At 69.4% G+C, this 230,686-nt stretch carries 170 protein-coding genes and 14 pseudogenes (1 of these 184 only partly in view); 79 read left to right on the top strand and 105 right to left on the bottom strand.

Translation table 11 applies throughout. The annotated features are described in order from the left end of the window. The 6 genes from ACQPWU_RS29735 to gntD all read left to right on the top strand — a co-directional run. Positions 1-12,273 carry the 3' portion of a non-ribosomal peptide synthase/polyketide synthase gene (locus ACQPWU_RS29735; protein WP_433445029.1) on the top strand. The gene continues 6,708 nt to the left of window position 1, outside the view, so the window shows 12,273 of its 18,981 coding nt (coding positions 6,709-18,981); its start codon lies off the left edge, out of view; it ends in the stop codon at positions 12,271-12,273. Beyond that, positions 12,270-35,315, top strand: coding sequence for a non-ribosomal peptide synthase/polyketide synthase (locus ACQPWU_RS29730; protein ID WP_433445028.1), 23,046 nt, complete (start codon positions 12,270-12,272; stop codon positions 35,313-35,315). Before ACQPWU_RS29735 ends, ACQPWU_RS29730 begins: the two co-directional genes overlap by 4 nt. A gap of 16 nt (positions 35,316-35,331) precedes the next feature. Continuing rightward, the gene (locus ACQPWU_RS29725; protein ID WP_433445027.1) at positions 35,332-36,450 is read left to right on the top strand and encodes a cupin-like domain-containing protein; all 1,119 of its coding nucleotides are present in this window, start codon (positions 35,332-35,334) and stop codon (positions 36,448-36,450) included. After that, positions 36,447-37,502 carry a MupA/Atu3671 family FMN-dependent luciferase-like monooxygenase gene (locus tag ACQPWU_RS29720; RefSeq protein WP_433445025.1) on the top strand — a complete coding sequence of 352 codons (1,056 nt, stop codon included), beginning with the start codon at positions 36,447-36,449 and terminating at the stop codon, positions 37,500-37,502. Before ACQPWU_RS29725 ends, ACQPWU_RS29720 begins: the two co-directional genes overlap by 4 nt. Positions 37,503-37,543: 41 nt before the next feature. Continuing rightward, on the top strand, positions 37,544-65,632 hold the full coding sequence (locus ACQPWU_RS29715) for a non-ribosomal peptide synthase/polyketide synthase (RefSeq protein ID WP_433445024.1): 28,089 nt from the start codon (positions 37,544-37,546) through the stop codon (positions 65,630-65,632). Between the two features lie 344 nt (positions 65,633-65,976). Beyond that, positions 65,977-66,978 (top strand): guanitoxin biosynthesis L-enduracididine beta-hydroxylase GntD, encoded by a 1,002-nt coding sequence (gene gntD, locus ACQPWU_RS29710; protein ID WP_433445023.1) that lies wholly within the window; start codon positions 65,977-65,979, stop codon positions 66,976-66,978. A gap of 9 nt (positions 66,979-66,987) precedes the next feature. Here gntD and vioD read toward each other — a convergent pair whose 3' ends face one another. From vioD to ACQPWU_RS29690, 4 genes are all read right to left on the bottom strand, one after another. Further along, a complete protein-coding gene (gene vioD / locus ACQPWU_RS29705; RefSeq protein ID WP_360702903.1) occupies positions 66,988-68,106 on the bottom strand; it encodes a capreomycidine synthase in 1,119 nt (372 codons plus the stop codon). 94 nt (positions 68,107-68,200) lie between these two features. Beyond that, entirely contained in the window at positions 68,201-69,004 is an 804-nt protein-coding gene (locus ACQPWU_RS29700; RefSeq protein WP_433445022.1) for an alpha/beta fold hydrolase, read from the bottom strand. A 12-nt stretch (positions 69,005-69,016) separates the two neighbouring features. Next, on the bottom strand, positions 69,017-69,238 hold the full coding sequence (locus ACQPWU_RS29695; RefSeq protein WP_360702909.1) for an MbtH family protein: 222 nt from the start codon (positions 69,236-69,238) through the stop codon (positions 69,017-69,019). A gap of 46 nt (positions 69,239-69,284) precedes the next feature. Further along, a complete protein-coding gene (locus ACQPWU_RS29690; RefSeq protein WP_433445021.1) occupies positions 69,285-70,871 on the bottom strand; it encodes an MBL fold metallo-hydrolase in 1,587 nt (528 codons plus the stop codon). Positions 70,872-71,213: 342 nt separating this feature from the next. On the opposite strand from ACQPWU_RS29690, the gene ACQPWU_RS29685 reads away from it, so the two are divergent. The 6 genes and pseudogenes from ACQPWU_RS29685 to ACQPWU_RS29660 all read left to right on the top strand — a co-directional run bounded on the left by ACQPWU_RS29685 (position 71,214) and on the right by ACQPWU_RS29660 (position 76,561). Beyond that, positions 71,214-72,347, top strand: a complete 1,134-nt coding sequence (locus ACQPWU_RS29685) for a sensor histidine kinase (RefSeq protein WP_433445020.1) — start codon at positions 71,214-71,216, stop codon at positions 72,345-72,347. Next, positions 72,344-73,012 (top strand): response regulator, encoded by a 669-nt coding sequence (locus ACQPWU_RS29680; RefSeq protein ID WP_433445019.1) that lies wholly within the window; start codon positions 72,344-72,346, stop codon positions 73,010-73,012. The genes ACQPWU_RS29685 and ACQPWU_RS29680 overlap by 4 nt, the downstream gene beginning before the upstream one ends. A 115-nt stretch (positions 73,013-73,127) precedes the next feature. Continuing rightward, positions 73,128-74,054, top strand: a complete 927-nt coding sequence (locus ACQPWU_RS29675; RefSeq protein ID WP_433445017.1) for an ABC transporter ATP-binding protein — start codon at positions 73,128-73,130, stop codon at positions 74,052-74,054. Further along, positions 74,051-74,845 (top strand): ABC transporter permease subunit, encoded by a 795-nt coding sequence (locus tag ACQPWU_RS29670; RefSeq protein WP_433445016.1) that lies wholly within the window; start codon positions 74,051-74,053, stop codon positions 74,843-74,845. The genes ACQPWU_RS29675 and ACQPWU_RS29670 overlap by 4 nt, the downstream gene beginning before the upstream one ends. A gap of 533 nt (positions 74,846-75,378) precedes the next feature. Beyond that, positions 75,379-75,963: pseudogene (locus ACQPWU_RS29665) on the top strand (Tn3 family transposase); the annotation flags it as partial. Beyond that, positions 75,953-76,561 carry a Tn3 family transposase gene (locus ACQPWU_RS29660; protein ID WP_433445015.1) on the top strand — a complete coding sequence of 203 codons (609 nt, stop codon included), beginning with the start codon at positions 75,953-75,955 and terminating at the stop codon, positions 76,559-76,561. The pseudogene ACQPWU_RS29665 and the gene ACQPWU_RS29660, both read left to right, overlap by 11 nt. On the opposite strand, the gene ACQPWU_RS29655 is transcribed toward ACQPWU_RS29660, so the two are convergent. The 3 genes from ACQPWU_RS29655 to ACQPWU_RS29645 form a co-directional block, all read right to left on the bottom strand. Then, complete coding sequence (locus ACQPWU_RS29655) at positions 76,542-76,667, bottom strand: hypothetical protein (RefSeq protein ID WP_433445014.1); 126 nt, start codon at positions 76,665-76,667, stop codon at positions 76,542-76,544. The genes ACQPWU_RS29660 and ACQPWU_RS29655 overlap by 20 nt on opposite strands. Positions 76,668-76,829: 162 nt before the next feature. Further along, positions 76,830-77,723, bottom strand: a complete 894-nt coding sequence (locus tag ACQPWU_RS29650; protein WP_433445013.1) for an SDR family NAD(P)-dependent oxidoreductase — start codon at positions 77,721-77,723, stop codon at positions 76,830-76,832. Positions 77,724-77,820: 97 nt separating this feature from the next. Then, positions 77,821-78,651 carry an SDR family NAD(P)-dependent oxidoreductase gene (locus tag ACQPWU_RS29645; protein ID WP_433445012.1) on the bottom strand — a complete coding sequence of 277 codons (831 nt, stop codon included), beginning with the start codon at positions 78,649-78,651 and terminating at the stop codon, positions 77,821-77,823. A gap of 115 nt (positions 78,652-78,766) precedes the next feature. On the opposite strand from ACQPWU_RS29645, the gene ACQPWU_RS29640 reads away from it, so the two are divergent. Both ACQPWU_RS29640 and ACQPWU_RS29635 read left to right on the top strand, forming a co-directional pair. Then, the gene (locus ACQPWU_RS29640) at positions 78,767-79,363 is read left to right on the top strand and encodes a TetR/AcrR family transcriptional regulator (protein WP_433445011.1); all 597 of its coding nucleotides are present in this window, start codon (positions 78,767-78,769) and stop codon (positions 79,361-79,363) included. A gap of 291 nt (positions 79,364-79,654) precedes the next feature. Further along, positions 79,655-79,852: a hypothetical protein gene (locus tag ACQPWU_RS29635; protein WP_433445010.1), complete on the top strand. Its 198-nt coding sequence runs from the start codon at positions 79,655-79,657 to the stop codon at positions 79,850-79,852. Between the two features lie 68 nt (positions 79,853-79,920). Here ACQPWU_RS29635 and ACQPWU_RS29630 read toward each other — a convergent pair whose 3' ends face one another. Further along, a complete protein-coding gene (locus ACQPWU_RS29630) occupies positions 79,921-80,847 on the bottom strand; it encodes a recombinase family protein (protein ID WP_433445008.1) in 927 nt (308 codons plus the stop codon). Between the two features lie 39 nt (positions 80,848-80,886). Continuing rightward, a complete protein-coding gene (locus tag ACQPWU_RS29625) occupies positions 80,887-81,591 on the bottom strand; it encodes a DUF6193 family natural product biosynthesis protein (RefSeq protein ID WP_433445006.1) in 705 nt (234 codons plus the stop codon). A 338-nt stretch (positions 81,592-81,929) separates the two neighbouring features. Between ACQPWU_RS29625 and ACQPWU_RS29620 the strand changes: the two genes are divergently transcribed. Next, positions 81,930-83,579: a hypothetical protein gene (locus ACQPWU_RS29620; RefSeq protein WP_433445005.1), complete on the top strand. Its 1,650-nt coding sequence runs from the start codon at positions 81,930-81,932 to the stop codon at positions 83,577-83,579. Between the two features lie 54 nt (positions 83,580-83,633). Here the strand turns inward: ACQPWU_RS29620 and ACQPWU_RS29615 are convergent, their stop codons facing one another. Beyond that, positions 83,634-84,359 (bottom strand): Tn3 family transposase, encoded by a 726-nt coding sequence (locus ACQPWU_RS29615; protein WP_433445004.1) that lies wholly within the window; start codon positions 84,357-84,359, stop codon positions 83,634-83,636. Between the two features lie 147 nt (positions 84,360-84,506). Between ACQPWU_RS29615 and ACQPWU_RS29610 the strand changes: the two genes are divergently transcribed. Further along, entirely contained in the window at positions 84,507-85,061 is a 555-nt protein-coding gene (locus tag ACQPWU_RS29610; protein ID WP_433445003.1) for a DinB family protein, read from the top strand. Here ACQPWU_RS29610 and ACQPWU_RS29605 read toward each other — a convergent pair. From ACQPWU_RS29605 to ACQPWU_RS29580, 6 genes and pseudogenes are all read right to left on the bottom strand, one after another. After that, complete coding sequence (locus tag ACQPWU_RS29605; RefSeq protein WP_433445002.1) at positions 85,007-85,663, bottom strand: Tn3 family transposase; 657 nt, start codon at positions 85,661-85,663, stop codon at positions 85,007-85,009. The two genes, ACQPWU_RS29610 and ACQPWU_RS29605, sit on opposite strands and share 55 nt — an antisense overlap. Further along, positions 85,554-85,811 (bottom strand): annotated as a pseudogene (locus ACQPWU_RS29600) (Tn3 family transposase); the annotation flags it as partial. The pseudogene ACQPWU_RS29600 and the gene ACQPWU_RS29605, both read right to left, overlap by 110 nt. After that, on the bottom strand, positions 85,808-86,299 hold the full coding sequence (locus ACQPWU_RS29595) for a Tn3 family transposase (protein ID WP_433445001.1): 492 nt from the start codon (positions 86,297-86,299) through the stop codon (positions 85,808-85,810). The gene ACQPWU_RS29595 and the pseudogene ACQPWU_RS29600, both read right to left, overlap by 4 nt. Positions 86,300-86,420: 121 nt before the next feature. Further along, positions 86,421-87,053 (bottom strand): cysteine hydrolase family protein, encoded by a 633-nt coding sequence (locus ACQPWU_RS29590; RefSeq protein WP_433445000.1) that lies wholly within the window; start codon positions 87,051-87,053, stop codon positions 86,421-86,423. Positions 87,054-87,266: 213 nt separating this feature from the next. Next, positions 87,267-87,902, bottom strand: coding sequence for an MFS transporter (locus ACQPWU_RS29585; protein ID WP_433444998.1), 636 nt, complete (start codon positions 87,900-87,902; stop codon positions 87,267-87,269). Then, complete coding sequence (locus tag ACQPWU_RS29580) at positions 87,803-88,534, bottom strand: MFS transporter (RefSeq protein WP_433444996.1); 732 nt, start codon at positions 88,532-88,534, stop codon at positions 87,803-87,805. Before ACQPWU_RS29580 ends, ACQPWU_RS29585 begins: the two co-directional genes overlap by 100 nt. A 135-nt stretch (positions 88,535-88,669) precedes the next feature. Here ACQPWU_RS29580 and ACQPWU_RS29575 point away from each other — a divergent pair, with 135 nt between their 5' ends. Beyond that, positions 88,670-89,605, top strand: coding sequence for a LysR family transcriptional regulator (locus ACQPWU_RS29575; RefSeq protein ID WP_433444995.1), 936 nt, complete (start codon positions 88,670-88,672; stop codon positions 89,603-89,605). A gap of 58 nt (positions 89,606-89,663) precedes the next feature. On the opposite strand, the gene ACQPWU_RS29570 is transcribed toward ACQPWU_RS29575, so the two are convergent. The 9 genes and pseudogenes from ACQPWU_RS29570 to ACQPWU_RS29530 form a co-directional block, all read right to left on the bottom strand. Then, positions 89,664-90,080: a biotin carboxylase N-terminal domain-containing protein gene (locus ACQPWU_RS29570; RefSeq protein ID WP_433445317.1), complete on the bottom strand. Its 417-nt coding sequence runs from the start codon at positions 90,078-90,080 to the stop codon at positions 89,664-89,666. A 120-nt stretch (positions 90,081-90,200) separates the two neighbouring features. Next, the gene (locus tag ACQPWU_RS29565; protein ID WP_433444994.1) at positions 90,201-90,347 is read right to left on the bottom strand and encodes a hypothetical protein; all 147 of its coding nucleotides are present in this window, start codon (positions 90,345-90,347) and stop codon (positions 90,201-90,203) included. Between the two features lie 113 nt (positions 90,348-90,460). Beyond that, positions 90,461-91,315 (bottom strand): annotated as a pseudogene (locus tag ACQPWU_RS29560) (tyrosine-type recombinase/integrase); the annotation flags it as partial. A gap of 39 nt (positions 91,316-91,354) precedes the next feature. Continuing rightward, positions 91,355-91,936 carry a dihydrofolate reductase family protein gene (locus ACQPWU_RS29555; RefSeq protein ID WP_433444993.1) on the bottom strand — a complete coding sequence of 194 codons (582 nt, stop codon included), beginning with the start codon at positions 91,934-91,936 and terminating at the stop codon, positions 91,355-91,357. A gap of 66 nt (positions 91,937-92,002) precedes the next feature. Beyond that, entirely contained in the window at positions 92,003-92,431 is a 429-nt protein-coding gene (locus ACQPWU_RS29550; protein WP_433444992.1) for a helix-turn-helix domain-containing protein, read from the bottom strand. A gap of 191 nt (positions 92,432-92,622) precedes the next feature. Then, positions 92,623-92,958: a hypothetical protein gene (locus tag ACQPWU_RS29545; protein WP_433444991.1), complete on the bottom strand. Its 336-nt coding sequence runs from the start codon at positions 92,956-92,958 to the stop codon at positions 92,623-92,625. 884 nt (positions 92,959-93,842) lie between these two features. After that, positions 93,843-94,187, bottom strand: coding sequence for a hypothetical protein (locus ACQPWU_RS29540; RefSeq protein ID WP_433444990.1), 345 nt, complete (start codon positions 94,185-94,187; stop codon positions 93,843-93,845). Positions 94,188-94,275: 88 nt separating this feature from the next. Continuing rightward, a complete protein-coding gene (locus ACQPWU_RS29535; RefSeq protein WP_433444989.1) occupies positions 94,276-94,638 on the bottom strand; it encodes an AAA family ATPase in 363 nt (120 codons plus the stop codon). Positions 94,639-94,648: 10 nt separating this feature from the next. After that, positions 94,649-95,122, bottom strand: coding sequence for a MarR family winged helix-turn-helix transcriptional regulator (locus ACQPWU_RS29530; RefSeq protein ID WP_433444988.1), 474 nt, complete (start codon positions 95,120-95,122; stop codon positions 94,649-94,651). A gap of 89 nt (positions 95,123-95,211) precedes the next feature. Between ACQPWU_RS29530 and ACQPWU_RS29525 the strand changes: the two genes are divergently transcribed. From ACQPWU_RS29525 to ACQPWU_RS29510, 4 genes and pseudogenes are all read left to right on the top strand, one after another. After that, on the top strand, positions 95,212-96,126 hold the full coding sequence (locus ACQPWU_RS29525; RefSeq protein WP_433444987.1) for an NAD-dependent epimerase/dehydratase family protein: 915 nt from the start codon (positions 95,212-95,214) through the stop codon (positions 96,124-96,126). 342 nt (positions 96,127-96,468) lie between these two features. Next, positions 96,469-96,789, top strand: coding sequence for a DUF4158 domain-containing protein (locus tag ACQPWU_RS29520; protein WP_433444985.1), 321 nt, complete (start codon positions 96,469-96,471; stop codon positions 96,787-96,789). Between the two features lie 510 nt (positions 96,790-97,299). Beyond that, a pseudogene (locus ACQPWU_RS29515) lies at positions 97,300-97,680 on the top strand (IS5 family transposase); the annotation flags it as partial. 34 nt (positions 97,681-97,714) lie between these two features. Continuing rightward, positions 97,715-98,032, top strand: a complete 318-nt coding sequence (locus ACQPWU_RS29510) for a transposase (RefSeq protein ID WP_433444983.1) — start codon at positions 97,715-97,717, stop codon at positions 98,030-98,032. A gap of 293 nt (positions 98,033-98,325) precedes the next feature. Here ACQPWU_RS29510 and ACQPWU_RS29505 read toward each other — a convergent pair whose 3' ends face one another. Both ACQPWU_RS29505 and ACQPWU_RS29500 read right to left on the bottom strand, forming a co-directional pair. Next, entirely contained in the window at positions 98,326-98,637 is a 312-nt protein-coding gene (locus ACQPWU_RS29505) for a hypothetical protein (RefSeq protein ID WP_433444982.1), read from the bottom strand. Next, positions 98,634-99,542: a TIGR03620 family F420-dependent LLM class oxidoreductase gene (locus ACQPWU_RS29500; protein WP_433444981.1), complete on the bottom strand. Its 909-nt coding sequence runs from the start codon at positions 99,540-99,542 to the stop codon at positions 98,634-98,636. The genes ACQPWU_RS29505 and ACQPWU_RS29500 overlap by 4 nt, the downstream gene beginning before the upstream one ends. Before the next feature lie 109 nt (positions 99,543-99,651). On the opposite strand from ACQPWU_RS29500, the gene ACQPWU_RS29495 reads away from it, so the two are divergent. Together ACQPWU_RS29495 and ACQPWU_RS29490 are read left to right on the top strand one after the other, a co-directional pair. Next, a complete protein-coding gene (locus ACQPWU_RS29495) occupies positions 99,652-100,251 on the top strand; it encodes a TetR/AcrR family transcriptional regulator (protein WP_433444980.1) in 600 nt (199 codons plus the stop codon). Between the two features lie 276 nt (positions 100,252-100,527). Then, a complete protein-coding gene (locus ACQPWU_RS29490) occupies positions 100,528-100,782 on the top strand; it encodes a sigma factor (RefSeq protein WP_433444979.1) in 255 nt (84 codons plus the stop codon). 42 nt (positions 100,783-100,824) lie between these two features. On the opposite strand, the pseudogene ACQPWU_RS29485 reads toward ACQPWU_RS29490, so the two are convergent. The 12 genes and pseudogenes from ACQPWU_RS29485 to ACQPWU_RS29430 form a co-directional block, all read right to left on the bottom strand. Then, positions 100,825-100,908, bottom strand: a pseudogene (locus ACQPWU_RS29485) (hypothetical protein); the annotation flags it as partial. 149 nt (positions 100,909-101,057) lie between these two features. Beyond that, complete coding sequence (locus ACQPWU_RS29480) at positions 101,058-102,323, bottom strand: methylaspartate mutase (protein ID WP_433445316.1); 1,266 nt, start codon at positions 102,321-102,323, stop codon at positions 101,058-101,060. 2 nt (positions 102,324-102,325) lie between these two features. After that, complete coding sequence (locus ACQPWU_RS29475; protein ID WP_433444978.1) at positions 102,326-102,808, bottom strand: cobalamin B12-binding domain-containing protein; 483 nt, start codon at positions 102,806-102,808, stop codon at positions 102,326-102,328. 129 nt (positions 102,809-102,937) lie between these two features. Continuing rightward, a complete protein-coding gene (locus ACQPWU_RS29470) occupies positions 102,938-103,300 on the bottom strand; it encodes a hypothetical protein (RefSeq protein ID WP_433444977.1) in 363 nt (120 codons plus the stop codon). 60 nt (positions 103,301-103,360) lie between these two features. Then, complete coding sequence (locus ACQPWU_RS29465) at positions 103,361-104,296, bottom strand: hypothetical protein (RefSeq protein WP_433444976.1); 936 nt, start codon at positions 104,294-104,296, stop codon at positions 103,361-103,363. Between the two features lie 175 nt (positions 104,297-104,471). Next, positions 104,472-105,665, bottom strand: a complete 1,194-nt coding sequence (locus tag ACQPWU_RS29460; RefSeq protein ID WP_433444975.1) for an ATP-grasp domain-containing protein — start codon at positions 105,663-105,665, stop codon at positions 104,472-104,474. Then, entirely contained in the window at positions 105,662-106,945 is a 1,284-nt protein-coding gene (locus ACQPWU_RS29455; protein WP_433444974.1) for a condensation domain-containing protein, read from the bottom strand. The genes ACQPWU_RS29460 and ACQPWU_RS29455 overlap by 4 nt, the downstream gene beginning before the upstream one ends. Further along, a complete protein-coding gene (locus ACQPWU_RS29450) occupies positions 106,942-108,690 on the bottom strand; it encodes an AMP-binding protein (RefSeq protein WP_433444973.1) in 1,749 nt (582 codons plus the stop codon). The genes ACQPWU_RS29455 and ACQPWU_RS29450 overlap by 4 nt, the downstream gene beginning before the upstream one ends. Positions 108,691-108,692: 2 nt before the next feature. Beyond that, on the bottom strand, positions 108,693-109,514 hold the full coding sequence (locus ACQPWU_RS29445) for an ABC transporter permease (protein WP_433444972.1): 822 nt from the start codon (positions 109,512-109,514) through the stop codon (positions 108,693-108,695). Next, complete coding sequence (locus tag ACQPWU_RS29440) at positions 109,501-110,259, bottom strand: ABC transporter permease (protein WP_433444971.1); 759 nt, start codon at positions 110,257-110,259, stop codon at positions 109,501-109,503. Before ACQPWU_RS29440 ends, ACQPWU_RS29445 begins: the two co-directional genes overlap by 14 nt. Continuing rightward, positions 110,256-111,293, bottom strand: coding sequence for an ABC transporter ATP-binding protein (locus ACQPWU_RS29435; RefSeq protein ID WP_433444970.1), 1,038 nt, complete (start codon positions 111,291-111,293; stop codon positions 110,256-110,258). The genes ACQPWU_RS29440 and ACQPWU_RS29435 overlap by 4 nt, the downstream gene beginning before the upstream one ends. Continuing rightward, a complete protein-coding gene (locus ACQPWU_RS29430) occupies positions 111,290-112,399 on the bottom strand; it encodes a GNAT family N-acetyltransferase (RefSeq protein WP_433444969.1) in 1,110 nt (369 codons plus the stop codon). Before ACQPWU_RS29430 ends, ACQPWU_RS29435 begins: the two co-directional genes overlap by 4 nt. Before the next feature lie 702 nt (positions 112,400-113,101). On the opposite strand from ACQPWU_RS29430, the gene ACQPWU_RS29425 reads away from it, so the two are divergent. Further along, entirely contained in the window at positions 113,102-115,327 is a 2,226-nt protein-coding gene (locus tag ACQPWU_RS29425) for an L-tyrosine/L-tryptophan isonitrile synthase family protein (protein ID WP_433444968.1), read from the top strand. 43 nt (positions 115,328-115,370) lie between these two features. Here ACQPWU_RS29425 and ACQPWU_RS29420 read toward each other — a convergent pair whose 3' ends face one another. The 7 genes and pseudogenes from ACQPWU_RS29420 to ACQPWU_RS29390 form a co-directional block, all read right to left on the bottom strand. After that, positions 115,371-115,655, bottom strand: coding sequence for a hypothetical protein (locus ACQPWU_RS29420; protein ID WP_433444967.1), 285 nt, complete (start codon positions 115,653-115,655; stop codon positions 115,371-115,373). Positions 115,656-115,871: 216 nt separating this feature from the next. Then, a pseudogene (locus ACQPWU_RS29415) lies at positions 115,872-115,991 on the bottom strand (IS5/IS1182 family transposase); the annotation flags it as partial. Positions 115,992-116,013: 22 nt separating this feature from the next. Continuing rightward, positions 116,014-116,178 carry a hypothetical protein gene (locus ACQPWU_RS29410; RefSeq protein WP_433444966.1) on the bottom strand — a complete coding sequence of 55 codons (165 nt, stop codon included), beginning with the start codon at positions 116,176-116,178 and terminating at the stop codon, positions 116,014-116,016. Between the two features lie 9 nt (positions 116,179-116,187). After that, positions 116,188-117,045, bottom strand: coding sequence for a tyrosine-type recombinase/integrase (locus ACQPWU_RS29405; RefSeq protein ID WP_433444965.1), 858 nt, complete (start codon positions 117,043-117,045; stop codon positions 116,188-116,190). A 90-nt stretch (positions 117,046-117,135) separates the two neighbouring features. Continuing rightward, positions 117,136-117,444 carry a hypothetical protein gene (locus tag ACQPWU_RS29400; protein WP_433444964.1) on the bottom strand — a complete coding sequence of 103 codons (309 nt, stop codon included), beginning with the start codon at positions 117,442-117,444 and terminating at the stop codon, positions 117,136-117,138. After that, the gene (locus ACQPWU_RS29395; RefSeq protein ID WP_433444963.1) at positions 117,444-117,674 is read right to left on the bottom strand and encodes a hypothetical protein; all 231 of its coding nucleotides are present in this window, start codon (positions 117,672-117,674) and stop codon (positions 117,444-117,446) included. The genes ACQPWU_RS29400 and ACQPWU_RS29395 overlap by 1 nt, the downstream gene beginning before the upstream one ends. Before the next feature lie 660 nt (positions 117,675-118,334). Continuing rightward, complete coding sequence (locus tag ACQPWU_RS29390; RefSeq protein ID WP_433444962.1) at positions 118,335-118,853, bottom strand: GNAT family N-acetyltransferase; 519 nt, start codon at positions 118,851-118,853, stop codon at positions 118,335-118,337. Positions 118,854-119,226: 373 nt separating this feature from the next. Here ACQPWU_RS29390 and ACQPWU_RS29385 point away from each other — a divergent pair, with 373 nt between their 5' ends. Beyond that, positions 119,227-120,417, top strand: coding sequence for a hypothetical protein (locus ACQPWU_RS29385; protein WP_433444961.1), 1,191 nt, complete (start codon positions 119,227-119,229; stop codon positions 120,415-120,417). Positions 120,418-120,541: 124 nt separating this feature from the next. On the opposite strand, the gene ACQPWU_RS29380 is transcribed toward ACQPWU_RS29385, so the two are convergent. Further along, complete coding sequence (locus ACQPWU_RS29380; RefSeq protein WP_433444960.1) at positions 120,542-121,189, bottom strand: TetR/AcrR family transcriptional regulator; 648 nt, start codon at positions 121,187-121,189, stop codon at positions 120,542-120,544. Between the two features lie 103 nt (positions 121,190-121,292). Here ACQPWU_RS29380 and ACQPWU_RS29375 point away from each other — a divergent pair, with 103 nt between their 5' ends. Both ACQPWU_RS29375 and ACQPWU_RS29370 read left to right on the top strand, forming a co-directional pair. Beyond that, positions 121,293-122,030, top strand: coding sequence for an SDR family oxidoreductase (locus ACQPWU_RS29375; RefSeq protein WP_433444959.1), 738 nt, complete (start codon positions 121,293-121,295; stop codon positions 122,028-122,030). 214 nt (positions 122,031-122,244) lie between these two features. Beyond that, positions 122,245-122,598: a DoxX family protein gene (locus ACQPWU_RS29370; RefSeq protein ID WP_433444958.1), complete on the top strand. Its 354-nt coding sequence runs from the start codon at positions 122,245-122,247 to the stop codon at positions 122,596-122,598. Between the two features lie 122 nt (positions 122,599-122,720). On the opposite strand, the gene ACQPWU_RS29365 is transcribed toward ACQPWU_RS29370, so the two are convergent. Then, positions 122,721-123,446 carry a group II intron maturase-specific domain-containing protein gene (locus ACQPWU_RS29365; RefSeq protein WP_433444957.1) on the bottom strand — a complete coding sequence of 242 codons (726 nt, stop codon included), beginning with the start codon at positions 123,444-123,446 and terminating at the stop codon, positions 122,721-122,723. Between ACQPWU_RS29365 and ACQPWU_RS29360 the strand changes: the two genes are divergently transcribed. The 4 genes from ACQPWU_RS29360 to ACQPWU_RS29345 all read left to right on the top strand — a co-directional run bounded on the left by ACQPWU_RS29360 (position 123,430) and on the right by ACQPWU_RS29345 (position 125,604). Next, positions 123,430-123,582, top strand: coding sequence for a hypothetical protein (locus ACQPWU_RS29360; protein WP_433444956.1), 153 nt, complete (start codon positions 123,430-123,432; stop codon positions 123,580-123,582). The two genes, ACQPWU_RS29365 and ACQPWU_RS29360, sit on opposite strands and share 17 nt — an antisense overlap. Next, positions 123,569-124,069 (top strand): Tn3 family transposase, encoded by a 501-nt coding sequence (locus tag ACQPWU_RS29355; RefSeq protein WP_433445314.1) that lies wholly within the window; start codon positions 123,569-123,571, stop codon positions 124,067-124,069. The genes ACQPWU_RS29360 and ACQPWU_RS29355 overlap by 14 nt, the downstream gene beginning before the upstream one ends. Positions 124,070-124,388: 319 nt before the next feature. After that, positions 124,389-125,333 carry a phosphotransferase family protein gene (locus ACQPWU_RS29350; protein WP_433444955.1) on the top strand — a complete coding sequence of 315 codons (945 nt, stop codon included), beginning with the start codon at positions 124,389-124,391 and terminating at the stop codon, positions 125,331-125,333. Between the two features lie 49 nt (positions 125,334-125,382). After that, positions 125,383-125,604: a GNAT family N-acetyltransferase gene (locus ACQPWU_RS29345; RefSeq protein ID WP_433445313.1), complete on the top strand. Its 222-nt coding sequence runs from the start codon at positions 125,383-125,385 to the stop codon at positions 125,602-125,604. Between the two features lie 195 nt (positions 125,605-125,799). On the opposite strand, the gene ACQPWU_RS29340 is transcribed toward ACQPWU_RS29345, so the two are convergent. Next, positions 125,800-131,451, bottom strand: a complete 5,652-nt coding sequence (locus tag ACQPWU_RS29340) for a fibronectin type III domain-containing protein (RefSeq protein WP_433444954.1) — start codon at positions 131,449-131,451, stop codon at positions 125,800-125,802. 282 nt (positions 131,452-131,733) lie between these two features. On the opposite strand from ACQPWU_RS29340, the gene ACQPWU_RS29335 reads away from it, so the two are divergent. From ACQPWU_RS29335 to ACQPWU_RS29325, 3 genes are all read left to right on the top strand, one after another. Next, positions 131,734-134,652: a BTAD domain-containing putative transcriptional regulator gene (locus ACQPWU_RS29335; RefSeq protein ID WP_433444953.1), complete on the top strand. Its 2,919-nt coding sequence runs from the start codon at positions 131,734-131,736 to the stop codon at positions 134,650-134,652. Positions 134,653-135,244: 592 nt separating this feature from the next. Beyond that, positions 135,245-135,493: a hypothetical protein gene (locus ACQPWU_RS29330; protein ID WP_433444952.1), complete on the top strand. Its 249-nt coding sequence runs from the start codon at positions 135,245-135,247 to the stop codon at positions 135,491-135,493. Positions 135,494-135,735: 242 nt separating this feature from the next. Beyond that, positions 135,736-136,293 (top strand): GNAT family N-acetyltransferase, encoded by a 558-nt coding sequence (locus ACQPWU_RS29325; protein ID WP_433444951.1) that lies wholly within the window; start codon positions 135,736-135,738, stop codon positions 136,291-136,293. Between the two features lie 229 nt (positions 136,294-136,522). Here ACQPWU_RS29325 and ACQPWU_RS29320 read toward each other — a convergent pair whose 3' ends face one another. Continuing rightward, complete coding sequence (locus ACQPWU_RS29320) at positions 136,523-136,960, bottom strand: MerR family transcriptional regulator (protein ID WP_433444950.1); 438 nt, start codon at positions 136,958-136,960, stop codon at positions 136,523-136,525. 137 nt (positions 136,961-137,097) lie between these two features. On the opposite strand from ACQPWU_RS29320, the gene ACQPWU_RS29315 reads away from it, so the two are divergent. After that, the gene (locus ACQPWU_RS29315; protein ID WP_433444948.1) at positions 137,098-137,649 is read left to right on the top strand and encodes a class I SAM-dependent methyltransferase; all 552 of its coding nucleotides are present in this window, start codon (positions 137,098-137,100) and stop codon (positions 137,647-137,649) included. Positions 137,650-137,734: 85 nt separating this feature from the next. On the opposite strand, the gene ACQPWU_RS29310 is transcribed toward ACQPWU_RS29315, so the two are convergent. The 8 genes from ACQPWU_RS29310 to ACQPWU_RS29275 form a co-directional block, all read right to left on the bottom strand. After that, the gene (locus ACQPWU_RS29310) at positions 137,735-138,547 is read right to left on the bottom strand and encodes an LLM class flavin-dependent oxidoreductase (protein WP_433444946.1); all 813 of its coding nucleotides are present in this window, start codon (positions 138,545-138,547) and stop codon (positions 137,735-137,737) included. A gap of 305 nt (positions 138,548-138,852) precedes the next feature. Continuing rightward, positions 138,853-139,998, bottom strand: a complete 1,146-nt coding sequence (locus ACQPWU_RS29305) for an RNA polymerase sigma factor (RefSeq protein ID WP_433444945.1) — start codon at positions 139,996-139,998, stop codon at positions 138,853-138,855. Beyond that, on the bottom strand, positions 139,995-140,402 hold the full coding sequence (locus ACQPWU_RS29300) for a YciI family protein (RefSeq protein WP_433445312.1): 408 nt from the start codon (positions 140,400-140,402) through the stop codon (positions 139,995-139,997). The genes ACQPWU_RS29305 and ACQPWU_RS29300 overlap by 4 nt, the downstream gene beginning before the upstream one ends. A gap of 339 nt (positions 140,403-140,741) precedes the next feature. Then, positions 140,742-140,912 (bottom strand): hypothetical protein, encoded by a 171-nt coding sequence (locus ACQPWU_RS29295; RefSeq protein ID WP_433444944.1) that lies wholly within the window; start codon positions 140,910-140,912, stop codon positions 140,742-140,744. 13 nt (positions 140,913-140,925) lie between these two features. Then, a complete protein-coding gene (locus ACQPWU_RS29290) occupies positions 140,926-142,287 on the bottom strand; it encodes an FAD-binding oxidoreductase (protein ID WP_433444943.1) in 1,362 nt (453 codons plus the stop codon). Between the two features lie 58 nt (positions 142,288-142,345). Continuing rightward, positions 142,346-144,910 (bottom strand): NACHT domain-containing protein, encoded by a 2,565-nt coding sequence (locus ACQPWU_RS29285; RefSeq protein WP_433444942.1) that lies wholly within the window; start codon positions 144,908-144,910, stop codon positions 142,346-142,348. Beyond that, entirely contained in the window at positions 144,910-145,599 is a 690-nt protein-coding gene (locus tag ACQPWU_RS29280; RefSeq protein ID WP_433444941.1) for a hypothetical protein, read from the bottom strand. Before ACQPWU_RS29280 ends, ACQPWU_RS29285 begins: the two co-directional genes overlap by 1 nt. Then, positions 145,590-149,138, bottom strand: a complete 3,549-nt coding sequence (locus ACQPWU_RS29275; protein ID WP_433444940.1) for an NACHT and WD repeat domain-containing protein — start codon at positions 149,136-149,138, stop codon at positions 145,590-145,592. Before ACQPWU_RS29275 ends, ACQPWU_RS29280 begins: the two co-directional genes overlap by 10 nt. 177 nt (positions 149,139-149,315) lie before the next feature. Between ACQPWU_RS29275 and ACQPWU_RS29270 the strand changes: the two genes are divergently transcribed. Beyond that, positions 149,316-150,737: an NB-ARC domain-containing protein gene (locus tag ACQPWU_RS29270; RefSeq protein ID WP_433444939.1), complete on the top strand. Its 1,422-nt coding sequence runs from the start codon at positions 149,316-149,318 to the stop codon at positions 150,735-150,737. On the opposite strand, the pseudogene ACQPWU_RS29265 reads toward ACQPWU_RS29270, so the two are convergent. After that, a pseudogene (locus ACQPWU_RS29265) lies at positions 150,701-151,354 on the bottom strand (RHS repeat-associated core domain-containing protein); the annotation flags it as partial. The gene ACQPWU_RS29270 and the pseudogene ACQPWU_RS29265 overlap by 37 nt on opposite strands. A gap of 47 nt (positions 151,355-151,401) precedes the next feature. Between ACQPWU_RS29265 and ACQPWU_RS29260 the strand changes: the two are divergent. Both ACQPWU_RS29260 and ACQPWU_RS29255 read left to right on the top strand, forming a co-directional pair. Next, a complete protein-coding gene (locus ACQPWU_RS29260; RefSeq protein ID WP_433444937.1) occupies positions 151,402-151,554 on the top strand; it encodes a hypothetical protein in 153 nt (50 codons plus the stop codon). Positions 151,555-152,435: 881 nt separating this feature from the next. Then, on the top strand, positions 152,436-152,675 hold the full coding sequence (locus ACQPWU_RS29255; protein WP_433444936.1) for a hypothetical protein: 240 nt from the start codon (positions 152,436-152,438) through the stop codon (positions 152,673-152,675). Between the two features lie 226 nt (positions 152,676-152,901). Here the strand turns inward: ACQPWU_RS29255 and ACQPWU_RS29250 are convergent, their stop codons facing one another. Beyond that, positions 152,902-153,450: an RICIN domain-containing protein gene (locus tag ACQPWU_RS29250; protein WP_433444935.1), complete on the bottom strand. Its 549-nt coding sequence runs from the start codon at positions 153,448-153,450 to the stop codon at positions 152,902-152,904. A gap of 537 nt (positions 153,451-153,987) precedes the next feature. On the opposite strand from ACQPWU_RS29250, the gene ACQPWU_RS29245 reads away from it, so the two are divergent. Further along, positions 153,988-154,605: a hypothetical protein gene (locus ACQPWU_RS29245; RefSeq protein WP_433444934.1), complete on the top strand. Its 618-nt coding sequence runs from the start codon at positions 153,988-153,990 to the stop codon at positions 154,603-154,605. Between the two features lie 182 nt (positions 154,606-154,787). Here ACQPWU_RS29245 and ACQPWU_RS29240 read toward each other — a convergent pair whose 3' ends face one another. Beyond that, a complete protein-coding gene (locus ACQPWU_RS29240; protein ID WP_433444933.1) occupies positions 154,788-154,964 on the bottom strand; it encodes a hypothetical protein in 177 nt (58 codons plus the stop codon). Positions 154,965-155,183: 219 nt separating this feature from the next. Here ACQPWU_RS29240 and ACQPWU_RS29235 point away from each other — a divergent pair, with 219 nt between their 5' ends. After that, positions 155,184-155,969, top strand: a complete 786-nt coding sequence (locus ACQPWU_RS29235; protein WP_433444932.1) for a GntR family transcriptional regulator — start codon at positions 155,184-155,186, stop codon at positions 155,967-155,969. Between the two features lie 380 nt (positions 155,970-156,349). After that, positions 156,350-156,526, top strand: a complete 177-nt coding sequence (locus ACQPWU_RS29230; RefSeq protein WP_433444931.1) for a hypothetical protein — start codon at positions 156,350-156,352, stop codon at positions 156,524-156,526. A gap of 114 nt (positions 156,527-156,640) precedes the next feature. Here ACQPWU_RS29230 and ACQPWU_RS29225 read toward each other — a convergent pair whose 3' ends face one another. From ACQPWU_RS29225 to ACQPWU_RS29215, 3 genes are all read right to left on the bottom strand, one after another. Then, on the bottom strand, positions 156,641-156,799 hold the full coding sequence (locus tag ACQPWU_RS29225) for a hypothetical protein (protein ID WP_433444930.1): 159 nt from the start codon (positions 156,797-156,799) through the stop codon (positions 156,641-156,643). A 25-nt stretch (positions 156,800-156,824) separates the two neighbouring features. Continuing rightward, positions 156,825-157,619, bottom strand: coding sequence for an alpha/beta hydrolase (locus ACQPWU_RS29220; RefSeq protein WP_433444929.1), 795 nt, complete (start codon positions 157,617-157,619; stop codon positions 156,825-156,827). Positions 157,620-158,033: 414 nt separating this feature from the next. After that, positions 158,034-158,873, bottom strand: a complete 840-nt coding sequence (locus ACQPWU_RS29215) for a TIGR03620 family F420-dependent LLM class oxidoreductase (protein WP_433444928.1) — start codon at positions 158,871-158,873, stop codon at positions 158,034-158,036. A 96-nt stretch (positions 158,874-158,969) separates the two neighbouring features. Here ACQPWU_RS29215 and ACQPWU_RS29210 point away from each other — a divergent pair, with 96 nt between their 5' ends. After that, entirely contained in the window at positions 158,970-159,812 is an 843-nt protein-coding gene (locus ACQPWU_RS29210; protein WP_433444926.1) for a LysR family transcriptional regulator, read from the top strand. Between the two features lie 81 nt (positions 159,813-159,893). Here the strand turns inward: ACQPWU_RS29210 and ACQPWU_RS29205 are convergent, their stop codons facing one another. Next, on the bottom strand, positions 159,894-160,142 hold the full coding sequence (locus tag ACQPWU_RS29205) for a hypothetical protein (RefSeq protein ID WP_433444925.1): 249 nt from the start codon (positions 160,140-160,142) through the stop codon (positions 159,894-159,896). A 3-nt stretch (positions 160,143-160,145) separates the two neighbouring features. Between ACQPWU_RS29205 and ACQPWU_RS29200 the strand changes: the two genes are divergently transcribed. Further along, the gene (locus tag ACQPWU_RS29200; protein ID WP_433444924.1) at positions 160,146-160,442 is read left to right on the top strand and encodes a hypothetical protein; all 297 of its coding nucleotides are present in this window, start codon (positions 160,146-160,148) and stop codon (positions 160,440-160,442) included. 146 nt (positions 160,443-160,588) lie between these two features. On the opposite strand, the gene ACQPWU_RS29195 is transcribed toward ACQPWU_RS29200, so the two are convergent. From ACQPWU_RS29195 to ACQPWU_RS29170, 6 genes are all read right to left on the bottom strand, one after another. After that, positions 160,589-160,765, bottom strand: a complete 177-nt coding sequence (locus tag ACQPWU_RS29195) for a hypothetical protein (RefSeq protein WP_433444923.1) — start codon at positions 160,763-160,765, stop codon at positions 160,589-160,591. A 131-nt stretch (positions 160,766-160,896) separates the two neighbouring features. After that, positions 160,897-162,195, bottom strand: a complete 1,299-nt coding sequence (locus tag ACQPWU_RS29190) for a VC0807 family protein (RefSeq protein WP_433444922.1) — start codon at positions 162,193-162,195, stop codon at positions 160,897-160,899. A gap of 118 nt (positions 162,196-162,313) precedes the next feature. Next, a complete protein-coding gene (locus ACQPWU_RS29185) occupies positions 162,314-162,724 on the bottom strand; it encodes a hypothetical protein (RefSeq protein ID WP_433444921.1) in 411 nt (136 codons plus the stop codon). Between the two features lie 515 nt (positions 162,725-163,239). Continuing rightward, positions 163,240-164,757 carry an alpha/beta fold hydrolase gene (locus ACQPWU_RS29180; protein ID WP_433444920.1) on the bottom strand — a complete coding sequence of 506 codons (1,518 nt, stop codon included), beginning with the start codon at positions 164,755-164,757 and terminating at the stop codon, positions 163,240-163,242. A gap of 256 nt (positions 164,758-165,013) precedes the next feature. Further along, on the bottom strand, positions 165,014-165,469 hold the full coding sequence (locus ACQPWU_RS29175; protein ID WP_433444919.1) for a GNAT family acetyltransferase: 456 nt from the start codon (positions 165,467-165,469) through the stop codon (positions 165,014-165,016). Between the two features lie 363 nt (positions 165,470-165,832). Next, entirely contained in the window at positions 165,833-166,051 is a 219-nt protein-coding gene (locus ACQPWU_RS29170) for a hypothetical protein (RefSeq protein ID WP_433444918.1), read from the bottom strand. A 456-nt stretch (positions 166,052-166,507) separates the two neighbouring features. Here ACQPWU_RS29170 and ACQPWU_RS29165 point away from each other — a divergent pair, with 456 nt between their 5' ends. The 3 genes from ACQPWU_RS29165 (at position 166,508) to ACQPWU_RS29155 (ending at position 168,782) form a co-directional block, all read left to right on the top strand. Continuing rightward, on the top strand, positions 166,508-167,452 hold the full coding sequence (locus ACQPWU_RS29165) for a GlxA family transcriptional regulator (protein ID WP_433444917.1): 945 nt from the start codon (positions 166,508-166,510) through the stop codon (positions 167,450-167,452). A 278-nt stretch (positions 167,453-167,730) separates the two neighbouring features. Next, positions 167,731-168,375, top strand: coding sequence for a TetR/AcrR family transcriptional regulator (locus ACQPWU_RS29160; RefSeq protein WP_433444916.1), 645 nt, complete (start codon positions 167,731-167,733; stop codon positions 168,373-168,375). Beyond that, on the top strand, positions 168,372-168,782 hold the full coding sequence (locus ACQPWU_RS29155) for a hypothetical protein (protein ID WP_433444914.1): 411 nt from the start codon (positions 168,372-168,374) through the stop codon (positions 168,780-168,782). The genes ACQPWU_RS29160 and ACQPWU_RS29155 overlap by 4 nt, the downstream gene beginning before the upstream one ends. 265 nt (positions 168,783-169,047) lie before the next feature. On the opposite strand, the gene ACQPWU_RS29150 is transcribed toward ACQPWU_RS29155, so the two are convergent. After that, positions 169,048-169,698, bottom strand: coding sequence for a TetR/AcrR family transcriptional regulator (locus tag ACQPWU_RS29150; RefSeq protein WP_433444913.1), 651 nt, complete (start codon positions 169,696-169,698; stop codon positions 169,048-169,050). Positions 169,699-169,826: 128 nt separating this feature from the next. On the opposite strand from ACQPWU_RS29150, the gene ACQPWU_RS29145 reads away from it, so the two are divergent. Continuing rightward, positions 169,827-170,672 (top strand): ketopantoate reductase family protein, encoded by an 846-nt coding sequence (locus ACQPWU_RS29145; protein WP_433444912.1) that lies wholly within the window; start codon positions 169,827-169,829, stop codon positions 170,670-170,672. Positions 170,673-170,807: 135 nt separating this feature from the next. Here the strand turns inward: ACQPWU_RS29145 and ACQPWU_RS29140 are convergent, their stop codons facing one another. From ACQPWU_RS29140 to ACQPWU_RS29105, 8 genes are all read right to left on the bottom strand, one after another. Continuing rightward, a complete protein-coding gene (locus tag ACQPWU_RS29140) occupies positions 170,808-171,662 on the bottom strand; it encodes an SMP-30/gluconolactonase/LRE family protein (protein ID WP_433444911.1) in 855 nt (284 codons plus the stop codon). 101 nt (positions 171,663-171,763) lie between these two features. Continuing rightward, entirely contained in the window at positions 171,764-171,958 is a 195-nt protein-coding gene (locus ACQPWU_RS29135) for a substrate-binding domain-containing protein (protein WP_433445311.1), read from the bottom strand. Positions 171,959-171,986: 28 nt separating this feature from the next. Beyond that, positions 171,987-172,910: a zinc-binding dehydrogenase gene (locus ACQPWU_RS29130; protein ID WP_433444910.1), complete on the bottom strand. Its 924-nt coding sequence runs from the start codon at positions 172,908-172,910 to the stop codon at positions 171,987-171,989. 311 nt (positions 172,911-173,221) lie between these two features. Then, positions 173,222-173,989, bottom strand: coding sequence for a glucose 1-dehydrogenase (locus ACQPWU_RS29125; protein WP_433444909.1), 768 nt, complete (start codon positions 173,987-173,989; stop codon positions 173,222-173,224). Between the two features lie 141 nt (positions 173,990-174,130). After that, the gene (locus ACQPWU_RS29120; RefSeq protein WP_433444908.1) at positions 174,131-174,871 is read right to left on the bottom strand and encodes an SDR family oxidoreductase; all 741 of its coding nucleotides are present in this window, start codon (positions 174,869-174,871) and stop codon (positions 174,131-174,133) included. Further along, a complete protein-coding gene (locus ACQPWU_RS29115) occupies positions 174,858-175,220 on the bottom strand; it encodes a nuclear transport factor 2 family protein (RefSeq protein ID WP_433444907.1) in 363 nt (120 codons plus the stop codon). The genes ACQPWU_RS29120 and ACQPWU_RS29115 overlap by 14 nt, the downstream gene beginning before the upstream one ends. Further along, positions 175,192-176,400: an MFS transporter gene (locus ACQPWU_RS29110; RefSeq protein ID WP_433445310.1), complete on the bottom strand. Its 1,209-nt coding sequence runs from the start codon at positions 176,398-176,400 to the stop codon at positions 175,192-175,194. Before ACQPWU_RS29110 ends, ACQPWU_RS29115 begins: the two co-directional genes overlap by 29 nt. A gap of 1,258 nt (positions 176,401-177,658) precedes the next feature. Next, positions 177,659-178,135: a helix-turn-helix domain-containing protein gene (locus tag ACQPWU_RS29105; RefSeq protein ID WP_433444906.1), complete on the bottom strand. Its 477-nt coding sequence runs from the start codon at positions 178,133-178,135 to the stop codon at positions 177,659-177,661. A gap of 67 nt (positions 178,136-178,202) precedes the next feature. On the opposite strand from ACQPWU_RS29105, the gene ACQPWU_RS29100 reads away from it, so the two are divergent. From ACQPWU_RS29100 to ACQPWU_RS29090, 3 genes are all read left to right on the top strand, one after another. After that, positions 178,203-179,447: an MFS transporter gene (locus tag ACQPWU_RS29100; protein ID WP_433444904.1), complete on the top strand. Its 1,245-nt coding sequence runs from the start codon at positions 178,203-178,205 to the stop codon at positions 179,445-179,447. A 146-nt stretch (positions 179,448-179,593) separates the two neighbouring features. Beyond that, the gene (locus tag ACQPWU_RS29095) at positions 179,594-180,142 is read left to right on the top strand and encodes a hypothetical protein (protein ID WP_433444903.1); all 549 of its coding nucleotides are present in this window, start codon (positions 179,594-179,596) and stop codon (positions 180,140-180,142) included. Positions 180,143-180,289: 147 nt separating this feature from the next. Next, on the top strand, positions 180,290-180,592 hold the full coding sequence (locus ACQPWU_RS29090) for a zinc-binding dehydrogenase (protein WP_433444901.1): 303 nt from the start codon (positions 180,290-180,292) through the stop codon (positions 180,590-180,592). Positions 180,593-180,966: 374 nt separating this feature from the next. Here the strand turns inward: ACQPWU_RS29090 and ACQPWU_RS29085 are convergent, their stop codons facing one another. Next, positions 180,967-181,203, bottom strand: coding sequence for a LysR family transcriptional regulator (locus ACQPWU_RS29085; protein WP_433444900.1), 237 nt, complete (start codon positions 181,201-181,203; stop codon positions 180,967-180,969). Positions 181,204-181,242: 39 nt separating this feature from the next. Beyond that, the gene (locus ACQPWU_RS29080) at positions 181,243-181,416 is read right to left on the bottom strand and encodes a hypothetical protein (protein WP_433444899.1); all 174 of its coding nucleotides are present in this window, start codon (positions 181,414-181,416) and stop codon (positions 181,243-181,245) included. Positions 181,417-181,428: 12 nt separating this feature from the next. Here ACQPWU_RS29080 and ACQPWU_RS29075 point away from each other — a divergent pair, with 12 nt between their 5' ends. Then, complete coding sequence (locus ACQPWU_RS29075) at positions 181,429-182,037, top strand: aspartate/glutamate racemase family protein (protein ID WP_433444898.1); 609 nt, start codon at positions 181,429-181,431, stop codon at positions 182,035-182,037. A 145-nt stretch (positions 182,038-182,182) separates the two neighbouring features. Beyond that, complete coding sequence (locus ACQPWU_RS29070; RefSeq protein ID WP_433444897.1) at positions 182,183-182,548, top strand: hypothetical protein; 366 nt, start codon at positions 182,183-182,185, stop codon at positions 182,546-182,548. A gap of 895 nt (positions 182,549-183,443) precedes the next feature. Here the strand turns inward: ACQPWU_RS29070 and ACQPWU_RS29065 are convergent. Continuing rightward, positions 183,444-184,682, bottom strand: a complete 1,239-nt coding sequence (locus ACQPWU_RS29065) for an MFS transporter (RefSeq protein WP_433444896.1) — start codon at positions 184,680-184,682, stop codon at positions 183,444-183,446. 31 nt (positions 184,683-184,713) lie between these two features. Continuing rightward, positions 184,714-185,178, bottom strand: a complete 465-nt coding sequence (locus tag ACQPWU_RS29060) for a hypothetical protein (RefSeq protein ID WP_433444895.1) — start codon at positions 185,176-185,178, stop codon at positions 184,714-184,716. Between ACQPWU_RS29060 and ACQPWU_RS29055 the strand changes: the two are divergent. The 4 genes and pseudogenes from ACQPWU_RS29055 to ACQPWU_RS29040 all read left to right on the top strand — a co-directional run. Next, positions 185,172-185,240: pseudogene (locus ACQPWU_RS29055) on the top strand (putative quinol monooxygenase); the annotation flags it as partial. The gene ACQPWU_RS29060 and the pseudogene ACQPWU_RS29055 overlap by 7 nt on opposite strands. A 41-nt stretch (positions 185,241-185,281) precedes the next feature. Then, positions 185,282-185,497 (top strand): annotated as a pseudogene (locus ACQPWU_RS29050) (amine oxidase); the annotation flags it as partial. A 260-nt stretch (positions 185,498-185,757) separates the two neighbouring features. Then, positions 185,758-186,483, top strand: a complete 726-nt coding sequence (locus ACQPWU_RS29045; RefSeq protein WP_433444894.1) for a creatininase family protein — start codon at positions 185,758-185,760, stop codon at positions 186,481-186,483. Between the two features lie 183 nt (positions 186,484-186,666). Continuing rightward, positions 186,667-187,203, top strand: coding sequence for a GNAT family N-acetyltransferase (locus tag ACQPWU_RS29040; protein ID WP_433444893.1), 537 nt, complete (start codon positions 186,667-186,669; stop codon positions 187,201-187,203). On the opposite strand, the pseudogene ACQPWU_RS29035 reads toward ACQPWU_RS29040, so the two are convergent. The 4 genes and pseudogenes from ACQPWU_RS29035 to ACQPWU_RS29020 all read right to left on the bottom strand — a co-directional run. After that, positions 187,203-187,499: pseudogene (locus ACQPWU_RS29035) on the bottom strand (IS982 family transposase); the annotation flags it as partial. The gene ACQPWU_RS29040 and the pseudogene ACQPWU_RS29035 overlap by 1 nt on opposite strands. Position 187,500: 1 nt before the next feature. Further along, the gene (locus tag ACQPWU_RS29030; RefSeq protein WP_433444892.1) at positions 187,501-188,325 is read right to left on the bottom strand and encodes an aspartate/glutamate racemase family protein; all 825 of its coding nucleotides are present in this window, start codon (positions 188,323-188,325) and stop codon (positions 187,501-187,503) included. A 136-nt stretch (positions 188,326-188,461) separates the two neighbouring features. Then, positions 188,462-189,181 carry a hypothetical protein gene (locus tag ACQPWU_RS29025; protein ID WP_433444891.1) on the bottom strand — a complete coding sequence of 240 codons (720 nt, stop codon included), beginning with the start codon at positions 189,179-189,181 and terminating at the stop codon, positions 188,462-188,464. Then, on the bottom strand, positions 189,181-189,459 hold the full coding sequence (locus ACQPWU_RS29020; RefSeq protein WP_433444890.1) for a fumarylacetoacetate hydrolase family protein: 279 nt from the start codon (positions 189,457-189,459) through the stop codon (positions 189,181-189,183). The genes ACQPWU_RS29025 and ACQPWU_RS29020 overlap by 1 nt, the downstream gene beginning before the upstream one ends. A 201-nt stretch (positions 189,460-189,660) precedes the next feature. Here ACQPWU_RS29020 and ACQPWU_RS29015 point away from each other — a divergent pair, with 201 nt between their 5' ends. Next, positions 189,661-190,563 (top strand): LysR family transcriptional regulator, encoded by a 903-nt coding sequence (locus ACQPWU_RS29015; RefSeq protein ID WP_433444889.1) that lies wholly within the window; start codon positions 189,661-189,663, stop codon positions 190,561-190,563. A gap of 755 nt (positions 190,564-191,318) precedes the next feature. On the opposite strand, the gene ACQPWU_RS29010 is transcribed toward ACQPWU_RS29015, so the two are convergent. Continuing rightward, positions 191,319-193,709 carry a phosphoketolase family protein gene (locus ACQPWU_RS29010; protein ID WP_433445309.1) on the bottom strand — a complete coding sequence of 797 codons (2,391 nt, stop codon included), beginning with the start codon at positions 193,707-193,709 and terminating at the stop codon, positions 191,319-191,321. A 313-nt stretch (positions 193,710-194,022) separates the two neighbouring features. Further along, positions 194,023-194,184, bottom strand: coding sequence for an ATP-binding protein (locus ACQPWU_RS29005; RefSeq protein WP_433444888.1), 162 nt, complete (start codon positions 194,182-194,184; stop codon positions 194,023-194,025). A 159-nt stretch (positions 194,185-194,343) separates the two neighbouring features. Here ACQPWU_RS29005 and ACQPWU_RS29000 point away from each other — a divergent pair, with 159 nt between their 5' ends. Both ACQPWU_RS29000 and ACQPWU_RS28995 read left to right on the top strand, forming a co-directional pair. Next, positions 194,344-196,134 carry an AMP-dependent synthetase/ligase gene (locus tag ACQPWU_RS29000; protein WP_433444887.1) on the top strand — a complete coding sequence of 597 codons (1,791 nt, stop codon included), beginning with the start codon at positions 194,344-194,346 and terminating at the stop codon, positions 196,132-196,134. Between the two features lie 65 nt (positions 196,135-196,199). Next, a complete protein-coding gene (locus ACQPWU_RS28995; RefSeq protein ID WP_433444886.1) occupies positions 196,200-197,312 on the top strand; it encodes an acyltransferase family protein in 1,113 nt (370 codons plus the stop codon). Between the two features lie 179 nt (positions 197,313-197,491). Here ACQPWU_RS28995 and ACQPWU_RS28990 read toward each other — a convergent pair whose 3' ends face one another. Then, complete coding sequence (locus tag ACQPWU_RS28990; RefSeq protein WP_433444885.1) at positions 197,492-197,761, bottom strand: DUF6461 domain-containing protein; 270 nt, start codon at positions 197,759-197,761, stop codon at positions 197,492-197,494. Positions 197,762-197,991: 230 nt separating this feature from the next. Here ACQPWU_RS28990 and ACQPWU_RS28985 point away from each other — a divergent pair, with 230 nt between their 5' ends. Both ACQPWU_RS28985 and ACQPWU_RS28980 read left to right on the top strand, forming a co-directional pair. Then, a complete protein-coding gene (locus tag ACQPWU_RS28985; RefSeq protein ID WP_433444884.1) occupies positions 197,992-198,384 on the top strand; it encodes a YciI family protein in 393 nt (130 codons plus the stop codon). Positions 198,385-198,413: 29 nt separating this feature from the next. Continuing rightward, entirely contained in the window at positions 198,414-199,631 is a 1,218-nt protein-coding gene (locus ACQPWU_RS28980; RefSeq protein WP_433444883.1) for an RNA polymerase sigma factor, read from the top strand. 37 nt (positions 199,632-199,668) lie between these two features. On the opposite strand, the gene ACQPWU_RS28975 is transcribed toward ACQPWU_RS28980, so the two are convergent. Beyond that, a complete protein-coding gene (locus ACQPWU_RS28975) occupies positions 199,669-200,292 on the bottom strand; it encodes a hypothetical protein (RefSeq protein WP_433444882.1) in 624 nt (207 codons plus the stop codon). Positions 200,293-200,662: 370 nt separating this feature from the next. On the opposite strand from ACQPWU_RS28975, the gene ACQPWU_RS28970 reads away from it, so the two are divergent. Further along, positions 200,663-201,466: an aminoglycoside phosphotransferase family protein gene (locus tag ACQPWU_RS28970; RefSeq protein WP_433444881.1), complete on the top strand. Its 804-nt coding sequence runs from the start codon at positions 200,663-200,665 to the stop codon at positions 201,464-201,466. A 489-nt stretch (positions 201,467-201,955) separates the two neighbouring features. Here ACQPWU_RS28970 and ACQPWU_RS28965 read toward each other — a convergent pair whose 3' ends face one another. From ACQPWU_RS28965 to ACQPWU_RS28950, 4 genes are all read right to left on the bottom strand, one after another. After that, positions 201,956-203,194: an FAD-dependent oxidoreductase gene (locus ACQPWU_RS28965; RefSeq protein WP_433444880.1), complete on the bottom strand. Its 1,239-nt coding sequence runs from the start codon at positions 203,192-203,194 to the stop codon at positions 201,956-201,958. A 365-nt stretch (positions 203,195-203,559) separates the two neighbouring features. Continuing rightward, positions 203,560-203,703 carry a hypothetical protein gene (locus ACQPWU_RS28960; protein ID WP_433444879.1) on the bottom strand — a complete coding sequence of 48 codons (144 nt, stop codon included), beginning with the start codon at positions 203,701-203,703 and terminating at the stop codon, positions 203,560-203,562. An 85-nt stretch (positions 203,704-203,788) separates the two neighbouring features. Beyond that, the gene (locus ACQPWU_RS28955) at positions 203,789-203,926 is read right to left on the bottom strand and encodes a hypothetical protein (RefSeq protein ID WP_433444877.1); all 138 of its coding nucleotides are present in this window, start codon (positions 203,924-203,926) and stop codon (positions 203,789-203,791) included. A gap of 51 nt (positions 203,927-203,977) precedes the next feature. After that, entirely contained in the window at positions 203,978-204,277 is a 300-nt protein-coding gene (locus ACQPWU_RS28950) for a DUF4193 domain-containing protein (RefSeq protein ID WP_433445307.1), read from the bottom strand. 233 nt (positions 204,278-204,510) lie between these two features. Here ACQPWU_RS28950 and ACQPWU_RS28945 point away from each other — a divergent pair, with 233 nt between their 5' ends. Both ACQPWU_RS28945 and ACQPWU_RS28940 read left to right on the top strand, forming a co-directional pair. After that, a complete protein-coding gene (locus tag ACQPWU_RS28945; protein WP_433444876.1) occupies positions 204,511-204,732 on the top strand; it encodes a hypothetical protein in 222 nt (73 codons plus the stop codon). 380 nt (positions 204,733-205,112) lie between these two features. After that, the gene (locus tag ACQPWU_RS28940; RefSeq protein ID WP_433444874.1) at positions 205,113-205,523 is read left to right on the top strand and encodes a hypothetical protein; all 411 of its coding nucleotides are present in this window, start codon (positions 205,113-205,115) and stop codon (positions 205,521-205,523) included. A 132-nt stretch (positions 205,524-205,655) separates the two neighbouring features. Here the strand turns inward: ACQPWU_RS28940 and ACQPWU_RS28935 are convergent, their stop codons facing one another. Then, positions 205,656-206,795, bottom strand: coding sequence for a pentapeptide repeat-containing protein (locus tag ACQPWU_RS28935; RefSeq protein ID WP_433444873.1), 1,140 nt, complete (start codon positions 206,793-206,795; stop codon positions 205,656-205,658). Between the two features lie 613 nt (positions 206,796-207,408). Between ACQPWU_RS28935 and ACQPWU_RS28930 the strand changes: the two are divergent. Beyond that, positions 207,409-207,628, top strand: a pseudogene (locus tag ACQPWU_RS28930) (hypothetical protein); the annotation flags it as partial. A gap of 67 nt (positions 207,629-207,695) precedes the next feature. On the opposite strand, the gene ACQPWU_RS28925 reads toward ACQPWU_RS28930, so the two are convergent. Both ACQPWU_RS28925 and wrbA read right to left on the bottom strand, forming a co-directional pair. Continuing rightward, on the bottom strand, positions 207,696-209,123 hold the full coding sequence (locus ACQPWU_RS28925; protein WP_433444872.1) for an MFS transporter: 1,428 nt from the start codon (positions 209,121-209,123) through the stop codon (positions 207,696-207,698). 25 nt (positions 209,124-209,148) lie between these two features. Next, positions 209,149-209,832: an NAD(P)H:quinone oxidoreductase gene (gene wrbA / locus ACQPWU_RS28920; protein ID WP_433444871.1), complete on the bottom strand. Its 684-nt coding sequence runs from the start codon at positions 209,830-209,832 to the stop codon at positions 209,149-209,151. A gap of 77 nt (positions 209,833-209,909) precedes the next feature. Here wrbA and ACQPWU_RS28915 point away from each other — a divergent pair, with 77 nt between their 5' ends. After that, complete coding sequence (locus ACQPWU_RS28915; RefSeq protein WP_433444870.1) at positions 209,910-210,866, top strand: nitroreductase/quinone reductase family protein; 957 nt, start codon at positions 209,910-209,912, stop codon at positions 210,864-210,866. A gap of 49 nt (positions 210,867-210,915) precedes the next feature. Here the strand turns inward: ACQPWU_RS28915 and ACQPWU_RS28910 are convergent, their stop codons facing one another. The 3 genes from ACQPWU_RS28910 to ACQPWU_RS28900 all read right to left on the bottom strand — a co-directional run bounded on the left by ACQPWU_RS28910 (position 210,916) and on the right by ACQPWU_RS28900 (position 213,558). Next, positions 210,916-211,719 carry a TetR/AcrR family transcriptional regulator C-terminal domain-containing protein gene (locus ACQPWU_RS28910; protein ID WP_433444869.1) on the bottom strand — a complete coding sequence of 268 codons (804 nt, stop codon included), beginning with the start codon at positions 211,717-211,719 and terminating at the stop codon, positions 210,916-210,918. Positions 211,720-211,822: 103 nt separating this feature from the next. After that, entirely contained in the window at positions 211,823-212,908 is a 1,086-nt protein-coding gene (locus ACQPWU_RS28905; protein WP_433444868.1) for a HAMP domain-containing sensor histidine kinase, read from the bottom strand. Then, positions 212,905-213,558: a response regulator transcription factor gene (locus ACQPWU_RS28900; protein ID WP_433444866.1), complete on the bottom strand. Its 654-nt coding sequence runs from the start codon at positions 213,556-213,558 to the stop codon at positions 212,905-212,907. Before ACQPWU_RS28900 ends, ACQPWU_RS28905 begins: the two co-directional genes overlap by 4 nt. Positions 213,559-213,810: 252 nt before the next feature. Between ACQPWU_RS28900 and ACQPWU_RS28895 the strand changes: the two genes are divergently transcribed. The 3 genes from ACQPWU_RS28895 (at position 213,811) to ACQPWU_RS28885 (ending at position 217,764) form a co-directional block, all read left to right on the top strand. Further along, positions 213,811-215,001: a S41 family peptidase gene (locus tag ACQPWU_RS28895; RefSeq protein ID WP_433444865.1), complete on the top strand. Its 1,191-nt coding sequence runs from the start codon at positions 213,811-213,813 to the stop codon at positions 214,999-215,001. A 187-nt stretch (positions 215,002-215,188) separates the two neighbouring features. Further along, positions 215,189-215,935 carry an ABC transporter ATP-binding protein gene (locus ACQPWU_RS28890; RefSeq protein ID WP_433444863.1) on the top strand — a complete coding sequence of 249 codons (747 nt, stop codon included), beginning with the start codon at positions 215,189-215,191 and terminating at the stop codon, positions 215,933-215,935. Positions 215,936-215,940: 5 nt separating this feature from the next. After that, entirely contained in the window at positions 215,941-217,764 is a 1,824-nt protein-coding gene (locus tag ACQPWU_RS28885) for an FtsX-like permease family protein (protein WP_433444862.1), read from the top strand. Positions 217,765-217,802: 38 nt separating this feature from the next. Here the strand turns inward: ACQPWU_RS28885 and ACQPWU_RS28880 are convergent. Next, positions 217,803-218,054, bottom strand: a pseudogene (locus ACQPWU_RS28880) (Tn3 family transposase); the annotation flags it as partial. A gap of 10 nt (positions 218,055-218,064) precedes the next feature. On the opposite strand from ACQPWU_RS28880, the gene ACQPWU_RS28875 reads away from it, so the two are divergent. The 4 genes and pseudogenes from ACQPWU_RS28875 (at position 218,065) to ACQPWU_RS28860 (ending at position 221,438) form a co-directional block, all read left to right on the top strand. Further along, the gene (locus tag ACQPWU_RS28875; RefSeq protein ID WP_433444861.1) at positions 218,065-218,319 is read left to right on the top strand and encodes a hypothetical protein; all 255 of its coding nucleotides are present in this window, start codon (positions 218,065-218,067) and stop codon (positions 218,317-218,319) included. Positions 218,320-218,405: 86 nt separating this feature from the next. Then, a complete protein-coding gene (locus tag ACQPWU_RS28870; protein ID WP_433444860.1) occupies positions 218,406-219,509 on the top strand; it encodes an NAD(P)/FAD-dependent oxidoreductase in 1,104 nt (367 codons plus the stop codon). A gap of 1 nt (position 219,510) precedes the next feature. After that, positions 219,511-220,490, top strand: a pseudogene (locus ACQPWU_RS28865) (aldo/keto reductase). Positions 220,491-220,532: 42 nt separating this feature from the next. Next, positions 220,533-221,438, top strand: coding sequence for an LLM class flavin-dependent oxidoreductase (locus ACQPWU_RS28860; protein ID WP_433444859.1), 906 nt, complete (start codon positions 220,533-220,535; stop codon positions 221,436-221,438). A gap of 607 nt (positions 221,439-222,045) precedes the next feature. Here ACQPWU_RS28860 and ACQPWU_RS28855 read toward each other — a convergent pair. Continuing rightward, a complete protein-coding gene (locus ACQPWU_RS28855) occupies positions 222,046-222,615 on the bottom strand; it encodes a TetR/AcrR family transcriptional regulator (protein WP_433444858.1) in 570 nt (189 codons plus the stop codon). Between the two features lie 95 nt (positions 222,616-222,710). On the opposite strand from ACQPWU_RS28855, the gene ACQPWU_RS28850 reads away from it, so the two are divergent. From ACQPWU_RS28850 to ACQPWU_RS28835, 4 genes and pseudogenes are all read left to right on the top strand, one after another. Further along, positions 222,711-224,186, top strand: coding sequence for an MDR family MFS transporter (locus tag ACQPWU_RS28850; RefSeq protein ID WP_433444857.1), 1,476 nt, complete (start codon positions 222,711-222,713; stop codon positions 224,184-224,186). Between the two features lie 98 nt (positions 224,187-224,284). Continuing rightward, positions 224,285-225,137: pseudogene (locus ACQPWU_RS28845) on the top strand (IS5 family transposase). A 290-nt stretch (positions 225,138-225,427) separates the two neighbouring features. After that, positions 225,428-226,324, top strand: coding sequence for a transposase (locus tag ACQPWU_RS28840; protein WP_433429273.1), 897 nt, complete (start codon positions 225,428-225,430; stop codon positions 226,322-226,324). Positions 226,325-226,647: 323 nt separating this feature from the next. Beyond that, a complete protein-coding gene (locus ACQPWU_RS28835) occupies positions 226,648-227,667 on the top strand; it encodes a serine/threonine protein phosphatase (RefSeq protein ID WP_433444856.1) in 1,020 nt (339 codons plus the stop codon). A 508-nt stretch (positions 227,668-228,175) separates the two neighbouring features. Here ACQPWU_RS28835 and ACQPWU_RS28830 read toward each other — a convergent pair. Further along, a complete protein-coding gene (locus tag ACQPWU_RS28830) occupies positions 228,176-228,799 on the bottom strand; it encodes a TetR/AcrR family transcriptional regulator (RefSeq protein ID WP_433444855.1) in 624 nt (207 codons plus the stop codon). 115 nt (positions 228,800-228,914) lie between these two features. On the opposite strand from ACQPWU_RS28830, the gene ACQPWU_RS28825 reads away from it, so the two are divergent. Continuing rightward, the gene (locus ACQPWU_RS28825) at positions 228,915-229,475 is read left to right on the top strand and encodes an NADPH-dependent FMN reductase (protein WP_433444854.1); all 561 of its coding nucleotides are present in this window, start codon (positions 228,915-228,917) and stop codon (positions 229,473-229,475) included. 5 nt (positions 229,476-229,480) lie between these two features. Beyond that, positions 229,481-230,605, top strand: a complete 1,125-nt coding sequence (locus ACQPWU_RS28820; RefSeq protein ID WP_433444853.1) for a serine hydrolase domain-containing protein — start codon at positions 229,481-229,483, stop codon at positions 230,603-230,605. The last annotated feature ends 81 nt before the right edge of the window (positions 230,606-230,686 follow it).

Raw genomic sequence — 230,686 nt, 5'->3', positions numbered from 1 at the left:
GGACGGCTGATCCGGCTCGGCCCGGACGACCACCTGCTCAGCCTGAGCATGCATCATGTGGTGTCCGACGAGTGGTCGACGGTCGTCCTGCGCACGGAACTGGCGGCCCTCTACCAGGCGTTCTCGCGTGGGGAGCCGTCGCCGCTGAAGCCGTTGCCGGTGCAGTACGCCGACTTCGCGGTCTGGCAGCGTGAGTGGCTGCGGGGCGAGGTGCTGGAGGGGCAGCTCGGTTACTGGCGTGAGCGGCTGGACGGTGCTCCTCTGCTGGACTTGCCGACCGACCGGCCGCGCCCCGCCGTACGCACCTCGAGCGGTGCGAAGGTCGCGTTCACGGTGCCGGCGGATACGGTGGCCGGGCTGCGGAAGCTGACGCGGCAGAGCGGCGCGACGATGTTCATGACACTGCTGTCGGCCTTCACCGTGCTGCTCGGCAGGTATGCCGATCAGGACGACGTGGTGGTGGGCACGCCGATCGCCAACCGCAACCGGTCCGAGGTCGAGGATCTGGTCGGGTTCTTTGTCAACACGTTGGTGTTGCGTACCGACCTGTCCGGCGATCCGACGTTCGGCGAGTTGGTCGGTCGGGTGCGGGGTGCGGCGTTGGGTGCGTACGCCCACCAGGATGTGCCGTTCGAGCAGGTCGTCGACGCTCTCGCTCCCGAGCGCGACCGGTCCCGCCACCCGCTGTTCCAGGTCCTGTTCGAGTACGCGCAAGGAGCCGGGGGCGGCTGGGCGTCGGGGCTCGGCGACGGGTTCGACGTCTCGGGCGTACCGCTTCCGCAGCGGACCGCGCTCTACGACCTCACGCTCGTCCTGTCTGACAACGGCCAGGACGCCTGGCTGAGCGGGCAGGTCGAGTACAGCACCGACCTGTTCGACGAAACGACCGTGGAACGGCTGGTCGAGCACCTCACCATCCTGCTGGAGGCGGTCGCGGCCGACCCCGACCGGCGGCTGTCGGAGGTACGGCTCCTGCCGGAGGACGAGCGTCGGCAGGTGGTCGAGGGGTGGAACGACACCTTGGTGCCTGGTGGTGGGGCGTCGGGGGTGCATGAGCTGATCGCGGGACGGGTGGTGGCGGCTCCGCAGGCCGTGGCCGTGGTCTGTGGTGAGGAGTCGCTGACCTACGCCCAGCTTGAGGCGCGGGCCGGTCGGCTGGCCGGGCATCTGCGTGGGCTTGGGGTGGGTCCGGAGTCGGTGGTGGGGGTGTGCCTGCCGCGGGGGCTGGATCTGGTGGTGGCGGTGCTGGCGGTCTGGAAGGCGGGTGGGGCTTGTCTGCCTGTTGACCTGGATTATCCGGTGGAGCGGGTGGCGTTCATGCTGGCCGACAGCGGGGTGCGGGTTGTGGTGGCGGATGCGCCGGTGGCGGGTGATGTCCTGGTCGTGAGTCCGGACGTCCAGGCGGGGCCGGGATCGGTTTCGGAGGCGGTGTGCGATCCGGGGCAGTTGGCGTGTGTGATCTACACGTCGGGGTCGACGGGCAGGCCGAAGGGTGTGCTGGTGACGCATGGGTCGCTGGCCGGGACGTATGAGGCGTGGTCGCGGACGCATTTCTCGCAGCCGTTGCGGTGGTTGTCGGTGACCAGTGTGGGTTTCGACGTCTTCACCGGTGATCTGGTCCGGGCGTTGTGTTCCGGCGGCGCTCTGGTGTTGGGCGAGGTCGGGGTGCAAGCTTCTGCTTCGGAGTTGGCGGAGGTGATCGCTGGGTTCGGGGTGAATGCGCTGGAGTTGGCGCCGCGGTTTGTCGATGGCTTGGTGGATTATCTGGCCGGGTCGGGGCGGCGGCTGGAGTCTTTGCGGTTGGTGGTGGTGACCACCGATGTGTGGCGGACTTCTGCTGTGGTGCGGGCTCGCGAGGTGTTGGGTGCGCGGCTGCTGACCGCGTTCGGCATCACCGAGACCACGATCGACTCGACCTACAGCGAGTTGGCCGGGATCGAGGCGGGGGCGGATGGGCCTGCTCCGATCGGCGGCCCGTTGCCGAACACGCGGGTGTATGTGCTGGATCGGCATCTTCAGCCGGTCCCGGTCGGCGTTCCGGGGGAATTGTTCATCGCCGGTGTCGGCGTGGCTCGGGGATACGGCGGCCGCCCCGACCTCACGGCCGAGCGGTTCATCGCCGACCCGTTCGCCGCTGACGGCTCGCGCCTTTACCGGGCCGGTGACCGGGTGCGCTGGCTACCCGGCGGCGAGCTGGAGTTCCTGGGCCGCGCCGACCATCAAGTGAAGATCCGCGGTTACCGGATCGAGCCGGGCGAGGTCGAAGCCGCGCTGCTGGCGCACCCTGCGGTCAGCGCCGCCGTGGTGGTTGCTGATCCGCTGGAGCGGTTGGTCGCTTACGTGGTCGGAGAGCTGCCGCCGGTTGCGGAGTTGCGCGCGTTCCTGCGGGACAGCCTGCCCGAGTACATGGTGCCGTCGATATTCATGGAGTTGTCGGCTCTGCCGGTGACCCGGCACGGCAAGCTCGACCGCGCTGCCCTGCCTGCACCGGAAGCCCTCACCGGTGAGTTCGTCGCTCCCGGCACGCCGAGTGAAGAGGTCCTGGCTGGTATCTGGGCGCAGGTACTCGGGGCGGAACGGGTCGGAGTCACGGACAACTTCTTCGACCTGGGTGGGCACTCGCTGCTGGCGACCCAGGTGATCTCCCGGCTGCGGGCCGCTTTCGACGTCGACGTCCCGCTCGCGGCGATCTTCGACCACCCCACGGTGGGCGAGATGGCCGCCGTCGTCGATGTCTCCGCGCCGGGTGTGCCGGTCCCGCCGATCCTTCCAGTCTCCAGGGACACGCCGTTGCCGCTGTCGTTCGCCCAGCAGCGGTTGTGGTTCCTGGACCAGATGGAACCGGACTCATCGGAGTACAACGCACCCCTCGCTCTGCGGCTGAGCGGTCCCCTGAACGTGCCGGCGCTGAGGGCGGCGTTGGACGCGATAGTGGAGCGGCACGAGGTGCTGCGCACCCGCCTGGTGGCCGTGGACGGGGTGGCCCACCAGGTGATCGACCCGCCGTCCGGGTTCGGGCTGGAGGTCGTCGAGCTGGGCGCCGAGCAGGCCGAGGAACTGGTCGCCGCCGACGCGGTGACGCCGTTCGACCTGTCCACCGGACCCCTGCTGCGCGGCCGGTTGATCCGGCTCGCGCCAGAAGAACATCTGCTGAGCCTGTGCATGCACCACGTGGTTTCCGACGAGTGGTCGGCCGGGGTGCTCATCCGGGAGCTGACCGCCCTGTACGAGGCGTTCTCGCGGGGTGAGCCGTCGCCGTTGGCTCCGCTGCCGGTGCAGTACGCCGACTTCTCGGTCTGGCAGCGCGAGTGGCTCCAGGGCGAGGTGCTGGAGGAGCAGCTCGACTACTGGCGCGAGCAGCTGGCGGGGGCTCCGACGTTGGAGCTGCCCACCGACCGGCCCCGCCCCGCCGTACGCTCCTCGGACGGTGGAGTGGTGCGCTTCGACGTGCCCGAGCAGGTCGCCGCCGGGCTACAGCGGATCACCCGCGACAGCGGCTCGACCATGTTCATGACGTTGCTGGCTGCCTTCACCGTGCTCCTCGGCAAGTACGCCGACCAGGACGACATCGTGATCGGCACCCCCATCGCCAACCGCAACCGGGCCGAGACCGAAGACCTCATCGGCTACTTCGTCAACACCCTGGTCCTGCGCACCGACCTGTCCGGCGACCCCACGTTCACCGAGGTCCTGGGCCGCGTTCGCAGCGCGGCACTCGGCGCCTACGCCCACCAGGATGTGCCGTTCGAGCAACTCGTGGACACGCTCGCCCCAGAGCGTCACCGCTCCCGACACCCCCTCTTCCAGGTGATGTTCGGTGTCGACTGGGACACCGGAACGCCGCTGGAGCTGGGCGCGCTCTCGATCGAGCCTGCCTCCGTGAGCAGGGTGGTGGCTCAATTCGACCTCACTGTGACACTCGGCGGCAACGTCGACAGTCTGGCCGGGTCCATCGAGTACAGCACCGACCTGTTCGACCGCGCGACCGTGGAGCGCCTGGTGGACCGGCTGGTCGTGCTGCTGGGCGCGGTGGCGGCCGACCCGGCGCTCCCGCTCTCGGAGCTGCCGGTGATGGACGCCGCCGAACGCGACCGGACGCTCGCTGATTGGAACGCCACCGGGGCCCCCGTGCCGGCCGGCGGACTGCACGAGCTGATCGCCGGCCAGGACGACGACCTCGCCGTCGTCTTCGGCGACCAGTCCCTGACCTATGGCGAGCTGGCGGCCCGGTCGAACCGGTTGGCGCACTACCTGCGCGACTCGGGGGTGGGGGCGGAAACCGTGGTCGCCCTGTGCCTGCCGCGTGGCCTGGACATGGTCGTCGCGCTGCTCGCCGTGCTGAAGGCCGGCGGGGCATACCTGCCGCTGGATCCTGACTACCCCGCCGAGCGGCTCTCGTACATGCTGGCTGACAGCAGGGCGTCCGTCCTGCTGGGCACCGCCGACTCCCTCGACGTCCTCGCGGTACGGCGGGCCCGTGTGATGGTGCTGGACGACCCGCTGACGGTGCTGGGCATCGAGGCCGCCCCTTCGCACGCGCCCGCTGTCGCCGTCCAACCTGGTCAGCTCGCGTACGTGATCTACACCTCGGGCTCGACGGGCCGCCCCAAGGGTGTCCAGGTGACCCACGGCGGCGCGGTCAACCTCGTCGAAGGGCAGCGCCGGGTGCTGAGCACCACCGGGCGCGACGTGGTGCTGCAGTTCGCGCCCTTCAGCTTCGACGCCTCCGTCTCCGAGGTGTTCATGGCGCTGGCCGTCGGCGCGACCCTGGTCGTCGCGACCCCGGAGGCCCGGTCCGAACCGGCCGCGCTGGCGGCGCTCACCACCCAGGCCCGAGTCAGCGTGGCGACACTGCCACCGTCCCTGCTGGGCGTCCTCGAGCCCGGCGCGCTGTCCGCCGTGACCACCCTGCTCACAGCGGGGGAACGGCTGAGCTCGGAACTTGCCGGCGTGTGGGGGCGTGGGCGTCGGTTGTTCAACGCGTACGGGCCGACGGAGACGTCGGTGTGTGCGTCGATGGCGTTGTGTGATGTGGCCGATGCTGGGGCTCCGCCGATCGGTGGTCCGATCGCCAATGCGCGTGTGTATGTGCTGGATCGGCACCTTCGGCCGGTTCCGGTGGGGGTTCCTGGCGAGTTGTTCGTCGGTGGGAGCGGCCTGGCTCGTGGGTATGGCGGTCGGCCTGAGCTGACGGCCGAGCGTTTCCTGGCGGATCCGTTCGGTGGTGAGGGCTCGCGGCTGTACCGCACCGGCGACCGTGTGCGGTGGCGGCCGGACGGGCAACTGGAGTTCCTGGGTCGGGTTGACGAGCAGGTGAAGGTCCGGGGCCACCGGGTCGAACCCGGTGAGGTCGAAGCCGCGCTGGTAGCGCACCCCGAGATCGCGGCGGCGGCCGTCGTGGCCCACGAGGACGGCGGGGACCGGCGTTTGGTGGGTTACCTCGTCGCCGAGGACGTCGCGGACGGCATCCCCTCGGCCGGTGAGCTGCGCGCGTTCCTGCTCGCCGGACTGCCCGACTACCTGGTGCCCTCGGTCTTCGTCGAACTGGCCGCGCTGCCGGTGAGCCCGAGCGGGAAGATCGATCGGGCGGCGCTGCCCGCTCCCGACAGCAGCAGGCCGGACCTCGCGGCCGATTTCGTGGCCCCCCGGACCGCGACGGAGGAGGTCCTGGCCGGGATCTGGGCGCAGGTCCTCGGGCTGGAGCGGGTCGGGGTCGGCGACAGCTTCTTCGAGCTGGGGGGCCACTCGCTGCTGGCCACCCAGGCGGTGTCCCAGGTGCGGGCGGTGTTCGACGTCGAGGTGCCGCTGGGCGCCCTCTTCGCCCACCCGTCGGTCGCGGAGCTGGCCGAGCTGGTCGACAGCTCAGGCGGCCGTACGCGGGTCCCGCCGATCGTTCCGGTCGGCCGTGACCGGCTTCTGCCGCTGTCGTTCGCGCAGCAGCGCCTGTGGTTCCTCACTCAGATGGCCCCGGAGTCGACCGAGTACAACGTGCCGCTGGCTCTGCGGCTGACCGGCCCCCTCGACGAGGTGGCACTGGGTGCAGCGCTGGGCGCGATCGTGGACCGGCACGAGGTGCTGCGCACCCGCCTGGTCCCCACCGGCGGCGTGGCCTACCAGGTTGTCGACCCGCCGGGCGGGTTCGGGCTGGAGGTTGTGGACCTCAGTGGTGACCCGGAGGGGTTTTCGCGGGCTGAGGAGTTGGTGGCGGCTGATGCGGTGGCGCCGTTCGATCTGGCGGTGGGGCCGTTGTTCCGGGGGCGGTTGATCCGGCTCGGCCCGAATGATCATGTGTTGAGCCTTTGTCTGCATCATGTGGTGTCGGACGAGTGGTCCGCCGGGGTGTTGCGCCGAGAGCTGACAGCTTTGTACGGGGCGTTCTCGCGGGGCGAGGCGTCGCCGTTGGCTCCGCTGCCGGTGCAGTACGCGGATTTCGCGGTTTGGCAGCGTGAGTGGCTTCAGGGTGAGGTGCTGGAGGGGCAGCTCGGTTACTGGCGTGAGCGGTTGGAGGGCGCTCCGGTTCTGGAGCTCCCGACGGACCGGCCTCGCCCGGCCGTGCGGTCCTCCACGGGCGACTCCGTCTCGTTCAGGGTCCCCGCCGAGACGGTGGCCGGGCTTCGTGCCGCGACTTGGCAGAGCGGCGCGACGATGTTCATGACGTTGCTGTCGGCCTTCAGCGTGCTGTTGGGTAAGTACGCGGGTCAGGACGACGTGGTGGTGGGCACGCCGATCGCCAACCGCAACCGGGCCGAGATCGAGGACCTGATCGGCTACTTCGTCAACACCCTTGTCCTGCGCACCGATCTGTCCGGCGACCCCACCTTCACCGACCTGGTCGGCCGGGTGCGGAATGTGGCGTTGGGCGCCTACGCCCATCAGGATCTGCCGTTCGAGCAGCTCGTCGACGCGCTGACCTCCGGGCGGGACCGGTCGCGCACGCCGCTATTCCAGGTGCTGTTCAACTACGACCAGGAGGAGATGGCCGAGGAGGAGAGCCTCGGGCTGGACTCGGCCGCGGTCGAACTGCCGGGAGCTGTGGTCGCGAAGTTCGACCTCCGGTTGGTCCTCGGCCACGCCGGCGATGGGGACCTGGCTGGTGCCTTCGAGTTCAGTACGGAGTTGTTCGATCGTTCGACGGTGGAGCGGATGGTCGGGCATCTGACGGTGTTGCTGGAGGCTGTGGCGGCTGATCCTTCGGTTCGGTTGTCGCAGGTGTCGCTGCTGGGCTCGGTCGAGCGGGGTCGGTTGGCGGTGTGGAATGACACTGAGGTGCCGGTTCCGTCGGGTGGGGTGCATGAGTGGATCGCCGCTCAGTCCGGTGGGGTGGCGGTGGTGGCCTCCGATGGGGCGCTGACGTATGGCGAGTTGGGGGTGCGGGCGAATCGGTTGGCGCATCATCTGCGGTCGGTGGGGGTGGGTCCGGAGGTTGTGGTGGGGTTGTGCCTGCCACGCGGTCTGGACATGGTGGTGGCCTTGCTGGCGGTGTTGAAGGCCGGCGGCGCCTATCTGTCGCTGGACCCCGACTACCCGGCCGAGCGGCTGGCCTACATGTTGTCCGACAGCCGGGCCTCGGTGGTGGTCGGCGTCTCCGAGACGTTGGATGAGTTGCCGGTGGGGCGGGTGCGGCTGGTGGCGTTGGACGATCCGCTGACCGGGGTCGCGATGGAGGTTCTGCCGCAGTCGCCGCCGGATGTGGTGGTGCATCCGGGTCAGGTGGCGTATGTGATGTATACCTCCGGTTCGACCGGCCGGCCGAAGGGTGTGCAGGTCACTCATGGCGGTCTGGCCGCTTACGTGCATGGCGTGCGGGAACGGCTGGGGCTGCGTGGTGATGGGGCGCGGTATGCGCTGTTGCAGTCGCTGGTGACCGACTTCGGTAACACGATGGTGTTCGGCTGCCTGTCCTCGGGTGGGACGTTGTATGTCCCGGGCCCGGAGACGGTGCGTGAGCCCGCTGCGCTGCGCGCGTATCTGGCCGAGCACGCGATTGATTGGGTGAAGATCGTTCCGTCGCAGTTGGTGTCGCTGGCGGGTGAGGATGGCCTGGCTGGATTGGTGCCGGCCGAAGGGCTGGTGCTGGGCGGTGAGGCCTCGCCGGTGCAGTGGGCCCGCGAGGTGCTGGCCGCTGCCGGAGACCGCGCGGTGTTCAACCATTACGGGCCGACCGAGACCACCGTCGGGGTGGCCGCGACCCGGGTGGGGGCTGTGCAGGTGTCCGGGACGGGCAGCGTGCCCATCGGACATGCGCTGCCCAACAGCCGGCTGCATGTACTGGACCGCCATCTCCAGCCGGTCCCGGTCGGGGTGGCGGGCGAGTTGTTCATCGGCGGGGCGGGGCTGGCGCGGGGGTATGCGGGTCGCCCGGAGTTGACGGCTGAGCGGTTCGTGCCCGACCCGTTCACCACCGACGGCTCCCGCTTGTATCGGACGGGTGACCGGGTGCGCCGGTTGCCCGACGGTCAGATCGAGTTCCTGGGCCGAGTGGATCACCAGGTGAAGGTTCGCGGGTTCCGGGTCGAGCCGGGCGAAGTCGAGACCGCGCTGCGAGCTCACCCCGCGGTCGAGACCGCAGTGGTGATCGGCCGTGACCAGCGGCTCATCGCCTACCTGGTAGGCGAAGACCTCCCCACCGCCGGCGACCTGCGCGCTTTCCTCGGACGCAGCCTGCCCGACCACCTCATCCCCTCAGCGTTCGTGGAGTTGGCCGGCCTGCCGCTGACGTCCAACGGCAAGCTCGACCGGGCCGCCCTGCCCGACCCGGATACCGCCCGCCCTGAGCTTGGGGTGGTGTTTGTGGGGGCGCGGACGCCGGGTGAGGAGATCTTGGCCGGGGTGTGGGCCGAGGTGCTGGGCCTGGAGCAGGTCGGGATCGGGGACAACTTCTTTGAGTTGGGTGGGCATTCGCTGCTGGCCACCCAGGTGATTTCGCGGGTGCGGGCGGTGTTCGGGGTCGAGGTGCCGCTGGCCGCCCTGTTCGACCATCCGACGGTGGGTGAGTTGATCGACGTCATCGAGGCTCTGGCTCCCGACACCGCACCCCCCATCACGCCAACGAGTCGTGATCGCCTGTTGCCGTTGTCGTTCGCACAGCAGCGGCTGTGGTTCCTGGACCAGCTGGAGCCGGGCTCGGCCGAGTACAACGTGCCCATCGCGCTGCGGCTGGCCGGGCCCCTGGATGTGTCCGCGCTCCGTGCCGCACTCGACGCGATCATGGAACGGCACGAGGTGCTCCGCACCAAGCTGGTGACGGACGACAACGGTGTCGGCCATCAAGTGGTTGACCCAGCGTCCGATTTCGCGCTGGAGGTCGTCGACCTCACTGGTGAGCCCGACGGGTTCGCGCAGGCGAAGGAATTGGTGGCCGCCGACGCCGTGACGCCGTTCGACCTTGGAGCGGGGCCGTTGTTCCGGGGCCGGTTGATCCGGCTGGGCGCGGATGAGCATGTGCTGAGCCTGGTCATGCATCACGTGGTGTCGGACGAGTGGTCGGCCGGAGTGCTCCGCAGGGAGCTCACTCTCCTGTACGAGGCGTTCTCGCGCGGGGAGCCGTCGCCCTTGGCTCCGCTGCCGGTGCAGTACGCCGACTTCGCGGTCTGGCAGCGCGAGTGGCTCCAGGGTGAGGTTCTGGAGGGGCAACTCGGTTACTGGCGTGAGCGGTTGGAGGGTGCGCCGGTTCTGGAGCTGCCGACGGATCGGCCGCGTCCGGCTGTGCGGACCTCGGCGGGTGGCGTAGTGGACTTCGAGGTCCCCCGGGAGACGGTGGCCAGGCTGGAGGCGGTGACCCGGCAGTCTGGCGCGACGATGTTCATGACGCTGCTGTCGGCCTTCACCGTGCTGCTCAGCAAGTACGCCGGCCAGGACGACGTCGTGGTCGGCACCCCCATCGCCAACCGCAACCGGGCCGAGATCGAGGACCTGATCGGGTTCTTCGTCAACACGCTGGTGTTGCGCACCGACCTGTCCGGCGACCCCACCTTCACCGAGCTCATCGGCCGGGTGCGGCACGAGGCGCTGGGCGCCTACGCCCACCAGGACGTGCCGTTCGAGCAGGTCGTCGACGCACTCGCCCCCGAACGCGACCGCTCCCGCACCCCGCTGTTCCAGGTGCTATTCGACTACGGTCACCACGAGAGCGAGGACCGGCGGCTGCAGCTCGGTGACCTCGCACTTTCTGAGGTCGAGCTGTCTCGGGACACCACGCTGTTCGACCTCACCGTCGTCCTGGTCGAGAACAGCAGCGGCGGGCTGGCCGGGGCCATCGAGTACAGCGCCGAACTGTTCGACGAATCCAGCGTGACGCGCCTGGCCGGCCATCTGACCGGTGTGCTGAACGAGATGGGCGTCGACCCTGACCGGCGGCTGTCGGAGATTCCGCTCCTGTCCGAGGACGAGCGTCGGCAGGTGGTCGAGGGGTGGAATGCGACTGGCGCGCCGCTGTCTGGTGTTTTCGGGGTGCATGAGCTGATTGCGGAGCGGGTGGTGGCGGCTCCGGATGCGGTGGCTGTGATGTGTGGTGAGGAGTCGCTGACCTACGCCCAACTCGAGATGCGGGCGAATCGGCTCGCTCACCACCTGCGTGGGCTTGGGGTGGGGCCGGAGTCGGTGGTGGGGGTGTGCCTGCCGCGGGGGCTGGACTTCGTGGTGGCGGTGCTGGCGGTCTGGAAGGCCGGTGGGGCTTGTCTGCCTCTTGATCCGGATTATCCGGCGGAGCGGGTGGCGTTCATGCTGGCCGACAGCGGGGTGCGGGTTGTGGTGGCGGATGCGCCGGTGCCGGGGGATGTCCTGGTCGTGAGCCCGGAGGACATTCCGACGCGGCCGGAATGGCTGTCCGGTGGTGTGTGTGATGCGGGGCAGTTGGCGTGTGTGATCTACACGTCGGGGTCGACGGGCAGGCCGAAGGGTGTGCTGGTGACGCATGGGTCATTGGCCGGGACGTATGAGGCGTGGTCGCGGACGCATTTCTCGCAGCCGTTGCGGTGGTTGTCGGTGACCAGTGTGGGTTTCGACGTGTTCACCGGTGATCTGGTCCGGGCGTTGTGTTCCGGCGGCGCTCTGGTGTTGGGCGAGGTCGGGGTGCAGGCTTCTGCTTCGGAGTTGGCGGAGGTGATCGCTGGGTTCGGGGTGAACGCGCTGGAGTTGGCGCCGCGGTTTGTCGATGGCCTGGTGGATTATCTGGCCGGGTCGGGGCGGCGGCTGGAGTCCTTGCGGTTGGTGGTGGTGACCACCGATGTGTGGCGGACTTCTGCTGTGGTGCGGGCTCGCGAGGTGTTGGGTGCGCGGCTGCTGACCGCGTTCGGCATCACCGAGACCACGATCGACTCGACCTACAGCGAGCTGGCCGGGATCGAGCCGGGGGCGGACGGGCCCGCTCCGATCGGCCGCCCGTTGCCGAATACCCGGGTGTATGTGCTGGATCGGCATCTGCAGCCGGTCCCGGTCGGCGTTCCGGGCGAGTTGTTCATCGCCGGCGTCGGCGTGGCCCGAGGCTATGGCGGCCGCCCCGACCTCACGGCCGAGCGGTTCATCGCCGACCCGTTCGCCGCTGACGGCTCGCGCCTTTACCGGGCCGGTGACCGGGTGCGCTGGCTACCCGGCGGCGAGCTGGAGTTCCTGGGCCGCGCCGACCAGCAGGTGAAGATCCGCGGTTACCGGATCGAGCCGGGCGAGGTCGAAGCCGCGCTGCACGCGCTCCCCGCGGTCAGTGGCGCCGTGGTGATCGCCGACCCGCTGGAGCGACTTATCGCCTATCTCGTGCCGACCGATCAGGCCGAGGGGTTGCCCCCTGCAAGCGAATTGCGATCCGTGCTGCGCCGTACCTTGCCGGAGCATCTGGTCCCATCGATATTCGTGGAGCTTGCGGCCCTGCCGGTGACCCGGCACGGCAAGATCGACCGCACCGCCCTCCCCGCACCCGACGGTATACGGCCCGAGCTGGACGGGGACTTCGTCCCGCCCGGCACCCCGACCGAGGAGAGGGTCGCGGGGATCTGGGCACAGGTGCTCGGCCTGGAACGGGTCGGAGCCACGGACAACTTCTTCGACCTGGGCGGGCACTCCCTGCTGGCCACCCAGGTGATCTCCCGCCTGCGCTTGGCGTTCCAGCTCGGCCTGCCCTTGGCGGAGATCTTCGACCACCCCACGGTCAGCGGACTCAGCGACGTGATCGAGGCCCGCATCTGGGAGGAGATCGAGCAGATGTCGGAAGACGAGGTCCTGCACAGCCTGGAAACGCACTCCCGCCAAGCCGACTCGGACGAGAACGGGGTCTCCCAGTGACGATCTCCCCTGCTGATCTGCTCAGCGATCTGGAAAACCGGGGCGCGCGGATCTACCTCGCGGACGGTCGGCTCAAGGTGGTCGCGCCGAAGGACGCCCTCAGCGATGAGCTGCGCGAGGAACTGCGCCGCCATCGAGACGAGATCGTCCGGCTTCTCCAGGACCGGGAAGCCGCGTGGGCCGTGGACACAGTGGCGCCGACCATCGTCCCCAGCCCCCGCGACGGCATGATCCCGTTGTCATTCGCGCAGCAGCGGCTGTGGTTCCTCGACCAGCTCGAGCCGGGCTCGGCGGAGTACAACGTACCGGTCGGGCTGCGGCTGACGGGTGCGCTCGACGTCGAGGCGCTGAGTGCTGCCCTGGATGCGATCGTGGAGCGGCACGAGGTGCTGCGCACCCGTCTGGTCACCGACGCCGACGGGCTCGCGCACCAGGTGGTGGACCCGTCGACGGGGTTCGGGCTGGAGGTTGTGGACCTCAGTGGTGACCCGGAGGGGTTTGCGCGGGCTGAGGAGTTGGTGGCGGCTGATGCGGTGGCGCCGTTCGATCTGGCGGTGGGGCCGTTGTTCCGGGGGCGGTTGATCCGGCTCGGCCCGGATGATCATGTGTTGAGTCTTTGTCTGCATCATGTGGTGTCGGACGAGTGGTCGGCCGGCGTGCTGCGCCGAGAGCTGACCGCGCTTTATGAGGCCTTCCGGGCTGGGGAGCCGTTGCCGTTGGCTCCGTTGCCGGTGCAGTACGGCGATTTCGCGGTTTGGCAGCGTGAGTGGCTTCAGGGTGAGGTGCTGGAGGAGCAGCTCGGTTACTGGCGTGAGCGGTTGGAGGGCGCTCCGGTTCTGGAGCTCCCGACGGATCGGCCTCGTCCGGCCGTGCGGTCCTCGGCGGGCGCGAAGGTCGAGTTCGAGATCTCGGAGGAGATCGCCGCCGGGCTGCGCGTGGTGACTCGCCAGACCGGCGCGACCATGTTCATGACGTTGCTGTCGGCTTTCACCGTGCTGTTGGGTAAGTACGCGGGTCAGGACGACGTGGTGGTGGGCACTCCGATCGCCAACCGCAACCGGGCCGAGATCGAGGACCTGATCGGCTATTTCGTCAACACGTTGGTGTTGCGCACCGACCTCTCCGGTGACCTCACTTTCAGCGAGCTCGTCACTCGCGTGCGGCAGGAAGCACTTGCGGCGTACGCCCACCAGGACGTCCCGTTCGAGCAGCTCGTCGACGCGCTGACCTCCGGGCGGGACCGGTCGCGCACGCCGCTATTCCAGGCGTTGTTCAACTACGACCAGGACGCGATGGCCGACGACGGCGACGTCGACCTGGAGACGGAGGCGATCGGCCCTCCGGTCGCGGTGACGGCGAAGTTCGACCTGACGTTGTTCCTCATCGCGCGGGAACGCGGCTTCGGGGGCTCCATCGAGTTCAGTACGGAGTTGTTCGATCGTTCGACGGTGGAGCGGATGGTCGGGCATCTGACGGTGTTGCTGGAGACTGTGGCGGCTGATCCTTCGGTTCGGTTGTCGCAGGTGTCGCTGCTGGGCTCGGTCGAGTGGGATCGGTTGGCGGCGTGGAATGACACTGCGGTGCCGGTTCCGGTCGGTGGGGTGCATGAGTGGATCGCCGCTCAGTCCGGCGGGGTGGCGGTGGTGGCCTCCGATGGCGCGTTGACCTATCCGGAGTTGGAGGTGCGGGCGAATCGGCTGGCGCATCATCTGCGGTCGGTGGGAGTGGGTCCGGAAGTTGTGGTGGGGTTGTGCCTGCCACGCGGCCTGGACATGGTGGTGGCCCTGCTGGCCGTGTTGAAGGCCGGCGGCGCCTACCTGTCGCTGGACCCCGACTACCCGGCCGAGCGGCTGGCCTACATGCTGTCCGACAGCCGGGCCTCGGTGGTGATCGGCGTCTCCGAGACGCTGGATGAGCTGCCGGTCGGCCGGGTCCGGCTGGTGGCGTTGGACGATCCGCTGACCGGGGTCGCGATGGACCTTCTCCCGCAGTTGCCACCGGAGGTCATGGTGCATCCGGGTCAGGTGGCGTATGTGATGTACACCTCCGGTTCGACCGGCCGGCCGAAGGGTGTGCAGGTCACCCATGGCGGTCTGGCCGCCTACGTGCATGGCGTGCGGGAACGGCTGGGGCTGCGTGGTGATGGGGCGCGGTACGCGCTGTTGCAGTCGCTGGTGACCGACTTCGGTAACACGATGGTGTTCGGCTGCCTGTCCTCGGGTGGGACGTTGTATGTCCCGGGCCCGGAGACGGTGCGTGAGCCCGCTGCGCTGCGCGCGTATCTGGCCGAGCACGCGGTCGACTTTGTGAAGATTGTTCCGTCGCAGTTGGTGTCGCTGGCCGGTGAGGATGGCCTGGAGGGGTTGGTGCCGGCTGCGGGGCTGGTGCTGGGCGGTGAGGCCTCGCCGACCGGGTGGGCGCGTCAGGTGCTGGCCGCTGCCGGAGACCGTCCGGTGTTCAACCATTACGGGCCGACCGAGACCACCGTCGGGGTGGCCGCGACCCGGGTGGGGGCTGTGCAGGTGTCCGGGACGGGCAGCGTGCCCATCGGACATGCGCTGCCCAACAGCCGGCTGCATGTACTGGACCGCCATCTCCAGCCGGTCCCGGTCGGAGTGGCCGGTGAGCTGTTCATCGGCGGGGCGGGGCTTGCTCGAGGCTATGCGGGTCGCCCGGAGCTGACGGCCGAGCGGTTCGTGCCCGACCCGTTCACCACCGACGGCTCCCGCTTGTATCGGACGGGCGATCGGGTGCGCCGGTTGCCCGACGGTCAGATCGAGTTCCTGGGCCGAGTGGATCATCAGGTGAAGGTTCGCGGGTTCCGGGTCGAGCCAGGCGAAGTCGAGACCGCGCTGCGAGCTCACCCCGCGGTCGAGACCGCAGTGGTGATCGGCCGTGACCAGCGGCTCATCGCCTACCTGGTAGGCGAAGACCTCCCCACCGCCGGCGACCTACGCGCTTTCCTCGGACGCAGCCTGCCCGATCACCTCATCCCGTCGGCGTTTGTGGAGTTGGCCGGTCTGCCGTTGACGTCCAACGGCAAGTTGGATCGGGCTGCCCTGCCCGACCCGGATACCGCCCGCCCTGAGCTTGGGGTGGTGTTTGTGGGGGCGCGGACGCCGGGTGAGGAGATCTTGGCCGGGGTGTGGGCTGAGGTGCTGGGCCTGGAGCGGGTCGGGATCGGGGATAACTTCTTTGAGTTGGGTGGGCATTCGCTGCTGGCCACGCAGGTGATTTCGCGGGTGCGGGCGGTGTTCGGGGTGGAGGTGCCGCTGGCGGCCCTGTTCGACCATCCGACGGTGGGTGAGTTGATCGACGTCATCGAGGCTCTGGCTCCCGACACCGCACCCCCCATCACGCCAACGAGTCGTGATCGCCTGTTGCCGTTGTCGTTCGCACAGCAGCGGCTGTGGTTCCTGGACCAGCTGGAGCCGGGCTCGACCGAGTACAACGTGCCCATCGCGCTGCGGCTGGCGGGTGCGCTCGACGTCGAGGCGTTGAGTGCTGCGTTGGATGCGGTCGTGGAGCGGCACGAGGTGCTGCGCACCCGTTTCGCCGCCACTGATGGGATCGCTTACCAGGTCATCGACCCGCCCACCGGGCTCGGACTGGAGGTCGTGGACCTCACCGGTGAGCCCGACGGGTTCGCGCAGGCGAAGGAACTGGTGGCCGCCGACGCCGTGACGCCGTTCGACCTGTCCGCTGGGCCGCTGTTCAGAGGACGGCTGATCCGCCTCGGAGCCGACGATCACGTGCTCAGCCTGTGCCTGCACCACGCGGTGTCCGACGGCTGGTCGGCCGGGGTGCTCGGCCGGGAGCTGACCGCACTCTACGAGGCGTTCTCGCGCGGGGAGTCGTCGCCGCTGGCTCCGCTGCCGGTGCAGTACGCCGACTTCGCGGTCTGGCAGCGCGAGTGGCTGCAGGGAGAGGTGCTGGAGGGGCAGCTCGGCTACTGGCGTGAGCGGTTGGAGGGCGCGCCGGTTCTGGAGCTGCCGACGGATCGGCCGCGTCCGGCTGTGCGGACCTCGGCGGGTGGCGTAGTGGACTTCGAGGTCCCCCGGGAGACGGTGGCCAGGCTGGAGGCGGTGACCCGGCAGTCTGGCGCGACGATGTTCATGACGCTGCTGTCGGCCTTCACCGTGCTGCTCAGCAAGTACGCCGGCCAGGACGACGTCGTGGTCGGCACCCCCATCGCCAACCGCAACCGGGCCGAGATCGAGGACCTGATCGGGTTCTTCGTCAACACGCTGGTGTTGCGCACCGACCTGTCCGGCGACCCCACCTTCACCGAGCTCATCGGCCGGGTGCGGCACGAGGCGTTGGGCGCCTACGCCCACCAGGACGTGCCGTTCGAGCAGGTCGTCGACGCACTCGCGCCTGAGCGGGACCGGTCGCGCACCCCGCTGTTCCAGGTGTTCTTCCACTACGACCCGGGCAACGCCGAAGCCGGGACCCCGTCCGCGCTCGGCGAGGTGACGGCCGAGCCCGCCTCGGCCGGCCATGCTGTCGCGCAGTTCGACCTCGCCGTGACGCTCGCCGGGGAGTCGGACGCACTGAACGGCACCATCGAATACAGCACCGACCTGTTCGACCAGGCCACCGCACATGCCATGGCGAGGTCCCTGGTCGCGCTCCTCGACGTCGCCGCCACCGGCCCCGACCGGCGGCTGTCCGAACTGTCGCCGCTCGACGCCACCGACCGTACGCGCCTGCTGGAGGAGTGGAACGACACCGCTGTGCCGGAGCCGGCCGCCGCGACGCACGGCCTGATCGCGGCTCGGGCCGCCGAGCGGCCCGATGCTGTCGCGGTCATGTCGGGGGAGACCTCGCTGACCTACGGTGAGCTGGACGCGCGGGCCAACCGGCTCGCCCACCACCTGCGCGGCCTCGGCGTCGGCCCGGAGACCGTGGTCGGGGTCGGCCTGGACCGCGGCGTCGACCTGGTGTCGGCGTTGCTGGCCGTGTGGAAGGCCGGCGGCGCCTACCTGCCCCTCGACCCCGCCTACCCGGCCGAGCGCCTGGCGTACATGCTGGCCGACAGCGGGGCCGCCGTTCTGGTCACCAGCGAGGCCGCGGGAGTGGGCGCGCACTCCGGCGACGCGCGGGTGGTGGTGCTGGACGACGACGAGACCGTCGCCACGCTCCGCGCCCAGCCCGGCACCGCGCCCCGTGTGGCCACGCACGGCGGGCAACTCGCCTACATGATCTACACTTCCGGCTCCACCGGGCGGCCCAAGGGCGTGTCCGTGACCCACGCCGGCCTGGCCAACTTCCTGGCCACCATGGCGGAGCGCCCGGGACTGGGCCCCGACGACGTGCTGCTGGCGGTGACGACCCCAGGATTCGACATCTCCGGGCTGGAGCTGTTCCTGCCGCTGACCCGGGGAGCCCGGGTCGTGGTCGCCGCACAGGACACGACCAGGTCGCCGCGTGCGCTCGCCACCGAGATCGAGCGGTGCGGCGTAACCGTCATGCAGGCGACGCCCGCCACGTGGCAGATGCTCCTCGACGACGGCTGGGCCGGTTCGCCCCGCCTGCGGGTCTTGTGCGGGGGCGAGGCGTTGCCCGCTGCTCTCGCCGACCGGCTCCTGGCCCGCACGGCCGGCCTGTGGAACCTCTACGGGCCGACGGAGACGACGATCTGGTCCTCTGTCCAGGAGCTCGCCGAGGGGACGGCGGTGTCCATCGGCCGCCCGGTCGCCAACACCCGCATGTACGTCTTGGACCAGCACATGGCCCTCGCCCCGGCCGGTGTCCCCGGGGAGCTGTTCATCGGCGGCGCCGGCGTGGCCAGGGGCTATCACGACCGTCCCGGCCTGACGGCCGAGCGTTTCGTCGCCGACCCCTTCGGCCCGCCCGGCGCACGGCTCTACCGCACCGGCGACCGCGTCAGGTGGCGCGCCGACGGAGAACTGGAATACCTCGGCCGCCTCGACCACCAGGTCAAGATCCGTGGGTTCCGCATCGAGCCGGGCGAGGTCGAGGCGGCCCTGCGCGCCCACCCCGCGGTGTCGGCCGCCGTCGTGGTGGCCCGGCAGGACGACGGCGATCGCAGGCTGGTGGCCTACGTCGTGCCCGCCGACCTCGGCGCGGGGACGCCGCCCGCGGGGGAGCTGCGCGCGTTCTTACGCAGAACGCTGCCCGACCACCTGGTGCCCACGGTCTTCGCGGAGCTGGCGGCCATCCCGCTCATGCCGAACGGCAAGATCGACCGTGCGGCGCTGCCTGCGCCGGAGAGCGGACCGCACGGCGGGCCGGGCGAGTTCACCGCTCCTAGGACGGCCACGGAGGAGGTCTTGGCCGGAGTCTGGGCCCAGGTGCTCGGCCTCGACCGGATCGCGGCCGACGACAACTTCTTCGAGCTGGGCGGCCACTCGCTCGCCGCCATCCAGGTCATCTCCCGGCTCCGCGCCGCGTTCCACATCGAACTCGCACTCGCCGAGCTGTTCGATCACCCGACCGTGCGGGAGCTGGCGGGCGTCGTGGACGCGGCCGCCCACGGCGAGCTCGAGCCGATCGTGCCGGTCACCCGGCAGGGCTTGCTGCCCCTGTCGTTCGGTCAGCAGCGGCTCTGGTTCCTCGATCAGCTCGAGCCGGGCTCGTCGGAGTTCAACACGCCGCTCGCGCTGCGCCTTGCCGGGGCGCTCGATGTGGCGGCGCTGAGTGCCGCGCTGGATGCGATCGTCGAACGGCACGAGGTGCTGCGTACCCGCCTGGTGGCCGTGGACGGCGTTCCGCATCAGGTGATCGATCCACCGTCCGGGTTCGGGCTCGTCCTCACGGACCTGTCGAGGGAGACGGTGCCCGCCGCCCTGGCCGACCAGCTCGTGGCCGAGGACGCCGCCACGCCGTTCGACCTGGCGGCCGGGCCGCTGTTCAGGGGGCGGCTGATCCGCCTCGGTCCCGACGATCACGTGCTCAGCCTGTGCCTGCACCACGTGGTGTCCGACGGCTGGTCCGCGGGTGTGCTGCGCCAGGAACTGACGGCGCTGTACGACGCCTTCGCCGCCGGACGACCCTCGCCGCTGCCGCCCCTCGCGGTGCAGTACGCCGACTACGCGGTCTGGCAGCGCGAGCGGCTCACCGGGGACGTGCTGGACGCGCAGCTGGCGTACTGGCGTGCGCAGCTTGACGGGGCACCCGCCCTGGACCTGCCCACCGACCGGCCGCGCCCGCCGGTGCGCTCGGCGGCCGGCGCCACGGTCGATTTCGTCGTGTCCGAGGAGACGGTCGCCGGGCTGCGGGCGGTCACCCGCGACAGCGGCGCGACGATGTTCATGACGCTGCTGTCGGCCTTCACCGTGCTGTTGGGGAAGTACGCCCGGCAGGACGACATCGTGCTCGGCAGCCCCGTGGCGAACCGCAGCCACGCCGAGATCGAGAATCTGATCGGGTTCTTCGTCAACACCTTGGTCCTGCGTACCGACCTGTCCGGCGACCCCACATTCACCGAGCTGATCGGCCGGGTCCGCGACGTCGCCCTGGCCGCCTACGTCCACGCGGACGTGCCGTTCGAGCAGCTCGTCGACGCCCTCGCGCCCGAGCGCGACCGCAGCCGGACCCCGATCTTCCAGGTGATGTTCAGCTACGAGCAGGACGACGGCGAAGAGCTCGGCCTGCCCAGCCTCGACGCGGCCATGCTGCCCGCCGGCGAGCAGAGATCCCTGTACGACCTCCGGCTCGTGCTCATGGACATGGGCGGCGGCGTCGGCGGAGCGATCGAGTACAGCACTGACCTGTTCGACCGGTCCACCGTCGAGCGGATGGTCGGGCAGCTCACCGTCCTGCTGGAGGCCGTGGCCGCCGACCCCGGCCGCCACCTGTCCGAGCTGCCCGCCCTCGGCGCGGAGGAGCGCCGCCGGCTGGTCCGGGACTGGAACGACACGGCAACCCCGCTCACGGGCTCCGGCGGCGCGCACGCCCTGATCACGGCCAGGGCCGCGCTCACCCCGGAGGCGACGGCGGTGCGGGCCGGCGACCGGTCGCTGACCTACGCCGAGTTGGACGCGAGGGCCAACCGGCTGGCCCACTACCTGCGCGGCCTCGGTGTGCGGGCGGAGTCGGTGGTGGGCGTCTGCCTACCCCGTGGGCTCGACCTGGTGGTCGCGCTGCTCGGGGTGTGGAAGGCAGGCGGCGCGTACCTGCCGCTCGACTCCGAGCTGCCGCCCGCGCGGCTGGCCTACCTGGTCACCGACAGCGGCGCTTCCGTCGTCATCGGGCAGGGCGAGCCCGCCTGGGCCGGAGCCGTACCGGTCGTCGCGCTCGACGACCCGGTGACGGCGGCGGCGGTGGCGGCCGCGCCCGCCGGGGAACCGGACGGCGCCGCCGGGCCGGACCGGCTGGCCTACGTCATCTACACCTCCGGCTCCACCGGGCGGCCCAAGGGCGTGCTGGTCACCCACGGCGGACTGGTCAACTACCTGACCTGGGCCGCGCGGGCGTACGGGGCGCAACCGGGACCCGGCGCGCCCGTCCACTCGTCGCTCGGCTTCGACCTCACCGTGACCAGCCTGTTCGTCCCGCTGGTGGCCGGGGCGACGGTCGTCATGGTCGACGCCGGCTCGGCGGCCGGCGAACTGGCCGGGGCCCTGCGGGGGCAGCCGGAATTCGGCCTGGTCAAGCTGACGCCCGGACATCTGGCACTGCTCCAGGAGCTCCTCCCCGCAGAGGAGGCGGCGGGTGCGGCCCGGCGCCTGGTGGTCGGCGGGGAGGCCCTGCCGGGCGCGTCCGTCGCGGCCTGGCTGGAGCGCGCTCCGCAGGCCGTGGTCGTCAACGAGTACGGCCCGACCGAGACGGTGGTCGGGTGCTGCGTCTTCGAGGTCCGCGCCGGACAGGAGACACCGGCGTCCGTCCCCATCGGGCGGCCCATCGCCAACACCCGGGTGTTCGTCCTCGACCGCGACCTCGCGCCCACCCCGATCGGCGTGCCCGGCGAGCTGTATGTCGGCGGCGCCGGAGTGGCCCGAGGCTACGGCGGCCGCCCCGACCTCACGGCCGAACGCTTCGTGGCCGACCCGTTCAGCGACGACGGCTCCCGGCTCTACCGCACCGGCGACCTGGCCCGCTGGCGGCCTGATGGGCAGCTGGAGTACCTCGGCCGGGCCGACGACCAGGTCAAGGTGCGGGGCTTCCGCATCGAACCGGGAGAGGTGGAGGCCGCCCTGCTGTCCCACCCCGGCGTCGCGGCGGCTGTGGTGAGCGCCCGCGACGACGACGGGAACCGCCGCCTGGTGGCCCACCTGGTCCCGGCTGACGCCGCCGGCGGCCTCCCGTCCGCGAGCGAGCTGCGCTCGTTCCTGCTGGAGAGCCTGCCCGAGCACATGGTGCCGTCGGCGTTCGTGGAACTGGCCGCGCTGCCGCTGACACGCAACGGCAAGGTGGACCGCGCCACGCTCCCGGCACCCGAGGGGACCCGGCCCGGCCTCGCGGCGCGGTTCGTCGCCCCGCGCACCCCCACGGAGGAGCTGATCGCGGGAGTGTGGTCGAGGGTCCTGGGCGTGGACCGCGTCGGGGTCCTCGACGGGTTCTTCGAGCTGGGCGGGCACTCGCTGCTGGCCACCCAGGTCATCTCCAGGCTGCGTACTGTCCTCGACGTGGAGCTGCCGCTGGCCGCCCTGTTCGACCACCCGACGGTGGCCGGGCTCGCGACCGTGGCCGACGGCTCGGCCCGCGGCGCGGTCGCACCGCCGATTGTGCCGGTCCCCAGGGACGCGCCGTTGCCGCTGTCGTTCGCCCAGCAGCGGTTGTGGTTCCTGGACCAGATGGAGCCGGGCTCGTCGGAGTACAACGTGCCGATCGCTCTTCGGTTGAGCGGTCCCCTCGACGTGGCGGCGCTGGGCGCGGCGCTGGACGCGATCGTGGAGCGGCACGAGGTGCTGCGTACCAGGTTCGTCGCCGTCGACGGGGTGGCCCACCAGGTGATCGACCCGCCGTCCGGGTTCGGGCTGGAGGTCGTCGAGCTGGGCGCCGAGCAGGCGGAGGAACTGGTCGCCGCCGACGCGGCAGCGCCGTTCGACCTGTCCGCCGGGCCGTTGTTCCGAGGCCGGTTGATCCGGCTGGACGCGGACGATCACGTGCTGAGCCTGGTCATGCATCACGTGGTGTCGGACGAGTGGTCGGCCGGAGTGCTCCGCAGGGAGCTCACTCTCCTGTACGAGGCGTTCTCGCGCGGGGAGCCGTCGCCGCTGGCTCCGCTGCCGGTGCAGTACGCCGACTTCTCGGTCTGGCAGCGCGAGTGGCTCCAGGGAGAGGTGCTGGAGGGGCAGCTCGGCTACTGGCGCGAGCGGCTGGCCGGGGCCCCGACCCTGGAGCTGCCCACCGACAGGCCCCGCCCCGCCGTACGGTCTTCGGCGGGCGGCGTCGTCGACTTCGAGGTGCCTGACGACGTCACCGAGAACCTGCGAGTCCTGGCCCGCGCCGCCGGGGCAACGATGTCCATGACCCTGCTGGCCGCCTTCACCACGCTGCTCGGCGCCCACGCCGACCAGGACGACGTGGTCGTGGGCACCCCGATCGCCAACCGCAACCGGTCCGAGACCGAGGACCTGATCGGGTTCTTCGTCAACACGCTGGTGCTGCGTACCGACCTGTCGGGCGACCCCACGTTCGCCGAGGTGATCGGCAGGGTGCGTGGCAACGCGCTCGCCGCCTACGCCCATCAGGACGTGCCGTTCGAGCAGGTCGTCGACGCCCTCCAGCCGGTGCGCGACCGCTCCCGCCACCCCCTGTTCCAGGTGCTGTTCAACTACGACGCGGGCACCCCGGACGGCGGCGAGGAGCGCCCCGGGCTCGTCGCCGACGAGGTGGGCGGGCCGGCGTCGGTCGCCAAGTTCGACCTGACCCTGGACCTCGCAGAGAACGGTCACGACGGCCGTATGGGCGGATCCTTCGAGTACAGCACCGACCTGTTCGACGCCGCGACCGTCGAACGGCTCGCGGCGCGTCTGCTCGTGCTGCTGCGCGCGGTGGCGGCCGACCCGGAGCTCCGGCTCTCCGAGCTGCCGGTGATGGACGCCGCCGAACGCGACCGGACACTCGTCGAGTGGAACGACACCCGGGCCCCCGCGCCCTCGGTCGGTGGCGTCCACGAGCTGGTCGAAGCCCAGGTCGCCGCACGCCCGGACACGCCCGCGGTGCTGTTCGACGGGGCGTCGCTCACCTATCGGGAGCTCGACGCGCGGGCCAACCGGCTCGCCCACCACCTGGCCGGACGGGGCGTCGGCCCGGAGACCGTCGTCGGCCTGTGCCTGCCACGCGGCTTGGACATGGTGGTCGCCCTCCTCGCCGTGCTCAAGGCAGGCGGCGCGTACCTGCCGCTGGACCCGGAGTATCCCGCCGAACGGCTGGAGTTCATGCTCGCCGACAGCCACGCGCCCGTCCTCGTCGGCCACAGGGATACCGCGGGCGCTCTCGCCGGGGACGGCGAGGTCGTCTGGCTGGACGATCCGGCCACGGCGGCCGCTCTCGACGGCGCCCCCTCGCACGCGCCCGCTGTCGCCGTCCAACCTGGTCAGCTCGCGTACGTGATCTACACCTCGGGCTCGACGGGCCGTCCGAAGGGCGTCCAGGTCCCCCACGGTGGCGTGGTGAACCTCGTGGCCGCCCAGCGTCTCGCCTTCGGCGTCGAGCCGGGCGACGTCGTGCTGCAGTTCGCGCCCTTCAGCTTCGACGCCGCCGTCTGGGAGGTCTTCATGGCGCTCGCCGTGGGCGCCACCCTCGACCTGGCGACGACACGGGCCCGCTCGGAGCCTGCCGCGCTCGCGGCCCTCGCCGCCACCGACGGCGCAACGGTGGCCACGGTCCCGCCGTCGCTGCTCGGCCAGTTGGAGCCCGGCGCCCTGCCCGGCGTGACCACCCTGATCACGGCAGGCGAGCGGCTGAGCCCGGAACTTGCCGGCGTGTGGGTGCGTGGGCGTCGGTTGTTCAACGCGTACGGGCCGACGGAGACGTCGGTGTGTGCGTCGATGGCGTTGTGTGATGTGGCCGATGCCGGGGCTCCGCCGATCGGTGGTCCGATCGCCAACGCGCGTGTGTATGTGCTGGATCGGCACCTTCGGCCGGTCCCTGTCGGGGTTCCTGGCGAGTTGTTCGTCGGCGGGAACGGCCTGGCTCGTGGGTATGGCGGTCGGCCTGAGCTGACCGCCGAGCGTTTCCTGGCGGACCCGTTCGTTGGCGACGGTGCGCGCCTGTACCGCACCGGCGACCGCGTGCGGTGGCGGCCGGACGGGCAACTGGAGTTCCTGGGTCGGGTCGACGAGCAGGTGAAGGTCCGGGGCCACCGGGTCGAACCAGGTGAGGTCGAAGCCGCGCTGCGGGCCCACCCCCAGATCGCGGCCGCCGTCGTCGTCGGCGACGACCAACGACTGGCCGCCTACCTCGTCCCCGCAGACCACGGCGAGGGGATTCCCTCAGCCGGTGAGCTGCGAAGGTTCCTGCTCGCCGGCCTGCCCGACTACCTGGTGCCCTCGGTCTTCGTCGAACTGGCCGCGCTGCCGCTGAACCCGAGCGGCAAGGTCGACCGCGCCGCCCTGCCCGCTCCCGCCGGCGGCAGGGCCGGTTCCGGCGAGGCGTACGTCGCTCCCCGCACTCCCACGGAGGAGATGCTGGCCGGGATCTGGGAGCAGGTGCTCGGCCTGGACCGGGTCGGCGTGCTCGACGAGTTCTTCGAGCTGGGCGGCCACTCGCTGCTGGCCACCCAGGTGATGTCCCGGGTACGGGCCTCCTTCGAGACCGAACTGCCGCTGGCCGCACTGTTCGACCACCCCACGGTCGCCGGGCTCGCGGCGGCGGTCGACGGATCGGCCGGCCGCACGCGGGTCCCGCCGATCGTGCCGGTCGGCCGTGACCGGCTCCTGCCCTTGTCGTTCGCGCAGCAGCGGCTGTGGTTCCTCGCACAGCTCGAACCGGACTCCCTGGAGTACAACCTGCCGATCGCGCTGCGGCTGGCGGGCGCCCTCGACCTTTCCGCGCTGGGCGCGGCCCTGGACGCGATCGTGGAGCGGCATGAGGTGCTGCGCACCCGGCTCGTCACCGTGGACGGGGTGCCGCACCAGGTCGTCGGACCGGCTTCGGAGGTCAAGGTCGAGGTCGTCGACCTCAGCGGAGCCCCGGACGCGCTCGGCCGCGCCGAACAGCTGGCGGCCGCCGACGCGGCGGCGCCGTTCGACCTCGCCCAGGGCCCGCTGTTCCGGGGGCGGCTGATCCGCCTCGCGCCGGACGATCACGTGCTCAGCCTGGTCCTGCACCACGTCATCTGGGACGAGTGGTCGGCCGGCGTGCTGCGCCGCGAGCTGACCGCTCTGTATGAGGCGTTCTCGCGGGGTGAGCCGTCGCCGCTTCCGCCGCTGGCGGTGCAGTACGCCGACTTCGCGGTCTGGCAGCGTGAGTGGCTGCAGGGTGAGGTGCTGGAGGAGCAACTCGGCTACTGGCGTGAGCGGTTGGAGGGCGCTCCGGTTTTGGAGCTCCCGACGGACCGGCCTCGTCCGGCGGTGCGGACGTCGGCGGGTGGGGTGGTCGACTTCGAGGTTCCCGCGGAGACGCTGTCCGCCCTCAGGGGGGTGACGCAGCAGAGCGGCGCGACGATGTTCATGACGTTGCTGTCGGCTTTCACCGTGCTGTTGGGTAAGTACGCGGGTCAGGACGACGTGGTGGTGGGCACGCCGATCGCCAACCGCAATCGGGCCGAGGTGGAGGATCTGATCGGGTTCTTCGTGAACACGTTGGTGTTGCGGACCGATCTGTCCGGTGATCCGGCCTTCGCCGATCTGGTCGGCCGGGTGCGGAGCGAGGCGTTGGGCGCCTACGCGCACCAGGACGTGCCGTTCGAGCAGCTGGTTGAGGCCTTCGCAGCCGACCGTGATCGCGGCCGGCACCCCCTGTTCCAGGTGCTGTTCAACTACTACCCGGCCGAAGCCGACGAGGCCGGTAGCGGTGGCGTGGACCTGGACAGCTCGACGGTCGAGCTTCCCGTGGCGATCACGTCGAAGTTCGACCTGCGCCTGATCCTCATGGAGGAGGAGCAGGCGCTGAAGGGCGCCGTCGAGTTCAGTACGGAGTTGTTCGATCGTTCGACGGTGGAGCGGATGGTCGGGCATCTGACGGTGTTGCTGGAGACTGTGGCGGCTGATCCTTCGGTTCGGTTGTCGCAGGTGTCGCTGCTGGGCTCGGTCGAGTGGGATCGGTTGGCGGCGTGGAATGACACGGCGGTGCCGGTTCCGTCGGGTGGGGTGCATGAGTGGATCGCCGCTCAGTCCGGCGGGGTGGCGGTGGTGGCCTCCGATGGCGCGTTGACCTATCCGGAGTTGGAGGTGCGGGCGAATCGGTTGGCGCATCATCTGCGGTCGGTGGGGGTGGGTCCGGAGGTTGTGGTGGGGTTGTGCCTGCCACGCGGTCTGGACATGGTGGTGGCCTTGCTGGCGGTGTTGAAGGCCGGCGGCGCCTATCTGTCGCTGGACCCCGACTACCCGGCCGAGCGGCTGGCCTACATGTTGTCCGACAGCCGGGCCTCGGTGGTGATCGGCGTCTCTGAGACGTTGGATGAGCTGCCGGTGGGGCGGGTGCGGCTGGTGGCGTTGGACGATCCGCTGACCGGGGTCGCGATGGACCTTCTCCCGCAGTTGCCACCGGAGGTCATGGTGCATCCGGGTCAGGTGGCGTATGTGATGTACACCTCCGGTTCGACCGGCCGGCCGAAGGGTGTGCAGGTCACCCATGGCGGTCTGGCCGCCTACGTGCATGGCGTGCGGGAACGGCTGGGGCTGCGTGGTGATGGGGCGCGGTATGCGCTGTTGCAGTCGCTGGTGACCGACTTCGGTAACACGATGGTGTTCGGCTGCCTGTCCTCGGGTGGGACGTTGTATGTCCCGGGCCCGGAGACGGTGCGTGAGCCTGCTGCGCTGCGCGCGTATCTGGCCGAGCACGCGATTGATTGGGTGAAGATCGTCCCGTCGCAGTTGGTGTCGCTGGCGGGTGAGGATGGCCTGGACGGGTTGGTGCCCGCCGAAGGGCTGGTGCTGGGTGGTGAGGCCTCGCCGACCGGGTGGGCGCGTCAGGTGCGGGCCGCTGCCGGAGAGCGTCCGGTGTTCAACCATTACGGGCCGACCGAGACCACCGTCGGGGTGGCCGCGACCCGGGTGGGGGCTGTGCAGGTGTCCGGGACGGGCAGCGTGCCCATCGGACATGCGCTGCCCAACAGCCGGCTGCATGTACTGGACCGCCATCTCCAGCCGGTCCCGGTCGGGGTGGCGGGCGAGTTGTTCATCGGCGGGGCGGGGCTGGCGCGGGGGTATGCGGGTCGCCCGGAGCTGACGGCCGAGCGGTTCGTGCCCGACCCGTTCACCACCGACGGCTCCCGCTTGTATCGGACGGGTGATCGGGTGCGGCGGCGGCCGGACGGTCAGATCGAGTTCCTGGGCCGGGTGGATCATCAGGTGAAGGTTCGCGGGTTCCGGGTCGAGCCGGGCGAGGTCGAGACCGCGCTGCGAGCTCACCCCGCGGTCGAGACCGCAGTGGTGATCGGCCGTGACCAGCGGCTGATCGCCTACCTGGTGGGTGAGGATCTCCCCACCGCCGGCGACCTGCGCGCTTTCCTGGGGCGCAGCCTGCCCGACCACCTCATTCCGTCGGCGTTTGTGGAGTTGGCCGGTCTGCCGTTGACGTCCAACGGCAAGCTCGATCGTGCTGCCCTGCCCGACCCGGATACCGCCCGCCCTGAGCTTGGGGTGGTGTTTGTGGGGGCGCGGACGCCGGGTGAGGAGATCTTGGCCGGGGTGTGGGCCGAGGTGCTGGGCCTGGAGCGGGTCGGGATCGGGGATAACTTCTTTGAGTTGGGTGGGCATTCGCTGCTGGCCACCCAGGTGATCTCGCGGGTGCGGGCGGTGTTCGGGGTGGAGGTGCCGCTGGCCGCCCTGTTCGACCACCCGACCGTCGGAGACCTCATCGACGTCATCGAGGCTCTGGCTCCCGACACCGCACCCCCCATCACGCCAACGAGTCGTGATCGCCTGTTGCCGTTGTCGTTCGCCCAGCAGCGGCTGTGGTTCCTCGACCAGCTCGAGCCGGGCTCGGCCGAGTACAACGTGCCCATCGCGCTGCGGCTGGCGGGTGCGCTCGACGTCGAGGCGCTGAGTGCTGCGTTGGATGCGGTCGTGGAGCGGCACGAGGTGCTCCGCACCCGGTTCGCTACCACTGATGGAATCGCTTACCAGGTCATCGACCCGCCCACCGGATTTGGGCTGGAGGTCGTCGACCTCACGGACGATGCGGACCCGCTCGGCAGCGCGGAGCGGTTGGTGGCCGCCGAGGCCGTCATCCCGTTCGACCTTGCCACCGACAGGCTCATCCGTGGGAAGCTCATCAGATTGGCTTCGGACGACCATGTACTGAGCTTGGTCATGCACCACGTGGTCTCGGATGAGTGGTCGGCCGGGGTGCTCGGCCGGGAGCTGACCGCACTCTACGAGGCGTTCTCGCGAGGGAAGCCGTCGCCACTGCTTCCGCTGCCGGTGCAGTACGCCGACTTCGCGGTCTGGCAACGTGACTGGCTGCAGGGAGAGGTGCTGGAGGGCCAGCTCGGCTATTGGCGCGAGCGGCTGGCCGGTGCTTCCGCGCTGGATCTGCCCACCGACCGGCCTCGTCCGGCCGTACGGTCCTTGGCCGGCGACACGGTCCAGTTCGCGATCCCCTCGGAGACGATGTCCGCACTCAGGGCGGTGACCCAGCAGAGCGGCGCGACGATGTTCATGACGCTGCTGTCGGCCTTCACCGTGCTGCTCGGCAAGTACGCGGGCCAGGACGACGTGGTGGTGGGCACGCCGATCGCCAACCGCAACCGGGCCGAGATCGAGGACCTGATCGGGTTCTTCGTCAACACGCTGGTGTTGCGTACCGACCTGTCCGGCGACCCCACCTTCACCGAGCTCATCGGCCGGGTGCGGCACGAGGCGTTGGGCGCCTACGCCCACCAGGACGTGCCGTTCGAGCAGGTCGTCGACGCCCTCGCCCCCGAACGCGACCGCTCCCGCACCCCGCTGTTCCAGGTGCTGTTCAACTACGACTCCAACAATGCGGATAGCGGGCCGGAATCGGAGCTGAGCGCTACAGAGCTCAGTGTGCGCGCCACGGTCGCGAAGTTCGACCTCAACCTCGTCCTCGGAGACAAGGCCGGGACGCTCGAGTACAGCACCGCGCTGTTCGACCGGTCGACGGTGGAGCGCTTCGCGAGTCACTTGGTGCGGTTGCTGGGTGCGATCGCTGAGGATCCGGGGCGGCGGTTGTCGGAGATTTCGCTGCTGGGTGGGGAGGAGCGGTTTGGGGAGTGGAATGCCACCGGGGTGGGTGTGCCTGGTGTGGGTGGGGTGCATGAGTTGTTCGCTCGGTGGGTGGCGGAGGCTCCGGATGTGGTGGCGGTGGTGGCTGGTGGGGGGTCGCTGACTTACGCCGAGTTGGAGGTGCGGGCGAATCGGCTGGCTAATCATTTGCGTGTGTTGGGGGTGGGTTCGGAGTCGGTGGTGGGGGTGTGTCTGCCGCGGGGTCTGGACTTCTTGGTGGCGTTGCTGGGTGTGTGGAAGGCGGGCGGCGCGTACCTGCCTCTCGACCCCGGCTATCCGGTGGAGCGGCTGGACTGGTTGCTGGCTGATAGTGGCGCTTGTCTGGTGATCGGGCAGGGTGGTTTGTCGCTGGATGATCCGGCGGTGGTCCAGGCGTCGGGTGTGGCGCCGGTGGTGGAGACACATGCTGATCAGTTGGCGTATGTGATTTATACGTCGGGGTCGACGGGGTGGCCGAAGGGGGTGTTGTCGGCTCATGCAGGTTTGGTGAATCGGCTGGCGTGGATGCAGGACGCCTACCGGCTGGCCGTGGGTGAGCGGGTGTTGCATAAGACGGCGGCGACGTTTGATGTGTCGTTGTGGGAGTTGGTGTGGCCGCTGACCGTCGGGGCGACGGTGGTGGTGGCTGAGCCGGGCCGGTCGGGGGATGTCGGTTACCTGGCGGGGTTGTTGGCCCGGGAGCGGGTTGGTGTGGTGCATTTCGTGCCGTCGATGTTGCGGGAGTTTGTGCGGGAGTGTCCGGTGCTGCCGGATGTGCGGTTGGTGGTGTGTAGTGGGGAGGCGCTGGACGGCCGGGATGTGGCGCGGTTGCTTGCGGTGAACCCGGGCGTGGTGGTGGAGAACTTGTACGGGCCGACCGAGGCCTCGATCGACGTGTCGCGGTGGACGTGTGGGGGTGAGGAGCGGCCGCCGATCGGTGCGCCGATCGCGAACATGCGGCTGCATGTGCTGGATGGTCATCTGCGGCCGGTCCCGGTGGGGGTGGCGGGGGAGTTGTATCTGGCCGGGGTTGGTCTGGCGCGCGGCTATGGCGGCCGGCCGGAGTTGACGGCCGAGCGGTTCGTGGCTGATCCGTTCGCGGGGGATGGCTCGCGGTTGTATCGCACGGGGGATCGGGCTCGGTGGCGGGCTGATGGGGTGGTGGAGTATCTGGGCCGGATCGACCATCAGGTCAAGGTCCGCGGGTTCCGGATCGAGCCGGGAGAGATCGAAACCGCCCTGCTCACCCACCCGGCGATCGGCTCTGCTGTGGTGGTTGCTGATGATCGGCAGCGGCTGATCGGCTATCTCGTGGCGAGTGATGTCGCTGTCGGTGTGCCAACCCCCGGTGAGCTGCGCGCGTTCCTGGCTGTCACGTTGCCGGATTACATGATCCCCGCGCTGTTCGTGGAGTTGGCGTCGTTCCCGCTGAGTGTCAATGGCAAGTTGGATCGGGCCGCGCTGCCGGCCCCTGACGGCGCCGGGTTGTTGTCGGCGGGGCAGTCTTCCGGTTTCCGTTCGCCGGTGGAGGAGATGCTGGCCGGGGTCTGGGCGCAGGTGCTCGGGTTGGATCGGGTCGGTGTGGAGGATGATTTCTTCGAGTTGGGTGGGCATTCGCTGCTGGCGACGCAGGTGATGTCGCGGGTGCGGGCGGTGTTCGAGGTTGAGGTGCCGTTGGCGGCGTTGTTCGAGCATCGCACGGTGGCGGGGTTGGCTCGGGTGGTGGAGGGGTCGGCTCGGGGCAGGCTGGCCCCGCCGATCGTCGCGACGCGGCGCGAAGGGCCGCTGCCGCTGTCGTTCGCACAACAGCGACTGTGGTTCCTCACTCAGATGACCCCGGAGTCCACCGAGTACAACATCCCCCTCGCCCTGCGGATGGTCGGAGATCTAGACGCCTCGGCGCTGAGCGCGGCGCTCGATGCGATCGTGGAGCGGCACGAGGTGCTGCGTACCCGGCTGGTCGTAGACGAAAGAGGCGTGCCACACCAGGTCGTCGACCCACACATCCGCTTCGAGCTCGAGGTCTCCGACGTGGACGGGCTCTCCTGGGCGGAAGAGCAGATCGCCGCTGACGTGACGACACCGTTCGACCTGGAGACCGGGCCGCTCTTCCGAACCCGGCTGATCCGGCTCGCGCCCGACGATCATGTGTTCAGCCTGGTCATGCACCATGTGGTGTCGGATGAGTGGTCGGCTGGCGTGCTGCGCCGCGAGCTGACCCCCTTGTATGAGGCGTTCTCGCGGGGTGAGCCGTCGCCGCTTCCGCCGCTGGCGGTGCAGTACGCCGACTTCGCGGTCTGGCAGCGCGAGTGGCTTCAGGGCGAGGTGCTGGAGGAGCAGCTCGGTTACTGGCGTGAGCGGTTGGAGGGCGCTCCGGTTCTGGAGCTGCCGACGGACCGGCCCCGTCCGGCGGTGCGGTCCTCGGCGGGCGCGAAGGTCGAGTTCGAGATCTCGGAAGAGATCGCCGCCGGGCTGCGCGCGGTGACTCGCCAGACCGGCGCCACCATGTTCATGACGTTGCTGTCGGCTTTCACCGTGCTGTTGGGTAAGTACGCGGGTCAGGACGACGTGGTGGTGGGCACACCGATCGCCAACCGCAATCGGGCCGAGGTGGAGGATCTGATCGGGTTCTTCGTCAACACGTTGGTGTTGCGGACCGATCTGTCCGGTGATCCGGCCTTCGCCGATCTGGTCGGCCGGGTGCGGAGCGAGGCGTTGGGCGCCTACGCGCACCAGGACGTGCCGTTCGAGCAGCTGGTTGAAGCCTTTGCGACCGACCGTGATCGCGGCCGGCACCCCCTGTTCCAGGTGCTGTTCAACTACTACCCGGCCGAAGGCGACACCGACGAGGGCGCGGATCTGGACTCCTCGGCTGTGCGGCTGCCCAACACGGTGACCTCGAAGTTCGACTTCCGGCTCGTGCTCGCGGAGGCCGCCGGTGCGTTGTCCGGGGTGGTCGAGTTCAGTACGGAGTTGTTCGATCGTTCGACGGTGGAGCGGATGGTCGGGCATCTGACGGTGTTGCTGGAGGCTGTGGCGGCTGATCCTTCGGTTCGGTTGTCGCAGGTGTCGCTGCTGGGGTCGGTCGAGCGGGGTCGGTTGGCGGTGTGGAATGACACGGCGGTGCCGGTTCCGTCGGGTGGGGTGCATGAGTGGATCGCCGCGCACGCGGATGGGGTGGCGGTGGTGGCCTCCGATGGGGCGCTGACGTATGGCGAGTTGGGGGTGCGGGCGAATCGGTTGGCGCATCATCTGCGGTCGGTGGGGGTGGGTCCGGAGGTTGTGGTGGGGTTGTGCCTGCCACGCGGTCTGGACATGGTGGTGGCCTTGCTGGCGGTGTTGAAGGCCGGCGGCGCCTATCTGTCGCTGGACCCCGACTACCCGGCCGAGCGGCTGGCCTACATGTTGTCCGACAGCCGGGCCTCGGTGGTGATCGGCGTCTCTGAGACGTTGGATGAGCTGCCGGTGGGGCGGGTGCGGCTGGTGGCGTTGGACGATCCGCTGACCGGGGTCGCGATGGAGGTTCTGCCGCAGTCGCCGCCGGATGTGGTGGTGCATCCGGGTCAGGTGGCGTATGTGATGTATACCTCCGGCTCGACGGGCCGGCCGAAGGGTGTGCAGGTCACCCATGGCGGTCTGGCCGCTTACGTGCACGGCGTGCGGGAACGGCTGGGGCTGCGTGGTGATGGGGCGCGGTATGCGCTGTTGCAGTCGCTGGTGACCGACTTCGGTAACACGATGGTGTTCGGCTGCCTGTCCTCGGGTGGGACGTTGTATGTCCCCGGCCCGGAGACGGTGCGTGAGCCCGCTGCGCTGCGCGCGTATCTGGCCGAGCACGCGATTGATTGGGTGAAGATCGTCCCGTCGCAGTTGGTGTCGCTGGCGGGTGAGGATGGCCTGGACGGGTTGGTGCCCGCCGAAGGGCTGGTGCTGGGCGGTGAGGCCTCACCGGTGCAGTGGGCCCGCGAGGTGCTGGCCGCTGCCGGAGACCGTCCGGTGTTCAACCATTACGGGCCGACCGAGACCACCGTCGGGGTGGCCGCGACCCGGGTGGGGGCTGTGCAGGTGTCCGGGACGGGCAGCGTGCCCATCGGACATGCGCTGCCCAACAGCCGGCTGCATGTACTGGACCGCCATCTCCAGCCGGTCCCGGTCGGGGTGGCGGGCGAGTTGTTCATCGGCGGGGCGGGGCTGGCGCGGGGGTATGCGGGTCGCCCGGAGCTGACGGCCGAGCGGTTCGTGCCCGACCCGTTCACCACCGACGGCTCCCGCTTGTATCGGACGGGCGATCGGGTGCGCCGGTTGCCCGACGGGGAGATCGAGTTCCTGGGCCGGATGGATCATCAGGTGAAGGTTCGCGGGTTCCGGGTCGAGCCGGGCGAAGTCGAGACCGCGCTGCGGGCTCACCCCGCGGTGGAGACGGCGGTGGTGATCGGCCGTGACCAGCGGCTGATCGCCTACCTGGTGGGTGAGGATCTCCCGTCCGCCGGCGACCTGCGCGCTTTCCTGGGACGCAGCCTGCCCGACCACCTCATCCCGTCAGCGTTCGTGGAGGTGGCCGGTCTGCCGCTGACCTCCAACGGCAAGTTGGATCGGGCCGCCCTGCCCGACCCCGAAACCGCCCGCCCCGAGCTGGAGGTGGCCTTCACAGCCCCACGCACCCCCGTCGAACGGATCCTGGCCGAGGTGTGGGCCGAGGTGCTCGACCTGGAACAGGTCGGCATCGGCGACAACTTCTTCGAACTGGGCGGGCACTCGCTCCTGGTCGCCCAGGCCGTGACGCGCATCCGCACAGCCGGGTACGACGTCAGCGTCACCCAGTTCTTCGACCACCCCACCGTCGCCGGGCTGGCCCCGTTGGCCCGTCCCCGCGCGGACCTGGCCCGCCCGGCCGCGAGGTCGCTCGTCGAGATCCGGGGCGGGAGCGTCTTGCCCGCGGTGTTCTGCGTCCATTCCTCGCTGGGCGGGGTCACCGAGTTCAGCGAGCTCGCCGCCGCCCTCGGGCCGGGCGGGCAGTTCTACGGGCTCCAGTCCCGCGGCCTGGTGGACGACGAACGGCCGCTCGAAACCGTCGAGGAGATGGCCGCCGCCTATCTGCAGGAGGTCCAGGCAGCGCAGCCGAACGGCCCGTACCTGTTCGCCGCGTGGTCCATGGGCTGCTACGTCGCCTTGGAAATGGCCCGTCAGGCGTGCGCGGAGGGGCTGGAGGTGGGAGGCGTCCTCATGGTCGGGCCGCCGCACCACGAGCGCCGTAAGCGGCGCCGGCTCGTCGACCGGCGCGCCCGCCGGCTCCTCGACCAGCTTGACCACGCCATCCGCGCCGAGCCGGGCACGAGGATCGACCCGGCCGCGGAGGAGGAGCTGCTGGAGTACTGGGAGCCCGAGCCCGCCGACGTCGCCGCGCTGCGCGCCGGGGCCAAGCAGCAGCTGCGTACTGCCCGGGTGGCGTTGATCAACTACTTCGCCGGGCTCCACTACCGGGCAGGGCTGCCCGAAGCGCCGGACGAGCCCGGCGCCTACGACGGCCGGGTGGTCCTCTACCTGCCTGAGGACGACCCGGAGGCCGCCAACGAGGCGATGCTCGGTCAGTGGCGTGCCGCGCTCGGCCGCGAACCGGACGTGGTGCCCGTTCCGGGCCTGCACAAGACCGTGGTCAGGGGAGACGGCGCCCTGACAGTCGGTTCCCTTCTGAGCGCCGAGATCGCCCGCCACCACCGCGGAGCCGACGAGACCTGAGAGCAAGGGGTAACGCGTGACCGAATTACCGGCTTTCTCGTTCGCGGGACATGTCGACCGACGCCCCGCCGGCGAGCTCGGCAGCCTGGCAGCCGGCTCGCCGGCGCTGAAGGAACCCGTGGTCCTGACCGAGGGCCACCGGCTGATGGAGGAGGTGTGGCGCTGGACCCCGGAGTTCCTGCGGGAAACCGTGGGCGGGGAGCGGCTGCGCGCGACTCTGCCCGGCGACGACGGCAAGTTCCGGTACGAGCCGGGCCGCGCACTGGACTCCCAGCCGCTGTCGGTCGCCCGATTCTTCGACGACATGGCCGACCCGGGCGGCCCGCGCTGGTGCCTGCAGCAGGTGGCCGTCGAGAGTGAGCTGCCCGAGCTGGCCGCGCGCCTCGACTACCCGGCCGGCGTCCCCAGGGAGCTGATCAACGCGGTCAACCTGTGGCTCGCGGCCCCCGGCACCGTGACGCCGCTGCACTACGACGACACCCACAACCTGTTCGCCCAGGTGTCCGGGACCAAGACGTTCTACCTCTTCCCGCCGGAGAGCCTCGACGCGCTCTACCCGGGACCGCTCAACACCGGCGCCCAGCACCTCAGCATGGTCGATCTGTTCGACCCCGACCTCACCCGGCACCCGCTCGCCGCGCGGGTCAGCTACAGGAAGGCGACGGTGAACGCCGGGGAGGCCCTGCTGCTGCCCGCCTTCTGGTGGCACCAGGTCGCGTCGCAGGACGTGGCGATATCGGTCAACTTCTGGTGGAGGGCTCACGCGATGGACTGCTTATGCCCGGGCTTCATGCGGCAACTGCTGTCGACGGCCGTGCAGGAGGACCTCGCCGCCCTCACGCACACGTTCGAACTCGGCGACGCGGACGCGAAGAACCCCATGGCCGACGCCGCCGACCTGGCCCAGCTCCTCGCCGACATCGGAGAGTACCGCGCCGCCACGGCGCTGAGCCTGTCCGTTCTGCGCACCGCCGGGCGCGAGCCCAGGACCTCGCGCTCGGCCAGTGAGGTACTCACCGCCAGCGCCGACCTGGCCGCCGCCCTGGGGCGCGAGGGCCAACCACCGCCCGAGCCGGTCTGGCGGCTCATCGACGACGTCATGGCGATCACGAGTGCGAACGGGGAACGCGTATGAACACGCTCAAGGACCTTCCGGTGGCGGTGAGCCTGTCTTATTTCTCCGCCAGTGGCGGCGACGGCCCGACCGGCTCGCCGTACGACGTGCTCCTGGACAGCGCGCGGCTCGGCGACCAAGCGGGGTTGGAGGCCGTATGGCTGCCCGAGCGGCACTTCGCCGACTTCGGCTATCTGTACCCCAACCCGTCGGTGCCCGCGGCGGCGGTCGCGGCGGCGACCAGCCGGATCGGTATCCGGGCCGGCAGCGTCGTCATGCCGCTGCACCACCCGGCGAGGGTGGCCGAGGAGTGGGCGGTGGTCGACCAGATCTCCCGCGGCCGGGTCGGCGTCTCGTTCGCCTCCGGCTGGAACGGCAGCGACTTCGTGCTCTCCAGCGCCGACGTTTCCGAGCGCCGCCAGGTCATGCGGGACGGCATCGAGGCCGTCCGCGCCCTCTGGCGGGGCGAGACACGGACCTTCCACGATGCCTCCGACCGCCCGATCGAGCTCAGGACGTTCCCCAGGCCGGTCCAGCCCGAACTGCCGGCCTGGCTCACCGCAGGCGGCTCCGTCGGCACCTTCGAAGCCGCCGGATCGATGGGCCTCAACGTCCTCACCCACCTCGTCGGGCAGAGCCCGGAAGACCTTCGGGAGAACGTCGCGGCCTATCGTGAGGCCAGGGGGGCGCACGGCGATGACGGGCGCGGACACGTCACCCTGATGCTGCACACGCACCTCATCGACGGGTCCCGAGCCTCCGCCGAGCGCGCCCAGCACGAGCTGGCCCGCTACCTGACCAGCTCCATGAAGCTCGACGAGCGCAACGTTGCCGACGCGGAACGCGCAGCGGCCTTCAGGTCGCTCAACGACGCCGACCGCGCGGCGATTGCGGCGCTCGGGGCCTCACGCTTCCTCGAGTTCGGCCTCATCTGCACCGCCGACGAGGTGCGCGACCGGCTGACCGAGGTCAAGGCATGGGACGTCGACGAGGTGGCCTGCCTCATCGACTTCGGCTTCGAGTACGGGCCGATCATGAAAAGCCTCGAAGAGCTGCTCAGCGTCCTCTCCTGACTCCTCCCCACAGCCACCGCCACTGACCCCGGAGGTCACCTGTGCTCTCTGATTCGAAGCGGAAGCTCCTGGAGCTCCGGTTGCGGGGGGAGAACGCACCGGCACGCGAACCGATGCGGCGCCCTGACGGCCCGTTGCCGCTGTCGTTCGCGCAGCAGCGGCTGTGGTTCCTGGACCAGCTGGAGCCCGGCTCCGCCGAGTACAACGTGCCGGTCTCTCTGCGGCTGAGTGGCGCACTGGACGTGCCGGCGCTGGCGCAGGCGCTCGACACCGTGGTGGAACGGCACGAGGTGCTGCGCACGCGTCTCGTGCCGGACGAGGACGGCGTCGCCCACCAGGTGATCGACCCGCCCGGTGGGTTCGAACTGGCGGTCGTGGACCTGTCCGGCGGGCCCGACCCCGAGGGGAGGGCCGCCGAGCTCGTCGCCGAGGACACGGTGGCCCCGTTCGACCTGGCGGCCGGGCCGCTGTTCCGCGGCCGGCTGCTCCGGCTGGGCGCCGAGGACCACGTGCTGAGCCTGTGCATGCACCACGTCGTGTCCGATGAGTGGTCGGCCGGGGTGCTGCGCCGCGAGCTGTCGGTGCTGTACGCCGCGTTCTGCCGGGGAGGACGCTCGCCGCTGACCCCGCTCGCCGTGCAGTACGCCGACTTCGCCGCCTGGCAGCGCGACCGCCTCCGGGGCGAGGTGCTGGAAGGGCAGCTCGGCTACTGGAGGGAGCGGCTGGCCGGCGCCACGGCGCTGGAGCTGCCGACCGACCGCCCCCGCCCCCCGGTGCGCTCCTCGGCGGGCGCGACAGTGGACTTCACGGTGCCCATGCACGTCGCGGTCGGCGTGCGGGCTGTGGCCCGCGAGGCCGGCGCCACCATGTTCATGACGCTGCTGGCGGCGTTCGCCGTCGTGCTGCGCACGTACTCGGGCCAGGACGACATCGTGGTGGGCACCCCCGTGGGCAACCGCGACCGGCCTGAGACAGAGGACCTCATCGGGCTGTTCCTCAACACGGTCGTGCTCAGGACCGACCTGTCGGGCGACCCCGGCTTCGCCGAGCTGGCCGGCCGGGTGCGTCGCGTGGCGCTGGACGCCTACGCCAACCAGGACCTGCCGTTCGAGCAGCTCGTGGAAGCGCTCCAGCCGGAGCGCGACCGCTCGCGCACGCCGCTGTTCCAGGTGCGGTTCGACTACGCCCAGGGCGGCGGTGACGACGAGCTGGACCTGGACGGCCTGGCCATCACCGCTTTCGGCGTCGCGAAGGGCACCAGCCAGTTCGACCTCACCATGGTCCTCAGCGACGCCCCCGGTGGTCTGGACGGGACGATCGAGTTCAGCACCGAACTGTTCGACGCCGCGACGGTCCTGCGGATGGGCGGCCACTTGGCGGCGGTCCTGACGGCCGTGGCGGCCGAGCCGGGACTGCGGCTGTCGGAGCTGTCCGTGCTCGACGACGCCGAGCGCGGCCGGGTGCTGGAGGAGTGGAACGACACCGCCGTGCCGCAGCGGGCGGCATCAGGCGTGGACGAGCTGATCGCGGCCCGAGCGGCGGACCACCCGGACACGATCGCGGTCGTCTCGGGCGACGCCTCGCTCAGCTACGGCGAGCTGGACGCCCGCGCGAACCGGCTGGCCCACCACCTGCGCGGCCTGGGGGCGGGCCCGGAGAGCGTGGTGGCGCTGTGCGTGCCGCGCGACGTGAACATGCTGGTCGCGCTGCTGGCGGTGTGGAAGGCCGGTGCGGCCTATCTGCCGCTGGACCCGGACCATCCGGCCGAGCGGCTGTCGTACATGCTGGCCGACAGCGGGGCGACGCTTCTGCTGGGGCACCGGGAACTGGCGGGACATCTCGCAGGCGACGGCGCGGTGTGGCTCGACGACCCCGGCACCACGGCCGCCGTCGCCGCCGCGCCGGCCGTCCCCCCGTCGCCCTGTGCCGGCGGAGCCGACCGGCAGGCGTACGTCATCTACACCTCCGGGTCGACGGGCCGGCCCAAGGGGGTGGTCGTGTCGCACCGCAACCTGCTGAACTTCCTCGACTCCATGGGAGAGCAGCCAGGACTGGGCCCCGGCGACGTGCTGCTCGCCGTCACCACGCTCGGGTTCGACATCGCCGGGCTGGAGCTGTACCTCCCGCTGACGCGCGGCGCGCGTGTCGTGGTGGCCGACCGCACGGTCACCACAACGCCCGGGCTGCTGGCCGCCGAGATCGAACGGCATGGCGTGACCGTGATGCAGGCCACGCCCGCGACCTGGCGGATGCTCGTCGATGACGGCTGGCGGGGAGCCCCGGGGCTGCGCGCCTGGTGTGGCGGCGAGGCGCTCCCGCCCGCGCTCGCCGACGAGATCCGCGCCAGGACGGCGGGCCTCTGGAACCTGTACGGCCCGACCGAGACCACCATCTGGTCCTCCCTGCACGAAGTGCCGGAAGGGCAGGCGCCGATGCTCGGCCGCCCGATCGCCAACACCCGGATGTACGTGCTCGACCGCGACCTGCTGCCCGCCCCCGCCGGCGTGCCCGGCGAGCTGTTCATCGGCGGCGCCGGCCTGGCCCGAGGGTACGGAGGCCGGCCCGAGCTGACCGCCGAGCGCTTCATCGCGGACCCGTTCGCCGGCGACGGGTCGCGTTTGTACCGCACCGGCGACCGCGTCAGATGGCGGGCCGACGGCGAGCTGGAATTCCTCGGCCGGGCCGACCACCAGGTCAAGATCCGCGGGCACCGGATCGAGCCGGGCGAGATCGAAGCCGCCCTGGTGGCGCACCCGGCCGTCGCGGCCGCCACGGTGGTCACCCGTGACGACGACGGCGACACCCGGCTGGTCGCCTACCTCATCCCCGCCGACCCTGCCACTGGAGCCCCGTCGGCGGGCGAGTTGCGCGCTCTCCTGCGGACCACGCTGCCCGACTACATGGTCCCCTCGGCGTTCGCCGAGCTCAGTGCGTTCCCGCTCACGCCGAACGGCAAGCTCGACCGCGCCGCCCTGCCCGACCCGGGACACCCGGAGTCGGCCGCGGGCAGCGCAGCGCCCCGGACCCCGGCCGAAGAGGTCCTGGCAGGCATCTGGGCGCAGGTCCTCGACGTGGCCGAGGTCGGCGTCACCGACAACTTCTTCGACCTGGGCGGCCACTCCCTCACGGCCATCAAGGTCATCTCCAGGGTGCGGGCGGCCTTCCAGTCGGAGCTGCCGCTGGCCGAGCTGTTCGACCACCCCACCGTCCGCGAGCTGGCGGCGGTCCTGGACGCCACCGCGCAGGGCGGCCAGGCTCCGCCCGTCGTCCCCGTCCCACGCGACCGGCCGCTGCCGCTGTCGTTCGGCCAGCAGCGGTTGTGGTTCCTCGACCAGCTCGAGCCCGGGTCCGCCGAGTACAACATCCCGGTCGCGCTGCGCCTGACCGGCGAGCTCGACGTGAACGCGCTCCGCGCCGCGCTGGACGCCGTCGTCGAACGGCACGAGGTGCTGCGCACCCGCCTGGTCACCGTCGACGGCGTCGCCCGCCAGGTGATCGACCCGCCCACGGGCTCCGGCCTCCAGATCGTCGACCTCAGCGACGAGCCGGACCCGGCCGGCCGCGCCCAGGCGATCGTGGCGGCCGAGGCCGTCACGCCGTTCGACCTGACGGCCGGGCCGCTGCTGCGCGCCCGGCTGCTCAGGGTCGGTCCCGGCGAGCACGTGCTCAGCCTCGTCACCCACCACGTCGCCTCCGACGACTGGTCGGCCGACGTGCTGAACCGGGAGCTGGCGGTCCTCTACGCGGCCTTCAGCCGCGGCGAGCCGTCGCCGCTCGCCCCACTGGCCGTGCAGTACGCCGACTTCGCCGTCTGGCAGCGCGAGTGGCTCCAGGGCGATGTGCTGGACGGCCAGCTCGGCTACTGGAAGGAGCGGCTGGCCGGCGCACCGGTCCTGGACCTGCCGACCGACCGGCCGCGCCCCGCCGTGCGCTCCTCGGCAGGGGCGGTGCTGGACTTCGCGGTGTCGCCGCAGACCCTGGCCGGGTTGCGGGAGCTGAGCCTTGGTGCCGGGGCGACGCTGTTCATGACCCTGGTCGGCGGGCTCGCCGTGGTGCTGGGTCGCCACGCCGGTCAGGACGACGTGGTCGTCGGCACGCCTGTCGCCAACCGCAACCGGGCCGAGACCGAGGACCTGATCGGGTTCTTCGTCAACACCCTGGCCCTGCGCACCGACCTGTCCGGCGACCCGACGCTCGCCGAGGTGGTCGCCAGGGTCCGCTCCGAGGCGCTGGCCGCCTACGCACACCAGGATCTGCCGTTCGAGCAGCTCGTGGACGCCATCCAGCCCGAGCGCGACCGTTCCCGCCACCCGCTGTTCCAGGTGATGGTCACCCACGGGCAGGGCACGGTCGCCACGTTCGACTTCGCGGGGCTCACCTCCGAGGGGGTCGGCCTGCCGCCGACGATGGCCAAGTTCGACCTGACCATCGCCTTCAGCGAGAGCGGGCCCGACCTGCGCGGGGAGATCAGCTACAGCACCGAGCTGTTCGACCGGGGCACGGTCGAACGGCTGGCCGACCACCTCGTCGCCGTGCTCGACGCCGCGGCGGCTGATCCGCGTGCACGCCTGTCCGACGTACAGATCATCGGGCCCGATGAGCGCCACGCGGTCGTGACCGGCTGGAACGACACCGCGACACCGGCGGCCGACTTCGCCGCCGTCCACGAGCTGGTCGCGGCCCGTGCCGCCGCCCGCCCCGGCGACCCCGCGGTGACCTACCAAGGGACGACGCTGAGCTACGGCGAACTCGACGCGCGGGCCAACCGCCTCGCCCACCACCTCATCGGACAGGGCGTCGGCCCCGAGACGGTGGTGGGACTGCGCCTGGACCGCGGCCTGGACATGGTCGTGGCGGTCCTCGGCGTGCTCAAGGCCGGCGGGGCCTACCTGCCGATCGACCCCGGCTACCCCGCCGAGCGCATCGCTTACATGCTCGCCGACAGCGGGGCGCGGTTCGTCCTGAGCCACCGAGGTCTCACCGGCGCTCCGGCAGGGCCGGGGGAGACGCACCTGGACGACCCACGGACCGCCGCGCTCATCGACGCCGGCCCCGCCACCGCGCCCGACCGGCTGCGCCACCCCGACCAACTCGCGTACGTCATCTACACCTCGGGCTCCACCGGCCGCCCGAAGGGCGTGGCGGTCGGCCACCGCAGCCTGGCCAACCTGGTCAGGGCGCAGAGCGCCGACTATGAGCTCACCGAGCGCGACGTGGCGCTCCAGCTCACCTCGTTCAGCTTCGACGTCGCCGGCTGCGAGCTGTTCGCGGCCCTGTCCACGGGCGCCCGCGTCGTCGTCGCCGACGCCGAGGCCCGCGGGTCCGCGCGGGCTCTGGAGGACCTGGTACGGGCCGAGGGCGTCTCCGTGGCGCAGATGACCCCGACCACCGCCCGCCCTCTGGCCCTGGACACGCTCCCCGGACTGCGGCTGCTGGTGACCGGCGGCGAGGCATACCCCGCCGAGCTGGCCAGGTCCTGGTCCCGCGGTCGGCGGCTGGTCAACGCCTACGGGCCGACCGAGACGACCGTGTGCGCCACCGTCGGCGTGTGGGCGGACGGGCACGACGGGCCGCCGCCCATCGGCACCCCCATCGCCAACATGCGCGCGTACGTGCTGGACCGTCACCTCGGCCCCGCCCCGATCGGGGTGGCGGGCGAGCTGTTCATCGGCGGCGTCGGCGTGGCCCGCGGCTACGCGCACCGCCCGGAGCTGACCGCCGAGCGGTTCGTGCCCGACCCGTTCGCCGGAGACGGCTCGCGCCTCTACCGCACCGGCGACCGCGCCCGCTGGCGGGCCGACGGGCAACTGGAGTTCCTCGGCAGGGTCGACGACCAGGTCAAGGTCAGAGGGTTCCGCATCGAGCCGGGCGAGGTCGAGGCGGCGCTGGCCGCGCACCCCGGCGTGGCAGGCGCGGCCGTGACCGCCAGAGCCGACGGCGCCGGCCGGGTACGGCTCGTCGGCTATGTCGTGCCCGCCGACCCCACGGCGGGGATGCCGGCCGTGGGCGAGCTGCAGGCCTTTCTCCGCGGCACTCTGCCCAGCCATCTCGTGCCGTCACTCTTCGTCGAGCTGGCCGCGCTGCCGCTGAGCCCCAACGGCAAGGTCGACCGGGCCGCGCTGCCCGCCCCGGATGCCGCCCGTCCCGGCCCGGCCGGGACGTTCGTCGCGCCGCGCACCGCGACGGAGGGCGTCCTGGCCGAGGTCTGGGCCGAGGTGCTGGGGCTCGACCGGGTCGGCGTCGAGGACAACTTCTTCGAGCTGGGCGGCGACTCGATCATCAGCATCCAGGCCGTCGCGCGGGCCAGGACCCGAGGCGTGCACGTCACCCCGGCACAGCTCTTCGCACACCAGACCGTCGCGGCCCTGGCAGCCGTGGCGATCCGTGCTTCCTCCGTCGACGCCGAGCAGGGGACGGTGACGGGCGAGTTCCCGCTGACGCCGATCCAGCGCTGGTTCCTCCGGCGCGAGCTGCCCGAGGCCGGGCACTTCAACCAGTCGGTTCTGCTGGAGATCGGCGAGCGGCTGGACCCCGCCGCGCTGCGCCTGACCCTGGAGGCGCTGGCCGGCCACCACGACGCGCTGCGCGCCCGCTTCACCGGCATCGGCGACGAGTGGGCCTGCCATGGCGAGAGCGGCGGGCAGAGCTGGCCGCTGACCGTCGTCGACCTCGCCGCCCATGACGGCGCCGCTGAGGCCGAGGTCCTGGACGAGCAGGCCATGGCCGCCCAGACGGGCCTCGACCTCGGCCACGGGCCGCTCGCCCGCGCCGTGCTGTTCGAGCGAGGGGAGGCCGGGCAGCTCCTGCTGCTCGTGGCGCACCACCTGGTGGTCGACGGCGTGTCCTGGCGGATCCTGCTCGAGGACCTCGAGCTCGCCTACGGTCAGGCCGAACGCGGAGACCAGATCCGGCTCGCGCCTAAGACCACCTCGTTCGCCCGGTGGTCGCAACGCCTCCTGGACGTTGCCCGGTCGGAGGCGACGGCGGACGAGGCGCCGTACTGGCTGGACACGACCTCGGGCGCCACGCCGCTGCCGCGCGACCACGACGGACGTAACACCGCCGCCTCGGCCAGGACCGCGCGCGTCACCCTCGGCGCGGAGCCGACCGGGCGGCTGCTGCACGAGGTGCCCGCGGCCTACCGGACGCAGATCAACGACGTCCTCATGACCGCCCTGGGGCTCGTGCTCGCCGAGTGGAACCCGGGCGCGAGGACGCTCGTCGACCTGGAGGGCCACGGCCGCGAGGATCTCGGCCCCGACATCGACGTTTCCCGCACCGTCGGATGGTTCACCACGTTCTTCCCCGTCGCGCTGCCCCCAGACGGCGGCCCTGACCTCGGCCGCGCGCTGATGCGTACCAAGGAGCATCTGCGCGCGATCCCCCGCAGGGGCCTCGGCTACGGCCTGCTGCGCTACCTCGCGGGCGGGCAGGTGAGCGCGGCGCTGGAGGCCGCGCCCCAGGGGGAGCTGAGCTTCAACTACCTGGGCCGCTTCGACAACGTGGGTGAAGGCGAGGCCCGTCTGCGGCAGGCGGACGGTTCGCTCGGCGAGGAGCGCTCCCGCCTGGGCGAGCGCACCCACCTCGTCGAGGTGAACGGCGAAATCACCGGCGGCCGCCTGGAACTGGCCTGGACCTACTCCGACCAGGTGCACGACGAGGCCACCATCGTCCGGCTCGCGCGCCGCTACGTCGAAGTGCTCGGCGAGCTGATCGAGCACTGCCGCGCCGACGCAGCCGGAGGCGCCACGCCGTCGGACTTCCCGCTGGCCGCTCTCGACCAGGAGACGCTCGACCTCGTCCTGCGGGAGCGGCCCGCGCGCACCGTGGAGGACGTCTACCCGCTCACCCCGCTCCAGCAGGGCATGCTGTTCCACACCCTGCTGGAGCCCGGCTCGGGCGTGTACTGGGTGCAGAACGGGCTGCTGCTGGACGGCGAGCTCGACGAGGCCGCGTTCCTGAGGGCGTGGGAGCTGGTCCTGGCCCGGCACCCGGTGCTGCGCAGCGCCGTCGTATCCGAGGGCGTCCCGGTGCCGCTGGCGGTGGTCTCGCGCGCGGTCCCCGTACCCCTGGAACGGCGCGACTGGAGCGAGCTGGGCGAGGCCGCACAGGCCGAGGCCCTCGACGCGTTCATGGATGAGGACCGGGCGCGCGGCGCCGAGTTCGACCGGCCCAGCCTGATGCGCCTCACGCTGATCCGGCTGGGCGACCGCCGGCACCAGGTCGTGTGGAGCTACCACCACCTGCTGCTGGACGGCTGGAGCGTCCCCATCGTCCTGGGCGACCTCATCCACGCCTACCACGCCTACCGGGCGGGCGAGCAGCCCCGGCTCGCCGGCCCCCGGCCCTTCCGCGACCACCTCGCCTGGCTCGCAGGGCAGGATCTCGGCGCCGCCGAGGCATACTGGCGCGAACGCCTGCGCGGCGTCACCGAGCCCACGGACCTCGGCGTCACCCGCGACACCGGCAGGCGCGGGCACCGCACCCACCGCGCGAGAGTCAGCGAGGCGGCCACCGCCGCGCTCACCGAGCTCGGCCGACGCCACCACCTGACGCTCAACACGGTGGTCCAGGGCGCCTGGGCGCTGCTGCTGTCGGCCTACAGCGGTCAGGACGACGTCGTGTTCGGCGTGACCACCTCGGGCCGGGCCGACGACCTCGCCGGCGTGGAATCCATGGTCGGGCTGTTCATCAACACCACCCCCACCCGGGTGCGGGTGGAGGGGGGCCTGAGGCTGCTCGACTGGCTCCACCTGCTCCAGGAGGAGCAGGTGCGGGGCCGCGCCTTCGAGCACACCCCGCTGGTGCAGGTGCAGGCCTGGAGCGAGATCCCTCAGGGCAGGCCGCTGTTCGAGAACCTGCTGCTGTTCGAGAACTTCCCGCTCGGGCGGCTGGACGACGAGATGGCCGGGTCCGCCGCGAACGAGCTGCGCGTCGACGACAACGTCTCCAGGGAGCAGCCGAACTACCCCCTGACGATCACCGCGGGACCCGGCACCGAGCTGGCCATCGGACTGCACTACGACGGTGCCCTCTTCGACGACGACACGATCGGGCGGATCGCCGACCGGCTCGTGGCGATCCTGCAGGCCATGGCCGGCGACCCCGGCCGCCTGGTCGAAGACCTGCCCCTGCTGACCGGCGACGAGCTCCGCCTGGTCCTGGCCGAGGGGGAGGGCCCGTCCGTTCCGCTCCCCGGCGTCGGCGGCGTCCACGAGCTGGTGTCGGCCCGGGCGAAGGAACGCCCGGACGCCGTCGCGCTGGTGTTCGGCGAACAGACCCTGACCTACCGGGAGCTGGAGGACAGAGCCGACCGGCTCGCCCACCACCTGCGCGCCCAGGGCGTGCGGGCCGAGACGGTCGTGGCCCTCTGCCTGGAACGCGGGCTCGACATGGTCGTCACCATGCTGGCCGTCCTGAAGGCCGGTGGCGCCTACCTGCCGCTGGACCCGGACTATCCCGCGGAACGGCTGGCGTTCATGCTGGCCGACACCGGCGCGCCGGTCCTGGTCACCCACCGCGGGCAGGCTGGAACGCCGGCCGTCGATGGCGGCGCGCGCGTCGTCGACCTCGGCGACCCCGCGACCGCCGAGGCGCTCGCCGCCACCCCCGCCGGACCACCGGACGTCCACACCGACCCCGCCCAGCTCGCCTACGTCATCTACACCTCCGGCTCGACCGGCAGGCCCAAGGGCATCGGTGTGTGCCACCGCGACGTCGTCACGCTGGTGACCGCCGGCGACTACGTGGCACTCCAGCCCGACGACGTGGTGGCCCAGGCCTCGACGACGTCGTTCGACGCCGCGACGTTCGAGATCTGGGGAGCGCTGGCCAACGGCGGCACGCTGGCCGGCATCGACCGCGACGCCCTGCTGTCGCCGCATGCGCTCGGCGCCGAGCTCGAACGGCTCGGCGTCACCACCCTGTTCCTGACCACCGCCGTGTTCAACCGCCTGGCCGCCGATCACCCGTACGCCGCCCGCGGCCTGCGCCACCTGCTGTTCGGCGGCGAGGCCGTCGACCCGCTCAGCGTCCGCAGGATGCTCGCCCTCGGCCGCCCGGGCCGCTTGCTGCACGTGTACGGGCCGACGGAGACGACGACGTTCGCCACCTGGCACCTGGCCCGGCGCGCGGCGCGCGAGGCAGGCGGCACGGTGCCGATCGGACGGCCGCTGGCGAACATGCGGGCCCTCGTGCTCGACCGGTTCCTGCGCCCGGTGCCGATCGGGGTCGCGGGGGAGCTGTTCCTCGGCGGCGTCGGCGTGGCACGCGGCTACCTCAACCGGCCGGAGCTGACAGCCGAGCGGTTCGTGGCCGACCCTCTCGCCGGAGACGGCTCCCGGCTCTACCGTACGGGCGACCGGGTCCGCCGCCTCGCCGACGGCAGCATCGAGTTCCTCGGACGCGTCGACGAGCAGATCAAGATGCGCGGCTTCCGCATCGAGCCGGGCGAGATCGAAGCCGCGCTGCGCGCCCACCCGGAGGTCTCCACCGCGGTCGTCGTGGCCCGCGAGGACGACGGCGACCGGCGCCTGGTGGCGTACGTGGTGCCGGCGGACCTGGGCGTGGGCGTCCCGCCCGCCGGGGAGCTGCGGCAGTTCCTCGCCCGCAGTCTGCCCTCCTACTTCATCCCGGCCGCCTTCGTCGAGCTGGCCGGACTGCCGCTGAACGCCAACGGCAAGGTGGACCGGGCCGTGTTGCCGGCCCCCGACACCAGCAGGCCCGAGCTCCAGGAACGGTTCGTCGCGCCGGCCTCGGACACCGAGGAAGTGCTCGCGGCCATCTGGGCCGAGGTGCTCCGCCTGGACGGCGTCGGCGTCACCGACGACTTCTTCCAGCTCGGCGGGCACTCGCTGCTGGCCACCCAGGTGATCTCTCGGGTGCGCTCGACGTTCGGCGTGGAGCTGCCACTGTCGACGCTGTTCGACCACTCCACCGTGCGCGGGCTCGCCGCGGTCGTGGACGCGGCCGCCCCCGCCGAGCAGGCGCCGTCCATCGTGGCGGCCGGACGCCGCGACGGCCCGCTGCCGCTGTCCTTCGCGCAGCAGCGGCTCTGGTTCCTCGACCAGCTCGAGCCGGGCTCCCCGGAGTACAACGTGCCGATCGCGCTGCGGCTGACCGGCCCTCTCGACGTGCCGGCGCTGAGCGCGGCGCTGGACGCGATCGTGGAGCGGCACGAGGTGCTGCGTACCCGCCTGGTCGCCGTTGACGGCGTCGGCATGCAGATCGTGGACCCGCCGTCGGGCTTCGGGCTCGACGTGCTCGACCTCGGCGGGGAGTCCGACGCCGTGGCCCGCGCCGAGGCGCTCGTGGCGGCCGACGCCAGGGCGCCGTTCGACCTGGCCGCCGGACCGCTGTTCCGCGGCAGGCTGATCAGGATCGGGCCCGACGACCACCTGCTCGGCATGGTGACCCATCACGTGATCTCCGACGAGTGGTCCACCGGCGTTCTGCGCCGCGAGCTCACCGTCCTCTACGACGCCTTCCGTACCGGGCAGCCGTCGCCGCTGGCCCCGCTGACGGTGCAGTACGCCGACTTCGCCGTCTGGCAGCGTGAGTGGCTCCAGGGCGAGGTGCTGGAAGGACAGCTCGCGTACTGGCTCGACCGGTTGGGCGGGGCTCCGGCCCTGGAGCTGCCCACTGATCGGCCGCGCCCCGCCGTACGGACATCGGGCGGCGGGCTCGTCGAGTTCGAGCTGCCCGACGCCGTGACCGCCGGGATGCGGGCGCTCAGCCGCGAGGCCGGGGCCACCATGTTCATGACGCTGCTGGCCGCGTTCGGCGTCCTGCTGGGCCGGTATGCCGACCAGGACGACGTCGTGGTCGGCACCCCGATCGCCAACCGGACCAGGGCCGAGACCGAGGACCTCATCGGGTTCTTCGTCAACACGCTCGTGCTCCGCACCGACCTGTCCGGCGACCCCACGTTCGCCGAAGTCGTCACCAGGGTCCGCGACGGGGCCCTCGGCGCCTACGCCCACCAGGACGTGCCGTTCGAGCAGCTCGTCGACGTCCTCGCCCCTGAACGCGACCGCTCGCGGCACCCGGTGTTCCAGGTCATGTTCGGCGTGGACCGGGTCGACGAGACGCCGCTGACGCTGGGCGGGGTGGCCACCGAACCGGCGCCTGTCGGGTCGGCCGTCGCCAGGTTCGACCTGACGCTGTCGCTCGGCGACGGTCCCCAGGGCATCGGAGGCCACCTGGAGTACAGCACCGACCTGTTCGACCGGAGCACCGCGGAGCGGATGACCGGCCACCTGCTGGCCGTGCTCGAAGCGGTGGCCGCGCGGCCGGACCTGCGGCTGTCGGAGCTGCCGGTGATGAGCAGGACCGAGCACGAGCGCACGGTCGTCGCGTGGAACGACACCGCGGTGCCCGTCGCCTCCGTCGGCGGTGTGCACGAGCTGGTGGGCCGTCAGGCCGCCACGTCAGGCGAGGCCGTGGCCGTGGTCTTCGGCGACAGCTCGCTGACCTACGCCGAGCTGGAGCGCCGGGCCAACCGCCTGGCCCACCACCTGAGCGACCTCGGCGTGGGGCCGGAGGTCGTGGTCGGCCTGTGCCTGCCCCGTGGGCTCGACATGGTCGTCGCGATGCTGGCGGTGTGGAAGGCGGGCGGCGCCTACCTGCCCCTGGACCCCGATTACCCTGCCGACCGGCTCGGCTTCATGCTGGCCGACAGCCGCGCCTCCGTCCTGGTCTGCGACGCCGAGACCGCCGACCTGCTGCCCGTGGGGCGGGCCAGGCTCGTGGAGCTCGACGACCCGGTCACGGTGGCCGCCGTCGCCGCCGCAACAGGCGACCGGCCCCCGGCGCGCACCACGAACCCGGGCCAGCTCGCGTACGTCATCTACACCTCGGGATCGACCGGCCGGCCCAAGGGAGTGCTCGTCAGCCACGGCGGAGTGGTCAGCCTCGTCGCGGCCCAGCGTGAGCTGTTCGGCGTGGACGAGGGGGACGTCCTGCTCCAGTTCGCGCCGTTCAGCTTCGACGCCGCCGTGTGGGAGGCGGTCATGGCCCTCGGCCTGGGCGCCACTCTGGTCGTGGCGACGCCGCGGGCACGTACGGAGCCGGAGGCACTGGCGGCCCTCGTGAACGCGACCGGAGTGAACGTCGCCACCGTGCCGCCGTCCCTGCTGACCGCCCTGACACCCGCGGACCTGCACGGCGTGTCGACGCTGATCACGGCAGGGGAGCGGCTCAGCCCCGAACTCGCGCGGGCCTGGCTGCCCGGCCGGCGCCTGTTCAACGCCTACGGGCCGACCGAGACGACGGTCTGCGCCACGGCCGCGCTCGTCGCCCCCGAGGCGGACGCGGCCCCGCCGATCGGCGGGCCGATCCCCAACATGCGGGTGTACGTGCTGGACCGCGGGCTGAGGCCCGTGCCCGTGGGCGTGCCGGGCGAGCTGTACATCGCCGGCGCCGGGATCGCGCGCGGGTACGCGGGCCGTCCCGAGGCGACGGCCGAGCGGTTCCTGCCCGACCCGTTCGCCGCCGACGGTTCGCGCCTCTACCGCAGCGGTGACCGGGTCCGCCGGCGGGCGGACGGCGAGCTCGAGTTCCTGGGCCGGGTGGACGAGCAGATCAAGGTCCGCGGGTTCCGCATCGAGCCCGGCGAGGTGGAGGCGGCGCTGCGCGCCCACCCGGAGGTGGCCGCGGCCGCGGTGGTGGCCCGCGACGACGACGGGACCGGCTCCCGCCTCGTGGCCTACCTCGTCCCGGACGACCTGGCGGCCGGGATCCCCGATACCGGCGCGCTGCGGGCCTTCCTCCAGCAGAGCCTCCCGGCCCACCTGATCCCGGCCGTCTTCGTGGAGCTCAGCGCGCTGCCGCTGAGCCCGAGCGGCAAGACCGACAGGGCGGCGCTGCCCGTCCCCGAGGGAGCCAGGCCGGCCCTGACCGCAGGGTACGTGGCCCCGCGCACGCCGGCGGAGGAGCTCATCGCCGACGTGTGGGCCGAGATCCTCCGCCTGGAGCGCGTCGGCGCGACCGACAACTTCTTCGAGCTCGGCGGCGACTCGATCCTCAGCATCCAGGCGGTCGCCCGGGCACGCGCCCGCGGCCTGCACGTCACCCCTGCCCAGCTCTTCGAGCACCAGACCGTCGCCGGACTGGCCGCCGTGGCCGCGCGAGAGGCCGCGTTCGAGGCAGAGCAGGGCCCGGTGTCGGGTGAGGTGCCGCTCACGCCCATCCACCATTGGTTCTTCGGGCGTGGCCTGCCCGAGCCCGGCCACTTCAACCAGTCGGTCACCGTGGAGATCGCCGAGCACGTCGAGCCCGCCGTGCTGCGCCAGGCTCTGGTCGCCCTCGTCGCGCACCACGACGCCCTGCGGCTGCGCTTCACGTCCCACGAAGGCCGGATGAGCGCGCAATGCCTGGCCGCCGAGCCGGAGGAGGTCTTCTCCGTCGTCGACCTGTCCGGACTCGGGGAGGCCGAGGCACGCGACCGGGTGGCTGAGGCGGCCGAGGCCGCGCAGCGAGGCCTCGACCTCGCCGCCGGTCCCGTGGCGCGCTTCGTCCTGTTCGACTACGGCGAGCCGGGCCAGGTGCTCCTGCTGGTCGCCCACCACGCTGTCGTCGACGGCGTGTCCTGGCGCATCCTGCTGGAGGACCTGGCGCTGGCCTGCGCCCAGCTCGAGCGTGGCGCGCCCATCGCCCTGCCCGCCAAGACGACATCGTTCCAGCGCTGGGCCGAACGCCTGCGTGACCTGGCAGTCTCACCCGAGCTGGCGGGCGAGGCGGCCTACTGGCGGGCGGTCGGCGGGCAGGATGCCGACCTGCCCCTCGACCACCCGGGCGGCGGCAACGACGTCGCCTCCGCCCGCACGGTGGACGCGCGGCTGGACGAGGAGCAGACGGCGCGGCTGCTGCACCGCGTGCCCGCCGCTTACCGGACCCAGATCAACGACGTGCTGCTCACGGCGCTCGGCGTGGTCGTCGCCGAATGGACCGGTGGCGACCAGGTCCTGATCGACCTGGAGGGACACGGCCGCGAGGACGTGGGCACGGACGTCGACGTCTCCCGCACCGTCGGCTGGTTCACCTCCCTCTACCCGGTCCGCCTGTCCATGGCCGCCGGCCCCGGCGACCTGGGAAGCCTCCTCAAGAGCACCAAGGAACGGCTGCGCGAGATCCCCCGCCACGGCCTGGGCTACGGACTGCTGCGCCACCTGGCCGGGGGAGAGACGGGCGAGACCCTGGCGGCCACGCCGGGACCCCAGGTGGCGTTCAACTACCTCGGCCAGTTCGACCAGGCAGGCGGGGACGCCGAGCGGTTCCGGACGGCCGAAGGGACCCTCGGGCGCGAGCGCGCCGACACCGGTGAGCGCACCCACCTGATCGAGGTCAACGGCCTGGTCGTGAATGGCCGCCTCGAGCTGGGCTGGACCTACTCCGAGCGGTTGCACGACCGCGCGACGGTCGAGCGGCTGGCCGCGCGCTACGTCGAGGTGCTGGAAGAGCTCATCGACCACTGCTGCCGGCCCGGCACCGGCGGGTACACACCGTCGGACTTCCCGCTCGCAGGCCTCGACCAGAACACTCTCGACAGGATCCACGCCGAGGCCGGGCAGCCCATCGACGACCTCTACCCGCTGACCGCCACCCAGCAGGGCATGCTGTTCCACACTCTGCTGGAGCCGGGCTCCGGCGTGTACCTCGTGCAGAACGGCATACAGCTCGACGGCGAGCTCGACACCGGGGCGCTGATACGGGCCTGGGAACTGGCGCTCGCACGGCATCCTGTCCTGCGCGCCCAGGTGGTCTCCGAGGGCGTCCCGGTGCCGCTGCACCTGGTGCCCCACTCGGCAGCCCCCGCCGTGGACGTCCACGACTGGCGCCGGCGTGACCGGCAGGACCAGGAGCGGGCGCTGGAGGAGTTCCTGGCCGCCGACCGCGCCAGGGGACTGCCTCTGGACCGGCCCGGTGCCATGCGGGTCACCCTGATCCGCACCGCCGACACCCGCCACCAGATGGTGTGGAGCTACCACCACCTGCTGCTCGACGGGTGGAGCGCGCCCATCGTCCTCGGCGAGGTGCTCGACGCCTACCAGGCCTACCGGGCCGGGCGCGCGCCCGACCTGCCCGGCCACCGCCCCTACCGCGACTTCGTCGCCTGGCTCGCCGCCCGCGATCAGGGCGAGGCCGAGGACTTCTGGCGCGGCCACCTGCGCGGCTTCGCCGCGCCCACCCCGCTGGCCGTCGACGGCGACACCGGTGACCACGGCCACACGACCATCAGGGCCGAGCTCCCCCAGGAGACGACCGAGGCGCTCACCGACCTGGCCCGCCGCCACCACCTGACCCTCAGCACCGTGGTCCAGGGCGCCTGGGCCGTGCTGCTGTCGGCCTACAGCGGCGAGGACGACGTCATGTTCGGTGTGACCACCTCCGGCCGCACCGAAGAACTGCCCGGCGCGGAGTCGATGGTGGGGCTGTTCATCACCACCACACCGCTGCGCGCCCGGATCGACCAGGACGCAAAACTGCTGCCCTGGCTGGAGGAGCTCCAGGCCGAGCAGATCCAGGCCCGCCGGCACGAGCACACCCCGCTCGTCCGGATCCAGGCGTGCTCCGACGTGCCCGCGGGACAGCCGCTGTTCAACAGCCTGCTGCTCTTCGAGAACTACCCCTCGGGTGAGTTCGACGACCAGGTGGAGGCGGCCGGGGCCGACGGCCTGCTGATCTCCGACGGCGTCGCCGCCGAGCAGGTGAACTACCCTCTGACGATCATCGCCGCGCCCGGGCCGTCACTGGCGCTGGGCGTCGCCTACGACCGGGCGCACCTCACCCACGACAGCGCCGGACGTCTCCTCGCCCACCTGACCACGCTCCTCACCGCCGTCGCCGCCGACCCGGACCGGCGCGTCGCCGAGCTGCCGATCCTCGGCCCGGCCGAGCACGAACTGGTCCTCTCCGTCTTGAACGACACCGCCGCGCACACCACGACGGGCACGGCGCTCGACCTGATCGCCGAGCAGGTCGCACGGCGGCCCGGCGCCGTCGCGGTGGTCTCAGGCGACGAACGCCTGACCTATGCCGAACTGGACGCCCGGGCCGACCGGCTGGCCCACCACCTGCGTGGCCTCGGCGTGGGACCGGAGACGGTGGTGGGCCTGTGCCTGCCACGCGGCCTGGACCTCGTGGCGGCGCCGCTGGCGGTGTGGAAGGCGGGCGGCGCATACCTGCCCCTGGACCCCGGCTTCCCCGCCGAGCGGCTCGAGTACCTGCTTGCCGACGGCCGCGCGGTGGTCCTCGTGACCAGCACCGACGTGGCCCGCGGCCTCGCCCCCGGCGCTGCGCGGGTGGTCGATCTGGACGACCCCGCGACCGCGGCCGCGCTGCGCGCCGCGCCCACGGGCGCGCCCTCGGGGCAGACCGACCCCGGCCGGCTGGCGTACGTGCTGCACACCTCGGGTTCCACGGGCCTGCCCAAGGGCGTGCTGGTCTCGCACGCCAATCTGGCGAACTTCCTCGTCACCATGGGCGAGCGGCCCGGCCTGGAACCCGGTGACGCGCTGCTCGCGGTCACCACGCTCGGATTCGACATCGCCGGGCTGGAGCTGTTCCTGCCGCTGACCCGCGGCGCGCGTGTGGTGGTGGCGTCGGCCTACACCACGCGTTCGCCGGAGGCGCTGGCGGCCGAGATCGACAGGCACGGCGTGACGGCCATGCAGGCCACCCCGGCGACCTGGCAGATGCTCCGCGACGCCGGATGGGCCGGCTCGCCGCGACTGCGGGCCCTGTGCGGGGGAGAGGCGCTGCCCGCCTCCCTCGCCCGGTGGCTGTCGGACCGCACGGCGGGGCTGTGGAACCTGTACGGCCCCACCGAGACCACGATCTGGTCCACCCGGCACCAGGTGACGAATGGGGCCCTTCCGACGCTGGGCCGCCCGATCGCCAACACCGTGACCTACGTGTTGAACAAACACCTCGAGCCGGTGCCGGTGGGCGTGCCCGGCGAGCTGTTCATCGGCGGCGCCGGGGTGGCGCGCGGCTACGGCGGACGCCCCGACCTCACCGCCGAACGGTTCATCGCCGACCCGTTCGGCCGGAGCGGCACCAGGTTGTATCGCACCGGCGACCGGGTCAGATGGCGGGCCGACGGCGAACTGGAGTTCCTCGGCCGGGTCGACCAGCAGATCAAGGTCAGGGGATTCCGGATCGAACCAGGTGAGGTCGAGGCGGCACTGTGCGCGCACCCGGCCGTGGCCGCGGCCGTGGTGGTCGCCCGCGACGACGGAGCGGGCCGCCGCCTGGTCGGCTACCTGGTGCCGGCCGACGTCGCGGCGGGTCTGCCGGAGGCGGGCGAGCTGAGGTCGTTCCTGCGGAGGAGCCTGCCCGACTACATGGTCCCCGGCGCTTACGTGGAACTCACCGCGATCCCCTTGACGCCCAACGGCAAGTACGACCGGGCGGCACTCCCTGCCCCGCAGGCCGTGACCGGCGCGTTCGCCGCCCCCGCCTCCTTCACCGAGGAGAGGCTCGCCGCGATCTGGGCCGAGGTGCTGGGCGTGACCAGGGTCGGGACCGGCGACGGCTTCTTCGAACTGGGCGGCCACTCGCTGCTGGCCACCCGCGTGATCTCCCGGGTGCGGGCGGAACTCGGCGTCGAGGTGCCGCTGACGGCGCTGTTCGACCACCCGACCGTGGCCGGGCTGGCCGCGGTGGTCGACGTGGCCAAGGCGGCCTCCGCGCCGCCCATTGTCGCGGTGCCGCGCGGCCAGGCACTGCCGCTGTCCTTCGCGCAGCAGCGGTTGTGGTTCCTGGACCAGCTCGAACCCGGCGCGCTTGAGTACAACGTGCCGATCGCGCTGCGCATGAACGGACCGCTGGACGTGGCCGCGCTCGGCGCGGCGCTGGGGGCGATCGTGGAGCGGCACGAGGTGCTGCGCACCCGGCTGGTCGCGGTGGACGGTGTGCCGTATCAGGTCGTCGACCCGGCGGCGGGATTCGACCTGCCGATCATCGACCTGTCACACGAGCCGGACGCCCCGGCCCGCGCGCGGGAGCGGGTCGTCGCGGACGCGACGCTGCCGTTCGACCTGGAGGCCGGGCCGCTGCTCCGGGCCCGGCTGATCCGCCTCGGCGCTGAGGAGCACCTGCTCAGCCTGTGCACGCATCATGTCGCGTCGGACAAATGGTCGGTGGACGTGCTGCGCCGCGAGCTGACCGTTCTGTACGAGGCGTTCTCCCGGGGTGAGCCGTCGCCGCTGGCTCCGCTGCCGGTGCAGTACGCCGACTTCGCGCTCTGGCAGCGCGAATGGCTTCAGAGCGAGGTGCTGGAGGAACAGCTCGGTTACTGGCGCGAGCGACTCGAGGGCGCGCCCGCGCTGGAGCTGCCGACCGACCGGCCACGCCCGGCCGTCCGCACCTCGGCCGGCGGCCTGGTCGATTTCACGGTGCCCACAGCCACCGCCCAGGCGCTGCGCACGATCGGCAGGGACCTCGGCGCAACCATGTCCATGACCCTGCTGTCGGCCTTCACCGTGCTGCTCGGCAGGTACGCGGGGCAGGACGACGTCGTGGTCGGCACCCCGGTCGCCGGGCGCAACCGGGCCGAGGTCGAGGATCTGATCGGGTTCTTCGTCAACACGTTGGTGTTGCGTACCGATCTGTCCGGTGACCCGACTTTCGCCGAGGTCGTCGGACGGGTCCGGGGCGAGGCGCTGGGCGCGTACGCCCACCAGGACGTGCCGTTCGAGCAGCTCGTCGATGCGCTCGCCCCCGACCGGGACCGCAGCCGCACCCCGCTCTTCCAGGTGATGTTCGACTTCGGCCACTCCGGAGCCAGAGCGGGCGAAGCCGCGGCCGAGGAGGAGCTCCCGCACGACACCGCGCTGTTCGACCTCACGCTCGCGCTCGCCGAGACCGGCGACGGCGGGCTGGACGGAGCGTTCGAGTTCAGTACGGACCTCTTCGACCGGCCCACAGTGGAGCGCATGGCAGCCAACCTGGCGGCCCTGCTGGCGGAGCTCGCGGGCGATGCGGAGTTGCGCCTGTCGCAGGTGGCGGCCCTCCATGCGGACGAACACCGGATGGTCGTCCACGAGTGGAACGACACCGGGACCCCGGCCTCCGCCACTCCCGTGCACGAGTCCATCACGGCCCAGGCCGCCACGCGGCCGGACGCGATCGCGTTGGAGGCCGACGGCCGCACCCTCACGTACGCCGGGCTCGAGGCCCGCGCGAACCGGCTGGCCGCTCACCTGCGCGGCCTCGGCGTCGGGCCGGAGACGATCGTGGGCCTCTGCCTGGAGCGCGGCCTGGACCTGGTGGTGGCCGCGCTGGCCGTGTGGCAGGCGGGCGGCGCCTACCTCCCGCTCGACCCCGACCACCCGGTCGAACGGCTGGCATACATGTTCGCCGACAGCGGCGCCGGGCTGCTGGTGGCACACCGTGCGGCGGCCGGCCACCTGGCCGGTCAGCTCGCCGGTGGCGGAGCGACCACGGTGTGGCTGGACGACCCGGACACCGAGGCGGCCCTGGCCGCAGCCCCGCCGCAGGCGCTGGGCGGACCGGTCGCCGGCCACCTGGCATACGTGATCTACACCTCGGGCTCGACGGGGAGGCCGAAGGGCGTCATGGTCACCCACGACGGCCTGGCGAACGTGATGTCGGCCATGGCCACGCGGCCTGGCATCGACGCCGCCGACACCGTGCTGGCCGTCACCACGCTCGGCTTCGACATCGCCGGCCTGGAGCTGTTCCTGCCGCTGACCCTGGGCGCGCGGGTCGTGGTGGCCTCGCACGAGACGGCGAGGTCTCCTGAGGCGCTGGCGGACACGATCGGGCGGCACGGCGTGACCGTGATGCAGGCGACGCCCGCCACCTGGCAACTGCTGGTCGACGCGGCCTGGCCGGGATCGGCGCGACTGCGCGCCTGGTGCGGCGGCGAAGCCCTGCCCGCCGCCCTCGCCGAGAGCGTCGCCGCCCGCACAGCGGCCCTGTGGAACATGTACGGTCCGACGGAGACGACGATCTGGTCCTCCTGCCAGCAGGTCGTCCCGGGGCGGCCCGTGTCGCTCGGCCGGCCGATCGACAACACCACGATGTACGTGCTGGACCAGCATCTGCGCCCGGTTCCGGTCGGCGTTCCCGGCGAGCTGTTCATCGGCGGGGCCGGGGTCGCGCGCGGATACGCGGCCAGGCCCGAGCTGACCGCCGAGCGGTTCATCGCCGACCCGTTCGCCGCTGACGGCTCGCGCCTCTACCGGACCGGTGACCGGGTCCGCCGGCGGCCGGACGGCGAGCTGGAGTTCCTTGGCCGGGCTGACGACCAGGTGAAGGTCCGTGGGTTCAGGATCGAACCGGGCGAGGTCGAGGCGGCACTGCGCACGCATCCGGCCGTGGCCCGGACGGTCGTGATGGCCCGCGAGGGGCGGCTGGTGGCCTACCTCGTGCCCGCGGACGTGACCGCGGGAGGGCCGCCGGCGGCCGAGCTGCGCGCGTTCCTGCGGGAGAGCCTGCCCGAGTACATGGTGCCGTCGGCGTTCGTGGAGCTGACGACGCTACCGCTGACCCCGAACGGGAAGGTGGACCGCGCGGCGCTGCCCGCTCCCGACGGTGTCCGTCCGGAGCTTGGCACGGGGTTCGTCCCGCCGCGGACGGCCACCGAGGAGGTGCTGGCCGGGATCTGGGCGCAGGTGCTGGGCCTGGAGCGGGTGGGCATCGCAGACGGTTTCTTCGAACTGGGCGGGCACTCGCTGCTGGCGACCCAGGTGATCTCCCGGGTGCGTGCCGCGTTCGACGTCGAGGTGCCGCTGACGGCGCTCTTCGACCGCCCGACGGTGGCGGAGCTGGCCGCCGTCGTCGAGGTGGCGGCGCGGGGCGAGGTCCCGCCCCCGATCGTGGCGGTGTCTCGGGACGGGCTGGTGCCGTTGTCGTTCGCGCAGCAGCGGTTGTGGTTCCTGGACCAGCTCGAGCCGGGCTCGGCCGACTACAACGTGCCGATCGCGCTGCGCATGTCCGGACCGTTGGACGTGGCCGCGCTGCGCGCCGCGCTTGACGCGGTCGTGGAGCGGCACGAGGTGCTGCGCACCCGTCTGGTGGCCGTGGACGGCGTGGCCCACCAGGTCGTCGACCCACCGTCCGGATTCGGGCTGGAGGTCGTCGAGCTTGACGCCGAGCAGGCCGAGGCGTTGATGGCTGCCGACGCCGTTACGCCGTTCGACCTCGCCACCGGGCCGTTGCTGCGCGGCCGGCTGATCCGCCTCGGCCTGGACGAGCACGTGCTGAGCCTGACCGTGCACCACGTGGTGTCCGACGAGTGGTCGGCCAGGGTGCTCCGCCGTGACCTGATGACCTTGTACCAGGCGTTCGTGCGGGGTGAGGCGTCGCCGTTGAAGCCGTTGCCGGTGCAGTACGCCGACTTCGCGGTCTGGCAGCGTCAGTGGCTGCAGGGGGAGGTGCTGGAGGGGCAGCTCGGCTACTGGCGCGAGCGGTTGGAGGGCGCCCCGGTTCTGGAGCTGCCGACCGACCGCCCCCGGCCCGCCGTGCGGACCACGGCGGGCGCGGCGGTCGACTTCGAGCTGGCGGCCGGCACGACGGCCGCGCTGCGGGAGCTCAGCAGGCGGTCCGGCACGACGATGTTCATGACCCTCCTCGGCGCGCTGACCGTGCTGCTGGGCAGGTACGCGGACCAGGACGACGTGCTGGTCGGCACCCCGGTCGCAGGACGCAATCGGGCGGAGATCGAGGATCTAGTCGGGTTCTTCGTCAACACGTTGGTGTTGCGCACCGATCTGTCCGGCGATCCCACGTTCGCCGAGCTGGTCGGCCGGGTGCGGCAGGAGGCGCTGGGCGCGTACGCGCACCAGGACGTGCCGTTCGAGCAGCTCGTCGATGCGCTCGCCCCTGAGCGGGACCGTTCGCGCACCCCGCTGTTCCAGGTGCTGTTCGACTACGGTCAGAACGCCGGTGGCCTCGACGACGAGGGCGGCCTGGTCGTGTCCGGGCAGGGGGTCACGCGGGAGAACACCCTGTTCGACCTCAGCTTCGTACTGGTGGAGGACGGCGACGGGCTGGCGGGAGTGGTGGAGTACAGCACCGACCTGTTCGACCGCTCGACGGTCGAGCGCATGCTCGGCCACCTCACCATCCTGCTGGAGGCGGTCGCGACCGACGCGGACCGCCGTATCTCGGAACTGCCGTTGCTGGGGGCCGGGGAGCGTCGGCAGGTGGTCGAGGGGTGGAATGCGACTGACGCGGCGCTGTCTGGTGTTTTCGGGGTGCATGAGCTGATCGTGGAGCGGGTGGTGGCGGCTCCGCAGGCCGTGGCCGTGGTCGCTGGTGATGGGTCGCTGACCTACGCCGAACTGGAGATGCGGGCGAATCGGCTGGCTCACCACCTGCGTGGGCTTGGGGTGGGGCCGGAGTCGGTGGTGGGGGTGTGCCTGCCGCGGGGGCTGGACTTCGTGGTGGCTGTGCTGGCGGTCTGGAAGGCGGGTGGGGCTTGTCTGCCTGTTGACCTGGATTATCCGGCGGAGCGGGTGGCGTTCATGCTGGCCGACAGCGGGGTGCGGGTTGTGGTGGCGGATGTGCCGGTGCCGGGGGATGTCCTGGTCGTGAGTCCGGACGTCCAGGCGGGGCCGGGATCGGTTTCGGAGGCGGTGTGCGATCCGGGGCAGTTGGCGTGTGTGATCTACACGTCGGGGTCGACGGGCAGGCCGAAGGGTGTGCTGGTGACGCATGGGTCGCTGGCCGGGACGTATGAGGCGTGGTCGCGGACGCATTTCTCGCAGCCGTTGCGGTGGTTGTCGGTGACCAGTGTCGGTTTCGACGTCTTCACCGGTGATCTGGTCCGGGCGTTGTGTTCCGGCGGCGCTCTGGTGTTGGGCGAGGTCGGGGTGCAGGCTTCTGCTTCGGAGTTGGCGGAGGTGATCGCTGGGTTCGGGGTGAATGCGCTGGAGTTGGCGCCGCGGTTTGTCGATGGCCTGGTGGAGCATCTGGCCGGGTCGGGGCGGCGGCTGGAGTCGCTGGCGTTGGTGGTGGTGACCACCGATGTGTGGCGGACTTCTGCCGTGGTGCGGGCTCGCGAGGTGTTGGGCGCCCGGCTGCTGACCGCGTTCGGCATCACCGAGACCACGATCGACTCGACCTACAGCGAGCTGGCCGGGATCGAGCCGGGGGAGGACGGGCCCGCTCCGATCGGCCACCCGTTGCCGAATACCCGGGTGTATGTGCTGGATCGGCATCTTCAGCCGGTCCCGGTCGGGGTTCCTGGGGAGTTGTTCATCGCCGGCGTCGGCGTGACCCGAGGCTATGGGGGTCGTCCGGAGCTGACGGCGGAGCGGTTCGTGGCCGATCCGTTCTCCGCTGACGGAGACCGGTTGTATTGCAGCGGCGACCGGGTGCGCTGGCTACCGGACGGTGAGCTGGAGTTCCTGGGCCGCGCCGACCAGCAGGTGAAGATCCGCGGGTACCGGATCGAACCCGGCGAGGTCGAAGCCGCCCTGCTGGCGCACCCTGCGGTCAGCGCCGCCGTGGTGGTTGCTGATCCGCTGGAGCGGCTGGTCGCTTACGTGGTGGGAGAGCTGCCGCCGGTTGCGGAGTTGCGCGCGTTCCTGCGGGACAGCCTGCCCGAGTACATGGTGCCGTCGATATTCATGGAGCTGTCGGCTCTGCCGGTGACCCGGCACGGCAAGCTCGACCGCGCTGCCCTGCCTGCTCCGGAAGCCCCGATCGGCGAGTTCGTCCCGCCGCGTACGGCCACCGAGGAGGTGCTGGCGGGGATCTGGGCGCAGGTGCTCGGCCTGGAACGGGTGGGCGTCACCGATGGTTTCTTCGACCTGGGCGGGCACTCCCTGCTGGCCACCCAGGTGATCTCCCGGCTGCGGGCCGCCTTCACCGTGGAAGTGCCCCTGGCGGCGATCTTCGACCAGCCCACGGTGGCCGAACTGGCCGTCGTCCTGGACTCCATGGCGACCGGCCTCACCTCACCGCCGATTGTGCCAGTGCCCAGGGACGGGCTGGTGCCGTTGTCGTTCGCGCAGCAGCGGTTGTGGTTCCTGGACGAGCTGGAGCCGGGCTCGTCGGAGTACAACGTGCCGATCGCGTTGCGGTTGACCGGCCCTCTGGACGTGCCGGCGTTGAGCGCGGCGCTGGACGTGATCGTGGAGCGGCACGAGGTGCTGCGCACGAGGTTCGTCGCCGTCGATGGGGTGGCGCATCAGGTGATCGACCCGCCGTCCGGGTTCGGGCTGGAGGTCGTCGAGCTGGGCGCCGAGCAGGCGGAGGAACTGGTCGCCGCCGACGCGGTGACGCCGTTCGACCTGTCCACAGGCCCCCTGCTGCGCGGCCGGTTGATCCGGCTGGGCCCGGACGAGCACGTGCTGAGCCTTGTCATGCACCACGTCGTCGCAGACGACTGGTCGGTGGCGGTCCTGCGCAGGGACCTGACCGCCCTGTACGAGGCGTTCTCGCGGGGTGAGCCGTCGCCGTTGGCTCCGTTGCCGGTGCAGTACGCCGACTTCTCGGTCTGGCAGCGCGAGTGGCTCCAGGGCGAGGTGCTGGAGGGACAGCTCGACTACTGGCGGGACCAGCTGGCCGGGGCTCCGACGTTGGAGCTGCCCACCGACAGGCCCCGCCCCGCCGTACGCTCCTCGGCCGGCGCGAAGGTCGAATTCGACATCGCTCCACAGATCACGGCCGCCCTGCGAGCGGTGAGTCGTGAGGCCGGGGCCACGATGTTCATGACCCTGCTCTCCGCTGTCTCGGTGCTCCTCGGACGGTACGCCGACCAGGACGACATCGTGATCGGCACCCCCATCGCCAACCGCAACCGGGCCGAGACCGAGGACCTGATCGGGTTCTTCGTCAACACTCTGGTCCTGCGCACCGACCTGTCCGGCGACCCCACGTTCGCCGACGTGATCGGCAGGGTCCGCGGCAACGCGCTCGCCGCCTACGCCCACCAGGACGTGCCGTTCGAGCAGGTCGTCGACGCCCTCGCCCCCGAACGCGACCGCTCCCGCACCCCGCTCTTCCAGGTCTTGTTCGACTACGCTCTGGGCGGCGACGGCGGTGAGTCCAGGCTCGGAGCGGCCGAGGTGTCCGGGTGGGGTACGCCGCAGGAGACGGCGATCTTTGACCTCAGCATCGCGCTGGTGGAGGACGGCGACGGGCTGGCGGGGGTGGTGGAGTACAGCACGGAGCTGTTCGACCGCTCGACGATGGAGCGGATGCTCGGCCACCTGACGACACTGCTGGAGTCCGTGACCGCCGACGCTGAGCGCCCGGTCTCTGAGCTACCCCTCCTGAAGACTCTGGAACGACGGCAACTGCTCAGCGGCTGGAACGCGACCGAGGCGCCACTCCCCAGCCTTTCCGGCGTGCACGAACTGATCGCCGAGCGGACGGTCGAGGCTCCGCAGGCCGTCGCCGTGATCTGCGGTGAGGAGACGCTGACCTACGCCCAACTCGAGGTACGGGCCAACCGGTTGGCCCATTACCTGCGGGGTCTCGGGGTGGGGCCGGAGACGGTCGTCGGCCTGTGTCTGGAGCGTGGGCTGGACCTGGTGGTGGCGGTACTGGCGGTCTGGAAGGCCGGCGGCGCTCACCTGCTCCTGGACTCCGACTACCCGGCCGACAGGGTGGCGTACATGCTCGCCGACAGTCAGGTCCAGGTGGTCGTCGCGCATCGCCGGTCGGCCGAGCGCCTGGGCGAGGGCGCGCTGACGGCCGCGGACACCGTTGTGTGGCTGGACGACCGGCCCACGGTGGCTGCGGTGGCGGCCGAGTCCTGGGCGCCGGAATCGGGCAAGACGCACCCGGGACGCTTGGCCGGCGTGATCTACACCTCCGGTTCCACGGGCAGGCCGAAGGGTGTCCTGGTCACGCACGGGTCGCTTGCCGGAACGTACGCTGCATGGTCACAGGCTCACTTCCCGGCCGAGGCGAAATACCGGTGGCTGTCGCTGGCCAGCGTCAGCTTCGACGTGTTCACCGCCGACCTGGTCCGGGCCCTGTGCGGCGGCGGGGCATTGGTGATCGGTGAGGTGGGGCTGCAGCTCACCACTCCCGCCTGGGTGGCGGAGCTGGAACGGGCGAAGGTCAACGCGTTCGAGTGCGCGCCCCGGTTCGCCGACGAGCTGGTACGGCACCTTGAACGGGAGGGCCGGCGCCTGCCCGACCTCCGCTTGATGGTGGTGACGACGGATGTGTGGCGCACGTCTGCCGTTCTGCGGGCTCGTGAGGTGTTGGGTGCGCGGGTGCTGACCGCGTTCGGCATCACCGAGACCACGATCGACTCGACCTACAGCGAGCTGGCAGGGATCGAGCCGGGGGCGGATGGGCCCGCTCCGATCGGCCGCCCGTTGCCGAACACGCGGGTGTATGTGCTGGATCGGCATCTGCAGCCGGTCCCGGTGGGTGTACCTGGGGAGTTGTTCATCGCCGGCGTCGGCGTGACCCGAGGGTATGGCGGCCGCCCGGAGTTGACGGCCACGCGGTTCATCGCCGATCCGTTCTCCGGTGATGGGGGGCGTTTGTATCGCAGTGGCGACCGGGTGCGCTGGCTACCGGACGGTGAGCTGGAGTTCCTTGGCCGGGCCGACCAGCAGGTGAAGATCCGCGGTTACCGGATCGAACCCGGCGAGGTCGAAGCCGCCCTGCTGGCGCATCCGGCCATCACCGCGGCTGTCGTGGTCGCCGACCCGCTGGAGCGGCTGGTCGCTTACGTGGTCGGAGACCTGCCGCCGGTGGCGGAGCTGCGCGCATCCGTGCGAGACAGCCTGCCCGAGTACATGGTGCCGTCGATATTCATGGAGCTGTCGGCTCTGCCGGTGACCCGGCACGGCAAGCTCGACCGCGCCGCCCTCCCCGCACCCGACAACCTCCAGCCTGGGTCAGAGAGCGACTACGCACTGCCCCGCACCGCCACCGAAGAGGTGCTGGCCGGTATCTGGGCGCAGGTCCTCGGCCTGGAACGGGTCGGAGTCACGGACGACTTCTTCGACCTGGGCGGGCACTCCCTGCTGGCCACCCAGGTGATCTCCCGGCTACGGGCCGCCTTCACCGTGGAGGTGCCCCTCGCGGCGATCTTCGACCATCCGAACATCGCCGAACTGGCGGAGGTGATCGAGGAACTGTCACCGCAGGCACCGCTGAGTGACTACGAAGAGTTCGAATTCTAGGAATACGGGGACGGAAGAAAAGATGACGCAGAGCCGCCCGCCGAGGCGGGAACTCCAGCGCGGCAGATCGCCGTGCGATCGGGGCGCGGGCTGGTGGGCCTGACAAAAGTCTGAGCAGGTCGCGGGGAGCATAATTAAATCGTCGTGCGGCGATATCGCATTGCCTGTTCCGGGAAAGAGAAAAAAATTACATTCAACCCGACCGATAGGTTGTGAGAAGAAATACTGGCATAATATGGGGCAGGACAAAGGGGGATTTCGTGCCGGCGTCCGTGCCGACTTTATCCGTGCAATCGGTGATCCCCCGGTCGCCCGCGGCAATCGGACGAAGAAGGGCTTTCGGAATGGACAATCTGGAGCTCGACCAGGCGGAGCGGGGCGCGATTTCCCAGCTCCTGGACGAGTGCGAGGAAGAGTTCTACAAGCTCGACCAGGAAGCTGCTCTGCACCACGCGACTGTGTACGCCCACGAGTTGCCGAAGCGCCTGCGGCTCGCGCTGAACGCGTTCCGCCTTGAGCAGATGTCAGGCGTCCTCACGATCTCAGGACACCCGATCGACCATGATCGGTTGGGCCCGACGCCGGCGCACTGGCGCGACCGTCCCGAGCCCTCGCCCGCCCGCCGTGAGGAACTGCTGCTCCTGCTCTACGGCTCGCTGCTGGGCGACCCGTTCATCTGGGCGACGCAGCAGGACGGCCGGCTGGTCCACGACGTCATCCCGATCAAGGGACACGAGCATGAGCAGCTCGGCTCCAGCAGCGAGGCGTTGCTGACCTGGCACACCGAGGACGCCTTCCATCCGCTGCGCGGCGACTTCCTGCTGTTCTCCTGCCTGCGCAACCCCTACTCGGCCGCCACGACGGTCGGATACGTCGACGACCTCCGGTTGGCCGACGACGTCAGGGCCACGCTCATGGAGAACCGGTTCGTGATCAGCCCGGACGAGTCGCACCTGGCCCACAACAACTCCGCCGCCGACGAGGGCGTCTTCGCCGCCATCACCCAGATGAAGGACGCCCCCGAGCCGGTGGCCGTCCTGTTCGGAGACCCCGCCAAGCCCTACATCCGGGCCGACCCGTACTTCATGAGCGTGGCCGAGGGCGACGACGAGGCGAGGTCCGCTCTCGACCAGCTCGTCAAGGCCATGGACGATCTGATGTTCGACATGAAGCTGGAGAGCGGCGATTATTGCTTCCTTGACAACTACCGGGTCGTCCACGGGCGCAAGCCGTTCAACGCCCGCCACGACGGCACCGACCGATGGCTGAAGCGGATCAACGTCACCAGTGACCTGCGGAAGTCACGGGCGGCGCGAGCCTCCTCGGCCGCCCGATCGATCAGCTGATCTGGTTTCCTAGTGAGACCTCTCCGCTGTGAGCGCGGTGGCCAACCGGTCCAGGCCCTCGGCGAGCTGGCCGGCCTGGCCACCGAAGCCCAGCCTGATGTGCCGCGGCGCTCCGAAGCACGATCCGGGGATCACCAGGACGCCATGTTCGGTGAATAACCGCTGGCAGAAGGCGTCGACGTCGTCCACGCCTTCGAGCCGGGGGAAGGCCGCCACCCCGGCCTGGGGAAGGGGCAGCGAGACCAGCCTCTCGTTGGCCCGCGACCACTGCCTGAGGACCTCGCGGCTGTCCCGGGCCTGCCGGTGGCGCGGCCCGATGAACGCGTCCGCGTGCTGGAGCACCCGCAGCGCCACCAACTCGATCAACGGCGCCACGTGCAGTGTGGTGTAGTCGCGGATCCGTACGCAGTCCCACAGTACGTCCGGCGGGCCCAGGCACCAGCCGAACCGCAGGCCGGCCAGCCCGAAGACCTTGGAGAAGGTGCCGAAGCCGATGCCGCGCTCGTAGAGCGTGGAGACGTCGGGCAATGGCTCGCTGTCATAGGTCAGTTCCGCGAACGCCGCGTCCCACAGCAGGTAGGCGCCCACCTGCCGGGCCCGGTCGACCAGACGCAGCATGTCCTGCTCGGCGATCGTGACGCCGGTCGGGTTCTGCGGGAAGTTCACGATGACGGCGCGCGTGCGCTCGGTGATGAGTGCCAGCCCCTCCTCGATCACGGGCTGCCAGTCGCGGTCGGCGTCGAGCCACCAGGTCTTGACGTCGCAGCCCAGGCCGACGGCCAGCTCGATCAGCAGGTGGTAACCGGGCTGTACGACGAGCACCTCGTCGCCCGGCCGCAGCAGGGACATCAGCACCAGGGAGACGGCCTCGCCGGAACCGCTGGTGGTCATGACCTTGTCCGGGTCACCGCTGCCCCAGCGCTTGGCGATCTCGGCACGCACCGCCGGGGCGCCGAGCGAGTAGCCGTCGTCGAACACGAGCCTGTCCAGCTCGTCGTGGCTGAGGCCGGTGATCGACCGCACCTCGGCCATGGAGTACGGCTGCACGCCGCTGGAGCTGATGTCGATCTCGGCGTTGAAGTAGTTGTAGCGGAGCCAGTCTTCGAGCGGTGCGGAGCGTAGTCGCACGTGGGGCCACCTTCGGCTTGTCCGTCCGGGAATGTTGCGTGGATCTTTGCCGTAGCGAGGATCAGCCGGATGGATGCCCCGCAAGGCGACGGCACTAGTTCTTGGCGAGGAATTCGAGCATGGCGGTGTTGACCTCGGCCGGGCGCTCCAGATAGCCGTAGTGCCCGCACGACTCGATCTCGACGTAATCGCAGTCGGGAATGGCCTCGGCCACCTCGGCGCCCAGGTACGGCGGGGTGATGAGGTCGTCGGAGAAGGCGATCACCCGGCACGGCGCCGTGACGCCCCGCAGCGCCGCACGCCGGTCGGGCATCTCGTCCGCCCACTGCTGACCCGCCGACGTCTTCCTGTCGCGGGCGAACACCGTGAACGTCTCCAGCCACAGCGAGGCGGTCCGGTCGTCGTTCAGGCTCGCCGGTGACAACATTTGGAAGGCCGACAGCGCCGCGTCGAACTGCGGCGGCAACGTCACGCCGCTGTCGGCGAGGGCGCGGAACGCCTCGGAGTGCGCCTGGCGGGCCGCGTCGGTTCGCGACTTCGTCGCGATGAGCACGGCGCTGCGCACGAGATGGGGCCATTGGATGGCCAGCTCCTGGGCGATCATCGCGCCCAGGGACACGCCGACGATCCGGCATGGCGCCGCTGCCAGGGCCTCGATCAGGCCCTTGGTGTCGGCCACCATGTCGGCCAGGGAGTACCGGCCGGGCGGCACGTCCGACGGGGGGATGCCCCTGTTGTCGAACGTGACCGCCTGGTAACCGGCCTCCACCAGCGCCGGAGTCTGGTGCAGGGTCCACGCCCGGCCACTCGCGGACGATCCCATGATCAGCAGGACGCGTTCGCCGCGCCCCCACCGCTCATAGGCCAGGCGGATCCCATTGGTGAATACGTGGGGCATCGGGTCTGCGCGTCACTGGCCGTCGAGCGCGATACGGAGACTCTTCGGCCGCATGTCCGTCCAGTTCTCCTTTATGTACTCGTCGCATTCCGGCTTCGGGCCGATCATCCCTGTCTCCGTCCAGCCACCGGGGACCGCGAGATCCGCGGGCCAGATGGAGTACTGCTCCTCGTGGTTGATCAGCACCTTGAAACGGGCGTCGGGCGATTCGAAGTCCAGCGTGGTTGTCCGCATCGCGACCTCCTGAAGGGTGAGAAACAGCGGTGATGTTGCGGGGTTCCTACCAGCGCCATTCCTGCTGGCCGAGCAGGTGCTCGGACTTGACGCCGTTGTCGGCGCACCAGGACTGGAACTTCTCGACCTCCTTGAGCTGCACCGAGTCGTCGGTGTAGCTGGTGGCCATGACGTGACCGAGCCAGCTTTCCTCGCCCATCGCGTAGATGTAGGCCTCGGTGGCGCCCAACTCGGTGACGATGGCGCTGGCCTGCTCGGCGTTGGAGCCCGACAGCTTGCGCGAGTCGCTCATCTTCTTGGTGACCGGGCGGGTCAGCAGAGCCTGGTAGAGCCACGTGAGCGGCGCGCCGTCGCACTCCATGCCGAGGAAGGCCACGTCGACCGTGCCGAGGTGCCTGCGGATGTGGCGGTAGAGCAGCGGGTCGATCCCGGAGGAGTCGGCGCCGACGAAGATCGACCGGCCGGCCATCTCGACCCAGAACGTCGACTTGCTGCGGATGTCCAGGTCGGCGTGCTCGCCGAGGAACGGGGTCGCGACGACCTTCCCGCCGGGGAAGGCGACCTCGTCGAAGTCGTCCACCTCCGTGACGGGCAGCCCGAGGTGGGACAGATAGAGGGCGAGGTTGGGGTCGCACAGGTTGCCTCGCGAGGACCTCGGCACCACGACCTGGCCGACGCGGCCGCGCAGCTGCAGCAGAGTCTCCAGCACGATGTGGTCCTGGTGGCCATGGGTCACCAGGACCAGGTCGAGGTAGTCGGGCAGGTCGTCGTAGGTGTAGCGGCCACCGGCGGTGTTGTCCGCACTGATGAACGGGTCGGTGATGATCGCCGCTTCCGGCGTCTGCAGGACTAGGCAGGCGTGCCCGAAGTAGCGGATGCGTCCCCCGCCGTCGATGTGCCGGTCGCTGTTCAGCGACGGCTGTGTGGTGAGCAGGCCCTCCAGCTGCCTGGCGGCGGCGTCGTCCGGTAGTTCGAGCGCTTCGCGCAGCTCGCCGAGTGTGCTCGGCCGTACCCGGGCGCCGAACAGCGCCTCCAGGCCGGGGTGCCGGAAGGGGATGCGCAGGTCAAGGACGTCGGGCGATGACAGTCTCGGGGTGCTGAGGATGAACGGGCGCTCGTAGCCCGGTTCGATCGACAGCTGCACCGACTGGCGGTCTTCTGAGTAGATCGAGCTGGTGTAGACGACCGGCTCCATGAAGCGCAGCGTCGGCTGGTTGTTGGTGTCGTAGGCCAGCTCCACCAGGCCGCCCAGCTCGGGCGGCAGCTTCGGGTAGAGGGGCGTGAGGTCGAAGCCTGAGGCGCTCTGCCGGAGCATGTCCTCGGCCTCCATGATCGCTTCGGCGAAGCGGAGCATCTCGGCGCGGTCCCGCTTGATCGAGTCGAGCAGCGCCCGGACCTCGCCGGCCCGGTCCTCGCCGATGTTCACGAAGTATCCGCCGCGAAGAGCCGGATTCTGACTTGCCGCGATGTGAACGGGCGGCGACTGCAGATAGGACTCCAGCAGAGGAACTTGCAGAAACGTCAGATTCATGGCTGCCTGGACCGGTGCAACAGTTAGCACCCAGGCATAGAAACCATCGACGAGCGGCTCGATGATGGCATTTGGCCGGAGGAAGCGCGGTTCGTTGTCCATGTCTGCTCCCAGACTGTCAAATAAGGCCCTCGCAGGGTCTTGCATCGCACCAACCCGGAGATGACGCTACACGTTGAACGGGTTAATGCGCGCCCCCTCCGTATCTCTTTTTCGGGCCCTTCCGGTCAGGTGTAATATACGCCTGACCACAGATTTGTGAAAGGCATTACTAATCGCAGTTAGATGATCGCGGTGCGTCAAATAGCCCCGATCCTCCGCCGAAAGGCCCCGCGGAAAACGTGACTCTGGGTGACGTACGGCGTGGTGGGCATCGGAGACCGCCGGGCGGCGCGCGACCGCAGTCCATGATCGTGAAAGGCCGTGTTCAGTAGGGTCATGACCATGCGGAGAGAGCAGGCGCTGAGCACGCTCGCCCGGCCCGGGTTCCAGGACGCCCTGCTGGCGGCGCTCGCCCTGGTCGTCTCGCTGGGTTACCTCATCGTGACGGCCGCCGACGCCGGCCCGATAGCGGTCGGTCAGATGGTGGCGGCCGCCGCGATCGGAGCGCTCACGGGGCTGTCGCTGATCCTGCGGCGCGAGAGGCCGATCCTCGTGGTCGCCGTGGTCGTCGGCGCCGAGTTCGCGGCGGCCGTGATCTTCGGGGGCGACCCCAAGGGTCTCACCCTCTTCCCGGCCTGCGTGGCGTTCTACAGCGTCGGCAGATACCTGCCGGCGCGCTCCGGGTGGCCGGTGGGCGGGGTGGCCGCACTGGCCTACAGCTACGACGTGCCGCCCCAGATCACCGTGGTCTACGCGATCGTCCTGATCGCGATCGGGCAGAGCGTGCGGGCCCGGCAGGAGCTGAACCGGCGCAAGCACATCCAGACCGCCGCCGAGGCCGTCCACAGCGAGCGGCGCAGGATCGCCCGCGAACTGCACGACGTGGTGGCCCACCACATCAGCGTGATGAATCTCCTCATCGGCGCCGCCCGTACCACCCCCGACCTCGACGCCTCCCACGAGGCCCTGCGCAGGGCGGAGCAGGCCGGCCGCGACGCCATGACCGAGATGCGGGGCCTGCTGAACGTCCTGCGGGCCGACGACGCCGAGGACAAGAGCAGCGAGGACGGGGCGGTCGGCTCGCCCGACTCCCTCGACGCCCTGGTCGCCCGCGCCCGCGAGACCGGCCTGCCCGCCGAGCTCGTGATCGTGGGGGAGCGACGTCCCCTGCCGTCGGCCGTCGACCTGGCCGTCTACCGCGTGGTGCAGGAGTCGCTCACGAACGTCCGCAAGCACGGCCAGGGCGGCCGGGCGACCGTTCAGCTCGCCTACAGGTCCTCGGCACTCAGCGTGGAGATCATCGACGACGCGATGAGCGCACGCCGCCCTGCCACCGGAGGGTACGGGCTGGCAGGCATGGCCGAGCGCGTCGCCCTGTGCGGCGGTATGTTCGAGGCCGGACCCAGGCCGCAGGGTGGCTTCCGGGTGTTCGCCGACTTTCCGCTGCCCGCCGCATCTGGAGAAGAGACGTCGTGATCACCGTTCTGCTCGTCGACGACCACGTCGTGGTCCGGTACGGCCTGCGACTGATCCTCGAGGCGCATCCGGACATCACTGTCGTTGGCGAGGCCGGCGACGGGCGGGAGGCTGTCAGCCGGACCCGGGAGTTGGAGCCCGACGTGATCCTCATGGACATCCACATGCCGGAGCTCGACGGCATCGCGGCCATCGAGCAGATCACGAGAGCGGCCCCCGAGGCGCGGATCCTGGCGCTGAGCACCTTCGACCTCGACGAGTACGTCGTGGGAGCGCTGCGTGCCGGGGCCTCGGGCTTCCTGCCCAAGGACGTGTCGCCAGAGGAGATCGTCGAGGGGGTCCGCGTGGTACACCGCGGCGACTCCGCCGTCGCACCCCGCCTGCTCACGCGTCTGATCGGCACCTTCGTCCGCGCCGTCCCCCGGGAGGGCGCGGCGGCCTCCGCTGCCGAGCTGTCCGCGCGGGGCCTCAGCGAGCGTGAGCGCGAGGTGCTCACCCTGATCGCCAAGGGCCACTCCAACGCCGACATCGCTGAGGTGCTCGGCGTCGCCGTCTCCACCGTCAAGAACCACGTGACGAACCTGTTCGCCAAGATCGACGTTCACGACCGGGCGCAGGCGGTGATCGTCGCCTACGAGGCGGGCCTGATCACCCCCGGCGCCTGAATCCCGGGACCCGGGCCCGCTGGGCCCAGGGGCCCAGCCTGTAGGACCGGGAGCCCAGCGATCAAGCCTTCTTCAGAAGGAGGCGCGGCGCCTTACGGCCTGCGAGGCTGAGACCATGGCAACGATCGAGGTACATGACCTCACCAAGACCTACGGTGACACGACCGCGGTCAGTGGGTTGTCCTTCACCGTGCAGCCCGGCAGGGTCACCGGCTTCCTGGGCCCGAACGGGGCCGGCAAGTCCACGACGATGCGGATGATCCTCAACCTCGACCACCCGACGGGCGGTTCGATCAGGATCAACGGCAAGTCGTACACCGAACTGGCGGCCCCGCTGAGGGAGATCGGCGCGCTCCTCGACGCCAAGGCCTCCCACGGCGGCCGCACCGCCTACAACCACCTGCTCTGCCTGGCGCAGAGCAACGGCATCCCCGCCTCGCGGGTGAGTCAGGTCCTCGACCAGGTCGGGCTCGCGTCCGTCGCGGGCAGGCGCATCGGCGGTTTCTCCCTCGGCATGGGCCAGCGGCTCGGCATCGCCGCCGCCATGCTCGGCGACCCGCCGATCCTGATGTTCGACGAGCCGGTGAACGGGCTGGACCCCGAGGGGATCATGTGGATCCGGGGCTTCATGCGCGCGATGGCGGCAGAGGGCCGAACCGTGTTCGTCTCCAGCCACCTGATGAGCGAGATGGCACTGACCGCCGACCACCTCATCGTGATCGGCAAGGGCCGCCTCATCAAGGACGCCGACATGGCGGAGTTCGTCAGCGGCGGCGACGGCCACGTGCGGGTCAGGTCGCCGCAGCTGAGCGAGCTCGCCACTCTGCTCAGCCGGCACGGGGCGGCCGTGAAGCCGGTCGGCGACCACCTGGAGGTGCGCAAGATGCCTGCCGACGTGGTCGGCGACCTGGCCGCGGCCCGCGGAATCCCCCTTCACGAACTGTTCGCGCAGGAGACCTCGCTGGAGGCGGCTTACATGGCGATGACCAAGGACAGCGTCGAGTACCACCTCGGCGACTCTCTCGTCACGGAGCAGAGATGACCTCCCCCACCCAGGCCACCGCACGTGGCCGCTTCTCCCGGATATTGCTCTCGGAATGGACGAAGCTGCGCACCCTCCGCTCCACGATGTGGGCGCTCGTCGTCACGACCGTGCTGATGATCGGCGCGGGCGCCGCGATCTCTCTGGCCGCACTGGGCGCCGACGAGGATCCGGCGCATCCGTCGTTCAACGTCATCGAGCTGAGCTTCCAGGGCGGGGTGCTCGCCCAGCTGTCCCTGGCCACGCTCGGCGCCCTGGTGATGACCGGTGAATACCGCACCGGGATGATCCGCACCTCGCTCGCCGCGGTGCCCTGGCGGTCGCGGCTCCTGCTGGCCAAGGTCCTGGTGTTCGGCGGCGTCGCCTTCGTCGTCAGCATGGTCTCGTCGTTCGGCGCGTTCTTCGTGACCCAGGCGATCCTGTCGGCCCGCTTCGACGCGGCCACCCTCTCCGACCCGCACGCGCTCCGCACCGTCTTCGGGGCCGGGCTCTACCTTGTCGCCACCGGGCTGCTGGGGCTGGGCATCGGCACACTGATCCGGCACACCGCCGGCGCGATCGTTGCCACGGTGGCCGTCCTGTTCGTCCTGCCCCCGTTGGTCGGCATCCTCCCCAGCTCGTGGAGCAGGGCCGTGAGCACGTACTTCCCGCCCAACGCGGGCTCGCAGATCGCCGTGGTGGTGCCTGAGCCCGGCATGCTCTCGCCCTGGACGGGCTTCCTCGTCTACTGCCTCTGGATCGCCGCGGTCTTCCTGGCCGCCACCTATCTGCTACGCAGCCGCGATGCCTGACCCGCCGATGATCGGGGCCCGCCAACCTCCAACTCGAACGGGGCAAGGAAACCCGGCCCAGCCCAAGCGTTGTCGACACCCTCGCGCGTGCCCTGAAGCTGGACGATGACGAGCGCGGGCATCCGCGCGAGCCGCCCGCGCCGCCCCACTACGTGCCCCAACCTCCCGCCCACTGGCCCTTCAGCAGCAAGCGCTGAAAACAACGCTTAGCTGCGTCGGCGCTGGTAGAGACGTAGGTACTCGCGGATCTTGCGGCGCACGTGCGGCCGCTGGTCGCCGAGCGAGATGCCCAGCGTCGGGAACTGCTTGGCGATCTCCAGCGCGGTGAGAGGGCCCGGCGCTGTAGCTGTGTGACCAGGCGTTTGCGAGCGTGAAATCGAGATCCGGTCGGTGGTGCTCGAGCCCGCCGAGTACGCCGTGCTGAGTCCGGAACGCGAGGACTGCCTGCGGACGCAGATCGCGCGCCGATTAGGTTTCCGCGCCGCGCCCGTCTGTACATGTGAGATCGACTCACAGCAGGCTGGACGCAGGAGTGGTACGTGCGGGAGGAGACGTTGCGCGAGGCCAACACCTGCCTGGTCAACCACCACCACGCCCTGGAGCTGTCGAAGGTCTTCGGCGGCGGCACCATGTCGAGCTCGGACGGCCAGCGCTTCCCGGTGCGCGGCAAGAGCACCACCGCCCGGGACATGACCATACACGGCGGTCAGGTCCTGTCGTCCTACACGCACGTTTCCGACCAGCACTCCACCTTCGGCGCTAAAATCATCGTGTCGAACACCCGCGAGGCGCACTTCGTGCTGGACGACTTCCTGGTCAACGCCACCGATCTGCCCCTGTTCGAGCACGCGACCGATACCCACGGCGTCACGTTGATCAACTTTGCCCTGTTCGACCTGGTGGGCAAGCTGCTCTCCCCGCGCATCCGCGATCTGGGCAAGATCACACTGATCCGGGACGAGACGCCCACCGAGACGGTCAAGCGCTATCCGCACGCCGGGCCGCTGCTGAGCGCACGCTGGAACGAAGACCTCATCACCGAGTGCTGGCCGGACCTCCTGCGCATGGCCGGCTCGCTGAAGTACGGGCCAGGCGACCGCGTCGCTGGTGGTGGGTAAGTGGTCGGACGCCTCCCGGCAGAACACCCTGGCCGCGGGCTTGAAGGAGTGGGGCATGCTGCGCCGTACGCTGCACGCGGCGAAGTATCTGTCGGACCCGGCCTACCGCAGGAAGATCGCCCGTCAGCTGAACAAGGGGGAGAGCCTGCACGCCCTGCGCCGGGACCTGCACTACGCCCAGCAGGGCGCGGTCACCAGGCCGGCCCTGGCCGATCAGACGGACCAGGCGTGGTGTTTGACCGTTTTGACCAACGCTGTCATCACCTGGACGACGGAGTACTATTCGCTGGCCGTGCGGCAGTTGCGGGCGGCCGGCCGGGACGTTCCGGACGAGCTGCTGGCCCACATCTCCCCGGCGCACAGCGAGAACGTCAACTACTTCGGGGTCATCACTGTGGACGTGGAGGCGGAGTTGGCCAAGCTCGACACCAGCGGATGGCGGCCCGCTGCGGCCCGCGCAACTGCGCGAGCTGGGGCTGACGCGCTGACAGGCCCTGCGCCGCGCTCGGTAAGGAAGCGGCTCAGCAGCGGGTGGAGTAGGCCGGGTGGCCCGCGCACGGCGCGGGCCACCCCCGTGCTCACGGCCCGGTCTGGGTGAGCGCGACGATGAGTCGGAGGATGGTGTAGGTGGCCATCATGGTCTCGGCGTCGAACGCGGTGCGCCCGCTTCTGGTGACGCCGGGCACGAGGGCGGCTAGATCCACCGAGCGTGGCTGATGCAGGTCGACCTCGACATGGAGCGGGCTCGGAACCGGAGCAGAGTGGTTGCTGCGCGCTGCCGGGCCTGCAAGCCAGGCCCCACGATCTCCCCACGGCGAAAGGGAGTGGACGGGCCCAATGACAGTGGTGACCGTCAAGGGCTTTGATCAAGCTTGGGTGCTTGTGAGCGCGTCGGCGCTCAGTCGGACGCAGAGGTCCCATACAGCGTTCTGGTTGCGCCCGTCGAGAGCGCTGGCCGGCAACGGCTTGCGGCGGCACTTGTCGTCGAAGTAGGCGCCGGTGAGGCCCTCCACCTCCGGGCTCGCGGCCAGATAGATGCTGGAGCGAGCCGATCGGGTCAGATCCGACAGGAAGAGCGGAGCGACGACCTTCAAGACCAGGGGCGCGATCGGCCGGTAGAGCCTCGGGAAGGCGGTGATCGGGGTCGATTTGTTCATCGGCGTATAGCCGTGCCCGGGGTAGACCACATTGGCCGTCACCCCCGTGTCGCGCAGTTCCCGGGCGAGCCGGGCCGTCAGCGCCATCGTCATGGTCTTGGTGTGGTTGTAGTGGCTGAACGTCCACCCGATGAAGCGGCGCTCGCCCAGAAGGTTGTCGTGCTCGATGGAGCCGCCGGGAATGCCGCCCGTCAGGTTGACGACTCGTGCGTGGCCGGCGCGCTTCATCTGCGGCAAGAGCAGGTGAGTGAGGGTGAACGGCGTGAGAACGTGTGCGGCGAACATCTTCTCCACACCATCGGCGGTCAGCTCGCGGTGTGGCCGGTTCATGCCGACGTTGTTGACCAAGACGTCCAGCGCCTCGTAGCGCTCGGCGATCTGGGATCCGAGCTGGATCAGCCCCTGGAGGCTGGTGAGGTCGGCAGCGAAGGCGCTCACCCGATCGTGTCCCGCGCTGGTGCGGATGTCCTGTGCGGCTTGCTGCGCTTGGATCTGATCGATTCCTACCAGGATGACGGAGGCTCCCTGCTTGGCCAGGCCGCGAGCGGTCTCCATGCCGATCCCCCCGGTGCTGCCGGTGATCAGGGCGGTCTTGCTCGTCATGTCGCTCAAATACATCTGTACGTTCTCCAGGTGTGGTCGGGGGCGCTGTCGTCGGGGCAGTCAGCCAGCCCATCGAAGGCAAGCACGGGCGCCGCCGTCAGTGCGGGATCAGTTCTCGCGTCAGGTCGTGGAGGCGTAGCGCGTCATCCCTGTCGAATGCGCGGCCGTCCAGCGACAGTCGGCGCTTTTGCCAGTGGGCGGTGAAGGGCTGGGTCGGCGGGTCGTTCAGGAGCGCGGTCATGGGTGCTATCGCCTTCGGTACCGATGTGGCGAACAGGGTGAAGAACGCCTTGGTCGCGGCCCGTAGCGGTTGCGGCAGGCTCTCGGGCATGCCGGTGGAGACCACGCCGGGGTTGTAGCCGATGTAGGAGATGCCGCTGTCGGCATGCAGGGCGCCGAAGGCGACTCCGAGGAGATCGTTGGCCCGGAAGGACTGCAGGGTGGCTTTGGTTCCGCTGTAGGTGCGGGTCAGCTGCAGGTCGTCCCAGTGGATGCGGCCCAGCGGCACACCGGGCGTGCCCAGGTTCATGATGACCGGACGGCGGGCAGTCCGCAGCGCGCCGTGGAGGCCGTGGCTCAGCAGGAAACGGCTGAGGTAGGCGAGCGCGAAGCTGTGCTCGAAGCCTTCGCCGGTAGTCACGCGGGCGCCGAAGAGCCGGTATCGCTGGGCGCAGAGAATGAGTTTGTCGACGACCGGATGATCCTCGGTGAGGCGTTGGACGAGATCCTGGGTGGCGGTCACCGAGGTGAGATCGGAGCGCACGAAGCTGGCCCGCCCGGCCGGCAGGTTCTTGGCCTCGGCGAGCAAAGCCTGCCCCTTTCCGGCGGTGCTGCCGATGGCGATGACGTGCGCGCCTTGCTGGAGGTAGTGGAGGGCCAGCCCCTTGCCGAGCCCGTCGGTGCCTCCGGTGATGACGACGGTCTGCATTTTCACCTGCTCTCACCGCATACCCAACCTAAGTGGATATGTCGTATCCGCTTATGTCGGGCAGCCTAGCACGAAACGGATATGCTGTATCCGTTAGCCGGAGGAGTGGGATGCCATGAGTGAAGTGACACCGGTGCTGCGCCGCGACGCCGAGCACAACCGGCAGCGCACACTGGCGGCGGCACGGGAGGTGTTCGCCACGCGCGGGCTGCAAGCCACGCTCAACGACGTCGCCCACCACGCGGGACTCGGTGTCGGCACCGTCTATCGACGGTTTCCCAACAAGGAGGCCCTCGCTGAGGCCGTCTACGCCGGCAAGCTCGACGACATCCGCGCCACGGCACAGGCCGCGCTGGCAGGGCAGGACGCCTACGAATCCCTGAGGGCTTTCCTCGAACATGCTTTGGAACAAGCCGCGACCGACCGCGGGCTCCGCGAACTGATACGGCAGGGCGCGGGCGAGAGCAAGCAGATCGCGCGCACCCGGGAAGGCATAGTGGAGTCCTGCGGCCACCTCATCGCCCGCGCCCAGGAACAGGGCACGATCCGCGAGGACGTCACAGTGGACGACATCGCGCCCATCGTTGCGATGATCGACTCCGTGATGGATCTGCCGACCGCCAGCACCGTGCAACCGTGGCGGCGCTACCTCGCGCTCATCCTCGACGGCCTGCAGACCAGACCGGACCAGCGAGGCCGGCGCTCGTCATGAAGTTCGGCTCCGACGAGGTCGTGATGGCTCGCCCTCCTCGTTGACATCGTCCAGTCCGGCCGCATCCAGCACGCACTACAGGCTGATGGCGAGGTCCTTGCCTGCAGGAGTGGAGAATCCCATGCCGGTCACGGCAGCCGCCCGGCAGGCAATATGACACAGAACTTACATTATTTGTCACATGGGCTGCCATCGGGCCGTGTCCGCCCAGCTCGGCCTCCGCCGCCACGACGGCGACTCGGCTACATTATGTGTCACATCGTCGTCACATCGTCTGCCTGGGGGACGTCCGTGTCCGTCGTGTCCTTCCCCGGCCCGCCGACCCCGGCCGCCGGGCCTCCGCCCGCCTCGCCGCTGACGGCGCCGTTGACGACCGCGGTCGAGCGCTTCCTGGGGTCGGTGCAGGCGGCCAGCACCCGCACGGGCTACGCCGAGACCCTCGCCCGGCTGACGGGGCATGACGAGCATCCGAACGAAAAGTCCCGTTAGCGGAGCAGCGTTGAGCGGCTTGCCGTGACTTTCCGTTCAAATGCGTCTCGCCGGAGGGTTTTCGCAGGTCATGACCCATGCGTTTGGGCGGTCTGGACGGCTGTGACGCGGACGGCGTACACGCGGTGCGCCTTTCGCCCGGTCGGGCTGGCATCGACGAGGGCAGCGCTCTGCTCCAGCGCGGCGCGGTGGAGTGCGAGCGGGGCTGTGATGCGGACCGAGTAGCCGTGGCCGCGGCGGATGGTCTGCCCGGAGGCGAGGGCCTGGCGGACGGTTTCATCACCAGTGGTACGCAGGTGATCGGCGAGCAGTCCCGGCAGATCGAGGGTCGCGTCCGGGCCCAGCGCGGGCACGCGGTGCCGCTCGCCGGTGTCGGTCGGCGGCGCGTCAAGTTGGTCGGGCAGGTTGCGGGCACCGGCAGCGTCCAAGACACGGCGGATGGTCTTGGGGGCGACCTGGTGCCGTCGGGCCAGGGCCTTGACGGCGGCACCCTGGCGGTACTCCTCGACGATGGTGGCCGCCTTGTCCTGGTCGAGGGCGGCGGGGCGGCCGAGGGTCTTGCCGGCGGCCTTGGCGGCTGCGACACCCTCACGGGTGTTCTCGCTGATCATGTCGCGCTGGAATTCCAGCACTGCAGCCAGGACCGAGACCATCATCTTGGTGCCGGGGTCGTCGCTGGCCAGGTCGATCCCTGACAGAAGCCCGGTTTCGACCCGCAGGTGGAGGCCGCGGCGGATGAGCACGGGACGCAGGGCGAGGATGTCGGCGACGGAGCGGAACAGGCGGGCGGCGTCGGCGATGCGGATGGTGTCGCCGTCGGCGGCCTCGTGCAGGAGCCGGGTGAATCCCGCGCGGTCCAGGGAGAGCTGGCGGCTGGAGGTGGCGGGGTCCTCATAGGCGGGGGCGCCAGCGGCCAGGAGCGCGGCCAGGGCGTGCCGTTGGCGGGCGTCGGTCTGCTTGTCGGTGGAATGCCGAAGGTATATGCGGTTGGTCATGCCCGATCGTGTCCCTGCCCAGGTCGTCCGGTGTTGATCTCAGGAGTCCTGCGCAGGGACCTCAAAAGGCGTCTCAAGTAGGTCGGCGGGGATTCGGTCTACGGCGATGGCGATCGCTTCGGCAGGTGTGGTGACGTAGGTCAGGGCGGGGCCGTTCCACCACTCCCTGATGGTGTAGTCGCCGGTTCCCCGTGGTGAGTCGATCGAGACAAACGGCGGGGAGAACGGGTAGTCGGGTGTGCTCGAGAAGCTCAGTGCCCAGTGGCTGGTGAAGGGGTAGAGCCCGCGGAGCTTCGGTTCGGCGTGGGCGGACTCGATGAGCGCCTGGTACTGCGGCCAGTCGGCGTCGACGGCGTCCTTCAGTAGCCACTGCCACTCTGAGGCGATGACGCCGGCGGAGTTCTTGTCGGGTACCTCAAAACGTCCGGTCAGGAGGTCAAAGGAAGCGGTCTGCCCAATCTCGTCGAGGCCGGCTCCCTCGGCCCAGCCGCGGATCACTCGAGGAAGTTCACGAAGGTCCTTGGTGTCGCCGCAGATCATGAGTCTGTCGTTGGACGAACCCCAGATGCTCCAGCGCCGTTCGCGATGCCACGCTGTGACATAGGACGCATGGCGATGCGGGACGATGCTGGCGATCGTGGCATGACGCAGTGGATCGGACGGGGTGACGGCTAGAGGAAGCGACAGACCCTGGTCGGCGGCTGCGGCTTGGAGCGCTGCGGCGAGGCTGCCGTGAGCGGCCACGTCCGGGTAGAGGACGGCGGGGTCTGGTTCGCGGCTCATGATGTCCCGATCTTCTGCCCGTGCGGCGTGGCCGTGGCGGCCATTGTAGGGGGCGAAAAGGGGAGGCGGAAGTTGGGATCGGATCCGATTGGATCGGCGACTCGTTCCAGCAGGTCGGGCACTGCGTTCTGATTGGATCCGGCACAGGGGGCGGAGTCGGTCGATTCCGCCCCGCTCTCCCAGCGCCACTGGCCTCCAGAGGCATCCGGACCGTGAGTGTCAGTCCTGTGTGCAAGGCTATCCACGTCTTGGGCCGGGCGCCGTCTGCCGACCGGCAGCGCTTCGTTGGGAGTGGAGTCATGCTGTCGTGCGTGTTCGAGGACTCGTCGTTCGACGAGCGTGCGCTACCGGTGATTCTCGCCGTGCACAGTGGCACACCTTCCGAGGAGGAGCTGGAAGGTGCCGCGCTCATCGAGTACGATCCGGCGCCGGCGACGCTGGAGAGCACCGCGCGGTGGATGAGAATCCGGGATGAGCTTACTGCGGAGGGTTTCACCCCGACCGAGATCCTGCGGGTCTTCCTCCGAGCCGTCTCCCTCGCATACAACATGCAAGGGCCGACGATGGAGATGCTCGCCTGGATGTTCGCCGAGGTATCAGGCACCGAGGTCGCCCGCGAGGTCTGTGAGCACCTGATCGCCCTCGGCGAGGCTCCCGTTCCTCCGGGAGCTCAACGGTGGCATCTGGACCAGGCAGGTGCGATCGCGGCGGCCCGCTTGGCCTGCGGCGGTGATCTCGATCCGGGTTTCGACCGGCTGCTGGTGGAGGCGATCGTGCCGTTGCCGGTGGTCCGCGCGGCGCTCGCCGCGTTGCCGGTGGAGCGTCGCGAGGCGCTGGTGCTGTCGACGATGGACCGCATGAATATGGCCATCGACATGCTCGGCTGGCTGCTGGACACCCGGGACCTGGTGGACACACCGGCTGTCACCGCTGCGCGTAGGAGGTTGATCAACCAGGCCCCCGGAGGCGACGGGATGCAGGCGCTCATCGCGGAGGAGTCGCGCGGCACGCCGCGTCCGCTCCATCCGCGCCCGACCCCCGCCGCCCGAAAGGCGCTCCAATACCTGCGGGACAAGCGCGCGGAGGAACGCCGCGCGGCGGACCTGGGCCCCCTCGCCGAACGTGCGTGGGAGCGCGCCGTCTTCGTGGAGGCACCGGAACTGAGATCAATGGCGGCGTGGGAGGCGGCCGGCGAGCGGCGCCGGGAGCAGATCATCGACGCCGTCGTCACCGCCTTGGGGCCGGAGTTCTCCCTGATCGGACTGCGCTCGTTCGGCGGCTCGCCGATCGCGGTGCTGTCGCGCCAGGGCGTACGGTTCTGCCTCGTACCCGGCGGCGGCGTCGACGTCGGCCTCTCACCTGAGGAGGAGGCCGAGATCCGCCACGCCGCCGACCAGCGCGAGGAGTGGGAGGAGGACTACACGCTCCTCGACAAGCTGGACCTGATGAGGCCGCTGACACCTGTGGAGGTGGGCCCGATGGTCGTCGCGCAGGCGCCGAGCCCGCCGCTACCACCGCACGAGGTGTCCGACGAACTGGAGAGGTCACCGCTACGGCTCCCCTCCGAAGCCGAGTGGGAGTACCTCGCACGCGGCGGTCTCGTCCACTGCCTCACCTACCGCGGTCCCGGCGTCCCCGACAGCGACGAATGGTTCGAGGCTACCGAGGCACTCGGCGTCGATGGCGCGAACATGTTCGGACTGTACGGGTTCGGCTTCCAGGCCGAGCCCTGCACCGACGTGTTCCGTCCCAGCCATGACGGCCTCCCCACCGACGGGATTCCCCACCGCGGCGCAGGACCCCGCGTTGTCAAGGGCGGCGCCGCGTACTGCTACCCATGGCAGGGCTGTGGTGAATGGCACCTGCTGCTCTCTGCCATGCGAACCCCGCAGACGGCATTTGAGTACGCGCTCGCCCCCCGCTTCGTGATTGCGATCCGAACCGCCTGAACACCGCACAAGCGGATTTCGCTACGGGGCACCGCTCCCCGTACGACCACGGCTTTACAGAAGCTCCTCCTCCCAATCCGGCTCATCGGGATTGGGTAACTGCCTGACGCCAGCGGGACCGAGGTCGGGCTGGGCAAAGGAGTAGGTGCCGATCACATTGAGGTGCTGGCGGACGAAGGGCGATAGCCGCGCAACGTCTTCCTCAGCCAGCGGATAGGCCTCTGCCTTGAGCTGATCGAGAGCCCGGTCCATGTAGAAGGTGTTCCACAGCGTGACGCAGTTGAGCACCAGGCCGAGCGCGCCGAGCTGGTCTTCCATGCCCTTGTAGTAGCGCTGGTAGATCTCGCCCTTCCTGCTGTGGAAGATCTTCCCCGCCAGTGCGTGGCGGGATTCTTGCAGGTTGCGTACGCCCTTGATGTCGCGCCGGTAGGGCTCCTCGACGGCGTAGGTGAGGATATGGAGGGTCTTGAAGATCCGCCCGTAGTGGGCGATCGCCTCCCCGAGCGGGGTCGGGTTGCCGTCCCGCTGGATCATGCGCATCGCGTCGTAGGCGCGGATCTCATCGGTGGCCCCAGCACCAGGGCGTCCGGCAAGTCCAGAACTGTCCAGGCCCGCTTCGTTCGCAACAACCGCCTCGCTGGCGCCCTCCAGCGCCAGGTGTTCTGCGCGCTGCGAACTCACCCGGCGCCCGCCGCTACTACGACAGGCAACGCGCCCGCGACCTCGACTACAACCCCCGCCCTGCGCCAGCTCGGTAACCGCTTCGTCGGCATCATCCACGGATGTCTCAAGACCCGAACCCTCTACAACGAGGCGACGGCCTGGGCCCCACCACGCCCAGCTCCAACCTGCTTCCGGTTGACAACCAAACACGATGAGATGTCTGATCATCCGACCGACCAGAACCCACCGAACCCTGGAGCTGACATGGCTGACATGATCGTGCCCGACCCCGTCACCCGCGACATTCTCGCGATCTTCGAAAACGTGCGATTCCGGCTGTTCGAGCGCCTGGAGGACTTGACCGACGCCGAGTACCACTGGGAGCCGGTCAGCGACTGCATCAGCATCCGCCCCGGCGACGACGGCGTCTTCCGCGTCGCCACGCTGTTTCCGGAATCGAGTCCGGAGGAACCGGACCCCGTCACGACGATCGCCTGGCGCATCTGGCACATCGGCAACCTCTGCCTGCGCGGATATGTGATCCACTTCTTCGAGGACGTCCCCGAGCTCGGCGACCGCCACGAGTGGCCGGGCACCGCGAAAGAGGGAGTCCAGGCGCTCGCCGACGACTGGGAGCACTTCATCTCCCGTATCGCAGCCCTCGGCGACAAGCGCCTACTGGCGCCGATAGGCATGGGCCCCGGCGGTTGGGCCGACGAGACCTATCTGAAGCTCGCGCTGCACGCTCTGAAAGAGGTCACACATCACGGCGGCGAGATCGGCCTGCTGCGCGACCTGTACCTGCGCGAAGGCGTCTGATTTCGGCGGTCGGCAGCTATCTCCTTCCTCCCGGTCCACTCATCGGCCGCGTCTGGGTCACGCAGGGGCTTCATACCGCCGGGCAGATCGGGCAGCCGGAAGAAGTAGCGGCCCAGCATGTTGATGTGGTGCCGCACGAATGGCGAGAGACGGGCCACGTCCTCGTCACGGACGTCGAAGCCGTCCGCGCCCAGGTGGTTCACCGCGGCGTCCGTGTAGCGCGTCGCGAACAGCACGAGGGCGTTGAGGACCAGGCCGAGTGCGCCGATCTGGTCTTCCATGCCGTCCTGATAGCGCTGGTAGAGCTGACCGAAGCGGCCGTGGAAGATCTTCCGGGCGAGCGCGTGGCGGCCTTCCTGGAGGTTGGCCTGCACCTTGATCTGGCGTCGGGCTCGTCGGCCAGGCGCAGGATGTGCAGGGTCTTGGCGATCCGCCCGTAGTGCGCGATCCGTCGCCGAGCGGGGTGGGGCGCCGGTCGCGCGACAGCATCCGGATGACGTCGTACGCGCGCACGGCGCCGGTGTGGATGGAGCCGATGATCCGCAGGATGTCCTCCCACTGGCGCTCGATCCGGGCGAGGTCGATCCGGCCGCGGGCGGCATCCTGGAAGGCGCCGTAGTCGGCGCTGCGGTCGATGCGCCACATCTTCTGGTCCGGCAGGTCCGCGAGCTGCGGCGCGTACGCGAACCCCGCCAAGGTCAGCAGGCCGAACACGATGTCCGAGTACGACGCGGTGTCCGTAACGATCATCTCGGGGCGCTTGCCGCCGTCGCGGTCGAGAGGACGTCCAGCACGTACAAGGAGTCGCGCGGAGTGCCGGCCACCACCTTCCCGCCCAGCCCCGCCGCCATCATGTTCAACCAGGCGACACCGCCCCGGCGCCCGAAGTACTTCGGGTTCGGCCGCGCGTACACGCTCGGCACCGGCACGACGAACCGCATGCCATCCACGGAGGCGACCAGCCCGCCGCCCCACGCCTGCGCAAGCGGGACCGACGCCTGGTAGTCGATCAGCACCGCGTTCGCGGCCCGGTACGTCGCGAGCCGGAGCAGGGTCTGGTCGACGTGGGACAGGCGACCGTACTTCAGCGCGTCGGCGGAGCCTATGACCGGGGTTGATCCGACGTTGCACCCGTGTGCTACGAGCAGCGCGGCGATCGTCACGTGCAGGTCCTTCAGTCGGGCCTCCCCGCCGGTGACGGAGATGAACGCCTGGTCGGCGCCGGTCCACGAGAACACTTCCAGCAGCGCCTCAGCCTCCGGGGAGGATCGGAGAGGTAGTCACATATCGTCAGCGGCCAGAACCGAGGTCTGGCCGCTGACAGCGACCCCCCTGACGGTCGCTGATCATCATTGACGGTTATCCCCTGCCGGTCTTTGCCCGATCAGGATGACTCTCGTGCAGGAGCGACCGCAGTTCGGCGGTGTCGATGATGTGGGCCAGTCTCGGGAAAACGCTGGTCATCAGGGTCTGGTGGACTTGCGGGTCCGGGTCGGTGACGCCGTCGGAGAGGACGTAGAGCTGGTAGTCGCGGTCGGCGGCGTCAGCGACGGCGGACAGGACGACGCCGCTGGTGGTGATGCCGGCGATGACCAGGGTGGTGATTCCGCGATCTCGCAGTTGCCGGTCCAGGTCTGTCGTAGACAGCGCGCCGAAGCGGGTCTTGCGGACGGTGATGTCGCCGGGCTCCGGGGCAAGCTGATCGTGAAAGGCGCTGTCGGGCTCCTCGTGGTGCATGAGGTGCTGCCGGCCGAGGAAGGAGAAGGTCTTGTTCGCCGGCGGGATCGCCGCCCAGTCGGCCTCGGTGAATCCGACCCGCACGTAGGCGATGGCGGCACCGTGCGCTCGCATGTCGGCGATGGCACCGGCCACCCGTGACAGCAGCGCTTCCGGGTTGGCCAGGCCGGGGAGCGAGGCCAGGATTCCCTGCTGGTAATCCATGACGAGCAGTGCGGCCGTCCGGGGGTCCAGTGCCGGGGGCGTGACGGTCATTTTTCTCTCCTTGGGTGATGAGGGGGCGCCCTGACACGCGAGATCGCGCGCCAGGGCCGACTACACGTTGGGCACGTGAGCCACGATGTGCCACGCCGCGACCCCATCGGCCACGGCGCGAAGGCCGTCACGCTCATCTCCGAGCTGTAGGCGGAGGGGCGAACCGCGCCAAAGGGGCCGCGGCCCGATCGCGGTGACGGCTGTGGCGGCCCGTCAGGCGTGGTTCGGTGTCGGCTCCGTCTCTGCGAGGGGCGCCGCGGCGCGTCGGGGGAGCAGCAGCGGGGTCGCCAGCAGGAGCACGCCCGCCAAGCCAATGGCTGTGCGCGGGCCGAGCAGGCCGCCGAGCACGCCCCAGGCGGCCGTCAGGAGCGCGGTCGAGGCCTTGGTCGTCACCGTCCAGGCGGACAGCGTGCGGGCGACCCGGTCGGGCGCGGTGCGCTCGAGGCGGTAAGTGGCGCAGACGGGGTTGAAGACCCCGCAGCAGAAGATCAGCCCGAGCTCGACGCCCATCACCAGCAGCAGCCCGCCGGTCCCCGGCCCCAGGAAGACCAGCCCGACGGCCCAGATCGCGCGCAGCGTCCCGGCCACGACCAGGACCCGGTGCTGCCCGAACCAAGTGACGAGCGGCCGGGCCAGCCGCGAACCGAACAACCCGCCGATCGCGGGCGCGGCGAAGGCGAGGCCGTACTGCCAGGGTGCGAACCCGAGTTGGCTGAGCATCATGACGGCCAGCAGCGCGTCGGTGGCCATCACCAGGCCGTTGAACACGGCGGTGTTGAAGAACAGCGAACGCAGCGTCGCGTCGGCGAGGATGTACCGCCAACCGTCGAGCAGGTCCCCGGCCCGCATGCGCGCGGCCGGCAGGCCCGCATGCGCGCGGCCTGCCGGCGCTGGGGCCGCGGCTCCTGGCCGCCCGCCGCGCGCATGCCCAGGGCCGAGAGCAGGTAGCTGACCGCGTCGGCCACCACCGTCGCCACCGGACCGAGCATGCCGATCGCGGCACCGCCCAGCGGCGGTCCGATGACCGTGGTCGTCCAGGCCGTCGACTCGAAGCGGGCGTTGGCGACGAGCAGGTCCTCGGCCGGCAGCAACGTCTTCAGGTACGCGCCGGAGGCGGCGCGGAAGGTGATGTCGGCCGCCGCGACGACGACCGAGACCAGCAGGAGCTGAAGGAAGGACAGCACACCGAGCGCGAACGCGGTGGGGATCGTCAGCAGCGCCGCGAACCGCAGCAGGTCCATCGCGATCAGCACCGGCCGCTTGCGGCGGAACTCCACCCACGGACCCAGCGGCACCGCCACGGCCGCGCCCACCAAAGCCCCCACCGAGGACAACGCCGCGACCTGCGCCGGTCCGGCGTGCAACACCTGAATGGCGATCAGCGGGAACGCGCCGAAGGCGAGCCACGTACCGAGCGCGCTGGTCCCGTACGCTCCCCAGAGCCACCCGAACTGCCGCCCCAACCGGTGCCCGCTCCGCATGCCCGACACTCCTCGCCACTCGCTCGCACAACCAATTCGTGATCGCAAGCATCAAAGCGCGCGCCGTACCAAGGGATCAAACAACTGCATGGCCGTTAGCCACAACAAATGGTTGTACCCATAAAGTGTGTGCGCATGGACCTCGACACCGTCCGGACCTTCGTCGTCGCCGCCGACGCGGGGCAGTTTCAGGAGGCCGCCGCCGAGCTGGCGGTCACCCAGCAGGCTGTCTCCAAGCGCATCGCCGCGCTGGAGCGCAACCTCGGCGTGCGGCTGTTCACCCGCACGCCGCGCGGCGCCGAGCTCACCATTGATGGGCAGGCGTTCCTGCCCCACGCGCGTGAGCTGCTGCGCGTCGCCGAGCGTGCGGTCTCGTCCGTGCGCACCGGCCGCCGTCCGCTGCGCGTCGACATGATCGCCTCGCGCAGCGCGGCGTCGGGCCTGATGCGCGGATTCCACCGCGCGCACCCCGAGATCGAGCTCGACGTGGTGATGCTGTTCGACATCGAGACGGCCCTCGCCGCCATCCGGTCCGGTGCGATCGACGCGTCCTTCCGCGCCGTCGCCGTGCCCGGCCGGCCCCTTCCCGAGGACATCGAATCCGTACGGGTGCTCGACGAGCAGCTCCAACTCCTCACCGGTCCCGCCCACGCGCTGGCCGGCGCCCGGTCGGTGACCGTCGCTCAGCTCGCCGGGCACCGGATCTGGATGCCCGGCATCGTCCCCGGAACCGAGTGGGCCGCCTACTACGACGATCTCGTCGCCGAATTCGGCCTCACCATCGAGGCGACCGGCCCCAACTTCGGCTCCGACGCGCTCCTCGACACCATCGCCGACACCCCGGCCCTGGCCACCTTCATGGGCGAACAGACCCGCCTGGTCTGGCCCGCCGACCACGGCCTGCGCCGCATCCCGGTGACCGACCCGACGCCCGTCTACCCCCACTCGCTCCTGTGGCACCGCGACAACCCCCATCCGGCGCTGGCCACCCTCCGCGCCCACCTCGCCGCCACAGCGGCCGGCCACGACGCCGCCGGGACCTGGACGCCGGGCTGGGCAATCCCGCGCTGAACGCCGCCGCCTCGACGGAGCCGGACCGATGGACCGGGATTCAGGAAGTTAGGCGTAGTCATCGGCACACTCCGGCTCGCCGAACCTGGGCAACACGGGGTGGCGTACGAAACATGCGACGAGCCGCAAATCGTGTCTGAGCTGAGCTTTCGGAGGGGCAGACGTTATGGGCGCCATTTCGTACGCCGAGCTGTGGGCCGCGATCGCCAGAGCACTCGAATCGCCGAGCGCGGGCCAGACGAGGCCGCTTCGCGGGTGGATTTCTCCCGGCGGTCATCGTTCGATCAGAGGAGAGTACGGGCAGTCCCGCCTCACGCATGGCCGCGCGGGCGGCCTGCTTGCCGCCCATCAGTGTCAGATGCTCAGGTGCCGGACCGATGAAGACCAGGCCCGCGTCCCGCCACGCGCTGGCGAACTCGTCCTCCTCGGCCAGAAAACCGAAACCGGGATGTACGGCTTCGGCTCCGGTGCGCACCGGGCCCGCCAGCAGCACGGCCAAGGACCCGGCGACCGCCTACGCAGTGGAACTGGGGGTGTCGGTAAGACTCGTGCAGCCAGGTACACGCGATTGAGTTCGCCCAGGTCAGCGGTGGCCCTACTGATCGGTGGGGAGATGGCTGACGGCGTCTTCGAGGTCGGCGTGGGTAGGCAGGGTGTAGCGGCGGGTGGTGTCGAGGCGGGTGTGGCCGAGGAGTTCGGCGACGACGATGTCGACGCCCGCGCGCAGGAGGTTGGTCGCCAAGGTGTGCCGCAGGATATGGACGGAAGGGCGAGGGCGCCCGCGTCGTCGAGGATGTCGGCGTCGGTGGCGAGTTCGTCCATGAGCTGGTCGACCGCCCGGGCCGACAGACGCCCGCCGCGGCGATTGAGGAACAGCGCCGGGGCGTCGGCGCCGGGCCAGGAGGCGCGGTCGGTGCGCCACTCGGTGATGGAGGTCCGCGCGGTGCCGTCCAGGAGCGGGATCTCGCGGGACGTCTCGCCCTTGCCGGAGCGGACGATGACCTTGCCTTTGCGCGCCGAGAGCGGGACGTCGTCGTCGTCCAGAGCGACGAGCTCGGCGATCCGGACGCCGGAGCAGAACAGCAGCCGGCCGAAGGCGCGGTCGCTGGCGAGGGGCGGCGTTCGACGGCGCGCAGGTAGCGCTTCTGCTGGCGGGCGTCCAGGGCGCGGGGCGCGAGCATGGGGGCGTCGTCGCGGCGGACGACGGCGGGGCCGAGTCCGAGCTGGGTGAAGAAGTGGTCCAACGCGGTGAGGTGCGCGTTGACGGTATTCGACGCGCGGCGCAGCACGGTCTTCATGTGGGTCTTGTAGTCGCGGATGGCGAAGTCGCGGTTGTGCGCGTCGGCGAGCGGGTCGCCGTCGAGGCCGCTGGCCTCCAGTCAGGCGCTGAAGGTCCGGACCCGGGAGTCGTAGGCGCGGCGGGTGTCGCCGTCCAGCGGGGCCCGCTTCAGCGCTGCGGCGTAGGCGGCGTGGATCGTGGTGAACGCTTCTCTGATGGGAGGGCGGCGTCGGTGCGTTGATCGGGCCCAAAGTCCCGAGGCCACGCTCAGGCCAAGTCCGTTCGGGGGTCGGCCAAGATACGACCGAATCCGGCAACCAGTGATCTCGAGTTGAACTTGCCGCAGCTGAGGTGCTGGGGCGGATCGGCGTCGGCTGCCCGACCAGGGACAGCGATGCGCAAACGCAGCCGGAGGCCCGATCTTGTGTCACCGTTCGCAGCGGACTTCTTCGCGTACCCGCTCAGATCGGTCAACGGCGCACCCGATAGCGCAGGTGAAGCACCCGGTTGCCCTGAATCACCACGTCAGGATCCTCCAACAGGTGCTGCGCGTGGACCGACCCGAAGTAGCGCTTGCCGGACCCGAACACGACGGGTACGACGTCCATGCGCACCTCGTCGATCAGGCCCGCGGCAAGCACCTGGCCACCGACGTCGCCAGCGGCGACCTCGACCATGCGGTCACCCGCGAGCTCCTGCGCCTTGGCCACGGCTGCCTCGATGCCGTCGACGAAGTGAAACGGCGCCTCGGGGTCCCAGCCCTCGGGCTCCGGCCGGTGCGTCACGACGACCACGTGGTCGATCCCGCCCGGAGGCTTCCCGTCCCAGCCGTTTGTTATGTCGAAGACGTGGCGGCCGACGATTGTCGCCCCGATCTGGTCCCAGTACGGCCGGGTGTAGTCGTAGGACGTCTGCGACATCTTCAGCTCGCCGCTCTCGTCCAACGGGACGTCACCGCTGGACAACCAGTCGAACAGCGGTCCGGGCTGGTCATTCTCGTCCGCGACGAAGCCGTCCACCGACACCGAGCTGTACATGACCACCTTGCCCACGGGGCTCTCCTCTGCTTTGGGGTGCCCCCAAATTAGCGTGTCGTGAGCTGTCGCTCTTGTAAGAAATCAATCGGCCGGCAGCGGCCAGCCGTCCAGCGCGTGGCCGGGATGTTCGCGCAGGAACCGCCGCCGGACTTCGACGTACCGGGTCGGCGTGAGCCCGGTGAACGCCCGGAACTCGTGGCCGAAGTGGGCCTGGTCGAAGTAGCCTGCGCCACCGGCGAGGTCGCCCCAGTCGATCGGTCCGGCGGGGTTGATCGCGAACACGGTGGCGGTGAAGCGGTAGGTGCGGGCCAGCCGCTTGGGCGTGACGCCGATGAGCTCCTTGAACCGCTGTGCCAGATGAGTGCTGCTGACACCGGCTGCCACGCCCAGGTCGCCGATCGCCACCGCCCCGCTGGTCGCCGCGATGACGCTGCTCGTATGGCGGACCAGCCCCAGGCCGGCGGTCTCGCACAGCCGTCGCATCAGCCCCTCCTCGAGCAGCGTCAGCATCTCGTGCGGTCCGTCCGCCGTGGCCAGCCGGTCTCGCAGCTCAGCAATGGCGGGCCGGCCCCAAAGCTGCTCTGCGGGGTGCTGTGGACCTTGGGGGTATACATGACGGCGCGGGCGGCCAGGACCTCGTGGACGGGGGTGTCGTCCTGCTGGGAACCGGTGGCGCGGGTGCCGGCCAGGTGCGGGGCGAGCTAGTCCCAGCGGGTGTAGCTGCGGGCCGATTCCGTCTTGCCGACGCTCGGAGCACCGAAGCATAGGCCGATGTAGCGTTTGCGGCGGACGGCGTCGGCGAATTCCAGGAACCGCTTGTGTTCCTTGGTCGCCATGATCGGGGCGGGACCGGGCGGGAGGCCGTTTCCGCCTGCCGCGCCCGCGTTGTGCCCGTCGGGATCGGGCGCTGGGGCGCGATCGCTGGCGTAGGTCAACCCGCCGGCGGGTGCCCGGCTGGATGCTGATTCGGAAAGGCCGGCCGGGTCGGCCAGTTCTGGCTCGGCGGCGTGGTCGTCTGGCTCTGAAGGCTGCTCCACGCCTGGGTGTCTAGTCCAGTAGCGTTTGAGTCGCGGAACGTTACCGGGGGTAGAGGTGGTGCTGTCCTGGTCGGGGCCTTGGCTGGTCGCGGGCCTGAGTTTCGGACCGCTCGGTCGGCCTTCGGGGCCTGGTCGGTGGCGGTGCTTTCGTCGTGAGTCGTCCAGGTGCGGGGGCCGGAGGTCGGGTAGGCAGCGGGAAGAGGCTCGCTGTGCGCGGCCAGGAGCGCGTCGACGACGGCGGTGTGGGTGGTGAGCCTGCCGCGCAGTTGCTTGCGGCGGGCGTTACGGGCGGCGGTGATGTCCTTCAAGCTGACGGTCTCGCCGGACAGGTCGGGGCGGATCGCTCGGCACAGGAATTTCTCGCCGTCCAGGGTGTGCAGGTAGACGCGGATCTCGGTGATGTCGCGGGGATGGATGGGTTGTGTCGTATTGGATCGGGGGCCCCACGAGTGCGAGGTCGAGCACCTCTTGTCGCGGTCCAGCGCAGGGCTCAGTTGATACGTGATGTGGAATTCGACGTACCTGTCGGCGATCGTCGATCATCGACGGACCCAGGCCTGGAAATCCACCGACGGCATCGGCGTGACCGATGAGGGCGTGGCCCGCCTCTCGGCCACGCCCGCCTCAACTGCTTCGGCCGCAAAATGCCATCACGGCATCCGGACCCGGCCAGGGACTCCGGCCAGCGACCCTGACGATGAGGAGAACGGCTAACCGCCTGCGCCGCTGTCGGTGACCGAACAGCATCCGGTCGGCCTTGAGATGGGGTATGACGAGCATCCGAACGAAAAGTCCCGTTAGCAGGGCAGCGTTGAGCGGCTTGCCGTGACTTTCCGTTCAAATGCGTCTCGCCGAAAGGTTTTCGCAGGTCATGGCCCATGCAGTTAGGTGGCCTGAACGGCTGTGACACGGGCGGTGTACACGCGGTGCGCCTTGCGCTCGGTCGGGCCGGCATTCGCGTGGGCAGCGCTCTGCTCCAGCGCGGCGCGGTGGAGTGCGAGCGGGGCTGTGATGCGGACCGAGTAGCCGTGGCCGCGGCGGATGGCCTGCCCGGAGGCGAGGGCCTGACGGACGGTTTCATCACCAGTGGTACGCAGGTGATCGGCGAGCAGCCCCGGCAGATCGAGGGTCGCGTCCGGGCCCAGCGCGGGCACGCGGTGCCGCTCGCCGGTGTCGGTCGGCGGCGCGTCGAGTTGGTCGGGCAGGTTGCGGGCGCCGGCGGCGTCCAAAAGGACCGGTGAAGGTGCGCCGATCGTAGGGGGGCGGGGGCGCGGAGCGTGCCGAAGGTCGTGCTCATGCTGGTGAGCTCTTTGTCGATCAAGCGGGGAGTGGCGTTGACGGTCGGGGTGTAGAGCAGGGTGGTGCCAGTCGTGGCGGTCTTGGCCCTCTCCCGTCTCGAACCCGGGATTCACGCAGGAAAGGTTCCACGTCGTGCCAGTGGGCATAGCGGCGGGCCGATAGCGTCTTGCCCGCTCCTGGCGGTCCGTAGCACAGGCCGATGTAGCGGTCACGGCGGACGGCGTCGGCGAACTCGGTGAAGCGGCGGTGTTCCTTGGTGACGATGAAGTCGACCTCGTCGGTGGGGACGTCGGGGCCGGACAGTTGCGGGCTGGGCAGGGCCCTTTCGACCAATGCCGCCAGTTCCTGGAACTGCTCGGATTCGGTGTCGTCCCAGGCCATGGTCAGTCCTTTACGGGGCAGGGTCTGCCTCCTGGTGGAGTTGCTCGATCAGGCCGGCCAGTTCCCGGTCGCCGCTGATGTCGGCAAGAGTCTGTTCGAGGACGTTGAGACAGGTCGCGCGCGCCGCGGTGACGGCTTCGCGGCCGCGATCAGTTATCTGCGTGTAGACCCCGCGCCGGTCGGTCGGACAGTGGAAGCGTTCGGTCAGGCCCATCCGCTCGAGCCGGGCAACCAGGCGGCTGACCGAGCTCTGCTGGAGCGGGATCGCGTCGGCGAGGACTTGCTGGCGCAGGTGACCGCCATCGTCGGAGTAGGCCAGCGCCGCGAGGGCGGTGTACTCGGAGACGGACAGGCCGTGCTCGTTCTGCAGGGTGCGGTCCAGTGCCTCCTGGACGACGGCCTCCAGGCGTCTCAACGCCTGCCAGCGTCTTTCGAGGTTCGACGGCAGTTCGACGCGCGGGCCGCGTCTGCTGATCGGTGGCATTGTCCCTCCTCCCTAGAGGACCAGTTTGACAGGATTACATGTACCAACAATATATGTATAGGCAAACGTTGTACGTACATGGAGGGCTCATGCGTGTCTTCGTCACTGGCGCCACTGGATACATCGGCGGCTCCGTCGCCGACCGGATGCTCCGGGATGGCCACCAGGTCACCGGTCTGGTCCGCAGCCCCGACAAGGCGCGGATGCTTGAGCGCATAGGCGTGACCCCGGTCCTGGGTACCCTGGACGACCAGGTCCTTCTTGCCGAGCAGGCGCAGGCCGCAGACGCTGTTGTCAACGCCGCTGACAGCGACCACCGAGGTGCCGTGGAGGCACTGGTGGAGGCGCTCGCGGGCTCGGGCAAGCCGCTGCTGCACACCAGCGGGTCGAGCATCGTGGGCACCGATTCCCGTGGCGAGGCGTCCGGCGAGATCTTCGGGGAGGAGATTTTCGATGCGGAGTCGTCTTGGCGGCCGGCCGACGCCAAGGAAGCCCGGGTGGCGATCGACCGGTATGTTCTGGCCGCCTCCCGCCGTGGGGTCCGGTCAGTGGTTCTGTGCAACACGCTGATCTACGGCCACGGCCGCGGGCTGAGCTCCGACAGCGTGCAGATTCCCGCTCTGGTCCGGCAGGCTCACAAGAGCGGAACCGTCCGCAGAGTCGGGGCCGGACGCAACATCTGGTCGAACGTCCACGTTGATGACGTGGCCGACCTCTATCTGCTCGCGCTCGATGCAGCCCCCGCCGGGTCGTTCTACTTCGTAGAAAACGGTGAGGCGTCCTTCGCCGATATTACCGCCGCCATCGCCGAGGCGCTGGGCTTGGGATCCGCAGAGGCGTGGGACATCACCGCCGCGATCCAAGAGTGGGGCTACGAGGCCTCCATCTTCGCACTCGGCTCCAACAGCCGGGTCCGAGGCGAGCGCGCCCGCGCCCAACTCGGCTGGCGGCCTCGCCACACCTCCGTACTGGACTGGATCAAAAACGACCTGACCAAGGACTGAGATCAGTCGCCTGGCCGGGAGCGAGTGCAATCTCCAGCAGGTCTGCGCGTGCAGTCCGCCGTCGACCCCGATGATCGTTGGTTGTTTACGCCAGTTGATTTGCCCGCCGACCAGACCCCCCACTCGGGTCCGCGTCACCAGCCGCAAAGTAACGCTGTGTGACTATCACTGCGCGGTTTGACCATGGACTCCTTCGCGAGCCCGACCGCAAAGTGGCAAAGCGTTATGTCTCCGGCACGTTGCGTCGCTGTCATGGATTCGACATACCAGTTGGTAGCCGGGCGAGTACAGTCCATGTTTCTCCTGGCCTTCGTTGGATGTTCAGGAGAAGGGGTGCGGCACATGCGACGCGAGTGGGAGTTAGAGGACCTGATCGAGTGCTGGATGCTGGATGAGGAAGAGTTCGCGCTGCTGGCGAACAAATCCGGGGCGACGCGGCGCGGCTTCGTTATCTTGATGCTGAAGTTCTTCGAGCTGGAAGCCAGGTTCCCTCGCCGGGCGAACATCCCTCGGCCAGCGGTGGAGTTCATGGCAGGACAGGTCAAGGTGGACGCGGAGTTGTTCGCAACAGTCAGCTGGTCCGCTCTGAACGACAAACGATCTTGGGGTTGGCCTGCGCCGGGCGCGGCCATCCTCTTGCGCTTACGACCCGTTCTTGGTTGAGCACGCGCCTTGGCGACGCTCTCGGCCTGCTGGTGAATCGTTGCCACACTGGGGGCCGGGGCATGCGCAAGGCAAGCCCCTCGATGAACGCGACCGGGGAGCGAGGGGGCCAGATAATCTTCCCCACAATGCGTTCCTGCCCACAACCTCGTCGCGCGCACGCTGGTGGTGCCCCGGAACGACACTGCAGGGCGCAGGCCTTCGCGGGTCAGGGTCAGCAAGGAGCCCATGGGCTCCCGCATCGCTTCGCGGGCGCGATCAGACCAGTGGCCGCCCGGGACCTGCTGTTCTTGTCATATCCGGACAAAGCAGGCCGACCGGAGGCTGGCCTTCCCGTCCACGGCTTCGCCGGCAGTCCCGGGTTGGTGCGCAATAAGCGTCACGGGAAACCTAGGGGCGTTAGGCCGTGTTTCGAAAGATCACGTGTGTGAGGCGTGTCGGTGATCGTTGAACGAAGAGGTCTCCGGTAGTTGGTTCAACGACCAAGAAGAACGAAATACCGGAGACCTCGTGGCCAGCGTAGTGGTGACGAGGCGGCACGACCTCACTGACGCGCAGTGGGCGGCGCTGGAGCCGCATCTGCCTGCCGCATCGGGCAAGGGGCGTCCGCCGAAGTGGAGCAGGCGGCAGTTGATCGACGGGATCCGCTGGCGGATCCGGACCGGAGCGCCGTGGCGGGACGTGCCCGCCTGCTACGGCCACTGGTTCACCGTGTATGGCCTGTTCCGCCGCTGGCAGCGTGCGGGGATCTGGGCGCGGATCCTGGCCGCCTTGCAGGCGTGTGCGGACGCCGCCAGGAAGATCGATTGGACGGTGAGCGTGGACTCCACCATCACCCGGGCTCACCAGCACGCCGCCGGAGCACGCCGGGACGGCCACCTGCAAAAGGAACCACCCGGCGGGGTGCACAGCGAGCCGGCCGATCATGCGCTGGGGCGCTCGCGCGGCGGTGATGACCACCAAGACCCATCTGGCTTGCGAGCAGGGCCGCAAGCTGCTGGCTGCGGTGGTGACCGCCGGGCAGTGGGGCGACAGCCCGCAGTTCATCCCGGTGCTGGGCAAGATCCGGGTGGCCCGCATCGGCGGTGGCCGTCCCAGGACCCGCCCGGACCGGGTCCTGGCCGACAAGGCCTACACCAGCAAGGCCAACCGGACATATCTGCGCCGGCGTGGGATCAAGGCGTGCATTCCGAGCAAGGCCGACCAGGGGTCTTGGGACTATCCGGCCGGAATTGAACGATAGGCCTCCGTCGCAGGTCAGGGGGGTGTGGGCCGAGGTGTCGCGGACGGGTTGATCTCGGTTTGGGTGTACCGGCTGGTAGACGGTCATTGATCTCATACCGTCACGGTTTATGTCGTTTCAGTACTTGTCCGAGGAACAGCGGGCCCGCTACCGGCGGTTCTTGACTCAAGGCTGCGTAGTTAAGGATTTCGGACGCCTGGCAAGCGGTTCGTGAGCATGGCGAGGGCCGGGGAAATGACGGCGTCTTCGCGCTCGGCGACGCCGAGCAGGTCGTCGCCGCCGATCCGGGTGACTCACCGCTCGCCGACCTGCAGACCGTGGCGGGGCCGTTCGGCGAGGAACTCCCCGGCGGTGAACCCGTCGCGCGTGGGGTGATCGAACAGTGCGCGGTAGAAGGGCCGTGCCAGTGCGGCGGCGGTGACCTCCTCGAAGAAGAACCGGCCGCCGGGGGCGAGCACCCGGCGGCCCTCGGCCAGCGCGTCCCGCCAGCCGGGCCGGATCTTCCCGCCACCTCCGTAGCAGATTTTGCGGGCGAGCCGGTGCCGCGACTCCTGGATGGAAGCTGGCGGGTAGGTGCGGATCTGGTTGCGTACCGACGTGCTCACACCAATCCACGTGGCAATGCGGACGCAAGTTGTTCGAGTTGCTTGATGGCCGTGGGCAGGTCATCGGTGAGTGGATGGACGAGCACATGGTCGGCACCAGCGTCGAGCTGCGCTTGAACGCGCGCAGCGATGGCGTCCGGGGTGCCCCACGCGACCAGCGCGTCGATCAGCCGATCACTTCCCCCGTCGGCAATGTCCTCCTGGCTGTAGCCGAGACGTAGCCAGTTGCGGGTGTATGGCGAATCGGGGCTGATCTTGCCTCGGTACCGCCGGGCGATGGCACGGGCTTGCTCAGGGTTGGGTTCGATGACGAACGCCTGTTCGGGGATGAGCAACTTATCGGTTCCCAGGGCCTCACGGACAAGAGCAGTGTGTTCGACCGGAGCCGAAAACGAATGGACGCCGTCCGTGCGGTCGCGAGCCAGTTGAACCATTTTGGGCTGCAAGGCGGCCAACACCCGAACAAACGGCTCCGGCGGCGGGTTGCGCGTCTTCGCCTGATCCATCTCGTCGAGATAGTCCCGCATGATCTTGAGGGGATGGCTGTAGTCCAGCCCGTTGGCTTCGACCAGGAACCGTTGACTGACGCCAATTCCGAGGACGAACCGTCCGGGGTAGGCCTCGGCCAACGTCGCGGCACCGCCCTGCATCGTGGCGGGATGACGCGCCCAAATGTTGGCGATTCCGGTGCCGATCATCAATTGCCTGCTCGCGGCTAGTTGAATGCCTCCGTTGGCCAAGGCGTCCTTGCCGCCGATTCCTTCGGGTCCCCACAGTGAGCCGTACCCGAGTTGCTCAACGCGCCGCACGGTGTGGCGCCAGCTCTCGACCGGGGTGCCGTGCAAGTGGGGTCCGCCAAGCCACACTCCCACGCGTCCCAGCTTCGCCTTCACTTCTGTGATCACTGCCGAAACCTCCACGCACCTGACGGCTGCTATCCGGGGACTGTCTCCGGTAAGCGCGATGGTATCCGGAGACAGTCCCCGGTACGATCGTCTGACCGGAAGGGGATCGATGGGCGACACGAGGGCACCGCGTCATATGCGGGCAGACGCGCAACGCAATCGGGCACGGTTGCTCGCCGCGGCGAGCGCGGCGTTTGCTCGCGCGGGCGTGGAGACCTCGCTCGATGACATCGCCCGCGACGCCGACGTGGGGTCGGGCACGCTTTACCGCCACTTCTCCACCCGCGAGGCGCTGGTGGAGGCCGTCCTCGACGACCGTTACAAGGCCCTCGCCGCCGAGGCCGCCAAGCTACAGGCTGAGCACTCGCCACAGGAGGCGCTCATGGCCTGGTTGAAGCTCTTCGTCAACCACCTCATGACCTATCGAGGGCTGGCGGCAAGCGTCACCACCGCTCTCCACAACGAGACGTCGCCGTTGCACTCGGCCTGCCATGTCATGCGCGCCGCAGCATACGAACTCGTGGCGACGGCCCAGCGCAACGGCGCTGTCCGGGATGACATCGACGCCTCTACGATCCTGCACCTCGCCGCCAGTGTCGCTTGGGCTAGCGAGCAGGCGCCTGCCGACCGGGCCGGTGTCGAGCAAATGCTGGCGGTCTTCATGGACGGACTGCTTTGCAACAGCCGCGTTTCGCGGGCGGTTGATTGATCCCGGTGGATCAAGGCTGCGACCGGCCGCCAATGCCGCACTCGCTGAGGAGATCAAGCAGATCCACGCCGGGTTCGACGGCACCTACGGCAGCCCGCGCGTCACCGCCGAGCTGGACACACCCTTCGGGAGCGGAGGGCTCACACCGCCGCGCAGCTCCGCTCAATGAACCGCACGACTCGCTCACCGCGTCCCCGATAGCTGCCGACAGGGAGAGCGACGCCGCATGTCATCCAGGCGACCGGGCCCGCACGGCGACCTGGGAGGCTGGTGGGCGTGGCAGTTGATGCGGTTGAGGAGTTCGAGCGGCACCGCTCGAAGCTGTTCGGGTTGGCCCATCGGATGCTGGGTTCGGCTGAGGAGGCCGAGGACGTCGTCCAGGACGCCTTCCTGCGTTGGCACCAGGCGAGCATTGTCGAGTCGCCGTGGGCGTGGCTGGCCAAGGTCCCCACCAACCTGTGTGTGAACCAGTTGACGTCCGCGCGTGCGCGTCGGGAGAGTTATGTCGGTTCCTGGACGCCGTACCTGTAGCGACACCACCACCCGCCGCCCGTCGACCGGGACATCGGTGACCGTCCGGCTGGCGTAGCCGTGCACCCGAGCGGCCAGCTCCCCACACAGCGGACATGGAACCGGCTCGTCTCTCGTACGGGCCATGACCCGAATGAGGTCGTCCTCGTCCTCTACTCCCTCGATGAGCAGGGCAGACAGCCCGGCAAACACCACACCCGCAAGATCGTCGATCTTCAGCACGGCCCAGCCTCAGGTGAGCACTCAGCGCCACCACCGATTACGGGCCAGGGCCGTTAACCGGACACACCCCAGCTCGCGATCGGGACCTCGTCGTACCGGCGACGTATGAAGCCGAGCATGTCCTGCAATTCCGCGGCGCCGATCCGCCGTCCGTGGGCATGTGTCGACGTCACCGCCATCCGGCCGGCATAGGCCCACTTGAGAAGACCATCATGGGATATTTCCGTACGAGCGTGATTGGCATTGTCGGGATGGAGACAGAAAGGGATGTCGAGGATCCCTGACTTGAAGGCTCTCAAGATGGCCGATGGGACGGTGGGAGCTAGCCCCAGGACTGCTCCCAGCATCGCCTCAGCTTCGCTAAAAATCTCCTTCTCCAGCACCTCGGCAAGCCCGTTTTCCAGTGTTGGGTATGACCCCGGCGGCTGTTCGCCGGCAAGTTTGAGCGCGGCTATGTTGTCACTGACGAGAGGTATTCTGAAAGCTTCAGAAATAGTCTTCACAACGAGCCGATCGGCTCCTGCTTCGCGCGCCAGGTGGGCGCTGTCGAGAATCAGTCGACGAGCTCCCTCGGCGCTTTGCGGAAAAACGCCCATGTAGGTGTAGATCACGAAGTGGATATCCGTCTCGGGCAGGAATGCCGTCGTGAGTCGGCGAAGCGCGCGGATGGCCGCGATATCCTGCCAGGGATTGATCTGCTGTGCGTAGCTCAAAGAAAGGCTGCGGATTCCATAAGAGGTTGCGAACAGCCCTTCGAGAATGCTCAGAGCCACCAGCAGCGACGGTGGGCACAACTGGCCGAGCATGCAGCCGGCAAATGATTCGAGATGCACCTCCGCCGGCCACGAGGCGAGCAGTTCACTCGCTCGCGCCCATTCCGCGATCGCCGTGTTCAGCGGAGTCCGGCCATAAGGGAAGCAGTAGGAGATGGGGCCGCCCTCCGTCGCGTGGATGCCAGCCTCGAGCATCGACGCGAAGATGTCGACAGGCGTTGGGGAGCCATGCCGCAATTGCACGGGGAAATCCGGACGCAACGATGCCAGCAGGCCGGAGGTCCGGACAGGGCCATGTGCAAGAAGCGGATACCCGTTGAGCGACCAGCCGTTGCGCACCGCATCGTGCGCCGCCTCGTACTGCCTGTTCCGCGTATAGCTGTCGAGCGTGATCGTCCCGACCGTGTACGGCAGCGCCGCGACGGCCTGCAGCCCCGCCCGCATCTTGTCGACATCGGAAAAGCCCATACGCGGCTGCACGACGAGGTGACCGGACCCGCTGGCATCGCGAACCGCTCGCGAGAAGAGATTGCGGACGTCGGCCATGGTCACTCTCGCGTGGTGAGGGCGTGGTGGTGAGCGTTCTCGAAGCGGCGGAGGAACTCGTCTAACCGGTTGATGGAGTCCGGGGTGTCGAAAACCGCGTCGTAACCCAGACGCAGCAGCTCCTGTGTCTGGTCGGCGGGGAGAGGCCCGGCCACGCCCAACTTTCCGCCTACGACCACCTGGAGGCCGGCAAGTCCAGGGGCCCGGCGAATGGCGCGAATGTAGGAGGGTGCCTCTATGACACCGTGACCGTTGACGGTGCTTAGGACGAGCAAGCTCGCGTGCTCGGCCGAGCAGCTTTCGATGATCTCCTCCACAGGGGTGCAGGGTCCCAAGTTCGTCACCTGGTGACCGTGTTCCTCGAACAAGAGTTGGAGATACATCAAGTTCCAGGTGTGCGCGTCGGACGAAATCGTCGCAACGACGGTGCTCAGAGCGTGACTGACCACCGCGTCCGGCAGTGACCTCGCCGTTTCTGTTTCCACGTTTGTTACTCCTTCAAGACCACGGCGACACGGCACGCTCGAATCACCGCAGGGGAACGAATGGCCCCCCGTCGTCCGGGGTCCAGGCTCATAAGGCGATGGGCGCCCGGCGCGATGACGCAAGGTGCCTCAGAACACCGCGGAGTCCATCGTCGCGAACAGTTTCTCGGCCTGTTCGGGGAGCTGGGTCCCTTCGGGTAGGTCGCTCGCCGCCACGCAGTACGCGATGTCTCCCACGTATGGCTCGAAGGGGGTCGTGAGAATGACCCACTTCTGCTCCTCCTGGTCGTAGGCCAGGCCGGGGCCGGCGTCCCGCACTGTCGAAAGGGTCTCCGTGAACGAGGGTACCTTCCAGGTCGTCCTCTCCAGGATGATCCGATCGTGCTCGTATCGACTGCCAATGATCTTCTTGCCGATGATGTCGTATATATGTGTCGAGCCGCTGGTGCGTCCGTTGCACTCGGTGAAGAGGACTTGTCCTTCGGGAGTCACGATCGCGCCGGAGCTGAAATAGCCTCATGGTTGATGCCGTCCCCCCGCGGAAGGCATCGATCAAATGGCACACCAGGGATAGGAGGGGGAGGGGGTCGGCGGCCAGACGCATTCCTCAGTCGTGAATCCCCGTTTGAAGTAGAGACTCGGTGTCCCGGACCAGGACTTGGGCACGCCGAAGGCGACGAGGGCTGCTGTCTGTCGCACATCCTCTTCGTAGTACGACTTGCCCACCCAGGTTGCTCGCAAGTCAGGAACCCCCGGGTTTGGGCTCTCTGACGGGACGATCTTGTCGCAGCTGTTGATCGACCAGGACGTCGAGAACGGGCCCACGGAGAGGCCGATGGGGATAGATCCACAGGGATTGAATTCCAGAGTCGCCTTGGGATCCCAGTCATTCCACACGACTAGCGAGGTGCTGGAGAAGGGCTCCGCGGCCACGTAGCACTCGCTGACCTGATCGAAGGCGTGACCCGCCAGCGCATGGCATGACGCGTACATGCGGAAGGCGTAGTTCTTGTGAGTTGCCTGCGCGTAGTCCATCGTGGCCCACTGCCCGCAAGCTCTCATCCAGCCGATACGTTCCGTGTCCGTCCATTCGTAGCAACTGGGCTGTTGCCAGGCCACTTCCTGCTGGATCGTCGCGTCGCCGTCCGTGGGCGTTGCCGAAGCCGGCATTGTCTCGACCGTGGTCATGCTCGACGTCGTCGAACCATCGGATCGGGCCTCGCCCCCACTGGTGACGGGGCGAGCCCCCTTGGGCTGGATGACACATTCGCCGCCCTGCGCCTGAACCTCGTAGTTGCGGGCCTTGACGTCGAGGCCCCAATCCTTCTTGATGCCGTCCACAAAATCGCGGATGGCGGCGTCCTTGTCACCGATGTGGTCGCACGCGGACGGCGACGTGCGCGAGGCCGTCGCTGACCCGGCAGGCGCCAGCGCGGCGACCAGCGTGACTGCGGCGGCTAACGCCACGGTGGAGAGTAACTTTCCCATGGAAACCCCTTTCCAAGGTCTTCATGCTCTTCTCAGGTTCCTGTCTTCGGGTGAACGTGACCAGGACGCAAGGAGGGCATGTGCAGGACAAATGCGTCAGCGATGAGAGTCGGGATCGGAGCGAGACAGTGAGACCTTTCATCCATGGCGGCGGCGCCATCAGCGTGCTGACGGGTCAGGTCAGCTCAGGGGTGCCCATCAGCTTGCCGAGATCGCTGACCGCCGCCCGGAGTTGCCCGGTCAGCGACTCGCCGTCGTCCGCGGACCAGCCGATGGCGTATCCGGCCCTGGCCCAGTTCGCGGTCAGCGGCGGAATGCGGGACCCGGCCGGGACGAGCTGCCGTACGATCTTGACATCCGTCAGCCCGTCGAGCACCTCGACCGGGGCGACGTTCCGGCGGACGGTCCCGGAGGCCAGCAGAAACCGCACCTCCGCCCGCTGTGCGCGGGCTGGGCCGTCCGGCGCGAGCGGTTGGCCCAGCGCCAGGTGCGCCTGGTCGAGGTAGAGGTCGCGGCCGTGCACCACGGACACCAGTTCGGTGATGTAGTCGCCGCCCGGTCGTACTGTTGCCTCCAGCAGGACGGGGCGATCGCCGTCGAGCTTCGCCTCGACGTGCAAGATGGCCGACTCGACCCGCCAAGCGGCGATCAGGTCGCGGACGAGCGCGTTGACGGCGGTGTCAGGACGATCGGCACGGTCGGTGGTGTGGGCGAGCTCAAGGAAGCCGGTGGGGCCGCCGGTCTGCTTGCGGGTCACTGAGGAGAAGACCGTCTCGCCGTCCCGCACCACGGCCTCGACGCTCGCCTCCGCCCCGGGCAGATACTCCTCCACGATGCCGGTACGACTCGGCGAGATCGCTCGTACTTGCGGCCACCGGTCCAGGGCCTCCTCGACACCCTGGACGGCGAACACGGAGGCGCTCGCGGAGGCGTCCGCCGGCTTCAGCACCGCGGCCTGGACACCGGCGGCGAAGAACCGTACGAGATCGTCGGGGCCGGTGACCGCTGCGTGCCGGGGGCCGGTCAGGCCGTGTCTCTCCCCGGCCTCACGCTGGCGGATCTTGCTGCGGGCGATGCGCGCCGCGCCGACGCCGGGGCCCGGCAGTCCCAGCTCCCGCGCTACCGTCGCGGCAGTGACCAGCGATCCCTCGGCCAGCGCGATCACCCCGTCGTGGCCGGCCGCCATCCGGACGAGCGACTCCACGTCGGCCCGCTCGTCGCGCACCTCGACCGGATGGAAACGATCGACCGCGTGCTCGAAGCAGCCGGCGGTGACCCCGTCCGCGAGGGTGACCGACAGGCCGGCGCGCAGCCACGTGGAAAAGGCCCTCTCACGGCGCGGGTCCGCGCCGATGACGAACAATCTCACCGCTCTGCACTCCCAACCGCCCGGCCCGCGTCTTCGGCGAACCGGTCAAGGTTTGTGATGGTTCTCTCCCAGAGAGCGAGGACGTCTGCCTCGCTGTAGCGTTCTGGCTGGTACCGCAGAGCCACCCGTAGGCCGCCGTCGTCGTCCTCCGTCCAGTACGTCAAGAGCGCCCCGTCCGGCCGGCTGAGGTGGACCGGAAACTCCTCGATCTCGGTGTTGGCGAAGGGAACCAGTGGCACGGCCGCGCGCATTCCCAGCGACTGGGCGTTGAACGACAGGTACGGCAGCGACGTCGGGCGGCTGAACCGTTCCGGCACGCTGTCCGCGACGACCAGGGGCCAGGGAACGCGCGCCGAGTTCAGCGCCGCGACGAGCGCCTCGCGGAACGACCGCAAATGCTCGCCTGGATCGGCGCTCCGGCCCTGGTGGGGGATGGCGACGTGATCGGCGAGCCAGCCCACTGCCCCGTGCAGGTCAGGCCGTGGACGTCCGGTGACCATCATGAGTGTCGCGGTGGGGAAGTGTTCCGCCAGCTCGGCCGACGCCGCGTCCAGGGCGGCCAGGACGAGCTGGAGCCGGGTCAGCCGGTGTTGCCTCGCGGCCGGCAGCAGGCGCTCGTACCAATCCGCGTTGAGTTGCCGCGGGATCCGTGGGATCTCCGCCCGGCCGGTAGGCCCGTCCTGGGGGAGGATGACGTGCCGCGCGAGCTTCCGGCGCAGGTTGAGGCCGGCCGTGGACTCCAGGTAATTGTTCTGGCGTTCGAGCCAGCCGAGGTATGCGTTCGGCGCCGGGGGCAAGGTCTCGGTCGACGCGCCGATCTCCAGGTTGTAGAGGCGGTACAGGTCGGCCACGAGGATCCGTCGCGACCACTGGTCGGAAACCAGGTGGTCGATCACCAGCCCGAGCATCATCTCAGCGGCGTCCGGAAGCGGGATGACGATCAGCCGGGCCAGCGGACCCCGCTCCACGTCGAACGGCCGCTCGGCCTCCCGTGTCAGCGCCTGCTGGGCGTCGGCGGGGGACTGCAGCCGTATCAGGTCGACCGGGTCGGCCGGGTCCAGCCGCCACAGCGGCTTCCTTGGGTCGAAGGACGTGAGCAGGGTCGGGTGCCGTCGTTGCAACCGGATCCAGGCCCGGTTCAGCGCGGAGAGGTTCAGCTCACCGCGTACGCGCAACGCGGAGATCGTGTGCTGCGGCCGGTAGCGTCCGGCCTCGGCGTCCTCGACCAGCCGGAGCAGGCGGCTGCGCTGGGTCCACGATGGTGTGATCGGGCCGTTCATCCCAGGCTCCGGTCGGCGAGGTAGCGGGAGATCTCTTCGACGGTGGGATGGTCGAAGACCAGACCGTACGGGATCTCGGCTTCCAGCGCGTCCTCCAGTCGTGCGGCGATCTCCATCGCGGACATCGAATCGACGCCGAGCTCGAAGAGATCCGCGGTGAGCGGGACGGACTCGACACGCAGGACCCGCCGGCAGGTTTCGACGACCAGCGCGTTCCCCTCGCCTTCGGACCCGGTCGAAGCTTCGGATCCGGTCGCGGCTTCGGGGCAGGTCGCGGCTTCGACCGGTTTGGCGGAGGCCTGGTCGCGTAGGTCCGCACGGTCGATCTTGCCGCCCGGCAGCAGCGGCAGATCCGTACGCGTGACGAACTCCTGCGGGACCGCCGCGGCCGGCAGCTCCCGCAGGATCGCCTCCCGCAGCACACGAACCGGAGGGGGAGCCGGGTCTCCCACGAGATAGGCGACCAGCCGTACGTCCCCCGCATCGACGACGTCGATGACGGCGATCTCACGGACGCCGGCCACACCGCGCAGCACCCGTTCGACCTCCGGCAATCGCAGCCGGACCCCGCGCACCTTGACCTGCTGGTCCAGCCGGCCGAGCAGGTGCAGCAGTCCTCGCTCGTCCCATCGCCCCATGTCGCCGGTGCGGTAGACCTGCTCACCCGTGGGAGCCGTCTCGAACGTATTGTCCGTGCCGAGGTATCCCAGCGAGCGATACGGCGTCGTCAGCACCACCTCGCCGACATCAGCGGGCTGCCAGGACCCCGGGCGCAGCACGCTGACCGAGCACTCGGGCAACGGTCGGCCGACCGGCAACGGGCCCGCGCCCGGCTCGTCGGGAACCTCGAAATAGCACTGGGCCAGGGTGGTCTCGGTCGGCCCGTACAGGTTGACCACCCGGCAGCCGGGCGCCACCCGGCCGCGCCAGTCGTTCACCAGCTCCGCGTGCAGTGGCTCGCCGGCGAAGAAGGCGGCCCGCAGGCTCGGCACCGCGGTGTCCACGGCGGCGGTCGCCAGCCATCGCCTGACCAGCGACGGAACCGTGTGGACCAGCGTGATCCCGTACGCCCGCGCGAACGAGAAGACCCGCCTGGCGTCCCGCGACCGCGACCCCGGCAGGCACAGCGTGGCGCCGCTGATCAGCGGGGTGAAGACGTCGCGCAGCACCACTTCGAAGGACCAGTTCGACAGTTGCGCCACTCGGTCGCCGGGCCCGACCTCGAAGGTGTCCCGCTGCCAGCGGAGGAAATGGGCGAGCGAGTCGTGCGCGCCCAGCACGGCCTTCGGACGCCCGGTGCTGCCAGAGGTGAAGGAGACGTAGGCGGCCGAGCGGGCGTCGAGCCTGGCGGGCTCGGCCAACGGCTCCACCCGGTCCGGGACGGCCCTCGGCCGGGTCTGCCCGTGCTCGAAGATCTGCCGGTCGTCACCGTCGGCACGTACCAGAAAGCGTGCCACGTCGGTCATGGTGTCGCGGAGCTCCGGCAACAGCGTCGGATCGATCGGGAGGATCACGCAACCGGCGTAGAGCGTGCCCAGAAGGGCTGTCACCGACGCCGGTGTTCCGTCGTCCTCGACGGCCACCACGTCACCCGACGCGGCGCCCAGCTCGCGCAGCAGTCCGGCGAAGCCGCGTGCCTGCCCGAGGAGTTCCTCGTACGAGAGAGCGCCTGTCGGGCCGACGATGGCCACCGCGTCGGGATGCGCGGCTGCCGCCGTTTCGATCAATTGCGGGATAAATGTCATCGTCAAATCCGTCCGTCGGTGTCATGTGTACGGGCCCGCCGCGCCTGCAGCGTCAACACGGCCGTGGCCACTGCCAGCCAGCCCAGGCCGACGGCCGCCTCAGCGGCGGTGTGGCCCAGCCATGGTCCGCCCGAGAGCGCACCGCGTATGGCGAGCAGCCCGTTGGTCATCGGCAGTCCGTGTGCCAGTGCCTCCAGCGCGTCCGGCAGCCGTTCGAGCGGCGCGACCGCGCCGGTCAATGCCAGTAGCAGGTAGCTCACGAGGTTGGTGATGAACGAGTCGACGCGCTGTGTCATCGCGACCGCCGCGACGGCCATCCCGAGCGCGCTGGTGGACAGCGCCACCAGCAGCACCAGCCCGATGGCCGCCCAGATGTCCGCCATCAGCGCGGGGAGGTCGAAGAGCAGGCATGCCGCCGTCGCCGCCACCAGCCCGCCCAGCACTCCCTCCGCGGTGAAGACCCACCATCGGGTAGCCGCCACCACCGGCAGCGGGATCCACGCCAGCCGCGTTCGGTAAAGGGTGCCGAAGAGCCGATCTTCGACCAGGATGTCGGCGGCCTTGATCACCGTCGCGATGGTGACCACCTGCATGGCCCCGCCGACCAGTGCGAAGTCCCGCCCGGCCGGACCGGCCGCGATGAGGCCGAGGTACGCGACGAACAGCGTCTGCAGGATCGCCCGCGGCAGCGAGCTCGCCAGCACCACCCGCAGTGGGTAGACCGCCCGGTATTGGCGCCACGAAAGGATCGCGATCGTACGCAGTGCGGTGGCAGTATGCCGTGCGCTGGCAGTGCGCCGGGCGGTGGGATCAGACCAGCTCAAGGGTGCCCTCCGCGTGGATTCGCCGCAGCACGACCCGCAGGCTGACGACGGCGGCCACCGCGTAACAGGCGGAGGTCGCGGCCAGCAGCAGCCAGTCGCCAGGCTGCTGTCCCCGTCCTGCGGCGGCGTCGAGCAGCAGCTCACTCGCCCACCGCAGGCTGATCAGCGTGGAGAGCTGTTGTGCCCAGCCCGGTAGCAGGGCAGTCGGCACGAGCAGCCCGCCCAGGATGAACACGGGATAGATGAGCGTCTCGGCGATCCGCACCGCCGAGCGGGCCAGCAGAAACACCGAGCACAGCAACAGCCCGAGCGTGGTCGCGGACACCAGAGCGGCCAGCGCGGTGAGCGTGAAGACGACCGGTGCGGCGATGTGGACCGGATGCCCGGCCAGTGCCGCCACCACCCCGACGGTCAGCACCGTCAGGGCCGCCGACCGTAGCACCGCGCCGAGGCTCTTGCCGATCAGCACCACGACCAGCCCGGTCGGCCTGCTCACGATGCCCGGAAGGATGCCGCGCTGCCGCTCCTGTCGCAGTACCAGCCCGAATCTCCACACGGTCGCGCCCCACAGCCCGAGCAGTCCGCAGCCGATCGCAGTACGGGCGCCGGCCGCGGCCTGTCCGGCGGCCAGCAGGGTGACCGCCATGAACACCGCCGGCTGCACAACTCCGGCCATCACGCCGGCCAGCCGGGTCTCGCCCTTGAGCTGGACCCGGGCGCTGGCCAGCAGAGCACGCGCGATCATCGACCGCCGCCCTGGCCGAGGTCGCCGCCCGCGCTGAGCCCGGCGCCCCTGCTGAGGTCGGAGCCTTGGCTGAGGTCTCGGAACACTTGTTCCAGACCCACTGGCTCGACGCGGACGTCGGCGATCTCGCCGTGCGGCCACCGCCGGGCCAGTTCGGTGAGCGTCGCCGGCTCCCAGCGGGCCACCTCGTAGCGGGCCGTCCACCTGCCGACTCCGGCCGGTTGGGAGTCCACCAGCCGTACACCGGACTGTCCGGCGCCGTCGTCCCGCCACGTCGGTTCGTCCCCACGCACGATCATCGTCACCGCGGCGGCCGAACCCGCCTGGCGCAGAAGCTCCTTCAGCGGCAGGTCATGAGTGAGCCGACCGTCCTGAAGGATCGCCACCCGGTCCGCCAGATCCTCGATGTCGCGCAGGTAATGACTGGTCAGCAGGATGCACGGTCGATAGCCCGCGGCCCCGGCGGCCAGCTCGCCGATCACCCGGCGCAGCCGGTCCGCCTCTACGGGGTCGAGCCCGACGGTGGGTTCGTCCAGCATCAGCAGCTTCGGGGCGGCCATCAGCCCGATGGCCAGGTGCAGGCGTTGCTTCATGCCCCGCGAATACGTCTCCACCGGCCGGTCCGCCACCTTGTCCAGGGCGACCATGGCGATCGTCTCGGCGGCCCGCCGCTCCAGGCGCCGGTGGTCCAGGCCGGACAGGGTGCCGAAGAAACGGGCGTTGTCGCGGCCCGACAGCCGACCGTAGAGACCCTGCTCCCCGCCGAACACCACGGACAGCAGGCGCCGTACCTGCCGGGTCCGGGTGACCACGTCGGCCCCGCCCACCCGGACGCTGCCGGAGCTCGGCAACAGCAGGGTGCTGATCACCTTGATCAGGGTCGTCTTCCCCGCACCGTTGAGCCCCAGCAGGCCGACCACCTCGCCCGCCTCAGCCGTGAAGGAGACCTCACGCAGCGCCTCGACGGTCCCCGACCCGGTCTTGAAGGTGCGGCTGACCGCGTTCACCTCCAGCGCACTCATCGTGGGGTTCACCAGGGCACGTCCCAGTCCTCTGAAGGCAGCACCCGCTCGTCGTAACGCTCTGGCCACGCGCGCCGCCCGGCGGCGCAACGCTCCGCTGGGACGAGGGCCGATCCGTCACACGGCACCGCCACCGTCCACAGCGGGTGGAGTCGCGCGCCCCGCTCGGCCTTCACCTCCGCCGACTCGATGCCCAGATGCAGGTGGTGCAGTCCGGCCCGTTCCATGTACTGAACAGGCAGGTAGTAGGACAGGTTGAAGTATTCGTACGCGTTCAGCAGCCGGGCGTAGTCGAAGCCGATCATCCGGGCATAGAGCGTGTCGCCGAACCGGTACTGCAACCCGCCGGCCACCGGCTGCCCCTCCCGGCGCAGGGTGAACGCCACGCTCTCGTCATCGAGGAACTCGGCCTGCGGGGTCAGCACCCGCCGCATCGACTCCGGAGTGGTGCGGTGCCCGTACTTCTGTTGCAGGTTGGCGACCAGCGTGGCCAGCTCCGGCAAGCACTCGCTCAACGGCTGCTCCGCCAGTTCGTAGCCGGCCTGCTCGAAGCGACGCCGCTCCCGTATCGTGCTCTTGCGCCGCCGGCCGCCGAGGCCGGCCAGGTAGCCGTCCCACCCGTCGGCGGTCAGACACGCCTCGACTGTGTCGAACGCCACTGACCCGCCCTCGGCGTGGAGCCACCTCGTGACGCGGGTCGGCGCGAACATCCACACCAGGCCCCGGGCGTCCCGCTCAGCGGCCAGCCGGAGCCCGGCCTCCAGCAGCGCCCGCAGCGCCGACCGGCGCTCCCGCTCGTCGCCGGACAGCAGGATCCCGCTGTGGTGGCCGCGGCGGCCACCCGCCAGCAGCCAGCGGCCACCTCTCGTAAGGGCCTGACGGTGCCGTCTCGGTGCGTAGAAGCTGCTGCCCTCCACCCGGACGTCATAGACCGGCAGTGCGCCGACCAGGGCGCCGTCGTCGCGGGCGAGCACGTACCGAACGCTCACGTACGGATCGCCCTCCAGCGTCCGCAACCACCTGTACGACAGGTAGAAGTCGTCGCGGTCCACCAGCCGATCCCAGTCCGGCTGCCCGACCTCGTCCAGTCCCTCCATCACCGAGATGTCCAAGCCCACCAAGCCGCTCCAGGCCTCGTAATTCCGAGCGCATTCCGAGGAACAATCTTCATGAAGTCGAGTTTGGCCGCCCGGCTCTGCGCGGAACCAGGGCAGGGACCGGACATCTATCGGACATTTGCGTAGGCGCTTGCCTGCCCGTATGGATTCTCCGCCTCGACGTCTCATGTCCGGCGAATGACCGCCTGCTGCCCTGGCCCGGCGCCCGATGATTTGGAAACCTGGCTTTCCAGGAGCCCACGTGAGAGTGGGCATCTCGGGGACAACACAAATTTCGCGCGTCAACGCACGCGCGGAAAGTGAGGTGAAAAGAATGGGTAGCCTCGCCGCGCAAGTCGCCCATTTCGTGCGAGCTGTGCCACCGGAGTCATATTCGTCGGCGAATCGGCCGTATAGCGCATGAATAATGCCTCAGGACAGGAGAAGCCTACGTCCGGCACCCTGCTTTCCCAACTTATCGAGACCGACCCGATTCTGCGACTGCATTGCGCCGTGGAGCGTAACGGCGTGCCATATCCCGACCACCCGGTCCATGAGAAGGCCACCCGCGTCGTGGACGCGGACGGTGTCCAGGCGGGCGCCGACAGGTTGCTCACCTCGCTGGCCCGGGTGTTCAGGATCGGCCTCGACAGGTACGGAATCGGCATGGACAGGCCCCGCTTCGAAGTGGCGCCCGGAGGGCGGGCGACGGGCCGGATTGTGATGCCGGACGTGACCAGGGAAGGATTGGACGAGGCAGCGGCCCGGCGAGTCCTGGCGGAGTTGGCCGATACGGCCATGCTCTTGGGGCGGACCGCCGGCATGCCGGCACATGCCGTACAACGCGTCCTTGCGAGGGAGTTTCGCTTCCTGTCCCAAAGCGCCGCGTCGCTGCTCGACGCCTCAGGGGAGAGCCCGGTCCATACGGTGGACGGCCGTCAGCACACCGTGCTGATGGAGGTGCTGCGCCGGGTCGCCGAGCGTGCTCGCCTGCGGCGGGACGATCCCACGAGCAAACCGCCGGCCGTGATGCTCGACATCGACATGTGTGCGCTTGATCCCCGCGCCCGGGTCGTCCACGCCCTCAGAGCCGTAGGCGTCGATCCGGACGAGCTCGCGGCTCTGCCCTCGTATCATCGTCCGGCCTGGGATCTGTGGATTCAGGAGGCCGACGCGGAGGTCGACCACAAGGCCTTCTGCCGCGCCCTCTTCCGGCCGTGGGAAAACCTGCGCTGGGACACGCCGGTGCCGGGACTGGCCCGCTTCGTGTGGGACGTGTACGACGTCGGCGGCCGCGTGGTCTTCAACACGGGACGGCGTGAGCGGGTCCGCGAGCACACCGAGCACGCGCTGGCCTACGCGGGCATCACGGGGTCACGCATCGCCTTCCTGCCGGACGACCGCTCGCGGCCCGTTCACGAGTTGAAGGCCGAGAGTCTGCAGACCTTCGCCGACCTGGACATCGTCGCCGTATTCGACGACATCTGCGAGAACCGGCAGGCGATGGCCAAGAAACTCACGGACGCTCTCTTCGTCGCGGTGGCCCTGCCCGGCTACGTCCACGAGCGACCCTATGACGGCGCCGAGGTCGTCCAGTCCTTCGAGACCGTCCCACGCTGTGCCCGCACCGCGCGGGCCACGAGACTTCCGGCGCTGTCGCACGCGAACTCGCTCGCCGAACTGCCGCTGGCCGAGATGTCGGAAGGAGAACTCTCCTTGGAGCACGCCGTACGGCTCAGCGAGCGCGACTCCCTGGAAATGGTCGGCACGCTGCTCGAAGGCGCCGAACGCGCCGCGATCCATACGGCCGGGCGTGCCCCTCGGACAGAGGATCTCGCGGCCGATATTTATCACCTGCTCACCCGGCCGCAGTTCCGCAAAGGAGCACGGGCGACCTATCCCTTGGCCACGGCGAGGCGTGAGATCCGGCCCCATCTGGCCGACGGCGCCCCCATTCCCATCATCACCAGGGGATTCCCGCTCAAATTCCACTACAACCAGCTCAAGACGATGGGAAGCCTGCCCGACCTGTCAGAGCTCGCCGCCATGATCCGGCTCCGCGAACTGCAACGTACGGTGCAGCAGGTTTATCCGCCGGGACTGGCGATCACCGTGCTCGGCGACGGCAACCATTTCCGGCCGCACCCTCGAAGTCTGCTGCGCGCCTACCGGGAGAAACTGCTCTCCTATCACGCTCTCGTCGGCGGGACGGAGATTCTCACGATCGCGGATCTGAACGAGGTCGCCGAACAACGCATGGGACCCCTCGCCATGCGACAGCATGCCCTCCTCGTCCCGCGACGAGTGGCGGAAATCTGTGACGCCCTCGTCGGATTGGACATCGTCTCCACCCCCGTGCGCGCACTCGAGCAGGCCACACTCCGCACAGCCGGAGTGATCGGCGACAACCGCAGTGGTGGAACGGCGATGCCGAATTTCGAGAGCCTGTTCCGATCGCTGATGTACACGGTTTCCGCGACACAAGGCCACGACGCCGCTCTCGCCAGGCACATCTACGCCGATCTGTTCAACGTGACCGACCCGGCGCTTTCCGTGCCGATCGCCGCCGAACGTCGCGCGGTGCTGGTCAAGGCGTGGCATGACACCATCCAGTACATGGCGGTCCTGTGGGTCGATCGTGACCTGGGATTCGAGGCGGCGATGTTCTCCAACCAAATCCGGCTGACACCCAACCCGCGCAGCGGCTGTCTCGGCTTCACCTACCTTGGCGGGGCGTCTGTCCTCCCCTGGCATGGCATGGCGGCTCTGGACGCCTTAGGCCGTGTGTCGACCGATTTCGCGGTGTCCCTGCTCGATCAGGGCTTTGTTCCGGCGTACTCGCCCCTCCTAGGCCCGGCCCAGCCATGGATGATGGTCCCGGTCACCGCCACCGAAGGCGGCCGCCTCGACCAAGGCTTCCGCGCCGCAGTGCGGCTCAGACGCCGCTGAGCCCCACCCTTGACCGTGGAAGGCGGCTTTTGACCGTTCTCGTTCAGCGCGGCACGCGTTCGTACAGGGACAGCTGTCTGGTGCGGAACGACCAGTAGCCGATCCGCCGGAATCGTGGATCGTCGCGAATCCGCACGCCATTGCCGTAACTTGTCCTGCCCTCCACCACCCAGATGCGGGACAGCCGCCTGGCAGCCCGATGCAGTTGTTCGGGCGATAACTCGCCGAAGAACCCGGCGGCGTTCAGGCTCTGGGTGTCGAGCCGGGCGATGGAATCTGGGTAGGACAGCGTGGACATCCAGTTTCCGGCGGGGGGGGCGTGGTACACGGCGTCACCGGGCCGGGCGTTGTCCCTCGCAGTGCGTGGGCCAGGGCCCGGAGATTGTCCGATGGCAGCCGAGCCCATCTACACGGCAGAGAACATCCCGCAGGCCGACTCGGACGCGGCCTGCTGCTGGGCGGCAGGCGTGGTGCCCGCGCACCCGCGCCTGCACATCTCGTGCTCGCACCGGGGCGGCCTAGAGCCTGTACGAGGTTCGGATCTTCAGACCGGTCGGAGGCTTCGGATCCACAAGACGGCTCCGCGTAAGTGCAGGCCAGCCAGATAGCTGTCGGGCGTCTTATCGAACCGGAAGGCCAGCCCACGCCACTCCTTGATCCTCGAATGCGAGGATTCGCGCACCGCATCACCAGACCCGCACGAGCCGGAACTGCTCGACGTCCTCGGCGTGCTGCACCGAGTACCGGCAGCCACCGCACACCGTCCGAGCAGTCCACGTGCCCAGGTTGATCGCGCCGCAATGGTGCACCCAAGCCGACTTGTCCAACGCGCTCGACCTCGACCTGGGCACGCCGACCTCCTACTCCAGCACCGACGCCAGCTGCGACGTGTCCTTCTCCAGCCGATCCCGGCTATGCACGTAGATCTCCGTCGTCGAGACGTTCGCGTGCCCCAAGTCCAGCTGAATCTCCCGCATCGTAGCCCCGGCCTCCTCGGCCAGCGACGCATAGGTGTGCCGCAGCGCGTTCGGCGTCACCTTCGACTCGATGCCCGCCTGCACCACCTCGAACGCCTTCGACCGGTCCCACGGCCGGCCCGATGAAGTAGCGAACAGCGGGCCCCGCAGGTCCCGCAGCTCCACTCCCTCGAGGCGCGCCCGCTCCGACAGGTAGGCGTCCAGCGCGTGCGTCGTCTCCACCGGCAACCGCCGGATCAACGGCTTCTTGCCCTTCGCGGTGACGCTCAGCGTCCGATACCCGCGCGCGAACCCCAGGTCGTCGATCTGCGCGTCCACCGCCTCCGAGACGCGGACACCCACCTGCAGCAGCAGCCGGACCAGCGCCGCGGTGCGCAAACGCTCACGCCCGTGGTCGGCGTCGGCCGCCCGCAGCAACGCCCGAGCGTCCGCCTTGGTCAGGGCAATCGTCTCGGAGCGCTTGCGCGAGATCTTCGGCCGCTTCGTCTTCTTGAAGCGGTTCGCCTCGATCGCCTCGGCCTCGTGCAGGTAGTCGTACCACGACGAGACCGACGCCAGCACCTGAGCGACCGTCTTCGGCTTCGGCGGCCGCCGCGCCGTCTCGAGGAACCACCTCGTGAACACGTCGCCGTGCGGCTTACGCGCCTGGAGCGGTTCGAGCCCTGACTGCTCGCAGAAGTCGAACCACCGGTTGATGTTCCGCCGGTACGCCTCTTGGGTGTGTGGCGAGTCGTACGACATCAGCCACGCCTGCGTCGGGGTCTTTCACGATCGGGGGAAGGTCGGACGGGAACGCGAGGTCGCCGCGCGACGCCTTGACGAGCTCGGACGTCACCGGTATCTCACCGCCCACCGATAGTCGGTGATGTCGGTCAGCTCCCAGCGGCGGCCGCCCGGAGTCGTCACGGTGAACCGTCCCGGCCGGACGTCCGGCATGGTGCGCTCGCCGCCGAGGTCCCAGTGGACCGACAGGTCGAACGTCTCCTCGTCGGTGTCGTTCCTGGGCATCCCGTGGACCAGCATAGAGACGACCTGCTCGGGCGTCGCCTGGTCTAAGGGGATGCTCTTACCTTCGCTGCTCCCGCAGTCGGTGCAGCCGCAGCCGGCCGAGTCGATGGCCATGATGTGCGAGGAGTACATCAGGCGTCACCCGCCTGGTTGTCGGCGGCCGGGTGGAGCCAGTCGCCGTGAAGGTTGTCCCGTCTCGATTGATGTGAGGCGGCCGCGACGAACGGCACCGTGCGTCCAGGGCCGCGTACCTGGGCGGGAGGGCCTATGGTCACACGGCCGGACCGGCGTAGCGAGGCCACCATGAGCCAGGTGAGCGGTGCCCCGGGACGCATGCACGCAGAGGCACTCCCAGGGCTCATGCAACCACGCTAGTTGTAGGTGCTCGGCACGCATGGCAAGGACACGTCAGTCCCGGCCGTCATCCCAGCGATACGGTGGCAGATTCCACTGCAGCCGTGATGCCCAACCACTGCAATCACATGACGAAACCGCTGGTCGAGGCATCGTTGCTCATCCCGATTTCAATGGAATTGGTCACGTCTATTGCAGTGGCCAGCAGCTCAGGAGACGGGTAGAAGGTCCATCAGGCGACAGGTAAGGCCCCGCCCACGCCGCGCATGGCGAGATTCAGCCGGCCGACGCTTCGCCGCGGCGGTTAGGGGGTCAGCGTCACGGCCAGTTCAGGCAGACGCGAGATCGCAGACGCGAAGATCATGCAGGGCAGAAACAAGCACTGTGGGCTATTTTGTCCCGATCTGGGCGGTGCAATCATGTGACCAATGCGCTGAAACCCTATGACGAACGCCCAAGAAATTTAGGTGGCGGGTCCCACCGCCAACACCCCGCGGCCGGTTTCTGCCGTATACCGGCTGTCTCGGCTCAGTGGAAATGATGTCCCGACAACGCTCTGAGCTGGGAGGCATCAGTTCTCCTGATCCGCCATGGACCTGGCTGGCTCAGTGAAAGTGATGCGTTCAGGATGCGCAGCCGGGTCTGGCGAGGAGTTTCCGACGAGCTCCTCAAGAACTGCTGATCATCCGTGTTCGTAGCGGCTTAATCAGGAACCGGCATGGGTCGGCGACTTCGTGCCGGATGCCATGGTCGTCGATGTAGTGGTAGCGGTCGAGGTATAGACAGCCAGTTTCCTCGTAGCCGAGCCGGAGATAGAGCGCGGCCGCGCGGGGGTTGTGGTCATCCACGCCCAGGCCTATGTAGTGGTTGCCGCGTTGAGCGGCGATAGCCTCGGCGGCCTGGATGATGGTGGTGCCGATGCCTTGGGATTGTCGGTCGGGCGGCCAGACGGCCAGGCCGTTGAGTTCGGGGCAGTCGGGGTATCGTTCGTGCACTTCGGCAGCCGCGCATCCGCGCCACCGAATCTCCCCGTGTCCCACTGGGATGTCATCGATCCAGGCGGTCAGAAACGTGCTCAGTCCCTGTTGCTGGCGATGGAAGCGGACTTCGTGAACGCGGGTGCGGCCCGAGGGGATGTGGCGCTCCAGCAAGGAAAGGTCGTCCTCGTGGCACTCCCGGATGATCATCGTTCGAGTTCCTTCCCGAGGCGGTGCTGATCATGACTTGCCGTTGATCTGGCTTGCTCAATGACGGTGATGCGAAGCGCCCTCACCATGTCCCACGACAACCATGAAGCAGCGCTGATCATCACATGCCAGACAGCGGTCGCGCATCACTTTTACTGAGCCCGCATCAGATCCAGTGAGTCACGGCATCGGATTGGCTGAGCCGCGTCAGATCCACTGAGCCAGGCATGCAGCACCCGCCTATGGCGGTGTCCAACTCCATAACTTGCGGGAATGTTTCCTTCTCGCAAGTTATAGACAGAGCCTTACGGAGCAACAGATCCTTATTTTTTATTTGGATTTTCTAGAAAATCAAAAATGGTAGGCTGGCGTCGTGACTGCAGAGACCAGCGTGGTAACGCCTTGTAAGCACTGCGGAGCGCCGATCGAGCAGCGGCGGGGGAGAGGGCGGCCCAAGGCGTACTGTCCCGAAAAGGACTGTCAGGCGGCGGCCAAGCGGGAGCGGGAGTTGCGGCGGGCCACGCCGGGGCTGGAAGGAGCGCTGGCCAGGGCCGAGCAGCTGTACGACCGGATGGAGAGCGGGCTGGCCTCGGCCATCGAACCGCTGGCGCGGGCGCTGGCCGAGGAACTGAGCCCGGCGGGGGTCGAGGCGAAGCTGAGCGCGGTGCAGGCCGAGGCGCACACGCGGGTCGCGATTGCGCGCACCGAGCGAGAGCAGGCTTTCGAGCAGGTACGGCTGGCGCGCGAGGCCGCCGAGCACGCCCGCAGGCAGACGGCCGAGATGCGGACGCGGTTGGAAGAGGCGGAAGGCGAGCGGGAGACGGCGCTGGGGGATGCCGAGCGGGCGCGGGAGCAGGCACTGGCCGCGTTGCGGGAGGCGGCGAGCACCGAACGGCAGGCGTTGCAGACGGCCGAGGAGGCGCAGCGGCGCGCGGAGCTGGCCGAGCGGCGGGCCAAGGAGGCACTCCACCGGGTGGAGTTGACGGAGCAGGCCAGGGATCAGGCCGTTCAGGAGCTGGCCGAGCGGGTTGAGCTGGCCGAGCGGCGTACTGCCGAGGCACGGACTCAGGCCGTACAGGCTGAGGAGGACGCAGATCAGGCACGCGAGGAACGCGAGCGGGCCCGGGACGAGACGGCGGCGGCTGTTCGGACGCGCGAGCAGGCTGAGCGGGAGCTGGTCGGGGCGCAGGCCCGCGCCGAGGCGGCGGCGCAGGAACGAGATCGGGCCGTGGAACGGGCCGTCACGGCTGAGCGGGCAGCGGCCAAGGCAGAGCGGGACCGAGCGGTGGCGCTCAAGGACGCCGTGCAGGCCGCAGCCGAGGTGGAACGGCTGAAGGAGCAGGTGGCGGAGTCCTCGGCGGCGCTGTCCCGGGAGCGGAAGCTGGTCTCGCGGGAACGGTCGCGGGCTGACGCCGCGGTGAAGGAGCGCGATCGGTTGCTGGGGGAGTTGAGGCTGGAGCGGGTACGGCTCGAGGATCTGCGGGCGGAGCTGGAGGCGGTACGGGCGGAGGCGGCACAGTTGCGGGAGCGGGCGGTGGCTGCGGAACTCCGTTCCTCGTCCTAGCCCGGTTCTACGGCCCCAGACTCCTGTCTCTCTGACCCCAGCCGCCGGGTAGGCGCCGAAGGCGGCGTCCAAAGGCGCCGCCCACGCCCTCCGAGCGAGGTGGCAGGGACTCGATCTCCGCGGTTCACCCGGACGGTAGCGCCGCTTCGTGGTCCTTGATCGCTGCTGTTACCAGGGTACGTGCGGCCCAGATGATGGCTTCCTGTTCGGCCTGGGGGTCCAGGCCGCGGACGTCGCGCAGGGCGATCTGCGCCTCCCAGCCGACCACGACGGTTAGGGCCGAGATCAGGAGCTGGAACGACTCCTCGCTCAGGGTGGCGCGGAGCGGTTCGCAGGCCCGCTCCAGCCATTCCACCCGGCGGGGGCTGCGTCGCTGGGCGGTTGGCTCTCCACCGTCGCCGGCCGGCGGATCGACGGTCAGGCGGATCAGCCGTCGGCCCAGGGGAAGTGATTGCGGTGAGTACGCCAGCAGGGTCCTGACCAGGGCCTCCACCCGGCCCGCAGGGTCGTCGGCGAGCGCGGGGTCGGCCAGAGCCTCCTGGACCGGGGGGTCGTTGATCGCACCGGCGGTCGCGTCGACCAGCAGGTGATCAAGGGTCGGGAAATGCATGTAGATCGTGCGACGTGACACGTCGGCGGCGGCCGCGATCTCGTCGATGGACGGCGCCGTTCCGTTGGCGCTCAGCCGTACCGCCGCCTCGACGATCGCCTTGCGGGTACGGCGGCGCTGCGCTTCGCGTCCGCCGCGGCGGACTGGCTGGTCACTGCCCATCGTTTCCCCGTCCTTCCTCGGGTTGACAGCCTCTGGTGGCGTAAGTATATCTTCATGCCATCACTGCACAACAGTGCAATGACTGCACGGTTGGGAGGCCATTATGAACACGACGACCTCGGTGCTGATCACCGGAGGCAACAAGGGACTTGGTTTTGAGGCGGCCCGGCGGCTCGGGGAACAGGGCTGGACGATCTTTCTCGGCTCGCGTGATGAAGGTCGCGGACGGGCAGCGGCCGACAAGCTGACCGATGGTGGCGCGAACGTGGTCATGGTCCCGCTGGACGTGACCTCGGACGAGTCGGTGGCCGGCGCCGTACGGCTGGTCCGGGAGCACACCGACCGGCTGGATGTGTTGATCAACAACGCCGGCGCGCCAGGAAAGATCATTGCGCCTGCGGACGCGACGGCTGACGAAATTCATTCCGTCTACGACACCAACGTGTACGGACCGATCAGGGTCACGCACGCGTTCCTTCCCTTGCTGCAGGCGGCGGACCATCCGCGGGTGGTGATGGTGTCCAGCGGTGGCGGTTCCTTCGCGGTCGTGACCGATCCAGAGCAGCCCGTCTCGAAAATGCACGAGCTCGCCTACAGCTCGTCGAAAGCGGCGCTGAACATGATCACCGTCCGGTACGCCCAGGCGCTCCCGAACATCAAATTCAACGTCGCCACTCCCGGAGAAGTCGCCAACCGCAAGTTCGCCGCCACGGACATGAACCATCACACCGGCCAGCTGACGGTCACCGAGGGCACCGACTCGATCGTCAAACTCGCGATGATCGACGCCGACGGGCCGACCGGGACCTTCATCGATCGTCTCGGGCCCATTGGCTGGTGATTTGGCTCACACCTGTCACAACGCTCGATCGCCCGGTGTCTTGAGACCGGACCCCTGGAAATGAAGGGGACCTGATGAGCAAGATCTGGTTCGTCACCGGTTCGTCCCGCGGCCTGGGCCGCAGCTCCCATCGCCTGACATTTCCAGCAGCTGTTTCGTTGGACTAGTAATACCGGGTCGCAAGGCCCGAAGTAACGACCACCATGGAGGGCTCATGTTCGCCGCTTACGCGACGATCACCATCTTCGCCTCGCTGCTGTTCGGTAGCGCGGCAATCGTCTATCTGATCGGTCACGAATTCCCGAAGGCCCAACTGGACATGAAGCGCCTGCCGCGATCGTGGGGACCCGTCCTGGGCACGATGCTGGCGTTGGGCTCTTTGGGATTGCTGGGCGGATTCGCCATCCCAATGCTGGGGACTCTGGCTGCCTACAGCCTCGTGCTGTACTTCGCCGCCGCGCTCCTCGCGCACCTGCGAGTGGGGTCCCGGAAGCTTGGGAACTGGGCTTTCTTCTTCGCCACCGCGGTGGCTGCACTGGGCGCGAACCTGCTCTACTACTGGTGGTGATCCCTGGCGACAGGGAGCGAGAAGTCGCGACTGCCCAACCCTGTCGCTCGCCGGTAGCCCCGATGCATTGCTGCACCGGGGCCCCCTCAGAACCGTGCGTGCCACTCGTCGCGGCACACGGCTCAAGCAAGCCGCGAAGGGCGGTTCAGGTTGTGCTGTGCTGAGCTCCTGCGCTGGCGGGCAAGGTAGCCGCTATGGCAGGAGGCGTGAACAAGCCGGGTCTGGCCATCGCCGGTCAGACCTGGTCGTCCGTGGTGCGTCAGGTAGTCGGCTGCTATCGCGCGTCGGACGACGTTCAACCACCATCGCGCCCATTGTTCCGGCGATTCGGGTGGCTGGTCCGCCGTGAGCAGGTGGTCCCCGCAGAGCGAGCAGCGGCCGTCCTGCTTGGTGAGCAGGCGGAGGCTGTAGCGATCGAGCGGGGGCTTCACCCGCGCACGCCGTTTGGCCCAGTACTCGGCCAGGGCAGGGTCATCGGGGGATGCTCGGCCCAGGACGAGTGTGTGCCGGACGATGGAGGTCCAGGCGAACTTGGTGAGGTAGGCGCCGGTCTCCTGGTCGCCGAAAACCCACCAGTCGTTCCTGAACTTGTTGAACTTGCCGTAGTACCGGTCGACGATCCAGCGCCTCGGCTTGTTCGGATGGCCGTACTTGGCCCACTTGAAGGTGAGCCTCCATACGTAGTTGTCCAGGGCGGCGAACACCTTGGACGAGACCATGCTGCGGTAGTAGGCGGCCCAGCCCCGCGCGATGGGATCGAGCCGGGCTATGACCGCCTGCGCGTTTCGGCCGCGAGTCGCAGCTTCAGCCGCCTGACCGCCGAGGGGCTCGGTGACCGAGATCGCCAAGCGCTACCCGCACGCCGGGCCGCTGCTGGGCGCGCGCTGGAACGAGGACCTGGTGGCCGGCTGCTGGCCGGACTTGCTGCGGATGGCCGGGTCGCTGAAGTACGTGCCAGGCTACCGCCTCGCTGATCGTCGGTAAGTGTTCTGCCGCCTCCCGGCAGAACACCCTGGCCGCCGCGCTGAAGGAGTGGGGCCTGCTCAGAAGGACCGTCCACCTGGCCAAATACCTGTCGGACCCGGCCTTCAGGCGGAAGATCTCCCGTCAGCTGAACAAGGGGGAGAGCCTGCACGCGCTGCGCCGCGACCTGCACTACGCCCAGCAGGGCACGATCACCCGGCCGCATCTGGAACAGCAGACCGAGCAGGCGTGGTGCCTGACCCTGCTGACCAACGCGGTGGTCGCCTGGACCACCGAATATTATTCTAGAGCGGTGCTGGAGCTGCGCTCCCAGGGCCGGGACGTGCCGGACGAGATCCTGTCGCACATTTCGCCCGGCCACAGCGACAACATCAACTTCTTCGGCGTCATCAACGTGGATGTCGAGGCGGAGCTGGTCAAGCTCGACACCAGCGGCTGGCGGCCGCTGCGGCCCGCGCAACTGCGTGAGCTGGGACTGACGCCCTGACCGGCGCTTGTGCGCGTCAGGACGCTGCCGTAGGCGGTTGATCTTGGGGTGGTCTGCGCCGGGCGCGGGCCACCCCCGGTGTTTACGGGCCGTTCTGGGCCGAACGCCGCTTCCGCCCGAACGCACCGGGAAGCCCGAGGGGAAGAAATTCGCATGACACGCCGGGCCGAGACCTGTTTCATGATCTGATGTCTCGAAGCCCCCGCCGCCGCGAACACTCCCAGCCAGGGGCGCCAGCTTCACGGCCTGATACTGCCGAAGTTGCCACCAAGTGCCAAGTAGCTCTCTGTCTATGCGCTGAAATTTCGAGGTCGAGTCGATGAACCACGGCACCCATCCCGAAGAACTGCCGGCCGAGGTCCTGGACGACGTGGCCAGCGTGGTTGAGGCAGAGGTCACTCTTCTCAGTCGCCTACCCGGAGGCGTCAATGGGGGTGCCATGCGCGTCCAGTTGGCCGGAAGGGCAAATGCAGTGCTCAAAGCAGTGCCCCGGGCACACCCCAACCACCTGGATGAGACGTTGCGGGCCCAGAGAGTGGTCGAGCACATGCGTAGGCGCGGCTATCCCACCCCGGCCTGGCTCGGAGTGGGGGCCACAGCCACTCATGTATGGCATCTGATGGACTTCGTTGACGCGGCTCCCGCGCCAGAGCTGACCCCGTCCCTCGTTGAGCAGCTGATGGAGATCATCGAACTCCAGGCTGGCCAAGCCTCCGAGCCCTACGACCACTGGTCGTACGCCTGGCGGGTCGCCACCGGTCAGGATTCGGCTGTCGCCGGGCTGGATTTCAACGAGACGCCGGAGCAGTCGCGTCTCCGCCAGTCCGTGGCCAGGCTCTCGGGGTATTCCTCCGTGGTGTCGGCCTTGGTCGAACGCCTGCGGCTCGTGTGTGCCGACGTCCCACCACCACGAGAGGCACCTGACATGGTCCATGCCGATCTCTCAACCCCCAGCAACATCCTGGTCCGTGACGGAACGGTGGTGGCGGTCGTGGATATCGGGAACGCAGGCAGCGGCACGCGGGCGACTGATCTCACCGCCCTCGTGTGGTACACCTTCCAGGATCCGCTGCTGGACGGTGTCCGAAGGCGGCTGTGGACGAGAATCCTCGACCTGGTCGGCTGGGAGGCGGCGGCGGTGCTCGCAGCGGCACAGATCCTCCTCATGCTCGAGGTCCCCATCCGTCACGGGCGCCACGATGCCGTTCCAGGGGTGGTCACGCGCGGCCATCGCGCCCTCGAAGAGCTGAACGCGCTTCGCTGACCCTACGGAGGGCGTTCGCGGAAACTGGCCCTACCGTTCCGCCCTTCACATCCTGGTGCAAGCCCCGGACGGGACCATGACCGCGTCCGCGATCATCTGGCTCGACGAGCACAACCGGACCACCGAGTTCGGACCCGTCGGCACACACCACCGCTATCGGCGGCTCGGCCTGGGCCGTGCCCTCCCGCTGCAGAGCATGGACCGCGCCCGACAGGCCGGCGCCGCCCGCATGACCGTCACCTGCCTCCCGACCTCCCCACAGTCGTCATGACCCGACCACCGTGAACGAGCCGGACTCGGGTGTCGGCACTCGCCTACATCCGCTCGCTCAACGCCATCACCCCACCGGCCGCCGCCTTCGACGCCGCCTTCTCCTCCGAGAGCTGACCTCTCCCCCCAGCTCTTGCGAGGCCAGGGGCCGGGTGACGACCACGCCACCCGGCCCCTGGCTGCGCTCATCGAGTGGTCACGACGTCGTCGGATCGTGGACGACGGCTGGTGGGACGGCTCGGTCTCCGGTGGCGGGTGGGGGTGCGTGGACCTTGATCGGCTTTGGCGTGAGGGGCTCGGGTCTGGCCGGGGCGGCCGAGGTGGCGGACGCCGCCGTCTCGCCGATCTCGGCGCCCGTGCCCTGGGCGAAGAGGGCGGTGTCGCTCGCGAAATCCAGCCAGAGTCCCGGCACCGTCGTTTCGGTGGACGAGGTGCTGGTCTGGAAGTTCCGCTGCCAGAGCGCGTAGACCAGCACATCGGGCGTGTTGGGCAACAGGGGGTCGTGGTCGCCGATGGACACGTAGGCCGGCCAGGTGCTCGACGAGCCGCCCGCGATGTGGGTCGCGCCGTTGACGTACGTTCGAAGGCTCGTCACATTGTGGGCGCCGGGGTCACGGCCGTAGACGGTGTAGCGGTAGGCGAGCGCGTGGCCGTCCTTGCTCAGGAAGACCGGATCGCCGTATCCGTCGGTGCCGTTTTTCACGAGGCAGTTGGAGGTGGTGGGGGCGGCGCCGCCCAACGGCATGACCACGAGGCACGATCCGAGGTCGGGTGCCGGAGCGGGCGGAGTGTAGACGAGGGCGACCTTCTGCCCGTCCCCGGAGATGGTCGGCTCGGTCACGTCAGAGCCGGGGAAGATTTCCTTGGTGGTGCCGGCGGAGGCGTCGTAGAGCCAGCTGTGACTGTGCTTGTCGGCGCCGTACGTGGACCACACGACGCGGTTGCCGTCACCGGACAGCATTCCCCTGCCAGGGGGGAGGATCGGGCACTGCGGGTCACCGCTGCCCGTGCAGGTGGTCAGCTGCTGCGCGGCGGCGCCCTTGGCCTGACGGTAGAGGTTTCCGCCCTTCGTGTAAATGACCGCCTGCCCGTTGTCGCTGACGCCCCAGATGAGGCTGCCGTCCTCGGTCGCCCACGAGGCTCCCGCGGCGATGTCGCGGATGACGCCCCTTTGGACGCTCGGGGCGTTGTAGCTGAAGCCGGTGTAGGCGACCACGTTGCCGTCTCTGCTGATCAGCGGATCGGTGTACATCGTGTAGCTGGGCAGTCCGTCCGGCTCGATGGAGGCCACGACGAAGGGGTTCTGGCCGACGGTGGAGAGGTCCCTTCTGACGATGTAGGGGTACCTGCTGGCCGGGTGGTAATACGGGGAGTCGTGCGGCATGAGGTTGCTGCGTCCCTGGGTGATGAAGACGATGTACCGTCCGTCGCCGGAGATGGTGCCGCCGTTCATTCCGCCCGCCGAGCCGGTGGAGTCGGGCCTGCTCGGTTGTTCCATGCTGCTGGCCAGGTCGAGACCGCGGGGCGACGGCGGCCCGGGGAAGGTCACGTCCAGCGGGGTGAAGGTCTGCGGCTCGGAGGGCAGACCGACGCCGTTGCCGTTTCGGGCCAGCACCGTGACGATGTACGCCACCCCCGGGGTGAGCCCCTGGAGCAACTGGTGCGTGGCGTCCCCGGCGGCGTACGCCGTCGTGATCTCGCGCGTCCCGAACTCCTGCGCGGTGATTACATAGCCGCTGATCGGGCTCGCGCCGGCGTCGGTGGGAGGCTGCCAGCTCACCGCGACGCCGCCGACGGTGGGCACCGACCAGTCCTTCTCAATGGTGGGGGCCAGGGGCGCGCCGAAGCTGCCGCCCACCGTCATCCTCGCCTGGGCTTCCAGGTCGTCGTGCGTGCCTGACGCGGGCGTCGTGGCCCGGATGACGAACGTGCCCGGATGGTCGGACAGGAAGGTCCCGTCGCTGTCGATCGTGGCGGAGGTGTCGTCCTTGATCGACCACTGAACCGGCACGTCGTCGGGCAGGTGGGAGACGGTGTGATGGAACGTGTATGGCATCCGGACGGAGGTCGTCGCGGTCTGGGGGACGATCAGCAGTCCCGTGTACGGACCGCCGGCGGCGAGCGTGACGAAATAGTCCATCAGGTCGTCTTTGCGGAACGGCGAGAAGTCCTTCTCCAGGGCGACCAGGTCAAGCGCGACACCGACCTTCGCCCCCAGCCGCAGCTCCCACCAGGGGTCCTGAGTGGTGTCGGCCTTGAGCTGCAGGTACGGCGTGACCGTGGGCGCGGGGCCGACGATGTGGTCGATCAGGAACTGCAGGTCCAGTGGAGTGGAGACAGTGATGTTCGCGTCGCCGTAGGCCTGCACCGTCTTCTTGAACGCGCCTCCGTCGCCGGTGTTCACGCCGTCGCACGAGCTGCTCGACAGTGACACGTGGCACTTCACTCCGACCGTGCGCTCCCAGGTGGCGGCGTAGGTGACGCCTACGCTGCCGTCCGCCTCGAACTTGAGCTTGACGTTGGCCCGCACGCACATCACCGTGTACTGGGCCACGGCGAAGCAGGGGCCTTCCACGTAGCCCAGCTCCTTCGCCGGTGGTGAGACCTCGGCGGCGAAACCGATCTTGCCGCGGGCCTCGAAGGAGAAGTCTCCGGTGAGGCCGAAGTCGGCGTAGGGGTTGGATCCACTCAGCCTGGCGTGGAACTTGGCGTGCGGCGTCAACTGGCCCTGCGCCTCGATGGCGGCGCTCATCGGCAGCTTCCCGCCGGACTCGAACTTCTTGCTGACCTCCAGGATGAGGCTGCCGCGGCGCCAGCCCACGCTCGCCGGTGAGACCTCGCCGGCCGCGAGGGAGCGAACGGCCCTGCCGTTCACCGTGGGCGTGACGACGCGGACTCCGGGCGCGGTGGGCACGAAGGTCAGGTCGCCGTTGTCGAGCGGCACGTCCAGCCACATATCACCGGTGGCGTAGACATCGGCGAGCGCCGCCGGTGTGGTGGTGACGACAAACAGGCCGTTCTGCTTGGTGATCTGGGAGACCCGGCCCAGGAAGCCCTGAGGGAGCATTTGCGTCACCGGGCCGTAAAGGATCGTGCCGACGGCCAGTGCGGCAATCTCGGCGGGCGGCTGCTCGAAGACGAGCGTGCCGTCGGAGTGGACCGCACGCAGGGTGGCGAGGTCGGCGTTGGACAGCACGAGCGGCGCCTGCTTGACGGTCTTGGCAGGCAGCAGCGGGTCGGTCGGTTCGCTCAGCGGGCTCACCCCCGCCGCGTTGGCCGCGGTGACCGTGAGGGTGTAGGCGGTGGTGGTGGTCAGGCCGGTGACGGTCGCGCTGGTGGAGGTGCTGGTCACGGTCTTCCCGCCGGGGTTCGCGGTCACGGTGTAGCCGGTGATCGCACTGGTGCCCGGATCGATCGGAGGCTGCCAGGAGAGCGTGATCGAGCCGTTCTCGCTCGCGGCGGCGGCGATGTGGGTGGGCGCGCCCGGTGGCCTGGCGACCGCGGGGGTGACAGGATCGGCGGTGGCCGCCTCGCTGGTGCCCGCCGCGTTGGCCGCGACCACCGAGACGGTGTACGCGGTGCCGTTGGTCAGGCCGGTCACCCGGGTCACGGTCGTGCCCGCGGGGACGTTCACCGTGACGCTGCCCGGACTGACGGTCACCGTGTAGCCGGTGATGGGCGAGCCGCCGTCCAGGGGGGCCGCCCACTGTACGTCCAGAGCCTGGTCGGCGGAGAAGACCTGCAGGGCGACCGGCTTCAGCGGAGCGACCGCCGCGACGGGTACCACCGGGTCGGATGGCCAGGAGGGGTCGCCGGTGCCCGCGGCGTTCACCGCGGTCACGGTGAAGGTGTAGGCGGTGCCGTTGCTCAGTCCCCCGAGGACCGTGCTGGTCTGCCCGGCGGAGACGCGCAGGGTGGCGCCGCCGGGCGAGGCCGTGACGAAGTATTCGGTGAGGCCGGTGGCGCCCGTGTCCGGCGGGGTCCAGGTGACCTCGACGGCCGAGTCGCGCGATTGCACATCAGTGACGAACGGTTTGCCCGGCGGCGTGGCCGGGCCCGGCGTCACCGGATCGGAGGGAGCGGAGGCGGCCGAGGTGCCGACGGCGTTGGTCGCGGTCACGGTGAAGGTGTAGGCGGTGCCGTTGGTCAGGCCGGTCACGGTGGCGGTGGTCGCGCCGGTCGTGATCGCCTTCGCCCCGCCCGGGCTCGCCGTCACCGTGTACCCGGTGATGGGAGAGCCGCCGTCCGAGGGGGCGCGCCAGGTCACGACGGCCGAGCCGTCCCCCGGACTCGCCGTGACGCCAAGCGGGGGACCCGGCGGGGACACCGCGGGCCGCGGTGTGACGGGCGCCGAGGAGGCGGAGGCGGCCGAGGTGCCGACGGCGTTGGTCGCGGTCACGGTGAAGGTGTAGGCGGTGCCGTTGGTCAGGCCGGTCACGGTGGCGGTGGTCGCGCCGGTCGTGGTCGCCTTCGCCCCGCCCGGGCTCGCCGTCACCGTGTAACCCGTAATCGGGGCGCCGCCATCGGCGGGGGCGATCCAGGAGACGGTGGCGGAGGAGTCGCCCGCCGTCGCGGTCACCCCCGTGGGAGCCGATGGCACGACGGGCTTCTTGAAATACGCGAAGGTGTCCACCGCGAGGGTTACGGAGGCGGAGCCGGCGTTGCGGACGACGAACTTGCCGTCGGCGCCCAGCTTGACCGGGACCTGGTTGGACCACCAGTCGCCCGCCTGGTAGACGATCGAACCCCCGGACGGCGGACTCGCCTGATCGGAGGGGTAGACCCGCAGCGTGCTGGCGGCGGTTCCCTTGGCCGTCAGGTTGACGGCGACCGCGCTCACGCCAGTGGCCGGCACGCCGCCCGCTCCGAGCGGTGAGACGGTGTAGGTGCCGTTCGCGGCGACCGTGACGCTGTTGGTGATGCGCGCCGGCGTCACGGGCACCGCGGCGGACCCGCCCGTGGTGGCGGAGGGCGCGGCGAAATAGCCGGCGACGTCGGCGTAGACGGTCAGCGCGGCGGTGCCGTCGTTGTTGATGGCGATTTTCCCGTCGCTTCCGGGCGCCGCGATGACGAGGTTGGACATTTCACTGGACGGGCGGTAGTCGATGTCGGAACCGCTGGGGATCGACGTGCCCGACGGGTAGGCGATGACCTTGCTCGACGCTGTGCCCTTCACGATGAGGTGGAAGACCACGTACGCGACACCGGTGGCCGGGATCCCGCCGGTGCCGGTCATGGTGAAGGCAGACGTGCCGCCCGCGGCCACCGTCTGCTTGCTGACGACCCGGGCCGTGTCCAGGGGTACGTACGTCGCACCCGCCGTCGACCCGGCGGCGGAGGTGAAGTAACCGTGGATGTCGGCATAGACGACGGCGGCCGAACTACCGGTGTTCTGCACCTTGATCTGGCCGTCGCTCCCGACCTTGACGATCAGCAGGCCGTCGTCGTACACCCCGGAGCGATAACGGGTACCTGTCACAGCCGGGGCGGCCGTCAGATCCGACGGGTAGACGATCAGGCCTCCGGCGGCGCCGGCGCCCTTGGCCGCAATGTTGATCGCGACAGCCGAGACCCCGATGGCGGGAACGGTACCGACCCCCGTCACCTTGACCGTCATCGTGGCGCCGGCCGCGATCGAGACGTTGGAGAGCACGCTGACCCGTGCGCCGAAGTACTGGCCCGCGGCGGGGCTCAGCGCGGCCGCGGACTGGGACGCGACCTGGCCGGCGGGCGACCGGGGAGGCGGGGACGGCGCGGACTTCGCCGCGACGGCGGGCACCGGGAGCGTGACCAGCGCGCTCACCACGAGGGCGAGCGCCGCCAGGAACCTCAACCAGCGATTGATCATGGGGACTCCTCATCCGAGGGTCGCGGGGGTGACGACCGTCGTCAGGGCCGCGCATGCGGCGTTCGGCCCAGTGGGGACCGCCGGGCGGACGTCCCGGCGTCGTGCGATTCCCTTCCGGACAGGGGGCTCTGTTCCGGCGCGGGTGAGATTTACTACTTGATCATTTCCGGGTCAGGCTTATGATAGAAAATCGTTCTGACCGATCTATGACCGGAAAATTCCTGATTTAGGGACTCCGCACATTGGCATCCGGACAGGCGACGCCGGGGGACGGTGGGATGCATGGACGGCTACGGGGGCTCGGTCGCGACCACGTATTTCGGCGTCCTCGGACCGCTGCGCGTATGGGCCGGAGGCGGGGAGCACGCGATCTCCCGGCGGAACGTCGCGCGGCTGCTCGGCGCACTGCTGCTCACGCCCGGACGCCTGGTGAACAGAGACTTTCTGGTGGATCAGGTCTGGGGCCCGAGCGGCTGTGACCAGCGGACCCTGCACACCACGATCTTCAGGCTCCGTGGCTGGCTGGAGGAGCAGGCCGGTCTCGCCGGCGTCGTCACGCGTGTCGGACACGACTACCGGATCGACGTGCCGCCCGAACAGGTCGACGTCGGCAGGTTTCGCGACCTGGCCCGCCGGGCCCGGGACGAGCGGGATCCGGACGTACGTGTGGAGCTGCTGCGATCCGCGCTCGCGGTGTGGCGGGGGCCCGCGCTCGACGGGCTCTTGGAATCCGGGGCATCGGCCGTTGTCGGCGAGTTGGACAAGGCCCGTGCCGAGTGCGCGTGCCGGTTGGCGGAAGCGGCACTGGAGCGCGGCCGTCCAGATGCCGCGCTCGACCCTCTGGAGCGGCTGGCCGATGAGCTGCCGTTCGACGAGATCGTGAATGCTCACGTGATCACGCTGCTCGCGCGCTGCGGCCGCCGCGCCGAGGCGCGGCGGCGGTTCGCGACGCTGCGCCGCCGCCTGGCCGACGAACTCGGGGTGGATCCCTCTCCCTCACTCGTCGAGGCATACCTCGGACTGCTGGACGCTCCTGCGCCCACGACCGTCCGGAACGAGGCCCCACCCTGCCTGCTTCCACCCGACCTGCCGGACTTCACCGGGCGCGGGCGCGACCTCGCCCTCGTCGTCGGCGCATTGGCCGGCGAGACCGCGGGGTCCGCCGGCATGATCGCGATATCCGGGATGCCGGGTGTCGGCAAGACCGCGCTCGCCGTCCACGCCGCGCACCGTCTGACCGAGCGCTTCCCGGATGGGCAACTCTTCGCGGACCTGCACGCCCACGGGCCGCACCCCGCACACCCCGCGCAGGTTCTCGCCCGCTTCCTCCGCGTGCTGGGCGTCCATCCGACCGCCATACCCGAAGGCGTGGACGAGCGGACCGAGGTGTTCCGCACCCTGCTGTCGGAAAGGCGTGTCCTGGTGGTTCTGGACAACGCGGCCGCTCTGGACCAGATCCGCCCCCTGCTACCGGGCCAGGCCACCTCGGCGGTCATAGTGACCACCCGCGCACGTCTGGCCGAGCCGTACGGGATGCGGCATGTCGCCCTGGACGTCCTGGAGCGGTCCGAGGCCATCGAGTTGCTCGAGCGCATCATCGGGTGCGCCCGGGCCGGCGGCGAGCCCCGGGCCGTCGCCGGTCTGGCCGACCTGTGCGGGCGCCTGCCCCTCGCTCTGCGCATCGCCGGAGCGCGCATGGCGATGCGGCCTCACCAGCCGGTGGCCTCACTGGTCCGCCGCCTCGCCGACGCCGCGAACCCGCTCGACCAACTGGCCGTCGGAGCGCTGGACGTGCGTGCCGGCCTGGAACTCAGCTACGCCGGCCTGGCTCCCACGGAGCGGCGGCTGTTCCGACTGCTGGGACTGCTCGACATGAGTGACTTCGCCGGCTGGACGGTCGCAGCCCTGCTCGACGGATCGCCCGCCGAGACGGAGGAACTGGCCGAGTGCCTCGTGGATGCGCATCTGCTGACCGCAGTCCGGGTGGCGGATACCGGGGAAATCCGTTACCGCTTTCACGATCTCGTACGCGCCTTCGCGTCTGAATGCGCCTATAGGGACGAGCCTGAGACAGAGCGTCGCCAGGCCCTTCGCAGGGTCTTCGACCGGCTTAAGGACCTGATCGAACGCGTTCACGAATCGGCCTGGGGCAGCGACTTCGTGGTGGCGCGCGGGCACCGGCGCTCCCCTGCTGCCGACCCCGCTGCCGACGGCGGGTCCTCAGTCCCGCACCGTTGGTTCCACGCCGAAAGGGCGAACATCGTCACGGCCGTGCGCCAGGCCGCGAATCTCGGGATGCACCGAACGTGCTGGACGCTCGCGATCGGCGCCACCTTCCTTTACGAATCCCACCACGCGTACGACGAGTGGCGCCAGACTCACCAGGTGGCGCTGTCGGCTGCCGCCGCGAGTGGTGACGACCTCGGCGTAGCCGCGGTGAACGGCAGTCTCGCCCTGATGCACGCGGACATGCATCAGTGGGGACAGGCCGAGATGGCCCTGGAGGCCAGCGTGCCGCTGCTGGAGTCCCGGGACGAGGAGACGCTCGGCCGCCTTCTCGTCCTCGCCGGCTGGATCGACTACAAGCGCGGGCGGTTCCGTGAAGCGCTGTTCCACTACCAGCGGGCCATCGCGATTCTCCAGAGGTCGGGAAGCCGCGGCGCCCTCGCGATGGCCTTGCGGTGTGCTGCTCAGCTTCACCTCGATCTCGGCGAGCTCGACCTCGCCGAGCAGGCCGTGGAGCGGGCTCTCGCGCTCGGCGAGGCCGGCGGCCACTACTCACGGCTGAGAGCCCTGGCCATCTTCGGTGATCTTCGGGTGGCCGGCGACCGCTTGGCCGACGCGCAGTCGGTCTTCGGCGAGGTGCTCGACGCCGCTCACCAAACCGGCTCCCCCCGTCTCCAGGTCCACGCCCTGTATGGGCTCGGCATCGTCTGCTCGCGGAAAGGCGCGTACGACAACGCCGAGTCCTACCTGCGGGCGGCCCTGACCCAGGCGCGTCAGGACCTGCAGCAGGACTACCAGGTGCGTATCCTGCTGGCCCTGGCGGACAGCCGGCAGGGCCAGCGCCGTTACGACGATGCGGCCGACTGTCTCCACCGCGCCGTCGCCGTCAGCCGGTCAATGCGGGCACCCCACTGGGAGGCGCGGGTGATCCGGGCGCTGCGTGACCTTCGCGTCGGCTCCCGAGGCGGGCGATGACGACGCCGGAGGGAGAGTCTGACCTCGACGCAACCGCCCGGGACGTCCCTACCGCGGGACCCAGCGGATCAGTCGACAGGACGGCGGGGGTGGGAGCAGGGCGTTGACGCGGTCGGAGTCGGGCCAGACGTAGGGGAGGTCGTCGGAAAGACCGCGGAGCAGCGCCCCGAGCCCGCCGCGTCGTGCTTCACCCCCAGGCGCTCGCGCACGTAGTCGCGATACCGCGCAGCCGACCGCACCGCTTCCACCCCGACCGCCACACTGTCCGGCAGTCCCAGCGCGGTGCGTATGTGACCGGCCACCGCGTCGGGAACCTCGTCCAGGCCAGGGAAATAGCGCATCCGCTGAGCGCGCCTGCTCGGCGTGAGCCCCGGCACGCTCTACAACCACATTCCGGACCCGCGCGAGCTGCGAGCCAGCCGACCGGCGGCACTGGAAGGGGGCAGACCAAGTACGCCGGGAAGGGTTAATAGGGCTGGTCAGAGGCCGTGACTGTTGCTTACTCGGCATGGCCGTCGGGCGACCCCGGCGGAGGGGCGCGTGATCCAATGTCCGATAAGTCGCTGGATCTCCGGCATATGATCATGCGCCTATGAGCGACATCACCGAACCCGCGATCGCCCGGGTGGACGTCCGTATGCCCGGGGGGGTCATGGCCGAGGATCCGCTCGCGGTCCAGAGCCAGCCCAATATCCTGATCGGCATCGACGACGGGCGCGTGTCCTTGGACCCGGGAATTGGCCCTCCAGCTGGTCTTCGGAGAACATCCGGGTCGACATCGGCCACCCACCACACCGCCACCGGTCAGGACCGTACGAACCGTAGCGGAAGTGATCAATAGACGGAACAGGCCCGCATCAGTGCACATCAGGCAAATCCGTTGGAATTTCCCCAGGACTACAGCGAGGCCCACCAGTCCCAGTCCTCCACATGAGCGCCGTTCTGAACGCAGGCTGTGGCGTCTCTTCTCCGCGGTTGCCGGGTAAGATCCGGGAGTTTGAACGAGCCGTGGTTCCGGGACGGGAGTGCCGCGGCCCGCGAGTGTGGCGAGCGCATCCGCGAGACCGTCCGAGGGGGCATCACATGACGCAGCAGGGGACCATCGCGATAGAGCGCATGGACGGATCAGCCGCAGCGCCGGCCGAGGACGCGTTCAGGCTGATCTATGCCGAAGCGTTCGCCGAGCCTCCCTACAACGAGACCGAGGACGACGTCGCCGCCGCCTTCCGTCGTTTTCCCTCCCAGGCCCGCAAGCACACCTTCCGCGCTGTCTTGGCCCGTACCCAGGACGGCGAGCCGGTCGGCATGGCGTACGGCTACCCGCTCGACCCCGACACGGGCTGGTGGGACGAACTGACCGAGCCAGTGCCCGACGACATGCGACGGGAGGACGGACACCGCACCTTCGGGCTGATGGAACTTGCCGTGCGCGGACCGTGGCGCGGGCAGGGCATCGCGCGGCGTCTGCACGAGACGCTGCTCGACAGCATTGAGGCCGAGCGGGTGTTGTTGAACGTCCACCCGGGCAGCAAGGCAGCCTCGGCTGCCTACCGGGCGTGGGGATACCGCAAGATCGGCGAGGCGCGGCCATGGGGGACAGGCGCGGACCTCCATGACGTGATGCTGCTCGACCTGCACTGAAAGCAGCCTTATGAACGGAGCCTGTGGTCCCGCTGGCTGCGGGACCACACGCCGTTCGGTGCATTCGGCGATCGGACGGAGCCATTGAACCCCTACTCGGAGCCCGAGCCTTGTGCCTGGCGCACCGCTGTGCGGGATGGCCACGCGTCATATGACCAGGGGATCGAAAACCACGGCCAGGCCGCCGACGCGCCACCCGTGAACACGGCCGCCTGTCTCGATGGCAAGGTCAGTGCGAATGAGCCATTTCGTGAGCCTCTTCGAGAGAACATCCCGCCAGGAGCGCCGCAACCCCGCCGGCGAAGTTGGAGCACTCGAAGATGTCGTTGTGCGGGCAGGCCAACCCATGGGCGATGGCAGTACGTGCCACCTGAGCCTGTGCAATCCGTTGATCCAGCTCGTTGAGCTTGCGCTGGTACAGCTCCCGCCAACCGTCGCCGGCCGGCGAACGAGACGCGATGAACGCTTTGACCTCCCGCAACGTGAAACCGACATCTCGCAGCAACAAGACCACGCCGACCAGCTCGACCGCCGATGGCGGATAACGCCGTTGGCCTGAGACCCGGGCCGGCGCCGGGAGCAGGCCGAGCTCCTCCCAGTAGCGCAGAGCGGAGGTGGCGACACCCGTGCGGCTCGCCAGCTCACCGATCGTCAACTGCTCGCTCATTTGACTTCAAGCATACTTGAAGCCGTTGACTGGCGATCATGCAGACAGCAGGTACATCTCTCAAGCAACGCGCGCTCAGATACTTGGTGAGCCAGGCCCATCGCCCCCGAGGCATCATCGGGTGGGCGAACGGCTGGATGTTCGCTCTTCGCCCCTCCAACCGGCAGCGCAACATCTGGGCGGTGTCGTTGCTGGACGTGCAGCCCACCGACCGGGTGCTGGAGGTCGGCTTCGGTCCCGGCGTCGCCATCGCCGAGTTCGCCGGCCGCGCCACCCGGGGCCACGTCTTCGGCATCGACCACTCTCAGGCCATGGTCCGGCAGGCCACTCGCCGCAACGCCGCCGCCGTCCGCGCCGGCCGCGTGCACCTCACGCACGCCTCCGTGGAGCAGTTGCCGAGCTTCGGCGATCCGCTCGATGCCATCCTCGCCGTCAACTCCGCAGGGTTCTGGCCCGACCCGGTGGAGCGGCTCCGCGAACTGCGCCGCCTGCTCCGCCCCGCAGGACGAATCGCGCTCGTCAGCCAGCCCCGCTGCCCCGGCGCCACCCGGGACACCACCACCCGAGCCGCCCAAGAGCTCCAGGACCTGCTCACCCAGGCCGGCTTCACCCACCTCCGGGTTGAGACCCTCGAACTCGACCCGCCCGTCGCCTGCGTGCTCGCCAACAATCCGACCGGCATGCCGTAGACGTTCGCGACCTTGCGCCGTGCTGTCCGTTTGCCGATTCCAAGGTCGGGCGTGGATCCTTCGCCGGCAGGTACTTCGGCGACGTCTACGCCTCACAGGGTGGACCCGCCTTGACGCGCCGCATGAGTCGCTCCATGGAGCCCCGATATCCGTGGAGGTGCTCCAGCCACCACGTGGCGCCCGCGTCGGCATAAGCCTTCACCGAGGAGCCGGGCTCGCTCACTCCGATGATCGCCACGTCGAAATCCGCGTCCGAAGGCCGGTGCCGGCGCACTTCCCCGACCTGAACAGCGAGTGAGTCGGGCGACAGCGTCATGCGGCCTTCCTGGTCGTCGCCGCCGACGATCCAGCCATCCCAGCGAGCGGCACGGCGAAGAGCGCCCGGAGCCGAGCCGCCGACCCACACCGGGACCCGAGGGCGCTGGAGGGGCAGCGGCGACAGCCGTACGCCATCGACCGTGTAGTGGGCGCCCTGGTGGCGCACTTCGTCGCCGGACCAGAGCAAGGAGATCACTTCAAGTGCCTCGTCGAGCACGACCCCACCGGGCCGAGGCAGGCCGAAAGCGGTGAACTCACCGGTCACCCCGCCCAGCCCGGCACCCAGAATCGCCCGTCCACCGCTCAACCTGTCGAAAGTGGCCACGGTATGAGCCAGCGTTTCCGGACGATGCCGGGCCACGGCGGTCACCGCCGTACCCAACCGGATACGAGAGGTTTCCTGGGCAGCGGCGGCCAGCACCACCCACGGGTCGGCCGACGGCGTCCCCCAGGCGAAGGCAAGGTGGTCCCACACCAGCACCGAGTCCCATCCGGCGGCCTCGGCCTCCCGAGCCAAAGCAACCAAACGGGACGGCTCGGCGAGGTCACCGAGGATCGCGACGTCGATGCCGTAACGCATCTCCCCACCCAAGCACTCGGCTCCGACAGTTCATGTCCCTCTGAAGCGTCCAGAGCACCGTGACAACGCTGAAGGCACAAGACGAAGTGTGGACGCCTGGAGCAGGTGCCAAGACCTATGCCCGCCTCCCGCTCGCCGAGATGATGGCCGTCTCCATCAGTAGGGGTTCGGCTTGCGGTGATCGCCGGGCAGGGGCCAGGAGCACGGGATCTTCGGGCTCGTCACGGTCAAGTGACGCGGTCCGGCCGGCCGACAGGGTGAGCAGACCGTCCCTATCGGGTCGGTGAATGCCTGCCGCCCGCCGCTCAACTGCGCAGCTGCGCGTTGAGCCGTGCGGCCTGTCGCGTGAGGTGGTCGCGTTCGGGGAGGTTGGGCGCTGATCGGGCGGCTTCGGCGTAGAGCCGTGCTGCGGTGACCGGGTCACCGTCACGCTCGTGCAGGTACGCCGCGGCGGCGGTGTGGCGGGGCAGGGCGGGGTCGAGCTCCGCCAGGGCGGCCAGGCCGGCCCGCGGGCCGTCGGCCTCGCCGACCGCGACGGCCCGGTTGAGGCGGGCCACCGGGTTGTCGGTGAGGCGAACCAGTTCGTCGTACCACTCGACGATCTGCACCCAATCGGTCTCCTCGGCCGTCCGGGCGTCGGCGTGGAGCGCGGCGATGGCGGCTTGGGCCTGGAACTCGCCCAGGCGGTCGCGGGCGAGGGCTGCCTGGAGCACGTCGACCCCCTCGGCGATCAGGCGGGTGTTCCACAGGCTGCGGTCCTGCTCGGCGAGGGGTACGAGCCTGCCGTCGGGGCCGGTCCGTGCCGTGCGCCGCGCGTGGTGGAGCAGCATGAGCGCGAGCAGGCCCGCGACCTCCTCATGGTTGGTCTTGGCCGCCAGTTGGCGAGTGAGCCGGATCGCCTCGGCGGCGAGGTCGACGTCGCCGGAGTAGCCCTCGTTGAAGACCAGGTAGAGCACGCGCAGCACGGTGACGACGTCCCCGGGCTGGTCGAATCGGACGCCCGAGACAGTCCGCTTGGCCCTGCTGATGCGCTGGGCCATGGTCGCCTCCGGCACGAGGTAGGCCTGCGCGATCTGACGCGTGGTCAGGCCGCCGACCGCGCGCAGTGTGAGTGCGACGGCCGAGGCCGGTGTCAGGGACGGGTGGGCGCACAGGAAGTACAGCTGGAGCGTGTCGTCCACCGCCTCGCCCGGGCCGGGCATGGGCTCGCCCTCGACGCGTACCTCGCGGTGCCGTCGGGAGGTATCAGCGCGGGCGGCGTCGAGGAACTTGCGCCAGGCCACGGTGACCAGCCAGCCCTGGGGGTCCCGCGGCGGGTCGTCCGGCCACACGCGCACGGCCTCGACCAGGGCGTCCTGCACGGCGTCCTCGGCCGCCGCGAAGTCGGCTCCGCGACGCACGAGGACACCGATCACCGTGGGCACCAGCTCCCGCAGCAGCGACTCGTTCACTCGGTCACCGTGGGCGGCTCGGCCAGGAAGGGGCGCACCTCGAGCCACTCGTGGATCGGCTTCCCACCCGCACCCGGAGCCGCGGACAGCTCCCCGGCCAGCTCGACTGCCCGCTCGTAGGTCTCGACGTCGATCACCATCCAGCCGGCGATCAGGTCCTTGGTCTCCGCGAACGGGCCGTCGGTGACCGGCGGCCGCCCCTCGCCGTCGTAGCGGACGAACGTGCCCTCCGGGGAGAGTGCCTGGCCGTCGACGAACTCGCCGGTGCCCTCGAGCCGAGCGGCGAAGTCACGCATGTACTGCACGTGGGCCGAGATCTCCTCCGGCGTCCACTGGTCCATCGGCACGTCGTTGACCGCTGCCGGCGCGCCACGGTAGTGCTTGAGCAGCAGGTACTTGGCCATCATGTTTCTCCTTGGTGCGGTACAGCCCATTGTGGCCGTGTTCACTCAGGGGACGGAGCCGCGCGCGGGTTCTCGACATCCCACCGGGACTTTTTTTGGCGGACTTCGATGACACCACGCACTCCGAGGCGCCACGGAGGCGGCACAGGGGGCCACTACGTGTCCGAGGCGCGAAGGGCACGCCGGCGGGCCTGCATCTGAGCGACGCCCATCCCACGGTGGCCGAGCGGCAGCTGAGCGACGGCTGGGCCGACCTGGTCATCGTGTTCCGCTACGACGACACTGTGCCGGACGACGGCATCCGCTGCTCCTATCTCCTCGACGACCCGATGGACCTGCTCAGCTGGCCACGTCGGGCAGACGCTCAACGACCACCGGGACTCGGCGTGGATCGCCGGGTGCCAGAACTGTCGCGGCGAACTGGTCCAGTTCTGCCAGGCCGCCGGGTTCACCCCGCGCATCGCGTACACCAGCGATGACATCGTCGTCGCCGCTGGTGATCCACGGCATTGGACCCACCCTCTTAGATGATCTTGCCGGGGTTGAGTATCCCGGCCGGGTCCAGCGCCGACTTGACCGCGCGGTGCAGTGCCAGCACGTCCTCGCCCAGCTCGGCCTGCATGCCGCGCTTCTTCAGCAGGCCCACGCCGTGCTCGCCGGTGACCGTGCCGCCCAGCGCGATCGCGTCGTCCAGGATCGCCTCGAACGCCTGTTGCGCGCGGGCGCGCGCCTCCTCGTCCCCGACGGGCACCACGATGAGCGGATGCAGGTTGCCGTCGCCCGCGTGCGCGATGTTGGCGATGTGCACGTCATGCGTACGGGCGTGCCGCTCGATGCGCGCCAGCATCTCGGGCACCTGGCCGCGGGGCACACACACGTCCTCGGTCAGCACCGGCCCCAGCCGTTCCAGCGCCGGGTAGGCCAGCCGCCGGGCCGAGAACAGCGCCTCCGCCTCCTCCGCGTCCGTGGAGCGGGTGCTGAAGACAGCCCCCGCCTCGTCGAAGCACGCCTGAAGGGCGGCCGCCTCGTCCTCGTCGCCGGTGTCGATGCGGCCGAGCAGCAGGACGTCGCCGAGGTCGGCCAGCCCCATGTTCTTCCAGTCGTCCACGGCCCGCAGGCAGTAGCGGTCGACCAGCTCCAGCGCGCTCGGCGTGATGCCGGACGCGGCCGCGGCGGCGACCGCCCGCCCCGCGTCCACCAGCGAGCCGAACGCGCCCACGATCGTCTTCGGCGGGCTCTCCGGCAGCCGCAGCAGCCGCACGGTGATCTCGGTGATCACGCCCAGTGTGCCCTCGGAGCCGACGAAGAGCCCGGCCAGGTCGTAGCCCGCCACGCCCTTCCTGGTCCTGCGGCCGACCCGCACCAGGCTCCCGGCCGCCGTGACGACCTGGAGGGCCAGAACGTAGTCGCGGGTCACGCCGTACTTGACGCAGCAGACGCCGCCCGCGTTGGTGGCCGCGTTGCCGCCGATCGTGGACCACGGCGAGCTGGCCGGGTCGGGCGGATACCACAGGCCGTGCTCGGCCGCCACGGCCCGCAACCGGTCGTTCACCACGCCCGGCTGGACGACCGCGAGCTGCTCGTCCGCATCGATCTCCAGGATGCGGTCCATGCCGTCGAGGGCGAGCAGGACGCAGCCGTCCACGGAGTTCGAGCCGCCCGACAGGCCCGTCCCCGCGTCGCGGGGCACGACCGGCACCCGGTGCTCGGCGCAGAGCGCCACCACCCGGCGCACCTGCTCGGCGTCCTCGGGCCTGGCCAGCGCGACGGCCCTGCCCCTCGGCGCCCAGGCGGCCTGGTCGCCGGAGTACGCCGCCACCACGTCGGGGTCGAGAACGAGCCGGCTCGGGGGCAGGGCGGCGGACAACGCCTCAAGGAACTGCACGCCAGCACCGTAACAAGCGGGACCAGGCCGGAGTCAGGTGGGTGCTGTCCGCCGCCCCTCAGCCGTCACCCTCGGGCGAGGTCAGGAAGTCCTGCAGCTCACGGTGCCGGAACTGGTACGTCGCGCCGCTGACGCGCAGCAGCCGGGCCTCGCACGCCCAGTCGAGAAAGCTCCACAGCCGCAGCGGGAGCAGCCCGCGCGTCGCCGCGACGGTCAGCCCGATCACGGTACGGGTCCAGGCGACGGCGCCGAAGGCCAGGCCGAAGGTCACACCGCCGATGAGCGCGCACACCAGCGACTCCACGATGTCCTGGCTCATGACGAACACCAGGAAGGCGGCGACCCCGCCGGTGAGGCCGAAGGCCAGCCCGATCACGGGATTGCGGTGCAGGGCCTCGCGCGGGTGGGCGAGCTCGGCGTCCATGCTCCATCCCCCGGTGGTGATCTTGAAGACGACCCCGAGCGCGAACGCCAGGACGAAGGCCCCGCTCACGCCCGCGACCAGCGCCGGGGGACCGGCGTGGGCCAGCCGCAGCGGCGCCAGCCCGGTGATCGCGCCGCACAGGCCGAAGCCCGCCAGCGTGATGGGTTCGGCGCGGATCGCGTCGGCAACGGTCATGCGCTCGGCTCCGAGGCGGCCGGCGGCGGTCAGGCCGATGACCGTTCCGAGCGTCAGCCCGCCCGTGCCCCCGGCGACGACGGCGAAGGCCGGGCCGAAGATGTTCCCGCCGGTCAGGACGAGCCCGGCCAGCCCCCCGAGCACGCCGACGGGCAGGCCCGCCAGGGCGCCGAGCAGGGCGCCGGTCACGCGCCGCCGGCGGGGGACGTTGCTCCGCCCGCCCGCCGCGGCCGGCCAGGGCGACAGCGACAGGCCGGTCACGATGCCCACCCAGGACTTCATGAGCACCAAGGTGAGCACCTGCTCCGCGCTGAGGCCGGCGCCCGGGTCACCGGCCGCGGATCCCATCCAGAAGGCGATCATGGCGATGACCGCGAGGAGCACGGCGCACATGCAGTGCAGTACCCGGACCAGGCGCCAGCCGCCGATCGGCCACAGCAGGTGGGGGACGATGTCGATCGCCGTCAGGCCGGGCGGCGGCCGGCCCGCCCCGCTGGTGCGGGCCGCCTGCCACCGCAGGTGCGCCGCCAGGTGCACGAGCCATGATCGCACCTGGTCCGGCTGGTACGCGGTGCCATGGGCGGCGCGGGGCGTCAGGCGAGTGGCCGCCGGGACGTACGCCTCCAGCAGCCGCAGGGCGATCAGCTCGGCCCCTACGCGGGGGTCGGCGTGCGGATCCACGCGCAGCAGGTCGTACGGGTCGGCACCGGACTCCACGGCGGTGGCGGTCAGCAGCAGCCGCCACGGCGTGGCGAGGGCGGAGCGCACGGCCCTGCCCGCCGGTCCGGACAGTGCCTCCCGGATGTTGTCGCGGTGCCCCGCGCAGGGGTGGCCGTCCGGCCAGCGGGCCCTCAGGTACACGGCGATCTGTTCGGGGCTCAGGTCGTGGAGCCGGATCGGGACGGAGCCGTCGAGCCAGACCCCGGCGGCGCGCAGCTCGGAGTGGCGGTCGGCCCGGCAGGTCACGACGACCGCGCCGGGCCGCCGCCCGGACAGGTCGCTGTAGCGGTTGAGCTCGGCCAGCAGGCCGATCGCCCGGCGCGGGGAGCCGGACGACGGCTCGGGGTCCAGCTCGTCCAGGCCGTCCACCACCGGCAGCACCCTGCGGTCGCGGACGAGCCGCAGCGCGTCGTCGGTCGCGAGGCCGAAGTCCTGCACCAGTTGCTCGGCCAGCCAGATCTCGAACGGCCTGCCCAGGGTCCAGCGGGCCGCGTTCAGGCGGACCGGCACCATCCGCCGGGGGTCTTCGGCGGTCAGCAGGGGCTCCAGCAGTTGCAGCACCAGCTCGATGGCGAGCACCGTCTTGCCCGCTCCCGACTCGCCCACGACCAGCAGGCGCTGGGAGCGCAGGCCGGTGAAGAAACGGCCGATCGTGTGGAGGTCGTCCGGCTCCTCGCCGGTGTTGTCGTGGTGGGCCCGGCCGAAGGAGACGGGGGCGATGCCGTAGCCGCCGAGCAGGGCCTTGCGTGCCCGGTCCTCCTCGCGGACCACGCGGCGGACCAGCAGCTCGACCGCCGGGTCCGGGCCGGCGCCGCTCCCCGCCGGAGCCACCACGACATCCCCCTCGACGGCGGGCGCGAGCGATGGGGGAGTAGCGGCCGCGGGCGGTGGGGAAGGAGCGGCGTCAGACGGGGGCGGCACGGGAGGAATCGCCTCGGACGGGGGCGGTCCGGCCAGGGCCGCCCTCGCCGCGCGCCAGCGCTCGAGCTCCTCGGGGATCAGCTCGGCCGGATAGTCGCAGGAGCGGAAGCACGCGGTGACGAACGCCCGGACGAACTCCCAGCGCGGCAACCGGTGGGTCTGCCGCAGCACGTGCGAGGTCGTGCTCTTCGGCAGCGTGTCCACCAGGGCGCCGTCCGAGGCCGGCGTCCGGCCGCCGAGCGAGCGCAGCCTGCTCAGGGACGGCTCGCCAGCCCACTGCCGCAGCCGCACCAGCGACCCGACGAACTCCGCCACGCTGGCGGCCCGCGCCGGATCGGGCGGACGGGGACGATCCGCGCTCATCAGTGCCCCGTCCTCACGAGCGCCCACACGAACGTCGTCCGGCCGCGCCGGGGCCACCGGCCGGGCACGCACACGCCCTCCAGAGTCTGGACGTGGCGGCACTCCATCAGGAAGTTCCGCGCCTCGTCGGCCTCCACCAGGTCCCGGCCGACCGCGATGGGGACGAACCCGTGCCGAGGGATGTAGACCCAGCGCCCGCGATCCCAGTCATAGGGGTCGAACCAGCGATGGCGGACCGTGCCCGACACCCGCACTTCCCGCCCCTCCCGGGTCAGCACGAACGAGCCCTGCGAGCGCAGCAGGCTCATCCTGCTCACGTAGAACAGCTCGGTGCCGATGAAGGCGTTGATCCGCGCGTCCCAGTGGTCGTGCAGCCAGGCCGAGGCGTGGTCGTCCAGCAGCCCGGCCCGCCGGAGGAGCTGCCGTTCGAACCGCCGCTGGTTCTTACGCTCGGCCTTCTTGATCACCTTGAACGAGCGCAGCCAGCGCGGCGACATCGTCCGGGAGGCGCCCGCCCCGTCCATGAAGTGCTGGAGGAAGTCCGAGGCGATCGGGTGGACGTCGCGGCCACCGTCGATGATCGAACGGAACAGGCCGACCAGCTCCGGCACCGGCCTGCCCGTCCGCCGCCGCAGCCCTCGCAGGAACATGCCGGCCTTCTCCGTGATGCGATCGAGGGTCACGAACACGTCGGGTGGTACTCCTCCTGCGGGACGAGAATCTTCCATTCCTCGCGGTTGAGCGCGCGGCCCGCGTTGGCGCAGGCCGCGGCCACCAGGTCGGCGGGTGTGCCGGCGTGCCACAGCCGCGCGGTGCCGTCGCGGGACACCGTGGCCACGACCGTCCCGCCCCGGTCGTAGACGAGGCCGGCCACACCGCGGGCGTGGCCGGTCATGGGGATGCCGAGCGGCCGGTAGACCCGCAGGTCCCACAGCAGCACGTCGCCGCTCTGGAGGCCGGTGGCCAGCACCTCGCCGTCCGGGCTGAAGGCGAGCGCGTTCGGCACGTCGTCCTCGGGGATCAGCGCGACGCCGGTCACGCGCCGGTGCGGGACGTCCCACAGCCGCACGGCGTCGTCGGCCGCCGTGTACGCCAGCGTCCGGCCGTCGGGGCTGAAGGCCAGGTCGTTGACCAGCCCACCGGCGGACGCGGGGGGCATGCCGTCGAGCTGGCGGCGGGTGGCCACGTCGAAGAGCCGCACCCGGGAGTCGAAGCCCGCGCTCGCCAGGGTCCTGCCGTCAGGGCTGATGGCCATCCCCGTGATGACGTCGGTGTGGTCGGGGACGCGGATGCGCGGCCCGACCTCCCGGCGGCTCGCGACGTCCCAGAACGCGATGGCCTGCTCGCGCTGGACCGCGACGAACGTGCCGTCGGGACTGAGCTCGGCCAGGCCGTCGAACAGGGCGTCGTGCACGATCAGGCGGCGGCTCGCGAGGTCCCACAGCCGCAGGCCGTCCATGGCGGAGGTCAGGAGCGTGCGCCCGTCGGGCATGAAGGCGATCTTGGTGACGGAGCCGCGGGCGTCCGGGGAACGCAATGGGGGACCGGCGGGGCGCTGGGTGGCCACGTCCCAGAGCTGGACGCCGGAGCCCTTCCCCTCGGCGGCGCCGGTGGCCAGGATCCGTCCGTCGGGGCTCAGCGCGACGGCGTCCCGGGCGGGCAGCGGCCGCCCGATCTGCAGGTGGACCTGCGGGTCGGCGAGCCGGACCAGGCCGTCGTCGCCGCCGGCGGCCAGCAGCCTCCCGTCCGGGCCGAACGCCACCCGCCGCACGCTCATGCCGTTGTCCTGGAGCGCGACCACCTGCTGCCGGGTGGCGGTGTCCCAGAGCACGGTGCGGCCGGTCCGCCCGCCGGTGGCGATCCTGGTGCCGTCGGGGCTGAAGGCGATCGAGTTGAAGCCGGTGTTGCGATCCTTGATCACGCCTGTTGGCTCGCCCGAGGCCAGGCTCCACAGCCGGGCGGTGTTGTCGAAGCTCACGGTCGCGAGCGTGGTCCCGTCCGGGCTGAACGCGACGTCGAGCACGGCCTCGCTCTGCCTGGCGACGGGGGCGCCCAGCGGGCGGGACGTGGCGGGGTCCCACAGCCGTACGGCCTTGCCTCTCGCGACGGCCAGGCTCCTGCCGTCCCGGCTGAACACCACCCTGCGGACGATGCTCGCCAGCTCCCGCCCGTGGTCGGGGCGGCCCAGGGCGGGGCCGCGCGGGCGGTGCGCGGCCGCGTCCCACTGCCGGACGACGCCGGTGAAGTCGCCGGTCACGAGGGTCGTCCCGTCCGGGCTGTAGGCCAGCGCCGACACCACCTCGTCGTGGTGCAGCTCGGGCCCCAGCTCGCGGTGGGTGGCCACGTCGTAGAACCGTACGGTGTCGAGGCACGCGGTGGCCAGGGTCCGGCCGTCGGGGCTCAGGGCCAGCTCGACGCTGGAGCAGTCGTACTTCGCGCGGGTGATGGGGGCGCCGAGCTGCCTGCGCGAGGCCGTGTCCCACAGGCGCGCGGTGCCGTCGTCGCTCCCGGTCGCCACGATCCTGCCGTCGCCGCTGAACGCCAGGGACATGACGCCTTTCGTGTGCCCGGAGAGCTTGCCTCTGCCGGTGCCGGTCGCCGCGGACAGCAGGCGGTTGCGGGCCGCGTCGGTACGGGCGACGTCCCAGGCCGCCACGGCCAGCATCGAGGCCAGGGCGACATCCCCGGTGACCTCGCTCTGCGCCGCGAGCTGGCGGGAGAGCGCAACCTTGCGCTGCGCGTCGGCCTCGTCCGCCGCGTTGACGGCGGTGGCGGCGGCGATGAGGGCGAGCACCGACAACATCGCGAGGCCGGCGACGGCGAGCCGGCGGCGGCGGCTGGCCCGCCGGACCTCCCGCGTGGACGCCGCGACGAAGCCGTCGACGACGGGGCCTGGCGGCGGGTAGCCGTCGGGGTCGCGCTCCCAGCGGGGCCGGCTGTCCTGCACGGCCAGCAGCCGGGCGCCCCGGTAGAGGAACGCGGGGTCGCGGTGGTTGTCGGCCCACTGCGCGGCGGCCTCCAGCAGCCGGTCGTACACCGCCTGCGCGGCGAGGTCGGGTTCGAGCCATTGCCGCAGGGTGGGCCAGGCGGTCAGGAGAGCGTCGTGGGCGATCTCGACGGTGTCCTCGTGCAGGGTGAGCAGGCGCCGGTCGGCGAACGCGGACAGCAGCGCCCCGATCTCCTCCTGCCGCCGCGCCGAATGCGCGGAGGCGGCGGCGTGCACCTCGGCCAGCCGCGCGCGGCGCCGGGCCACCTGCCCGCCCGTGGTGATCAGGGTCAGCCGCCGGAAGATCCGCAGCGCGGCCTTGCGGTCCTCCGGGCCCAGCCGGTCGAGGACCTCGTCCGCCGTGCGGCGCACGGAGTCGCGGACCCGGCCGGACTCCTCATACCCCCGCAGGGTCAGGGTGTCGTCCTTGCGCCGCTCCCACGTGTTGCGCAGCGCCTGCGAGAGCAGGGGCAGCGCGCCGGCCTGGTAGCGATCGCCGGCCCGCAGCTCGGCCAGGATGGTCTCCACCAGGCCGGGCTCGAGCTCCAGGCCGGCCGTGGCCGCGGGGCCGGTGATGGCCAGCCGCAGGTCCGCCTCCGACATCGGCTCGACGATGGCCTGCCCGTCCTGGATGGCCTCGGCGAACTGCGGGTAGGCGGCGCAGCGGTCCCAGTGGTCCGCGCGCACCCCGATGATCACTCCGGCGCCATGCGGGCCGCCGGCCAGCGCGTGCAGGGTCGCCACGAACGCCTGGCGCTCGTGCTCGTCGCTCACGAGGGTGAACAGCTCCTCGAACTGGTCCACCACCAGCAGGAGGCGCCCGCGGAAGGGCTCCTCGGTCACGGCCTCGGCCAGGGCCCGCCGGGGGTCGTCGCGCAGCCGCCCGGCCACCGTCTCCGCGTGCCCGCCGAACGCCTCGGCCCATCCCCGCGCGAGCGCGCGCAGCGGCTGCGCGGTGGGCGTGGTGAGCAGGCACCGCCATTCCGGCACCCCCGTGACCGGCAGCTCTCCCTTGGCGACCGCCGGGATCAGGCCCGCCCGTAACAGCGACGACTTGCCGACACCCGAGGCGCCCGAGACCAGCAGGATGGACCCGTGGCCGGTCAGCCGCCGTCCCAGGCGTTCGAGGAGACTGCGCGTGGCCCGCGTACGCCCGAAGAACAGCTCGGCCCTGCCCGCCTCGAACGGCGCGAGACCCTGGTAGGGGCAGACCTCGCGGAGATGGTCCCCCTGCTCGCCCATGGCGGTCATTCTGACAAACCACGGCCACGGGCATCAAACGCCTATCGTCCGATTTCGTCCAATGTCGTCCCATCAGTGGCCGGAACGGCCGGAACGCGGATCTGATGGACGCGCTGCCAGTTGATAGAGAGGCCCGGCTCCGGCCGCGGCCCTCCATGGGGGACGGCGGGAGACACCTTGTACTCGGCACGATGGCCTCTGCCCGACGCCGCCGGGGAAACCGGCGCCGGGCATTCCGCGGGAGCGTTGCTGCGTGGATGGCGCAAGCGCGCGTTGATGACCCAGGAGCAACTCGCTGAGAAGGCGGGGCTCAGTGTCCGGACCGTGCGCCGGCTGGAGAAGGGCGGGCTCTGGCAACCCCGCAGCAGGTCCGTCCTGCTGCTGGCGCAGGCGCTGGGGCTGGACGAGGAGGAGCGGGCGCTGCTGGCCGGCGCCACCCGCGGCCTGCCGGTCGCCGTCACTCCTGGCCCGCCGGTGGCCGTCACCGGCGGCCCGCCGGTCGCCGCCGAGGGCGACGAACCCGTCCGGAGCTGTACGCCGCCCCCGACGATCGTCCCCCGGCAACTCCCTGCCGACCTCGCGGCGCTGGTCGGCCGGGAACGCGAGCTCGCGTCGCTGGTCGGCCGGGAGCTCGAGCCGATGCCACCGGCAGGCCGGGGGCCCGGGCGGGTGGTGCCGGTGCACGATCGCGGCGCGGACGCGGGACCGGTCGTCTCGCTCGACGGCATGGCGGGAACGGGCAAGACCGCGCTGGCGGTGCACGCCGCCCACCGGCTCGCGCCCGGCTTCCCCGACGGGCAGCTCTTCGTGGACCTGCACGGTCACGCCCGCACCATGGCCCCGGTCGAGCCGGGCGCGGCCCTGGCCCGCATGCTGCGCGCGCTCGGCGTCCCGGGCGAGGACGTCCCTGAGCACCTCGACGACCGCGCCGCGCTGTACCGCAGCGTGCTGGCGGAGCGCCGGATGCTGATCGTGCTGGACGACGCCGCCGACGAGCACCAGATCCAGCCGCTGCTGCCCGCAGGCCCCGGCTGCCGCGTGATCGTCACCGGCCGCCGGCGCCTGAGCGGCCTCGGGGACGCCAGGAACCTGTCGCTGGACGTCCTGTCCCCGGCGGCGGCGGTCGCCCTGCTCGTCGATGTGGCCGGACGGGAGCGGGTCGCGGGCGTGCCAGGGGACGACCTGCAGGAGGTGGTGGCGAGCTGCGGGCTGCTGCCCCTGGCCGTCCGCGTCGCCGCCGACCGGCTCAGGGCGCACCCCACGTGGAGCGTGCGGCACCTGCTGGACCGGCTCGCCGATGACCGGCTGGGCGAGCTGAGGGCCGGACGGCACGACGTCGCCGCCGCCCTGGACCGCTCCTACGACCGGCTCGCCCCCGACCAGCGGCGTGCGTACCGGCTGCTGGGGTCGCGCGCCGGCGCTGACTTCGGCGCCGACGCGGCCGCCGCCCTCCTGGAGACGACCGCGCCCCGGGCGGAACGGCTGCTGGAGCGGCTGCTGGACGTGCACCTCCTGCGGGAGGCCGCGCCCGGCCGCTACCGGTTCCACGCGCTGGTCCGCGATCACGCCTCCCGGGCGAGGTCGTGCCCCGGAGACTGACGTGCCGTCCCCGGTTCCGGCAGGCAGGAGGCCCCGCCGGAGGCCGTCGCCCCGCCGCCGTAGCCGACGGCCGCCGCGGCGGAGGCGCACAACGACGTCGAACCGCTGGCGTCGTTGCTGTTCGGGACGGCGGTGACGATCGGGCGGTCCCAGTTCACGGGCTTGGTGGGACTGGAAACCGTCTTCTCGGGCTTGGGGGTGGACTTGGGCTTGGGCACGACGGCCTTGGGGTTGTAGTTCTTCGGGTCGAAGATGTTCGGCGGCTTCGGCTTGAACGCCGAGCAGAGGTAGCACGTGCGAGGCTTGTACCAGTTGAAGGCCCGCAGCGCCGCCCGGTAGATCATCATCTTGTACTTGTAGAGCGACATGTACTTGGCGGCCTGCGCCCCCGGCATGCTCACGTACCCTCCGGCGTCCACGATGTACCTGAGGCCGTCGGGGTCCGACATGGTGGCCGGGTTGTTGTTGCCGTAGGCATAGGCGTTCAGCTGCTGCGGGTCCATCGGATCGACGACGGGGTCGACCGAGACGAACCTGCCGGTCACGGGGTCGTACTCGCGCACGCCCAGCCGGGTCAGCCCAGTCTCGGGGTTCTCGGTGCCGCCGACGAAACCCCACGTACGCCTGGCCGCCGGCGTACCGGGCCGAGGAGGTCAGGGCGCCCTTGTCCAGGGTGTCGTACGTCGTCTTCGTCAGCAGCGGCCCGGTGGCCGAGTCCTGCCTGGTCTCGACGACGCGCCCGAGCTTGTCGGGCACCGACGCGACCGTCCTGCCGCGGGCGTCGGTGACGGTCAGCAACTGGCCGGCGTCGTCGTAGGTCATGGTCGAGACGCCCTTGTCCGGGTCGTCGGAGGTGAACTTGCGGCCGAGGACGTCGTAGGTGTACCGCCAGACGTTGCCCGCCGGGTCGGTGACCTTCGTCAGCTCGCCCCGCTTGCTGTAGCCGTAGCGGGTGGTCGCGGACGGGCCGGACAGCGTTCTGCCCTGCCACTGCACCAGCGCGGTCGTCCTGTCCCTGGCGTCGATCCACTGGGTGGTCACGGTCGAGCCCTGAGGGGGGATCGTGCTGACCCAGTCGGCGCTGTAGGACGTCGTGGTGCGCCACTGCTCGACGTTGAGCTTCAGGAGGATCTCGGCGGTCTTGCGTTCCGCCCCGTCGTAGGTGGTGACGGTGGCCGACGGCACCTTGCCGGCCTGCGGCTGGTAGAGCGTGGTGCCGGGGGCGCCGGTGTCGTGGTAGGCCGCCCGGCTGACGCTGACCAGGCCGCGGGAGTCGTACAGGGTGTCGGTGAGCACGCGGCCCTGGGCGGGGCTGGGTGCCTGGGTCTGGCGGGGCCGCAGGAAGCCGTCGTAGAGCGTGTACGTGGCGACGTGGTTGCCGTTGGCCTTAAGCGTGCTGGTGCGCAGGTAGCTGGGGCCGCCGGTGCGGCGCACGCCGTACTCGTAGAGGACGTGGGGGCTGTCGCCGTCCGCCTCGGTGCGGCCGGGCTTGTACACCTTGACCAGCCGGCCGAGCGCGTCATACGTCAGTGACGTCGTGCGCCCGTTGGCGTCCACCTCCTTGAGCGGTCTGCCCCATGCCGGGTCCAGAGTGGTGGCCGTCTCGTGGCCGAGCGGGTTGGTCACCTTCTTTTCGGTGGTCAGCCCGTTGGCCTCGGTGTAGGAGGTGGTGGTGATCCGGCCGAGCGCGTCGCCATCGTGATCGCCGTCGCCGCGGTGATCGGCTGGACGGTGCACAAGCTCGCCCCGCACGTTCTCACCAAGGGCAACGAGCACGGCGGCGACGGCGGACCGGCCCCGCTGATCCCCGACGACGCCCAGCCCAGCTGGCGCTCGGCAGGCAAGATCCTCGCCGTGGGACTCCTCGCCACATCCAGGCCGATCCCGCAGGTGCCGAGCAGGATGTCCAGCCACGTACCTCTCCACCGCATTCCATGACCGTAACAAGACGGCACGTGTCCCCGCCGCCCGCCGGGCGCCCCAAGCACCGGACGGTCATCCACAGCAGAAACACGGCGGTCGCCCGGCGACGCACACGCCAGATATCGGCCAAGAAACCCGTCCTCACGCGGACAAGGTCATACTTGCGGGCTCTGCCGAGCCTGCAAGTGTGACCGGCGATCATCGCCGTGCCGCACCGCAGCATAGGTCCGGACGTGGGGGCTCAGCCGTAGTAGTCGCGGATTTCCCAGAAGCGGGAGGGGTGGCCGTCGCAGGTGTACTGGACGGCCTCGATGTTGTTCTCGGTGCTGACGCCGCCGGCGATGGTGAGGCATTTGCCGGTCTGGACGTTCCGGAATTCGATGTGTTGGCCGACCTGATTGCCAAGCGCCCAGTAGCGCGAGGGGTGGGTGTCGCAGTTGTACTGGAGGGCGACGATGTTGTTCTCGGTGCTGACGCCGCCGGCGATGGTCAGGCACTTGCCGGTCTGGCGGTTCTTGATCTGCAGGTACGCGCTGGAGTAGCCCCAGACGTCCCAGCGGCGGGAGGGGTGGCTGTCGCAGGTGTACTGGACGGCGTGGACGTTGTTCTCGGTGCTGACGCCGCCGGCGATGGTCAGGCACTTGCCGGTCTGCCAGTTCACTAGCTGGACGTTCGACGCGGCCCAGACGGCCGTGGACGATGGCGCGGCGGATGCCGGGGTGGCGGTGGTCGCGCCGAGGGCGAGGACGGGCGCGATGACGGCTGCCGCGCGAAGAATGTGTGACTTCATGTGACCCAGCGTGCGGGCGTGGGACCAGCATGGCTTGAGTACCTCGTACTCAATGTGTGCCCTGGGGCGGGTTGCTCTGGGGAGGCTGTGGCTTGGGCAGGAACAGATGCGCGGCAGGGCAAAGACGGCAGGAGATCCCGGCTGATCTCCATGGGAGATCCTCTCCTGATCCGGCCCGACCCTGGCATGACGCCCGGTACGTCAGGGAGTGCCAGGAGCCGGCGCATCTGTGAGATGCCGATCCCGGCCGCGTCGCCGTGAGGCCTGAACCCGTCCCGGAAACGCTCGTTTCCGGGACAGTCGAGCGGGCCGCCTCGCGGTAGGCGTTCGCCCAGGTCGTTCTGTCCTCGCAATCCATCCCGAAATCACCCAGCCTGTTTCCGAGTACTGCGGCCCTAGGTTTGGCGAGGTGGTGGAATACCCAAGATTCGATGTGTTGTTGGCGCGGCTGTCCGATCATCGTCGGCTGCCCCCGCAGTCCTCTCCGGTCCGGCGGAGGTTTCCGAACTGGAGCTTCAGAACGTACTTAACGGCGCGGTGCCCAGCCCATCACTGCTCCTGCGGCTCGCACCGGCACTCAACTGGCACGACATGGACCTGTTCGTGCTCGCGGGGATGCCGGTGCCTGACGAGTTCACGCCTTTAGACGCTGAGGCCGGGAGTTGGGCGGCGTCACTGGTGAACCAGGCCGTGTGCCTGCGGCTGGAGCTTATTGAGCGGGTGCGGCGGTTGGCTCGGTCGCTCCCGCAACAGCCGCGCACCCGCCCGTTCCCGCCGCCCAAGCCGTACGAGCAGTACGAGCCGAGCTTTGGCGCGATGCTCGTCCGGATGCTCGCCAACCGGAACCTGAACTGGACGGATGCGGCCAAGACTCTGCTTTGCCTCACCGGCCTGGGCCTGTCCCCGGTCACGATCGGGCAGATCGGCCGTGGCCGTAAGGAGCTGAGCCCTGACCTGCTGGCCAGACTCGCGACCGTGCTGGGCATCCCCGCCGGCGATCTGGCCGCCGTGACCGGCATTGACCTTCCCGAGGAACTGCCGCCGGCACACCCGGCGGTGGCCGAGCTGGCCGGGTTGATCTGGGACGTCCGACGCCTGACCGCCGACCAGGTGCGGCAGCTCCGCGACGAGGCGGAGTCCCTCCAGCGGGAGTGACCGGGTCCACCGCTGCCCCGGACAGCTCATGACGTAGATGGAGCGGCTACCGCTGCGCTCATGGCCCTGCCCCACCGAACGACTGTGAGCGGCTGGCGTCGGTCGAACAGTCGCCCGCTTCCGCCAGCTTGGCTCCGCGACACAAGGGGCCCAGCTGTCCTATTCCGTTTGTGAGGCCGAGGTTATCGGGATGACTGATGCAGGCCTAGCAGGGCCACGATCACCGTGACCACGGGGATGGTGTCCGGCCAGACCATGACGATGACGATCACCGTGGAGGTGAACACCAGTTGCGCGATGCCGTCGCGTTGCCGCGGAGGCTCTGGGGAGAGGGGCGTTGTAGGTGCCGGATCGCTCATGGTGAATCCCGCTGTCATTTCTATATAGAAATTGGATGGTGAGTGTCCAGAGGACCACACTCATCGCAGACCGGTCTATATCCAGCAGGTCATGGTGATGTCCTCCCGGAGACTGGAGAAATCGGCTGACAGGTCTACCATCGGAGAGTTGACTTCTGTAGAGAAAAACTGGAGCGCCTACTCGTGACTGCAAGCCGTACTCATGCCCCGAAGCGCCCGATGTACGAGCGCATCGCCGATGACCTTCGCGACGCGATTCGCAACAACACGCTGCGGGACGAAGCCAACCAACCCACCGATCTCTTGCCCGGCGAGGTGGCCCTCGCCGAGCTGTATGGGGTGTCCTTGGGTACGGCTCAGCGCGCCCTCAATCAGCTCAAGCATGAAGGGCTCATCGACCGCACCCCCAAGCGCGGCAGTCGGGTCAAGAAGACGCGCAGGAAGTTCCTTCGCGACGGCATCAATCGGTTGGAAGGCGATTCTGAGCACCAGTTCATGCTGGCTGACATCGATACGCGAGAGCTGCAGGTGCGGCATTTCGAGGCAGGCACCCGCACGGCACAGATCCACGAAGAGGAGATGGTCAAGTGCTTCGGCAGTCACATGCGATTGGTCTTCCGCGCACGCGTGTATGAGGTGGACGACGCACCCGTCTCACTGGCCACCAGCTACATGCCGCTCTACCTGTTCCCCGACGGTGGTGCGGCGGTGCTGGGACAAGACACGGGCCCCGGTGGCATCTGGGCCAGATTGGCGGATGCCGGCCACGACGTGGTCGACGCCGACGAATACATCGACTGTCGCATGCCGACTCCCGAGGAAGCGCGCCAGCTGCAGATCCCCGCTCACACACCGGTGTTCGTGCTGTTCCGAGTCGCTGAGAACGCCCAGGGACAGGTCGTGGATCTCGCGGTCATCGTCTTGCCGGGCGATCGCTGGAGGCTGCGCTACAAGGTCCGGCAAAAGCGTCACCACCTTGCCATGAGAGCCCCGTCCTCGCCATAACGGGCGCATGGGCGAGAGGGGTGTCCAGACATTGGGTTGAGACGCCACAACGCGGTCACCCCCCTCTCGCCGGACAGTACGGGCGTCGGCACCTGCTCGCAGGACCTCGACGTCGACGAGCTCGATCTGCGCAACCGCCGGGCCCGGGTACGGCGCAAGGGCGGCGCCGTCGACGTCGTCGTCTGGCAGACCGCCACCGCCCGGCTGCTGCCCCGCCTGCTGGACGGCCGCCGCAGCGGACCCATCTTCCTCACCGGCCGCCGCGCCTGCGTCGAACTCCCGCCCGGCGACCTCGATCCCGGCTCGGGGCGGGCCCGGTTGTCCTACCGGCGCGCCGCCGAACTGTTCGAGACCGCCACCGCCGACCTGCCGGGCGGGCCGTGGACGCTGCACCAGCTCCGGCACTCCGCTCTGACCCACGCGGCGCCAACACCTCCACCCTGCTGGCCTACTCCGGGCATACTTCCGTCGCCTCGCTGGCTCGCTACGTCCGCGTGTCCCCCGAGGCGCTGTCCCGCTGGCAGAACAACCGGGACCCGGCCACGCGACGCCGGTAACGCATACAGAGCATCAGGTCAGGGCCATAACCGCCCGATTTTCCGCGAGTACTACGGCGACCCCGAGTACCCCGCATGCGCCCTCAGCGCTCAATGGGTACCACCGCGAGAAGATCAGCGCTGGCGGGCCTGGCGGCCGTGCTGCTCTAGCCGGGGCTCGCACCAGGCGCAGGTGTGCAGCGCGCCGCAGCATCCGGCTGGATGGCAGTCGGCACCGTGGACCCCCAGCAGGTCACCTCGCCCCACACCCAGCTCGTGCTCTACGGGGTGCACGGCTTCACCCCGAACAACGTTGCCTTCAATTCGAACGTGATCCCGGCCTCGGTGGGCCAGCTTGTGGTGCCGTACGTGCGGCCGCGCTACCCAGGTGCCGAGCGAAGAATCGGATCGAGCTGTCGATTTCGAAAGATGGGACTCGAAAGTGGCTGCCGGGGTTGGCGTGCAGGGTCTTCTCGGCGGAGCCGAGTGCGTCGAACAGCTTCATGACTGAGTCCCGCGGATTGCCTTCATCGTCCCACTGCAGCACGAACTCGACCGGGATCGTGATCCGCGCCGCAGTGTCGATGAGCCAGTCACTTCCGATGAGGCCGAGCACGGCAGCTGTGATCCGAGGTTCGGCCGCGACGAGGCGGATGCCCATCTCACCGGCCTGGGACAGGCCGTAGTACCCGACGGGCTGGCTGTCGCCGATGGAATCCAGTTTCTGGAGCGCGTCGAGGGTGGTCTGCCAGTCGGGTATGAGCTGCGCCGCCACGGTTTCGTTGAGGGCGGGCCACGCCGGGCCGAAGGGCTCGCCCGCGGCCTCTCGTTCCTGGATGAGCGCGACGAGCCGCCGGATCTGCGGGTGTTCCGGCCTGTCGCCGGTACCTGGCGCGTCGATCGCGGCGACCGCGAAGCCGCAGGAGGTGACGTAGGGGAAGGCCCGGGAGACGACCTCCCATCCCTTCTTGTGCTGGCCGCCGCCGTGCCCGATCAAGACGAGTGGGCGGGGACCGGAGCCCTCGGCGGGCGTCCAGAGCACCCCAGGGATGTCTCCAATGGTGAAGAGCTGTTCGCGGATGCCGTCCGTGAACGTTTCCGAGGTGATGCGCATGGCGGTATTACATCGGCATTCCCGCTGCGCGGCGAGTGATTATCGGCTTATCTTGAGTGACTATCGGTAGTCAGTCATGTTCGGCAAGTAGAGTTGGCGGGTACTTGCCGCGCCAGATTGATCAGCACACGGACAGCAGCGGTTACCTGATCGTCTCTCATGGAGCCCAGCATGCCCCCGGCGCAGCCGAGCTTCCCTCTACTTGCCTAACGTGCCCTGACAGGCCTTCAAGCAGCTGACCTGCTAGTTCTCCTGATAACCCTAGATGACGCGCGCGCCCCGGAGGGTAGACGCCGCTCGTTTGGGCCATGTGACGCGATTCTTACCACCGGGCCGGGTAGGCCGTTGCCGCAGGTCAGGTGCTACTTCGGTGGAAATTTCTTCATTGCAAGCGGGACCCCTCATTCTGGGCCGTCACCCACGCCAGGCGGCGCGCACCGCGTCGGCGACCACGAGCAGGGCACCGATCGGGTCGTTGCCGAGGGGGTACACCCCGACCTGATCCGCGCCCGCGTCCAGGTGCGCGAGCAGATCCTTCGCCACGGCGTCCGGGGTGCCGTGCGCGACGAGCTCGTCGATCAAGCGGTCGCTGCCGGAGCCGGAGAGGTCCGCTTCGGTGTACCCCAGCCGCCGGAGGTTGCTTGCGTAGTTCGTCACGCCCAATGCGGTGCCGGGCGGCGCGGACCGAGCGATCGCGCGAGCCCGATCGGCGTCGGGTTCCAGGAGCGCGAAATGACCGGGCAGCACCAGTTTCCCCGCGCCGAGCACCGCGCGGGCCCGCCGGGTGTGCTCGGGGGTGATCAGGCCCGTGAGGGTCCCGGCCGTGCGGTCGCGCGCGAGGCGCAGCATCCGCGGCCCGAGCGCGGCCAGCACGATCCGGCTGGCGGCCACGCCGGCACGCGTCAACCGATCCACATAGGACATTAGGGTGGCGTACGGCGAGGCGTACTCGGCGTGGACCTCGCGGTGCCCGATCCCAACCCCGAGCAGGAACCGGCCGGGGTGCTTGGCCTCGAGCCGGTGGTACGAGGCGGCGACGGTCTCCGCGTCCGCGGTCCACGCGTTCACCACGCTCGTCCCGACCACCAGCCGGGTGGTCGCGTCCAGCAGCCGTTCCGCCAGGGCGAGGTCGGCCGGGGGAGAGGCGTCCAGCCAGAGCGTGCCGTAGCCGACGCGCTCGAGGTCCGCCGCCCAGTCCGGGGTCACTTCGTGCTCGCGCAGGTGGGCGCCGAGAAGTCCGAGATCGATGCTCATGCGGCGAGTACACCAGGAGCGTCCGCCGCGAACCAGGCCCGGTCCGGACGCGCAGCGATAACCTGGGGGCATCGTCGCAGGACAGGAGGCGGGCCGGTGGAACTACGGGCGTTGCGGTACTTCGTCACCGTCGCCGAGGAGCTGCACTTCGGCCGAGCCGCCGACCGGCTGCGCATCGCCCAGCCTGCGGTCAGCAGGACGATCGCCCGGCTGGAGCGCGAGTTGGGGGTCCAGCTGTTCGACCGGTCACCGCGCCGGGTCCGGCTCACCGCGGCCGGGCGCCGCGTGCTCGAGACGGCGAGGGAGGCTCTCGCCGCCGTCGATCGGGTCCGGACCACGGCGAGCGAGTGGGGCGGGGTGATGCGCATCGGGACGGGCACCGGGCAGTTCACCGCCCGGCTGGAACGCGGGATCGACGCGCTGCGCGAGCGGGCCCCGGGCTTCGACGTCGTGCTCGTGGACCTGCCGTTGGCCGCGCGCCTGAACGCCGTACGGCAGGGGGACGTCGACCTCGCGCTGGCCAGGGGCGTGCGGTCGGCACCCGGGGTGCGGGTGCTGCCGACCTGGACCGAGCCGCTGTTCGCGGTCGTGTCCGCACGACACCCCGCTGCCGGGCGCGCGGCCGTCGGCGTCGCCGACCTGGCCGGCGGCGACCTGTGGATCCCGTCGCCGGACTCCGTGTCCGCCTCGCTGCGCGAGGCCGGGATCGAACCGCCGCCCGGCCGCCCGTCGGGGACGGTCCAGGACACCCTCGTCGAAGTCGGCTCGGATCCGCGCGGCTGGACGGTGCTGCCCGCCGACCAGGTCGCCGAGATCCGGTCGGCCCGCGTGCGGGCGATCCCCCTGGCACCGCGGACGACGGTCATCGGCAGCGTCATCGTGCCGCAGGACCTTCCGTGCGTCTGCGCCGCGGCCCACCACACGGCCTTCGGGGACTGACCGCGGTACCGGATCCAGTGCTGGCGAGCAGACACCAAGGCCAACGGCTGTTCGATTGTTCCCGGCCGCCCGAGTTCGTGCCTACTTGCCCTTGGCACGACCGCGCTCGGTGGCGCGCAGCTGCTCGACTTCGGCACGCGACTCCGTGAGCTGTCTATCCAGCTCGGCCCGATTGGTGCTCTCCTCCTGGAGCGCGGTCTGGGTGGCGCGAAGCTGCGTGGCCAGGTCCTCGCGGGCGGCGCGTTCCCGGCCGGCTTCCTGCTCGGTGGCCTCGGCGCGGCCCGTGAGGTTACCGACGCCCTGGTCGACCTGCTGATCGTCACGGTGCACCGGGTGGGCGCGCGAGCTGAGCGCAAGGTCACTGAGGAGCTCATCAACGCCTTCAAGCGGGTCTCAGGCAAGCAGGACCTCCTGTTCACCATTGCCAACGCCTCGCTGGCCGCGCCGGACGGCACGGTGCGCGAGGTCGTCTTCCCTGCGGTGCGGGATGGCGAACGGACGCTGCACGAGTTCAAGACCAAAGGCCCGGACTACCGGCGCACCGTGCGGACCACGCTGAAGGCCTCCTACACCAACCACTACCGGCGCGGCCTGATCGAGCTGCTGGAGGTGCTGGAAATTCCGTTCTAACAACACCGCCCACCAGCCCGTCATCGATGTGCTCAAGCTGAGGTTTGTCGGGTTGATCCGGGCTCCTCCGTCTCCCACGGTGTGCTCAGAGCGGCGGGCGGGGGTTGGCCGGTGTGGTCAGCTTGAAGATCGAAAATCTCGCATGCTCAGCGTGATGTGCGCAGCGCCAGCGAGCGGGTGAGACCGATCAGCGTGTGCTTGGCCGTCGCGTAGTACAGGTCGGGAGACGCCGTGACACCCGCCAGGCGCGATACGCCGCCCCGGCGCAGGCGGGTATTGCGGCGCTCGCGCCGTAGACGGGCCCCGTCGAGGTTGACGCGCATCGCGCTTTGGTACTTCTCAGCATCGAAGTCGTCGCCGAGGCCCGGCCCACCAGGGATGCCGGCGTTAAGACAGACCGTGTCGAGCCGGCCGATGCCACTGGGCCCCGCCGGTGACCAGGATCACGCGCGGGTCAGCCATGGTTCCTCAGCAGGGCCAGGGCGCCGCTGCGCCTGCCGTGCACCATCACGATGCCCTGGGCGAGTACGATCAGGACGATCAGCGCCCCGGTGCCCGCCGCAGGCACGCTGTCCACGGTGAGGGTGTAGGCGAACACCACCCGGATCACCGCATCCAGCAAGAACGCCGCCCCCCACGCGAGGCTCGCCAGCATCACCCAGCGGCGAAACACCCGGTTGCCGGCCCACAGCGAATCGACCCGCCGTGCGACACCGGCGGGGCTGACCTTCCCGGCCACGTCCAGCAGAAACGGCCGCCCGGTGGCCACCGAGCCGAGGATCCACAACCCGACCGCCCCGGTCAGCCAGCTCTCGCGGGCCAGCAGCACGCGGGCATCGCCGGTGACGAACGCGACCAGCAACGACAACGCCATGCTGACGATGACGAACACGGCGGTCGCGTCGAGGCGGCGCTGCCTGGCCCACGCCCAGCCGATCCCGGCCACGGGCGCGAGGGCGGCCAACAGCAGCGCCAGCCACTGATTCACCCCGGCGCCGCGCGCCAGGTAGAACACGGCCAGCGGGATGACGACGTCCAACGCCAGCGCGAGCACCGCGCCCGAGCGCCGCTCACCGGTCACAGCCTTGCCTCCTTCGTGGTCGCGTGCCGGTATGGCAGCGGCCTTTGTGGTCGGCGCCACGGTTATGGGGATAACCGCGACTCCTGCCGAAGCGGCCACCGGATGGGACCGCTGTCCCGCCGGGCGGGGCCGGACGTCGGTCAGGTACTTCCGCACCGCGTCCACCGCCCACGGCATCATGCTGACGACCGTCCGCCGTTGCGGCGGCAGGCCCCTGACCCGCATCCCGGTCCGCACGCGGAGCGCGCCGAACCGGCCCAGCTCGCGGGCGTCGTCGTGCGGCTGGAAGTCGGTGACGTCCAGTGGGGACGCTTCCGAGCCGTACAGCCCCCAGGCGTAGACGACCTTGAACAGGGCGGCATCCCTGTAACGGGCCGGCGCCCGTTTCTGCCCCCGCCGCACGGCCTTCTCCACCTGGTCGTCGGCGTGGTCGAGGAAACGCTGGACCTCCTCACGCGTCATCGCCCGCCGCCCAGGACCAGCGAGAAGGTCGACCGTCCTGTCGTGCCGGCAGACCTGCACGGGGACGGCACCGGAGCGGACCTCGCACTCCCGAGCCCACCCCTGGTACGGCGCGGTCACGTAGTCGCAGAAGAAGCGCAGGGCGTCCAGGTACACGCGGACGGCCGAATGCGTCCTGCGTCGCTCGACGATCAGATGGGTGAGCCACACCTTCGAGCATCGCCTCGAACACGTCCTGTGCGGAGCGCCGAGCATCACACGGCTGGATGGCCATCATCTGATCGTTTCCTGCCCGATCGTCCTGCCTCGCCATGATCCGATCCCGTCCCTAGGCGAGAGCCAGCCGAGGTAGGGCGGCGCTCACCGTGGTGCCTTCTCCTCGGACGCCGTTGACGGTCAGGCCTCCGCCCATTGCCTGGAGCTCGGCCTGCCTGCCCTTGAGCCGGACCTCATACGCCTCAGCCGACGTTCCGCGACCGTCGTCACTGACGGTCAGCCGCAACCCGCCGGCACTCACGGTGAGGGCGACGGAGACGGTACGGGCCCGCCCCTGCCGTTCCACCTCCCCGAGAACGTCAAAGATCACGCCATGGACCACGTCGGTGACGAGGGCGGGAAGCGGCTGTTCCGGCATGGCCCATACCTCCACCGTGATACCGGCGCGCAGCGACCATTCGGCCAGCTGATCCTCCAGGACGGGCGGGACGGCGTGACTGACTGACGCGAAAGTGTCGTTCATCTGGTTCTTTCACTACTTGGCGACGAAGGCGAGGAAACGGACCTCGGCGTGGCAGTCCGAAACCATGAGCGGCGGCGTGTCTATATGGAGGCGAGGAACGCCACGACCTTGGCGACGTCCTGGCTGATCCCCACCCGCCCCGTAGGGCGTCTGGGAGCTCATGGCCTCCAGCACCTCCGACGGGAGTCCGAGCTTGCCGCCGGGAGATCCCGGCGTTGAGGAACAGGACAACGAGCGCGCCGAAGCGTTCCTTGGCCTCTTCCACGGCGTGCTCGGTGTCCATCAGTGACCGGGCATCGGCGCGCATGACGACGATCGGGTCTGGAAGTGATTTCTCGGCCGCGGCGATGGTGTCGGGGTTCTGCCCACTGCGATTTTCCGGACCTGGTGTACTTGCACCTCGCCTTGGTGATCGCAGGATTCGCATCGTCCGGTCAGGAGCCGGTTGATTAGTTCTTTGCGCCGGATCGGCCCAGGAATTCCGGGCCGGACCAGGCGCGGCTCGCGGCCGCAGGTTACTGGCGCACCCAGCCCGGCAGGCCGGGAACAGGCCCGGGAGCCGGCTTGTAGGTGGAAAGCGTGGACGCGGTGGGCGGGACCGCCGGGCACCTGGCGCCCTTGGCCGGCAGATCCAGGGAGATCAGGTAGCGGTCGATGCCCTGCACGGCGCACTCGCCATGGTCGTAGATGCGGTGTCCCCAGCCCTCGTACGTGAACAGCCTGCCCGCGCGGCCCAGCTGCTCGGCCGTGCTCAGCGCCCAGTTGTAGCCGGTGGAGGGGTCGTGCAGGCCGTTGGCCACCAGGACCGTCGGGCCGGAGACGTTCAGGCGATGCTGGGGGTCGGGGATCGGAGCCTGCTGGCCCAGGCACGCGGCCATCGTGGCGAGCGCCTCGGGGCCGGCCTGCATGTCGGGAGCGATGCGACGGGAGCTCGCCAGGTGCGCCGCGTACTCGCGATAGTCGCTGATCGGCAGCAGGTAGTCCTGGCAGAAGGCCTGCGTCGCGTCGTTGATCACTTCCTCGTCCACCAGCGGCTTGAGCGACGACTTCGCCGTACCCTCGCCGCTGTCGACCGCCACCAGGAACTCAGCCAGGTCGGCCCAGTCGGGACCGAAGAACGCGCCCGTCGTCTCGTAGATGAGCAGCAGCTTGGTCAGAGGCGTTTCAGGCTCTCCCGGGTAGTGCAGCTCGCCGCGGTCGGCGCGCGCCAGGAGGCCGGCCCAGAAGGCGCGGATGTCTTTGCCGTGCAGGGCACACGACGAGGTCGCGTCACACCATTTCACGAACTCGTTGAAGGAATCCTGCGTGGTCCAGGCCTGAGTGTCCAGGAAGTCCCTGGTGCCCAGGCTGTGGTCCATGTTGCTGTCGAGTGCCAGGGCGCGGACCCGGTCGGGATAACGCTCGGCGTAGAGCTGGCCGAACAGGGTGCCGTACGAGATGGCGTAGAAGGAGAGCTTGTCGTCGCCGAGTGCGGCCCGCAGGACGTCCAGGTCGCGTGCGACGCTGGCGGCGTCCACGTGGTCGAACAGCGGCCCGGTACGGGCACGGCAGTCCTGCTTGTAGCGTGCGTTGAAGGCCAGCAGCCGGTCGAAGTCGGCCTGGCTCTTCAGGAACGGATCGGGCGCCTGCGCCGCGAGTTCCTGCGAGCACAGGATGGGATGGCTGCCCGCCACTCCGCGCGGGTCGAAGCCCACGATGTCGAACCGGCTGGTGATGTCGGAGGAGAACGGAAGCCGGTCGCGCAGCACGATCTGCTTGCCCGAGCCGCCGGGTCCGCCGGGGTTGACGACCAGCGATCCGATCCGCGCCGAGGGGTCGGTGGCCTTGCGCCGGGCCAGCGCCAGCTCGATCTTCTCGCCGCCGGGGTCGCCCCAATCGAGAGGTACGGTCACCGTCCCGCAGTCGACCGCGGGGTTCTCCGCGCACGGCTGCCACGCGATCGAAGGCGCAGTCGCCGTCGCGGCCTGTGCCGGAGGCGCGACGGAGGCGATAAGTGCGACCAGGGAAACGAAGAGGATTAACTTTCTTCGCACAAGGGATCCAATCGAAGAGGAATGTGAACAGAGGACCTATCGTGTGGGTCACCGACCGGGGATCCTCCAGCGAACGCAACCGCCGCTACCTCCGCCAGGGCGACGATGGAGAGCACCGAGATGGGGGACGAGCCCTCCTACGAGGAGTTCGGCCGATGCCTCGACGTGCTCGGCGATCAATTCGGTGGGTGCCCGCGGCGACCAAAGATCAGAAGGATCACGTCCATAGCCCTCCTTCTGATCTGTGTGCTGTCTCTCAGGGGGCGTCGGGAATGAGGCGCTTGCCGAAGCTGAGGCATTCGTCCTCGGCAAAGCCGAGGACCTCGTAGAACCCGGTCACCGACCCGTTGTCCTTGCGGACCTGGAAATTGAGTTTGGGGCAGCCGAGTGAGACTAAGCGCGACTCCACGTCGGCAAGCAAGGCCCGGCCGTAGCCGCGGCCTTGGCACGCGGGGTCGACCGCAAGGTAGTAGATCCAGCCGCGATGCCCGTCGTAGCCGGCCATGGCGGTGCCAACCACATCATCGGTTGAAGTGTCACCAGTCGCGGTCGCGACAAGAAAGAGTTCGGGCTGCACCTTCAACTTGCGTTCGATGTCCTTGCGCGGGTCGTTCCAAGGCCGGATCAGTCCACAGGCGTGCCAGAGTTCGACCACTCGCTCGGTATCGTCGGCAACAAACGGGCGGATCGTGGGCCCAGGCCCGTTGGTCATGTCAATGCCTTTCGGGATCAGCTGAAACAATGATTGGCGTACGGAATCTGCGGCACCGTTCCGAGGCGTGCGGCAAGATGCGCGGTCGTGCTCTTTCGTCTGGCCTATATGGTCGCGTCACGAGCACTTTGGCTGTGCTGTGGCTGCTGCCAGTCAGCGATTGGGACAGAGACGTTGAGTCCCCTATGCGCTGCGTCATCAGGTCACCGCTCTTGAGCGGCATTTCGGCACCGACGCCAAGGTGGGTCCAGGACCACGCTTCTGGCGGCCCTCCATCGCCGCGCCCCGAGGTCCTACGCCGGGTGCGGATTCTTGTCCGCCCCGATACTGTCTGCGCCGGCACCGCGGTTTAACGAAACGGCGTCATGCTATACCTGTCCCCGAAGCGGCCTTGGCATCCGCTTTGCCTTTTCCCGTGTGATAGACCCGTGCGGTGCGCGTGTATCCGATGGCGGTGACCGCGAGGTCGGCGGTTCTGGTTCCCCATCCTCGTTTGGTGATCCACAGGCCGAGATCCAGCTCGGTGCTGAGGGTGCCCGGTGATGCGGTTGCCGGCATCGACGATGCGTTCTTCCAGGACATCTACGCCGAGGGTGCGTAACTCTTCGTAGGCGTTGGGGTTGGTGGTCGCCTGGCGGCCAGCCAGCAAGCCGGCCGGGGGCGAGCAGCAGCGTGCTGGTGCAGACCGACGCCACCCAGCGGGCCGGCGGCGCCATCGCCGCCAGCCGGGCTGGGAGCACGCCGCGCTGTGCCTCGGCCCAGGCGCCGGCCGGTGCCCGGTTCAGCCATCCGCTGCCCGGGACCAGCACGCCATCGGCCGGCCCCGGCACAGCGGTTTCCATCCTGATGCCGCGCATGCTGGTCACCGGGCCGGGCCGCTCGACGGCGACGAGCTCAACACTGTGCCCGACCGCGGACAACACCTCCAGCGGCCCGAACACGTCCAGCTCATCGAAGCCGTCGAGACCACGATCTCGATACGCACCCCGTCAGCATCCCGCCGCGGCGCTCGCTCCGGCGAGTGCCATACTTGCCGCCATGCGCAAGAATCCTGCCACGCATCGGGTGGCCGTCCTTGCCCTGCCATTGGTGGCGGCCTTCGAGCTGGCGATCGCGATACAGGTGTTCGGGCACGATGACCAGGACCACTACACGACCACCCTCTGCTCGCTGGACGGGGCCTCCGTCACCACCACCACCCGCGGCCTCGACCTGAGCGTTCAGGCCGGTCTCGAAGCGCTCGACGACGCCGACACCGTGATCGTGCCCGCATTCGCCAGGGGTCGCGCACCGGAGAAGGCACTTGCCGCCCTGGACCTCGCCTACCACCGCGGGACCCGGATCGTTTCGTTATGCACCGGCGCGTTCGCGCTGGCGCAGGCAGGTCTGCTCGACGGCCGGCGAGCCACGACCCACTGGTTCTACGCCGACGAGCTGGCCCGCGAGCACCCCCGAGTCGAGGTCGACGCCAACGCCCTGTACGTCGACGAGGGCCAGGTGCTGACCAGCGCCGGACAGGCCGCCAGCCTGGACCTCTGCCTCTACCTGGTCGGACTGGACCACGGCCAGTCCGCGGCCATCCGTCGGGCCCGCCGCATGGTCATGCCCCTGCACCGAGCCGGCGGCCAGGCACAGTTCATCCCTCCCAGCCAGTCCACCGCCGACGCAGAACTGGCCGACGTCACCGCCTGGGCCAGCGCCAACCTGCACCTGCCCATCACCGTCACCGACCTCGCCCGCAAAGGCATGCAGTCCACCCGCACGCTGCACCGCAATTTCCAGATGCGATTCGGCATGACCCCGCGTGCCTGGCTGATCCAGCAGCGCCTGCGCGCCGCCTGCGTCCTGCTCGAAGACAGCACCATCACCATCGACGAAGTCGCCCGCCGCACCGGCATGGGCACCGCCACCAACCTGCGCGCGCACTTTCACCGAGCCTTCGCCACCACACCCACCGCCTACCGCCGAGCCTTCGCCGCCTGACCCCTCCGGCGTCCGCTTACGGTGTCTTCTGTGACCGTCAGTCAAGGCTCCCAGGTCAACATCTGAATCCCGGCTCACGTGTGACTACCGCATCGCAACTGAGTGACCACGCGCCGGACCGCATCCGCGCTGATGGCGGGAATCTCCTGGCCGCTGCCAGTTACCCCGAAAGGGAGGCAGGCCCGTACCTGCGGCAGCCGTTGGTTGGACAGAGCCCATCAACCACAAGACCGGCCACCATACTGGTCAATCTCGACCGTATGGTCTAACTTTGGACTATGCGGTCGAAAGAATCTGAAGCCATAAGCCGTACCCGGCGGGCCAGACGCGAAGACCTGATCGCCGCCGCGATCCGGGTGATCAGCCGGGACGGCTACCGAGCCGCTTCGCTGGACCGCATCGCCCAAGAGGCGGGCACCAGCAAGGGAACCGCCCTGTATCACTTCTCCTCCAAGGAAGAGCTCTATGGGGCGGTCGTCACGAGGCTGTACGAGGCAGGCGCGGCGTTCATGGCGGAGCGTCTGCGCACCGCCAGCACACCGACCGAGAAGCTGCGCGCCTACCTCGACTCCAACCTGCGCTTCATCACGCTCAACCCCGCACACGTCGGTGCGACCCAGAGGATCCTCGAGAACTCCGACGCCATCCAGACCATTCAGCTCGACGACGCGGCCGCCCCCTTGCGGCGGCTGCTGGAATCCGGCCAGGACAGCGGCGAGTTCGGCGTGTTCGACCCCGAGGTCACCGCACTGTCGATCCGCTCCGTGATCGACGTGGCGGCGTTCTATTTCCTTAGGCATCCCGAGCTGGACCTCGATCACTACATAGGCGAGGCCGTCGCACTTTTCCTACGCTCCGTCCGGCCGGCACCTGCCACGCCCGCCTCCACCGCTCCCACCATCGATTCGGAGGATGCTTCATGACCGCGTCCGACTCCGACGACGCGCTCGACCGTCGCGGCCTGCACGCGGCGAAGATCCTGGTCGCCGCCTACACCGCGCTGAGCCTGTTGACCGTCGCCGCGGTCGCCGTCTTCTCGGCCGTCGCCCCCTCCCTTGTCAGTCCGCAGGCCTGGGTGCGCGGCGTCGTCGTGGCCGCCACGTCGATCCTCACCCTCGCATTCGCCCGCCGCGCCCAGCACGCGGGCGACCGGGCGCTCCTCCGCCTGCGGATCGTGCTCGTCGTGATCCTCGTCGCGGTGGTGGGGGTGCTGCTGTTCCTCCCACTGCCGGCCTGGATGGTCGCGGAACAGAGCGTGTGCGGGCTGTTGCTTCTCGCTGCGGCGGTGCTGGCGTTCCGCGCCTCCCCAGGCCGGTCGGAGGGGCGGTGAGCGCCCGAGGTCAGGTCGCGGTCATATCCGTACGGAAACGTTGACTTCCGTGCTGGCATCGCGATCCAACGTCCCTCCTGTAGCCTCCAGACGTCGTGGGCGCGGCAAATCGACGGCTGCGGCCTAGGTCGGCATTCCTGAAAAGCGGGCGTACACAAGTGATGGGTGCTCATACGGCCCAGCAGGAGCCGCTACCACGGCGCGCCCGACAGGGAGGCTGCAAGGTACAGCGCCGACTGTCCTGTTGCCGAGTTAGTCACCGAATTCACATATCTTCTGTCGCCCCGCGATCACGAGGTCGAGGACAGAGGTGATTGGCCCTCGACGATGGGTCGTCGCCGGAGCCTGTCTGGGTGAGGGCGGCGAGGGTCGTCTGGGCGAGAGCGTGGCCGATCCGGCGGGGAGGCCAGCCGAGGGTGGTGGACAGGTCGACGATGACGCGTTCATCGAAGATGGTGACCCACAGGAGCACGGCATACTCGACGTTCTGCTCGGGGACCACGTTCTCGGTGACGAGTTCCTCTATTACCGGTGCGAGCGCGCCGTACAGGGCGGTGGTCGGCGGGTCTCCGCGGCCCACGCGCTCGAGAAAGCCCTCGGCGCTGCGGATGTGGGTGGCGGCACGGCCCCAGCTCGCGGCGAGATCGCTCCACCGGGCGCACACAGCTTCGAAACGCTGCCTGCCGTGGGCCTCTGCCGAGATCTTCTCAAGGTCATCGACCAGTTCGCCTATGAGGCGATAGTAGAACTCCCGGTGAATGTCGTGGACATCGGCGAAGTGCCGGTACACGGTCGCGGTTGCGACACCTGCGACGCGTGCGAGGTCGGGCAGTGTGAAGGCGGTGCCGCGGTCGGCCAGTAGCCGGCCCGCGGCGTCCAGCAGGCGATCACGGGTCTGCGCGGTGTCTCTCCGCATCGGCCGCCGTGTGGTCTTCCTTTCCTCCATCGGCCTCATCTTCCCACGACGCCGCCTAGGTCCAGCGTGCACGTCCGGCCTACTGATGGTAAACATGGGAAGATGTTCTCATCTCTGAAGGAGTAGCTATGGATGGCAAGAGGGTGGCGGTCGTCGGGGGCGGGGCGATCGGTGGCTTCCTGAGCGCCCGGCTCGCCGAGGCGGGACATGCGGTGACGGTGTGCGTACGTCATCACCCCGGGAGCCTTGTCCTGGAAAGCGGCGGGGTCGAGCGTGTAGTACCGGTCGCATTCGCTGCTTCACCGGGCGAGACCATGCCTGCCGATTGGGTGATCGTGACGGTTAAGGCCCACCATGACCCGTCGGCGTGGCTCGACAGGCTCGTCGGGGATCGTACGAGGGTTGTGGTGGTGCAGAACGGCATCGCACACGTCCGTGAGGGGCGGGGATTTGTGCCAGCGTTGGCTTACATCGCGGTCGAGCGGCTGTCCCCGGGTCACATCGTGCACCGGACGGGCAACCGACTGGTGGTGGCCGCGGGGGATGCGGCTCAGGCCCTCGACGCCCTGTTCGCCGGTACGGTCGAGGTCCATGCAGAGGAGGACTTCCAGACAGCGGCTTGGCGCAAGCTCCTCACCAATGTCGCCGCCAATCCCGTCACCGCCCTTACCCTGCGGCGCATGGACGTCCTCACCTCACCCGGCGTTCGCGAGGTATCGCGCGCACTCGTCGCGGAGGCGGTCGACACCGCCATCGCGGACGGCGCCCGCCTGTCCGAACAGGATGTCGAGGCCACGATGGACTTCTACGCCCGGTTCAGCGGTGAGGACGGCACATCCATGCTGTACGACCGGCTCGCGGGCAGGCCGCTGGAGTACGAGGCCATCACCGGGGCGGTGGTGGAGCGTGCACATCGGCACGGCGTCCCCGCACCGATCAACGAAACCCTGCTCGCCCTCCTGCGTGCCCTGTGATCACGCTCAGATGACCCTAAGAAGTCCGCCGGTAGGCGTCCGCGATGCACAGGCTGGGGCGGCAACGGCCAGAGCGGTGGAACGGCCTATCTTGAGGGTGCGGGCGGCAGATGCGCGGCGCTGCCCTCCTCGTCGTCAGCGGGGCATTCGCGGGCGGGGGAGTGCGGCCTTCGCCACGTCCAGGGGGAGGCGGACGATGTTGGGATCATTCCGCGAACCGAGCATCCCCAGGCTTGTCACGAGGAGCCCGTCGTCGATGACGGCGATCGCGCTCGGTCCGTCGAGGCCGTCAGCCTCGGTGGCAAGGACGGTCTTTTCACCGCCCGGCGTAATGCGTAGAACGGTGTCGCGTGGGTGAACGGCGAGGTACAGCGTGCCCGAGGTGTCAAAGGCGAAGTCGTCGGCGGGTATGCCGGTGTGAACCTGCGTCACCTCGCCTGCGCGTCCCTGGTCGATCCCGATACGCAGGACAGTGCCCTGGGCAGTGTTGGTCGCCCACAGAGCGCCGTCCCAGATCTTGAGGCCGTTCACGCCCGTGGACGACACCGGGTCGTCCGGCGACGTCGGCGCCAGGCTCTCGTCGGCGAGCCAGAGCCGCAGCGTGTCATCGCCGGGGGAACAGCAGAGGATTTCGCCGTTGACGGAGTCCGCCGCGAACACAATGCCGTCTTCAGTGAAGGTGATGCCGTTGAGTCCCGCCCGACTTTCCGCGGCGGCGAATCGAGTCCAGTGATGGGGAGCCTCGCGCCGCCAGATTCCCGAAACGGTCTCAGTCGTGCTGCGCACCGCGGCGTAGAGGCGGTCCTCGGCGTCCGAGGCGAGCCCGACCACGATCGCGTCGGCTTGTTCCGGGACAACCGGTTCCGGCTTGCCGTTGGACAACCAGACGGTGCCCGCCAGCAGCAGCGTCGCGCATATCGTGCCGTCCGCGAGGACCACGATGTTCTCCGGCATCTCTCCGGCGCTGTGGTCAAAGGTCTTGAGGATCATGAATTCGCCTTTCAAAGATCTTCCAATGCTCAGGCGTGCCCGTCCTGGCTCGGGTGGGTGGCCACGTAGCTGCTCTTGCCAGGGTTTCATCGTTGTTCGGGTCAGGCCACCTGGGTGGAACCGCGTATGACGAGTTCGGTGCTGAGTTCCATGTGGCGGGGCACGAGTTCCTCGCCGTCGGCCAGGCGCAGGGCGATGCGCAGGGCGACGGTGCCCATCGCGCGTAGTGGCTGGCGCACGGTGGTCAGCTGTGGCGAGGTCAGGGTGGCGATCTCGGTGTCGTCGAAGCCGACGATGCTGAGGCGGCTGTGCGTCGGCGTGCGCTTACGCGTGGGACTTGAGGTCGAAGACCGCCTTTCCCGCCACGCGCCGGCCGCGTAGCGCGTCGGCTGCCTCGGCGAAGCGATTCCAGGAGCCGCGCCAGCCGATCTCGGGCACCAGGGCGCCTTCGGCCGCGAGTTGTAGCAATTTGGCCAGGTCGTCGGCGGCTGCGAACTCGTTGACGTAGGACGTGAGCGTCTTGGGCGGGCCGACGGTCGCATAGGGAGGGAAGACGGCCGGCTCAGCCGAGGTCCACCCGACGGACTGCAAGTTGCCGCCGGGGGCAAGGAGCTCCCAGGCCGTGACCAGATGGGGCCCGCCGATCGTCTCTACGACGATGTCGACGGGCTCTTCAATATCGTCCAGGCCCACGACTACCTCGTCGGCGCCCGCGTTGGAGAGGCCGTCGCCTCGCGTGGGGGAACCGACCGAGGCGATGACGTAAGCCCCGGCCAGGGCGGCCAGTTGCACGGCGTACCGTCCCACGCCACCCGAGGCGCCGGTCACCAGCACGCGCTTGCCGGGTGCGACCGCCGCGCTCCGCAGCGAGCGGAGCGCGGCTAGGCCCGCCGTCGGCAGTGCCGCTGCCTCGGCCAGCCCAACACCCTCCGGAATCTCGGCTACCGCCGCCACATCGACGGCCACCCGCTCGGCGAACGCACCGTCCGCGAAGAGTACGACGCGGGTGCCGGCGGCCGGGCCGGTGCCGTCCGCCGCCCCCTGCAGGACGATTCCGGCCGCGTCGAGACCCAGCGGCGCCCCGGCCGGTACGCGTCCAGAGCCTGCGTTGTTGAGATCCGCGTAATTGAGCGAGGCATGCCGCACGTCAATGAGCACCTGCCCGGGGCCGGCGACGGGGGTGGCGATCTCCCCGAAGGCAATGCTTGTAGAGACGGACGGGTCGACGATGAGGGCCCGCGTGGGCAATGACGTCTCCTATCAGGGTAGGTCGCATCAGATAGGACCATAGTAGATGGTTTTGTTAAAGACTATCTCGTATCCGCAGCCGTCAGGCTTTGGGGCCGTGCCGTGAGGCCGCCGGAGTGCAGGACCGCCTGAGTCTTCCCCCGCCCCGGCGTGCGTGACTCCAGTCACCGGGCGCCGCCGACGACGGGAGGCTGCGGGCCAGGGGATGTGCGGCACCCCGCAGGGATCAAGAGTGAACTCCGTCGAGGAAGGTGCGCAGAGAGCGGGCGTTCATCAGCTCCACTCGCTTGGGGGGGTGCCGCACGCTGGGATCAGGCCACTCCTCCCGTGGCCCGGATGTTCTGGGCAGTGACCCAGCGGCCGTCCGAGCTGGTGAGGAACGCGACGACGTCGGCGACGTCAGCGGGTTGTCCGAGCCGGCCGAGAGGGGTCATCGCGACGACCATCTGCAGTTGCTCTGCGGAGTTGGTGCCTCGCAGGAGATCAGTGTCCGTCGCGCCCGGGGACACCGTGTTCACGGTGATACCGCGTGTGCCGAGTTCCCGGGCCGCCGCCGCGGTCAATTGCTCCAGAGCCCCCTTGCTGATGATGTAGGGGGCGATACCCGGCGCGGGACGAACAGTATTGACGGTGGAAATGTTGACGATGCGCCCGCCGTCGCGCATCCGCCTGGCGGCATGCCGGATGGTCAGGAACGCCGATTTGACGTTGACCGCCATCACGCGGTCGAAAAGATCTTCCTCGGTCTCGGCGATGGGCGTCGGAGTGAAGGTCATCGCGGCGTTGTTCACCAGAATGTCCAGCCCTCCCAGGTCCTGCTCGGCGATCTCCATCAACCGCTTAGCGGCACCTGGCTCGGTCAGATCCATCTGAACGCCACGGACGCTGCCGCCCGCCTCCTCGACCGCACGCACGACCTCGGCAGCGGCTGAGCCGTTCTGCGCGTAGTTGAACACCACCTCCGCACCGTCACGTGTAAGACGTTCTACGATCGCGCGGCCGATGCCTCGTGACCCTCCGGTGACGACGGCGGTCTTGCCCTTCAGTACTGCCACTGCATCCTCCACAATCGTGAGCACTCATCGAATACTTGACCTTCGCACTGCCGACGCGTTCGGGTTCGGCGGCAACCCCCAGCACCCGATGGCAGGAGCGGACGTCAGGGCTCTGCTGCCGCCCGTAGCCACCTCGGCCATGAAGAGTGCGAGGAAGCACTGAAGTCAGACAACTCCTCCGTTGACGCGAATGTTTTGACCTGTCACCCAGCTCGCTTCCGGGGAAGCGAGGAAGGCGACGACGTTGGCGATTTCCTCGGGGTTGCCGATGCGTCCCATCGAGGTCATCTTCTCCAGGCTCGCGATGAACTCCGCGGGCCGGGTGCGGAATTCGGGGGTGTCGGTGGGGCCAGGAGAGACGACGTTGACGGTGATGCCGCGCCCGACCTCTTTGGAGAAGATCCGGGAGAACTGCTCCAGAGCTCCCTTCGCCCCGTCGTACAGCCCGTAGCGCGCGAAGAACAGGCCCGTGGTGTGCGAGGAGATGTTGATGACACGACCTTCGTCGCGCAGGTACCGAGCCGCGAGCCGCATGGCGAAGAACGGGGCCCGGGCGTTGACTTGGAAACTGCGGTCGAACTCCTCCTCGGTGACCTCGGCCATCGGCTTGAGCACCGGCAACACGGCGTTGTTGACCAGGATGTCCAGACCGCCGAACCGGCTGATCGCGGTCTTGAAAAGGTCTGCGAGTCGTTCCGTGTCGGTGATGTCGGCCGCGAAGGCGACGCCTGTCCCGCCGCTGGCGGCGACGACGCCGGCGGCCTGCTCCGCCTGCTGCGGGAGGTGATTGACCACGACATGGGCGCCCTTGGCCGCCAGCCGGATCGCGATCGCCGCCCCAAGGCCGGTTGCCGCGCCGGTGACAATCGCGACCTTACCCCTGAGCGGAGCGTCAGACGATCTCATTGCCGCTCACCGTGGTCTCGGGGACGTCCTCTCGCAGGTCCCAGTGCTCGGCGATGAGCCCGTCAGCGATGCGGAACACATCGACCACGGCCACGCCGCGGTGACCCGGATGCGTGGTGAACAAGCTGTGAACGAACACCAGATCATCCTGGGCGGCGAGCCTGCGGATCTCGAAATGCGCGTCCGGAAACTGGCCACGGAAGCCGTCGACGAAGTCCGCCAGCGCTTTGCGGCCATCCGGAAGATTCGGATTGTGCTGGATAAGGTCCTCGGCCAGAAACCGGTCGGCCAGGTCGGTGCGGACCTGGTTCCAGACCAGCTCAAGGTAGTCGCGGATCAGCTCTGACATGATCTTTTCCTTCAGTGATTCGATCGCGGACAAATATGGGGGTACGGACGGAGGCGACATGTGCGGTGCCGGCGCAGGCGAGGGGCACCAGGGCCAGCACGGACAGCGGCCGAGCGCCGAGTTCGGGGAGCAGACCACTGCCCAGCAAGCTGCCCAGGCTCATCCCCAGATAGATGGCCGAAGCGTTCAGCGCGAGCAGGATGCCGCGCTGTTCAGGCTGCAGCTCGACCAGGCGAGTCTGTTGCGGAGCCATGAACAGGGAGCTGAAGAACGCCCAGAAAGCGAACACCGCAGTGCCCAGAGCGAGCGATGACGGCGCGCCGGACAGCGCCAGCAGGGCGATCGCCAGGCCGGCCAGCGCGAGCGCGATCGTCAGCGCGCCACCCAAGCGCCGGTACGCCCGGGGACCGCTCACGTTGCCGATGATCCCCACGATGCCGAAGATGAACAGCACCAGCGATATCGCCGACTGTGTGGCGCCGAATCTGGCGGCGAGATACGCACCCGCGACGCCGTACACGACGAACTGCGCCGTCATGAACAGCAGCGTGGTCGACACCATCGGCAACACGCCCGTGGCGCGCACCATCTGACCGAACACCCGTGCGGACGGCGCAGGGCCCGGCGTAATCGGGCCGAGCAACCACGCCACCAGCCCAAACGCGACAGCGGTGAGCACCACCACGCCCATCATGGCCCAGCGCCAGCCGACCACGCCCCCTGCCGATGCCGACAGCGGCACGCCGAGCACGGTGGCGGCGGTCATGCCCGCGAACACCGTGGCCAGGGCGCGGGGACGCTGCTCGGCCGGAACGACCGTCGATCCCACGGCGGACGCGGCGGGTCCGAAGACGCCCGCGCCCAGCCCGGCCAGCACCCGGGCCGACGTGAGTGTGGCGAAGTCCGGTGCAAGCGCGGCCGCCGCACCTCCGACGATCATCAGTCCGAGCCCTAACAGGAGCGCCCGCTTGCGGCACATCCTGCCGAGGAGCACCGACGCCAGCGGGGCCGCCAGGGCGAACACCAGCGAAAAGACGGTGACGAGCGTCCCGGCTGCGGCGGGCGTGATGTTCAGTTCGGCTCCGATGGGGGCGCTCAGGCCGATGACGGCCAGAGACGCGGTACCCAGGCTGAAGTAGCCGAGCGACAGGGCGAGCAGTGCCGGCGTAGAAGAACGCATGTGCACCGCGCCCTCTTTTCTCCTCAAATGCCTTCTCCTTGAGTGGGCGTTTGATCCCTGCTTGGTGCTAGCCCAATTGGGTGAAGGTGGTCATGTAGGACGACTATTGTTTAGATCGGTAATGGCCTGCAGGATCGCGTCCTTGCAGCTCAAATGGCGTGCAGAGGACGTCGGCCAGCCAGTTGGTCACCTGCGTCAGCTGCATAGGAGTCAAACGCCCACTTAAGATCAAGAGCGTGTCTTCGATCCCTGGCCCGCATCGCTGATCTTCGGGGCAGAGGTCATCTGTACTTGTCCGCTCAAATCTGCCAAGCGTACTGGAGAGACCTTTTCAGGCGATTAACCGCGCTTCCACATACGTGCCGTTGCCCCTAGCCCCGCGTGTAGGCCCCATCGTCGGCCCACAACTCGGCGATCGCGGCACGTCGAGCGTTCAGGCCGGGTTCGTTCCAGGTAGCGATGTGGCGCTGAAACGACATCAAAGCCGGAGAAGTGCAACTCCTCGTAGGCGTTGAGGTTGGCGGGAGCACGCCGCGCTGTGCCTTGGCCCGGGCGCCCGTCGGTGCCTGGTTCAGCCATCCGCTGCCCGGAACCAGCGCGCCATCTGCCGACCCCCGGCACAGCGGTTTCCATCCTGATGCCGCGCATGCTGGTCACCGGGCCGGGCCGCTCGACGGCGACGAGCTCAACACTGTGCCCGGCTGCGGACAACGCCTCCAACGGCCCGAACACGTCCAGCTCATCGAAGCCGTCGAGACCACGATCTCGATACGCACCCCGTCAGCATCCCGCCGCGGCGCCCGCTCCGGCGAGTGCCATGCTTGCCACCATGCGCAAGAATCCTGCCACGCATCGGGTGGCCGTACTTGCCCTGCCATCGGTGGCGAGGTTGTCACCGTGGTGCTTCTGGGCGAGGAGCTTGTGGGTCTACGGTCGCTGCCCGTGATCCCAGAAGAGGAAGCGCAGCGGGATTTAGCGTCCCTGAGTGTTCCGGCGGTGGGGCACTGGTGGCGACCGGCAGCCAGTGGGAGCCGTATCGCTTGGTCGATCCCGACGGGATGCCGGTCGAGGCGGTGGCTTCGTACTTCCGCGACTTGCAGGCGGCCGGACGCACCAGGCAACCGTTCGCTTTCCAGTCGGCTCGATCGAGAAATTCTTACGTACTGCGGTGTCGATGCCCATCCCCGTCACGGACATTCCGACTTCGGCACTGCACGCTTTCGGTGCAACTCCTGGTCCAGGAGTGCGCTGACTCCTGTCACTTACTTCCGGGCTGTGGATGGAGGGTGATCAGGATCAGCGCATCCAGCAGGCGAAACCAATCAGCTTCGTTGAGGTCGCGGCCCGTAACTTCGGTGAACTGGGCCAGCAAGTCCAGGATCCGCGCCGCCAGGGCCGTCGGGTCCTCGCCCAGAGTGTCGGCGATGAGCTGAATATCGCGACGGAATCGTCTGCCGCGGCCGAGCCGTATCAAAGTGGCGGGCAGCGCGACGGTGCCGGTGCCGGTATCGGTATCGGTTTCGGCGACGAACCCGATCGTGGCCCGCGTGCCCAGTGCCTGGGCGATCCTATTCAGCGCGTCCACGGTTGGGTTGCCCCGGCCATTTTCCAGGTTCGCCACGTAGGGCACGGACAGGCCCGCGTCCATGGCAACGGAGGCAACAGTGCGCCCCTTTGCCGCCCGCAGCGTCCGCAGTCGCGCTCCGAGGTGATGTCTGTCCACGACCGCCTCCACCAACCAACTGTCTTGACAAGACAATACCAATGATAGCTATCTTGATGGAATAGATCGGGGTGGTGTTGTGATCGAGGCCCTGCGGATCCGTGACTTCCGCCTGCTCTGGTTCTCCCGGCTGGTCAGCCTGCTCGGCTCTTGGCTGCTGGTCGTGGCGGTGCCCGCGCACGTGTTCACGCTGACCGGCTCCTTAGCCGCAACCGGCCTGACGCTGGTCGCGCAGTTCTTGCCGCCAGTGTTCCTGGGCCCGATCGCGGGCGTGCTGGTCGACCGGTGGGACCGACGGCGCTTCATGATCTTGGCCGACCTCGTCCGGGCCGCGGTCATACCGCTGCTCTTGCTCGCCCGCGAGCCGGGCGACATCTGGCTGCTCTACCTCGCGCTGGCGGCGGAGAGCGTGGGCACGGTGATGTTCCGGCCAGCCGCTCAGGCGCACACGCCAGTGGTCGTGGGCACCGGGCCGTCGTTGAGCAGTGCCAACGCCCTGAACGCAGCCACCGACGGCGCAGTGCGGCTGGTCGGCGCCCCGCTCGGCGGTATCCTGCTCGGCCGGGTCGGGTTCGACCTGCTCGTCTGGCTAGACACCAGCACCTACCTACTCTCCGCAGTCGCCATCCTACTAACGGCTCGGCTCGCCGCGCCCACCACGCGGAGTCCCGGCAGAATCGGCCGCATCCTCGTCGAGTTGCGCGAAGGGCTGGCATTCTTGCGCGCGGAGCGGACCGCGTGGGCGCTACTGCTGGTCAACGCACTGTTCCTCGGCGCGAACGCTGGCCTGGACGCGCTGCTGGTCCCCTACGGGATCACCGTGCTGGGTGGTAGCGGCCAGATCGGCCTGGTGATGTCGGCCCTGGGCGTCGGCTTCCTGCTCGGCGCGTCACTCATGCGGATGCTCGTCGACCGTGTGCCGCCCGCCTACCTGCTCGGCGGCGTGCTCACAGCCACCGGTGTCGGTTTCGTACTCCTCTTCTCCGCCACCACACTGATCGCCGCGCTGCCCGCCGCCGTCCTGATCGGGACGGTTGGCTCGATGGCCCTAGGCACCGCACAAACGACGCTCCAGCGAGTGACCCCCAACGCGGTGCTCGGCCGTACCAGCTCCGCGGTGTTCACCGGCGAGGCAGTGGCCACGCTCGCGGGCGCGATCGTCGGACCCAGCCTTGCACAGGTGCTCTCCCTGACCTGGACCGCTTATCTCGCCGGAACGGCAACCGTCCTCAGCGGAATCATCAGCATGCTGCTACTGCCGAGGAAGCGGGTCGTCCCGCGATCAGCAATCGATAGCCGCCGCGAGGAGAGCTCGGCCAGCTGAGACCGCTTCACCCACCGAAGCTCAGTCGTACATAGTTCGCTCGTGCCACTTTCTCGGCAGTGGCGTGTCATCGTGCTTAGTGCAGAGAAAGTTTCTGTGGGCGATCGACGTGTCCTGGAACCGGGCTACGCGGGTGGCTTCTGCCGTTGGCTGCTGGTCGCTGGAAAGCCGACACGTCCGCACTGGCGGAGTCGGGACTCCTCGTCGCAGACCTCGTCGGGGGAGCCGTACGCGGCGTCGGTGCGGGCGCGCAGCGAGACGGTGCTTCGCGCTTCTACGACTTCCACCTGGGCATCGATGACGGCCCGATTCTGATCGATCCGTTTCCGCTGGATCATTCACGGCGTGGCGGCCGGGCCAATGCGCATCACAACCCGATGGAGCCGTTCGCCGACAAGCGGGCCGGGCTATATCGGCCGCAGGTCCCCAAACGGGTCCCGCGTTTCATCCCGGATGAGGAGTTCAACGAGTTCTTCGCCCGGCTGCCGTCGCATCGGGATCGGGCGTTGGTCGCGTTTTACGTCTCCACCGGGGCGAGGACCTCGGAACTGCTGTCGACGACGCAGGGCGGTGTCGATCCAGGACGGCAGTTGAGTTCCCTGGCGTACTGCAGCGGCGCGCCTAGATCGAAGCGGCCGTGGATGAGCACACCGGGGATGCCGGCGCCTCGGTCCGACTGCGACCACTGGCCTTGAAGGTCTCCTTCTCGCCGACAGGATGACTTGAACGGCCCCGGTCGAAACCGTCCAGACCAAGGTGTCGTGCCGCAGTTCAACATGCGTTCCCTCCGCCGACTTCATCCTCGTGCTCGACCGGGTAGCTCGCATCGAACCGGGGGAACCGTGCTCGTACACGCTGCCGCCGGAGGCGCGGGCAGCCGACTCGGCCAGGCCGCCCGGTTGCTCGGCGCGGGCCGCGTAGTGAGTACCGTGGGCAGCCCAGCCAAGATCGAGGCAGCCAAGGCGTTCGGCTACGACGAGGTTGTCCTGCGCGAACACGTGGCAGAGTCCAGTCGGTTCGACATCGTGGTGGACATGGTCGGCGGTGCGGTGCGACGGACCAGCCTGGATCTGCTCACGCCGATGGGCCAGATGGTGGTCATGGGCAACGCCTCCGGCGCCGAGGACGTCGGGGATCTCGGCTAACGAACTGTGGTTCACCAACAAGACGGTCTCCGGGGTCACCCTGGCCGCGTTCTCCGCCGCTTTCCCCGCAGAGGCAGCCGGGCGCTGCGTCGGGCTGTGGCCGTGGCCGCGAGCGGGCAACTGCGGGCGCAGGTCGACACGCTGCCGCTGAAGCAGGCCGCCCAGGCGCACCCGCCGCATCGAGTCCGGCAGTATCACCGGCAAGCTCGTGCTTAAAGTCGAACGTTCGAACAGTTCCACCAGGGTCAGGTCGACGTCGGAGAGTTCCGCTCGCAGCCGACCGAGGGTGTCTCCCAGCGCGCCGTTGATGCCCGACCCGGCGAACCCCACCGACAGGCAGCCGATTTTACCCTCGGCGGCGAACCGTACATCGTTCAGAGCGGCTTCGGCGTCGGCCAGCATGTGCACGGCCCGCTGGACCAATGCCTCCCCGGCGGCGGTGGGAACGAGGCGGCGCCGACGCGGGCGAACACGTCAACCCCCAAGCGGCGTTCCAGTTCACGCAGTTGCCGACTCAGGGTCGGCTGAGTCAGCTGTAGGCGGCGAGCGGCTCCGCTGATGGATCCCTCTTCGGCGATAGCGACCACGTAACCCAGCAACCGCAGATCCATCCATGCCTCCACGGCATGGGTGCCATATCAATCGATGCCTCAGAGTCGGCGGGTGGGAATCCCCTGGTAAAGAATGAAACTGTCCTGATTTCCTGAAATGCCGGAGCCGTCGTGAAACACCTTGGAGTTCTCGCTCACAGCACGGGAGGAGCCGCCCTTTGCTTCCTCACCTTCTGCGAGGAGGGATTCCGCCGGACCGGCCGCAACGAACATCCCGACATCACCTTGGACTACATCGCCTTCGGATACAGCATGCCCGCCTGGGATGTGGGAGATCACGCAACCGTCCGGGCAACCCTGGCCACCAGCGCGCAGCGGCTCGCCCGGGCCGGCGCCGACTTCTTCGTATGCCCGGACAACACCGCCCACCTGGCTCTGGAGGTGCCGGGACCGGACCTCCCGCTGCCGGGCCTGCATATCGCCGACGTCGTGGCGGATCAGGCCGCGGCCGAGGGGCGCACCCGCGTCGGCGTGCTGGGCACCAGATACACGATGGACGGTCCGCTGTACCCGCATGCGCTCGCCGCCCGTGGCATCGCAGCGGAGCTGCCGGACGCCGACGACCGCGACCTCGTCAACGAGGTCATCTTCAAAGAGCTGGTGAACGGCGTAATCAACGATGCGTCACGTCAGGAATACCTACGCGTCATCAAACGGCTGGCCGACCGAGGCTGTGACGCGGTCGCCCTTGTCTGCACCGAGATTCCATTGCTGATCACGCCCGAGGTTTCTCCCTTGCCGACGTTGGATTCGACCCGTCTGCTGGCGCGTGCGGCCTATGAGGTCGCTGTTGGCGAACGGGCGATGCCCGACTGGCGTGGCGGCCCTCGATGAGCCTGGGACGCCGCGAAGGAGGGACCGCTGGCTCAGCCCCTCATCGAGACCGGAACGCGGGGCCCTGATCGGCGGGGTCTTCGGCCCCACCAGCGACGGCGAGAGCGGCTATGCTCGGCGCCTGCTACACCTGCCGACGCCTGACATGCTCGTGTTATGGGACCAGGGCTTCGACGGCAACGCCTTCCTCGCCCAGGTCAGCGCCACCGGCGCCCAGGCGCTCGACCGGCTGCGCAGCAATCGGATCCTGCGCTCAGGCGACCCCGCCGACCTGGAACAGGATATGTGGCCGGCACTCACCGGCGAGGCCATCGCGAGGACTCTCTGCGCTGCCGTCTGGACGGCCGACCCGCGTGGGAAGCGGCCCATTGTGGTCCAGGAATCCATGAGGAGAGGCACGACCGCGAGCACCCCCGTGGCGGCCGCCCCGACAAACAGGGGCATGGCCATCTTCCGCAGTTGGCCGGCGATCGGGCCCGCGCTCGCCGCCTCCGTCCAGGTTTCGCGGTAGGCGGCTGAGTCGCCGAGGCCCAGGTTCCATACGATCCATAGGAGTGCTGCTGCGCAGGCCAGAATCGGGGTGAGCGAAACGGTGAAGGGCTTGGCCCCAGGGGATGCGCCGGTGGTGCAGCCATGCGTCAGCTGCTCCGCCGACCAAGTCGAGCACCGTGCGTGGGGGCACTGGCCGCGAGGCGATCAGGTCGCGGACCTCCGTGCGGTAGCGCTGCCGCCACTCCTTGGGATAGAGATTGAGAATCGCCTCTGCCACCAGGCGCATCATGATAGCCCCCATACGTCTGGTCCCTGTCTCCTCGACTCGGCGCAACGTGGCCAGTTGCTGGCCCAGCGCGTCGCGTCCCCTCGCGGTCACGCGGTACGGCTTGCGCCGCTCCTCCGATCCGACCGCCTCGATCCAGCCGCGCTCCTTCGTTCTCCGCCGCACATATTCAGTGAACTTACTAAGTTGCACTAAGCAAGCCCTAGGACGGCGTCGCCAGACGGATCGAGTGTCCAAATGCCACACGCCGGCCCTCGATGCTGTCGTTGAACCCAGCCGAACAGTCGACGTTGACCCGGCCGTACAACCAATCCACGCCGCGACCGGCCCGCCGGAAGCGACCGGGCTCGGCATCGAGAACGCCGCCTAGTGCTGGTCACCACCGGCCACAACGCCAGCCAGCTCGGCAGCGAGGCCCAGTTTCGCCAAGCTCTGCGGCGGGTTGCCGCTCTGCAGGCATCCTCCGGTCTTTCGCTCGGCGGGATGTACGGGCGTGCGTTCGAGGTGGGTCCCCTATCCCGACGAGTAGAAAATCTTGAGTTTCCCCGGTCGTATCGGCCTGAACCGCTTGGCTAGATCACGCACGTGCGGGGCATGAGGGAGGGCGAAATCCGTTTCCCTCATGTCGTCAACCCGTTTCCTGACTGGCGTGGTCACCCATGCCTCTGGGGCGGGCCGGTGCTGTTTCGCTTGGGTCAGCCCGGTCCGGGTCCGCATGCGATATTTGGCGGCGTGGCCGTAGCGATCCGGCCACCAGGACGATGAGTCCGGCGGCGGTGACTCCGGCGCCGACCCAGAGCGGTGAGACGAAGCTGAATCCGGCGCCGAGGGCCAGTCCGCCCAGCCAGGCGCCGAGCGCGTTGCCGATGTTGAAGGCCGCGATGTTGGCGCCGGAGGCCATCGTGGGCGCCTCCTGGGCGTACCCCATGATCCGCAGCTGCAGCCCGGGTGCGGTGGCGAGCCCGACGGTGCCCATCAGCAGCAGCGAGACGATCGTCATGACCTTGTTCTGCGCCGTCAGCGCGAACACGGCGAGCACCAGGGCGAGCAGCGCAAGAATCACGCCCAGCGAGGTGTTCAGTGCCCGGTCGGCGAACTTGCCGCCGGCGAAGTTGCCGGCGAACGTGCCGACTCCGAACAGCACCAGCAGCCAGGGCACCGTGGTGGTGGCGAACCCGCTGACCTCGGTGAGCGTGAACGCGATGTAGGTGAACGCGCCGAACATGCCGCCGAAGGCCAGCACGGTGACCGCGGCGGAGACCCAGACCTGTGGCCGGCGGAACACGCCCAGCTCGCTGCGCAGGCTCGTCTCGGCGGGTGCCGGCGTCCGTGGCACCAGCAGCCAGATGCCGATCAGCGCGACGACGCCGATGACCGTGATCGCCCAGAACGTCGAGCGCCAGCCGAGCTGCTGTCCGAGCAGCGTGCCCAGCGGAACCCCGAGCACGTTGGCCACGGTCAGCCCGGCGAACATCAACGAGATGGCCCCGGCCCGCCGGTTCTGCGCGACCATGTCGGCGGCGACCACGGAGCCGACGCCGAAGAACGCGCCATGGCACAGCGCCGCGACGACCCGGCCCACCATCAGCACCGAGTAGATCGGTGCGACCGCGGAGATCAGGTTGCCCGCGATGAACAGCACCATCAGCGCGAGCAGCACCTTCTTACGGTCGAACCGGGCGATCGCCGCGGTCAGCGCGACGGCGCCGACCGCCACGCTCAGCGCGTACCCGGAGACCAGATATCCGGCCACCGGCTCGGTGACCCCGAAGTCCGCCGCCACTTCAGGCAACAGGCCGATGATCCCGAACTCGGTGAGCCCGATGCCGAAGCCGCCCAGTGCAAGGGCGAGAAGCCCGATAGGCATGTCCAAACCCCCAATTTCAATGCGTCCGCATTTATGCGGCACACGAAATCATCGCGTGCGCAGCAGAACTTGCCAGTGGCCAGACAGACACCATGCGAAAGAAAACTGCCATGGCCTCTTGCGCCCATCCTTGGGGCGGCAGGACGGTGGCCTCCGCGTACGGCGCCGAGCCGATGGCTTGGAGCACCCGTCCTGAATCCGGACGATCAGGTGCCTGCCCCAGCAAAGGATCGGGGATCTCATCAGGAAACGCCACGCTGGTCTGCCCGCCCCGGTCCAGATCGCAAGCCTCGTTCACACCGGACACGATCGCCGGCAGATCACGGGCCACCAGACCGAAGTCGCGCGGGCAGCCCACGCCAGGGCCAGCAGGTTGATCTGGTCGTACGCCGTCCCCGCTACCGACATCCAGGGCGAGGCGCCATACCGCGTCCCTCGCGCCCATCACAACACCCTGGCTCATGCCGGAAAGTCCGATACTGACTGCTGATGTCATTCGTGGAGCCGACCAGGGCCGAGCCTGGCTCGATGCAGTACCAGGTCCAACGCCACGTGGCAGATCTCAGCACGTTCGTGTTCTACGAACTGTGGCGGTCGGCCGACGACCTGCGCAACTCTTCACCCACTTCATGCGCAGCTCAGGGTTCTTTCTCGCCGGAGATGACGTTTCGTGGGTTCCGGGATATGCGGAGGGGGCCGTGCAAACGGCACTCAACGCCGTCTGGGGTGTCATACGCCATTTCGGTGGCACGACTCACCCCGACAATCCCGGTCCTGGAGACTTGTTCGACCGATTGGCACCGTTTCTTCTGTGAAGGGAGCAGCAAGTTGCCCGTTCCAGGCGAGAATCATTGGTGAGCGGCATGCGAAGAGATCGCGCTGGGGACGGCTTCGACGCGTCCGGTTGTCTCGATCGGGCAGACGGGGCGTCGCCCACGATGGCGGCGCCCACCGCCTTCGTGACGGGCTTGCGGAACACGCAACGGACGCCGGGGCCCGGAGATCGAGGTAGCCGAACGCGTCAACCCGGGAGGCGATGCGCATACTGGCACCGGTGCAGGCGATCATGAGTTTCGTGCGAGAAGAGAGGACCGGTGACACTGTGATCATCCGGTGGACGGAGTTGACCAGGGAGCGTTTGACGGAGTTGTTGCCCGGCTCGCTCGTGGTGCTGCCGGTGGGTGCGGTTGAGCAGCACGGGCCGCATCTGCCCACGTGGACTGACACGTTGTTGGTCACCACTGTGGTGGAGCGGGCGCTCCAAGCCTCGTCGGCGCGGACGGTGCTGGCGCCGACGGTGGCGACCGGGGCCTCCGACCAGCACTTGCCCTTCGGCGGCACGTTGTCGCTGCGTCCTGAGACGTTGCTGGCAGTGCTGCTGGATCTGGCCAGGAGCGTGGCCGAGTGCGGCGGGCGCAGGCTGGTGCTGGTCAACGGGCACGGCGGCAACCAGGGGGTGTGCCGGGACGCGGCGTCGGCGGCAGTGGTGCGTTACGGACTATCCACCGCCTACCTCAACTATTGGGACATGGCAGGGCAGGCGCCCAGTCACGCGGGCGTCCTCGAGACGAGCGCGGTGCTGGCCCTCCGATCCGACCTGGTCCAGGAACTGCCTGACCGGACCGCCCCTGCGATCCCGCAGGTCCCTGACGTGCTCGTGCAGCCGGCCACGTTCTGGCGCGACGTCGACGGCTACACCGAGGACCCGTCCCGCGCCACAGTGGCCCAGGGCGAGAAGTGGCTGGAGGCCGCGGTCACCACTCTGGCCGCGCGGCTGTCCGAGCTGGAGCGCGTGCTGTGACCAGCCCCTGTGGCGCTCGACGGCAGCGAAGCGGCACCATGGCGTTCGGGCGCCGAGGTGGCCTGGCGGGGTGCGCATGTGATGGACGATGGCGGCTACCAGAGCCACGGCAGGATCAATATGCCTACCGGCGGCCGCGCATAAGCTGTTGCCCACTGAGGTGTGGGCTGGGAGGATTTGGCGTTGATCAACGATTTTCCTGAGGGATTGACCGTGCGTCGTCCCGCGGCCGTGGACCATGCGCGGGTGCTTGCGGTGCTCGATCGTTGGTGGGGCGGGTTCGGCGGCGAAGCTGGATCGATGGAGCGGGCGCTGCTGTTGCCGCGGCTTTTCTTCCAGCATTTCGCCACGACCAGTTACCTGGCCGAGCGGCCCGACGGTGACCTCGCCGCTTTCCTGATCGGCTTCTTCTCGCAGAGCGACCCGGAGGTGGCCTACATCCACTTCGTCGGTGTTGATCCCGCCTTGCACGGGCGCGGTATAGCCACCGCCCTCTACCGAGGTTTCTTCGACCAGGCGCATGCGCATGGCCGCCGTCACATCCACTGCGTCACCAGCCCTGGCAACACCGCCTCTCAGGCGTTCCACGGCCGGCTCGGCTTCAAGATGCTGCTGGGGGTACGTGGTGACGGCGACGTTCCCGTTCAACCGAACTACGACGGCCCCGGGCTCGACCGCGTCGTCTTCGCGCTCGATCTCACTGCTCGAGTTGACCCTTGAGTGCACAGCAGATGCAGGCACAGCCCCAGAAGAAGCACGAGTGGGAGGCGCAGTAGCCGTATCCGGCCCGGTCGGCCAGCTCCGAGCGCTGGACGGTCTGCCGGGAGCGGCCGCACTCGACCGGGGTGGAGTCGGCCACCTGCACATCGTCGCTCCACAGGCTGGTGTCCCGGGCCGAGGATGCGGATCAGGCGCAGCACCAGGGCGGTGGCGGCGCGCAGGCGTTTGTTGTAGCCGGACTGGCTGGGCAGGTAGGGAAACAGGCCCATCCGGTGGGCGCGGCCGTAGCGTAGCCAGTCACAAACGGATCTTCAACGTCCTCGCTTCATGTCCGCAGCCGAACAGCTGATCTCCATCCCTTGGGATCAACCACCTAGTAGGCATCCGCGGCGCTGGCCTGTTCGTGGGCTGCGAGGATGTCCGGCACGTGAGCCTCGGCCCACTGCCGCACCGCACGCAGCGGAACCAGCAGGGGGAGCGGCCGAGCTCGGTCAGGGCGTATTCGACGTGTGGCGGGTTGCTGCCCGGATCAGTGCGGGCGAGCAGGCCGTCGGCCTCCATGGCGCGCAGGGTGGGTGCGCAGTTCCCTGCGCAGCCTGGTCCTCGGTGCGTCAATGTCGGCGAGAGTCTGCTCGATGGACTTGATCCTGCGGAGCCCTGGCCAAAGGGCCCACCCCGCCATGAAGGCATCGGCTCCCGGGCGATGGCCACGTCCAGTGCCGCTCGTGCGAGCAGCCGGGTCGAGTCCAGCCTGGCCAGCGGCGACGACTCCGGCGTGACGAGGAGCGGGATCTCGGTGCAGACGAGGGCCACCGCGTCGCATCCCCGCTCGGCGAGCGTCTGGATGACCTGCCTGAACGTCTCGCGTGACTCGTCGGTGAGGACGCCTTTGACGAGTTCTCGGAAGATGATGTCGTTGACGAGTTTCCGGTCGCTGGCGTCGGGCGGTTCGGCAGTGATGCCGCGCCGTCCGAGAGCCGCCGGGTAGACCGGCTGCCTGGTGCACCGTGTTGTCCGGGCACACGAAGAAGTCCGCCCCCGCCTTGGCAAAGGCGGTCCAGGCTGACCGCCATCATCGCCCTGATCGAGTCGAAGTCGCCGCGGTCGTACGCGGGTATGCACCGCGCGAACGACATGCAGTCCAGCGTCACGTCCGGGTGCTCGTGCTCGCCGAGTTCCCCCTCACCCAGCTGGCAGAAGGCACGGAAACAGAGCGCCGCCCCTTCCGCGCTGTGGCCCAGGATGCCCAGATGCCTGTTCATGTGATCTCCAGGGTCTGCTCGCGGTGATGGCGCCGGACGTCGATCTCGAGCTCGAGTCCCAGCACCGGGGGAACGCTGTCGTGCCAGACCAAACCGTACGACTGGGGGCCGAGCACGCTGCGGGCAATCTCGAACACCGCCGGGCGCGCGCAGTAGAGATGGGTGCGGTCACCGTGCGCCCACCGGCTCCCGAGCGCGGTGATGCGGGCGCTCACCTCCTTCGCGACGAAGGACGCGCTCTCCACCATGTCGCCTGGCTGGATCGCGGCGCCGTCGGGCCCCACGTCGGCCACCCCGGTGATCACCATGTCGTCCGTGTCCGACAGGGTCGGCGCCGTGTAGGAGAAGGCCAGCAGGGACGCGACCTCCGGAGGCGCGGTGGACGGCGCGACGTTGGTCCGCGCCAGCGGCGGCGAACCGTCCCGCAGCAGTCCCCACCTGCCGAGGTGCTCCAGGTACCGGCCGTTGAACTCCTCGAACCGCGGCTCGGTCATGGCGGCGGGCAGGCGTAGCTCCAGCCCGCACAAGGCGACCAGCGGGCGTCCGGCATGGTCGAGCTCCCGGCGTACCAAATCCAGCCCCGGCAGCAGCGGGACCGGGCGGTCGAGCACGACGTGCCGGATGCCCATCCCGGCCAGCGCGATCACTCCGCCGGAGGCGAACGTGCCGCCGGCCAGATAGGCGTACCCGCCGCTGTGGTGATCGATCCGCTCCATCACACCGCCTCCGCTTCCTGCTCCGCGAACGTCATTGACAACCTGCCGAAGCCGCCGAAGTCCGCGCTCACGACGCTTCCCGGCCGCGCCGCGACGGCCTGGGTGAACGACCCGGAGAGCAGGACGTGCCCCGGCTCCAGGCTCACCCCGAGCTCGCCGAGCTTGTTGGCCAGCCAGGCGACGGCCCTCAGCGGCGAGCCGAGTACGGCGGCGCCGGTCCCGGTCGCGACCGGCGTGCCGTTCTCGGCGAGCACGCACTCCAGCCATCCCAGATCCACGTCGGCGAGGTCGACGAGTTCGGATCGCTTGAGTTTGTACAGCAGGTCAGTTCCGATGTTGCCGGAGCCGACGATCGCGCAGCCATGTGTCCCCCTTCCCGTTCACGAACGCTGGGACCCGGTCCGCAGCGTTCTCATGCGCACATCGTGCGGCAACGTCCCACTGAACGAAACCAAGGGGCATCGATTAGCATCGCGCACATGCTCTGGAAGTATGACCTGCGCGTGCTGACATACGTCACCGCCATCGCCGAGGAGGGGTCGATCGGCGCCGCGGCCCGCCGGTTGCGCCTCACCCAGCCGACGCTGAGCAGGCAGCTTCGCGAGCTGGAGGAGCGGCTGGGCGCCGAGCTGTTCGTCCGGGGCAAGCGCGGCCTGACGCCGACCGCGGCGGGACGGGCGCTGGTGGAGCGCGCGGCGCGGGTGTTCGCCGAGGCCGACGCGATCCTGGACGACGTCTCGGCGGTGGCGCGCGGGCTGAGCGGGCGACTGACCGTGGCGTTCGCCGGGTCCGGGATCAACGGCCGGCTCGGGATGGCCCTGAGCCGCCTGCGCGTCGAGCTTCCCGACGTGGACCTGCGCCTGGTCGAGCTCTTCGACGACGTCGAGATGTCCGGGGGCGTGCTGGACGGCACCTTCGACCTGGCGGTGCACCGGTTGCCGGTGCACGACACGAAGCTGACTGCCAAGCCGTGGGTCCGTGAGCCGCTCGCGCTTTTCCTGCCGGCCGCTCATCCCCTCGCGCGGGACACCGCGCCCGTCGAGGTATCCGCTTTCGCGGACGTTCCGCTGCTGCTGTGGCCCCGCGACTCCGCTCCCCGTTCATACGACGAGGTGATCTCGCTCTGCCACCGTGCCGGATTCGTCCCCAAGGTGCTGCAGCAGGGGCGCACCGTCCAGACGATCCTCGCGCTGGTGGCCGCCGGGTTCGGCGCGACCGTGATGACCAGCTCCTACCGCACGCTGCACCGGGAAGGCGTCACGACGCGGCCCATCCGCGGCACCGTCAGCATGTTGCACCTGGTCCACCGGGCGAGGGACACGAGCCCGCTGCTCGCCCGCGCGCTGGCCATCCTCGACGAGGTCGTCCCCGTCCCGAGCTGAGCCGGAGTCCCGTCTGCAGCTCCTGCGCGCCGTACGGGTCAGGCGTCGCCCGGGAGCCTGGCCTCGCCGGTCGGCCGCGGGCCGCGGCCTCGACGAGCTCACCGATCCGAGCCGCGGCAACGGCGATGCGGGTCGGGCCCACCGGGACACGCGGAACGTGACGGCGCGCCGCCAAACCTCCCGCGATGGGACTGAAGGCCTGCCGCTCGACGCTGGCCGTCAGCGTGATGGTGGCGGAAGATGGCCGGTGTGGCAGGCCGGGCCGACGGTGCCTGGTGTGCGGGGCGCCGTTGCCGGCCGGATCGACGGCAGTATTGCTCGCCGGCATGCAGAATGCGCGCCTATCGCACGCGCAATTCGTGCCCGGGAGCGCAGATGCTGGCCACCACGGTAATCTCCGCCGAGGCGGCGGCCTGGTTCGAACAGCAGGATGCGCGGAGGGCGCGGCTGACCGCCTGGGCGCGATGTCCGGGCGGCGGCGTGGTGTGTGGGCCGGGGTGCGGCGCCGCGCGGATGCGGTGTTCTGCTCGACGCGGTGTCGGATCGGTGCCTGGCGGACTCGGCAGAGCACGCCGCGCGGGTTGCGTCCACGGGAGTGGTGGAGTGCGATCGAGGGCGCCACGGCGATCCCCTTCGTCGTCAGAACATCTGCTGGAAGCTGGTGGGCGTACTTCTCAAATGCTCGCTCTCGCGGACGGTACTCGACCACAGGCGGTACTCTCATACGCCTCCTCCGCGAGGCCGGTCCACCGTGCTCAGCCCTGCTCTGCCCAGTCGCCCAGCGACCAGTCCCGCACCTCCGGCATGTCCTGCAGGTGCTCGATCACGTACCGCTCGTGGCGGAGGAGCTGCTGCTCGCACCACGCCTTCAGCTCGCTGGCCCCGCTCGGGGTCCGCCGCGCGGCGTTCAGCGCGTCGATCACCAGGTGATACCGGGATGCCCGGTTGCGCACCACCATGTCGAACGGGGTCGTGGTCGTACCCTCGTCGACGAACCCGCGCACATGGAACCTGTCCGGGTCCGGCCGGCCGTGCACCAGCTGGTGGATCGCGCCCGGGTAGCCGTGGAAGGCGAACACCACGTCGACGTGGTCGGTGAACAGCTCCCGGAACAGGATGTCGTCCATGCCGTTCGGGTGGACCGCGCGCAGCGGCAACGTCATCAGGTTGACCACGTTGACCACTCTGGTGGCGAAGTGTGGCAGCCGCTCGCGCAGGATGTTCGCCGCCGCGACGGTCTCCATGGTGACCACGTCCCCGGCGCACGCAAGCACGATGTCGGGGTCTGACCGCCCGTCCTCGGTGCCTGCCCACGGCCATACTCCGGCACCCCTGGTGCAGTGGACCACCGCCTCGTCCATGGTCAGCCACTGCAACTGTGGCTGCTTGTCGATGACGACGAGGTTCACACGCGACCGCGACCGCATGCAGTGGTCGGCCACCGACAGCAGCGTGTTCGCGTCCGGCGGCAGGTAGACCCGGCTGATCGTGCCGCGGTGGGTGATCACATTCTGGATCAGGCCGGGCCCCTGGTGGCTGAAACCGTTGTGGTCCTGGCGCCAGGCGGTCGAGGTCAGCAGGATGTTCAGGCTCGGCACCGGCACCCGCCACGCCAGATCCTGCGCCTCCTGCAGCCACTTCGCATGCTGCACGGTCTGCGAGGCCGACACCATGGCGAACGCCTCGTAGGTGGCGAACCAGCCGTGCCGGCCGGTCAGCGTGTACCCCTCGAGCCAGCCGTGGCAGGCGTGCTCCGAGAGCACCTCCATCACCCGGCCGTCCCGCGATATCGCGACATCTTCCTCGGTCACGCGCTCCGCGAACGCCCGGTCGGACACCTCGAACACCGCCCCGAGCCGGTTGCTGTTGGTCTCGTCGGGACAAAAGAGCCGGAACCGGTCTGGGTTGCGTTTGTAGGTGTCGCGCATGAGCTCGCCGAGCTTGCGGGTCGACTCGAGCCGGTCCCGGCCCGGCGCCTTCACCGGCACCGCGTAGTCGCGGAAGTCGGGCAGGTCCAGGTCGACGGTGAGCAGGCCCCCGTTGGCGTGCGGGTTGCCACTCATCCGCAGCTCTCCCTCGGGGTTGATCGACAGCGCCGGCGCCTCGGGCGCGCCGTGGTCGTCGAAGAGATCCTCGGGCCGGTAGGAGCGCATCCAGTCCTCAAGGATCCGCAGGTGCTCCTTGTTGCCTTTTATTCCGGCCAGCGGCACCTGGTGAGAGCGCCATGTGCCCGACACCTGCACCCCATCCACCACGTCTGGTCCGGTCCAGCCCTTCGGCGTCCGCAGCACGATCATCGGCCACCGGGGCCGGGTGCCGTCCCAGTCGCCGCTGCGGGCCGCCGCCTGGATCGCCTTGATCGACGCCCACGCCCGTGTCAGCGCGTCGGCGAACCGGTGGTGCATGCCGGGCAGGTCGTCGCCCTCGACCTCGATCACGTCATACCCGTGCCCGGTCAGCAGGGACCGGACCTCGTCCCGGTCCTTGCGGGACAGCAGGGTCGGCCCGGCGATCTTCGCGCCGTTCAAGTGGAGAACCGGCAGCACCGCGCCGTCGCGGACCGGGTTCAGGAAGGAGACCCCGTTCCACGACCCCTCCAGCGGACCGGTCTCCGCCTCTCCGTCGCCGACCACCGCCAGTGCGATGAGATCCGGATTGTCCATCACCGCGCCGAACGCGTGCAGCAGCACGTAGCCGAGCTCCCCGCCCTCGTGGATCGAGCCCGGGGTCGGCACCGACGCGTGGCTGGGAATCCCACCGGGTGTGGAGAACTGACGGAACAGCCGCAGCAGCCCCTTCTCGTCCATGGTGATGTGCGGGTAGATCTCGGTGTAGGTGCCCTCCAGGTAGCTGGCCGCGACCAGCGTCGGGCCGCCGTGCCCGGGACCGGCCAGGTAGATCATCTGCTGCCCGGTGTACTGGATCAGCCGGGACGCGTGGGCGTACACCAGCGCCAGGCCAGGGCTGGTGCCCCAGTGTCCCAGTAGCCGCGGCTTGATGTGCTCGTCGGCCAGCGGCTCGCGCAGCAGCGGGTTGGCCATCAGGTAGATCTGGCCGACGGTCAGGTAGTTGTTGGCGCGCCACCACGCGTCGACCGCGGCGACGTCAGCGTCGGTGGGATGGGCGAGCCGGTTCACCAGGTCCATGGTGGCGGTCCGGCGCTGCCGGTTTCGGCGGTTGCCACGAGAGTCTCCATCCACCAGAATGTCGGCGCTCACGTTATTCCCCAGGGGTTCTGATCAGGTAATTCCCCAGGTCGTGGGCGTGTTGTCATTCTACTTGTCGCTCGTCTTCCAGGTGGGGACGACACCCGAGGGATTCTTGTTCGGGCGGTAGCTCGGCCCGTTCATGAAGCACTGGTGGCTGTTGTTGAAGAGTCAGGAGGGACTTGGCGACGGCAGTGGTCGGGAACAGCGGATACCAGTCAGCCGGGGCCCGGTTGGATGTCAGAATCAGTGATTACCCGTCACGCTCGGTGATGAGCTCGTAGAGGTCGTCGGCCTGGGCTGCGGTGAGCTCGCGCATGCCGAAGTCGTCCAGGACCAGAACGGCGGGGCGGGTGAGGACCCTGCCGGTCTTCATGAACCGGGCCTCGGCCCCGGCGCGGGCAGATGGTGGCACGCCTGGCTGCGCCGCCGTACAGTCTCCGCCTGTCAGGTGTGTGCCTGGTGACCTGGGGAATCAGGCTAATTAGCTGCTTCTTGCCGCCGTACATGCGGCGCCCGGTGCCGCAGTTCACTGACGCCAGCTGGTTGGCCTTTTCCTCACAGGAGATGGACGATGCGTGTCTATGCCGTCCCGGCCCCGATGACCATTGCTCCCGACGCCCAACTCGCCGACGTGGTGTTCGCCGACGACCGGGTGAACAGCGACATGGTCCTGTTCCAGCGCCGGTCGGCCGGCAGTTGGCGTCCGGTGACGGCCAGGCAGTTCGCGGCCGACGTTCGCAGCCTGGCAGCCGGCTTCCTCGCCGCCGGGATCCGGCCCGGCGATCGGGTCGCGCTGCTGGCCGGCACCAGCTACGAGTGGACGGTGGTGGACTATGCGCTATGGACGGTGGCGGCTCTGCCTGTCCCGATCTACGAGACCTCCTCTGCCGAGCAGGTCCGCTGGGTGCTGGAGGACGCCGGCCCGGTCGCGGTGGTGGTCGAGCGCGAGACGCATCGCCGCTTGGTCGAGGACGTGACCGAGGGCCTGTCCGGGCCGCTGCGGGTGTGGCAGATCCGCGGCGGCGGGCTGGACCGTCTCCGCGAGGGCGGGCTGGACGTGGACGACGCTCAGCTGCGTGAGCGCCGCCGGGCGGTGTCGGCCGACGACCTGGCGACGATCATCTACACCTCGGGCACCACCGGCCGCCCGAAGGGCTGCATGCTGAGTCACGGCAACCTGCTGTACGAGGCTCGCATCGCGATCGACAGCCTGGAGCGGATCTTCGGCCAGGACGCCTCGACCCTGCTGTTCCTCCCGCTGGCGCACGTATTCGCGCGGGTGATCCAGGTGGCCTGCGTGGAGCGGGGTACGCGCCTGGCGCACAGCGCCGACCCGGCCAGGCTGACCGAGGACCTGGCTGCCCTGCAACCGTCGTTCCTGCTGGCGGTGCCCAGGGTATTCGAGCGGATCTACAACGGTGCTCAGCAGCGGGCCCAGGCTGAGGGCAAGGGGAGGATCTTCGACTGGGCCGATCGGACCGCCGTAGCCTTCAGCCATGCGCTGGACGATGGGCGGCCAGGCTGGCGCTTGCGCCTGACACACCGCCTGTGCGACCGGCTGGTGTACCGGCGGCTGCGGGCCGCGCTCGGCGGCCGGGTCGGCTACGCCATCTCCGGCGGAGCGCCGCTGGGCGCACGGCTGAGCCACTTCCTCCGAGGAATCGGCATCATCGTGTTGGAAGGCTACGGGCTGACCGAGACCAGTGCCGCCGCGACCGTAAACCTGCCCTACGCGCTGAAGATCGGCACGGTGGGGCAGCCCCTCCCCGGGGTCGAGATCCGGATCGCCGACGACGGCGAGATCCTGATCAAGGGCCCGATCCTGTTCCTGGGCTACTGGCGCAACGAGCAGGCGACCAGGGAGAGCCAGACCGCCGACGGTTGGCTGCGCACCGGCGACGTCGGCGCCCTGGACGAGGACGGGTTTCTGACGATCTCGGGCCGCAAGAAGGAGATCATCGTCACCGCCGGCGGCAAGAACCTCGCCCCGGAGCCGCTCGAGGACCGCCTGCGCACCCACCCGCTCATCAGCCAGGCGGTGGTCGTCGGCGACCGGCGGCCGTACACCGCCGCGCTGATCACCCTGGACGCCGAGGCGCTGGCGTCATGGAAGCGGGCCACCGGCAGGCCCGAGCAGGCCGGCCCGGCCGAGCTTCGCGACGATCCGGATCTGCTGGCCAGGCTCCAGACGGCCGTGGACGAGGCCAACACGGCGGTGAGCCGGGCAGAGTCGATCCGCAGGTTCCGGATCCTTCCGGTCGACCTGACCGAGCAGAACGGATATCTGACCCCGACCCTGAAGGTCAAGCGTGCCATGGTCCACAAGGACTTCGCGGCCGACATCGAGGAGCTGTACCGCTGAGCGCCAGACGCCAAGACCGGCAGCCCCGCCGCGTCGCGGGCGAGCGATCGGCGCTGGACCGGCTGGTGGCGGCCACGCCGGCGTCCCGCGACCGGGTGGTCGATGCCGCCCGCGCGCTGTGCATCGTGGTCGTCACCCTCTGGCACTGGACGTTGTCGGTCACCCACCGCACCGCCGACGGCAGCCTGGCCATGCCCAACCCGATCCATGCCGTGCCCGGTGGCTGGGCGGCCACCTGGGTGCTGCAGATCATGCCGGTGTTCTTTCTGGTCGGTGGGTACGCCAACCTGGTCGGCTGGCAGCGGGCTCAGGCGCGCGGGACGAGCGCCTGCCAGTTCGTCCGAGGACGGTTGCGCCGGCTGCTCTGGCCGACTGCCGTCTGGGCCCTGGTCTGGCTCGTCGGCGAGCTGTTCGCGGCCGCCCTGCCCGGCCCGCACCGATGGATGTGGGAGTGGTTCCCCGGTTACCTGACGCCGCTGTGGTTCCTGGCCGTGTACGGCCTGCTGATCGCCGTAGTACCGATCACCGCGAGCCTGAACGCCCGCTACGGAGCCGGGGTCCTGGTAGCGCTCGTGCTGCTGATCGCCCTCGGCAGCGTGGCGCACCGCGGCGCCGGCCTGGCCTGGGCGGGCTGGGTGACCGCCGCCCTGGTGTGGCTGTTCTGCCACCAGCTCGGCTACGCCTGGCGCAGCTGGGAGCTGGGGCGGCGGCCGCTGGCGCAGCGGCTGGCGGTCGCCGGGGCCGGACTGGCCGGGCTGGTCGGGCTGACAGTGGGAGCGGGCTACCCCTTCTCGATGGTGGCCACCACCGGCGCCGAATCCAACATCTTCCCGACCAACGCCACCATCGCCGCCCTGGCCGTCTTTCAGCTCGGGCTGCTGGTCCTGGTCACGCCGGCTGCCGAGCGCCTGCTGCGCCGGCCGACTGCCTGGAAGCCGGTGGTGGCCCTCAACGTGGTCGCGTTGACCATCTTTCTCTGGCACATGACCGCGTACCTGGTGGTGCTGTGGGCCTATGAAGGGCTGGGTGGCACCCTGCCGGCGGAGCCAACCGTCGGCTGGTGGGCCCAGCGCTGGCTATGGCTCCTGGCCCCATCGGCCGTGCTGGCCGTGCTGGCCGTCCTGTTCGCCCGAGTCGAGCTGGCCGCCCGCCGACCCCGGAGAGGGGCAGCTCGCTGAGTTCGGCACCCAACAAAAGACCCGGCCGTGTCATCCCCACCGGCGGGAACACGAACCGCAGCCGCTGAAGGAGCGGGGCATGCTGCGCCGCACGTTCAGTCACCGCTATCTTGGGAATGCGCCGAGCCCGTCTGCGCACGGCTCTCACGCTCCCAAGAAGTCGGGTTGCCGTCACCCGGCTATCCCGGACTACCAAACAGCGTTGAAGGCGTTGAGCGTCCCGAAACGCTGGCGGTTTCCTCGCTGGATTTCGAATGGTCGTCCGGGTGACGGGTGGGACTGTGACCCCGGTACTTGGGATCGAACCTGGCGCGCACCCGGCCGTCGACGACGTAGAGAAACGTGGCATTCCAGTTGACGTCGCGCTTGACGCTGGCGATGATCGCGCCGGCCGACAAGTCGCGGACCACGTCTCGCATGATGCCGGCATAGCCTCCCCACTCGATCATGATGGATCCCCCCGGTGCAGGCCCGACGTGCCATCGAGTCCGCCGGAGCAGCCGTGCGCCACGTTGACCGCCAGCATCACAGCTCCTCCAGACCAGCGCACATCGGGGACGCGTGTTGGGCGACTCCCAGCACGTTTCGAGCTCCCGGATAGTGTCGACATCGGCAAGTCCGCACCGACGTCCCAGTCGAGCGACGGAGCGGCCGTCGCACGAGACGAGAGCTGAAGGCCATGAAGTACGTGATCATGATCCACTCCAATCCACAGCCGTGGGGGCACCCCACCAGCGACTACCTTGCTGCCCACCAGGAGTTGCCGGATAGCGTGCGCAAGCAGCTGAACGCCGATTTCGAGCAGGTGATGTCCGAGCTGCAGGCCAACGGCGAACTGCTCGGCGGAGAGGCACTCGGCGACCCCGCGGCCGCACGACTGTACCGGTGGCAGGACGGCTCCCCGCTGGCGAGCGACGGCCCGTACTCGGAGGCCAAGGAGCATCTGGCCGGGTTCTTCCTCATCGACGTCGAGAGCCAGGCCCGCGCAGAAGCGGTCGCCGCGAAGTTCGCCGGCCCCGGAGAGACGGTGGAGCTGCGGCCGATGATGTGGCCAGGCGGCGACGACCAATAGCTCATATGGTGCGGCGGATACTCGCGGACGTGTGGCGTCGGGAGGCGCCACACGTCCTCGGCGCGCTTGTGCGGAAGTACGGCGACCTCGGTGACTGCGAGGACGCGGCCCAGGAAGCCGCGGAGGCTGCTGCTTCTCAATGGCCCATCGGTGGGGTTCCCGACAATCCGAGGGCGTGGCTGATTCGAGTCGCGTCGCGGCGCCTGATCGACCGGGCGCGGGCCGACTCGGCCCGCGCCCGCCGCGAGGCGCTGGACGGGGCACGACAGCCGGATGACGTTGGCGTGGCGCCTGGAGCGGACGAGGTTCCCGCAACTGAGGTCGACGACACTCTCCGCTTGTTCTTCCTGTGCTGTCATCCTGCGCTGAGCAGGCCGTCGCAGGTGGCGCTCAGCCTGCGGGCGGTGGCCGGGTTGAGCGTGGAGCAGATCGCGACCGCGTACCTGGTGCCGGCCCGCACGATGACCCAGCGCCTCAGCCGCGCCCGCACGACGCTGCGTGGCGCAGGCGCACGGTTCGCGATGCCGTCGGACAAGGAACTGCCGGCCCGGGTGGCAGCTGTGCTCGACGTCTGCCACCTGGTGTTCACCGAGGGCTACACGCGCACCTCCGGCGGGACCCTGGTCGACGTCGAACTCGCCGAGGAGGCGATCCGGCTCACCCGTCAGGTGCACGTTGCACTGCCCGACCATGACGAGGTGTCCGGCGCGTTGGCGCTGATGCTACTCACGCACGCGCGGCTGCCGGCGCGGACCGACTCTGCCGGTGATCTGGTGCCGCTTGCTGAGCAGGACCGCTCCCGCTGGCGGCGCGATCTGATCGCCGAGGGTGTCGCGCTGTTGGAGCAGACGCTGCCGCGGGGGCACGTCGGCCGTTACCAAATCCAGGCGGCGATCGCCGCGGTGCACGCGGAGGCATCGACCTACCAGGCCACCGACTGGATGCAGATCAGCGTTCTTTACGACATGCTGAGCCGAGTTGCTCCCGCCCCGACTGTGACGCTCAACCATGCCGTCGCCGTTGCGATGGCCCACGGCCCGACGATCGGCTTGGCCCTGCTCGACCCGCTGCTGACCGATCCCGCCATGCAGCGGCATCACCGGCTGTATGCCGTACGCGCCCATCTGCTGGAGCTGAACGGCGATGTGGAGGCCGCGGCCGAACATTACCGGCGGGCCGCGGAGCTGACGACGAGCCTGCCGGAGCAGCGCTACCTCAACCGGCGACTGCGCGGGCTAGGACGCTAGGCAGCGTCGTTCAAAGTGCTGTCATGTTGATCGTGAGTTATGGATCATGTAGAGGGTGATCCGTCGCCATGAGCTGTCCGATGCCGAGTGGGAGTGACTGGAGTCGTCGTCGGTCTGAGCGGGTTCGGCCCGGCTCCGCTTGTTCGTCTTGGATCTGCCACACCGATGGAACGAGCAGGGCGGTTACGGTGATGAGGATGGCCAGGACTGTGCTGGCCGCGAGGCCGGTGCCAGTGCCGAATACCTGCGCGGCGGGTCCGGCGAGACCCATGCCCAGGGGTGCCGCCGCGAGCGAGCCCAGCGTGACGACGGAACTGGTCCTGGCGATGAGGCGGTCGGGAACGTGGCGCTGGATGGTGGAGGTCTGCAGAACGTTGTAGATCACCACCTCCAAGCCGGCCAGGAAAGCGGCCGGCATCAGCAGCCAGAGGGTGGCGGGTACAGCCAGGAGGGCTGGCAGCGGCGTCATCAGCAGAAACACCGCCAAAGCCGCACCCACGGGACGGGAGGGTTTCCTTCGAACAGCGACGAAGCCGCCGGCGAGTCCTCCGACGGCGTACGCGATGCCGATCGCGGACCAGGCCGGCGCTCCGCCGAGATGCTCCTCCGCCACATACGGGCCGAGGACCAGGAAGGGCGCGACCACGATCAGGTTGGTCAACGCCACATGGATGACCGACATCAACGGTGCAGGCGATGACCGGGTTCAACGCGCTCGCCGCCATACTCGTCACGCACGCCCACATGAGCATCCGATATCCCCACCCTCACCAGGCGGGCGGGCGCGACCTGGGAACCGTGCTCGGCTCGGTCCCGAAAGAAGCAGATGAGCAAGCCCGCCGAGCGGGTCCTGGTCACGGCCATCGGCCCAGCGCCAGCACCGCATGTTCAGGCGATCCCGTCAACTTCAGTCCGGCCATCTCAAGAACGGCATTCAGAGGCATGGGGGAGTCATGTAACGAAAAGTACGCTCGCAGTCGTAGTCAGTGAAGGGTCCCGAAACGATCCCGGCCGAGGGACGTGCCCGGCACGTGGATGTCCATGAGGACGACGTCCAGGAGGGAACGCCAAGCCCTTCACCCAAGCCCGAATTTGCGTCGCGCCACCGGGAATGGGCGGCACTCACCCTGCTCACCGAACACGTGCCTGGCCTGGCGCCCGCGCCTGTGGAGGCCGCGCTGGAGGCTCATCCGCCGATGATCGTGATGAGCAGGCTGCCCGGCCGCGTCCTGCGCGGCGAGCACGCCACCGGAGAGCAGATCGAGGCGGTGGCCGCTGCACTCAACCGGTTGCAACAGATCCCGACCGCGGTGGTGGAGGCGGTCGAGCCCGCCGCTTGGGGGCCTGCCGCAGCCGTGGACAAGACCCGCGCCTGTGCCGACAAGCAGCCGGACCTCGGTGACAACCCGCTCGTTCAGGAGGCGTTCCGCGTTGGGGCCGCCTGGCTGGCCTCCACCGCCCCCGACCAACTCGTCACGAATCCTCTGCCGCCCATCCTCGGGCTGGCGGACGGAAACCACGCCAATCTCCTGTGGGACGACCACGAGCGCCGCGTGCGCCTGATCGACTGGGAAGACTCCGGCCGCAACGATCGCGCCTTCGAACTCGGCGAGATGATCGAGCATATCTCCCGCCTCGACGGCACCCTGGACGCAGAGCAGTTGCTGACCGACATCGACCTGGCCCCGGGAGAAGCCGAGCGGGTGCGCGATTTTCGCCGCCTGATCGCGCTGGGCTGGTTTCTCCAGCTCGGCCCCGACGGGCCGGCGACGCCCCACAACCCGGCAGGCACCCTGGAGCGGCAGGCCGACAGGGTTCTTCAGCTGCTCGGCTGACAGAACCCTCAACCCCCGAGCAGGGGATCGGCGGCTCACCACCGCCGCGCACGGCCGGATACGGGAAACGGCACTCACATCAGAGCCATGTCCGCAGCCACGGATACAGCCGCCGCCAGCCAGCTTGGCCAACGCCGGTGCTCGGGGGAGTCGTCTACTGGAAACAAATCCACCGCGAGCGGCTGCCGTGTGGCCAGCGCGGTCCAGTGTGCGAGCTGTACGAGCGGCCCGCCATCCTGGCCCTTGCCGGAGAGGTGACCGGCCAGCGGACCCTCGACGCGTTGCAGCGCACCGCGACCGACGCGAAGGCCCACGTGCTCACTGCCTGGACCATCAGCGGGCGTACGGCCGTCGCCTCGTCACGGTCCTATGGGGAGTGCTGGCCCGGGCTGACGAGCGCCTGCACCGTGATCGCGGTCGCGGTCGCGGTCGCGGAAGATCCTGCTGGCCGGCACGGCCGTCTTCCTGCCCTGGTGGCGGCAGGACCCGCTACGGACGTCGGCGAGCGAAGGCGGGAGCATGCTCTGGCCGGGGACCGAAGCCCACGAGCCGGGCCGGTAACGCGCGGAACCCTGGAACCACCCGGGCGAGGTCGAGCAGCGCCTTGGGCGGACCCGCGAACTTGCCCTCGAACGCCGACTCGAAGACGACCCGCTGGATCACTCGCTGGAACGCCTGCATGATCGCGACGGGCCGCTGTCTGCGTCGCTGCACGGCCGCCAGGTCGGCGCGGGTGACGGCATGCCGCCGCAGCGGCCCGGCCAGGATGGCGGCCGCGGCCACCGCGTCCTGGACGGCGAGGTTGATCCCCACGCCGCCGGCCGGCGACATGGCGTGCGCAGCGTCGCCGATGAGCAGCAGGCCGTTGGTGTACCAGCGGTCGAGGCGGTTCAGCTTCACGTCAAGCATGGCCACCTGGTCCATGTTCTCCAGGTGGTCCACCCGGTCAGCGAAGTCCGGGCGCAGGCGGGCGACGCGCTCGCGGAACCACTCGATTCCCTTGGCCCGCAGCCGCGCGTCCGCACCTTTGGGGATGAAGTACGCCACCTGGTAGAAGTCCTCGCGGTTCAGCGAGAGCAGGATCTCGCTGCCCTGAGAGACCGGCAGGATGCTGGCAGGCGCGCCCCCTTCGTTCTCCCACTTGGGCAGGCGGAACCACCAGACGTCGAACGGCACAGGGAACTCCTTGGGCACCAGCCCCGCGTCCCGTCGCAGCGTGGAATGCCTGCCGTCGCATGCCACCGTCAGCTCGGCGCGGATCTCTCCCTCGGCGCCGTCCGCCGTGCGATACCTGACGCCGACGACCTTCTCGCCCTCCCTGAGCAGTGCGGTCGCCTCAGTGTTCATGTGCAGGGCGAACCCCGGCTCGCCGCCGGCCGCCTTGGCGAGGAAGTTGAGCAGGTCCCACTGGGGCACCAGCGCGATGTAGTTGTACGGCCCCGGAAGCCGGCCGAACTCGGCGAGAGTGCTCTGGCTTCCGTCCGGGGTGGGGAACGCCACCCTGTCCAGACGGCTCTGCGGCAGAGCGCGGAAGCCCTCGCCGAGGCCGAGCTCGTCAATGAGACGGATGGTCGAGGGATGGACGGTGTCCCCGCGGAAGTCGCGCAGGAAGTCGCCGTGCTTCTCCAGCACGGTGACCTTGATCCCCGCTCTGGCCAGCAGCAGGCCGAGCATCACGCCCGCCGGACCGCCTCCGGACACCAGCACGCCAGTACGTTCAGTGATCACGACTCTCCTCTCAGCGCCTCTAATTCATCCTAAGATGAAATCTCGTGAAAGCAAGCCTGCAATCGCTTGCAAGATCACCGACGAGCACCGCGACCGACCCGCCTGGAAGCCTTGCGGGTGGTGGTGCGGCCGATCGAGCCCTCCCAGCGCCTCGGCTCTCCGCTCGGGAGGGCGCGATGAGCCCCAAAGCAGAGGTACCGCCGCATGGCACAGAGGTGATGTCTCCAGCCCGCGGTGACCGGGTAGCCAATCTCCAAGTGCTTGGTGACCGCGCCGTCGTCGGACTTCCTGCATACGCGCGGAGACCAGGTGCGGAAGTGGTTGCCCGGCCGCACCTCGGTACGCTCCGCCCAGATGTGCTCGTCTCACGCAGGCGGGCGCGCTGTCCGTTGGCGCGGGTGGTGCATGTCGATGGGGCCGTACGAGTCGGCGCACAGGCCCTTGCAGTGGGCTGACGGGACTCGGGCGTAGAGGGTGTCGAGCTGGGCGTCGATGTCGGATCGGCGCATGGCGATCTCCAGGTGGTGGGGAGAGAACGGGGGTGCGAGCCCGCTGCAGCGTGGGCCCGCACCCCCGGGGGTGGTCACGGCGTCATCAGCCGTTCGGCGCGCCCTTGGCAACGGCGTCCAGCAGTTCCGTGTACGGGGTGAAGACGACCGTCGGCCGGTCGGCGGACTGGTCCGTCTCGCGGGTGCGCAGGTTGTACGGGTCGAGGAACGACGGGACAGCCATAGGCGGTACGGGCTGTCCCTGCGTTCCCCGACCCCGTCATCGTCGTCCCAGTCAGGCGGCGCACTCCAGGCAGATCTGCTGGCCGTTCCGCTCGGAGGCGCGCTGGCTACGGTGGTGCACCAGGAAGCAGCGCGAGCAGGTGAACTCGTCGGCCTGAGGCGGGATCACCTGCACGGACAGCTCTTCGTTCGACAGATCCGCATCAGGCAGTTCGAGCGACTCGGCCAGGTCGGTCTCGTCGACGTCGACGCTGCCGGAGGACGTGTCGACGCGGCGGGCCTGGAGTTCTTGGAGGCTGTCCTCCCCGGAGTCGTCATCTGTCTTACGTGGACTGTCGTAGTCGGTCGCCATGGTGCTCATCCGCCTCATCCATATGTCTTCGCGGGCCGCCTGTCTTGTGCCCGATCCGCAGGGAGATTCCCATCCGTGCCCCCACGAATCCACAACGAACCTTCCGGCCCCGAGGGAGCGGGAAAGTCTCGTGGCGGTGGCCGCCCGGCCGGGGCGGACCTGGCGAGCCGTACGCCAGTCAGCCGTGCCTTGGCCGTCCCGTCTGTGCCTCCGGGCTAGCGATCCCTCTAGTGATGAAAACCAAGGATCTCGCCCACGTCCCGGCGCTGCTCGCCGTACGGTGGGACAGCGCGACCCGGCCCAAGCCTCCCGCCACCGAGGCACTGGCCAGCGACACCGGCCTCGGCTGGTACATGGAGGCCAGCGCCCGGAGGCAGGAACGCGGCCACGACGCCGAGATGTCGCAGTACACGCTGTACGCGGTCGACCAGCGCGACTACACCCGGCTGACGTGAAGAGGCTGCGCCTCGGCAACCGCGACGCGGACATCGTGCACACGGCGTTCGGCGTCAGCGCGGACACGATCATCAGAGTCCGCCAGGCCGCCGGCGGGAAACGGGCCAGACGATGACGGTTGCGGTCGTAACCGCGGGTCGTGTCAGGGAGGCTGAGGCCAGCAGCGTCCTGCACATCGCGCGACGTCACGTCGGCATCAAGGGCGAGCGTCGGAGGTGGTTGAGCCAGTGGCAGGCTTCGTCGACCCAGCCGCAGGTAAGGGTGTCGCCGCGGAAGGTGTGGAGCTCGCGGTCCAGAAGAAATGGGACCATTGGTATGGCGAGCCGTCCGCGCGGACGCCTCCGCCGAGCTCCTGAGAACTGAAGGTGGACCCCCCAGCATGCCCCTGTCTGTAAGGGTCGCCCGGAACCTGATCTGGTTACAGGCGACACTCACCCTGCTCAGCATCGTTCTGCTCATCCTGGGGCTGGTTCTCGCCCCCAATGACGTCCTGGAGGACCTGCTCTACGCCCCCTTCTACCTCCCGCCACTCGCCACAGGCTGGTTGGCGAACCAGTGGCACACCCGTCGCCCGCGGGTCCGTCACGCCACCATCGCCGTCCAGCTCACCATCCCGCTGCTCGACTTCATCCACTTCCTGATCAAAGACACCCTTATGTGGGTCGTCACCGCACCCTGGTCCGCGCTCATCGTGACTCTGCTCCTGCTTCCTCCAGCGAGAGCCTGGTTCGCCCCCACACTCCAGACCCCATGCACCCCGTCGCAGCCAGCACCGCCGGCCGCCACCTGACAGTCCTCGACCACCAGAGTCATGTTCGTGCTTTCGGCAGGCCGTGGTGACAGGGGAGGCATGCCCGGCGAGGGCCTGGGCGGTGGCCAGGTCGAAGCCGGCGTTCAGGTAGCGCCAGGGGACGCCGCCCACTCATGTCCCAGGGGCCTCTGCGGGAAGCTTGGTCTCGTCGTCGGTCTTGGCCGCGTTCAGGTTCGCCCCGGTCAGGTTCGCCTCCGTCAGGTCCGCGCCCTTGAGGTTCGCCCCCTTCAGGTCCGCACCCGTCAGATCCGCACCCTTGAGGTTCGCCCCCTTCAGGTCCGCCCCGCGTAGGATCGCCTTGCGCAGATTCGCTTTGCGCAGGTCCGCCCCGCTCAGGCTCGCCCCGCGCAGGTTCACGCCGCGCAGGTCCGCCCCGCGCAGGTCTGCGTTGAACAGGTCCACCCCGCTGAGATCCGCCCAGCTCAGGTCCGCCCTCCTCAGGTTGGCCTCGTACAGATCGGCCCCGCTCAGGACTGCGCGGTTCAGGTTCGCCTCGCTGAGGTCCGTCATGAACAGGACCGCGTGCGGCAAGTCTGCGCTGTTCAGATATGCCCCGTGCAGGTCGGCGCCGGACAGGTCCGCGTGATCCAGGTTGGCCCCGCTCAGGTAAGCCCCACGTAGGTCTGCCCGGGTCAGGACGGCGATGCCGAGGTTCAGGCCGCTCAGATCTGCGCCTGGTACACGGATGCTCGCCAAGTTACAGCTGCAGACCCAGTCGTGCCCGAGCTCGGTGTTCGGCGCATCGTAGACGCTGCCGAGCACGGTCAGGGCCATCTGCACGTCGGTCTCCGGCTGCCCGAGCAGCCGGGCCTTTGACATCGAATCGTGCTCGCGCACATACGCGGCCATGGCATCGACCGTCGTCACACGGTCTCGTTGAGAATCCCGCGCCAGGCGCTGCAGCGTGTGGATCGCGGCCAGGCGGACCTCGATCTTCTCGGAACCGAGCTGCTCCATGGCTTGGGTGTACCTGTTGGTGATCTGCCCTTCCTGCGAAGTTTCCGTGGACCTGGTGGTGTAGGCCATGCTGCCTGCGGCCAGCAGCAACCCGAGGGTGACGCCCCAGGTGCTCATCCGCTGAAGAAGCGTCCCTCGTTCGGCGATGAGCGCGTCGAAGGATCCCTCAGGCGGGTGGGCCTCGATCTCCTCCGGCGTAGGCGGCCGCAGGCCGGGGCGGCGACGCAGTTTGCTTGCGAACCAGCAACTGACGCCGACCAGGAGGCTTGCGGCCGCGAGGATGGTGAGCGCCACGGGAGGGAGATCCTCTGTGGAGTACGGCGGCACCATATAGGCGGGAAGCTGCTCCAGGACCGGCCGCCACCAGGTGGTGTCGGGTGCGCCGCCGAGCAGGTGGAAGGTCACGGTGGCGATGACGGTGATGACGACCCCGCTGATCGACCAGATCAGGGCCCGCCGCAGACGCGCTTGCCGTGTTGTCACAACAACCATTCGACCTGAAGGTGGGTGCGGAATATAGGCCTTTCGACGGAACTGTCACTTCGGTGACTCGTCGGGTGTCGGGGTCTGTGAGCAGGCGTGAAGACGGCCGAATACCGGCGGCCCGACCGAGTCCGGCCCGTACCTATGTCCGAGGGTCAGGAGTGTCCTGAAGATCTTGGCGCTCCCTTGAGACGGGGATTCAGAATCTGGTCATGATGGGCCGTCGGAGGGTTCCGGCCGAGCCTGAAGTGTGGGTCGTGTGCCGGGAGTGATCCCGGTTGGGAGCGTGCTCGCGTTCCTGGCCGAACATCGCGGGTGTTGTTCCCGCCGGAAGTCCCTCGCGGACATGTACGCGCTGGTCAACGGGCGCCGGTCGGTGCCGCCGGATCTGCTGGCAACGATGGTGGTGCTGCCAGCGCTGCACGGGGCCGCCACGATCGTCGCGGCGCACTGCCGCGCCCACGATAACGCCGATCCGGGCAAGCCGAAGATCGCCGGCCAAGACGTGGAGCCCGCCGACGGCTCCGACGGACGCTGTCGGATCGCCCGCCCGCCGCACCCCACCGGACCGGATCATCTCCACCATCGCCCCGACCGGACGCCGCCGGCAGCGCGACGACGGCTACAAGGCCCACCTGCCCGTCTCTGCCGTCGCATGGATCGTACGCGGACACGGGGGTGCGGCGAGTGAGCATGCGGCGTCGCCGGCGGTCAGCCGCGCCGGTGCCGCGGCAGCAGCAAGCTGACCACCGCGACGGCCAGGCCGAGCCCGGCCGCCATGAGGAAGACCAGGTCGTAGCCGGCGGCGAGGGCGGCGGCCGGGGAACTCCCGCCAACCTCCATCGCGGCTCTGGTGCCGGCCGCCGACGTGAGCACCGCCAGGCCTACCGACCCGCCTACCTGGCTGGCGGTGTTGGCCAGGCCGCCAACGGTCCCCGCATCGCCCTCGGGAACGTCGGCGGTCGCCGCGGCCATGAGGGTGGGGAAGGTCAACCCGATGCCGACCGCGATGAGCAGCGTAGGCCCGAGCACGCTGGTGACGTAGCCGCTGTCGGCGTGTGCCTGGGCGAGCCAGCCGAAACCGGCCAGGAAACAGCTGCAGCCGGCCAGCACCAGAGGGCGCACACCGGTTCGCGGCAGGAGGGCGGCGGCCAAGCGCGCGATCACCACGAACGTCACCGCCGCTGGTGTCTGCCCGAGCCCTGCTTGAAGCGCGCTGTAGCCGAGTACGTTCTGCAGGAATAGCGACGTGAAGTACCACATCGCGATGGCAATCCCTCCGAACAGCAACAGCATGCCGTTGCCGACGGCCACCCCCCGGGTTCTGAACAGCCGCAGGGGGATCATCGGCTGAGTGGCGAAACGCGCCTCCACCACGGTGAAGACGACGAGCAGGAGCAGGCCCGCCACGGCTGGCCCGACGACCAGCACGGACGTCCAGCTATGATCGGCGCTCTGCATGACCCCGTAGATCAGTGCGGCCAGCCCGGCCGTCCCCGTGACCGCGCCAGTGAGGTCGAGCGATTCCCTCCGGCCGGTTCGCGTTCCGGCCAGCGACATCATGGCCACTGCGATCAGCACCGCGCCGATCGGCACGTTGATGAGGAAGACCCACCTCCACGACAGGCCAGTTGTCATGGCACCGCCCACGACCGCGCCGGCCATCCCGCCCACACCGCCCGAGGCAGACCATGCGCCGAACGCACGGGCACGCGCGCTCTGTTCGGTGAAGCAGGTGTTGATCACGGCCAGCGTCGCCGGGGCCAGCATGGCGGCTCCCATGCCCTGCGCGACGCGGGCCGCCACCAGGACCTCCGGAGCGGTCGCCAGGCCGCCGGCCAGACTCGAGGCGGAGAACAAGAACAGCCCGGCGGTCAACATCCGCCGATGCCCGAACAGGTCAGCGGCGCGGCCACCGAGCAGCATGAAGCCGGCGAAGGTAAGCAGGTAGCCGTTCACCACCCAGGGCAGGCCGGTGGCTGTGAAGCCGAGTTCCCGGCGGATCGATGGTAGGGCGACGTTAACGATGGACGCGTCCAGGATCACCATGAACTGGCTGGTACACGCCAGCGCCATGATCATCCAGACGGGACCGGCTTGCGGCCTGGCCCGCCGAGTTGCGGTGTTGGTGCTTGTCATGACTTCTCCCTTACCGACCCGCCGCTCACGCGGTCTGGGAGGTTGTTCCGGCCCTGGTTCCGCGGGCGTCCCCGTCGCCCGCGGCGGCATCGGTGACGTTGCTGCCCCCGAGCAGCCGGATCGTGATCTGAGCCAGCCGCCGTCCCTGGTACCTGGCCGCTTCGAGCGCCGCGGCACCGGTGTCCTCTCCGGTGGGCGCACTGGTTACAAGCGACGTGCCGTAGGGGTTGCCGCCGGCGGCGTACACGACCGGATCGGTGAATCCGGGTGGGACGATCAACGACCCCCAGTGGTAGAAGACATTGCCCAGCGACAAGATCGTGGCCTCGCTGCCGCCGTGCCGGTTGAACGCCGAGGTGAAGGCCGTCACCGGTTTGTCGGCCAGTCTCCCTTCCTGCCACAACCCGCCGGCCTGGTCGATGAACTGCTTGAGCTGCGCGGCTGGCGCACCGAACCGGGTAGGCGTCCCGAACGCGAACGCGTCGGCCCACGCCAGGTCCTCAACCGAGGCCTGGGGGATCGACGCGGCGGCGTCGGCGTGCCGCCTCCACAGCGGGTTCTGGGCAATCGCGCTGTCGGGCGCCAGCTCGGCGACCCGCCGCAGCCGCACCTCGGCTCCGGCCGAGGCGGCGCCCTCGGCGACGGCCTGCGCGAGTGAGTGCACATTGCCTGTCGCGCTGTAGTAGATGACTGCGACCTTCACGGTCATGTCGGCTCCCTCGATGTTGCCTGGAATTAGTTATGCGGATAATGTTATGCACATAACCAACCTGTCAAGGAGAGCCCGTGGACTTCGAGCAAGCCGACGCCCTCAACCAGGCCATCCGCCTCCTGAGCCTGCGCCACCGAGCCAGGGCCGCGGCGCTGCTGGCCCCGCTCGGCCTGCACCCCGGGCAGGAGGCGCTCCTGCTCGAACTCGCCCGGACCGGCCCGATGATCCAGGCCCAGCTCAGCGAGGCGCTCGGCTGCGAGCCCCCCAGCGTCACGCTCATGACCCGCAAGCTCGAAGCCACCGGCCACATCCGCCGCGGACCCGCCCCCTCCGACAAGCGCGCCAGCATCGTCGAACTCACAGACAGCGGCAAAGCTCTAGCCGACCAGGTCAAGCAGCTATGGTGCGCTCTGGCGGAGGAAACCGTGACCGGCCTGCCCGCCCAGACCGTGGCAGAACTACCCGGCATCCTCAACACTCTGACCGGCAACGTCGACACCAGACGCCCCCGCCACCCACACGGCCGCCGGCACGCTCTGGTCGCGGAATCGCGACGGGCCGGGCACGTCGATCAGGGCAAGGCGTTGACCGGTGATTACGAACCGAGCGCGTCGGGGTGGGTCCGCGAGCACGTCGAGCAGATCGTGCGCACCGGCACGACCGACGGCGTCACGATGAGTGGCCTGCCCACCGTGCTGATGACCTACCGGGGCGCCAAGACCGGCAAGGTACGCAAGACGCCGCTGATGCGTGTCGAGCACGAGGGGCGCTACGCGGCTGTCGCGTCCACGGGTGGCGCGCCGACCAACCCTCAGTGGTACGCCAGCCTGGTCGCCGAACCGGCCATCGAGCTTCAGGACGGCGTGGTGACCCGGGAGTACCGGGCGCGCGAGGTGTTCGGGGACGAGAAGGCCCTCTGGTGGCGCCGGGCGGTGGACGCGTACCCGGACTATGCCGACTACCAGCGCAAGACCGACCGTCAGATCCCGGTCTTCGTGCTCGAACCGGCCGGTGACGGCACCGAGGGCTAGTGTTGTGAGTCGCTGACCTGCTTCCGCAGTCTAGCTTCGTCAACGATTGTCACGTGTTCGCGCTGCCGACTCTGACCCGGTCGAGGCCGTCGAGCAGCGCGTTCAGGGCGAGCTCGAAGCGCTCGCGATGGTCCTGGGGGCTGCCCAGCCCGGCCGCCATCGCCTCCGCGAGCACCGGATAGTCGGCCAGGTCCAGATCCGGGTTGTCGGTGCTGCCCGGTCCGGCCTCCGCCAGCACGTGCCCGACGACGAACGTCGACACGGCGTTGATCACGTGCAGCGCTTGCGTGGGCGTGAATCCGGCCTCCTTGAGCGCCGCCGCGGCCGACTCGACAGTGCGCAGGCCTCCTGGGGTGGCGACAGGCCTGGTGGCCACCACCGGCATGAGCGCGGGATGCCTGAGCAACTCCACCCTGAACGACTCCGCGAACGCCTTGGCCCACGCCCGCCACTCGCCGACCGGCCGGACGGTGACGCGCGAGACCACCAGCTCGACCAGGCCGTCGAGAGCCGCGTCCTTGTTCGGCACGTAGTAGTAGAGCGTTATTGCCTCGACACCCACCTCCTTGCCGAGCTTGCGCATGGACAGCGCCGCCACACCCTCCCGGTCAGCCAGCGCCGCCTCCAGCACCCGTTCTCTTGACAGCGCGGATAGGTGCCGGTTCCAGGTAGCGGCGGCCGCAGTGTTCCAGTGATCCATCACTGCGGCGTAGTGCTCAGGCCGCAGGGCGGCGACCGGATGGTGCGGACCGGTGGCCGCGGTCAGCCGGATGAGGGTCTCGGCGTAGCCGGCGCGGGTGGTGGCCGCAGTAAGGGAGTCGAGGAAGCGCTCGACTGCGGCCGTGACCGTCACGCCTCGGTCGCAGGGTCCGGCTGGCTGGGGAACGCCACGGTGGGCATGGAGCCGCCTCCTGAAAGGCGATGTGACACATAATGTACATTCTGTGTCACATGTATCACTCCGCTGTTCCTCCTGCGGGGGATGCATCCTCGGATCCCGTGAAAACTACGACGAGCTCCAGCCCGCCGCCCGGGTTGGGGTTCGCTTGCACGTCGGCCCCGTGAGCCTTCGCGATCGCTGCGACGATCGACAATCCGAGCCCGGCACCCTGTCCAGGGGTCGTGTGGAGCCGTCGGAAGGGCTTGAAGAGGTCGCCGAAACGTTCCTGGGGCACGTGCGGGCCGGTGTTACGGACCGTCAACACTCCGCGGGAGAGCGTTACCTCAACGGTTCCGCCGGGGTGGTTGTAGCGGACCGCGTTGTCGAGGAGGTTGGTGACGAGCCGGTTCAGCAGGACAAGGTCCCCATCAATGACGAACGGCTCCACCCGCCCCGTCACGGTGACGCCGTCCGAAGCTGTTTCCGCCAGGACGAGCCGTACCGCCTGGTCCAGGGCCACCGGTCTCCGATTGTCCAGGCCGTGTTCGGCCTGAGCCAGGACCAGCAGGGCGTCGATGAGGTTCTCCGCGCGGCGGTTGTGGCGCAGGAGCGTGCCACGGATCTCGCCGACGTCCTCGGGGAGCCCGATTTCGATCGCCGCCCGCTGGACGGCCAGCGGGGTCCGCAACTCATGGGAGGCGTTGGCGATGAACCGCCGCTGCCCCTCGACGGAGCGTTCGAGCCGGTCGAGCATCACGTCGAAGGTGTCGGCCAGTTCCTTCAGCTCGTCCTTCGGCCCGGCCAGCGCGATCCGTTCGTGCAGCGTCGACAGGGACAGTCGCTGCGCGGCGGCGGTGATCCGATGGATGGGCCGCAGGATCCGCCCGGCGACCAGCCATCCGACGGCCAACGAGACCAGCGTCAAGATCCCCACCGTGAAGGTGGTCATCTCCCACTGGTAGCCGATCACGTCGTTCACCAGCTCGGGTAGCTGCGGCCGCAGCGGCCGATCACCCGGTGCCACCGCTCCCCCGGGTAGCCGGGCGACCCGCGTCTTCAGCGCCTGGCGCAGCAGGAGGTTGACCGTGACCAGCAACACGACCGAGGTCAGCAGAAACAGTCCGGAGTAGATCAAAGTGAGCCGGACCCGGATCGTCGTCACAGCAGGTATCCCGCGCCCGGAACGGTCTGAATGCACGGTGGGTCCCCCAGCTTGGCCCGTAGGCGGCTGATCAGGACCCGCACCACCGTAGTGAACGGATCGGCGTTCTCGTCCCACGCCTCTTCCAGCAGCCGTTCGGAGCTCACGACCGCGCCGTCCGCCCTCATCAGCACCTCCAGGACGGCGAACTCCTTGAGTGACAGGTGCAGGTGCCGCCCGTCCCGCGAGGCTTGCAGCCGGTGGGGGTCGAGCACGATCCCGTGCCGCGTCAGCACCGGTGGTACCTGCGACTGGCTGCGCCGCCCCAGCGCCTGCACTCGTGCGACCAGCTCGGTGTAGTCGAACGGTTTGGGCAGGTAGTCGTCGGCCCCCATCCCGAGACCTGCGACTCGCTCCGGCACCGACGCCGCCGCCGTCAACATCAGGATCCGCGTACGGCTCCCGCGTGCCACCAGCTCACGACACACGAGGTCGCCGTGCATCTCGGGCAGGTCCCGATCCAGCACGAGAACGTCGTAGTCGTGCACCGCCAACCGTTCCACCGCGGTGGCCCCGTCGTACACCACGTCGACGGCCATGGCATGGCGGCGCAATCCCACCGCCACGAGATCGGCCAGGTCGCGTTCGTCTTCGGCCACCAGAATGCGCACCCGACATTCATACGCGAACCGGGGTTGCCATGGCGTTAACGGATCCGTTCACGACCGTGTAACCCGCCCCAGGTCATGCTGCCGGCCATGATCAGAGCCCTCTGCGCGGCCGTCCTGGTGGCGGCTTGCTCCATGTCCGCATCCGCGTCAGCATCGGCCACGACATCCCAGCCGGCGTCCCCATCGGCCACCCGAGGCGGGGGCTGCACCACTAGCACGGCGCAACCGCCGCAATCGGCACCGCCGACATCGGTGAACACGCTCCGGCAGGCGTACTTCTGCGTGCTGGACAACTACTACAGCGGCCCGGTCATGGATCCGAAGGCGCTGCTGCAGAGCGCCTTCGCCGCCTATACCCAGAACCTGATGCGGCGTGGCGCAGACCGGGCCGACCTCAGGCTGCCCGCCCTGAGCGGGAACCGCGACACCGACTGGGCGGCCTTCGCGAAAGTCCTCGGCAGGGGCGACCCCGCCGCCCTGCGCGCCGCGGTCATCGGCATGGCCGCCGGACTGCACGACAACCACGCCCGCTGGGTCCGGCAGGACCCGTCGCAGGACGAGCCGACCGGCACGGGCATCGCGGGCGTGTCGGCCGAGTACGGCCCGCAGCTCGACCCCGCGGCCCGGCCGCCGCTGTTCATCACCCGGGTCCTGCCCGGCAGCCCCGCCGCCAAGGCCGATATCAGGCCAGGGGACATCGTGGTCAAGGCCAACGGCGTGCCGGCGTTCATCGGCGACACCGTGAACCAGAGCCTCGTCCAGGCCGTCACCGCCCCCGGCACCGTAAGGCTCACGCTCAAGCGGCCCACAACAGGACGGACCCGCACCGTCGAGCTCACCGAGGGCCCCATCACGCGGCAGCCCCCGGCGGTGACGTCGAAGACGCTCGCCGACGGCGTCACCTACGTCCAACTGCCCCGATTCTACGAAGGCGCCGCCGACCAGGTCATCGCCAAGCTGCGGGACACACCGAAGGTCGTGGTCCTCGATCTGCGCGGCAACGGCGGCGGGTCACCTCGCGAGGTCACACGGCTGCTCGGCGCATTCGCGCACGGCAAGGTCACCAGCTACTTCTGCCCGCTCAAGGGCGAGTGCGTGCCCAACCGGACCGACGACAACGTCCCACTGCTCGGCTCGCGCCTGATCGTCCTCACCGACCGCGGGTGCGCCTCGGCCTGCGAGGACTTCAGCGCGGCGGTCAAGGACAACGGCCTGGGCACCCTCATCGGGACCCGCACCGCCGGGGCCGTCTCCGGCCCCAGCGAGGCATACCTCCTCGACGACGGCAGCGCCATGCTCCTGCCCAAGCTCCGGCACCTCGGGCCCGCCCGCGAAATCATCGACACGATCGGCGTGCCGGTCGACCACTACGCACCCATGACCGCCCTCGACCTGGCCACCGGGCGCGACCCAGGTGTGGCCAAGGCGCTGGCGCTTCTTTGACGCGCCTGCTGCAGCGGCCGGGCCGGCCGCCTCTCTCACCGTCGCCGACACCCCGCGCCCCGCACGGCCGAGCCGGACCCGCCCGACCGCAGCGCTGTCGGCGGAGGGCATCGTCCTCCCGCTTGAGGCGGACCTGCGCCGGCTCAAGACCCGTAAGCAGAACCGGACCCATCGGAAGGAGTGGATCGTGAGCAATGCCGTCGGCACGCCCGTACTGAGCGCCCGCGGGCTGCGGAAGGAGCATGGCAAAGGGGAAGGATTGGTGCGCGCCGTCGACGGCGTCGATCTCGACGTCAGCACGGGAGAGACGGTGGCGATCATGGGGCCCAGCGGCTGCGGTAAGTCGACGCTGTTGCACCTGCTCGGCGGGCTGGATCGGCCCTCGGCCGGCGAGGTGTCGCTGAACGGCCGGCGCATCGACGACATCGGCGAGAAGGCGCTGGCCCGGATGCGGCGGACCGAGGTCAGCTACGTCTTCCAGTCTTTCCACCTGATGGAGGAGCTCACCGCCGTCGAGAACGTCGAACTGGCGGCGCTGCTGGCCGGACGCTTGCCGCGGATCGCACGGCGGCGCGCGGAGGAGTTGCTGGATCAGCTCGGGCTCGCCGACCGGGCGCGGTTCCTGCCCTCCGCGCTGTCGGGCGGCCAGCGGCAGCGGATCGCGGTCGCCCGGGCGCTGTGCAACGAGCCGCTGGTCGTCCTCGCCGACGAACCGACCGGAAACCTGGACAGCGCCGCCACCTTGGACGTCCTCCAACTCTTCAAGGACCTGCACGAGTCCGGGCAGACGCTGGTCATTGTCACCCACGACGCGCGGATCGCGGCCACCGCGGACCGGAAGTTCTCGATGCGCGACGGCGCGTTCGTGGACGAGACCTGGCTGACCGGCGGCACCACCGGGCAGCCAGGCGCGCTCGTCGGGCTGGAGGATTGACCGGAATGGGCCGCATCCTTCTCGTGATCCGTCTCGCCCTGCGAGACCTCCGGCGTCGCCGTACCGAGGCCGCGCTTCTGCTGATCGCCATCCTGGCCGCCACCACGACGCTGACGCTCGGGCTCGTCCTGCGCGACGCGGCCGGCGACCCGTACCAGAGCACCCGGGCGGCGACCAAGGGACCCGACGTGGTAGCCAACGCCAACCTCGCCGGCCTCGCTGAGCTCGGGAAACTGACCACCGCCTCCGGCGTCACCGAGTACAGCGGACCGTACCCCGTCGTCGCGGGAAAGCTCGAGTCGTCCAGCCGGACATCGGACGTCCAGGCCATGGGGCGCGACGCCACCATCGCGGCGGTCGATCAGCCCGAGGTGACGCAAGGCAAGTGGGTGAGCGACGGCGGCGTGGTGCTCGAGGCCGCCTTCGCCGACTCGCTCGATGTGGGCGTCGGTGACTCGGTCGCCCTGGGCGGTAGGTCGTTCAAGGTCGTCGGCGTCGCGGTCACCGCCGCAATGCCGCCCTATCCCGGGGCGTCCTGCATCGTCTCCGCCGGCTGTATCAACGGCGCCATCCCCGACGACCGGGACCTGCCGGCGGGGTTGCTGCACAATCCCGGGCTGGTCTGGCTCACCCAGGCGGACGTGCGGAGCCTCGCCTCGGGCCGAAGCTCCCTGTCCTATGTGATGAACCTGAAGCTGGCCGACCCGGACAAAGTGCAGGCATTCGTCGACCGGACCGGCGGCGATCATGGCGGCACCATGCCGATGCAGACCTGGCAGAGCATCCTCGCCGACGCCACCGACCTGGCCAAAGACTCCCAGATCCTGCTGCTCATCGGCGCCTGGCTGCTCGGCCTGCTCGCCGTGGCCAGTCTCTCGGTGCTGGTCGGCGGCCGGATGGCCGACCAGCACCGACGCGTCGGACTCCTCAAGGCAGTCGGCGGCACTCCGAGTCTGGTCGCTGCCGTGCTGCTCGCGGAGTATCTCCTTGTGGCCGTCGTCGCGGCCGCGGCCGGGCTGACGATCGGAGCGCTGACCGCTCCGTTGCTCACCGAGTCCAGTGCCGGCCTCGTCGGCAGCGCGGGGACGGCGTCGTTGACCTGGTCCACGATCGGTCTGGTGACCGCCGTGGCACTCGGCGTCACCGTGGTGGCGACCGCTGTTCCGGCCGTGCGCGGCGCCCGCGCCAGTACCGTCAGCGCGCTGGCCGACGCGGCACGCCCACCTCGCCGCACCGGTTGGTTGATCACTTCCTCGGCGCGACTGTCCGTCCCGCTGCTGCTCGCTCTGCGGGTCGCCGCCCGCCGCCCGCGACGGGTGGTGCTGGGCGTGGTCAGCATCGCGGTCACGGTCAGCGGCATCTACGTCCTCCTGGTGCTCAACGCCTTCCTCGCCGACCAGCCAGGCACCGGCGCGTACACCGGAGCTCAGGTGGCGGTGCTGCGGCACGTGCTCCTGGTCTGGACGGTCATCCTGCTCACCCTGGCGGCGGTCAACGCCATCGTCATCACCTGGGCGACGGTGCTGGACAACCGGCATGCGTCGGCGCTGGCACGCGCCCTCGGCGCCACCCCGCGGGAAGTGACCGTCGCCTTGGCGACCGCGCAGGTGCTGCCCGCGCTCCTCGGCGCCGTCATGGGTGTCATCCCGGGAGGCTTCCTGCTGTTCGTCGCCATCAACACGATCACCGGCGGCGACAGCGACAAGGCCACGCTTCCCGCGCCCTGGCAGCTGATCGCCCTGGTGCTGGCAATCGTGCTCGTGATGGCGGCGCTCACCTCTGTTCCCGCCCACCTTGGCGGCCACCGTTCCGTGACCGCGACTCTCTGAGCCGATCACCACGGCAAGCCTGGTGATGCCGCGTGGATGCCTTGGGTGTCGGCGTGGATGGTATCGGGCTGGACGTCGGAGGCGTTCTTCAGCAGGCCCTCGATGATGTAGACCGCCTCCCACACCCCGCACGGGATGAAGTGGCTGAACAGGGCGACGTAGGTGTTGGAGATATGCCGGTAGGCGATGCCTCCGTAGCCTCCGTACCGGATGGACGTTTCCGCGAGGAGGTTGTTCTCCCACGTGTCGATCTGGGAGCCGTCTGCGGCGACGGTCTTCCCTTTCGGCCAGTGAGCGAGCATGTTGACGGCCAGATCGGGACGGTGGCGCCGCACTGGTGCGGTCCACATTCCTGGTGAATGCCGTGTATGCGGCGCTCACCAGGCGGGCGCCAAGCTGGCCGATGAGTTCTACACCGAGACCTGCCGTCGCCTCGAGGAGCTGACCTCGCGGTTCGCCCCGGCGGAGCGCGACACGCTCGCCGCCCTGCTCGGCCGCGTCGTGGGGGACAACAAGGTTCCCACCGTCTTCATGGAGCCGGATCGCATGCGCTGAACCTGAGAAGGAGGTTGCGGTTCGTCATACGAACTAATATTGTTCGTGTCACGAACTCAACCCCTTTTTGTGTTGGAGTGTCAATTATGAGTCGTACAGTCGTGGTCATCGGCGGAGGTTACGGTGGTTCTGCGGTCGCCAAGGCGCTGGACGCGGAGGCCGACGTCGTCCTCATCGACCCCCGGGACGCGTTCATCAACTCGGCCGGCTCACTGCGGGCGCTGACCCAGCCCGACTGGGCACCGAACATGTTCTTCCCTTACGACCAGTGGCTCAGGCACGGCACGGTGGTGCGCGACCGCGCGGTCTCGGTGGACCCCGGCGGCGTCACCCTGGCCTCAGGCCGGCGGGTGGAGGCCGACTACCTGGTCCTGGCCACCGGCTCCAGCTACGCCTACCCCGCCAAGCCCGCCTCTGACTCCACGGACGAGGTCCTGGACGACCTGCTGCGGACCCACAAGGAACTGGCGGGTTCCGAGCGGGTGCTGGTCCTCGGTGCTGGGCCGGTCGGCCTGGAACTGGCGGGGGAGATCAAGGAGGTCTGGCCGCACAAGCACGTGACCATCGTCGACCCGGCCGAGCAGCTGCTGGCCTCCTTCCCCGCGGAGCTGCGCGAGGAGCTGCGCCGTCAGCTCGACGAGCTCGATATCCACCTGCGACTGGGCACCGGCCTGACCGCGCCTCCGGCGACCGAGCCCGGCCAGGCGGCGACGTTCACCGTCACCACGGCCGGCGGGGAGGAGATCACCGCCGACATCTGGTTCCGCGCGCACGGCGTGCGCGTCAACAGCGACTACCTCGCCGACGGCCGGCTGACGACGCGTACGCCGGAGGGGCAGGTTCCCGTCACCGAAACCCTCAACGTCCATGGGCGCGACGCCGTTCATGAGCACGTCTACGCCATCGGCGACATCACCGACGTCGCCGAGACGAAGAGGGCCGGGTCCGCGATGCAGCACGCCGAGGTGGTGGCCCAGAACATCATCGCCCAACTGCGCGGCGAGCAGCCGGAGGCCACCTACCAGCCGTTGCCCCACCCCATGATCCTGCTGCCCCTCGGCCCGCATGGCGGTGTCGGCCTGTTGCCCACCCCCGACGGCCCGGCCGTCGTCCCGGCCGAGACGGTCTCGGCGTACAAGGGCGCCGACCTGTTCACCGGCCGCTTCACCGAGCAGTTCGGCGCCGCCTGACATGGACTACACCCAGCTGGGCCGCAGCGGCCTCTCGGTGTCCCGGCTCGTCCTGGGCACGATGAACTTCGGGACGGAAACGTCCGAACACGACAGCCACACGATCATGAACCGTGCGCACGAGCACGGCATCAACTTCTTCGACACCGCTGACGTGTACGCGAAGGCCGCACCGAGCAGATCATCGGCCGGTGGTTCGCCACCGGGGGCGGCAGGCGCGACAGGACCGTCCTGGCCACCAAGCTCTACCTCCCAACGGGCGCGTGGCCCAACGACAGCCGCCTGTCCGCGCTGCACATCAGGCGCGCGTGCGACGCCTCCCTCCAGCGGATGGGCACCGACCACATCGACGTGTACCAGATGCACCACATCGACAGGAGCACGCCATGGGAGGAGATCTGGGAGGCCTTCAGCGTCCTGCGCCAGCAGGGCAAGGTGCTCTACTTCGGCTCGTCCAACTTCGCCGGCTGGCACCTGGCGCAGGCACAGGAGACGGCGCGTGCGCGGCATATGCTCGGCCTGGTCACCGAGCAGTCCATCTACAACCTGATGAACCGCTGGGCCGAGCTGGAGGTGCTGCCCGCGGCGCGGCACTACGGGCTGGGCCTGATCCCGTGGTCGCCGCTGCACGGGGGAGTGCTCGGCGGCGTCCTGCGCAAGCAGACGGAGGGTGGCACCTCTCGCGGCGACTCCGGGCGATCGGCCCACACTCTCGCAAAGCACCGGGAAACGATCGAGGCGTACGAGAAGATGTGCGCCGGCATCGGCGAGGACCCCGCCGACGTCGGGCTGGCCTGGTTGCTCGCGCAGGACGGCGTGACCGGGCCGATCATCGGGCCGCGTACGGTTGAGCAGCTCGACGGCTCGCTACGCGCGCTGGCGATCACCCTGGACGAGGGCACGCTGACCAGGCTGGACAAGCTTTTCCCGCCGCCCGGCCCGAACGGCGCCAAGCCCGCGCCGGAAGCGTACGCCTGGTGAACATCTCCATTTGTACGGAAAGTTACGTGGAAAGGCAGAACAATGTCCGCACATAATGTCGTCTTCGGTTTTGGCGCGCATTCCGGCATTGACGACATACCCGAGCTGTTGCGCATGGCCCAGCAGGCCGACTGGGACGGGCTTGACATCTTCACATTGTCAGACCATCCCTACATCGGCGGGCGCCTGGACGCCTACGCCGCGCTCGACTTCATCCTCGGGCGTACGCAGCACATCGCGGGCTTCGCCAACGTCACCAACCTGCCGACCCGGCCCGCTCCCATGCTGGCCAGGACAGTGACGTCGCTGTCCGCGCTGTCGGGCGGCCGGATCGTGCTCGGCATGGGCGCGGGCGGGCTGTGGGACCGCATCGCCGACATGGGAGTGCCGCGACTGACGCCCGGCGATGCCGTGGACGCCTTCGAGGAGGCGATCGTCCTGGTCAAGCTGCTGTCGGGCGGCGGCCCTCCCGTCACCTACCAGGGCAACCACTACCAGGTGCACGAGATCGAGCCCGCTCCCGTCGCCGCGCCTCCCGTGTGGACCGGATCGGTCGGCCCGAAATCACTGGCCGCCACCGGCCGGGTCGCCGACGGCTGGATCCCCGGTCACGCGGCCGACTGGCTCAGCGAACGCTACCGGGCCTCCCGGCCGATCATCGATGAGGCGGCGGCGTCCGCCGGCCGCGATCCGAGCGAGATCCGCACGGTCTTCAACTTCCCCGGACGCATCACCGACCGGCCGCTGCCCGCCACCCGCGACCGCGACGGCCGCTGGCTCGGCGGCTCCGTCGACCAGTGGGTCGAGGAACTGACCGGTGCCGTGCTGGAGCACGGCGCGTCCGGCTTCACGCTCTTCTCCGCCGGCCACGGCGCCCCGGACCTCACCGTCCTGGCCCGCTGGGCCCAGGAGATCGTCCCGTCCGTCCGCGAGGCGATCGCGAAGTAATGCGACATTGGCCGCATGCTGCTCCCCGGAGCGCACTGTTCTACGCGGCCACCAGCCGCCCTGGATGCTCCGCTGCGGAGGAGGTCTGACAATGCGACTGCTGGCGACCGGCATTGCCTCATTCCGGAAGCTCTCGCTGCCCGTGTTCTGAGGCATCCGGCCGTGTTCGTCGCTGAACTCAAGGCATGATCGTCATTGTGTCGATCGCCACCTTTGACGCTGGAGAACGAGTTCGATGAATAAGACCGACCGGCAATAGGCGCTGGGGAGGTGGTCCCGGACGGCAGAACGGGCACGGGTCCACGCGATCATGGAGTTCTCTACGCTCGGAAGCGATTCCCAAACCGAGAGACACGGCTGGCGCTCGAACTTTCGTGTGCATCAGGCTCGTTCGGATGATCGCTCCGCGGCCGGTGCATAGGAGAAGAGTCTCGTGCGCAGTTCGGTGATGATGTCGAGTCAACGAAGTGTCGGGAAGCTCGGCAACGCCGCCGACGAACCCGACCGCCCCCCGAACCGACACAGGTGCTCCGAGCATGCCAGCCGAGTGGCGGACAGACGTCTGACCAGGGAGAACGTGACCCTCCTTCGATTTGGTAATCGCTTGTCAACGCACCAGGGGGAGGAAGAGCGTGTCGACGATCTCTTCGAGAACCTGGTCGGGTACGGCGGCGAAGGTCGTCAGGAACTCGTGGCGAAGCAGGTCGAAGGGCAGGGTCTTGATGCGTTCGGTGAGGTTCTCCACCTTGACTTCCCCGCGGTCGACGGCACGGTGGTAGATCGTGTCGATGGCTTGCTTGCGGCCGGTCTCGGAGGGATCGAGCAGTTCGCTGGGGCTGGACCCGGTCGCCTGGTAGTAGTCGGCCAGGTACACGCTCATGACGGTGACGAGCTGGACGCGGGTGGCGTTGATCTCCCGCATGAGGGTCAGGACGTCCTCGCGCAGGCTTCCGGTGTCGGGAACGGCCAGGACGTTCTTGTGCAGGATGTGGACGAGAGTCGCCCGGACGAGTGCGTCGCGGTCGGGCCAGCGGCGGTAGAGGACCGGAGGGCTGGTGCCGGCGCGTTTGACGACGGCGTCAATGGTGAACCTGGCGTAGCCGGTGGCGGTGAGCTCGTCCCAGGCCGCGTCGAGCAGCGCATTCTCCAGGGCCGCTCCGCGGCGCCGTTCGGACATCGTCGCTCCTCCAGTTAGATAGATTTGCCTATCTTAGATTAGCGCCCTAGCCTGAGGTCCGTAAGATAGAACACTTTATCTTTAAGGGGGCGTCCATGAACGCCGGCGGTACCCAGTCACCACCCATCCCCGGTTCCAACCGGGTCGACCCGGCCTTGCGGCGCCTGACCTACACGTTGATCGTCGGCGCGCTCGCCGTCATCTTCGACACCACGATCATGAGCGTCGCCATCGACAGCCTCGCCGGGCAACTGCACACCTCGCTTGCCACCATCCAGTGGGTGACCACCGCCTACCTGCTGGCCCTGTCCGCCACGATGCCGACCGTCGGCTGGGCCCAGTCGGTCCTGGGCGGCAAGCGGCTGTGGATCCTCGCCCTGGGCCTGTTCTTCGCCGGATCGATGCTGTGCGCCGCGGCGTGGAACGCCCCGAGCCTGATCGCATTCCGCGTTCTCCAGGGCATCGGCGGCGGCATCATGATGGTGCTGATGGCCACGCTGGCCATGCAGGCCGCCGGGGGCCGCAACATCGGCAAGGTCATGTCGCTGATCACCGTGCCCACCGCCCTGGGCCCGGTCATCGGCCCGGTGATCGGCGGCGTCATCCTGCACCTGGGCGACTGGCGCTGGATCTTCCTGTTCAACATCCCCTTCTGCCTCGTCGGCGGGTACCTGGCCTGGCGCAACCTGCCCAAAGACGGGCCTCGGGCCGGGGGCGACCCCCGCCTGGACCTCGTGGGCGTGCTGCTACTCTCGCCCGGCATCGCCGCCGTCATCTACGGCCTGACGCAGCTCGGCGGACCCGACTGGTTCATCGGCCTCAAGGCCGGGCTGCCCCTGCTCGCTGGAGTCGTCCTGCTTACCGGCTACCTCGCCTGGGCCCTTCGGCGCGGAGCCGACGCCCTGCTCGACATCCGCCTGCTCCGCCACCGGGCCCTGGCCTCGTCCACGGCGCTGCTGCTACTGGCCGGAGCCGCCCTCTACGGGGCCATGCTGCTCATGCCGCTGTACTGGCAGCAGGTCCGCGGCGAATCCGCTCTAGGCGCCGCGCTGCTGCTCATCCCGCAGGGTGTGGGCACCCTGTTGTCCCGTTCGCTGGCCGGCAAGTACATGGACCGCATCGGGGCGCGTCCGGTCGCCGTCATCGCCTTCGCCGTCACCTTCGCAGCCACCGTGCCGTTCGGCTTCGTCACTGCCACCACGGACAACACCATGCTGATGGCCGTGCTGTTCGTCCGCGGCCTCGGGCTGGGCGCGGCCATGATCGCCTTGATGGGCGGCGCCTTCGTCGGACTGCAACGCCAGGAGATCCCGGCCGCCTCCAGCATCAGCCGCGTCGCCCAGCAGATCGGCGGCTCCATCGGCACCGCGATCCTCGTCATGATCCTGCAGCACGCCACCGCCAGCACCCACACCCGGGCCGCCCTGGCCTCGGGATTCGGCGACGCCTTCTGGTGGGCCGCCGCGTTCACCGCCGCAGCGGTGCCGCTCTGCCTCCTGCTGCCGCGCCGAGACGACCCCGAACCCCAAGACCAGGACACCACTCCTGACGCACCACCCGCCGAGGTCTGAGCAACCTCGGCACCGCCGAGCCTGATGCACACGAAGTTCGAGGGTCAGCCGTGTCCCTCGGTGTGGGAATCGCTTCTCAGTGATCACGAAGGACAGCCGTGCCCGCGCTGCCATCTTGCCTGTTCGAACCCCTCTGGGACCAATTTGCCGAACTCCTGCCCACACGACCGGAGTTCGCTCTGAACCACCCGCTCGGCTGCCACCGCCGGAGGGTCCCCGACCGGACCGTGTTCGAGCATGTGGTGCTCGCGCTGGTCCACGGCTCGGGCTACGAGCGTCTCCCCAGCCCCGGATGCTCGGACCGCACCATCCCTCGAAGGCTCAATGAGTGGGCGGAACAAGGCATTTCCGAGGCCGTCCACGCTCTCGCGCTCCAGGCCTACAACCGCATGATCGGCCTGGAGCTGTCCGAGATATCCGTCGACGGCTGCATCACCAAGGCCCCGTGCGGCGGCGAACGTGCGGGCCGTTCCCCGGTCGACCGCGGGAAGCAGGGCCTGAAGCGCTCGATCGCTACCGAGGCCCACGGCATCCCGCTCGGCCTGGTCGCCGCCGGGGACAAACCGCCACGACTCGCCTCTCCTCGGGCCGACCCTCGAAGCCGCCATCGGGCAGATCGGACCCCTGACCGAGGACGTGAACGTCAACCTCGACCGTGGCTACGACAACACCAAGTCCCATGATCTGCTCCGCGAGTTGGGCTTCACCGGCGAGATCGCCCGCAAGGGAGTGCCCGCCCCGACCCAGGCCGGCAAGCGGTGGACCGTGGAACGGACACATTCGTGGATGAACGGCTACGGCAAGCTGCGGCGCTGTACCGACAGGAACGGCGCGGTCGTGGGGTTCTATCTCTACCTGGCCGCCGCACTCGTCACGCTCCGCATGCTGATCCGCCACGCCACCACCCGCTACCGGTGGGACGGCCGCCCCACCACACGCCGTCTCAAGTGATCCATTTGCCGGTCGGTCGAAGTAGCGTCCGACCTGCGGTGACCCCAAACCCTGTAGGTAAGGGGTCTCGGCGTAGCCGGCGCGGGTGCTGGCCGCGGTGAGGGAGTCCAGGAAGCGCTCGACCGCCGACCCGATTCCAGCTGCGGGCGTCGCGCCCGAGGCGGGGTCGGCGGCGGGGCCGGGCCGGCCAGGGAAGGTCACGACGGACACGGGCGACCTCCTGCTAGATCGCTGATGTGAAATTTTGGTGATCGGCCGCGGGCGTGACGAAGGGCGTCCATTGTCGGTGTGTGAAGACTGACTTAGACGCCCTTCTGACCGCACTCTATGTGCATCTGGACGATCACGTGATGCCTTCGCGGGGACGGCCTCGCGGACGGGGCCGGCCGCCGGTGCTGACCCCGGCCGAGGCGGTGGTCGTGGCAGTGGCGCAGGTGCTGCTGCGGTGTGATGACGAACGCCGCTGGATGCGGATGGCGGCCAGCCGGATCGGGCACCTGTTCCCCAGGCTGCCGTCCCAGTCGCAGTACAACCGGCAACTGCGTGATCTGGGGCCGGCCATGTCGGCGGCGGCGTTGTGGCTGGCCCGCCAGGTCCCGACCTGGCACGAGCCTTTGCGGCTGATGGACGGCACCCCGATCCGCTGCGGCGCCTCGCGAGTGACGGTCAACAGATCACACCTGGGTGAGATCGCCGGATACGGCATGGACAAGTCCCACCACGCCTTCTACTGGGGCGCCAAGCTGATGCTGATCACTACCGCTGATGGCGCGGTGACCGGCTTCAGCCTGGCCCACCCCAAAGAGCTCGATGAACGCAAGCAGGCCCTGCACCTGCTGCACGTCCACCAGATAGCCGACGGGCCATGCCCGATCGTGTGCGACAAGGGATTCGCCGGAGCCGGCATCGAGAAGGCCGCCGCCGATCTGGGTCATCTCCTGATCCGGCCGACCCGCGAAGACGAGCCTGCACGCGCCCTGCCCTTTCCCGGCTGGCTGCGCCAGCGCATCGAGGCGATCATCTGGACACTGAAGAACCAGCTCGGCCTCGAACGCCACAACGCCCGCCACCCCGACGGCCTCTGGGCCCGTATCAGCCAGCGCATCCTCGCCCTCAACGCCGCAATCTGGCACAACTGGAACACCGACGCACCCGTGAAACGGTCCCTGACCGCCTACGACCACTAACCCAAATTCACATCAGCGATCTAGGGCGATGTGACTCGTAATGTAGCCAAGTCGCCGTCGCGGCTGCGGACGCCGAGCTGGGCGGACGCGATCCACCGAAGGCTGGGGTGAAAGATAATCGAAGTTCTGTGTCACATCCTCCGGCCGCACCTCGTTAACGAGATCCTCGCCGCAGAATGAACCCGGAAAGGGCCATCCCCGGCGGTGTAGCGTCAAACCGCGAAATTGATCATGAAGGGTGCCTGCCATTGGAACTACAAGACACACGGTTTGACATGTCTCACGGTGAGCGTGTCCACCGACACAGCGATGTCGCAAGTGCGTTGGCGTTGCACAGCGACCGGCAGCTCGGCGAGACGCTGGAGCAGGCGCAGATGCTGGGGACGGGGATAGGCGGTACCTCGACACTGCTGGCCATCGACGGTGTGCCGGTCTTCGCCAAGCGAGTGCCGTTGACCGATCTGGAGCGCCGTGCGGGCAACGTGATGTCCACGGCCAACCTGTTCGGGCTGCCTCCGTCTTGCCAGTACGGGATCGGTGGGCCGAGCTTCGGTGCGTGGCGTGAACTCGCAGCCAGCGTCATGACGACCAACTGGGTCCTGGCTGGACGAAGTGCGGCCTTTCCGCTGCTGTATCACTGGCGGGTGCTGCCGGGGGCGCCGTCGCAGAGTGACCAGCTCGCCGATGTCGAGGCGGTCGTGCAGTACTGGGATGGGTCACCGGCGGTACGGGAGCGTCTCCACGCCGTCGCGCAGGCTTCGGCCAGCGTTGTGCTATTTCAGGAGTTCATCCCCTACAACCTCCATGACTGGCTGACCGCTCAGCTGGCCGCCGGCCAAGACGCGGCGATAGCGGCAAGCACCATGGTCGAGTCGTACCTGCTCACCGACGTGGCCTTCATGAACGGCCAAGAGCTGATGCACTTCGACACCCACTTCCGCAACATCCTCACCGATGGCGAACGCCTGTACTTCGCCGACCTCGGGCTGGCGACCTCCTCTCGATTCGACCTGTCCAAGCAGGAGATCGAATTCCTGGACCGCAACCGGACTCACGACGTCGGTTACGCGCTGATGCGGCTGGTCAACTGGCTCGTCACCGATATCTGCGGCGTGCCGGTGCCGCGGAACGGCGTGCTGGAACAACGCAACGAGTACATCCGCGCGTGCGCGGACGGCGCGGATCCCGCTGGTGCTCCGCCGGCTGTTGCCGCCATGCTCCGCCGGTACGCGCCCGTGGCGGAGGCCATGAACGACTTCTACTGGGACCTGTTCTGGTCCGATCGGCGGACAACGCCGTATCCGAGCGAGAAGATCGAACGCGCCATGAGCGCAATGCGCTGATCCCCATCAAACACGGCAACACGGACACCGAGCCGCCATGATGCGCACATCAAGACCCTGGCAACCTCATGTCGCCGGGACCTTCTCACTCCCTGTCGGCCCTCCGCTCCCGAAGCTGGCCCCAGCCCCAAAGTAGGTGTTCGGGACTGGCAGGAGTCGTTGACGGCGTCGGCGAGTAACGAACACCGTGGGACGAATCACCGCATAACCAAGGCTGCTGACGCTACGCCGGGGACACCGGGCAGGGCGCGTGTTCTCCCTATGGACGGGCCCTGGCACGCGTCGCTGCCGGGGAGTTGGTGGCACTGTCTCTGTGGCGGGTACGGGACGGGGATCGCCCTCGCTTCAATGGCCAGAGACGCGGGACGTTGATCGCCTCTCGTCACTTGCCCTTGGTGAAGCCGACGGCCGGCACGCGGCTCGTACGGCCCGCCGTGACGTTGGATCAACCGACTCAAACGCCACCGTGGCCATCAACGACTTGGCTCACCGTCCTTTGCGAGCCGGCCTAGGCACGGTAGTAGCTCAGAAACATGTCCACGCCCGTCGTGATCAGTTCGTCGGTGAAATCCTCATCCAGCGTGTCGCCGTAGGCGCTGTGCACGATGTGGGGGTAGAGCACCAGGGCGTAGAACTGCACCAGCGCCAGGTCCATGTTGGGTATGCGCAGGTCGTTGCGCTGGTTCAGCGCCTGCGCGAGCGGTCCGGCGAAGCGGTCCGGCCCTCGCTCGCGCCAGGCGCGGCCCAGCTCGGGGAAGCGGCGTGACTCCGCGATGATCAGGGCGCGCAGGGCGGAGATGTCGCGGTTGACCAGGCCGCGCACCCATCCGCGTGCCGTGCGGACCAGAACCTCGCGGATGTCATCGCCGCCCCGCAGATCTTCGCGCATGACGCGCAGGGTCTCCCCGAGCGCCTGCTCCAGGCTGTCGCGCACCACCTCGATGAACAGCTCTTCCTTGCTGCCGAAGTGGTTGTAGACGGTCACCTTGGATACGCCCGCCTCGGCGGCGATCTGGTCGATGCCGGCGCCGAACCCGCTGTCCAGGAACACCTCGCGGGCCGCGCGCAGGATGGCGGTCCGCTTGCGTGCCGCGCGCTCTCCGGACGGGATGTGCTTGGTGGTTGCGCTCACTCTCGCACCCTAGCATCCACCTGAACTGAACAGTTGAGTTCATATGAACGCTCCAGTACAGTTCTGGTCGCCGCCATCGACGGCGGCCCCGCCTGCACGAAAAGGAAGATCATTGATGAGCGAGATCAGGATTCTCGGCATCTCCGGTAGCCTGCGCGCCCAATCGCACAACACCGCGCTGCTGCGCGCCGCCCAGAAACACGCCCCTGGCGGCGTCTCAGTCGAGATCTACGAAGGGTTGCGCGACATCCCGCCCTACGACCAGGAACTCGACACCCCACACCACCGCCCCCAGGTGGTGCGGGAGCTGCGCGAGCGCGTCACCGCCGCCGACGGGCTGCTGATCGCCACGCCGGAGTACAACTACTCCATCCCCGGAGTCCTGAAAAACGCCATCGACTGGGTCAGCACCGACTGGACAGGAACCGAGGGCCTGCCGCTGTTGCGCAAGCCGATCGCCATCCTCGGGGCCTCCCCGACCAACTTCGGCTCGGTACGCGCCCAGCTCGCCCTCCGGCAGGTCTTCATCTGGACCGACTCCGACGTGATCGCCAAGCCCGAGGTGATCGTCTTCCGTGCGCACGAACGCTTCGGCGAGGGCGGCAACCTGACTGACGATACCACCATCGGCCTGCTCCAGAGCCTGCTGGAAGCGCTGACCGCCAAGGCCGCGTGAAGGGGGTGGACACCATACGGGTACGAGGCACCGTCGCCGACGGCTTCGAGAAGGTCAGAGACGAGTTCGCCGCGGCCGTCACCGCCGAACCCGGCCTGGGCGCCCAGCTCGCCGTGCGCCTGGCCGGCCGGCAGGTGGTGGACCTGTGGGCGGGACCGGGCGTGACCGGCCAATCCCTGTTCGCGCTGTACTCCTCCGGCAAGGGCGCGGCCTACCTGGTCGTCGCGCTGCTGGTCCAGGACGGGGTACTGGACCTGGACCGGGCCGTGGCCGCGCACTGGCCGGAGTTCGCCGCGGCGGGCAAGGGCGACCTCACCCTGCGCGACCTGCTCGCGCATCGTGGGGGGCTGATCGGCGTGGAGGGCGGGTTCAGCGCGGTGGAGTTGGCCGATGACCGGCTGCTCGCCCAGCGGCTGGCCGCGCAGAGGCCTTACTGGCGGCCTGGCAGCGGGTACGGCTACCACGCCTTCGTCATCGGCGCGCTCATCGGCGAGGTGGTGCGCCGGGTGACCGGCCGCTCGATCCAGGAGATTTACGCCGAGCGGGTGCGCGCCCCCTACGGACTGGACTTCTACCTGGGGCTGCCCGAGGCCCTGGAGACTCGTTACGTGCCGGTGCAGCCGGCCCGTGGCGGCGGCCAGGGCGCCCCGGCGCCGGACAGCCTGACCGGGATCGCCTTCAACCTCAACGCCACCCCGCCCACCGACCTGGTCGACTTCGCCAACACGCGGGCCGTGCGTGCGCTGGGCCCCACCTCCTCCGGAAGCGTGGGCAACGCCCGCGGCCTGGCCACGCTGTACGCCGCGGCCATCTCCGAGATGGACGGGCGGCCGCCGTTGCTGGCCCCCTCGACCCTGGCCGAGTTCACCAAGCCCCACGCGACCGGCACCGACCTGGTCACCGGTGAGCCCGACCACTTCCTCCTGGGTTTCGAGGCTCAGGGGGTGCGCTACCCCCTGCTCGGCGCCGGCGCGTTCGGGCACAGTGGCGCCGTGGGCGCGCAATCGTTCGCCGACCCGGGGAGCGGGATCGCCTACAGCTACACGCGCAATCGCTTCGCCATCGGCGGAGGGGGCGGCGCTCAGGAGAACCACCGGCTCATCGCCGCAGTGTTGCACGCGATCAGCTGAGGCCGGGTCGCCGACGGTGGCCAGGGCGTGCCGCTCGATGAGCGCGCCCACAGGTCTCCATCGGCGACCTTCCTGGTCCGC

The sequence above is a fragment of the Nonomuraea sp. CA-141351 genome, assembly GCF_050944675.1.
Taxonomy (GTDB): domain Bacteria; phylum Actinomycetota; class Actinomycetes; order Streptosporangiales; family Streptosporangiaceae; genus Nonomuraea.
The sequence above is the reverse complement of the archived record's forward strand: the minus strand, read 5'-3'. Positions and strand labels throughout refer to the sequence as shown.

Bases quoted from the DNA above. Each gene is read 5' to 3' on its own strand.
- ACQPWU_RS29720 (WP_433445025.1), top strand. From the start codon at position 36,447: ATGAACACGCTCAAGGACCTTCCGGTGGCGGTGAGCCTGTCTTATTTC.
- gntD (WP_433445023.1), top strand. From the start codon at position 65,977: ATGGACAATCTGGAGCTCGACCAGGCGGAGCGGGGCGCGATTTCCCAG.
- ACQPWU_RS29700 (WP_433445022.1), bottom strand. From the start codon at position 69,004: ATGCCCCACGTATTCACCAATGGGATCCGCCTGGCCTATGAGCGGTGG.
- ACQPWU_RS29695 (WP_360702909.1), bottom strand. From the start codon at position 69,238: ATGCGGACAACCACGCTGGACTTCGAATCGCCCGACGCCCGTTTCAAG.
- ACQPWU_RS29690 (WP_433445021.1), bottom strand. From the start codon at position 70,871: ATGGACAACGAACCGCGCTTCCTCCGGCCAAATGCCATCATCGAGCCG.
- ACQPWU_RS29685 (WP_433445020.1), top strand. From the start codon at position 71,214: ATGCGGAGAGAGCAGGCGCTGAGCACGCTCGCCCGGCCCGGGTTCCAG.
- ACQPWU_RS29675 (WP_433445017.1), top strand. From the start codon at position 73,128: ATGGCAACGATCGAGGTACATGACCTCACCAAGACCTACGGTGACACG.
- ACQPWU_RS29670 (WP_433445016.1), top strand. From the start codon at position 74,051: ATGACCTCCCCCACCCAGGCCACCGCACGTGGCCGCTTCTCCCGGATA.
- ACQPWU_RS29650 (WP_433445013.1), bottom strand. From the start codon at position 77,723: ATGACGAGCAAGACCGCCCTGATCACCGGCAGCACCGGGGGGATCGGC.
- ACQPWU_RS29645 (WP_433445012.1), bottom strand. From the start codon at position 78,651: ATGCAGACCGTCGTCATCACCGGAGGCACCGACGGGCTCGGCAAGGGG.
- ACQPWU_RS29640 (WP_433445011.1), top strand. From the start codon at position 78,767: ATGAGTGAAGTGACACCGGTGCTGCGCCGCGACGCCGAGCACAACCGG.
- ACQPWU_RS29630 (WP_433445008.1), bottom strand. From the start codon at position 80,847: ATGACCAACCGCATATACCTTCGGCATTCCACCGACAAGCAGACCGAC.
- ACQPWU_RS29620 (WP_433445005.1), top strand. From the start codon at position 81,930: ATGCTGTCGTGCGTGTTCGAGGACTCGTCGTTCGACGAGCGTGCGCTA.
- ACQPWU_RS29610 (WP_433445003.1), top strand. From the start codon at position 84,507: ATGGCTGACATGATCGTGCCCGACCCCGTCACCCGCGACATTCTCGCG.
- ACQPWU_RS29605 (WP_433445002.1), bottom strand. From the start codon at position 85,663: ATGCCGCCCGCGGCCGGATCGACCTCGCCCGGATCGAGCGCCAGTGGG.
- ACQPWU_RS29590 (WP_433445000.1), bottom strand. From the start codon at position 87,053: ATGACCGTCACGCCCCCGGCACTGGACCCCCGGACGGCCGCACTGCTC.
- ACQPWU_RS29585 (WP_433444998.1), bottom strand. From the start codon at position 87,902: ATGCGGGCCGGGGACCTGCTCGACGGTTGGCGGTACATCCTCGCCGAC.
- ACQPWU_RS29580 (WP_433444996.1), bottom strand. From the start codon at position 88,534: ATGCGGAGCGGGCACCGGTTGGGGCGGCAGTTCGGGTGGCTCTGGGGA.
- ACQPWU_RS29575 (WP_433444995.1), top strand. From the start codon at position 88,670: ATGGACCTCGACACCGTCCGGACCTTCGTCGTCGCCGCCGACGCGGGG.
- ACQPWU_RS29550 (WP_433444992.1), bottom strand. From the start codon at position 92,431: ATGCTGACGCTGCTCGAGGAGGGGCTGATGCGACGGCTGTGCGAGACC.
- ACQPWU_RS29535 (WP_433444989.1), bottom strand. From the start codon at position 94,638: ATGGCCTGGGACGACACCGAATCCGAGCAGTTCCAGGAACTGGCGGCA.
- ACQPWU_RS29530 (WP_433444988.1), bottom strand. From the start codon at position 95,122: ATGCCACCGATCAGCAGACGCGGCCCGCGCGTCGAACTGCCGTCGAAC.
- ACQPWU_RS29525 (WP_433444987.1), top strand. From the start codon at position 95,212: ATGCGTGTCTTCGTCACTGGCGCCACTGGATACATCGGCGGCTCCGTC.
- ACQPWU_RS29520 (WP_433444985.1), top strand. From the start codon at position 96,469: ATGCGACGCGAGTGGGAGTTAGAGGACCTGATCGAGTGCTGGATGCTG.
- ACQPWU_RS29510 (WP_433444983.1), top strand. From the start codon at position 97,715: ATGCGCTGGGGCGCTCGCGCGGCGGTGATGACCACCAAGACCCATCTG.
- ACQPWU_RS29495 (WP_433444980.1), top strand. From the start codon at position 99,652: ATGGGCGACACGAGGGCACCGCGTCATATGCGGGCAGACGCGCAACGC.
- ACQPWU_RS29480 (WP_433445316.1), bottom strand. From the start codon at position 102,323: ATGGCCGACGTCCGCAATCTCTTCTCGCGAGCGGTTCGCGATGCCAGC.
- ACQPWU_RS29465 (WP_433444976.1), bottom strand. From the start codon at position 104,296: ATGGGAAAGTTACTCTCCACCGTGGCGTTAGCCGCCGCAGTCACGCTG.
- ACQPWU_RS29455 (WP_433444974.1), bottom strand. From the start codon at position 106,945: ATGAACGGCCCGATCACACCATCGTGGACCCAGCGCAGCCGCCTGCTC.
- ACQPWU_RS29450 (WP_433444973.1), bottom strand. From the start codon at position 108,690: ATGACATTTATCCCGCAATTGATCGAAACGGCGGCAGCCGCGCATCCC.
- ACQPWU_RS29440 (WP_433444971.1), bottom strand. From the start codon at position 110,259: ATGATCGCGCGTGCTCTGCTGGCCAGCGCCCGGGTCCAGCTCAAGGGC.
- ACQPWU_RS29425 (WP_433444968.1), top strand. From the start codon at position 113,102: ATGCCGGACGTGACCAGGGAAGGATTGGACGAGGCAGCGGCCCGGCGA.
- ACQPWU_RS29405 (WP_433444965.1), bottom strand. From the start codon at position 117,045: ATGTCGTACGACTCGCCACACACCCAAGAGGCGTACCGGCGGAACATC.
- ACQPWU_RS29400 (WP_433444964.1), bottom strand. From the start codon at position 117,444: ATGTACTCCTCGCACATCATGGCCATCGACTCGGCCGGCTGCGGCTGC.
- ACQPWU_RS29395 (WP_433444963.1), bottom strand. From the start codon at position 117,674: ATGAGCCCTGGGAGTGCCTCTGCGTGCATGCGTCCCGGGGCACCGCTC.
- ACQPWU_RS29390 (WP_433444962.1), bottom strand. From the start codon at position 118,853: ATGATCATCCGGGAGTGCCACGAGGACGACCTTTCCTTGCTGGAGCGC.
- ACQPWU_RS29380 (WP_433444960.1), bottom strand. From the start codon at position 121,189: ATGGGCAGTGACCAGCCAGTCCGCCGCGGCGGACGCGAAGCGCAGCGC.
- ACQPWU_RS29375 (WP_433444959.1), top strand. From the start codon at position 121,293: ATGAACACGACGACCTCGGTGCTGATCACCGGAGGCAACAAGGGACTT.
- ACQPWU_RS29370 (WP_433444958.1), top strand. From the start codon at position 122,245: ATGTTCGCCGCTTACGCGACGATCACCATCTTCGCCTCGCTGCTGTTC.
- ACQPWU_RS29350 (WP_433444955.1), top strand. From the start codon at position 124,389: ATGAACCACGGCACCCATCCCGAAGAACTGCCGGCCGAGGTCCTGGAC.
- ACQPWU_RS29340 (WP_433444954.1), bottom strand. From the start codon at position 131,451: ATGATCAATCGCTGGTTGAGGTTCCTGGCGGCGCTCGCCCTCGTGGTG.
- ACQPWU_RS29335 (WP_433444953.1), top strand. From the start codon at position 131,734: ATGGACGGCTACGGGGGCTCGGTCGCGACCACGTATTTCGGCGTCCTC.
- ACQPWU_RS29330 (WP_433444952.1), top strand. From the start codon at position 135,245: ATGAGCGACATCACCGAACCCGCGATCGCCCGGGTGGACGTCCGTATG.
- ACQPWU_RS29325 (WP_433444951.1), top strand. From the start codon at position 135,736: ATGACGCAGCAGGGGACCATCGCGATAGAGCGCATGGACGGATCAGCC.
- ACQPWU_RS29320 (WP_433444950.1), bottom strand. From the start codon at position 136,960: ATGAGCGAGCAGTTGACGATCGGTGAGCTGGCGAGCCGCACGGGTGTC.
- ACQPWU_RS29315 (WP_433444948.1), top strand. From the start codon at position 137,098: ATGTTCGCTCTTCGCCCCTCCAACCGGCAGCGCAACATCTGGGCGGTG.
- ACQPWU_RS29310 (WP_433444946.1), bottom strand. From the start codon at position 138,547: ATGCGTTACGGCATCGACGTCGCGATCCTCGGTGACCTCGCCGAGCCG.
- ACQPWU_RS29300 (WP_433445312.1), bottom strand. From the start codon at position 140,402: ATGGCCAAGTACCTGCTGCTCAAGCACTACCGTGGCGCGCCGGCAGCG.
- ACQPWU_RS29295 (WP_433444944.1), bottom strand. From the start codon at position 140,912: ATGCCGTGGATCACCAGCGGCGACGACGATGTCATCGCTGGTGTACGC.
- ACQPWU_RS29285 (WP_433444942.1), bottom strand. From the start codon at position 144,910: ATGAGCGCGGATCGTCCCCGTCCGCCCGATCCGGCGCGGGCCGCCAGC.
- ACQPWU_RS29275 (WP_433444940.1), bottom strand. From the start codon at position 149,138: ATGGGCGAGCAGGGGGACCATCTCCGCGAGGTCTGCCCCTACCAGGGT.
- ACQPWU_RS29250 (WP_433444935.1), bottom strand. From the start codon at position 153,450: ATGAAGTCACACATTCTTCGCGCGGCAGCCGTCATCGCGCCCGTCCTC.
- ACQPWU_RS29240 (WP_433444933.1), bottom strand. From the start codon at position 154,964: ATGAGCGATCCGGCACCTACAACGCCCCTCTCCCCAGAGCCTCCGCGG.
- ACQPWU_RS29235 (WP_433444932.1), top strand. From the start codon at position 155,184: ATGTACGAGCGCATCGCCGATGACCTTCGCGACGCGATTCGCAACAAC.
- ACQPWU_RS29220 (WP_433444929.1), bottom strand. From the start codon at position 157,619: ATGCGCATCACCTCGGAAACGTTCACGGACGGCATCCGCGAACAGCTC.
- ACQPWU_RS29215 (WP_433444928.1), bottom strand. From the start codon at position 158,873: ATGAGCATCGATCTCGGACTTCTCGGCGCCCACCTGCGCGAGCACGAA.
- ACQPWU_RS29195 (WP_433444923.1), bottom strand. From the start codon at position 160,765: ATGCGCGTCAACCTCGACGGGGCCCGTCTACGGCGCGAGCGCCGCAAT.
- ACQPWU_RS29185 (WP_433444921.1), bottom strand. From the start codon at position 162,724: ATGAACGACACTTTCGCGTCAGTCAGTCACGCCGTCCCGCCCGTCCTG.
- ACQPWU_RS29175 (WP_433444919.1), bottom strand. From the start codon at position 165,469: ATGACCAACGGGCCTGGGCCCACGATCCGCCCGTTTGTTGCCGACGAT.
- ACQPWU_RS29170 (WP_433444918.1), bottom strand. From the start codon at position 166,051: ATGTCCTGGAAGAACGCATCGTCGATGCCGGCAACCGCATCACCGGGC.
- ACQPWU_RS29165 (WP_433444917.1), top strand. From the start codon at position 166,508: ATGCGCAAGAATCCTGCCACGCATCGGGTGGCCGTCCTTGCCCTGCCA.
- ACQPWU_RS29160 (WP_433444916.1), top strand. From the start codon at position 167,731: ATGCGGTCGAAAGAATCTGAAGCCATAAGCCGTACCCGGCGGGCCAGA.
- ACQPWU_RS29155 (WP_433444914.1), top strand. From the start codon at position 168,372: ATGACCGCGTCCGACTCCGACGACGCGCTCGACCGTCGCGGCCTGCAC.
- ACQPWU_RS29150 (WP_433444913.1), bottom strand. From the start codon at position 169,698: ATGCGGAGAGACACCGCGCAGACCCGTGATCGCCTGCTGGACGCCGCG.
- ACQPWU_RS29145 (WP_433444912.1), top strand. From the start codon at position 169,827: ATGGATGGCAAGAGGGTGGCGGTCGTCGGGGGCGGGGCGATCGGTGGC.
- ACQPWU_RS29140 (WP_433444911.1), bottom strand. From the start codon at position 171,662: ATGATCCTCAAGACCTTTGACCACAGCGCCGGAGAGATGCCGGAGAAC.
- ACQPWU_RS29120 (WP_433444908.1), bottom strand. From the start codon at position 174,871: ATGAGATCGTCTGACGCTCCGCTCAGGGGTAAGGTCGCGATTGTCACC.
- ACQPWU_RS29115 (WP_433444907.1), bottom strand. From the start codon at position 175,220: ATGTCAGAGCTGATCCGCGACTACCTTGAGCTGGTCTGGAACCAGGTC.
- ACQPWU_RS29110 (WP_433445310.1), bottom strand. From the start codon at position 176,400: ATGCGTTCTTCTACGCCGGCACTGCTCGCCCTGTCGCTCGGCTACTTC.
- ACQPWU_RS29085 (WP_433444900.1), bottom strand. From the start codon at position 181,203: ATGGATCTGCGGTTGCTGGGTTACGTGGTCGCTATCGCCGAAGAGGGA.
- ACQPWU_RS29080 (WP_433444899.1), bottom strand. From the start codon at position 181,416: ATGTTCGTTGCGGCCGGTCCGGCGGAATCCCTCCTCGCAGAAGGTGAG.
- ACQPWU_RS29070 (WP_433444897.1), top strand. From the start codon at position 182,183: ATGCTCGTGTTATGGGACCAGGGCTTCGACGGCAACGCCTTCCTCGCC.
- ACQPWU_RS29065 (WP_433444896.1), bottom strand. From the start codon at position 184,682: ATGCCTATCGGGCTTCTCGCCCTTGCACTGGGCGGCTTCGGCATCGGG.
- ACQPWU_RS29060 (WP_433444895.1), bottom strand. From the start codon at position 185,178: ATGACATCAGCAGTCAGTATCGGACTTTCCGGCATGAGCCAGGGTGTT.
- ACQPWU_RS29025 (WP_433444891.1), bottom strand. From the start codon at position 189,181: ATGGAGCGGATCGATCACCACAGCGGCGGGTACGCCTATCTGGCCGGC.
- ACQPWU_RS29015 (WP_433444889.1), top strand. From the start codon at position 189,661: ATGCTCTGGAAGTATGACCTGCGCGTGCTGACATACGTCACCGCCATC.
- ACQPWU_RS29010 (WP_433445309.1), bottom strand. From the start codon at position 193,709: ATGGACCTGGTGAACCGGCTCGCCCATCCCACCGACGCTGACGTCGCC.
- ACQPWU_RS29000 (WP_433444887.1), top strand. From the start codon at position 194,344: ATGCGTGTCTATGCCGTCCCGGCCCCGATGACCATTGCTCCCGACGCC.
- ACQPWU_RS28990 (WP_433444885.1), bottom strand. From the start codon at position 197,761: ATGATCGAGTGGGGAGGCTATGCCGGCATCATGCGAGACGTGGTCCGC.
- ACQPWU_RS28985 (WP_433444884.1), top strand. From the start codon at position 197,992: ATGAAGTACGTGATCATGATCCACTCCAATCCACAGCCGTGGGGGCAC.
- ACQPWU_RS28960 (WP_433444879.1), bottom strand. From the start codon at position 203,703: ATGCGCCGATCCGACATCGACGCCCAGCTCGACACCCTCTACGCCCGA.
- ACQPWU_RS28955 (WP_433444877.1), bottom strand. From the start codon at position 203,926: ATGGCTGTCCCGTCGTTCCTCGACCCGTACAACCTGCGCACCCGCGAG.
- ACQPWU_RS28950 (WP_433445307.1), bottom strand. From the start codon at position 204,277: ATGGCGACCGACTACGACAGTCCACGTAAGACAGATGACGACTCCGGG.
- ACQPWU_RS28945 (WP_433444876.1), top strand. From the start codon at position 204,511: ATGAAAACCAAGGATCTCGCCCACGTCCCGGCGCTGCTCGCCGTACGG.
- ACQPWU_RS28940 (WP_433444874.1), top strand. From the start codon at position 205,113: ATGCCCCTGTCTGTAAGGGTCGCCCGGAACCTGATCTGGTTACAGGCG.
- ACQPWU_RS28925 (WP_433444872.1), bottom strand. From the start codon at position 209,123: ATGACAAGCACCAACACCGCAACTCGGCGGGCCAGGCCGCAAGCCGGT.
- wrbA (WP_433444871.1), bottom strand. From the start codon at position 209,832: ATGACCGTGAAGGTCGCAGTCATCTACTACAGCGCGACAGGCAATGTG.
- ACQPWU_RS28885 (WP_433444862.1), top strand. From the start codon at position 215,941: ATGGGCCGCATCCTTCTCGTGATCCGTCTCGCCCTGCGAGACCTCCGG.
- ACQPWU_RS28875 (WP_433444861.1), top strand. From the start codon at position 218,065: ATGTTGACGGCCAGATCGGGACGGTGGCGCCGCACTGGTGCGGTCCAC.
- ACQPWU_RS28870 (WP_433444860.1), top strand. From the start codon at position 218,406: ATGAGTCGTACAGTCGTGGTCATCGGCGGAGGTTACGGTGGTTCTGCG.
- ACQPWU_RS28860 (WP_433444859.1), top strand. From the start codon at position 220,533: ATGTCCGCACATAATGTCGTCTTCGGTTTTGGCGCGCATTCCGGCATT.
- ACQPWU_RS28855 (WP_433444858.1), bottom strand. From the start codon at position 222,615: ATGTCCGAACGGCGCCGCGGAGCGGCCCTGGAGAATGCGCTGCTCGAC.
- ACQPWU_RS28850 (WP_433444857.1), top strand. From the start codon at position 222,711: ATGAACGCCGGCGGTACCCAGTCACCACCCATCCCCGGTTCCAACCGG.
- ACQPWU_RS28825 (WP_433444854.1), top strand. From the start codon at position 228,915: ATGAGCGAGATCAGGATTCTCGGCATCTCCGGTAGCCTGCGCGCCCAA.